The sequence below is a fragment of the Flavobacterium foetidum genome, assembly GCF_004634245.1.
Taxonomy (GTDB): domain Bacteria; phylum Bacteroidota; class Bacteroidia; order Flavobacteriales; family Flavobacteriaceae; genus Flavobacterium; species Flavobacterium foetidum.
Genome location: NZ_SJTF01000007.1, coordinates 1 through 230686, shown reverse-complemented (window position 1 = coordinate 230686; position 230686 = coordinate 1). Strand labels below are relative to the sequence as shown.

Genomic DNA, 230686 nt, shown 5'->3' with positions numbered 1-230686 from the left:
CAAGTCCAACAATTGAAGTAGCACAGGAACTGACTAAAAATTCTGCAACAACAGCAAAAAGTTTACAGGAATGGATTGCAGAAGCTTCAAAAGCAAATCCGATAAACACAGACAGCAAAGGTTTAAAAAACGCAAATGATTTAAAAGTCGCTGCAAATAAAACTGAAAAATCGACTTCAAAAGTAACCACAGAAAATGGCTGGCTGACTTTTGAAGGAAAAGTAATTGCAGGTAAAGAAACGAATGTAGCTTGGTGGAGAGGCGATTTGACCGATGATTTCGTAAACAAATCAACACCGCATATTACACGTTTCGTTCCAGGAAGAACAGGAAACGGACTAACAGATAAAGTTCAGGAAACGGTAGATTATTTGACTAAAAATAATATCGTGGCTTTAGAGCATAATTACGGATTATGGTACGACCGCAGAATGGACGACCACGAACGTGTTCGTAGAGTCGATGACGATGTTTGGCCTCCGTTTTACGAACAGCCTTTTGCAAGAAGCGGAAAAGATTTTGCCTGGGACCATTTGAGCAAATATGATTTGACAAAATTCAACGATTGGTATTGGAACCGTTTAGCGCAGTTCGCAACATTGGCAGAACCAAATGGACAATTGTTAATCAATCAGCAATATTTTCAGCACAATATTTTAGAAGCAGGAGCGCATTGGGCAAGTTCACCTTGGCGTTCAGCAAATAATATCAACAGTACAGGATTTCCTGAGCCACCGCCTTATGCAGGAGACAAACGTATTTTCATGGCAGAGCAGTTTTATGATATAACGAATGCGCAAAGAAGAAAATTACACGAAGGTTTCATCAGAAAATCATTTGAGAATTTTCAGGAAAACAGCAACGTAATTCAGCTGACAAGTGCCGAATACACAGGTCCGCTTCATTTCATGGAATTTTGGTTGGACCAAGCCCAAAAATGGAAAGACGAAACAGGTAAAAAGGGCTTAATTGGTTTAAGTGCAACCAAAGACGTTCAGGATGCTATTTTAAATGATACTAAAAGAGTAAAAACAGTTGATGTAATCGATATTCGTTATTGGTATTACAAAGAAGACGGTTCTGCTTATGCACCACAGGGAGGCGTAAATTTAGCCCCAAGACAGCACGCCAGGAAATTAAAAACTGGAAAAGAGACCGACAATCAGGTATATCGCGCCGTTCGTGAATACAGAGAAAAATATCCTGAAAAAGTGATTTTATATTCAACAGACGGTTCTTCAAGATTCGGTTGGCCGGCTTTGATGGCAGGAGCCTCATTGGCAAACATTCCGAAAATTGAATTGCCTCAGTTTTATGCCGCTTTAAGCGAAATGAAATTAGTTGACGGAAATACGTTTTCAGACAATCTTTGGAAACTGGAAAATAAAGGAAAAAGCTATCTTTTCTATTTGAAAAACGACCAAGATATCACGATAGATTTATCAAATGAAAAAGGAACATTTGAAGTATTTGCAATCAATGCTTCAACAGGAAATATAACGAAAAAAGCAAACATTAGCGGAGGAAAACAAGTGATAATCCCTCAAGCTGAAATAAAAGAAAAAGTGCTTTTTGTAGTGAAAAAGTAAAAGATGGGTTTGCCACGAATTACACGAATTTGCACGAATTTAATTTTAAATTAAATCTGCTCAATCTGCAAAATCTGCGAGAGTAAATATCTTAAGCAGATTTAAAAATACAAGTAGAATAAAAATTTGTGAAAATTTGTGTAATTCGTGGCAACCATACCCAAAAAACATAAATTCAAAACAAAACAAAATGAATCTGAAAATTAAATCTTTATGCGCCCTTTGTATAAGCTTTGTGTTTACCTCACAAAGCGGATTTTCGCAATCTAAAAATTTGCCTCAAATCAAAGTATCTAAAAATCAGCATTATTTTGTGACCGAAAATGAAAAACCATTTTTCTGGCTGGGCGACACAGGCTGGCTGGCATTCGGTAAACTGGATAGAGCCGGAATTGAGAAATATTTCAAAGACAGAAAAGAAAAAGGATTCAATGTTGTTCAGGTTATGGTTTTGCATAACATCAATGCTGTAAACGTGTATGGCGCTTCTGCATTAATCAACGAAGACGTTTCGAAACCTTTGCTTACGGCAGGAAATGATTTCAAAGACCCAAAACAGTATGATTACTGGGACCACGTAGATTTTACTTTAGACGTAGCTCAGAAAAATGGAATTTACGTTGCCATGGTACCAGTTTGGGGAACCAACGTTTCAAAAGGAAATAAAGTTAGCAAAGAACAAGCAATAGTTTATGCTGATTTCTTGGCTAAAAGATATAAAAACAGAACCAATGTAATCTGGTTAAACGGTGGAGACACACACGGAAACGAATTTCAGGACATCTGGAATGCTATCGGAAATACTTTAAAAACTAATAATCCAAACCAATTAGTGACTTTTCACCCGTTTGGAAGAACCGATTCTTCAGAAAACTTTCACAATGCAAAATGGTTGGATTTCAATATGTTCCAGTCAGGACACAGAAGATACGACCAGGATTCGATAAAAACGAATTTCAAAGAAGACAACTATAAATTCGTTCTAAGAGATTTTGAATTAAAACCAACAAAACCTACACTTGACGGAGAACCATCTTACGAAGGAATTCCACACGGTTTGCACGACACTTTACAGCCAAAATGGACCGCAAGCGATGTTCGCCGTTACGGATATTGGTCGGTTTTATCAGGCGGAGCAGGTTACACGTATGGACACAATGCCGTAATGCAAATGTTCAGAAAAGGCGATAAACCAGCATACGGAAACAAAGAATTATGGACGTCAGCCATCAATGCGCCCGGTGCTAAACAAATGGTTTACATCAAGAAATTAATGGAAGAATTTCCATTTTTAGAAGGAACTCCAGATGTTTCTTTAGTGGTTAACCAAGGAGAAAAATACGATTATATTCCGGCCATAAGAGGAGAAAAATACGCTTTGTTATACACCTACAACGGAAGAATAATTGAAGTAAAACTAGGAAAAATAGCTGGTGACAAATTCGAAGCAACTTGGTACAATCCAAGAAACGGCAAGAAAACAAAAATCGGAATATTTGATAACAAAGAAGGAACTCGAAATTTTCAACCAGAAGGAAAACAAGAAGACGGCAATGACTGGGTTTTGATTTTGAAGTCAAAGTAACCACACAGTTTTGTCATTTCTGCAATGACAAAAAAATGCGAATAATAAAACTCTCGCAGATTTGGCAGATAAAGCAGATAAAATATCCTTTTAATCTGTGAAATCTGTGGCAGAAAAAAAATCTGCACAATCAGCAAAATCTGCGTGAGACCAAAAAAAACAAAATAACTATGAAAAACATACTAATTATACTCTGCTTCATCACCAGTTTAACAGCATTCGCAAACGACGGCTGGTACAACATCCTAAAAGAAGGCGGAAACAACAAAGGCCAAAAATGCACTCAAGCCATTCAGAATGCAATCGAAAAAGCATCTAAAAATGGCGGAGGAACCATCTATTTCCCGGCTGGAGAATACTTAACCGGAGCGTTAACACTGAAAAGCAACATCAACATTCATTTAGATTCAGGAGCGCTTTTGAAGTTCTCAGAGAATTTCGATGATTTTCTTCCTTATGTAGAAATGCGTTACGAAGGAATCGTAATGAAAAGTTTCCAGCCCTTATTTTACGCTAAAGATGTAGAAAACATCACCATTACAGGAAGAGGCGTAATCGACGGACAAGGAAAAGCGTGGTGGAATGAGGTATACCGAATCGAAACAGCCAAAGAACCTCTTCCTCCAACCAAATACCAAACCATGTGGGAAGAGCAAAACAAAGGTCTTTACACCGAACCGTATTACAAAAGAACAGTCGACAAGAAATTCTTCAGACCTTCTTTCTTTCAAGCTTACAATTGCAAAAACATTTTGATTGAAGGTGTTACGTTCAAAAATTCGCCTTTCTGGACAATCAATCCAGAATTTTGTGATAATGTAACCGTTACTGGAATTTCAATTTTCAATCCGCATTCACCCAATACAGACGGAATCAATCCTTCTTCTTGTACCAATGTTCACATTTCAAACTGCCATATCAGTGTTGGAGACGATTGTATCACAATCAAATCTGGAAGAGACGGAGACGGACGTACATATGGAAAAGCCACAGAAAATGTAACCATCACCAACTGCACCATGTTGAGTGGTCACGGCGGAGTGGTTATTGGAAGCGAAATGTCAGGTGGCATCAAAAAAATCACTATTTCCAACTGTGTTTTCGACGGAACAGACAGAGGAATCAGAATCAAATCGGCTCGCGGTAGAGGCGGCGTTGTAGAAGATATCCGTGTCGATAATATCGTCATGAAAAACATCAAAGAAGAAGCTTTCGTTTTAAGTCTTTTTTACGATAAAGGAACAAAAGTCGAGCCTGTAACCGAGAAAACCCCGATTTTCAGAAATATTCACATGAGCAATATCACCGCTTCAAACGTAAATAAAGCGGGGCAGATTTTAGGAATTACAGAAATGCCGATTCAAAATATCACTTTTTCTAACATCAACATTGATGGAAAAGAAGGTTTTACAGTAAGTACAGCGACAGATGTTGAATTTCACGATGTAAAAGTAAACGCAACGGTAGGTTCGTCTTTCAAAATATCCGATTCAAAAAATGTGATTTTAGACAACGTCGGTTCTTCAACAGCAATAAAAGGCGTACCGGTTATCAAATTAGATAATGTTTCGAATGCATTAATCAACAATAATTTTCCATTCAACTCAACCGACATTTTTATCGAAGCTGATGGAAAAGACACCAAAAATATTTTCCTGAAAAACAATGTGTTCAACAATGTAACAACAGCAATCAAAAAAGGAAAAGATTTAGATAAAAAAGCAATTGTAGAATAATTAGTTAGACGTATCCTACCAGGTTTTTAAAACCTGTTAGGTATTAATAATTAGAAGCAGAAACAATAGGCATTTTAGAAAACATCTTCCCGCTTTCCGTTACAATCTTTTGCGCCGAACCCCGGCACAAAAGGATTTCCACTGCAAACGAAGTTCACTGAACTCTGGTGAAAATAAAAGTGTAGTGAAGTAATCGGGGCTAAAGAGAAAGATTTAGTTTGTAATGCTGCAAGGTTTCCGAAACCTTGTAGGTTTAGTTAAAAATATAGAAATACCTACAAGGTTTTGAAAACCTTGCAGGAGAACAGAAAAAGACATGAAAAAAATATTCATCATACTAACCCTTTCGCTTTTTGCTGTGAGTTATTCGCAGAAAAAGAAAGATTTATATCTTTTTACGTCGTTTAGAGAACCCGCAACAGAAGGTTTATATTTGGCATACAGTGAAGACGGTTACAATTGGAAAGGATTACAAGGATCATTTTTAAAACCCGAAATCGGAGCGAGTAAAATCATGCGTGACCCGTCAATAACAAGAGGAGCAGACGGAACCTATCACATGGTTTGGACAACCGACTGGAAAGGCGGAAACGGTTTTGGCTACGCAAGTTCAAAAGATTTAATTCATTGGTCAGAGCAACAATATATTCCAGTCATGAAAAACGAACCAGAAGTGGTAAACGTTTGGGCACCGGAGATTTTTTATGATGATGTAAAAAAAGAATACATAATTATCTGGGCATCGACAATCCCGTTCCGATTTCCAAAAGGTGTTGAAGAGGAGAAAAACAATCACAGAATGTATTATGTAACAACAAAAGATTTCAAAACGTTTTCTGATACAAAATTATATTACGATCCAGGTTTCAGCGTAATTGATTGTGTGATTGTCAAAAAAGGAAAGAAAGATTATGTTTTGGTTTTAAAAGACAATACAAGACCCATGCGAAATATAAAAGTAGCTTTCGGAAAATCGCCTTTGGGTCCGTTTCAAAAAAGTTCAGAACCTTTAACTGAGTATTTATCGGAAGGTCCAACAGTAGTAAAAGTCGGTAAAAACTGGCTGTTGTATTATGATAATTACGGTTCGAAAAATTATAAAGCGTTAAGCACAACAGATTTTGTTCATTTTGAAGATGTATCATCCAAAATAAGCCTTCCTGAAGGACACAAACACGGAACGATTACAACAATCTCTTCAGACGTTTTAAAGGGATTAATTGATAGAAAATAAAAAATCAGCTAAAATCTGCCAAATCTGCGAGAGTATTTTTTTTTCTCCCGAAGATTTAGCAGATCAGGCAGATAAAAGAAATGGTTAGAAAAATTTCACGCAGATTTAAAATGATTTAAGCAGATTAAGCAGATTTTATTTTAAAAAGGAAATAAAAAAATCTGCATAAATCAGCTAAAATTTGCCTAATCTGCGTGAAACAAAAAAATAATAAAATGATTGCTTTCCAAAACATAAAAAACAACATCATCACAACTGCCACAATTATTTTGGCTTGTACCGCTGTAAATGCACAGAACGACACGGTGCGTTATGTTGGCAAAACACTTTCAAACATCGATTACCATCACGGACAGTTGAGTCCAGCAGTTGGAGTTCACGCCACACAAATCATGCGCGCTAGCCGTGAACACCCGGAAAAAGCAGATGGTTTTGGATGGACGTACAATCACCAGCCGATGATGGCGTATTGGAATAATACTTTTTATCTGCATTATTTAAGTGACCCTTCTGGAGAGCATATTCCGCCAAGCCAGACTTTATTAATGACTTCTAAAGACGGCGTAAAATGGACAAAACCAGAAGTGATTTTCCCAATTTATCGCATCCCTGACGGATGGAAAAAAGAAGGTGTTGAAGGTGTTGCCAAAAATCTCGATGCGATTATGCACCAGAGAATGGGTTTTTATACCTCAAAAGACAACCGACTTTTTGCTTTAGCGTATTACGGAATCGCAATGGATGAAAAAGATGATCCAAACGACGGAAAAGGAATTGGACGTGTCATTCGTGAAATCAAGAAAGACGGAAGTTTTGGCGAAATTTATTTCATCAGATACAATAAAACATGGGATAAATCGAAATCGAAATTCCCATTTTATACCGCATCAAAAGACAAAGGTTTGAAAAAAGCTTGCGAAGAAATTTTATCAGAACCTTTAGTTTTACAGCAATGGGTGGAAGAAGCCGATCGTGATGATGAATTGATTCCGTTGCAGAAACCATACAAAGCCTTCAGTTATTACCATTTGCCAAACGGAAATGTAGTTGGTTTATGGAAGCATGCTTTAACATCCATCAGCAGAGACGGTGGAAAATCTTGGGATTATATGCCATTACGTGCGCCGGGATTCGTAAACAGCAATGCTAAAATCTGGGGACAAAAAACATCAGATAATCGTTATGCAACACTTTACAATCCGTCAGAATACCGTTGGCCTTTGGCGATTTCAACAAGTGATGACGGACTGAATTATAAAGATTTATTATTGGTTCATGGAGAAGTAAGTCCGATGCGTTACGGCGGAAACTACAAATCTGCAGGGCCGCAATACGTTCGCGGAATTACGGAGAAAAACGGAACTCCGCCAGACGGAAAAATTTGGGTGGGATATAGCGTAAATAAAGAAGATATTTGGGTCGCATCGATTTCGGTTCCCGTTACTTCGGTGGTTACAGAAAATGTAAATGATGTTTTTAATACTCTTCCCGACGGACAAGAATTAAAATTATGGAATACGTATGATTTATCATGGGCATCAACCAAAATCGAAAAGAAAGCCGATGGTAAAAAATGGCTGACATTAAGAGATCAGGATTATTTTGATTATTCTCGTGCTGAAAGAGTGATTCCTTTCGCCTCAAAAATGGAAGCGATTTTTACAGTAAAACCAGAACAAAACAATCACGGTTTATTGCAGGTTGAATTTCAAAATAAACAAGGGTTGCCTTCAGTAAGATTGGTTTTTGACAGCGACGGACAATTGAAAGTAAAAACGGGAGCACGTTTTAATACAATTGCTAAATACGAAGCCAATAAAACGTATAAAGTAGTGGTAAAATTAGATGCTAAAAACCGTCAGTACACCGTAAAAGTAAACGACGAAAAAGAATCAACCAAAATATTCTATGCGCCAACAGATGGTTTTGAGCGAATTATGTTCCGCACAGGAGAGCAGAGACACACGCCAAATCCGGACACAGCGCCAGACACAGACGATTACGACGACCTGCCTCAAACCGGAAAATTAATCCCAGAAGCAGTATTCAATATCGAATCTTTGGTAACAAAAAAATTATAATTAGCTTGCCACGAATTGCACGAATTTGCACGAATTTTTTTATTTGACTTAGAAAGAAATTCGAGAAATTAGTGTAATTCGTGGCGAAAAAAAGAACGCGGATGGAACTGATTTGCTACCGCGAAGACGCGGATTAACACGGATTTTATATTTTTAGAAAGAAAAAAAACGTTTTTATCCGCGTCTTTACGAAGTAAATCCGTGTCATTCGTGTACTAATCTCAACAATAAGAAATGAAGCATTTTAAAATTATACTATTTCTTTTAGTCACATTTATTTCTAATGGACAAATTTTGCCTGTACGTTTAACAACAGAAATGGCTGAAAATCCATTAGCCGTAGTTCAGAATCAACCGAGATTGAGTTGGAAATTGGTTTCAAAAGAATCTGATGCCTCACAAGTTGCTTATTTGATTTTAGTAGCTTCATCAGAAGAAAAACTAAATAATGATGATGGAGATATTTGGAATTCAGGAAGAGTTAATACCGATAAAAACCTGCATATTGTTTATAATGGAAAACCGTTAAAAAACGAAACCAAATATTTCTGGAAAGTAAAAGTATGGAATCAGTCAGGAAAAGTTTCAAAATGGAGTAAGAATGCCTTTTTTAGGACCGCTCCGTTAGAATCAGATTTAAATCCGGTTTGGATTGGTGCGATTACCAAAGCCGACAGTCATTTGCCAGAAGGAAGAACGTATCACACAGCAACTTTCAACAGAGAAAAAAAGATGTCCTTTATCAATGCTTCCGATTCTTTGGCACGCAGAAGTATCATGCTTCGCAAACCTTTCGAAATTGAAAAAGTAGTTAAAGAAGCTGTAGTTTACATTTCAGGTTTAGGACATTATGAATTAACTATCAACGGAAAAAAAGTGGGCAACAGTCAATTTGCGCCACTTTGGACCGATTATGATAAAACGGTTAATTATAATGTTTATGAATTAAGCGCAAAAGATTTTCAAAAAGGCGATAACGTAATTGGCATTTTGTTAGGAAACGGAATGTACAATACGCTTGCCGAAAGATATACCAAATTCTTCGTGAGTTTTGGCCCGCCGACTTTATTCTTTAAAATGAAAATCAAATATAATGACGGTTCAGAAGAAATTGTAAAATCAGACGGAACTTGGAAATACAGCAAAAGTCCGATTACGTACAACAGTATTTTTGGGGGAGAAGATTACAATGCCAACTTGGAACAAAAAGACTGGAATCGTAAGGATTTCAAAGATAGAGATTGGAAGAAAGTAGTGATTCAGGAAGCACCAAAAGGAGTTTTAAGACCGCAGACTGCTCCGCCGGTTACGATTCAGAAACAATACGAAGTAAAAACCGTAAAAGAACTGAAACCTAATTTCTATGTTTTTGATATGGGACAGAATCTTTCGGGATTTCCAACCATAAAAGTAAAAGGAAAAAGAGGACAATCGATTCGTGTTTGGGTGGCTGAAGGATTAAATGAAGAAGGAACAATCGCGCAGGGAAGGTCTGGAAAACCATATTATTACGATTACACTTTAAAAGGAGACGGAACAGAAGAATGGACGCCAAAATTCAGTTTCTATGGTTATCAGTATGTTCAGATTGAAAATATTAATTACAAAGAAGATAAAAACAAAGAGTTTCCAACTTTAGTTGATTTGAAATCGAATTTCATTTACAATTCGGCTGGAGAAGCGGGAAGTTTTGCCTGTTCGAATGAGATTTTCAACAAAACCCACGAACTGATAAATAACTCGATAAAAAGTAATTTCCAAAGCGTTTTTACCGATTGTCCGCAACGTGAAAAGTTAGGCTGGCTGGAAGAAATTCAGTTGAATGGTCCAGGATTGATGTTCAATTACAATCTGCAGACTTTCCTTCCTGCAACCATGCAGAACATTTCAGATTCACAAAGAGATAATGGTTTGATTCCGAGTATTGTACCAGAGTATATAATATTCGGTGGTGATTTTACCGATTCTCCAGAATGGGGTGTAACAGGTGTAATCTTGCCTTGGATGTATTACGAATATTATGGTGACGCTTCATTATTAGAAAAATATTTTCCGATAATGAAAAAATACGTGGATTATTTAGAAACAAAATCTACAAACCATATCGTTTCTCACGGATTAGGAGATTGGTACGATTACGGAACGCATGCTGCAGGATATTCTAAAAATAGTCCGATTGCGCTTTCGGCGACTTCTCATTACTATTATGGAGCATATTTGACGGCAAAAGCTGCAAAGTTATTAGGAAAAACCGAAGATTTTGACAAATACAATGCATTGGCTTCGGAGATTAAAACAGCTTTCAACAAAGAATTTTTTAACGAAGCAACCAAACAATACGGGACAAACAGCCAGTTTAGCAATGCTGTTCCGATTTTTATGGATATTGTAGAACCGCAGTATAAAGATGCGGTAATGCAGAATCTTTTAGCTGACATCAAAGAAAAAGGCGACCGACTGACGACTGGAGATGTTGGAAATCGTTATTTATTCCAAACTCTGGCACAAAATGGCGAAAATGAAACCATGTACAGAATGCACAATCATTATGATGCGCCGGGTTATGGTTTTCAGATTAAATTTGGCTTGACCACTTTAACCGAACAATGGGATCCGAGAAAAGGAAATTCGTGGAATCACTTTATGTTAGGTCAGATCGAAGAATGGTTTTACCAAAGTTTAGCGGGAATCAAATCGGATCCTGAAAAACCGGGTTTCAAACATTTCTTTATTCAGCCAGAAGTGGTTGGCGATATGACTTTCGCGAAAGCGGACTATCAATCGGTTTACGGAAAAATTGCTTCTTCATGGGAAAAGAAAGAAGGCAAGTTTATTTTAACCGTTCAAATTCCGGTGAATACAACAGCAACGCTAAAACTGCCTGTTGCTAAAAATTCTGAAATAAAAATCGATAATAAAAGAGTTAGAGCAGGTTATAACGAAAAAGCACAAAAACCTGTTTTAGAATTAGGATCAGGAATTTATACAATAGAATGCACAATATATAACGCGGATGGGACGGATTTACTTCATAAAGACGCGGATTAAAACGGATTTTTCTTTTTTTAAAAACGTAATAATTGAATTGCCTCCAGTTTTAACTGGAGGTGTAAGAAAACAAAGTAAGTCACAAGGCTTTAGCCAAATGACTAAGTTCGGCTAAAGCCAATTTTAGGAATCAAAAATATTTCCCTCCAGCTAAAGCAGGAGGCAATTAAAAATAATAAAAAAATCCGTTTTAATCAGCGTTTTCGCGATAGCGAATCCGTGTCATCAGCGTCCCAACACACAACAATATCAAAATGAAAAAAATAAAATACATCATCTTAGTTTCCATTTTTGCTTTGACATTTGCCAATGCGCAAAGTACTTCTGATACGAATTTTAGAAAGCCAGTATCAGAAACACTGAAAAAAATCGAGACTGTTTTTAACGTAACCATCAACGATGACAGAGGTTTGCTGAAAGGAAAAGAACTCGACTATGCCGACTGGAGAATTGAACCGGGAAATCTACCGCTTTCGCTGACTAATATCTTGGCGCCGTTTGAATTGATGTATTTTAAACAACCCGATGGAACCTACATCATACGCAAGTATGAAAACCATAAAGTTTCGGTTGATAAAGGAAAAGAACGCTTGTTTTACTTAGAAAGCCTTTATTCGACCAAAGAAGAATGGGAGAAACGCAAAACGGAGTTAAAAGCTTGTATGATTGCATCATTTGGATTAGAAAAGGCACCCCCAATGCCCAAGTCTAAACCACTTTTAACTCCAAAGAGAATTTACAAAGATTATAGTGTAGAGAATATTGCTTTGGAAATCTTGCCAGGTGTTTATGCAACGGGGTCGATTTACAAACCGTATCCGTTAAACAAAAAGGCAGCGGTTATTATTACACCTGATGGGCATTTCGGTGACGGAAGATACAGAAAAGATGAACAGTACCGTTGTGCCATGATGGCCAAAATGGGCGCAATTGTAGTAGGTTACGATTTATTCGCGTGGGGAGAATCGTTATTGCAGTTTCCAGAAGAAACACACAGAAACAGTATTGCATCGACAGTTCAGTTGCTAACAGGAATTCGTTTCTTGGATTATTTGTCAACTGTAAAAAATGCCGATATGACAAGAGTTGGTGTAACTGGAGGTTCTGGCGGAGGGTCGCATACGATGTTTTTATCTGCGATTGATGATAGAGTGAAAGTTTCGGCTCCAGTTGTAATGGTTTCGTCACACTTTTCAGGCGGTTGTCCATGCGAAAGCGGACGCGGCATTCACTTATGCGGAAACGGAACCAATAATGCCGAAATCTCAGCTATGATGGCGCCAAAACCACAATTAATTGTTTCAGACGGAAAAGATTGGACATTGGCCGTTCCTGAGTTGGAGTTTCCTTTTATCCAAAGAACCTACGAATTGTACGGAAAGAAAGATTTAGTCGAAAATGCGCATTTTGCAAAGGAAGGACACGATTTCGGAATCTCAAAACGTATGGCTTTGTATCCGTTTATGGCGAAATATTTAAATTTAGATTTGAATAAAGTGAAAAACGAAAAAGGCGAAATCGACGAGTCGACTTGTGTAATTGAACCAAAAGAAAAGTTGCTGGTTTTTGGAGATAAAGGAGAAAAACTCCCAAAAAATGCTTTGAAAGACATCAACAAATTATATGAAATGTTCAGAGAAAAGAATCTGAAAATTTACGAGGTTAAGAAATAATTAGGTTTGCCACGAATTTCACTAATTCGCACGAATTATTTTTTTGCCACAGATTAAAAAGATTAAAAGGATTTTTTTATCTGCTTAATCTGCAAAATCTGCGAGAGTAAATTTTTTTCACGCAGATTTTGCATATCTAGCAGATTTTTAATCAGTGGAAATCCTTTAATCTGTGGCAAAATAAATTAGAGAAATTAAAATAAAAATTAAAAAAGAAATTAGTGCAATTCGTGTAATTCGTGGCGAAAAAAAAATATACTATGAAGTTAAAAATTAAAATAACGGCAATCTGTTTTGGAATTTTTTCCTTAACAGCAACAGCTCAAAACGACCTAAAATTATGGTACGATAAACCTGCAGCAATCTGGAACGAAGCTTTGCCTTTGGGCAACGGACGTTTAGGCGCAATGGTTTTTGGCGACCCAGCGGTGGAGCGTTTGCAATTGAACGAAGAAACGATTTGGGCTGGTTCTCCAAACAGCAATGCACATACAAAATCAATCGAGGCTTTGCCAAAAGTAAGACAGCTTATTTTTGACGGAAAATTTGATGAAGCACAGGATTTTGCTACCAAAGATATCATGTCGCAAACCAATGACGGAATGCCGTATCAGACTTTTGGAAGCGTTTATATTTCGTTCAACGGACATCAGAAATATACCGATTATTACCGAGATTTAGACATCAGCAACGCTACGGCAAAAGTAAAATACAAAGTAAACGGTGTTGAATTTACAAGAGAAATTCTAACCGCATTTTCAGACCAGGTCATTGTAGTCAAACTTTCTGCAAGTCAGCCGGGACAAATTACTTGTAATGTTTTCATGAACAGTCCGATTGATAAGACGGTAGCTTCGACAGAAGGAAACCAGATTATACTTTCGGGAGTTGGAACTAACTTTGAAGGCGTAAAAGGAAAAGTAAAATTTCAGGGCCGATTAAGCGCTAAAAACAAAGGAGGCCAAATAGATGCCAGCAATGGGGTTTTAAGCATCAATAAAGCTGACGAAGTGATTTTGTACATTTCGATTGCAACCAATTTCAAAAACTATCAGGATATTTCGGGCGACGAAATTGCGAAAAGTAAAGACTATCTAGCGAAAGCGGAAACAAAAGATTTTGAGATCATAAAGAAAGCTCACGTTGAGTATTACCAAAAATTCTTCAACAGAGTTGCTTTAGATTTAGGTTCGAATGAATTGACTAAGAAGCCTACAAACGAAAGAATCCGAGATTTTTCGAAACAGTTTGATCCACAGCTTGCTGCTTTATATTTCCAATTCGGACGTTATCTTTTAATTTCGAGTTCACAGCCAGGCGGACAGCCAGCCAATTTGCAAGGAATTTGGAACGATATGGTAACACCGCCTTGGGACAGTAAATATACGACCAACATCAATGCCGAAATGAATTACTGGCCTGCACAGGTAACCAACTTGCAGGAAATGCACGAACCTTTTGTGCAAATGGCAAAAGAGTTGGCCATAACAGGTGCAGAAACGGCAAAAACAATGTACAATGCCAGTGGATGGGTTTTGCATCATAACACTGATATCTGGCGTGTAACTGCTCCGGTAGATTCAGCGGCTTCGGGAATGTGGCCGACGGGTGGCGCTTGGGTATGTCAGGATTTATGGGAAAGATATTTATATACAGGTGATAAAAAATATTTAGCAGAAATTTATCCAATCATGAAAGGAGCCGCCGATTTCTTTTTAGATTTTATGGTAATAGATCCGAACACAAAATATTTGGTGGTTGTTCCATCAAGTTCTCCTGAAAACACACACGCAGGAGGAACAGGAAAAGCAACAATCGCATCAGGAACAACAATGGACAATCAGTTGATTTTTGATTTGTTTACACATGTTATGGAAGCTTCTGCATTGGTTTCGCCAGATGCATCTTATGTGAAAAAAGTGAGCGAGGCTTTGGCAAAAATGCCGCCGATGAAAGTCGGAAAACACAGTCAGTTACAAGAATGGCAAGACGATTGGGATAATCCAAAAGACAATCACAGACACGTTTCGCATTTGTACGGATTGTATCCAAGTAATCAAATTTCACCAATCAAAACACCTGAATTGTTTGAAGCTGCCAAACAATCATTGATTTACAGAACAGACGAATCTACTGGCTGGTCAATGGGATGGAAAGTGAATTTATGGGCAAGATTGTTAGACGGAAATCATGCCTATAAATTAATTCAGGACCAATTGCATTTGGTTACAGCCGACCAAAGAAAAGGCGGCGGAACGTATCCGAATATGTTAGATGCACATCAGCCTTTCCAAATTGATGGTAACTTTGGATGCACCGCTGGTTTTGCCGAAATGCTGATGCAAAGCCAGGAAGATGCGATTCATTTACTGCCTGCTTTACCAGCTGTTTGGAAAGATGGAAGCGTAAAAGGGTTAGTTGCCAGAGGCGGTTTTGTAATAGATATGACCTGGAAAAACAATAAAGTTTCGGAGCTGAAAATCTACTCAAAAATTGGAGGAAACTGCCGATTGAAAGTGGAAAATACGTTAAAAGGTTCTTCAATCAAAAAAGCAAAAGGGAAAAATTCAAATCCGTTGTTTTATGATGTGGAAGTGAAGAAACCGATTGTTTCTAATGAGGCAAAATTACCTAAAGTACAATTGCCAACTTACAATATTTACGATGTTAATATGAAAGCGGGGCAGACGTATACTTTTACTGGGAATTAAAAATATTTTAAAACCATATAAGTGATATAAGAAATATAAAGTTCTGGACGTTGCTGCAAGGTTTTCAAAACCTTGTAGGTATAAATTAGAAGGTTTAGTTTGTATTGTGAATCGAGAATTGAAATGATATTGATATTCCTGCGATTAAACCTAACAGGGTTTTAAAATATGTTAGGTTTACGTACAGTTTGTCATTTCGAGGAACGAGAAATCTTCGCAAGAAACTCTACAAAGTTGCTCAAGCATGCGGGAGCTACTTGCGAGGATTTCTCCCTTCGGTCGAAATGACAAGATTGTGTTGAAAAAATGAAATATAGACCTACAAGGTTTTCAAAAACCTTGCAGGAGATTGAAAACGTGAAGGTCTTTTGCGTGAGTGATGGAAGTGGAGCTCTCCCGTTTTTTCATCGAGAATCGGGGAACGGTCAGCACGATTCGCTATGACGAACACGCCCAAAGAATTAGATTTAAAATAATAATTAAAATATGTTACAACATTTTAAACATAAAATAATAGCATTTTCAGTTGTAATTGCATGTATAAACAGCAGCTGCAAATCTGGTGTAGACCATTCTCAAAAAGGAAAATCGGTTATTTTAAAAGAAAAAAACTTCAAACATTATGTTGATTATTTCAATACGATGGAAGATGAAAATTTAAAATTTGCGATTCCGAATGATAGTGCGTGGGCCTGGATGGAAAAGAATATTCCGCTGTTTGAATGTCCGCAGCAAAATTTTGAGGAGATTTATTATTATCGATGGTGGACGGCTCGAAAACACATCAAAAAAACACCGCTAGGTTTCGGGATTACTGAGTTTTTGGTAGACCGTTCATACGCCGATAAATACAATTTGATTGCTTGTGCTTTAGGACATCATATCAACGAATTTAGATGGGTTCATGATTCTAAATACATTGAGCAAGATGTGAAAATCTGGTATAGAGGAAACGATGGTAAACCAATGAACAAATTGTATAAATTCAGTAGTTGGACAGCTGATGCCTTGTACAATCGTTATTTGGTCAATAAGGATGAAAAATTCTTATTGGATATGTATCCAGACATGGTTACAGATTATGCTGTTTGGGAAAAAGACCGTCAGCGTAAGGATGGTTTGTTTTGGCAGCACGATGTAAAAGACGGAATGGAAGAATCTTTAAGTGGCGGACGAAAAGTTCAAAATGCAAGACCAACGATTAATAGTTACATGTATGGAAACGCTATGGCGATTTCTAAAATGGCTGCTATGAGAGGCGATAAAGAAGCAGAGGCAAAATTCAAAGCAAAAGCTGATATTCTGCAAAAATTAGTGGAAACGAAATTGTGGAATCAGAAAAGCGAATTTTTTGAGACCTTTACGGAAAAAGACACTTTGGCTCAGGTTCGAGAAGCAATCGGATTTATTCCGTGGTATTTTAATCTGCCGGAGCAAAACAAAGGTTTTGAGAAAGCATGGGAACAGATTAGGGAGGAAAAAGGATTTTCGGCTCCGTTTGGTTTAACGACAGCGGAAAGAAGAAGTCCGAGATTCAGAACTCACGGAACAGGAACTTGTGAATGGGACGGTGCGATTTGGCCATTTGCAAGTTCGCAGACTTTGACCGCGTTAGCGAATGTCCTCAATAATTATAATCAGGATTTTGTTGGTAAACCAGATTATTTCAAACAAATGGAGTTGTACGTACAATCGCAGTATTACAGAGGAAAACCTTATATTGGCGAATATTTGGATGAAACAACAGGATATTGGTTAATGGGCGACAGAGAAAGAAGCCGTTATTACAATCACTCGACTTTCAACGATTTAATGATTACAGGTTTGGTTGGTTTACGCCCGAGAGCTGATGAAAAAATTGAAGTAAATCCGTTGATTCCGCAAGAAAAATGGGATTGGTTTTGTTTGGATAATGTTTTGTATCATGGAAATATTATTACCATTCTTTGGGATAAAACAGGAGAAAAATATAAAAAAGGAAAAGGATTTAGAATCTTTAAAAACGGGAAGGAAATTGCAGTTTCTGAGAAATTGGAGCGAGTTATTTCCGAGTAGACGTAATTGTTGTGTCGAATTGTTGTGTCGAATTGTTTCACGCAGATTTAAACAGATTTAAGCAGATTAAAATGATTTTTTTTCATTTAAAAGTTTAGTTTGTCATCTCGGGGACGAGGGATCACCCAAGCAGGTCGGCAAAAGATTGTCGATTTACTTTGAGGAATTTCTAGTGTGATTTCTCGTTCCTCGAAATGACAAAAAAATCTGCTTATATCAGCTTAAATCTGCAAAATCTGCGAGAGATAAAATAAAGCAAAAGCTTAAAAATAAAACCATGAAAAAGTTTTTTTTACATATTACAATAATCATCTCACTTTTAAATATTTCGGCGGAAGCCCAAAACAAAATCGTTGTAAGTGATTTAAAATGCGAAATGTCGACCAATCCTGAAGGGATTGATGTTTTACAGCCAAGATTGAGTTGGAAAATAAAAGCAGCTATAAATGATGTAAAACAGACAGCGTATCAAATTATTGCTTCTTCAAGTTTAGCGAAATTGAATGCAGGAAATGGCGATTTATGGGATAGCGGGAAAGTGCAAAGTGATGTTTCTATAAATGTGATTTATAATGGAAAAAAACTAAAAGACCGACAAGACGTTTATTGGAAAGTAACCGTTTTTACCAATAAAGGTGAAATTCAATCCAAAGAAAATGCACATTTCAGTATTGGAATTTTAACTTATGCCGATTGGAAATCGACTCGTTGGATTGGCTATGAAAAATTGTCTAAAGATGACAGTGTTTCGCAATATTCGAGATTGTCTGCGAGATATTTACGAAAAGAAATCAACTTGAAAAAACAAGTCAAAAGTGCCAAAGTTTATATTATGGGAATGGGCTTGTACGAGTTGTACATTAATGGAAATAAAATTGGCGACCAAGTTTTAGCTCCAGTTCCCACGGACTACACCAAAAATATAAAATACAATGTTTTTGACGTCACTTCTCAATTGAAAGAAGGTAAAAATATGCTGGGAACGATTTTAGGGAACGGACGTTTTTTTGCCATGCGCCAAGATTACAAACCCTATAAAATCAAATCATTTGGTTTCCCAAAAATGGCTCTGCAATTATTTGTAGAATATACCGATGGAAGCAAAGATGTAATCAGAACCGATGATACTTGGAAAATCACCACCGACGGACCGATTTTATCGAATAACGAATACGATGGAGAAGAATACGATGCCCGCAAAGAAATGAAAGGCTGGAATACCGTTAATTTTGATGATAAAAAATGGCTTGCTGCGGAATATGTTCAAGAACCAGGCGGATTCTACGAAGGACAGATGTCGGCAAATATGAAAATTAAAGGTGAAGTAAAACCGATTTCAATCACACAAACGCCTAAGGGAACTTATATCTTGGATATGGGACAAAATATGGTAGGCTGGCTGCAATTGAAAGTAAAAGGAAATGCGGGAGATAAAATCACGATGAAATTTGCTGAATCTTTACAGTCAGACGGTTCTTTGTACATTGCCAATTTGCGCGATGCCAAAACGACCGATATTTATACTTTAAAAGGCGAAGGCGAAGAAATTTGGGAACCACGTTTTGTTTTTCACGGATTCAGATTTGTAGAGATTTCAGGATTTAAAAGCAAACCCGCTTTAGAAAATTTTGTTGGAAAAGTCGTTTACGATGATATTGCAACAACAGGAACTTTCGATTCTTCAAATCCGATAATGAATCAGATTTTTAAGAATGCGTGGTGGGGAATCAGCGGGAATTACAAAGGAATGCCGATTGACTGTCCGCAAAGAAACGAGCGCCAGCCTTGGTTGGGAGACAGAACAACGGGAGCTTACGGAGAAAGTTTCTTATTTGACAATCAGACTTTATACGCAAAATGGTTAGATGATATTAAAAACTCACAAACCATTGATGGCGGAATTCCAGATGTGGCACCTGCCTTCTGGCGTTATTATGGCGATAATGTGACTTGGCCCGGGACATACATTACGGTTGCAGATATGTTATATCAGCAGTTTGGTGATGCAAAAGTGGTAGAGAAACAATATCCATACATGAAAAAATGGATGGATTATATGGAACAAAACTATTTGGTTGAAGATATTATTACCAAAGACAAATACGGAGATTGGTGCGTTCCGCCTGAATCTTTAGAATTAATCCGTTCGAAAGACCCTTCTCGTTTAACGGATGGCGAATTGATTTCGAGTGCGTTTTATTATCAGCTTTTAAATATCATGAAAAAGTTTGCTGTCATTGCCAATGCTGAAAATGATATTAAACATTATGATGAATTGGCTTCAAGAATCAAAAAAGCATTCAATACTAAATATTTTAATGCATCAAAAAACAGTTACGCCAATAATACCGTAACAGCCAATTTATTGCCTTTAACTTTCGGAATGGTTCCAGAAGAATTAAAACAAAAAGTTTTCGAAAATCTGGTACATGAAGTTGAAGTGACTAAAAATGGTCATGTGAGTACGGGCGTTATCGGAACACAGTTTTTAATGAGAACGTTGACTAATTTCGGTCGTGGCGATTTGGCTTTCAAATTGGCATCCAACAAAACCTATCCAAGTTGGGGTTATATGGTCGAAAACGGCGCCACAACCATTTGGGAATTGTGGAACGGAAACACAGCTGACCCGGCAATGAATTCGCAAAATCACGTAATGCTTTTAGGCGATTTATTGATTTGGTATTACGAAAATATGGCAGGAATCAAAAGCAATCCTGAAACTCCGGGGTTCAAACAAATTATTATGAAACCTGATTTTAATGCCGGATTGAGTTATGTAAATGCTTCATACGAATCGGTTTACGGAACGATAAAAAGTGATTGGAAAAAAGACAAAAAAGGGTTGGTTTGGAATGTTACGATTCCTGCTAATACAACGGCTATAGTATATTTACCAACAACGAATGTTTCATCAATAACAGTGAATAAGCAAAAGTTAACTCAGTTTTCTACTTCTATTAAAACAAATACTAATAATACTGCTGTTACATTACCGTCAGGATCCTATGTTTTGAATGTAAAATAAGAAAGTTTTTTCGTACTATTGCAGATTGTTGTAAAAAGTGATTTATGGATGCTATTAAAGTTTTTGAAGATAAAAAAGTACGAAGCCATTACGATAAGGATAATGAAATTTGGTATTTTTCTATAGTAGATATTGTGGAGGCTTTAACAGATTCTAAGAACCCTACAGATTATTTAAAAAAAATTAGAAAGAGGGATGTTGCACTTGGAAGTTACATAGGGACAAATTGTCCCCAGGTAACAATGCTGACTAATGGAAAAAAGCGTAAAACACTAGCAGGCAATGTTGAGAATATTTTTAGAATAGTACAATCAATTCCATCGCCCAAAGCAGAACCATTTAAATTATGGCTGGCAAAAGTAGGTCATGAACGTATTCAAGAAATTCAGGATCCTTCACAAAGTATAGACCGTGCGAGAGAAAACTGGAAAGAACACGGACGAAGTGAAAAGTGGATTCAACAGCGTATGATGGGACAGGAAACTCGAAATAAACTAACGGATTATTGGAAAGAAGCTGGAATTGAAGGGAAAAATGAATTTGCAATTCTAACTAATATTATTCATCAAGAATGGACTGGCCTTTCAGTGAAAGAACATAAGGAAGCAAAAGGCTTAAAGTCGCAAAACCTTAGGGATCACATGAGCGAGGCAGAACTTATTTTTACAGCACTGGCCGAACTTTCTACAAGGCAGATAGCAGAAAACGATGAAGCAAGAGGATTAGGAGAAAATGCAGAGGCAAGTAAAAAAGGTGGGAAAGTAGCAAAAAATGCAAGAATAGAACTGGAGCAGCAAACGGGTAAAAATGTAGTGACAAACGAGAATTTTTTGCCTCCTGCAAAGGAAAAAAAGACCTTACCTAAGAAATAATATTTTTTTAAAAAGTTCAACCCTAAAAAATACCATTTATCGTACTGTTTTAATATGTAATGTTACAACAGTAAAAAAGTGATTTAGCTATTACGTTTTCGTCAGGAAATTTTGCGATAAACGTTAAATATGCTGCATTTTTAGTATTTCGGGACAGTACAGGATGCATTGTTAATTTTTTAGTGTTATTTTTACACTTAATAAATATTTTTACCTAAAAAAATATTAGGTGTTTATTTATAGAAATAAAATAATTCATAATTTATTAAGAATGAAGATAGCAAAATTAGCATTTGTCTTGTTTGGACTTTTCCTTTTAGGAAGTTGTAAATCGGCTCTAGAAAAGAAAACTTGGAAAGAAGGAATTTTAGTAGATCAGTTTGTTTACGATAAAGCACCTTATCCTTCGTGTCATGCGATTACAATTGTCGAAGCTACAAATGGTGATTTGGTTGCTTCTTGGTTTGGAGGAACTCACGAAAGAAATCCTGATGTCTGCATTTATGTGGCAATTAAACCAAAAGGAAGCGACACTTGGAACGAGGGTGTAAAAGTAGCCGACGGTGTCATGAAAGACGGACCGAGATTACCAACTTGGAATCCGGTTTTATATCAGATTCCGGGTGGCGATTTAATGTTATTCTACAAAATCGGGCCAAAACCATCAGAATGGTGGGGGGTAATAAGAACTTCATCTGATGGCGGAAAAACATGGTCTGAAGCTAAAAAAATGCCAGACGGTTTCTTAGGACCAATCAAAAATAAACCTGTTTTATTAAGCAACGGAACTTTATTATGTCCGTCAAGTATTGAAGGCGATGGCTGGAGACTTCGTATGGAATCTACTCCTGATTTTGGGAAAACTTGGGTAATGGGCGATACGCTTCCAAGAGGAAAACAAAAAATCAATGCTATTCAGCCTAGTATTTTATTCCATAAAGACGGAAGCATTCAAGCGATTGGAAGAACAAGAAACAGAGCTATTTTTAGCACTTTCTCAAAAGATAACGGAAAAACTTGGTCGGATGTTGAGTTAATCGGATTGCCAAATAACAACTCTGGAACTGATGCTGTGACACTTAAAGATGGAAGACATTTATTGGTTTACAATCACGTTTTACCTCCGGGAACAGAAGCAAAAGGACCAAGAACGCCTTTGAATGTTTCGGTTTCAAAAGACGGAATCAATTGGAACGCTGCTTTGGTTTTAGAAGATTCAAAAATCAGTCAATATTCTTATCCTTCAATGATTCAAAGTTCAGACGGAATGGTGCACATTGTTTACACTTGGAGAAGAGAAAAGCTGAAATACGTAAAAATCGATCCAAGTAAATTGGTTGCACTTCCAATCAAAAATGGAGTTTGGCCGGGTGAAGAAGGAAAAGTGGTAACAGCAGTAAAAGCAGAAGAAGAGTAAAATTAATTGAACCATTAAGGGATTAAGAAAGTTAAGTTGTTGTGCTTATTATGCTTTTTCTATAAAAAGAACATTAAGCTTAATTCTCTTAAAAATTCTAAGAATAAAAATAGTAAAAGCACCGAAGCTTAATTTCCTTAATATCTTAATGGTAAATTCAAATAACATGAAGCTAAATAAAAACTTAATTGTTATATTATTTGTTGCGTTATCAACAACATTCAACAGCTGTGCGACGGCTCAGTCTTCCAACAAAAAGCAAAAATATAAGGTTGCTGTTTGCGACTGGATGATTTTAAAAAGACAAAAATTAGGCGCTTTTGGTTTGGCAGCTGAAATAAAAGCCGACGGAATCGAACTCGACATGGGAGGTTTAGGAAATAGACCCACATTTGACAGTAAATTGGGTGACCCTGTTGAAAGACAAAAATTCTTGGACAAATCAAAAGAAACCGGAGTTGGAATCAGTTCAATTGCCATGTCTGGATTTTACGCGCAATCTTTCGCCACAAGAGAAATCACGCCAATGATTACAGACTGTATTCAGGCGATGAAAAACATGAAAGTAAAAGTGGCGTATCTTCCATTAGGAACGCAAACCGATTTGGTTAAAAATCCAGAATTGCGTCCAGAAGTGATTAAAAGATTGCAATGGGCAGGAAAAGAAGTAGGTAAAATAGGAGGAATTATTGCAATCGAAACTTCGTTAAGTGCCACAGATGAGAAAAAACTTTTGGACGAAGTAGGTTCAAAATACATCAAAAGCTCTTTCAATTTTGCCAATGCAGTTGATAATGGCAGAGATATTTCAGCAGAATTAAAAATCTTAGGCAAGAAATATTTAGCGCAGATTCACGCTTCAAACACCGATCAGTTTTGGTTGGAAAATGACAAAGCGATTGATATGCCAAAAATCAAAGCGACATTAGATGAAATGAAATGGAGAGGCTGGCTGATTGTAGAGCGTTCTCGTGACGTAACACAGGTTCACAATGTAAAAGCCAACTACGGAGCAAATGTGGCTTATTTAAAAAAGATTTTCCAGAATTAATTTCACGTTTTCCTGCAAGGTTTTCGGAACCTTGTAGGTATTTTATAAAATAGATGCATATACAAGGTTTCGAAACCTTGCAGGATGTTCAGCAGATACAAAAAACAGCATACCATGAAATATTTACAATTACTTTTTTTATGTCTTTATGTCTCTTTCGCGACAGCGCAGAACATCACTATTGTAAGTGATGCGAATTCGCCAAGAGCAAAATTTGGAGCAGATAAAATATCTGAAACACTGAAAACAAAAGGATTCAGCATAACTTCTGCTGATAAATTCAAAAAATCAAAAGATAAAACAATTGTAATTGGAGAAAAAGGAACCGATTTTTGGAAGAAAAATGCGAAAAGCGCTAAAATAGACGACAGCAAATTAGCAAAGAAAGAAGGTTTCCAGATTCGTACGAAGGATAATATAATTTATATTGAAGGATCAGACGCTAGTGGAACTCTATACGGAGCATTAGAATTAGTGGATCGAATTAAAACTTCAGGTCAGCTTCCGTCGGAAATCAATATTGAAGATAGTCCAGAAATGGTTTTGCGTGGTGCTTGTATCGGCGTACAGAAACCGGTTTATCTTCCGGGTCGCGATGTTTACGAATATCCGTATACACCAGAAACTTTCCCTTGGTTTTATGATAAAGCACTTTGGATTAAATATTTAGATATGTTGGTAGAAAACCGCATGAACTCTTTGTATTTATGGAACGGACATCCGTTTGCTTCTTTGGTAAAACTGAAAGAATATCCATTTGCAGTTGAAGTAAGCGATGAAGATTTTAAGAAGAATGAAGAAATCTATAAATTCTTAACAGTAGAAGCCAACAAAAGAGGAATCTGGGTAATTCAGATGTTCTACAACATTATTGTATCTAAGCCTTTTGCAGAACACTATAACATTAAAACTCAGGATCGTTCAAGACCAATTACTCCAGAAATTGCTGATTATACGCAAAAATCGATTACTGCTTTCATTGAAAAATATCCAAATGTTGGATTGTTAGTTTGTTTGGGAGAAGCTATAAACACAATTGATGATGATGTGGAGTGGTTTACCAAAACGATTATTCCTGGAGTTCATGACGGAATGAAAAAGTTAGGAAGAACAGACGAACCACCAATTATTTTGCGTGCTCACGATACAGATGCACCTTTGGTGATGGAAAAATCGCAACCATTGTACAAAAATTTATACACGATGCATAAGTATAATGGAGAATCGTTGACGACTTATACTCCAGGTGGTCCGTGGGGAGATATTCATAAAAAACTTAGTTCATTAAACTCGGTTCATATTTCAAATGTTCATATTCTTGCAAATTTGGAGCCTTTCAGATACGGTTCACCAGACTTTATTCAGAAAACGGTAAAAGCGATGCATAACATTCATGGAGCTAATGCATTACACTTGTATCCGCAAGCTTCGTATTGGGATTGGCCCTATTCTGCAGATAAAACTAAAACCGGCGAACGTTTATTGGAAATGGATCGCGACTGGATTTGGTATAAAGCTTGGGCAAGATATGCTTGGGACAGCAAAAGAGATAGAAACGAAGAAGTTCAGTTTTGGGATAAAGACTTAGCGAAGAAATTCGGAACAAGTCAAGAAGCTGCCAATAACATTTTAAAAGCTTACGAAGAAACAGGAGAAATCGCTCCAAAAACCTTAAGACGTTTTGGAATCACAGAAGGAAACCGCCAAACTTTATTGTTAGGAATGTTCGAAAGCCAATTGGTAAATCCGTCAAAATGGAGAGTGTATCCTGGATTCCACGAATCTTGTGGACCAGCTGGCGAATTGCTTTTGGAATATGCTAAAAAAGAATGGAACAAAGAACCACATTCTGGCGAGCTTCCAACGCAGATTATTGCTGAAATTACAGAACATGGAAGATTGGCAGTTGAAGCCATTGACAAAGCTGAAGCCAGCGTAACCAAAGACAAAGAAGAATTTGAACGTCTTAAAAACGATATTCATGCTTACAAAGCGTTTGCCGATTTCTTCTCAGAAAAAGTAAAAGCCGCTTTATTGGTTTTACGATACAGTTATTCAAATGATATTGCCGATTTAGACAAAGCAATGCCTCATTTAGCGAAAAGCATTGAGTACTATGAATTATTGGTAAAACTAACAAAAGATACGTATTATTATGCCAACAGTATGCAGACCGCTCAGCGCCGTATCCCAATTGGGGGAGACGATGGAAACAACAAAACTTGGGCAGAATTATTACCGCATTACGAACGTGAATTGGCTAATTTCAAAAGAAATTTGGAAAAGTTGAAATCGTCAAAAGACGGTAAAATCGAAACTAAAGAAGGAAAACCTTGGAAAACTGCTGAAGTAACATTCATTGACGAAAAACCGGGAACTTATTTAGTTAAAACTGGAACAAAAGTGTATGGAACAGATATTTCTGAATTAACTAAAATTGCTCCAGAACTTCAAAATTTAAGAGGATATTCGTTTGTAGAAAACGATCAGAATGAAAAAGGAACGCATTTGAAGTTTAGAAATACAAAAGCGGTTAAATTAGTAGTTGGGTATTTCAATTCGGATCAAAAGAGATTTTTATTACCGCCAAGCTTAGAAACAGACGCTGCAGGAAATGCACACGGTCAAGCCGAAGTGATTTTGGCAAGTGCCATGAATTTAAAAGATTTACCACGTGTAAACATTCATACCTATACTTTTCAGCCAGGCGAGAATAAATTAGATTTAGGAAAAGGAAAAGTATTGATTTTAGGTTTTATCGACGCAGATCAAAATATTACACCACGCGATGTTGGATATATTGATGCAGGAGAGAAAGCAGCTATTGACTGGTTGTTTTATTAATAATTTGGGCGTGTCCCTCCGGGTCGGGCTTTCGGCTATATCTTTTATTCCGCTCCGCTACATAAAAGGATACCGCCTCAATCCCTCACGCGAACTCGTTGTTAATTTAGACCTAACAGGTTTTTAAAATCTGTTAGTTTTAATTAAGAATATAAACAAAATCTTGTCATCCCGAGGAACGAGGTACCTCCGCAAGAAACTCTACATAGTTTGTCATTTCTACCAAATGGAGAAATCACACAAGAATTTCCGTTCAGAAATTCACCAATCTTTGTCGAGCTTCTAGTGTGATTTCTCCTCCGTCGAAATGACAAATGTTACGATTTCCTACAAGGTTTTGAAAACCTTGCAGGATATACAACAAAACTTAAATTACCTTATATACCTTATATGGTTTAAAAATATGAATAGAATAGTTTTTTTTATTTTTTGTTTTTTTTCAAGTCTTTGCTTTGTTTGGAGTCAGAGCAAAGGTTCAGTTCGTAAAGAAATTTCGCTGAATTCATCTTGGGAGACCGTAATCTTGGATAATCTTCCGCTGAAAGAAGAAGATTTTGTAGAAAATCCAAAAACTGATTCCAATTGGCAAAAGGTAAGTGTGCCTCACAATTGGGATCAGTATTATGGTTTTAGAAGAACAAAACATGGAAATTTGCACGGCACTGCTTGGTACAAAAAAACATTAAAACTCGACAAAACCGCCGCTGGGAAAAGGCTTTTTTTGTTTTTTGAAGGCGTTAGTTCTTACGCAACAGTTTGGGTAAACGGCAAAAAAGTGGGCGAACACAAAGGTGGGCGAACCACTTTTACCCTTGATATTACCAAAGCTGTTTCTTTAGAAAAAGAAAACCAGATTCTGGTAAAAGCATCGCATCCTTCCTTTATTGCCGATTTGCCTTGGGTTTGCGGAGGCTGTTCGGGCGAATGGGGATTCTCAGAAGGTTCTCAGCCGATGGGAATTTTCAGGCCTGTTACTTTAGTCGTTACAAACGATGTTAGAATTCAGCCGTTTGGCGTTCATATGTGGAATGATAAATCGGTTTCTAAACAAAAGGCAATTCTTCATACAACTACAGAAGTCAAGAATTACGGGACGTCAGTACGAAATTTGACAATCGAGAATATTCTTTTGGATGCCTCAGGAAAAAAAGTTGTTATTATAAAAAGCGACAACAAAATCAATTCGGGAGAAACAAAAGAAATAGCACAGACACTTCCTGAGATTTTAAGCCCAAAATTATGGTCGCCATCTAATCCGTATTTGTATAAATTGGTTACTTCAGTATATGAAAACGGAAAAATAATTGATCAGTTAACGACACCTTACGGAATCCGTTGGGTTAGCTGGCCGGTTAGTCGTGACGGAAAAGACAATCGTTTTTTCATCAATGACGAGCCTGTTTTTATAAACGGAGTCTGCGAATACGAACATTTGATTGGAAAAAGCCATTCGTTTTCAGATGAAATGATTCATTCCCGAATCGAACAAATCAAAGCGGGCGGATTTAATGCTTTTAGAGAAGCGCATCAGCCTCATAACTTATTATATCAAAAAGAATTGGACGAAAACGGAATCTTATTTTGGAGTCAGTTTTCAGCACATATCTGGTACGATACGCCGGAATTCAAGGAAAACTTTAAAACTTTATTACGAGAATGGATTAAAGAACGTAGAAACAGCCCATCTGTTGTAATGTGGGGATTGCAGAACGAAAGCACGATTCCAAAGGAATTTGCAGAAGAATGCACGCAGATAATCCGCGAAATGGATCCGTTATCAGCTTCGCAAAGAATTGTAACGACGTGTAATGGAGGAGAAGGAACAGATTGGAATGTGGTACAGAACTGGTCGGGAACGTATGGCGGCGATCCGTTAAAATATAGTTTGGAAATGACGACTCAGTTGTTAAACGGAGAATACGGCGCATGGCGTTCAGCCGATTTACATACGGAAGGAGAGTTTGACCAAAAAGGAACATTAAGCGAAAACCGTTTTTCTCAGTTAATGGAAATTAAAGTGAGAGAAGCCGAATCGGTAAGAGATAAAATCGCGGGGCAATTCAACTGGATTTTTGCTTCACACGAAAATCCGGGACGCGTACAAAATGGAGAAGGTTTTAGAGATATTGATAAGGTAGGACCTGTAAATTACAAAGGACTTTTTACTGTTTGGGGAGAACCTCTGGATGCGTTTTATATGTATCGTGCGAATTACGTTTCCAACAAAAGCAATCCGATGGTCTATATTGTTTCGCACACTTGGCCAAGTCGTTGGGAAAAACCGGGAATCAAAAACGGAATCGATATTTATTCGAATTGCGAGGAAGTAGAATTGTTTAATGATGTGAATAAATCGTCATTAGGAAAACTGAAAAATCCAGGAATCGGACAGCATTTTATCTTCAATAATGTCAATATTCAATACAATGTTTTATACGCCGTTGGATATGTAAACGGAAAAGCGGTTGCCAAAGATTATATTGTTTTGAATAATCTGCCTAAAGCACCCAATTTTGAAACTCTAGTAGCTGATAAAAACGATATTTTAAAACCAAATAAAAGCTACAATTATCTTTACAGAGTAAACTGTGGCGGTTCTGAATTGATGGACAGTTCCGGAAATATTTGGTCAACAGACAGACATAAAAATGGACAAAATACTTGGGGTTCGCTATCATGGACCGATAGTTTTGAAAAATTGCCTGATTTTTTTGCCAGTCAGAGAAAAACTTTTGACCCAATAAACGGGACAAAAGACCAAGAATTATTTCAAAATTTGAGATACGGAGCTGATAAGCTTCGTTACGAATTTCCTGCGCCTGACGGAGAATATTTAGTCGAATTGTATTTCACAGAACCTTGGTACGGAACAGGAGGCGGAATGGATTGCAAAGGCTGGCGTCTGTTTGATGTTGCTATTAATGATAAGATTGTTCTAAAAGATTTTGATATTTGGACAGAAGCAGGACATGACAACGCTTTAAAGAAAACGTTCTTAGTAAAAAGCGTAAACGGAAAAATTGTGATTTCATTTCCAAATATAAAAGCTTCGCAAGCGATTATTTCTGCGATTGCGATTGCGACGAAAGATAAAAACGTTAAAGCTGTCAATGAATCACCGAGCAATATTCAAAATGTGAGTTTGGATTCTAAAGAGTTTAAAATAGGTTCTTGGTTGGATATTAATTCGAAACAATATTTAAATTCAGAAGTGAGTTATACCGAATTGCCTTCAGAAGTTTTTGGCGCAGATTATTTACAGTTTTCAGTTAATTCAAAAAATAAAGGTTCATTCACTGTAAAAGAAGAATCGACGATTTATATTTTAGTTGACAGTAAAATCAAAACAGTAAACGGACTTTCGGATTATAAAAAAATAGAAGAAAAAGCGAAAAACAGCAACGGAATTTTATTTGACGTTTTCACTAAAAAAGTAAAGAAAGGTGAGAAGGTTCTTTTTGATAATTCAGAAGCAATTTCTACAATTGTCGTTGTTCCAACTTACGATATGGGCGAAAAAGACGATTCGAGACCTGTCGTAATCATCGAAGCTGAAAAAACAAAAACAACAGGAACCGGAATCGAAAAAGGAAATTTCAAAAAAGCAGATTATATCGAATTCACTAAGAAAACCAATAACAGCATCGAGTTTGAGGTAAAACCAGGTGTGGCGGGAATCTATTTAATGCGTTTCCGTTTTATGAATCGAAATGAAGTTCCGTTAAAAGTGAAATTCAAAATGGAAGATGCGTACGGAATTTTGATGCGAAATGACACGATTGAGTTTTTCCCTTCACCTGAAAAATGGAAGATTTTGAACACAACATCTGGAGGATATATCAACGCAGGAACCTATAAAATTACGCTCGAAGGAGATGATTTGAAGGGGCTAATGTTGGATAACTTCGAATTTCAGTAAATAAAAATAATCTAGCAAAGTCGCAGAGTAGCAAAGGAAATTAAACCATATAAGTAATATAAGATATTTAAGTTTTGTCTTAATTGAACTTATATTACTTATATGGTTTAGGAGAAAACTTTGTGTTTTTACGTCTTTGCGAGAGAAAAACTAAAGAATATGATTTTAAAAAAAATTACAATTGCCTTATTGTTTTCGGTATCCATTTTAGCACAAAAGCAAGCCAGAATTGTAGAAGACTTCAATAAAAACTGGAACTTCAAATTGGGTGAGCATCCAGAGGCTATAAACGCTAATTTTAATGCTTCGCATTGGAGAACACTTCAATTGCCTCATGATTGGAGTATTGAAGGCGCTTTTGATAAAGATGCTAAAACCAACCAAGCACAAGGATTTCTGCCTGCAGGTAAAGGCTGGTATCGAAAAGTTTTTACGGTTCCTGCGAATTGGAAAAATAAAACGGTTTCTATCGAATTTGATGGTGTTTTTAAGAATAGCGAAGTTTTTATAAACGGTAAATCATTGGGAGTTCGCCCAAACGGCTATATTTCTTTTGGTTATGATTTGACTCAGTATTTAAATTTTGGAAAATCAAATACTATTGCCGTAAAAGTGGATAACGATTCTCAACCTAATTCTAGATGGTACACGGGTTCTGGGATTTACAGAAATGTGCGTTTAGTTGCGAGTGAAAAACTGCATGTAGGGAAGTGGGGAACTTTTGTAACAACTCCAGAAGTTTCAGCCGAAAAATCAAAAATACATTTAGAAGTTACCGTTGATAATGATAATGTTGCTGCAAAAGAATTTAAGCTGGTTACTTCGATTGTGAATGCAGAAAATAAGGAAGTTGCCAATTTTACTTCAACAGAAAAAATAGGACCTAAAACCTCAGAAAAAAAGATTCATAATCTGGAAGTAAAACAACCAAAATTATGGAATACTGAAAATCCGTATTTGTATAAAGTCATTACAAAAATCTACGAAAAATCGAAGTTGGTTGACAATTATGTAACACCACTTGGATTTAGGTATTTCAATTTCGATTCAGAAAAAGGATTTTCATTAAACGGTGTTCCAACCAAAATTTACGGAGTTTGTCTGCATCATGATAATGGCGCTTTGGGAGCGGTTGAAAACATTCACGCTGTGAGAAGAAAACTGACTTTGATGAAAGAAATGGGAGCAAATGCTATTAGAATGTCTCATAACCCTCATTCGTTGGAAATGATGCAATTGTGCGATGAAATGGGATTCATTGTTCAGGACGAAGCTTTTGATGTTTGGAAGAAGAAAAAAGTAACCAACGATTATCATAAAGATTGGGACGCCTGGCACAAACAGGATTTAGAAGATTTTATAAAAAGAGACCGCAATCATCCGTCGGTTATGATGTGGAGTATTGGGAACGAAATCAGGGAACAGTTTGATTCGACTGGAATCGCGATTACAAGAGAATTGGCTAAAATCGTAAAATCGTTAGACACAACGCGTCCGGTAACTTCTGCTTTGACCGAAAATGTAATCGAGAAGAACTTTATTTACCAATCTGGAGCTTTGGATCTTTTGGGATTCAATTACAAACATGAAGATTATAAAGATTTCCCAATAAAATTTAAAGGACAGAAGATATTGGCTTCAGAAAGTGTTTCGGCTTTAGAAACGCGCGGACATTATGACCAATCGGATGTTATTAAAGCGTGGCCAACCAAACACGGTGCTCCCTTTGACGGAAATGCAGATTGGACCGTTTCGGCTTACGATCAGGTGAAATCGTATTGGGGCGCAACGCATGAAGAAAACTGGAAAACGATTAAAAGTCAGGATTTCATGGCGGGAACTTTTATTTGGACAGGATTTGATTACATTGGCGAACCAGATCCGTATCCGTTTCCTGCAAGAAGCTCTTATTTCGGAATTGTGGATTTAGCCGGACTTCCAAAAGATGTCTATTATATGTACCAAAGCGAGTGGTCAAACAAAACTGTCTTACATATTTTACCGCACTGGAATTGGACAAAAGATCAGGAAATAAACGTTTGGGCGTATTACAATAATGCAGATGAAGTTGAATTGTTCTTAAACGGAAAATCGCTTGGCAAAAAATCAAAACAAAATGATGATTTGCATGTTTCATGGAAAGTGAAATTCGAACCGGGAACTTTAAAAGCGGTTTCAAGAAAGAACGGAAATGTAGTTTTGGAGAAAGAAATCCAAACAGCAACAGAAGCTTCTAAATTGGATTTAAAAGCAGATAAAACTGCAATTAAAAACGATACTTACGATTTGGTTTACGTAACGGTTTCAATGTTAGATAAAGATGGAAACTTAGTGCCGAACGCCATGGATTTAATCAATTTTGAAGTGACTGGCGGAGGAAAATTGGTTGGAGTTGATAATGGTTATCAGGCCAATTTAGAGTCGTTTAAAGCGAATTCCTGCAAACTTTTTAATGGGAAATGTGTTGCCATAATTCAGTCAAACGGAAAAAAAGAGAATATTCAATTGAAGGTGACTACATCTGGCTTAGAAGCATCAACAATTGGCGTTAAAGTGCAGTAAAATTAGCTCTTGCCAAGTCGCCAAATTTTAGAATCATATAACTTATATAAGTGATTTTTAAGTTTTGACTGATTAGGATACTTCTATAACGGTTTAATTTTTCTCTTGAGATAAAATAAAAAAAGCTATTCATTAAATTGAATAGCTTTTTTAGTTTTGTTTTGGTATCGAAATTAATGTACTGCAAATCTTAGTTTTATACCGTAGGAAACCAGTCTCACGTTATGTACAAACGGAGAATCTAAAGTGCTGTTGTATTGCAGCTGTACTGGAAGCTCTGGACTGTATTGTACAATAGGTTTGTTTGCACCCTTGTCGTAAATATTGTTCAGGCCGTAATCCAGATAAGCACCAATGTAAAATGCACTTCGTTTGCCGATAAGCTGTTTTAAACCAGTTTCGAAAGTAAAGGAATATGAAATTTCTGTTTCCAAATCTTGTTTTCCGATGTCTACATTGTCTTTGCTGAAGAATCCAGCAAATTCAGGTGAAAATAATTCTACATTGTATTGTGGATAGAAGCCACTTGTAGTCAGGTTTTGCATTGTAGTGGTATAACATCCGTTTACTGCAAATCCGATTTTTGCTCCTGCAGATACATACAATTTAGAAGTTCCAGGTGTTTCAAATTGAATGTTAAGCGGGATATTAACGTACCCCAGATTTTGTTCCTCTCTTAAATTTGTAGTTCTGTATCGAAACTGGAAGGCTTCGTTTTCGCTGTCTACAGCATCGTAGCTGCCATTTAGAGATTGAGATGTAAAATCAGAAGAGTAGCTTTGGTATTCGACTCCAACTCCCAGGCTCAAGCCTTCATTTAGATAGTATGAATAACGCAGTCCGGCACTAAATCCATTTCCAGCAACATAGCCTCCAGAATATTTCATAAATGAAAACGGACCTCCAGCCGAAATTGAAAATTCCTGTTTGATATCCTGTCCATAACTGCTAAAACCTCCAGTTAAAAGAGCAGTTACAACAGCGAGTGATGTTAAATATTTTTTCATCTTAAAGATTTTATTATGCCGGTACTATTCTAAATCTAAAATAATACCGGCAGGTTTTGTTTTATTTTACAATTACTTTGAATGATTTTTTCACATTTGGAGTTTCAAGCACAACAAGGTACATATTGCTCTCAGTGGTTTCAGGTAATTGTATTTCAGTTCTTACTGATGAAGAGTGAACTGTTTTTACTAATTGACCAGTAACAGAATATAGACTAATCTGCATTTTCTCCAATTCTTCTGATGGGAAGTCGGCTTCGACAGTAATTATTTTTCCAGACTGAATTGGGTTTGGATATAGCTTAGCCTGAAGCGTCTGAGTTAAAGTAATCTGAGCTGAGCAAGTTTGTAAAACTTTACCATCTTTGGTTGTCATTTTTACCATATAACTTGCAGTTGGATCTAAAACATTGCCTATGCTTTCTCCAGCCGAGTAGTATTGTCCTGTACCAATTAACTGTCCGTTTTTAAACCATTGGTAAGCTGTAAATTCGTACCCGCCATTAGTTTGCGGATTGTTGTTTACAATTAGCACATTGTTAAATTTAACTTGTACAATGTCATAGAATCCAAATGGTTTCTCTACAGTAATTAAATAGTTTGCAGATAATGATCCGTCTTCAGATGTAATATTTACATTTTGAGTATAGATTCCTGGTTTTGGAGTCTGAATTGTAAAATTAGCTGCAGGTGTAATTGTCGCATTTGACTCATTTACAACAGAGATATTCGGATTAGTTTCGCCACAAGCCAATAATTTTGTTATTGTTTTTGCAGGATTTTCGTAAACAGTTGATCCAATTAAAATTCTTTTAACATCAATATTGTTGTTTAAAATTACCAATAATTGAGAAACATCTGTTGCCGGAAGATAATTGTTGTTTCCAGGCTGATGAGCTGTAATCAGTACTTCTCCTGATCTCGTCATAGTAACTTGTCCAGCAGGTGTAACAGTCGCAGGAGGAAGTGCAGAATCATACGTATAAGAATATGTTACAGGGAGTCCTGAACTTGCTGTTGCTGTTAAATTGAAAGTATTGTTAGCTCCCAATGTTTTAGTCGGAATAGCTCCAAACGTAATTTGCTGCGCTGCTTTATTAATTACAAGATTTGCTGTAAGAACAATTGGCGAACAATTTGGCAATGAAGATGCAGGCGTTACTGTTGCTGTTACAGCGTAAGTCCCAGCATTTATTGATCCGTTGTTTGATGAATAAGTTACAGTTGCTCCCGTTGGAAGATTAGCTACTTGAATAGAATGCGGATTTCCGTCATAAGTAAATGTTGCATTACTAAAAGTTACTGCATTGATAGGAGATACAAGTACTTTTACAGTCTGAAGCTGCGTTGTTGTATTTCCATTACCATCATCATATTTCCAAGTAATCGTATAAGTACCAGGAGTATTATAATTTAGAGGATCTGTCGTAGTTCCATTTAATAATCCGACACAATTGTCTACTGCCGTTGGAACAGGAATTTGAGAAGCCAAAACAGAACAATACTCGGTTATTTCTGGCAGTACTGCTACACTAGGAACAGGAGCAGTTACGTCAGGAGTTGTAAGGATAGTTACTGTTTGAGTTGTGAAACATCCATTTGCATCTGTTACGGTTGCTGTATAAGTTCCAGGAGCCAATCCTGTCGCAGTTGCAGCCGTTCCTCCAGATGGAGCCCATGAGTAAGTATAAGTGCCAGTTCCGCCGGTAGCGCTTACTGTTGCAGTTCCGTCATTAGCACCATTACAAGTAACATCTGTTGTGACTGAGGATGCAGTAAGAACCAAAGGCTCTGTAATTGTTACACTTTGTGTAGCAATACATCCATTAGCATCTGTAATTGTCACAGTATAGGTGCCAGCTGATAAACCTGTAGCGGTTGCAGCCGTTCCTCCAAATGGAGCCCAAGAATAAGTGTAAACTCCTGTTCCTCCAGTAACACTTACAGTTGCAGAACCATTAGATCCAGCATTACAAGAAACATTTGTTTGAGTTACGGTTGTTACCATTGGAGCCGGTTGAGTGATAGTAAAACTTTGTGTTTTTTGACACAAGTTAGCATCGGTAACCGTTACTGTATATGTTCCAGCCGCCAATCCTGTTGCAGTTGCAGCCGTTCCTCCAGATGGAGCCCATAAATAAGTGTATGATCCTGTACCTCCGGTAACACTAACAGTTGCAGAACCATTTGATCCTCCGTTACAGGTAATATTAGTTTGAGAAGGCGTGATATTGATGGCTGTTGGCTGTGTAATTGTAAAGTTTTTCACAATTGAGCATCCATTAGCAGCCGTTATTGTTACAGAGTAATTTCCTGCGGCTAATCCAGTTGCAGTATCAGCAGTTCCACCAGATGGAGACCATGCGTATGTAAATGGACCAGCAGCTCCAGAAGGCACTACACTAGCAGAGCCTGTGTTTTGTCCATTACATAGCACATTAGTTTGAGACGTAGTTGCAACTAATGTATTAGTAGTTGTAATGGTAAAGTTTCTGCTAATAATGCAACCATTGCTATCCGTTACCATTACAGAATAATTTCCTGCGAGTAATCCTGTTGCTGTAGCAGTTGTTTGGCCATCAGACCATAAGTAAGTGTATGGAGTTGTTCCCCCAGCTGGTATAACTCCAGCTTCGCCTGGTGTAGAACAAGTGGCGCTAACTTGAGTGGTAGTCGCTGTCAATACCGATGGTTGAGTAATGGTAAAGTTTTTAGTAATAGAACATCCGTTGTTGTCGGTAATTAATACAGAATAGTTTCCTACTGTAAGGCCTGTAGCTGTAGCAGCAGTTCCGCCAGAAGGAGACCATAAATAGCTGTAAGATCCGCTTCCGCCAGAAGCAGTTACCGTAGCTGTTCCTGTTGCACTACCGTTACAAAGAACATTAGTTTGAGATTGTGTAGCAGTTAAAGATATAGGCTCTGTAATAGTGAAACTTTGTGTTTTTTGGCAATTGTTTGCATCTCTTACAGTTACTGTATAAGTACCTGCTTGAAGACCAGAAGCGGTAGCCGCAGTTCCTCCTGAAGGAGACCATTGATAAGTATAAGAGCCTGTTCCACCACTTACGGCTACAGTAGCAGTACCGTTAGATCCACCATTACAAGACACATCAGTTTGAAAACCGCTAACGTCAAGAGCTGATGGTTGTGTTATAGTAAAGCTTTGTGTAGTCTGACAATTATTAGTATCTGTAACTGTAACTACATAGTTTCCAGCAGCTAAACCAGATGCAGTTGCACTAGTCCCTCCATATGGTGCCCAAGAATAAGTGCGTGCCCCTGTTCCTCCAGTGACATTTACAGTTGCAGAACCATTTGATCCTCCGTTGCAAGAAACATTGTTAACAGTTCCTGCAGTTGCTGTAAGTGCATTGGCAGGCTCAGTGATTGTAAAACTCTGCGTGGTTGTACATGAATTTGCGTCAGTTACGGTTACTGTGTATGTACCTGCAACTAACCCTGATGCTGTAGCGGCAGTTCCGCCAGAAGGTGCCCAAGAGTACGTATATGCTCCAGTTCCTCCTGTAACAATTACAGTTGCAGATCCTGTTGAGTCACCCTTGCATTTTACATTTAAAGTTGGTCCTGCAGTTGCTGTTAAAGCCATAGCAGGTTCCGTAATAGTAAACGATTGTGTTGCTTGACAAGTATTGGCATCAGTTACAGTTACTGTAAATGTGCCTGCAGCTAGTCCTGTTGCTGTAGCAGCAGTTCCTCCATATGGTGCCCATGAATATGTATATCCAGAAGTCCCTCCAGTAACTGTTACGCTCGCTGATCCCGTTGCTGCTCCACGACATAAAACATTAGTCTGAGATGGCGTAAGAGTTATAGCAGCAGCTGGCTGTGTTATAGTAAAGCTTTGTGTAGTCTGGCAGGCATTAGCATCTGTAATCGTAACGGTATAATCACCGGCAGCAAGTCCTGATGCAGTAGCACTAGTTCCTCCAGATGGAGCCCAAGAATAAGTATAGCCTGGAGTTCCGCCGTTTACATTAACTGTTGCAGTACCGTTTGCTCCGCCATGGCAACTTACATTGTTAACAGTTCCCGCTGTAGCCGTTAGTGAAGTAGGTTCCACAATCGTGAAATTCAATACTCTTTCACATAAAACAGCATCTTTGATAGTGACACTGTAGTTACCAGCAGCTAAATTAGTAATTGCTGAAGTAGTTGCTCCATTCGACCACTCATACGTATAAGATCCGATACCTCCTGTTGGAGAAACCACTAATGAACCGGTAGCAGTTCCGTGACAAGCAATATCAGTTTGTGCTGTAGTGGCCTGAATATTAGAAACGCGCAATGTTGCTGCAGTACTAATAGCTGTTGGAAGACAGTTTCCTGAAGCCACAACACGATACTGATAATTGTTTAGTCCTGCAGTTGCTCCTGTAATAACAAGAGTTGCAGTATTAGCTCCAGAATAAACACCTGCGTTTGTAATATTACTAAACCCTGCTCCCTGATTTACCTGCCACTGGTAAGCTGTGGCATTGGAAGCAGTAGCAGTAAATGTCGTATTTGAGTTATTACAGATAGAACTGTCGGATGGATTTGAAGTAATTGCCGGAGCAGAATTAACTGTTAGCGTAACAGCATTTGAAATTGCATTAGGAGTACATCCACCAGATACAACGGCTCTATAAGTATAATTGTTCATTGCGGCAGAAGCTGCTGTAATGTTAAGAGTTGCAGTTGTAGCTCCTGAGTAAGTCGAATTGTTTGTAATATCCGTATAGCCACTGCCGTCATTTACCTGCCAGATATATCCAGTAGCATTTGAAGCTATAACATTTAGCGAAGTATTAGATCCCGCACAAATTGGACTTGTAATTGGCTGTGTAGTGATTGATGGGGTTGGATTTATGGTAAGAGCAGCATTGTTCGAATTTACAGAAGGACATGTTCCTGAAATTACAACTCTGTAGAGATAACCATTAAATGACGTTGTGGCTCCCGTAATATTCAGTATGTTAGTTGTAGCTCCAGAATATGTTGAGTTATTTGTAATATTAACAAAACCAGTTCCCTGATTTACCTGCCATTGATACCCTGTAGCATTCGAGGCTGTTACAGAAAAACTAGTATTCCCACCATCGCACACAGATACAGCTGCAGGTTGTGATGTAATAGTAACACCATTTGCAGTTCCCGATACGGCTACATTTTGGGTTGTAATTCCTGTAGAAGAAATAGTAATATTTCCTGATGGAGTACCTGTGGCAGACGCAGCCAAACGAACATACACCGTCCGAAGAGCTACAACGCCAGCAGTGGGATTAAAAATGATATTATTGCTATAAGGTCCTGTACTGCTTGTAGCGATTTCAAAACCAGTAGGCGCTGAAACAGTAAGTCCTGCGGTTAAACCACCAGCTTGCAAGGTGAAACTTTGTTCTGGAGAAGCAGCTCCGCAACTTGTAAAACCGCTTAAAGTGTTTGTAGATACTACAGAACCTGCCGGTTGAGTAATAGTTACAGTTTGCGAAATAGTACAACCTCCAAGACCATTAGGAGTGCTGTCGGTAATTGTTACCGTATAAGTACCAGCTGCAAGGTTCGTTGCTGTAGCACTTGTTGCTCCAGAAGGCGACCAAGAGTAAAAGTAGGGACTAACACCATTGCTAACAACTATGGTAGCCGAACCATTTGTACCGCCGTAAGTACTTACGTTGCTTTGCGATTGCACAGCTGAGGCTAGAAGTACAGGTACAGTTAAAGTTGCTGCTGTAGAAGTTACAGAACCAGAACCGCCTACTACGCAGCGATATTGATAGCTATTCATTGCAGATGTTGCTCCGGTTATTGTAAGTGTTGCTGTATTTGCTCCCGAATAAGGTGCTACGTTGGCTACATCCACAAATCCGCTTCCGGTATTTACCTGCCATTGGTAATTTGTTGCCCCAGTTGCTACTACAGTAAATGATGTAGTGCTACCTGAGCAAACTACCCTACTAGCAGGGTTGGTTGTAATGGCTGTTGGAGTACTTAAAAAAGGCTTAGTTGATGGCAAAGTTTGAGTAGCATTGGTAAGACCCCAGTTTGCCTGATTTAGTACTGCAGCTCTAATTTCTGCTACTGTACTTAGCGGATAATTTAAGGTATTATCAAATCGACCTGAAACGGCTACTGTGGTACCAGTTCCGCCTAGAGGTCCTGTGTAAAATGCGCTTGTACCGCCAACTAGGCCTCCAACACCCGTTTTTAATGTAGAGGTGTTTGTACCGAGTGTACAGCCTGTATCCCATGTAGCAGTGGTAGTTCCTGAAGGACAAACATAAAAATGGATTCCGGCAATAAATACAACACCACTATTAGAAGGATCTCCAGTACCGCCCTGAAAAGCATAAATCTGATCTCCAGGACCATTCAATGTCAATCCGTTTGACATAGTTCCATTGTTCAGTGTAAGCGTACTATTTGAAACCAAACTAGAAGTAGTTTTGTTATAGGTAAAGGTGTTTAATCCTTGTACAAATACCTCCGTACCAGCTGGGATTGTGCCAGAGGTAACCCAAGTAACGGTTCCTTCCAGACCGCTTGCTGGCCACCAAGAAGTGTCTGCTCCGTACCCTCTGTCGGTAAAACGAATAGTAGTGCCCGGATCGAGAGTTTTCAGACAGACAAAACTAAAAGTATCACCCTGTGCTGATGCTGGGGATGTGTCATATCCTGTAAACAGAATGTCTCCTGCTACGAGTGTAGTTTGGGAGTTACTTAAGTAACTCTGCAAAAATATCCCCAGAAAGAGGGCGATATTTAAGAATTTTTTAATTTGTGAGTAAAAGTGTTTCATAATAAGATAATTAAATTATAGGGAGGCAAATCGCTCGCCATTTTTTAGACCAAAAGCGAGCAATTTGTGCCCACTCATAAAACCTTCATTTGTATAAACTGTATTTATACGCAAAAGGGTATTATCATAACATTGTATAATTAAGCCGTTGTTTTCGGTTATTTCCAAGATAGTTCCCGGATTGCTTGAACTATTGGAGATGCTATTAGTCTGAGTAACCTCTAAAAGCCTAATATTTAATCCATTCCATTGTGTGTATGCTCCTTTGTTCCATGGGTTACAGGCATTTACCAAAGCTTGTATGGCTTTTGAGTCCTGTTTTTCCCACTGAATGCTGACATCTGCAATGGTCGGTTTTTTATAGTATTGTGCTAAAGTTTCATCTTGATTTGAACCTTTCTCATTTATATTCAATAAAATAAGTAGCTCAGGCAAGAGGTAAGAAGCCAGATACGATAAATTTGTACAAAGCATTCCGTGTGTTAAATCGGCATGGAGCGGTAATGTTTTCTTAAGGATTATTTTTCCTTTATCAATTTCTTTTTCAATGGCATGAACAGAAATTCCGGTCTCTTTTTTTTGTTTTCTAATGGATTCAAAAACAGGATCAACTCCTCTCATTTCAGGTAATAATCCATAATGGAAATTATAAAACAGGTTTGGATTTTTTTCGATGATTTCTTCTGGAATTTTCCATGGAAATGTCATCGTAAAAATGAATTTTGCATTGCTTTTTTTTATGATTTCCTGAAGTTGAAGTTGTAATTTGCCTTTTTCAATCCATACTAAATTGACTCCGGCTTTTGCAGCAAAAACAGAACAAAAAGCTTTTACATCTTCATTTTCTGAAGGAACTCCAATAGTATGAAGCCTGCCCATGCTGTATAAGGTTTGAATAGCCGCAAAAGCCATTCGGTTATTGCACAAAACTACTATGTCGCGTATTGGATTCATGAGTCTAAACAGGCATAAGAGTTTAACCAAGAATTTATAGCTGTGTTCTGAATAGCCAATACGTGCTGATGTAAACGACTACGTTCTTCTTCTAAATCGGTAACCTCGATTACATTTTCTAAAATACAGTTTCCGTTTTCTTCATTTTTTGTCACCGTTGCATAATAAACAGGTGCTTCTGAAAAACCAGTATTAGGATTAAAATATACTTTTCCTCTTGGAGAATCAATGCTAATGTGATCCAATGTCTGACCGTTTGACTTTGTTACAAACAGGCCTGCTTCCCATCCTAAAAGCGAAAAAATGTTTGCTTTTTGTTCTCGGATATTTTTCATTACCGTCACAAATTCTACATTTTCATCATTTGTTAAATTGACTGACCATGGTACGGCACAGCTCCAATTGTAACCCGGATAAGCAATTTTATTGAGCCACGATTCTTCGGCAGTAAAACCGCTTGCATAAGTTTTGCGAGAAGCTATGTTTTTGAGCTTTGACGACTCCCTGAAAAAATCTTCAGTCATATCACCACAGAAAGAAGCCAATAAGGAAACATTGTCATTTTGTTCTAAAAATTCTTCTAATGGACCTAAATTAAAATCAGCTTTTTTTAATGATGTGACATGGTTGTAATGAATCGAAGCCCCATTATCTTGGATAGCAGTCGAAAAAGTATAAGGCGGACGGTAACCGGCATCATAAAAAGAACAAGTAAACGCAAAATTATGTTGGCCTTCTTCAATGGCTTTTCGTACGATTAAACGAGAGCATAAACCATTTTGAAGCGAAATAAAATAAACGTTTGGTATTTTTTTCTCAAAATTTTGAAAATGATAACCGCTGTCCAGTACAATCAGTAATTTACCTGAGCTTTCGAAAAGAGGTTGTATAAATTCAGCTGTATCAGGATTAATGTAAGCTATAATAATATCTGTATTATTAAACAGTAATTGTTCGCTGCACGAGTAAATTTCTTTATTATCGGCGCCAAGTCCTATACTGGCTGTAACAATTTCGTGTTTTTCCTCATGTCCCATTTTTTTTAGGGAAGATTTAAAACCGTCCATTATATCAAAAGACATCGAAGGATAAATGACAGATCGGGGCAAGAGTAAAGCTATTTTCATAAATATTTGGTATAGATAATTAAAAAGACAAACCACCCATTAGTCAATTCTAATGGGTGTTGATTATTAATTTCTTGATGGATATATTCCTTGCATACATATTATGTAGCTCAAACCTAAATAAGGCTGCATAATAGAAATCGGCTGACTATTTCCTGTTACGGCTACAGTAACAGACGGTGTTATAGGCTTCAAAGCGCTATCTGGTGTTTTGTCAGAATAAAGATTATTTATTGAAGCCAGATACGCATTTTGTGGTGCCGCAGTATCTCCTGTATCGGCATAAGCTTTTAAAGTAAGCGTACCAGCTGCTGTATGCGTATGTAAGGGAAGATTTGAAAGCAGTGCAGTAGTAGATTCAGTACCAGATAACTGACCCAAAACAAATTGAGAGGCACCCGAAGGAGTACCGGTTCCTACAGGAGCTCTTCCTCTAAAATCAGGTAATGCAAAATTGGTAATACCATTTCCTCCGTAAGTGGTGCCCAAAAGGCTAAACAAGGCTTGGTTTGTATTTATGTTAAGAAGCTGACCAGAACAGTATGCCCAGTATTTTGGAGCAAAGTTGGCAGCATATAATCGGATTTCGGACATTGTTCCTTCCATGGTTGATTGGTTTTAGTTTCTACTTGGGAAAATACCTTCTACACAAATAATATAGTTTGTAGCTAGTGAAGGTTGAATAATAGGAAATGGCTGTGTACCTCCAACACTAGACACACTGACTGTTGTAGTAACAGGTTTTAGCGTACCGTCTGGTGCTTCAGCTGAATATGCAGTATCAGAACCTGCTAAAACATTGTTTGTTGGCGACGCAGTATTACCTGGCGCATTATAGGTTTGAATCGAAATGGCGCTTGTTGTAGCCACGTGTGTATGTGCAGGCATTTGATTGATGGTCATGGTCACTTGTTCGACGCCACCAACTTGACCAAGTACAACGTTTGATCCTCCAGGTCTCTGGCCTATACCTACAGGAATACGCCCCTGAAGGTCAGGTAATTTAAAATTAGTTACACCATCACCGCCAAATGTTGTTCCGATTAAAACGAAAAGCGCTTCATATGCGGCTATATTTAATTGTGCTCCATTGCAGAACATCCATCCTCTTGGAGCAAAATTTCCGCCAAAAAGACGTACTTCTGCTAAATATCCTTCCATAATACTATTTTGAGTTATTACTTAAAAAAACTGTTTTTTCCAATTACTAGTTAATTGCGCGACGGGAATTCTCCTACTAAACAAATGATAAAATTCATTCCAATTGAAGGTTGCGTAACAGACAAAGGAATATTTGATCCGACAGGTGCAAGTGTCATATTAAAAGGAGTTGTTTTCATATTGTCGTCTCCTTGTGTTGAATTGTACATGTTGGTTTTGGTTGCCAATATATTACCACTTGGAGTATTGGCTTCACCATAGTCCGGATAGGCAGGTATAGATACTGTAGCTGTTGCAACATGTGAGTGATTAGGTAGGTTTTGAGTCAGCAATGTTGTCGTATTGCTTCCCAGTGATTCACCCGCAACATAAGTGGACAAGCCGCCACCACTGCCAGCTCCTATAGCGACGCGGCCCGCAAAATTAGGCAGGCCAAAAGTAGTGCTTCCATTTCCTCCGTAAGTTGTTCCTAAAATAGCATATAATGCTGTATTACTTTGTATTGCGACAAGCTGTCCCATACAAAATGCCCAGCTCCTTGGGGTAAAAGTGGCAGCAAATAGTCGAATTTCTCCTATTGTTCCATCCATAGTTTTTAAATTAAGGGGTTAATTAATAGTTAATAGATTAAATTTATATGGGTTTATTTTTAATGAAACATATTTAGTGTATATCCTCATTAAAAAAATAATATTAAAAGCTTTTTACTACACAATAAAAATAAAACTCAGTTTTATTCGCCTATTCAGGTTTAAAATTAGGTTCCAAGACCTTGAACAGGAAAAAAAATGTTATGAAACAGGTATTTAATGTCATGAAATTGACTTTTGCAATAGATCATATAGATGAAAGTAGCAAATGACAACATAAAACAATTGGTTCTCGTAGTGATTACAAGAATTTACCTTAAGACTTATGTCATTAATACGAGAATTTTAGGTTTTTCAAACCGAGTGGAATCACAGTATAAAGAGGGAGTTTTTTTAAAGTAAATTTCAATCATAATTTTAAACTTAGGATTATTAATATTGTTTTTTGAAATTGTATTGGTAACCGATTCAGCTTGAAAAAAAAATGGTATTTTGCTGGTAATCAGTTCTTATTTTGTGCTAATGTAGCAACTATATGTATTTTAAAGGTAGGTATTTATACCTGATTTGGTAAGTTTTTTCCCTTTTTAACTTTTTTGTAAGAAATATTTATATTTTTATTGTTGAAGCTGTTAAAATGGTTAAAAACAAGGTTTTAGGTAGTTATAGGATGGATTGGCTTAAAAAAAACAGACTATTTTGTAAAGCTTAAGAATAAAATGTTTTTATCTAAAATTTTGACCTAAGAAGAAATGAAAAAGCATTATTTTTCATAAACCTACTTTTTATTAATAAAAAAAGTAAGTATAACATCTCAGAAATGGATTTTTTTGCAAAAACTTTAAAATTGCATTTTAGGGAAATTTCGCTACATGCCGGGCCAATATAAAACATTGAATTTGTGGCCATCTGGGTCAGAAAAGTAGTCTTGAGATTTTCTGAAGTTAGATTTGCCCAAATCATTCTTGGTTCCATTTTCGTATTTTTTAGAGAGTTTAGAATGTAAATTTAGGTCTTAAAGTGTTGAATATTTTATATTTAATTTCTTATAGATTCTATCTTTCACAGCCAAGGCAAGAGGGGGCGTAATATGCAATTATTTAACCTTGTATCCGTTAGGTGAAATTATTTTCTTCAATTCTTTTAAATCAGTTTAGATATAAATCTGTCTAACTCTGCTTTAATCGGTTTGAAACTGTCTGAAAAATTTATAAGCATTAAGGATTTCACGCAGATTTTTAGCAGATCAAATTAGATTTTAATTCTTTAATGAAGCTATTTTATTCTATTTCTCCCAACGGGTTTAACCTTTGTTTAATAGCTTATGCAAATTTTCGGGCAGGCTTATAAAATAGCCTTCGGCGTCTTGCCCAATCGGGAAAACTTCAAATTTATCATCATAATACCAGTAATAATTTAGTGTTATGTTTCCCGGGTCTTCGTTGTAGAATTTTTCAATCGTGGGATTCAAGATAGTTATCAGTTCTAAAACATTTCCTTTTTCAATAGGGTGTGTGTATACGGTTCCTTTTGTCGGAATCGCCAATAACGTTCCATAACTTCCTATCGCATAAGTTGCTTTTTCTTTTATGTTTAAAATATACGAAGCAGCATAATCACCGCTAAAGAAAATAAAAAGTTTAAATTCATCGTTTAAGTCATATTCATTGGCTTCAATCTCATTTTCAGGAATATTATCCAATGCTATCTCAAACAATTCTTCTTCTGAGGTTTCCCATTCCAAAACATCTGCTTTTCTGATGTAATGAAACTGTCCTTCAAATTCTAAAATTAAAAAAGTATTTGTTTCGGGAAAATCGACTCGTGAGATATACTCGCTAAGCTCGGCTGGAAAATTAAAAGTGGAGCCTTTTACTAAAACCCGCAAAAATTGAGATGCATAGCTAAAATCTTTATAAAGATAGTCAAACGCAGCCGAATTGTATTTTAGTTTATCGAAATGCTCATAAATAGCATTTTTCCAATCTTCGTGATTGTGCGAAGCCAAATTTCGAACCAGATTATCTAAGTAGCGGTGTTCTGTATCTCCGTTGTTTTCAACGACAATTTCACCCTCATCTATTTTTGTGATAGTATAATTTTTTTCCTGATGATAGGCTAGAGCAATCTGCATTATAAGATTGTATTGTTCGCGATTTACAATTCCTACATACATGTTTGGAAGATCAAAACCTTTTTTCTTTTTAAAGATATCCAAAAATCTCATTTTGTATTTTTTATTGATAAGCTAATATACCATTTTGTCCTGAAGCATTTTACAGAAATAGATTAATTTATAACTCGTTGGGTGAAATTATTTTCAACACATAGAAACATAGTTTAACTAAACTTAAAAAAGTCGTTTCACTAGTCTAAATGCACATAGTTTAGCTATGTGTGGAAACTTGTTTCTTCCATTTTCTTTTTTCGGCACAAAAAAACTATGCCTCTATGTGTTAAAATTCTTTTATTTTTTTAATTACACCCAACGGGTTAATTTATAACCAATATTTTTCCAAAACTCTCCCAAAATGGTCATTGGTCGAAATTGTCTTTATCTAATTTGTAAAATACATTACATTTATCGTTCATCCTATTTTTTTTAAAACAGATAAGCAATGAAGTACTTTTTCGTTTCCGTATGTCTTTTTGGTATAGTATCATTCGGATTTGGTCAGGAATTGGCCAATGCGCCAAAGCCTTTTGGACCAATTCCGACCCAAAAACAAATCGACTGGCAGGAAATGGAGTTTTATGCTTTTGTGCATTTTTCGCTCAATACTTTTACGAATAAGGAATGGGGTTACGGAGACGAATCGCCAGAATTGTTTAATCCGACTGATTTAGATGTACGTCAATGGGCTCGTATTGTAAAAGAGTCCGGAATGAAAGGAATCATTTTAGTGGCAAAGCACCACGACGGATTTTGTTTATGGCCTTCTGCCTACACCGAACGTTCTGTAAAAAATTCTCCGTGGAAGGACGGAAAAGGGGATTTGGTTAAAGATTTGGCAGAAGCCTGCAAGGAATACAATTTAAAACTTGGTTTGTATCTTTCTCCTTGGGACAGAAATCATGCAGCATACGGAAAACCTGAATACATTACTTATTTCAGAAATCAGTTGAAGGAATTATTGACCAATTACGGAGATGTTTTTGAAATGTGGTTTGATGGTGCAAATGGCGGCGACGGCTTTTATGGAGGTGCAAACGAAACCCGAAAAATCAATACGCTTACTTATTACAACTGGGACGAAACTTATAAATTGATCTACAGTATTGCGCCTAAAACTTTGGTTTGGGGAGTTGGTCCGTCTGAGGCTAGATGGATTGGAAATGAGGAAGGGCGTGCCGGTAAAACCAATTGGTCTACCTTGCGCCAAAAAGATGAATTGGCAGGAAAAGTGCATTATACCGAATTTATGTCGGGACATGAAGATGGTGAAAAGTGGGTTCCGGGCGAGGCTGATGTCTCTATTAGACCAGGATGGTTTTATCATTCTGTAGAAGATGACAAGGTGCGTTCGCTTGATGAAATGGTTGATATTTATTACGAATCAATTGGGCGAAATGCGACTTTATTGCTAAATCTTCCTGTTGATAAACGCGGATTGGTACACGAAAATGATGAGGCCAGATTAAAAGAATTGGTAGCTGTTATTAAATCCGATTTCAAAAAAGAATTATTAGCAGGCACAAAAGCTCAGGCTTCTAATATAAGGGGAAACAATTCTGATTTTGGCCCGCAGAATCTTATCGATGGAAATAAGAATACCTATTGGGCTACAGACGACAAGGTAAAACAAGCTTCGGTTGAATTTACTTTTAAAAAACCGATGGCTATAAACCGTCTTTTGCTTCAGGAATATATTCGATTAGGGCAACGCATAAAATCATTTTCGGTTGAAGCGAATGTTAATGGACAATGGAAAACAATTGCAAATGAAACCACAATTGGTTATAAAAGAATCCTACGATTTGACCGTGTGACAGCATCGGCAATTCGTGTCAATATTCTGGATGCAAAAGCTGGTTTTGTAATCAGTGAAATTCAAGCTTTTAATGCGCCAATATTTGTAAAAGAACCGCAGATTTCTAGAGAAAAAAATGGTCTTGTAACGATTAAATCGGAAGAAGGCAGCACTGTTTATTATTCGCTTGACGGAAAAAATCCTTCGACCAAAAGCGAATTGTATAAAAAGCCTTTCATCTATAATAAAGCTGTTGAAATTAAGGCGATTGCTAGAAATGAAAAAGAAAAGATAAACAGTGCTGTAAAAACAGCCAAATATGGTGTATCTAAAGAAAAATGGAATATCGTTTCGGTTTCTAGCGGCGATCAAAAATCGGCAGAAAGAATAATTGACGGAAATCCAGCTACCGACTGGGGTTTTGGAAATGATAAAGACAAACTGCCCCAAACTATAACTATCGACATGGGAGAGGAACTGAAGATAAAGGGGTTTACATATATGCCGCAACAAATAGGGAACAATCTTAACCTTATTTCGAATTATGAATTCGAGACGAGTTTGGATAATGTTACTTGGACAAAACAATCAGAAGGAGAGTTCTCTAATATCAAACACAACCCAATTGAGCAATTTAAGACTTTTGTTGCAATAAAAGCAAGATTTTTAAGATTTACTGCTACAGCAGGAGTAGGAAAAGGCCAGTCTGTTTCGATTGCCGAAATCGGAGTGGTTGAATAAGGAGTCTTTTTGAAGTTAAAACTGGCTTTACATTTCATATTTTGTCTTTTGCCGAACGATAATGGTTATTAGTCGAATTTTTGATTTCAGAGGAGAATTAAACTTTACTTTTATCTTACATTAATTAAATGAACCCGAAAGCAATATGATTAAAGAAGACATAGGTTTTAGAGAGGCAGGGAAGTTTGAAGAAACTCGTTTTGAGAAAATTCATAATGTTATCTTCGAATCATCGCAGGAAGCTTCATTATTAGTGGCACAGGAAATCGCAAATTTGATTCAGCGTAAAAACGAATTAAACGAGCCTTGCGTTTTAGGTTTGGCTACAGGATCTTCGCCAATCAAAGTTTACGAAGAGCTTGTAAGAATGCATAAAGAAGAAGGATTAAGTTTTGCCAACGTAATCACTTTCAATCTCGATGAATATTATCCGATGGATAAAAATGATATTCAAAGTTATTATCATTTTATGCATGAACATCTTTTTAATCATGTAAATATTCTTCCGGAAAACATTAATATTCCTGACGGACAGGTTAGTGGCGAAGAATTACAACAGTATTGCATTGATTATGAGATGAAAATCAAATCGTATGGAGGATTAGATTTTCAGCTTTTGGGAATTGGAAGAACAGGGCACATTGGTTTTAATGAACCCGGTTCGCACGTCAACTCGGGAACCAGAAGCATTACTTTGGATCATTTAACTCGTGTAGATGCCGCTTCTGCTTTTTTAGGAATAGATAATGTTCCAAGAAAAGCTATTACGATGGGAATCGGAACGGTTAGAAATGCAAAAAGAATCGTGCTGCTCGGCTGGGGAATCAGTAAAGCGGGAATTATAAAGAAAACCATCGAAGGCGAGATTTCTTCTCGTGTTCCAGCAACTTATCTGCAGGAACATCAAAATACGACCTTTGTTTTAGATACAGAAGCTTCGTCGGAATTGACAAGGGTAAAAACTCCTTGGCTGGTTAAATCTTGTATTTGGACAGATGAGCTAAAGCTTAAAGCAGTGGCTTGGTTGAGTGAGTTGACCAAAAAGCCGTTTTTGAAACTTACAGACAAAGACTATAACGACAACGGAATGTCGAGTCTTTTAACGGAAGAAGGGACTGCCTACGACTTAAACATTAAGATGTTTAACAAAATGCAGCAAACCATTACGGGCTGGCCAGGCGGAAAACCGAATGCTGATGATACATACAGACCGGAGCGTTCTACACCAGAGAAAAAAAGAATCATCATTTTCAGTCCGCATCCAGATGATGACGTGATTTCGATGGGAGGAACTTTTGATCGTTTGGTAGAGCAGGGGCATGAGGTGCATATTGCGTATCAGACTTCAGGAAATATTGCGGTTTCTAATGAAGAAGCTTTAAAATTTGCTGAGATTTCAAAAGCACTAAATCCAAGTTCTGCGGTTTCTGACGAGATTATCGGTTTCTTGAAAAACAGAACAGGAAACGAAATTGACTCCTTAGAAGTCAGAAAACTGAAAGGATTAATAAGAAGAAGTGAATCGTATGGCGCGACTCGTTATTTAGGTCTGCCAGATTCTAATGTAAACTTTTTAGATTTGCCGTTTTACGAAACGGGAACTGTAAAAAAGAATAATCTTTCTGATGCAGATATAGACATTATGTGTGATATTATTGAAAGAATAAAACCGCATCAAATTTATGCCGCCGGAGATTTGGCAGATCCGCACGGAACTCATAAAGTTTGTCTTGACAGCTTGTTTGAAGCTTTGAAAAGATTAAAACATAAAAGCTTTATGGATGACTGCTGGGTTTGGCTTTACAGAGGTGCTTGGCATGAATGGGAATCGTACCAAATCGACATGGCAGTACCAATGAGTCCTGATCAGGTTTTGAAGAAACGACATGCTATTTTTTATCACCAGTCTCAAAAAGACGGAGTTATGTTTCAAGGTGACGACAGCAGAGAGTTTTGGGTGCGAGTAGAAGACAGAAATAGACTGACAGCAAAAAAATACCACGACTTGGGTCTTGCAGATTATTCTGCAATAGAGGCTTTTAAGCGTTATCATTTTTAGTTGTCATAAAGATAAATAGACTTTCATGGTTTATTTGGTTAGTTACCTATAATTGAGGGAAAATGCAGCCGTGGTTGGCTGCATTTTTTATTTTATTTTTTTGCAAAGAACTTTTTTTCACCGCAAAAGACGCTAAGATTTACGCAAAGTTCGCTAAGGCAATTTGTACTGACATTTAAATAAAAAAGTTAGCAAAGCTATTTTTGTCAAGCTTTGCGAGGGCTATGTTCTGATTAAATTGTGGAAATGCTTATATAAATAGCTAGCCACAGATTAAAAAGATTTGCACAGATATTTAAATCCATTTAATCTTTTTAATCTGTGGCTAAACAAATCTTAGCGAACTTTGGGTTAAAACCTATATAGAAGAATTTAAAATCTTCTGTTTAACTTCGTCAATATACGATCTTCCGATTACGTATCTAAGTCCTTCAATTTCAATGCTGTTTCCTTCAACAGCGTCTATTTTGTCAATGGCAATGGTGTAGGATCTGTGAATTCTTATGAAATCTCTCTCGGGCAATAAGCTCGTAAAATCAGATAAAGTGCTGTGAATAATGAATTTTCCCGATGTTGTACTGATTTTCAGATAATCTTTTAAGCTTTCAATCACTAGAATCTCGTTCAAGAAAATCTTCTTCATTTTTTTCTTATCGATTTTAACGAAGATAAATGGATTTTCTTTGCTGTTTTCCTGCGGAATTTTGTTGGTATTGTTAAGCCGTTTGTTGATTTTGTTTACAGCTTTCATGAGTCTCGGAAACTCAATCGGTTTTACTAAGTAATCTAAGACATCGAGTTCGTAAGTCTCTATTGCAAACTGGTCGTAAGCGCTTGTTATGATTAGTAAAGGTGGATTTTCTAAACTCTTGATAAAATTAATACCGTCTAAAACTGGCATGTTGATGTCAAGAAAAATGACGTCGATAGTATTGTTTTTTAAAAAATTTAGTCCCTCTATAGAATTACTGAAAGTATTTATCAATTCTAAATCTTCAATTTGCTCTATATAGTTTTTTATAACGTTTATTGCCAATGGCTCATCATCGATAATCAAACACTTTATTTTCATTTCTTCAGTTATTTTTGGGCCAGTATTGATTTTTAGTAGGTATAGTTTTAAAAAAGGCAGAAAATGGGCGTTAAGTGACCTTAATTACTAGTTTAACAACAAAAATATTCTTTTTATTTTTAAATGAAAGCTTATAGTCATTTTTATTATAGCCCAGCTCTAGTCTTTTTTTAACGTTCTCAATACCAATACCGCTGGCAATATTTAAGTTGTCTTTGTGCTTGGTGATTTCAGGCATCGGATTCGAAATACTGAAGTATAAATAATCGCCTTTGACCTTAAAATTAATATCGATAACTACGTTTCCGGTATTTTTGTTCACTCCGTGTTTAAAGGCATTTTCGACAAAAGTCAATAATAATACAGGTGAAATTTCCTTGTCATGAATATCACCCGAAATATACATATTGACTTCTAAGCGTTCGCCGTTTCTAATTCTTTCTAAATCAAGATAATTCTGGATGCAGAGGATTTCGTTTTCTAAAGATTGTTTTTTTTCTTTTGTTTCATAAAGCATATAACGCATCAATTCGGAAAGCTTTAAAACTATTTTAGGAGTCTTGTTAGACTTTTCTACAGAAAGCGAGTAGATATTATTTAAGGTATTAAAGAAAAAATGCGGCGAGATTTGAGATTTCAGGAAAAGAAGTTCTGTTTCTAATTGCGATTTTTCTAAATCGGTTACACGTCTTTGTTCTTGCAAAAGATCGAGCGTGATTTTTATTGCGGTCACAAAAGTCATTACATATAATTCCCCCATCATCATATCTATTGTATAATTTAGCGTCAGCGTATTGATGGTTTTAGGTCCTTCGGGCCAAACGTCGTGCGTAATCAGAAGATAAGTCAAATTAAATTTTATGACTACCATCACAAAAATGGCAGACAAGACCGTTATGATGTAGGGAATGTATTTTTTGCGGTAAACCAAATGCGGCATTAACACCAATATATTAAGGTAGCATAATGCCATATGAATCGGAAAACCCAATAAAGTTGTTTTTAAGGAGTAAACATAATCGTTAAAATAGCTTCCCCATCTAAAAGTATTAAACAAGAAATACGTTAGCCAAAAGTAAACGTGATAACGTATAGGTAAGCTGTAAGGTTTGCTTGAGTTAAAAATCATATTGTTATTTTAGAATGTCGTTTGTTGTCTTTTTTTGATGTTTAGGGCTGTTTAAATGTCGTCCGTCTAAATTTATTTTGATAAAAGTCTGGTTTATCTAAATTTAAAGTTAAATTAATATTGTTTTGATATGAAGAAAATTACTCTGCTGTCTCTCACGGTAATTTTTATTGCAAGTTGCAAAATAAATGTAGATAAAAATCAACATCGACAAAGTTTTGCAACAAATTATGTAGATCCTTTTATAGGTACTGGCGGTCACGGACATACGTATCCAGGCGCAACAGTTCCGTTCGGGATGCTGCAGGTTAGTCCGGATAATGGAATTTCTAGCTGGGACTGGTGCTCAGGCTATCATTATTCTGACTCGATAGTTTCTGGATTTAGTCACTTACACTTAAGCGGAACAGGAATCGGTGATTTGGCAGATATTTTATTTATGCCGACAAACAAAAAATTAGATTTAACCGCCAAAGCCGCTTCACGCGATTTCCTTCCGTATAAATCAAAATACAGTCATGTTAACGAAAAAGCAGTACCGGGTTATTACCAAGTTTTTCTTGAAGATCCTAAAATCAATGTAGAATTAACTTCTACGCAAAGAACCGCCTACCATAAATATACCTATAATAATAACGATACACAGTCTGTTGTAGTCGATTTAGGTTTTGCCATCAATTGGGATAAGGCGGTAAAAACTTCTATCAAAATTGAAGATGCCAATACTATTAGCGGTTACCGTTATAGCACGGGCTGGGCAAAAAATCAGAAAGTGTTTTTTGTAGCTAAGTTTTCTAAACCAATTACAGAATCAATTATTACTGCCGATAAAAAAGTAGTTTCTGGTTCAAACGCTGAAGGCGAAAACACCGCTTTGCAGTTATTCTTTGATTCTAAAAGCTCAAAAGAATTAGGCGTAAAAGTGGCGCTTTCTTCTGTAAGTGTTGAAAATGCAAAAGGTAATTTAGATGCTGAAAGTCAGAATTTTGAAAAAGCAAAATCGGATGCCACTTTAGATTGGAACAAAGCTTTAAGCAAAATTACGGTCGAAACTCCTGTTGATTCACTTAAAACAATTTTCTATACGTCTCTTTATCACGCTCAAGTGGCGCCCATAACGTATAGTGACAAAAATGGTCAGTTCAGAAGAGAAGACGATAAAATTATTACCACTAAGAATTATACGGCTTATTCTACATTATCACTTTGGGATACCTTTAGAGCAGAGAACCCATTGCTGACGATATTAGAACCAACAAAAGTTTCAGATATGGTCAATTCGATGTTGGCCTATTATGAAACTAAAAAAATACTTCCGGTTTGGACCTTATATGCCAATGAAACCAATACCATGACAGGATATCATTCGATTCCAGTTATTGTTGATGCTTATATGAAAGGCATTAAAGGTTTTGATGCCGAAAAAGCTTTTGAAGCCATGAAAGCAACGATGATGCAGGACGAACGTGGCTTGAATTTCTATAAAAAATACGGTTACATTCCGTACCACTTATTAGACGAATCGGTTACAATCACTTTAGAATATGCTTACGACGACTGGTGCGTTGCGCAAATGGCGAAAGCATTAGGAAAAACGGCTGATTATGAGTTTTTCTCTAAACGTGCTAAAGCTTACGAATATTTATTTGATGCGAAATCAGGATTTATGAGAGGAAAATCGGAAGATGGAAAATCTTGGAATGAGCCTTTTGACCCAAAACACTCTAACCACAGAGAACATACCGATTATACAGAAGGAAATGCTTGGCAGCACAGCTGGTTTGTACCTCATAATGTAGATGATTTTATTAAGCTTCATGGCGGAAATGACACTTTCACCAAACGTTTAGAACAATTATTTACAGAGAGTTCTGAAATTACAGGAAACAATGTTTCAGCAGATATTTCTGGTTTGATCGGACAATACGCTCACGGAAACGAACCAAGCCATCATATTGCTTATATGTTTAACCATGCAAAACAGCCTTGGAGAACACAATATTGGGTACGTCATATTTTAGATACACAATACAATACGACAGCAAATGGTTTGAGCGGAAACGAAGACTGCGGTCAAATGTCGGCTTGGTACGTATTCAGTTCAATGGGATTATATCCAATGAATCCTGCTTCGGGAGAATACGAAATTGGAAGTCCGATTTTTGAAAAATCAACTTTGAATCTTCCAAACGGAAAGACTTTTGTAATCGAGGCAGAGAATGTTTCAGAGAAGAATTTCTATATCCAATCGGCTACTTTAAACGGAAAAGCATTTAATAAAACAGCAATTTCTCACCAAGAATTGCTAAACGGCGGTGTGCTTCATTTTGTAATGGGAGCACAGCCAAACCAAAACTGGGGACTAAACTAACTAATTCAAAATAAATAATTTAATGAACATTATAGACGTATCAATCATTTTAATCTATATCGTACTCTCGGTCGGTATAGGAATCTGGATTTCAAGAAAAGCATCCAAAGGTTTAGATGACTATTTTTTGGGAGGAAAATCTATTAAATGGTATTTTCTAGGTTTAAGTAACGGCTCTGGAATGTTTGATGTTTCAGGAACTTCCTGGATGATTGGCGTTTTATTTCTATACGGTGTAAAAAGTTTCATGTTTATGTGGCTTTGGCCGATATGGAACCAGATTTTCGTCATGATGTTCCTCGCAGTATGGATTAGAAGGTCAAAAGTAATGACAGGTTCTGAGTGGATTTTAACTCGTTTTGGAAGCGATCAGGCTGGAAAAGCTTCACATATTATTGTAGCGATTTTTGCAATCATTTCTACAATCGGTTTTATCGCTTATTTCTTCGTCGGAATCGGAAAATTTGTAACGATTATTCTTCCGTGGGATTTAACAGTTCATATGAATGGTGGTGTTTTCTTAACGTCTGAACAGGCTTATGCTTTGTTAATCATTTTCTTAACTACCATTTATACTGTTAAAGGCGGTATGTTTTCTGTAGTTGCAACAGAGGTTGTGCAATATTTAATTATGATTGTTGCTGGAGTTTTAATCGCTGGTTATGCATTCATTAATTATACAGATATTCAAATCAATTCGGTCATTACGCCAGAATGGAAAAATGTTTTCTTCGGATGGGAATTCGAAACACAATGGAGCGATAAATTCGAAACTTTCAACAAATTAATCGATACAGAAGGTTATAAGATGTTTGGCGCTTTCATCGGAATGACGCTTTTCAAAGGATTCTTCGCCAGCGTTGCAGGACCAACTCCAAGTTACGATTTACAGCGTGTTCTTTCTACAAAATCGGTAAAAGAAGCGGCTTATATGAGCGGTTTTACCAACTTGATTTTGTTCATTCCTAGATATTTATTAATCACGGGAATTGTGGTTATTGCTTTGGTGAATTTAGCACCAGAATTAAATGCAAATTTAAATCTAACGGGAGCAGATTTAGAATTATTGATGCCAAAAGTGGTCAATCTTTATATCCCGGTCGGAATTAAAGGAATTCTTTTAGCAGGATTATTAGCAGCGTTCATGTCTGGATTCTCAGCTTTCGTAAACGCAGGACCAGCTTATATTGTAAACGATATTTATAAAAAATATTTTAAACCAGTTGCTTCAAACAAACATTATATCAAAGTAAGTCAGATTTCTTCTTTCTTAGTGGTTGGTTTAGGCGTTTTCATGGGATTTTTCGCAGATTCTATCAACTCCTTAACACTTTGGATTACAAGTGCTTTATACGGAGGATATGTTGCGGCCAACTTCCTAAAATGGATTTGGTGGCGTTTCAACGGATGGGGCTATTTCTGGGGAATGGTTGGCGGATTGATCGCCGCTTCTCTTCAGTTTGTTTTAGATCAGAATAAAGGAAATTTAACTGCGGGAACATTCTTGCATGATCTTTCACAAGTGCCATCAATTTATTTGTTCCCATTAATTTTTGGATTCTCCATTTTAGGTTGTCTTTTAGGAACTTACCTAAGCAAACCAACCGACATGGAAGTCTTAAAATCTTTCTATAGCAATGTTAGACCATGGGGATTCTGGACTCCAGTTTACAAACAATTGAAAGCTGAAGATCAGTCTTTCCAAAAGAATAACGATTTCTATTTAGATATGATGAATTGTATTATCGGAATTGTTTGGCAGTCAAGCATGATTCTGCTTCCGATTTACTTTATCATCAGAGATTATCCAAAAGCAGGTGTTGCTTTGGTAGTTTTCTTAGTGACCACTACAGTATTGAAGTTTACTTGGTTGGATAGGGTTCGTAAGATTGAAGAATAAAGAATAAAGAAAATAGAATATAGATTTTAGAGGAAAGATTTTCTCCAAAGTCTGTCATTTCGACGAAGGAGAAATCTCCACGAGTAACTCTACAAAGATTGGCGACTAACACAATGGAGCATTTTGAAAAGCTCTTTTTGGATTGTAAAAAAATAAACACATAGAAACATAGTTTTCTTGACCTTGAAAAAGATAAGAGAAAGAAACTAGTTTCTAACACATAGCATAGATAATAGCCCGTAGTTTCAACTACGGGAACGCAGGATTTGCCGAGATGGTATGTCCAGCACCTTTGTCAAAGTCCAAAACTTTGACAAAGTTTTTACGTACAGTTTGTCATTTCGAGGAACGAGACCCGAGCGATAGTGAATAGGCGAAGCAAATCACACTCGGAACTCGACAAAGATTGGCGACAAAGATTACGGAGCTTCTAGTGTGATTTCTCGTTCCTCGAAATGACAAAAAGAAGCTTTAGAATAAAAAAGAATAAAAACTAATAAATAAAAAAAACAAAAAATGAGTACTATTCCTTGGCAAGACAGACCCGAAAACAGTAAAGATGTAATGTGGAGATATTCGGAGAATCCAATTATCGACAGATATTCGATTCCTTCATCAAACAGTATATTCAATAGTGCAGTTGTACCTTTTGGAGACGGATATGCTGGGGTTTTTAGATGTGATAATAAAGCAGTTCAGATGAACATTTTTGCTGGTTTCAGTAAAGATGGTATCAATTGGGACATCAACCATGAACCAATTGAGATGAAATCTGGAAATACAGATATGATCGAATCTGCTTATAAATACGATCCACGTGTAGTTTGGATTGAAGATCGTTACTGGATTACTTGGTGTAACGGGTACAACGGACCAACAATTGGTATTGGTTATACTTTCGATTTTAAAGAATTTTTCCAATGCGAAAATGCCTTTTTACCTTTCAACAGAAACGGAGTTTTATTTCCACAGAAAATCAACGGTAAATATGCGATGTTAAGCCGTCCAAGTGATAACGGACACACGCCTTTTGGTGATATCTGGATCAGTTACAGCCCGGATATGAAATATTGGGGAGAACACAGATTGGTGATGAAACCATCTCCGTTTGACCAAAGTGCTTGGCAATGTACAAAGGTAGGAGCAGGACCAATTCCAATCTTGACAGACGAAGGATGGTTGATGATTTACCATGGAGTTATCAATACTTGCAACGGTTTCCGTTATGCAATGGGTTCAGCGCTTTTAGATGTTGATTCGCCAGATCAAGTAAAATACAGAACACAGCCATATTTATTAGGGCCAGCAGAGACTTATGAAATGGTTGGAGACGTGCCAAACGTGGTTTTTCCTTGTGCAGCTTTACACAGTATAGAAGAAGATAAATTGACCGTTTATTACGGTGCAGCAGATACACATGTGGCGATAGCTTTCGGAAAATTGAGCGAGGTAATTCAGTTTACAAAAGAAAATAGTTTATAATATAATGATGCATAGTAGAGGTAAATTATTGTCCCTGTTCGCAAGTTTTTTTTCTTTGATGATTTATGCGCAGGCCGAAAAGGAGGTCAGTCCTAAAAGTTATGTTGCATACAAAACCTCAAAAGAAATAGTAATTGACGGCGATGAAGCAGACAAAGCTTGGGAAAAAGCATCTTGGACAACGCCTTTTATCGATATAGAAGGTGTTGAAAAGCCAAAGTACAAGACCCAAGTAAAAATGCTTTGGGACGATAATTACTACTATATCTTAGCCAAAATGGAGGAGCCTCATGTTTGGGCAAATCTAAGACAGCGTGATACTATTATTTTTTACAATAATGATTTTGAGGTTTTTATCGATCCCGATAATGATACTCACAATTATTATGAATTAGAAATAAATGCGCTGAATACGGCTTGGGATTTATTCATCAATAAACCGTACCGAGAAAAAAACACCGTTTTAAACGACTGGAATATTACAGGTTTAAAATCGGCTGTAAAGGTTGACGGAACTTTAAATAATGCTTCAGATACCGATAAAGGCTGGACATTAGAAATTGCCATTCCGTGGTCGGTTTATAAAACATCGTATTTCGATAATATTGTTCCAAAGGACAAATTTTGGAGAGTCAATTTCTCTCGTGTAAATTGGCAGCACGATGTTATTGATGGAAAATATGAACGTAAAAAAGACAAAGAAGGAAAATTTCTCCCAGAATACAATTGGGTTTGGTCGCCTATGGGAGTCATCAATATGCATGAGCCCGAAAAATGGGCTTATGTATACTTCTCTTCTAAAGAAAGCGATGATAAGTATACAATTCCGCAGGAAGAAAAAGTGAAATGGGAACTGTACACGTTGTATAGGGCTCAAAAAAGATATTTTGAAAAGAATAAAACTTGGGCAAAATCCCTTCAAAATATCAGTAAAAAAAATATAATTGTTGATGGAAAAGTTTTAAAACCGACATTAGAAAATCATTTATCAGGATTTAATATTGCAGTGAAAAGTCCTTTTTCAAACAAAACCTTAATAATAAAAGAAGATGGTAAAATTATTACGAACGAGTAAGTTACAAAAACTATCAAAAGTTTTAGTATTAGCGCTTTCGCTGAGTTTATTCTCATGCGGGCAAAAAGAAACTAAAGCAGAAGAAAACGGGAAATTCATTTTTGGAGTTTGGACAACTGCCGACGCTAAGAAATCGGATGCAGATTATTCGAAAGAATTCAAAAAATACAAAGACGGCGGTATTGATGAAGTTTTAATTAACACACAAACCGACCCAAAACTATTAGCAAGATTAGTACCGCTTGCCACAAAAGAAGGTCTAAAAGTTCATGCCTGGATTATGGCAATGAACCGCCCAAATGATTCAATCGCTTTACAGCATCCAGATTGGTATCAGGTGAGCAAAGAAGGAAAATCTTGTTTTGATAACCGTCCATACGTAGATTATTACCAATGGCTTTGTCCGACTAAAGAAGAATCTAGAAACCACGTTTTAGGTTTAGTGGAAGGTTTAGCCAAAGTAGAAGGAGTGGAAAGCGTACATTTAGATTACATTCGTTTCCCAGATATTTTCCTGCCAATCAGTTTATTGCCAAAATACAACTTGGTTCAGGATACAGAATTACCACAATTTGATTTTTGTTATTGCAATGCCTGTGTAAGCAAATTCGAAAAAGAACATCATAAAAATCCGAAGAAAAGCCACAATACTTCAATTGATATGGAGTGGAAAAATTTCAGATTAAATGCGGTAAAAGCAGTAGTGGATGATGCTTATAAAATTGCTCATAAACACAATAAAAAATTAACGGCAGCAGTATTTCCTTATCCAGAAATGGCAGACCACATGGTGCGTCAGCGTTGGGACAAATGGAATATTGACGAAGTATATCCAATGATTTATCATAGTTTTTATGATGAAGAAATTGACTGGGTAGGTTACGCAACAAAACAAGGTGTAGCCGATTTGGAAGGAAAAAATACAAAAGTCAATACAGGAATCTATATTCCGGGATTAAAATCGGATGCAGAATTAAAAGAAGCGATTTTAGAAGCGAAGAGAAATGGCGCAACTGGAGTTTCATTTTTTGACGGAAATGCCTTATCAGATAGTAATTTAAAGACTATTAAGGCCGTAAAATCGACCTTGTAGTCGATTTTACTGGGATTAAAAATTATTACTGAGTATTTTAGCAACATTAAGAACGTTTTGTTTCTGAAAGTTGAATTAAAACCAAAAGACATGTCAAATAGAAGAGATTTTATTAAGAAAACGACTTTAGGCACCTTAGCCATAAGTTCTGTTTTGGGCGTAAGCGGATTTGCAGCGAATCGCGAAAATGAAGAAACAGCTGTAGAACCAAAAGAAAAAAAGCAGACAAAACCGATTATTATTTCGACATGGAACCACGGTTTACCTGCGAATAAAGAATCTTGGAAAAACCTTAAAGAAGGAAAATCGGCTTTAGATGCTATCGAAGCCGGAATGAAAATACCTGAAGCCGATCCGACTGTCCGTAGTGTGGGTTACGGCGGCTATCCGGATCGCGAAGGGAAAGTAACTCTTGATGCCTGTATCATGGATCACAACAGTAATTGCGGTTCCGTTTGTTTTCTGCAGGGAATCAAACACCCAATTTCTGTAGCAAAAAGAGTACTGCAAAATACGCCTCACGTCATGTTAGCAGGACAAGGAGCGTTACAGTTTGCTTTATCAGAAGGCTTCAAAGAAGAAAATCTTTTGACACCAGAATCAGAAAAAGACTGGAAAAAATGGATGGAAGAGTCTAAATATAAACCAGTTATCAATATAGAAAACCACGATACCATAAGTATGCTAATGTTAGACCAAGAAGGCAATCTTTCTGGCGGATGTACCACGAGCGGTGCAGCTTGGAAAATGCACGGACGCGTCGGTGACTCCCCAATAATCGGCGCGGGTCTTTTCTTGGACAACGAAGTGGGAGCTGCAGCGGCAACAGGTTTGGGCGAAGCAGTTATTAGAACTGCGGGAAGCGCAATGGTGGTGGAACTAATGCGTCAGGGAAAATCTCCTTACGATGCTTGTAAAGAAATCACAGAACGTATTTACAACAAACATAAAAATCATAAAGATATGGAGTATCTGCAAGTTGGTTTTATTGCTTTAAACAAAAACGGCGAATATGCAGGTTACAGCCTAAGATCAGGATTTAATTTTGCCGTTTCCGATGATGTAAAAGGACACAGAATGGAAGACGCAAAATTTAAAATGTCTTGGGATAAATAAGATTTTGAGTGAAATTTTTTAAACACATAGAAACATAGATTTTTATTGTGTTTAGAGGCGTTTCACTTTTAATAAATAACATAGCTTGACAAGAACTTTGTCAAAGTTTCAAACTTTGACAAAGTTTTACCACAAAGTTTTGTCATTTCGACGAAGGAGAAATCACACTCGGGATTCGACAAAGATTGGCGACATTCTGCGAGGAATTTCTATTGCGATTTCTCCTTTCAGTCGAAATGACAAACTAAACCTAAAAAACCACCTCTCTTGGGTTTTAACAACAATCCACACAGAGAAACCAAAAAACAAAGAATGAAAAAATTACTATTTCTATTAACGCTAATTTCTTCAATTTTCTCGGCTAACGCTCAGAAAGTGTATACGGAAAGTGATATTCGTATCATTCCTAAACCGACTCAGACCCTTATTAAAACAGGTGTTTTTGAATTCACAAAAGACACAAAGTTTGTAGTAAACGGCGATTTCCAAAAAGATGCAGCAAATTCTTTTGCTTCTAGATTTGGAACTGCAGCAGGATGGAAACCGGAAGTGACTACAAAAGCTCCGGCTAGCAATTATGTTTTGCTAAAAACAGATCCGAACTTAAAGAATGAAGCTTATGTTTTAGATGTAAATCCGACTAATATTACTATTTCTGCGAAAGGAAATAATGGTTTTTTGTATGCTTTAGAAAGCATTAGACAATTACTTCCTGAAGCAATTGAAAGCCAGTTTGCGATTACTTCTGCAAAATGGGAGATACCAAGTTTAACCATTAATGACGAACCTCGTTTTAAGTGGAGAGGTTTAATGCTGGATTTATCGCGTCATTTCTTTGATAAGAATTATGTTTTAGCGACAATCGATCGTTTGGCAGCGCATAAAATGAACGTTTTGCACATGCATTTGGTTGACGATCAAGGCTGGAGAATCGAAATCAAAAAATATCCAAAACTGACAGAAGTTGGTGCTTGGAGAGTAGATCAGGAAAACTTATCATGGAATGCAAGGCTTCCTGTAACTGCAGATCAAAAAGGAACTTACGGCGGATTTTTCACGCAAGATGAATTAAGAGAAATCGTAAAATATGCCGCAACAAAAGGAATTGAAGTAATTCCCGAAATCGAAATGCCGGCTCACGTAAGCAGTGCCATTGCTTCTTATCCGGAATTGGCTTGTTTCGATCAGAAAATAGGAGTTCCATCGGGCGGAGTTTGGCCTTTGACAGATATTTATTGTGCAGGAAAAGAAACTACATTTGAGTTTTTGCAAAATGTAATTGATGAAGTAATCACGATTTTCCCTTCAAAATATATTCATATTGGTGGTGATGAAGCGACTAAAACCAATTGGGCGAAATGTCCGCATTGCCAAAAAAGAATTAAAGATGAACGCTTGAAAGATGTCAACGAATTACAAAGCTATTTTGTAAAACGTATGGAAAAATACATCAACTCAAAAGGTAAAAGAGTTATCGGTTGGGATGAAATTCTTGAAGGTGGCTTAGCTCCAGATGCAACGGTGATGAGCTGGAGAGGAATGAAAGGCGGCATCGAAGCAGCAGATCAAGGGCATGACGTAATTATGACTCCAGAATCTCCATGTTATTTTAACTTTTATCAAGGTCCGCAAAACGAAGAACCTTTAGCTTTTGATGCTTACAATCCGTTAAGCGAAGTGTACAAATTTGATCCTGTAGTGGCAACAATGACACCGCAGGAAGCAGCACATGTTTTAGGCGGACAAGCCAATTTATGGGCAGAACATATTAAAGGACCAAAAGATTCTGAATATATGATTTTTCCAAGATTAGCGGCTTTATCAGAAACATTATGGAGTCCGAAAGAAAAGCGTAATTGGAATGATTTTACTTCAAGATTGTTTTCAATGTTTAAACGTTACGATTATCAGGGGGTGAATTATGCAAAAAGTGCTTATTTGGTAACGGCTTCTCCAACAGCTGATTTAGGGAATAAACAAATCAAAGTAGAATTGAAAAATGAGTTTCCTAATCCAGATATTCGTTATGTTTTAGGAGATAAAAATATTGATCATCATCCAATAAAATACACAACTCCTATTGAAATTAAAGAAACAACAGTTTTAAAAGCTTCATTATTTCAGGACGATAAACCAGTTGGAAAAACATACACAGATACCTTAGTTTTCCATAAAGGTTTTTCAAAAAAAGTTAAATACTTGACACCTTACAACCAAAGTTACAAAGGAGATGCAAACACAATGGTCAATACCATTAGAGGAAGTAAAAATTTCCACGACGGACAATGGCAAGCTTGGTTGGTGAACGATATGGAACTCGTGGTAGAGCTTGGAAAAGAGGAAAGTATTGAGCAAGTTATCGTTGGAACTTTAGAAAGTCAGGGAGCGGGAGTTAATTTTCCGATAGAAGTTAAAGTGCTGATTTCTAATGATGGTTCTAAATACAAACAAGTTGGAAAAATAACTCGTCCTTATGCTGTAAATGCAGTTCCGGAATTGAAAGATTTCAAAATCAATTTCCAAAAACAAAACGCACGTTTTGTAAAAGTAATTGCAGGCAACTTAAAGAAAAGTCCAAAAGGTGAAAGCTCTTGGTTGTTTGTGGATGAAATTTTGGTGAATTAGTTTTTAAACACATAGAAACATAGTTTTTTTTCTTTCGAAACTTGGTAAAAGAGTTTAGAAAGAAACTAGTTTCCAACACATAGTTTAACGTGAAATACTTGTGACAGCTTTGTCAAAGTTCAAACTTTTACAAAGTTTTAAAGTCATAAATGTATAATCTGAAAAAAAATGAAAAAGATATTATTTAAGCTCGGAGTATTATTGATTTGCTTGATGCCGTTTCTAACGAAGGCGCAAACAAAAGGATTTTCTATTTCTAATGGAGAATTTAAGCAAGACGGGAAAGTTATCAAAATACATTCGGGAGAAATGCATTATGAACGTATTCCCAAAGAGTATTGGAGACATAGACTGCAAATGCTTAAAGCTATGGGATTGAATACCGTGGCAACCTATGTGTTTTGGAATTATCATGAAATAGCACCAGATGTATGGGATTTTAAAACGGGAAATAAAGATCTGGCAGAGTTTTTACGTATTGCTAAAAGCGAAGGATTATATGTAATTCTTAGACCAGGACCGTATGCATGTGGCGAATGGGAATTTGGAGGCTATCCTTGGTGGCTGCAAAACAATAAGGATTTGGTAATTCGTACCAATAACAAAGCATTTTTAGAAGCTTGTAAAACGTATCTGGAACATTTGTATGCAGTCGTAAAAGGAAATTTTGCTAACCAAGGAGGACCAATTATTATGGTTCAGGCTGAGAATGAATTTGGTTCTTATGTTTCTCAAAGAACCGATATCAGTGCTGATGATCATAAAGCATACAAAACAGCCATTTACAATATGCTTAAAGAAACGGGATTTCCAGAGCCTTTTTTTACTTCTGATGGTACTTGGCTTTTTGAAGGTGGTGCTGTCGAAGGCGTGTTACCAACTGCAAATGGAGAATCAAATATAGAAAACTTAAAAAAGCAGGTTGATAAATTCCATAAAGGACAAGGTCCTTACATGGTCGCAGAGTTTTATTCTGGCTGGTTGGATCATTGGGCAGAACCATTTATTAAAATTGGATCTGACGAGATTGCAAGCCAGACTAAAAAGTACCTAGATGCGGGTGTTTCTTTTAATTACTATATGGTACACGGTGGTACTAATTTCGGATTTACCTCTGGTGCAAATTATAATGAAGAAATGGATATTCAGCCCGATATTACAAGCTATGATTACGATGCGCCTATTAACGAAGCAGGTTGGGCTACACCAAAATTCATGGCTATTCGTGACGTAATGCAAAAGTATTCTAAAACGAAATTAGCGCCGATTCCTGAGAAAATACCAGTTACAAAATATCCTAATCAGCCAATTAAATCGAGTATGGATGTTTTAAGTTGGATCAAAAAAGAAAAAGCGGTTGTCAATGACCAGCCATTAACATTTGAAAACTTAGGTCAGGGACACGGATATGTTTTATATCGTAAACGATTTACGCAGCCCATTTCAGGTCAATTAAAAATACAAGGATTAAGAGACTTTGCTACCGTTTATGTAAATGGAGCTAAGGTTGGTGAGTTGAATAGAGTTTTCAAAAATTACGAGCTGACCGTTTCTATTCCTTTTAACGGTATTTTAGAAATTTTGGTTGAAAATATGGGACGTATTAATTACGGAGCTGAAATAGTGCATAATACGAAAGGAATTATTTCTCCAGTAATCATTAATGAATATGAAATTAGTGGTGGATGGGAAATGTATAAAATGCCGATGAGTGAAGTTCCAACTCTTAAAAATGAAACTGTAAAAGCGGGACGTCCAGTTTTATATGAAGCTACTGTAAACATTGATAAACCAGCCGATACTTTTCTTGATATGACCAATTGGGGAAAAGGAATTGTATTTGTTAACGGACACAATCTAGGACGCTATTGGAAAGTAGGGCCGCAACAAACACTTTATGTGCCAGGCTGTTGGTTGAACAAAGGTGAAAATAAGTTTGTTGTATTGGAGCAACTTAACGAAAATACCCCAAAAGAATTAACTTTTACAGATCAACCGATACTTGATAAACTAAACTAAAAAACAAAGAATAAATAAATTATAAATTAGAGTAAAGATGAAAAAAGGAATATTCATGATCGCCCTTTTATTTTCAGTACAAATGTTCTCTCAGGCCATTTATGAAGATGAAAGATACGTACCAGAAACAGATCCGGCAGTATTAAAAAACTTAGACGAATGGCAAGGCAAAAAATTTGGTCTGCTAATGCACTGGGGGACTTACAGCCAATGGGGAATTGTAGAATCCTGGTCTATCTGCCCTGAAGATTACGGATGGTGTGAACGTAAAAAAGGAAGCAATCCATCTAATTATAATGATTATATCAAAGATTACGAAGGATTAAGAAAGACTTTTAATCCGGTGAAATTTGATCCTGCAAAATGGGCTAAAGCAGCAAAATATGCAGGAATGAAATACATGGTTTTCACTACAAAACACCATGATGGTTTCAATATGTATGATACTAAATATTCTGATTACAAGATTACGAGTAAAGATGTTCCGTTTCATACAAACCCTAAAGCAGACGTTTTAAAAGAAATTTTTAACTCTTTTAGAGGTGAAGGGATTTCAACAGGAGCTTATTTCTCTAAACCAGATTGGCATAACGAAAACTACTGGGATCCTTATTTTCCTCCATTCGACAGAAACGTAAATTACGATCCGTCGTTATACCCAGAAAAATGGCAGAAATATGTTGATTTCACGCACAACCAAATCTTAGAGATTTTGACGAACTACGGTAAAGTTGATATTTTATGGTTAGATGGTGGATGGGTTAGAAAAAGAGACCAAGTAAACATCAAAGAAAACTACGACGATAAATTTACGGAGAACGAATCTAAAAACGGTTTCATCAAACATAGAGTAGTAGATCAAGATCCGAAAATGGATGAATTGGTAATCAAAGCGCGTCAGAAACAACCAGGTTTAATTGTTGTGGATAGAGCAGTTCACGGTAAAAACCAAAACTATTTAACTCCAGAAGGACGTGTTCCTGCTAAAACTTTGCCTTATCCTTGGGAATCTTGTATTCCGTCAGGCGGTGGATGGTCTTATTCTCCAGGTGCAACTTACATGACTGGAAGACAGGGAATTCATTTATTGATTGATATTGTAGCAAAAGGAGGAAACTTATTATTAAATGTTGCTCCAAGTCCAGAAGGAGAGTGGGATAAAGGGGCGTACGATTTATTGCAAGCTTACGGAGATTGGATGAAAGTAAACAGCACAGCGATTTACAACACAAAACCAATTGAACCTTACAAAGAAGAAAACATCTGTTTCACACAAAATAAAGCTGGAAATGTATTTGCTTTTTATTTGGCTAAAGACGGAGAAGATAAAATTCCTGCTGCAGTCACTGTAAAATCAATCAGCCCTAAAAAAGGAACAAAAATTACAATGTTAGGTTCTAAAACTTCTTTAAAATGGACAAAAGAAGGAAACGGATTTAAAGTAGTAATTCCAGAAAGCTTAAGAAACAATCTTCCAGCAAAAGAAGCTTGGACTTTAAAAATCGAAGCGATCAACAAATAAAAATGAAACCTATGGTTTTAAATACAAATAAATTTAAAACAGCATGTATTTTTTACATGCTGTTTTTTAGCATTACCATTTTTGCGCAAGAGCCAGCAGATTTTGTAAATCCGTTTATTGGAACTTCCAACTATGGTGCGGCCTATCCAGGCCCAATTGCGCCTCGCGGAATGGCGAGTATTAGTCCGTTTAATGTGGCGGGAGTAAAAAACACTCCAATGGAAAAAGACAGCCAATGGCTTTCAAATCCGTATGTAAATGAAAATACTTTTTTGACAGGATTTAGTCAAGTGAATTTAAGCGGAGTTGGTTGTCCGGAATTAGGCGTTATTTTATTGATGCCAACCACTGGAAATGTAGAAATCGATCATTTAAAATACGGTTCGACTTATTCAAACGAAGTAGCAAAAGCTGGATATTACAGCGTAGACATCGATAAGTACAAAGTCAAAGGCGAATTCACCGCTTCAAAACGAGTTGGGATTAGCCGATTCACTTTCCCGAAAGGGCAATCCAATATTTTGCTAAATCTTGGTTTAGGATTAACGAATGAAGAAGGCGCAATGATAAAAGTTGTTTCTTCTACAGAAATTGAAGGAATCCGTTCAGTTGGTTCATTTTGTTACAACAGTCCCGAAGATGCTTACCCAGTTTATTTTGTGGCTCAATTTTCTAAACCTGCCGATAAATTTGGAGTTTGGAAAAAACCTGCGAAATACAACGGTGTCGAAGCACAATGGATGGGCTACAACGGAAAAACCAGAATGATGGAAAATACAATCAAAACCGTGGTAGGGGATAGTATTGGAAGTTATTTTACCTATAAATTCGATAAACAAGAAACGGTTGAAGTGAAAATCGGAATTTCATACGTAAGTATCGAAAATGCCCGTGAAAACTTAGCAAAAGAAGTCGGTAACAGATCTTTTGACGCAATTTACAAAGAAACCTATAACGAATGGAACGAAGAATTGTCTAAAATTTTAGTTGAAGGCGGTACAAAAGAGGATAACACGATTTTTTACACGGCTTTGTATCACACTTTAATTCACCCAAATATTTTAAATGATATTAATGGAGAATATCCAGTAATCAAAAGAACTAAGATTGCTAAAACCAAAGATACTCGTTATACCGTATTTTCTTTGTGGGACACGTATAGAAATGTCCATCCGCTAATGTCTTTGGTTTATCCAAAACAGCAATCGGATATGGTAAAAAGCATGTTGGACATGTTCGATGAAAACGGCTGGTTACCCAAATGGGAGCTGAATTCGACTGAAACTTTTACTATGGTTGGAGACCCTGCAAGTATAGTAATTACAGATACTTACTTGCGAGGAATTCGTGATTATGATATTAATAAAGCCTATTATGCGATGTTGAAAGGCGCAGATAATATTGAAAATAATCCGCTTCGTCCGGGATTGAAAGATTATATCAAAAAAGGATATTTGACAACCGACAACAAAGGCCCAGTTTCGACGACTCAGGAATATAATATTTCAGATTATGCTATTTCGCTTATGGCAAACGAATTCGGTGATAAAGACAATGTAAAACGTTTTAAAGAACGTTCATTATCCTACAGAAAATTATTTGATAAAAACTTAAATCTGCTTCGTCCAAGAACGCCTGACGGAAAATGGTACGAACCTTTTGATCCAAATTCTGGAGCAAATTTTGAAGAAAATGTTGGTTTTATCGAAGGAAATGCGTGGCAGTATAATTTTATGGTGCCGCATGATATTGTTGGTTTGAAAAAATTAATGGGAGGAGATCAAGCATTTTCGGCACAATTGCAGAAAATCTTCGATAGCAAACAGTTTGATATGGCAAACGAACCAGACATTGCCAATCCGTATTTATTTAATTATGTGAAAGGCGAAGAATACAAAGCACAGGACATGGTAAAAAAATTGGTTCGCGAATATTTCAAAAATGAACCAAAAGGATTACCCGGAAATGATGATACGGGAACTATGTCGGCTTGGTTGGTGTATTCGATGATGGGAATTTATCCAATATCGCCGGGAGATCCAATTTATACCATTACAACGCCAATGTTTCACAGAGTGACGATTAAATTAGATTCAAGATATTATAAGAAAGAAAATATCGTAATTGAAAGACAAGAAAATAATGGCGGAAAAATCAATTCGATTGAGCTAAACGGAAAAACACTTAACAGCTTTTTTATTTCACACGACGATTTGGTGAATGGCACAAAGCTTAAAGTGATTCAAAACTAAACACACACAACTATGTTACAATTAAGAATGAAAAGAACAGCCATTATTTTTGTAATGGCTGTAGGTTTTTTTAACCAGACCTACGCCCAGAAAAAGTATCTTTATCAGGATGCAAAAGCACCTGTTGAGGACAGAGTAAAAGACTTGTTGAGCCGTATGACGCTTGAAGAAAAAGTGCGTCAGATGGATATGTACAGAGGAGATTTTTTTAAAGAGAAGGAAGATTTTGCTAAAGGGAAATCGGCAGAAAAAATCGGAAAATTAGGAATTGGAGCGATCCATGACCTTTATCCGCGTTCGGCGAAAATGATCAATGATTTACAGACCAACGTAATCAAAGGAAACCGTTGGGGAATTCCAGCGTTGATTATGTGCGAAATGCTTCATGGTTATTTAGACGAAGGAAGTACTGCTTTCCCAATGAACATCGGACTTGGTGCTACTTGGGACATTGCTTTAATGGACAGAGTAGGAAAAGTAATTGGTATGGAAGCCAGAGCACATGGTGTTCATTTTGGTTTTGGCCCAAACTTAGATTTAGGACGCGAACCACGTTGGGGACGTGTTGCTGAAACTTTTGGCGAAGATGCTTTCTTGAACAGTGAAATCGGTTTGGCTTTTATTAAAGGGTTGCAGGGAGACGATTTAAAATCAGATCGTTCTATTATTGCAGAACCTAAGCATTTTGCAGTTCACGGTATTCCGCAAGCAGGAGGAAATTCTTCTCCAATTTTAGTGGGAGAACGTTCAGCACGTGAAGATCATTTGCCATCTTTCCAAAAAGCATTTATGAAAGGCGGTGCGCTAGGAACAATGTGCGCCTATTCTGAGTTAGACGGAATTCCTTGCGCGGCCAACCACTGGTTATTGACAGATGTTTTAAGAAAAGAATGGGGTTTTAAAGGGATAGTAGTTTCAGACTTAGGAGCAATTAAATACATTCAGACAACACATAAAGTTTCTGATTCTCCAAAAGAAAGCATTAGAGAAGCAGTTTCCTCAGGAGTTGATATGCAGTTTTACGATTTTCCAAATGAATTCTGGCAGAATACCATTATTGAATTGGTAAACGAAAAGAAATTGACAATGGAAAACATCGACCGTGCTGCGGGAGGAGTTTTACGCTTGAAATTTTTATTAGGATTGTTTGAAAATCCGTATACAGATAAAAACTTGATTAAAGAGCGCTTTCATACCAAAGAAAACCAGGCTGTTGCTTTAGAAGCGGCTCAGAAATCGATGGTTTTGTTGAAAAATGAAAATAATATTTTACCATTAAGTAAAAATCTAAAAAATATTGCTGTAATAGGGCCAAATGCAAATGCTTCAAGAATGGGAGGTTATGCTCCTAAAAATAGTGTTGGAGTTACAGTTTTTGAAGGCGTACAGCAAGTTATGGGAAAAACAGCTAATGTTGTTTATGAAGAAGGCGTGCCGCTGATTGTAAAAGGACAAGCAATTCCGTCTAAATATTTATTTACTTCAGACGGATCTCAAAACGGATTGAAAGGTGAATATTTTAACAACAGAAATCTTGAAGGAACACCAGCTTTAACTCGTATTGACAGTCAATTAGAATTTGACTGGCCTTGGGCGCCTGGTGATGGCGTAAATGTAGATGATTTCTCTATCCGCTGGACAGGTTACATTCAATCAGACAAATCATTTGACGGTTGGTTAGGGTTAAGTTCTGATGATGGAATCAGAATGTGGATTGATGATCAATTGGTTATTGACAACTGGACAAAAGGGGCGACGAGTATCGTAACAACTCCAAAAAATATCGAAGCAGGAAAGAAATACAAAGTTCGCATTGAAATGTGGGAAGGAGGCTGGGGAGCCAGAGCTCACTTGCGTTGGAATTTAGAAAAAGTAAATCTGCAGCCAGCCATCGAAGCCGCTAAAAAAGCTGATGTTGCGATTGTAGTTTTAGGAGAATCAAACGAATTGGTGGAAGAAAACAGAGATGCTGCAACTTTAGACTTACACGGAATGCAGCAAGAATTGATTGAAGCAATCCATAAAACAGGAACACCAGTGGTTTGTGTGTTGTTAAATGGTCGTCCGCTTTCTACAAATTGGATTGCAGATAATATTCCAGCCCTTTTAGAAGGATGGTTTCCGGGAGAACTTGGAGGAAGAGCTGTGGCTGATGTTTTATTTGGGGATTACAATCCAGGAGGAAGACTGCCGATTACCGTTCCGAAATCAGTAGGGCAGTTACCTATATATTACAACCAAAAACCATCTGCTATTCACCGATACGTTAGCGAAAGCGAAAATCCGTTATATACTTTCGGTCATGGTCTGAGTTATACCAAATTCGAATATTCGAATCTTAAAATCAGTTCAAAAGAAATAAAAGCAGACGGTACTCTAAAAGTTAGTATCGATGTTAAAAACATTGGAAATTTTGATGGAGACGAAGTGGTTCAGTTATATGTAAATGATGTTTACAGTTCGGTTACGACGCCAGAGAAAACTTTACGAGGTTTTAAGAGACTTTTTATTAAAAAAGGAGAAACCAAAAATTTTGAATTTACACTTACAAAAGACGAATTAGGCCTGTGGAACAGACAGATGCAGTTTGTAGCAGAGCCGGGAGACTTTGAAGTTATGGTGGGCGGAAACACTGTTGATTTGCTAAAAACCCAATTCAAAATTGTGAACTAAAAGAGCCTATTGCAGAAGAATTTTAAGCGATAACAAGATAAAAAAACGAATACAGTTAAAAAAAGCTTAAATCCATTAGATTAATAGGGTTTAAGCTTGAAAAATAAGGAGGATAAGGATTACAATTGAAAACGTTTTCTTTCAATAAAACGTCTATTTTTAACCAACATCTTTTGAAAATTGTCATTTGTCGAAATAATAATTCGTTAACAAAATGTATTCTTAAGTTTAACATGTTATTAACTCTAAAAAAACAACTAATATGATTAAAAACGTACTAAAATTACTGTTTGTCATATGCCTTTTCGGATTTCAGAATCTGGAAGCGCAGACTACAGTAAAAGGAACGATAACAGAAGCTGGAACAGGTATTCCGATTCCTGGGGCAAATGTTGTGGTTAAAGGAACAAGAACAAGTACATCAACCGATTTTGATGGTAAGTACACTATTAATGTTTCAAACCAATCAGCAGTCTTAGTTTTTACTTATGTAGGATCTGCTTCAAAAGAAGTTGCTGTTGGAACACAAACTACTATTAACGTAGCTTTAGGACCAGACACACAACAATTAGGAGAAGTAGTAGTTACGGCTCTTGGTATTAAAAGAGAGAAAAAAGCGATTACGTATTCTGCACAAAACATTGCAGTAGATGAAATTTCTGAAGCAAGATCATTAAACGTTGCCAACTCGCTTTCTGGTAAAGTTGCTGGTCTTAACTTCTCGACTACTTCAAATGGTGTTGGGTCTTCTTCAAGAATTACTTTAAGAGGTAACCGATCTCTTACTGGTAACAACCAACCATTATATGTTGTGGATGGTGTGCCAATTAGTAGTGGTACTGGTGCAGATAATCAAAATCTTGATACGGGAGGTGTTACACAACCAGATGGTATCTCGAACATCAATCCTGACGATATTGCTTCGATGACGGTTTTAAAAGGACCATCTGCGGCGGCACTTTACGGTACTAGAGCAAGTAACGGTGTTATCGTTATTACTACTAAGTCTGGTAAAGCAGGAAAAACTTCGGTAACGTTGTCATCAAACTTTATGGCTTCTTCTGCTTACAACTTAATAAATTTCCAAAATGAATACGGACAAGGAGATTTAGGAAACTACAGCGCTTCTTCACCTTCAAGCTGGGGACCAAGATTTGACGGAAGACAAGTTCCAGCATGGCAACTTGTTCGTAATCCTAATTATGCAGGACCTGCTACTACATCTTACACGGCTCAGCCAAACAACGTGCAGGATTTCTACAAAACAGGTTATAACTTATCGAATACATTATCTGTTACATCTGGAAACGAAAAAGCACAAGGGTATTTCTCTTATACTAACACACGCGCTGAAGGTATTGTTGGAGGAAACCAAATGGACAGACACAATCTTAATTTAAGATTTACAAGCAAGCTTACTGATAAATTATCATTGGATACAAAAACAAACTACATCGTTCAGGAAATTGATAATTTAATAAAAACAGGAGAAGAGTCTGTTGGTACTTCTGCATACTTGTTACCTCGTAGTATTAAATATAGTGATTACAGAGATTTCGAATACGTTGATGCTGCAGGTGAATTGCAAAAAAATTACTTTGTAGATCGTTCAGGAACTCCTGGAGGAAATCCATTCTGGACTGCATTACGTGATAATGATCGTAGTGATAAAAGAAACAGATTTATAGGTCTTGCCTCTCTTAAATATGATTTTACAAGTACTTTAAGTTTACAAGTTAGAGCTGGTTTAGATCAGACAACCAATAAAATCGTTACGAAAAGATACGCTACTGAAGAGTTTAATCAAAACGTAGGTAATTATAATGAATTTTATGAAACAGCAACAGAATTCAATACAGATGCTTTGCTTTCATACAATGAGAAGTTTGGAGATTTTTCTGTAGGAATCAATGCAGGTGCTAACATTTTGAAACAAAATAGCTCTTCATTAAATTCAGGTGGACGTTTAGGTAAAAGAAATTATTTCACAATGAGAAATGTACCTGATCCAACTTCTACTACATCGAATTTCAATAAAGAAATCAATTCTGTTTATGGGTTTTCTCAAATTGGATTTAGAAATTATTTGTTCTTAGATTTAACAGCTAGAAACGACTGGTCTTCTGCTTTACCAGCACACAACAGATCATTCTTTTATCCTTCTGTAGGTTTATCTGGAGTTATCTCTGATATGGTTGATTTGCCAGAAGCGATCAGTTTTGCTAAAGTAAGAGCATCTTATGCAAAAGTGGGTAACGATACAGATCCTTACCAAACTAGTTCAAGATTAACATATATTGGAGCAAACGGTGGTATTTTATTCCCACAGTCAACAGCTGGAAATCCAAATTTAAGACCAGAGATGTCAAGCTCAGTTGAATTTGGTGCTGATGTTAGATTTTTCAACAGTCGTTTAGGGTTGGATGTAACTTACTTCCAAACAAATACAAAAGATCAGATATTTTATATCAACACGCCAGAATCTTCTTCAAAATCAAGAGCGATTGTGAATGGTGGAGAAATCCAAAATAAAGGTTTTGAAGCGGTGCTTACAGCAACTCCAATTCTAACAAATAACTTTACATGGGATATTACAACAAACTTTGCAACTTACAAATCTAAAGTAGTTTCTATCTATGAAGGAAGAGATGAATTGATTTTAGGTGAAGGAAGATTGGTTAGAAGTAAAGTAGTATTAGGAGGTGAATATGGTGATTTATATGTTAAAGGTTTCAGAAGAGATCCAAACGGAAATGTTATCGTAAATGATGCAGGTTTACCAGTAGCAACAAACTCATTTGATGTTAGAGCGGGTAACTTTAATCCAGACTGGACAGCAGGTTTCAGAAATAGTTTCAAATACAAAGATTTCTCTTTAAGTTTCCTTGTTGATTTTAGAATTGGTGGCGAAGTTGTTTCGTATACACAAGCTAGAATGGCAGGTTTAGGAGTAAGTGATATTACTCTTGCTGGAAGAGATGGATTTGTTGTTCCTGGTGTAGTAGATAACGGTAACGGAACTTACACTCCAAATACAACAAGTGTTACAGCTGAGGAATACTGGGTATCAATTGGACAAAGAGATCCTTTAGCAGAGCCTTTTATTTATGACGCTACAAACATCAGATTAAGAGAGGCTGTTTTTGGATATTCATTACCAAAACGTCTTTTAGGAGATTCAGGTTTTAAAAGCATCGATTTCTCATTAGTAGGAAGAAATTTATTCTTCTTCTTAAATGAAGCTAAACATTTTGATCCAGAAAATGGAGCTGGTACAGGAAACTTGCAAGGTGTTGAGTCTTTCAATATTCCAACGACAAGAGAATATGGACTAAATGTTAAATTTGGATTTTAATTAAAAAAAAGATATATCATGAAATATAGTTTTAAACTAAAAACATTAGGAGTTGCTTTATTGGCAGGTTCTATTTTATCAAGCTGTACAGGCGATTTTGATGAAATAAATAAAGATCCTAATTCGCTGACAGAAGACCAGTTAGATGCTTCAATGGCGGGCCCTGCATTTGCATATGCTCTGTATGGTGGTATTCATAACGGAGCGGCTGATGCTACTGGCTGGGCAGATGATCAAGGTACATGGGGTATTGCAACAGGTATTTTATCTTCTACTTTTATCCATTATCTGTCATCAAATTATGGCACAGAAAGAAATAATTTTAGTGGATATGAAGCGAGAGGATGGACAAGATTTTATACTATTGCTGCTCCAAGTTTAAATTATGCTTTTAAAGCTTCCGAAGGAAATGCTGAAGCTACGGCAGTTCTAAAAATCTGGAAAGTATTTATGTATAATCAAATGGTAGATTTATACGGACCAATTCCTTATTCTCAAGCAGGAAACAATCAAGGAAGTGTTCCTTACGATAGCGTTGAATCTATCTATGAAGACTTTTTTAAATTGTTGGATGAAGCAAATGCTACTTTAGGCGCTTCTTCTACAAGTACAGTTGCTGCTTTTCAAACAACCGACCGAGTTTACCAAGGAAGTGTTGACAAATGGAGAATTTTTGGTAACAGTTTAAGATTACGTTTGGCATTAAGAATTTCTGATGTACAGCCAGCAAAAGCAAAAACGCAAGCGGAAGCAGCTGTTGCAGCAGGAGTGATGCAGACTAATGACCAAAGTGCCTATTTCCATGTAAGTGCTGCAACACCAAACAACTTAAATATGGTTGCAAATGGATGGGGTTACAAAATGACAGCTTCTATGGAAAGTCTTTTAGTAGGATACTCTGATCCAAGGTTGCAAAAATGGTTTTCACCTGGAATTGGTGGTAACTATATTGGAAGACCTACTGGATATTTAAGAGGATTTTTTACGGATCAAGATAATGAGTATTTCTCTTCTTTTAATGATGATGTTTTAGGATTAGGACCAGAACCAGGTTCAAATCCTTTGAGTAATAGTAAAAACATCGAAATCTTCATGGCCTCAGAAAATTATTTCTCAAGAGCTGAAGGTGCTTTAAATGGATGGAATATGGGTGGAAGCGCTCAATCTTTGTATGAGCAAGGTATTAGATTATCTATGGCACAGTGGGGAATTTCAGATGCTACTGCTATTAATAATTACATTGCAGGAACTGCATTACCGAGTGCTCCAAATGTGAATACGCGTTTCCCTGGTTTAGTAACAGAAAGTATTCCTGTGAAATTGCCAGTTGCTTGGTCATCTTCTACTGCTGATCAGCGTACACAAATTGCGGTTCAAAAATACTTAGCAATTTTCCCTGAATCTTGGGAAGCTTTTGCGGACTTAAGAAGAAGTGATGCTAAAATCATTTATCAGCCGCTTAACACAGAGAATAATGATGCTGGAGTTGGAAAAAGTTTGATCAAAAGAGTTATCTATGTTACAAACGAATATTCTGCAAACAGAGCTGCTGTTCAAGATGGAATTGTAAAATTAGGAGGCCCAGACACAGGTGGAACTAAACTTTGGTGGGACACAAAATAATTAATTTGGTGAGTAAAGATCGACACAGTCCTTACTTAAAATGCAAAAGGAGAGGTAACTCTCCTTTTGTTGTTTTATAAACAATTACAACCCTAAAAGAATGATTTTAAAATTTAGATGCACAGCTGCATTATTTGTTTTAATTAGCTTTACTTGCCTTTCGCAGAAAACAAATTACAAGGCTGTCAAAATCGAAAGTAATTTTGTGGCAGATTCGCCCGTAACGGCTGCCAGTCATGCTGCGACCTTGGTCGAAATTAATCCAAACGAGATAACAGCGGCTTGGTTTGGTGGAAAATATGAAGGGGCAAAAGATGTCGGCATTTATATTTCTTCCTACAAAAACAAAAAATGGACAACTCCGCAAAATATTATAAAACCCTTGCTAAAGAACGGTGATACACTGCCTTGCTGGAATCCGGTTTTATTTAAAAGCAAAAGCAGTAATCTTTATCTTTTTTATAAAGTTGGTAAAAATCCAAGAGAATGGTTCGGAGCGATGACTGTTTCTACAGACAACGGAAAAACTTGGGGAGAATCTAAATATTTGCCAGACGGATTTTTGGGGCCTATTCGAAATAAACCCATAGAAACTACTCCTGGAATAATTATCTGCGGCAGCAGCACAGAAAGTGTTGACAAAAATATCTGGAACGTACATGTTGAAGAATATATAGAAGCGACAGATTCTTGGAAAAAAATCGAAATCGAAAATCCTAAAAATCTAGAAATTATTCAGCCGACATTTTTAATTCACAGCGCCAAGGATATCCAGATGTTATCGAGAAGCAAGCACAATAAAGTTGTTTCAAGCTGGTCTTATGATAACGGGAAAAGCTGGGAAAAAACAGATACAATCAATGTAGTAAATTCAAATTCGGGAATTGATGCCTTGACAATCAATAAAAAATTGTTTTTGTTGGTTAACAATCCATTACCGCAAGGAAAAGATTGGTTTTACGGACGAAACATTTTAGATGTTGAATATTCTAAAGATGGTCTTAAATGGACCAAACTTTTCGATTTGGAAAATGAAGAAAAAGGGGAGTTCAGTTATCCAGCCATAATTCAGACTACCGATGGGAAAATTCATGTATTGTATACACACGACAGAAAGTACATCAAACATACCTCATTTGAGTTAAAACAATAAACTGAATCTTTTTACTGATTGAATTATGATGAAAGTCCAAAAACTAAAATTAGCGCTTCTTGTCGTCACGCTTTGTTCATGTACTCTTTTTGCCCAAAAAGATATGGCTCAGACTTTTTATAAACACGATAAATTTTTATCGTCAGATGATTTAGAAGGGCGTTTTCCAGGAACAAAAGGAAATAATGAAGCTGCAGACTATATTCGAAAGCATTTTAAGAAATATGGGTTAAAAAAATTTAACAGTAATTATTATCAGCCCTTCAAGATTTTTGTAAAACCCGATATCAACAAAATGAAATCTGACAGTGTTTCTACACAGAATGTAGTAGGGCTTTTGGAGGGTTCTGATGCAAAACTCAAAAACGAATACATCGTAATCGGCGCTCATTACGATCATTGGGGATGGGGAGGCAAAGGTTCTGGAAGCAAAAAGAAGGAGGCTTTTGAGATTCATAACGGTGCCGATGATAATGCTTCTGGAGTTGCAGCGTTGTTGTGTATTTTGGAAGAACTTTCAAAACCTGAAAATAAGCCCAAACGCAGCGTTATTTTTGTTTCATTCAGTGGTGAAGAAGAGGGATTGTTAGGATCTAAATATTTTGTAAATCATCTGCCAGTTCCAAAAGATGCTGTAAAAGTAATGCTGAATATGGATATGGTCGGAAGATTAAATAGCGAAAAACAGCTCTATATGGGCGGTGCAGGAACTTTTCCTGACGGTGTAGAACTAATGAAAAAATTAGGAGAAAAGAGCGGACTCAATCCTGTAGTGCATGCTGGTGAAGTAGGCGGGTCGGATCATGTTTCTTTTTACAAAGCAAAAATCTCCGTAATCGGATTTCATACAGGCGGACACGAACAATACCATACACCAGAAGATGATATTGATCTGATCAATTTTGAAGGAGGAGCTTTGGTTTCAAAATACATTTATAATGCTTTAAAAGCAATTGCCGATTACAATCAAGATTTGTATTTCATCAAACAAGATAAAGAAAATTGAATTAGTAGATTATTTTGAGTTAGAAATTGTTGTTTAAACCAAGACGGCGTTTACTGTAGATTGTAAACGCCGTCTTTTACTTTAAAAGCCCAGTCTGCCATCGCTTGGATTACGGGTAGAAGCCCTTTTCCGGCATCACTCAGTCTGTAAGTTACAAAAGGAGGAACAACAGGTCTTGCTTCGCGAATGACCAAACCATCTGCTTCAAGCTGTTTCAAATGCTGGATCAGCATTTTTTCTGTTACGGTCGGAATTGCTCTTTTCAATTCGCTATAGCGTTTATCTCCAGTCGATAAATGATATAAAATTATGGGTTTCCAGTAGCCGCCCATTTTTTCCATTACAAATGTCACGGGACATTTTTCTAAAGCATATTGCTTGTTTTCCTGAATTGTCGATGTTTCTTTAATTGCTGTCATATATACATACTTTAGGGTAAGTACTTGTATAAAAGTAAGTACAAAGATACCTTTGTATTGTTGAATAAAAAAACATTTAGATATGAAAATTATAATTACAGGTTCGTTAGGAAATATCGGAAAACCATTGACCGCTCAATTAGTACAAGCAGGTCACGATGTAACGGTTGTCAGCAGTAATGCAGATAGAAAAGCAGCAATCGAAAATTTAGGTGCAAAAACAGCAATTGGGTCCGTTAGCGATGCCGATTTTCTCGCACAGGCATTTGCTGGAGCAGATGCGCTTTTTGCCATGACACCTCCAAACATGGGCGGAGTAGACATCATCAAAAATACTACTGATGCAGGTCATGCTTTCGCGAAAGCAATCCAGCAAGCCAACATCAAAAGAGTGGTAATGTTGAGCAGTATTGGAGCCGATTTGCCGTCAGGAAATGGTCCGATTGCAGGCTTGCACAACATCGAGAAGATTTATGAGAATTTGGATGCTTCTATTACTTTTTTAAGAGCGGGTTATTTTTATATCAATTTCTTCAACGATATTCCGATGATAAAAGGAGCAGGGATAATGGGAGCCAATTTTCCAGCCTCGCTTAAAATTCCGTTAGTACATCCAGAGGATATTGCATTAGCCGCTGCTGAAGAATTGCAAAAGCCATTTGAAGGAAAAAATATCCGCTACATTATCAGTGATGTTAAAACTCCATCAGAAATAGTAACAGCATTTGGTAAAGCAATCGGAAAACCAGAATTGCCTTGGGTTGAGTTTACAGACGAACAATATTTCGGCGGAATGACACAGGCTGGAGTTCCAGAAGAAATGGCGGGTTTATATACCGAAATGGGAGGCGGACTAAGAAATGAAACCATTGCAGCTGATTTTCTAAAAAATGATGGAAAAGCGGAAGGTAAAATCAAATTAGAAGATTTTGCCAAAGAATTTGCTTCAAAATTCTAATTATAAGTTGTGGGATAAAATTTTTAAGCGCATACACTCCAAATTCTCACAATCTATAAAAAAAACATTCCGCTTACTATAAATAGAAGCGGAATGTCCAATTAAAAAAAAACTCAAGTTGAATGAATCTGTAAGCTGATTCAGCGCTATATTATTTAGAATACGCCAATGTAGTGGTTTCCTGGTTTGTTGATTAATTTTGCTCCTTTTGTTACGTTTCCGCTTGGAATATCAATTACGTAGATGTTTCCGTCTTTTCCAACTGGAGTAACAGCGATATAGAAGTTGTTTCCATCCACAACAAAACCTTGGTATTGACCAAAATTCAAGTCGGCATCATAAGCAATGCCTTCTACTTTTGTAGCTGTTCTTGCATTTAAGTCTAATCTTGCTAAGAAACCTTGTTCAGTTCCTTCGTAAGTGTACACTGCATACGCAATTCCGTTTCCAACATATCTCCAAGCATCGATATAAGAACCTTTAATTCCAAGAGCAGTATCTAAGCTAAATACATAAGAATTGTCATATTCATTGCTTTGATTGATTTTTAAGATATAAGAACCTCTTTGAGCATCTCTTTGAGTAGCTTGGTAGATATTTCCGTCAGTAGCCACGAAGCTGTTGAAACTTCTGTAGCCGCTTGTATCACCAAATCCAACTGTAGAAGTAATCACTTTAGGATTTTCTAATGAAGGATAATCAACCACAACAGATTTAGAACCTAAGCGTGTAAAACTAGAAGCATTTTGTCCCGTTGCCGGATCAGTCTTACGCATCCAAGTACCAATGATTAATTTGTTTCCTGCTTTATTTAATGTTGGAGCATCTAAACGGAAAATATGGTGCCCTTGTGCCTCTTCTTCAGCAGTTAGTGGAATTTCATATTGTCTGTAATCTGAAATTAATGATTTTTGTAAATCTAAACTTAGAACAGTAGAAGAGCCTCTTGTGTACTTGTATGTTTTTCCATCTGCTTCTGTTACAACAACTGGTGCAGTTACGTTTACTGCAACTCCAGTTTTATCACCGTCAAAAAGTTTTACCCATCTTGGTGAAGTTCCTGCGTATTGAGAAATGTTAGCAGTAACATCAGATTTTACAAAGTTTTTTGCTCCATTTACTTTGTAAGTCATGAATTCACCTCCGTTTGCACCAGTGTAAGTAATATTGAAAAGTGTGTTTCCATCTACAGAAGATTGCAAACGAGCCGTTCTGTTAGATTGTACAGCTTCACCATTTTCGAAAACATTAACAGAAATGTTTGGGTTAATAGCATCTTCCTTAGAAATAGAGTAAATTCTAGTTCCACCGTTTCCATCTCCAGGATCCGTTTGCATCAAGGCTCCTGCAACTGTAATCCAACGTCCGTCATTTATTGGGTTTACTGGTTCTGATTCTTTATTATTATCATCACTGCTGCAACTTGTAGTAAGTGCAAATGTGGTCAAAACCAATCCACATGCAAGTAGTTTAAAGGTACTTTTTTTCATATTTATAGTCATTAAAAAATTAATTAATCAGTTACTAAAATTTATTGAGTGTATAATTTATTTTTAGGAAGAAAGCTCTTCCAGGTTTTTGAACTGCAAAATTGTCGTAAACCTGCTGGTTCGTAATGTTTTTAGCATCAAAACTGGCGATAAACTTTTTATTAGGAAAAGTGTAGCTCAATCCTAAATCATGCGGAAACTGAACAGGCGTTCTGTCGTCTTCATTACCCAACCAATTGGTATAAAAAGCTCCAACATAACCAAAATTGTAAAAAAGACTTAATTGCGAATCTTTTTGTATTACATCTTTAAAATTGTACTGGGCGTTACCATTTATAGTAAAAAAAGGTTCATTTGGAAATTGTTTATTGTAACTATCCAACTGTATTCCGTTTTTATCAAATTGATCTTTAGAACGAGAAGTGAACTTTGACATATTCATAGACAGGAATAACCTATTTTTATGTGAATATTCTACTGAAGCTTCGTAACCTAGAGATTGTGCTTTTCCTAAATTGATAGATGGTGCGACTTCTAATGCTTCATTTAAACGTGGACTAAATCTTCGTACAATTTTGTCTCTTGTATTTCTCCAGAAACCAGATCCGTTAAAACCGAATTTATGGTTATTGATGATGTAAGGGCCAAATCGTAAACCAACATTTAAATTATTACTACGTTCAGGCATTAGCAAACTGTTACCGCTTTGATTTTCGCCTGGATTCCCAAATATTTCATTTTCAGAAGGAAGTCGGATTGCCCTTTCTGCCGAGAGAGAAAACATTAATTTTGGAGTTATAAAGTACGAAGCAGCCAGACCATACCCATAAAAAGTGGTATTGTTACTCTCAAATTTCTCTTCAATGGTTGTATTATTATTGGTAAGCACAGGTGTTCTCTGTTCTGTTTTTTGATTATAACGCTTTCCAAAAAGATTAGTTTTTAATCTAGAATTAAGAGTTTCCAGTTCGTATGCAAATGATAGAATACTTTTTTGAAGTTCTCTTTTTTGTTGAAAATCCCTTTCTAACTGTGATTTCATCTCGTCGTAATCATCCCTGTCAAATGAATACAGCATACTACTGAAAACAAATCGGTGATTTTCATTTAGCGTATAATTTAAGCCGCTTCTAGTGCTGAATATTGTACTATTCTGATGAAGGATTGTAGGTCTTTCCTGTTGGGCACCGTAAGGAGTTAAAACATATTCACCGCGTAAGCCAATTATCCTTTCCCCAAACCAGTTGTAATTATACTTTACCGTATCGCTTAAAACTTGTCCTCTTTGGCTAAAAACAGAATTTACTGTAAATTCAAGACCTTTTACGATGAAGTCTTTTTTAGTATAATTAATACTTACAACTTGTGCATCAGATTCTGTAAACCTTCCTTTATAAGGTCTAGACATCGCTTGCCCATGCTGGATTTCATTGTAATCATCAGAAGCATTAAAACCTATTAAAAAGCTATCTGCCCAGTTTACATTAGTAAAACCTGCTTCAATTCTGCCGCCAAGTGAACGATAAGCATCTTCAAAACGTTTGGCTTTGATGTAAACTTTTTGTCCGTTAGGAAGAATGTTATAAGCAAATTTTCCCCATATATCATAATCATTATCAGAATAATTATAAAAACCTGAACCTTTTAAAGTAAAGCCTGATTTATCTCTGTAAGTCGTATTAAAATTGGATTGAAATGTATTAAATGAACCATAAGAAGCGGAAGCATTTAAAGTATTTTTAGCTCCTTTTTTTAATATAACATTAATGGCACCGCCCAAAGCATCATCTGCTAAATGAGCAGGAACGACTCCTTTGTAAACTTCAATTCGTTCTATTAAAGCTGGAGGAATACTGTTTAAATTAAAAGAAGAACCGTAAGTAGAAATAGGAATTCCGTCTATAAATACTCTAATAGCATTCCCAGTCATCCCATTCAAATTATAAGCGACATTCGCACCCAATCCACCGTTTTGTCTAATTCGGACACCAACAGATTGTCCTAGTAATTCATTGGTCTGAATGTTTCTTTTAGCGGCTTCCTGTGTGTCTATAACATTGACTGAAAATCCTTTTTCTATAATCTCTTTTTTAACGGTTTTCTTTTGGAGAACAACTTCTTTTAATGATCTAGCATCATTTCTTTCTACTGAAATATGAAGTTCTACAGTTGGTTTGTTTATGGTAACTTTTTGAGTTTTCTTTTGGGCTTCCATAGAAGAGATTTCAAGGATGTATTCCCCGTAAGCCAAACCTTTTATTTCAAAACGACCATTGTCGTCTACGATGGCATATTTTTGTGTTCCACTAACAGATACAGTTGCGCCAAAAGCCAATTCATTGTGCGCGTAACTCACTTTTCCTGTTAAATTTCCAGTTTGTGACCAGCTTGTTATTGTAATAAAAAAAAGAAGTAAAATTGTTCTCATATTGAGTATTGCGTATAAAGTGCAGCAAACTTATATGATAATTTAAATTTAATCTAAATAAATATATTAGAAGATTATTAGAATTGAAGCGGCGCTTCTAATGTTATTTTAATGTGAATTTTAAGTTTAGTGATTAATTGTTAGTTATTAGTTAGAATTATAATTTTTGAATTGCGTCCTGCTTTAGCCGGAAGTCTACGGTCGAGATAAAAAGGGCTTTAGCCTAACTTAATATTTGGCTAAAGCCCTGATATAGCTTTTATATGTTTACTCCAGCTAAGGCTGGGGCCAATTCATTTTAGAAAAAAATGTGACTTTATAAATTAGAAAAAGACTAGAGCAATACATCTTAATTTCGCATCAACCATCAACCATTAAAATTCACAATTTATAAGCAAAGTTTTTAGACTTAACAACTTTCCCTTTATCCGTAATCATTACGCAACTGTATTGAGGGAATTTTTGAAGTAATAATAAACCCTCTTTTTGGCCTAAAACCATCATCGAAGTGCTTAATCCGTTAGCGGTTTCTGCGTTTGGACCAATAACAGTTACACTGCATAAACCCGTTGCAGGATAACCTGTTGCTGGATTGATGATATGAGAATAACGTTTGCCATCAAAAACAACAAACTTTTCATAGCTGCCAGAGGTAGTAATTGCACCGTCTTTTAAGGGAATTGTTGCTAAAATTTTCTCAGGTTTAAAAGGATTTGTAATTCCGATTTTCCAATCGTTTCCGTTCGGTTGTTTTCCCCAAGTGCTCATATCGCCAGAACCGTTTATAATTCCGGCATGAATTCCTTTCTGCATCATCATGGCACGGCATTTATCGGTGGCATACCCTTCGCCGAGGGCGCCGAAACCAATTTTCATGCCTTTGATTTGCAGAAAAATAGTAGACTGAACACTGTCTAAAATTATATTTTTGTAACCGACTTTTTCTACCGATTTTTTTATGGCTTCTTCGGAAGGCATTTCAGTCATCGAACCGTCAAATTTCCAAATACGATCCATTGCGGCAAAACTCACATCAAATCCTCCATTGGTAATTTCGGATAATTTTATGGCTCTCTGTGTTAATGCAAAAACCTCTCGATCTACTTTTACAGGCTGGATACCGGCATTTTGATTGACTTTAGAAACCTGCGAATCAGGTTTCCAGTCTGAAATCAGATTTTCGATTCGGGTAATTTCGGCAATAACTTCTTCGATTCTTTGACCTGCTGTGAGCGAATCTTCGGCCACAATAGTAATATCAAAACGGCCACCCATTAATAACGTAGTCTTTTTTCGCAATACTTGTCCGCTTGACGGAAATGCGCAAAAGAACAATACTAATACTAGCAATTGACCTGTTGTTATCTTTTGAAATTTAGCCATTCCGATTAGTTTTTTATCAAAATTCAAACGTTTAATAGCAGTCCGTTAAGATTTGACCATTGCGTTTGTATTCAGTAATATTTTTAGAGTTCGAAGTCAGGCAAAGTTCATCCAGAATATTTTCGACATCCAATTGCATTTGTACCGAGCCACAAATCATAATGACACCTCCTTGTTGTAATAAATCGATAAAAAATGCTGCATCGCGTTTGATTAAATCCATAACATAAATATGTTTTTCTTCACGCGAAAGCGCAATATGAAAGTTTTCCAGATGCTGTTTTTCAATCATTATTCCGGCAAACTTTTTATAAGCTGAAAGAGTAGGAGTTTCCATCCTGAATCCGCTGTACAAATGCAGTTCCGTTTTAGCTTTATTTTGTTCAATCATTCCGAGAAACGGTGCAATTCCGGTTCCGTTAGAGATAAATGCCACTTTTGGCGCTTTCTTTGGAAGATGAAAGGCAGCATTTTTTAAGATTCGCGCTTTAATCGTATCTCCCGGTTCAAGTTTATTCAAGTATCCTGAACCCAAGCCAAAGGGATGCAGTTTTACGACCAATTGTATATTGCCGGTATGTTTTCCGATAGAGTAGAGACGTTCGCGATTGTCATTTGCCGGATAAATTGCCAATAAATCGCCCGAAGTAAATTTAGTTCTACTTCCCGCACGAAGTGTCAATAGAAAAGTATGTTCGGTGTCTGAAACGGGAGTTTTGTCTAAAACCATCAATTTTTCAAGTCCTTTCGGAACTTCATTATATAAAGAAGGAGTGGGAGACAAAGCGATTTGACTTTTGGTATTCCATGCTTTGATCCATTCCACAAATTCCTCTGCCGATTTATCATTGACACTATGCATTGGCAAAAAGCGTTCTGCCCAAGATTGATTTTCAAGAAGGTTGTCTACTTTTTTGGCAAATCCACAAAAATCAGGATAAGCTTTAGAACCAAAACCCACAACAGAAAAAAGGATTTTATGTTCCTGAGAATTTTTTTTAAGAGTGGAGAGAAACTTATTTCCATTTGATGGCGGATCTCCTAAACCATGTGTAGAAGTAAATACAATGATATGTTCTGCTTTCGGAAAAGTCTTAAAGTTATTCAGTTCAGTTAAGAACACTTTTTCTCCCGCTGCAATTAACTGTTTCTGTACAGCATTGGCAAAACGAAGCGAGCTTCCGTTTTCTGAGCCCGCCAATAAAATATAATTGCTTTCGGTGGCTTTGAATTTGTTTTTAATTCGGCTTGCTCTTCTTTTTAAAGTAATTGCAAAACCAGAATAGATAAAGAATAGAATATTAATACAGGCCAAGCCCAAAATTACAGCCCAGATTGTGTTAATTCTGCCAGTATGAAGATCAAGACTTAAGGCTGCTAGTTGAGTTCTGATTGGTGAAAGCTTTTCAGAAGTCACCATTCCGGTTCCCTGATTTACTTCAACTTCACGATCTTTCAATTCGATAATGAAATACTCTTCAGGATCATCAGTAAACGGAAATTCTATTTTTTTGACCTCACTTAATAGTGTGTTTTTAAAAAAAGAAACCTTATTGTTTTTAGACCAATCTGCGGCAGCAGTTTCTGTTTTATCTTTTGCCTTCTCTTCTTTCGGCATAAAGAAGTTAAATCGTTCCAGCGATAAATAGGTTCCGGTAAGCGCAATTGCCAAAATCGGAATTAAGGCGATTCTACCTAGAACAACATGATAATATTGCGCAAAATATTCTTTGACGACTTTTGAAAAGAATTTTTGGATTCCTTTTTGCCTTTTTAAGACCAGCACAAAACCGGAAACCGCTATAAGCAGTAAAAGAAAGGAGATTACCCCAACAAAAAACCGTCCTGTTTCATGAAGAAACAAGGAGCGGTGCAGGCTTGTGATCCATTGAATGAATTCGCTTTTTTTTACAGGCGTTCCTAACTTTTTTCCTGTTTTAGGGTCGATGTAGGCGTTGACATCATTTCCATCTTCATCAATGGCCTTAAGCGTTACAAACTGATTATAGTCTACGCTTAGTTCTGTAATTTCAGGGTAAGACTTTTTGAGAACTGGCAGTGTTTTTTCTAAGGTTAAAGTATTAAAATCTGCAGCTTTGTACGGAAGTGTTTTTTCCTGAACTGCATCGACCGCCAGAATAATACCAGTTACCGAAGCCAAAATTAGAAAAAGAGAAGAAAACAAGGCCAAAGCCAAGTGTGCGTAACGCCAAAAAGAAAGAGTCATTGAATGTATTCTAGAAATGTAATCGTATTATATTTTGTTTAATCTTACGTATTTGATGTAACCTTTTCCATCTGTTTTTTCTGCAAGACCTTCAGTCGTAAGCGGAATTTCAAGATCGCTTACATAATATTTCTGGTCTTCAACAGCCGATTCAAAACGAAGTTTGTAGCCTTTGTTTATTTTAGAATTTTCAATTTCAATTGTTGTCACACTTCGGTCGCCTCCAGTTACAGAAGCTCCAGTTTTGGCACTGATATCATCATTTTTCTGAGTATGAAATTTATTCCATTCTTTTAATGATTTGTACCATTTTTTGTCGTCGCCCATTACATAAAGCGTCTTTTCATATTCTCCGTTGGCATTAACAAGAGAAACAACGATATAAGCGCCTTCTCCCATATAATTATTCATTTGCAACATACATTTGTACTTGCTAGATTGTGCGTTAGATTGGAAAGAAAGCAAAAAGATAAAAGCACTTGTAAGCGCTATTTTTAGTATAGATTTCATTTTTTTAAATTTATGGATTAAGGGAAAGAAGTTATGAGTTATAGTTAAGCGTTGCGCAAAATCACGCCTACAAAACTTTTAACTCATAACTTCCAGCTTTTAACTTCAATTTCCAAATGTAGAGTTTGGAATTTGGAATTTCAACTATTGATTATTAATTATTTGTTTTATTTTAAGAATTCGACTGAAACGTTGTTTTTAGTCAGCAATTCATTTTCTTTTGCTAATGCATAAGCCGTTTCGTCAAATTCGGTGCTGATATCTTTTTTAGCTCCCGCAGCGATTAGATATTTTAGAACAGCATCGTCTTTAGAAATCATGGCCGCTCTGTGTAGGCTAGTCAAACCATCTTTGTTTTTTGCGTTAATGTCTGCTTTTAGGTCTGTTATTTTTTTAAGAAGCGAAACATCGTTTTTAGTAATCGCTAAATGGTAAAGCGTGTTTCCGTCTTTTTGAGCTGCAGCTAAATTAAGTCCTTTATCTTGAAGCAATTTTGCTTTAGCATCAAAAGGATCTTGTTTTGGCGTTTCTCTTTCTCTTCCGGCAGGACGATAAGATTGTACTAAATATACGCCAAGATTATTTCCGTCTTTATCTTTAACGTTTACATCGGCATCTTTAGATAAAAGCAAGCTTACAGCTTCTGGAGTTCCGTATTGTACCGCTTTAGTAAGAGCAGATTCTCCTTTTGTATTCTGAAGATTTATGTTTTTCGCTTTTGGAAGAAAAAGTTCCAATACAGCAATTTCTCTTGCCGAAGCAGCGGCCATAACAGGAGTGTTGCCTTCTTTATCGGCTTTGTTCACATCAACGCCTTTGTCAAGAAAATATTTGATGATTTCTGTCTGATTTGGTTTTCCTGCTAATATATGAAGCACGTTTTGGCCGTTTTTATTTTGAGCAGTCGGTTTTAATTTTACTTCTTCTACCAAATATTTATAGGTTTCAATTGGATTACTTTCTCTGCGGCTTCCTTGTGCAGCTACCAAAAGAGCCTCATCGGTCGGTTTGATGCCTTTCTCAATCAGTTTTTTCAGCAAAGAGATATTTCCGGATCTTGATGCATAAGTAAAGGCAGTATTTCCATTTGCATCAACATCTTTTAAAGACATTCCTTTAGTCGAAAAATATTCTGCGGCTTTTAAATCTTTATCAGAGGCTATAGCCAAAAGCAACAGATTGGCACCATTTGCATATTTCTTTTTCGGATCTACTCCCGCTTTAAAAAAAGCATCAAACATTGCTGGGTTTGCTTGTCCGTTAGAAGCTGCAAAATCGGCAGGCATTGTGCCGTGGCTGTCTTCAAAATTCACATCAGAACCTTTAGCGATAAGATATTGTACCAACTCTGTATTGCCTCTATAAGCGGCCCAATGCAGGTAAATACGATTGTCGTGAGTCAATTTTGTGATTGAATTTCCAGGCTGCTCTATTAAAAATTTGATGGTCTCTACAGGAGCATCATTATTGATTGCCAATGTAGTTACGTCAAAAGCATTGGCGTTGGCTTCTGAGGGATTGTTTCCTTTTGCAATTTCAGCCTTAACCGTTTCGATATTGGGAGAAGTTTTCCAGAAAGAGGCTTCTAATAATGTGTTTTTTTGCTGGGCACTTACCAATAAAGTCGCGGCTAATGCAAAAGAAGCAAGTAGATTCTTTTTCATACTTATGATGTTATTTATGGTTGTTTTAATATCTGTTATAGATAAAAATTTCTATCTATTTAGAATAAATAAAAATAAAGCAAATGTAAAGATTAATATTTTTAAACCAACAATTATTTGCTGCAAATGGCCTTTTTTGGTTGGCTTTTGCTGAATTTTAAGAAACAGTTAAGTTGATTTTAATTATAATTTAATTTTGGCTCTAATTTCAGATTTAAGATTGACTTTGTGAAGTAGTCTCTGTGACGTTTTTTTATTTCGTAAAGGATTAAGAATTGTTAAACAAAAGTGAAGAGTGATTTTTACATGGTGAAACCTCTTTTTTTTGACTTCAAGAAATGGATTTTCATTTGTAATCGTAGTAAAGGTTTGGTTTTATAGTGTTGACAAATAGAGTTTTATATTTTTTTTTGATGCTAGAATCATGTCACAATATTATTTAGAATAATTATTAATTAAGCCTTTTTTTAATGTAAAAATACTCATCATAACTTCCGTTTTAAAAAATCGACTGTTGATAACTGTTTTCAAATTTGGAGTAAAAATCATCACTTTTTCATGTTGATAACTTAACATTAATTTTCAGGAAACTGCTTATTCATTGTAAATTACAGTAGGTTGTTTTCATGTTGATAAAATTTGCCTTAATCTGTTTTTTAGAGATTTTATGACTGTTGATAATTGAGCAGATTTTTAACATCTAAAACTAGACAAAAGACTCTTTGCGAACTAAATTTGTATGTATAGAAAAGCAAGCTCGAACATTCCCCAAAGTAAAGCATACGGTTTTCTGCCTTAAAAAGTCACTTAAAACTCTATATATATGTCAATTTTCGATAAAAGAATCAATTATAAACCTTTTGAATATCCTGAGGTTCTGCAGTTTACCGAAGCTATCAACAAAGCTTACTGGGTGCATACAGAAGTAGATTTTACTGCCGATACGCAAGATTTTCATGCACATCTAAACCTTGCTGAGAAGACTGCTATCAAAAACAGCCTTTTGGCAATTGCACAGATTGAGGTAGCCGTAAAAAGTTTTTGGGGAAACATCTATGAGCATTTTCCAAAACCAGAATTCAACGGACTAGGAACTACTTTTGCAGAATGCGAATTCAGACATTCTGAAGCTTATTCTCGTCTTCTTGAAGTTTTGGGTTATAATGATGAATTCGAAAAATTATTAGACGTTCCTGTAATCCGCCGACGCGTTGATTATTTGTCGAATGTTTTAAAGGATACCAAATCTCAGGATAACAGAAAATATATGGTTTCGCTGATTTTATTCAGTATCCTGATTGAAAATGTTTCATTGTTTAGCCAATTTGCCATTTTATTGTCTTTTACTCGTTTTAAAGGTTATATGAAAAATGTGAGCAATATAATTGCATGGACTTCTATAGACGAACAGATTCATGCTAATGGCGGCATCTACATCATTAATAAAATACGTGAAGAGTTCCCAGAATATTTTGATGCCGAAACTTTACAGTTAGTACGAGACACAGTTAAGGAGTCAATAGAAGTTGAAGCTGCAATTTTGGATTGGATTTTTGAGAATGGTGCAGTAGAGACAATCAGTAAAGAAGATTTGGTAAATTTCATGAAATTCAGAGTTGATGAAAGTTTGAGACAAATTAATATCGAAACAATATTTAATGTTTCGCCTCAAGATTATGCTGCTATGGCGTGGTTCGAAGAAGAAGTTTTTGCCAACAGCTTAGACGATTTCTTTGCAAAACGTCCTGTAGAATATACAAAACATGATAAAAGCATAACAGCAAACGATCTTTTTTAAAACAAGCCCATTACGAAATATGAATACGATAGAAACAAATCCAGTGGAGAATTTAGAAATAAAGACAGAAGGGAAGATGTGGTGGAAAAATTCTGAAAGCGAGCAGATTTTAAACCGAGGTTATCTTCTTAAGGGTGAAACGGTTGAAGGTGCAATTGACAGAATCTGTACCGCCGCGGCAAGAAGACTTTACAAACCAGAATTGAAAGAGTCTTTTGTCGAAATGATAGAGAGAGGTTGGATGAGTATCAGTTCTCCGGTTTGGGCAAATATGGGAACCGAACGCGGACTTCCGATTTCTTGTTTCAATGTACACGTTCCGGATAAGATCGAAGGAATTACCCATAAACTGGGCGAAGTAATCATGCAGACTAAAATCGGTGGCGGAACTTCTGGTTATTTTGGCGAATTACGTGAGCGTGGTAGTGCCGTAACTGATAACGGGAAAAGTAGTGGAGCGGTAAGTTTCATGAAGCTTTTTGATACGGCAATGGATACGATTTCGCAAGGAGGCGTACGCCGCGGAGCGTTTGCAGCGTATCTAGACATCGACCATCCGGATATTGAGGAGTTTTTGAAAATTAAAAGTATCGGAAACCCGATTCAGAACCTGTTTACCGGAATTTGTGTGCCAGATTACTGGATGCAGGAAATGATTGACGGAGACACTGATAAAAGACAGATTTGGGCAAAAGTTCTAGAAAGCCGTCAGCAGAAAGGACTTCCTTATATTTTCTTTAGTGACAACGTAAATAAAAACAAGCCTCAAGTTTATAAAGATCAGAATCTTAGAATCAATGCTAGTAATTTATGCAGTGAAATCATGCTTCCGTCATCTCATGATGAGTCATTTATTTGCTGCCTTTCTTCTATGAATTTGGAATTGTATGAAGAATGGAAAGATACCGAAGCGGTAAAACTGGCAATCTTTTTCTTAGACGCAGTTTTACAGGAATTCATCGAAAAAACAGAAGGAAACTATTATTTGACTGCAGCTAATAAATTTGCAAAAAGACACCGTGCTTTAGGTCTAGGCGTTTTAGGATGGCATTCTTACCTGCAAAAAAATATGATTCCGTTTGAAGGAATGGAAGCTAAAATGAAAACGACAGAAATTTTCAAACATATCAGCGACAAAGCCGATAAGGCAAGTCAGGAACTGGCTAGAATTTACGGTGAACCAGAATTGCTAAAAGGTTACGGAAGACGCAATACCACAACAATGGCAATTGCTCCTACCACTTCTTCTTCTGCCATTTTAGGACAAACTTCGCCAGGGATTGAACCTTTCAGTAGTAATTATTACAAAGCTGGATTGAGCAAGGGTAATTTTATGCGTAAAAATAAATACCTTAAAAAACTATTAGAAGAAAAAGGTTTAGATAATGAGGAGGTGTGGAGAGGAATTATGCTCAACGGAGGTAGTGTTCAACATATGGAACAATTGACTCAGGAAGAAAAAGATGTTTTCAAAACATTTAAAGAAATCAGCCAGTTGGAAATTGTACAGCAAGCCGGGATTCGTCAGAAATTTGTAGATCAGGGACAAAGCTTGAATCTTAATATTCCGGCAGAATTGGCTATTAAGGATGTAAACCGATTAATGATTGAAGCTTGGCAGCAAGGAGTTAAGAGTTTGTATTACCAAAGAAGCCAGAGTGTTTCTAAAGAATTGGTGACAAGTCTTGTTTCTTGCAGCAGTTGTGAATCATAAAATAAACAAAAGCCGAATCTCTAATTTTTTTGATTCGGCTTTTTTATTCGTACTGTTTTGTCATGTCGACGAAGGAGGCACGAGCGATAGCGAATTGGCGAAGCACATCTCCACAGGTAGCTCCGCAATGATTATTGATAACTCAATTTATCGCTATTCTTGTCATCCTAATGAAGAAAGGATCACGCAAGAAACTTGACAAAGATTTTCCGCACAGTATTGTCATGTCGATGAAGGAGACATCTTCACAAGTAACGCCGCAATCAAAATAAAAACCTAATTAGAAATTCTCTCAGTAACACTTTCTATTTTATTTTATAAAAAGTAAAGGATTTATCAAATAAAATCCCTCTTAAAGTTTTTATCGGATTAGAGTTTTTCTCTCGTTTAAATAAACCAATTGTTAAGGTTAGCCACGAAAGATTAGGATGTTCGTGATGCACATCATGGTTTCCAATTCCGAATCCTAGAGGAAACCAATAGGTATTTGTTTTATGTTCTAAAGAAGTTCCCATGTGTTCACACCAGCTTCTTACTGCCGATATAATGTTTAAAACAAAAAGTGTAAGCAGTACAAAATAAATAGGAGGTTTGATGATTAGAAACGTCACAATACTAATACATATAGAAATTAGAAAATAAAGTCTGCTGATCTTTAATGTCTTTTTAAACTTTTTTGAGTTTTCTGATTTATTAAAATTAAAAATTAAATAAAAAGTATATAATACAGGAATTGATTCAAGTACAATATATAAGTATCTGTGTCTTTTGTATAGTTTTTGCGACAGAGGAGAAGCAAGCGGATCTAAATCGGTGTTGGTATATCCGTGATGAATCAGGTGATATTTTCTATAATGTTCACCATAAAAAGGTAAAAAAACCAAAGCAGAACAAAAATTTAAAATGAAACGATCAAATTTAGTTTTGGTTATGGATTTATGAGAGCCGTCATGTACAGTAATTATTAAAAATGAATGTAGAAGAAGACCTGCAGGCAAAAATGTCCAATAAAATCCTTTTTCATATAAGTTAATGCAATAAGCAATTGATAACATCAAAATAAAAGCAATAATAAAAGTAATTACTGGTATTAGAAAAGGATTTTTACGCAGTTTTTTTTCGATAGATAGCTCCTCTATCAATTGTTTTTTATTTTTCATTTCTGTATAAATTAGGATTACAGTAACTTTTAACTTAAATCATTTCATTTAATAGTATCAAGTCCTGCGGCAAACTTAAAATTACATTTATTGAACAGCGGTTACTATAAGTTTTAAAAATATTGAAATAAGACATTTTATGATTTTTTTCTTGATGATAAATTGTATAACTTTCTCCAGATAATTGTTGTATAGACTCACGCCTTGGACAATGATTCTATGAAATCACCTTCGTTTTATTCGATTTTCGTCAGCAAACAATTCATTTTCCTTTTTTTCAATTGGTTTAAGGTCTTTTCAACTCGTTTTTTGGTTTGTAATTCCGAATTGCACCAACTGAACTAGTTCCTGTACTTATCACTTTTAAAATAACCCGTTGGGTGTAATTAAAACACATAGCTAAACTATGTGCATTTAGACTAGTGAAACGCCTTTTTAAGTTTAGTTAAACTATGTTTCTATGTGTTGAAAATAATTTCACCCAACGAGTTAAAATAAATTTGGCACAAGACTAAACTTGTCCGCAATAAAAAAGTTTGATGTAAGTCAATCAATCGCTCTTTTTTTAGTGATGTTGTAATTTAATTATCATAAAATATTAATTTAGCTTGCGAAAACCATTATCAAAAATCTTAAATACCACTTCATAAATGGAGAATATCACAGTAATTATCATGCTGCTGTTTGGCGTTGCATTTTTAAGTCTTGTTAGCAAAAGATATAATTTTCCGATTCCGATAGTTCTGGTGATGTGTGGTGTAATTATTAGCGTTGTTCCGGGACTTCCGGTAATTGCTTTAAGTCCAGAAATTGTTTTTATTATTTTTCTGCCGCCACTTTTGTATCATGCAGCTTGGCATACCAGCTGGTCCGAATTTAAACAGACTATTCGTCCTATTACATTAGCAGCTGTGGGCTTGGTCTTTTTTACTACCGGCTTGGTTGCAGTTGTAGCCCATTGGCTTATAGATGATATTTCTTGGCCGTTGGCATTCTTGCTTGGCGCTATCGTTTCGCCTCCAGACGCTGTTTCTGCAACAGCTATTACCAAAGGTCTGGGATTGCATCCACGATTAATAGCGATTCTGGAGGGCGAAAGTCTCGTAAATGATGCCAGTGGTCTTGTGGCTTACAAATATGCTCTAACAGCAATTACAGCGGGAAATTTCGTTTTATGGCAAGCGGGACTTAACTTTGTTTTAATGTCGATCCTTGGTATTGGAGTGGGTCTTGCGGTTGGTTTCGTAATGTACTATATTCATAAAAGATTTGTTTGCGATGACATGATCGAGGTAACGCTGACCTTATTAACGCCCTTTGCATCGTATCTGATTGCCGAGCATTTTCACGGTTCGGGAGTTTTGGCAGTAGTTGCAACAGGTCTTTTTTTGGCTGCGAGATCAGGAGCCATTTTTTCTCATGAAAGTAGAATCATGACCAATACCATATGGGACGTTTTGAATAATATTCTGAATGGCTTGATTTTTATCTTAATTGGTCTTCAGTTGCGCCAGATTATTGATGGAATAAGCAATTACTCTGGAAATTCTTTATTTATTTGGGGATCAGTAATCAGTATTGTTGTTATTATTGTTCGTTTTCTATGGGTAATTCCGGCCACTATTATTCCGAGAATGATAAGTAAAAGAATACGCGAAAAAGAAGAATTTGACTATAGAAACATGATTATTTTTGGATGGTCGGGAATGCGTGGCGTGGTTTCTATGGCCGCAGCCTTGGCGCTTCCTCTAATGCTCAATAAAACTGAAGAATTTCCCCTCCGTAATTTGATCATTTATTTGGTTTTTTGTGTGATACTTTCGACTTTAGTCATTCAAGGGCTCACGCTTCCGTGGTTGATTAAAAAGCTCAAGGTCGAACGTTATTCTATTTTAGCTGAGGAATATGATATCCGTAATAAAATAGTTTCTGAAACCATTACACATATCGAAGATAATTTTTCTCTTTTAGATGATGAGTTGCTTCACAATATTAAAAGTAAGTATGAAGTAAAATTCAATCGACTTCAAAAAACCGAGCTTCCTGCAAACTTTTTCGGAAACGGAAAAGTATTAGGAGGACAGATTTTTAATGAATTTACCAGAGTGCAGATTGATTTGCTGAATGTAGAACGCAGCAAGCTTGAAAATATGCATAAAAAAGGCTCGGTAAACGAAGAAATCTTCCGCAAGATAGAAAAAGAGCTAGACCTTGAAGAAACTCGTTTATGGATGGAAATGTACGAGGAATAAATATTTTAAAATTTCAATAAATTAAATTCCAAATTCCAACATAGGGATTTGTCAAATTTTATTTAAGTCCGATTTGTCATCCCGGAACTAGGAATCTTTGCAAGTAACGCCACAAAGTGAAGAAAAGCCTACTCAAAGTTTTAAACTTTGAGTAGGCTTTTTACATTAAACGGGAATCTTAACATCACTTATTGCTAAACCTAAAAATAAACCTGAGTTTATAACAAAAGGAATGCAAAAACTGAAAGAAGGTTTATAAGTTATTGATAGATTCTGATTTAATCTAGAAAAGTCACTAAGGCGCCAAGTTTTTAATGAAGTAACCATATCATATTGTTTAGTCATTTCGACTGAAAGGAGAAATCACACTTACATGTCGGCAAAGATTGGCGAACTACTATGCGGAACTTCTAGTGTGATTTCTCCTTTCAGTCGAAATGACAAGATTGAGGATGATTCTATGAAATGGTAAAGACTTTGCGTCTTAGCGACTTTGTGAGATTAAATCATTTCATAAAGAAAGCAAGAAACTTAAGCATAACTCATAACTCATAACTCATAACTTCTATACTTAAATAACTCCCATTTTCTGCATCAAAAACGTAGCGCTTTTGTTTTTACAAATGCCATCCCTTAGTTTATAATCAAAATGAAGTTCGTTGTTCTGAATTTCGACTTCAAAACATTGATTTTTTAATTTTAGAGGATATTCGTCGGTAGTGAGACAAACTTCGATGTCGTGTGTCGCAATCGCACCGACGGCGTTTTTAGAAATTATTTTCTTTACGACTTCAATTGTTCCGTTTCGTTTGTCGTCTGAGTTTGTGCCTCTTAAAATCTCGTCTAATAAGACAAACGCAGGCTCTTCGTCCAAGGCATTCATAATTTGCTTTAAACGTTTGATTTCTGCGAAAAAATAAGACTCGCTATCCGAAAGAGAATCAGACAGGCGCATCGAAACTAATACTTGAAGCGGGTGTATATTAGCTCTTGAAGCACATATTACTGAGCCAATTCCTCCAAGTATCATATTGATGCCTAAACTTCGTAAAAAAGTGCTTTTTCCCGACATATTTGATCCTGTTAAAATTACAAATCGCTGCGGATGAAAAGAGGCGTCATTTCCGATTCTTGTTTTCGGATTCAGAAGAGGGTGACTTAGACCTTCAAATTCAATTTTATATTCAGAATTGATTTCGGGGAAGATAAAATCATCGTTGTTATGAGCCAGATTAGCAAGGCTGTTAAGCATTTCTACTTCACCAATTACTGCAATCCAATCTAAAAGCTGTGAGGCATGTTTTTCTTTCCATTTTAAAAGCGCTTTTAGAACGTGAAGGTTAAACAAAAATGTTCCGTTAAACAAGATGGCCGTAACAAAATTGTTTATAGTGTCCATTCTAGAAAACAGTTCAGACAATTGTTTTAAATGCTGGCTCGCCTTGGTCTTTTGGTCAACCAATCGTTTTTGTAGGTTAATAAGCTTTTGAGATTTAAAAGTCTCATTTTCTATCTTTTCGATTAACAATCCATAATGCTTGATAATTTTATCAATATTATCGGCTTTGGCAATTTCTGATTGGATTTTTTTTAATGCAGTTCCTAATATAATTAAGTTGCCTATAAATACATAAGTAATAGACGATAACAATATATTATTTAAAGTAATAAAGTAAGTAAGCAGCATTCCGAAAAATAAAACTGGAAAAGCAATTGAGAGTAAAAGTGTTGCTTTAGATAATGAGTTATTCTTGTAAGAAATCCAATTAGTTATAGCTTCAAAAGATTGTTTAGAGTCATCACTAATTATAGCCAAAGCCAAGAATTCCTGTCGCCAGTCTAATTTTTCTTTAAGCTCGTTAACCGCATTTTGATTTTCCAGAATTGCCTTTTCTGGAAGTATCTTAAGCAGTTGCTCGGCAAGTGTTTTTTTTCCGCTGAAAGTAGCTGTCCGGTTTAAGCTTTGAAACAAAGAGTGCTCTCCAAAGATATCTAAATCGTAAGCATACGGATGATGGAAATCTACAAACTCGGCTCCGTTTTCAAAAAATGTTTTTTCTCTTTTTAAAAAGGAGAGTTCGTTTTCATTGATTTTTACTAGAGTCGAAGCAAACAGTCTTTTAAAGGAAATTTTGGAATGAATCTTCATTAGAAAAATAAAACCAGCAAAAGATATAAGAGCACTTGCCGCATACGCTATTTCGCTTGTTTTGATATAGTAGAAACTAAAGAACAAAAAAATAAAAATGCTTAAAATTCGCAGCAAGCTTATGCTGTTGTATCTTTTACTGGTTTTAGAATAAACTTCTAAATAGTGCTGTGTTTTTTCCTGGTATATTTTCATTGTACTTATTTGATGCAGCACAAATATAGGCGGAAACAAACAAAATCATTAATTTATAAATGTAGTTTTTTAGCCTTCATGCATAACTAACACAGGTATTGAAACTTCTTTGGAGATTTTTTTTGTAAAACTGCTGTCAAAGAGACTTTCAAAAAAAGAACGTTTATGTGTAATTGTGGTCAGGATGTCAATGTCTTTGTAGAGAATAAAATCTAAAATAGTCTCTTTGACATCGTCGCTTGGAAGCACTAGAAACTCAACATTTTCTGTTGCAAATTCTTTATCCCATTCTTTGATTGTGGTGTCCGAAACATCAGAACCGGAGGTTTTGACATACAAGCTTTTTACTTTAGCATTTGTTTTTTTAGCGATTTTTAGAATTTTCTTTAATTCTTTTTTGTCTTTTTCGCGGTACTTGGTTGTAAAGCCTATCGTCTTTATTTTTTTGTAAACAGCCTCGGCGGGAACACACAAAACAGGCACATCAACTCCAGAAATAACTGAGTTTGTATTAGAGCCTGTAAAGAATTTTGTCCAGTCAGAAGCTCCTGTTGTTCCCATAATTACAAAATCAATCTGGTCTTCTTCGACCGCATTTTTAAGATTGTAAAGCAGGTCACCGTCCATCAAGCGGTGTTTAATTATAATATCGTCGAGCTTTCGTTCTGCAGCAATTGCTCTCAGTTTGGGAATTTCGTCTTTAAACATCTCAAATTTCGCCAATTCGATAGAACTGTAAATTGCGGCGTAATTTTCAGGGAAAAATTGGCTGTCGTAAACCGGAATTTCGAATGTATGAAGCAATATTAATTCGGCATTTACAATTTTAGCAAATTCAAGGGCGTGCACAAAAGCGTTTGTAGCGGCATCTGAGAAATCGGTTGGGAATAATATCTTTTTCATAGTTATTAGAATTAAGGTTTGTCTCTCAAATTTACTCATTCTCGCACTAAAACAACCTGATAATTATCAGTATTTTAACACTTAATGATTTGTTAATACAACACTGTTTTTAATTTCACTTTTCAATTTCCAGTTATTTGATTCAGAATATTTTTTAGGCTTTTTTTGTACCTTTGCGGCATGATAAATCAAGATTCTATAGTTGCTTTGGCTACACCTTCTGGAGCCGGGGCTATCGCAATAATTCGAATTTCGGGAAACGATGCTATTATAATTGGCAATTCTGTTTTTAAATCTATTAAAAACAAGGACTTAACCAAACAGAAAACGCACACGCTTCATTTAGGACATATCATTGACGGAAGCAAAACGCTTGACGAAGTTTTGGTTTCGGTATTTAAAGGACCAAATTCCTATACAGGCGAAGATACAATCGAAATTTCCTGTCACGGCTCGACCTACATCCAACAGCAGATTATTCAACTTTTGCTTAGAAAAGGATGCAGAATGGCCGATGCTGGCGAATTTACACTTCGCGCTTTTTTAAACGGAAAATTAGATTTGTCTCAGGCAGAGGCTGTTGCAGATTTAATTTCCTCGGATAATGAGGCTTCTCACCAAATCGCTATGCAGCAAATGCGCGGCGGATTTAGTAACGAAATAGCAAAGCTGAGGGAAGAACTTTTGAATTTTGCCTCCTTAATCGAATTAGAATTGGATTTTGCAGAAGAAGATGTCGAATTTGCCGACAGGACACAGTTTCACGAATTGCTAAACCGAATCGAATTTGTTTTAAAACGTCTAATCGATTCATTTGCTGTCGGAAATGTAATCAAGAACGGAATTCCGGTTGCGATTGTTGGTGAACCAAATGTTGGGAAATCGACATTGTTGAATGCACTTTTAAACGAAGAAAGAGCGATAGTTTCTGATATTGCAGGAACTACGCGAGATACCATTGAAGATGAGCTGGTAATTGGCGGCATTGGTTTCAGATTTATTGATACGGCTGGGATTCGCGACACTAAGGATGTAGTGGAAAGTATCGGAATCAAAAAAACTTTTGAAAAAATAGACCAAGCGCAAGTTGTCATTTATTTGTTTGACGGATTGAAATTCCAAACTTCAAGTTCTGATTTTGTTTCAGAAATCGAACAAATCAAAAATAAGTATCCGCTAAAACCGCTGCTTATAGTAGTGAATAAAAAAGATATTTTATCTGCTCTTGAAGTGCAAAATATAACCAGCAAGCTTGAGAATTTAAATGCAAAACTACTGTTGATTTCTGCAAAAGAAAAAATGGGCGTAGAAGATTTAAAAAGTGAATTACTATCTTTCGTTAATACAGGAGCACTTAGAAATAATGAAACAATTGTAACCAATACAAGACATTATGATTCGTTACTGAAAGCTTTAGATGAAATTCAAAAAGTGAAATTCGGCTTAGAATCTGGTCTTTCTAGCGATCTTATGGCACTTGACATTCGTGAAGCTTTATATCAATTTGGGCTCATAACCGGCCAGGTCTCAAATGACGAATTATTAGGGAATATTTTTGCTAATTTCTGCATCGGCAAGTAGAAGGAAGAAAGAAGGTTCTGTCGCATCTGTTAGTTAACTATTACGCTACAATTCAGCGTTGGGTATTTAAATTTTCACCTCTGATTGAGTCGGAACTTAAGAAGAGAAAGAAGAGTGCAGGAGCCAGCTGGCGAATGGATGAAACCTATATAAATGTAAAAGTTGTCTGGTGTTGCTTATATCGAGTAATAAAAAGAGGCGCCCTCAATTATCGATCATTTTGCACATTTACGTGTTAGGTCGCTATAAATATAACAGTTGAATCTGTCATATGAGGAAATTCCTACGTTATAAAAATGATTGAACCATACAATTACAGAAGTAAAGCCGTAAGGCAATATGTCTATCACCAACAATAAGCCATAAATTTAGTACTTAAATTCTGGAATTGCTAGTCTGAACGAATAATTCAAAATTATGGTATAATTGAAATTTGATAACCAAGGCATGAAATCTTGTAATTTTGAGAATTTAAAAGGTCCTATTTTCATTGATCTTTTATATGATTGTAAATTTCAATCCATCGCCGGTATTACAATTGGATTTATACCTGAAAAGGATTAATAACTTTGCCATCATTACGACCAACTGTTATAAAGAGATTTTAAATTCACATTAACTATTATTTATAAATTGTAATATGGAAAAATATAAAATAGGGATTATAGGTTACGGTGGTTTTGGAAAATTCCTAGATCATTGGTGGAGTAAATTGGATAATATAGAGGTGATAGCTGTAGCAGATTCTGGACAGCATTATCATAAGATAAAGAACTACAGAGTATATCACGACTGGAAAGAACTGATCGAAGATCAAAAAATCGACATTGTAAGTATTGTAACACCGCCGTCACTTCATGCTGAGATGGCTTGCGCAGCAATGCTGGCAGGGAAACATGTACTGCTGGAAAAACCTGTAGCAATCTGTAGAGAAGATGCCAGACGGATTCTTGAAGTGCAGAAACAAACAGGCAAACGCATTACAGTAAATCACATGATCCGTTACAATCCCATCATCCGAGAACTTATGCAGATTGGAGAAAGCGGTTCTTTGGGACAGCTTCACCATGCGGTAGTTAATAACTATGCACAGGATGAATCCTTGGCGGAGAATCACTGGTTTTGGGATGAGCAAATTTCTGGGGGGATAATGGTCGAACACGGTGTACATTTTTTTGATATTATAAACGCACTCGGCAGACAGCATTATCAAAAGGTAAATGGTGCTTCACAGTCTCGAAATGATAAGCAGCGTGACCGTGTTTCTGCACTTGTGGCCTACGATAAGGGACTTACGGCAAGCTATTACCATGCTTTTTCGGGGCCTGGCTTTTTCGAGCGGACCACAATTTCACTTGTTTACGATCTGGCGCGCGTTGAAATTGAGGGCTGGATGCCCATGAAGGGAAAACTTGAGGCACTAACTGAGAGTAAGAACGCGGAAGCTTTTAAAAGAATTCCAGGATGGAAAGAAACAAAAAAAGAATTCATAGCGAAAGCAGGAGATGATTCAAGACCCGAAGGCTGGGGGGAAGGTTCAGAGTCCGCATCAGAGGAAAATAGGGTAGTGGCCGGTGGAATTGCCTACAAAGCGGACCAGATAATTCATGGAACTTTTGAGATTACTCAAAGCAAGGGAGAGGTGTACGGAAAATGTGTACAGGAAATTCTTTTAGATCTAATACTAAACATCGAAGACCAGAATCATAAACTGGCCGTAACCATCGAGGACGCTGTCGAAGCCCTAGAAATAGCACTGCTGGCTTCCGACAAGTCAGTTTAGGAAAACAACCCTGACATTCTTGCGGAAAAAAAATATATTTGGTAAAGCACAACAAGTTGTGTGTGCCCAATTAAGTTACAGCTTCAGCAGTGGCAGAGAATGAAATACCATCACTATAATGAACAATTGAAGAAGGCGAGGTATACGGGGTCATGAATACGGCCGCGGACGTGATCGACCTGAACCTAGCAATGCTAAAGGTAGAACAGAGCCAGAAAAATTTCACGAATTTGATACTGCAGGCCCCGTATCGAATCATTGTTGATTGGAAGATGGATTCGTACTTCCGGACCTGTCACAGTCAACAGTTTTCAAGACTGTGCATTCGACTGCTCTGCCATTTTCTCCAGCATGTTGTAATCATTGCCTGATTGCGGGTCCAAATATGGAATGCGGTTAAAACGTGGATTTAACTTAGATTACAAAAAAATACTTTCAGCCGTATGATTTTATTTGGTTTGAATATTTTTTATAGTCGAAGCCAAGGGGTGGCAGATCGTAATTTACTGATTTTTTATGTGGTTTAAAAAGTTGTGCCACGATTCCAGCACAAAAAATGCATATAGCCAAACAGTAAAAATCCGTCTGTCTGTGTACACTACAATTCTCTTCCATACTCTGCCAGCATATTATTGTTAATCAGTCTATCAACTAATATGAAATTGTGAGAAATCGCTCCTACATCGATTCGAATCTAAAGTTGGCACGGCTTTGTTTTGCTGCGAATTTACTCTTTCAGAAAGTAAAGTACCACGATGTGATGCAAAGTTAAACTGGTACGCAATCCGTAATATTTGTCTTAAGGTTGGGTAAAAAAAATAGGAAAGCCATGGATTCGAACCTCGGCTAAGCGTACCAATCTTTGCTAAGCTCTTAGTTTGCTGGAACAGGTAAATTAGTTGATAGTTATGTAAAGTATTGTTTTTTTGCTGTTTTTGATTATTTTTGAACGTAGTAAACGGCAAATGGAAATCCGATTTAAGGGTCTCATTCTAAATAAATCAAGGCATAGAACTTAATCATTAATATACTTAACAATACTGCTAATCGTATGAAAACAATGCAGATACTAATCGCAGGGATTATGTTCCTGCTTGTCACGCCGTCCCGAGCGCAGAATCTAACGAAACAAGAAACGGTAAACTACATTAATAAAAAGATAACCGAGGCCAGAAACAAAATTCATCCTTTTGTAATCGACGATAAAGTGCAGTTTGCAGCACCGCTTTCATTTTCGGATTCTTGGGCTTTTATCTATGAAAATAACCTTGCTTCGGGGTCAAATAACAAGATTGTATATACTGGAAGCTTCGCTACTGATCAACATGGCTGCTATAACAGGCAGCACTATAATTTCACTACCCCTGAATATTATAGCGGTGTTTATTCCAGTGTAGAATTCCTGCCTGCCCATATAAGTGCAGTCGAAATAATCCAAACCCAGCCACATCAAGAAGTGGGGCTTTTAAAACTCAGTTTCATTCCCAATGCACTTAAGCAGTTGGCGTACCAATATAAAAAGAGGGTGTACTGTACCTATCCTGGCAACGGGGACGCTTTTTGCGACTGTTGGAATTATGACAGCAGGCTGGTTGGATCCATGTATACATCGACATATTTTGATTATGATACCGTAATTTACATTCCATTTCTTAAACTCGATGGAGATGAGAATAGACTGAAAAAAGCTTTTGAATACCTAAAAGATTTATACTTGGCGGAACAGGAGGATGATCCTTTTGGCAAATAAACATTTCAGGATGAAAAATTACATGTATTGCTTAGCGCTTATTGTTTTCTGTACGATGAAATTGCATGCGCAGACTGTAGGAATCGGAGAGGTATCAACCATTGAAAGCAAGGCAGGATCTATAGAAGCGGCAAGATTGCGGATTCTACAGCTAGAGTCCGAGCTGCCTCAGCTAGAGAAACTATGGCAAGACAAGCTGCAAAAGCTACGATCTGAAATCGAGCAAATTTATAAGGATAGGGATAACCTGATAGCAGATATGAAAGCGGGTGCAAGATGCAGCAAATGCAATGAATGGAAATCTGAATTTGAAAAGAAAGGACAAAGCTTTGAAAAACATTTAGGGGAAGTAAAAGGATATGCCATTCCAGCGACAACATCTGAATTAGAGACTGCTCGAAAAGGATTCTCAGAGAAAATTGCCATTCTTAAGGTGCAGCTTAAGAATTTGGAAAAAGGCGATAATACTATTCTGAAAAAAAAGGAGCAGATTCAAAAACTTAAAGATGACAACGATAGGCTGTGCCAGGAAATAACGCTCCACAGCAAAAACTATGAAGTGATACTGCTAAATGATTCCAAAGCAAAGCACAAAATGTGGTCAGATGAACTTATGGCTTCTGCTGTAAAAACCCTTATATCAGATGACAAGATTACCATTTGCAAAGCTAAAATACCGCGAATTGAGAAGGAATTTCAAAACCTAAGCGAAGAAATTAAGCAGAAATTGAAAAATGACAATGAAAAGTTACTGCAATCAAAAAATAACAGCATCTCGTCCAATGAGCAGAAAATCAATACTATACAAACTCTGCATGAAAGCAGGCTATTGCAGCTACAGGTGCAGGTGCAGGAATTGGAAGCCCTGAAAAATGGTCTGCAGAAAGAGCTCTCTTCCGACAGCATAGTGGCCAGACTTGAAATGACTGGAAAGCAGCTCGTTGTAATTAGAGACAGTATTACCGAGCTAGAAAAACAGACAAAGGACAGCATAGCATTACTTCAAGCAGAAAATAAAAAATTAAATGCAGAGATATGGTCTCTTAAGACCGATCTGCCAAACGAACAGCAAAAGGCCCTTCTGCCTTTAAAAGAAAAGCGGGATGCAAAGAAAAAAGAAACTGAACTCTTGCATGCTGCGGCCATATCTGAGCTGGCAGAGAATAAAAAATCCTTTGCAGAGAAGACAGCGCAGTGCCAGAAGAATAACGACGTCTACACCACAGAGATATCTATAGAATGCACCCGCATGTACGCAGCAGGGCAGAAAGTTGGATGCCCGGTCTACAACAGTATAAAAGGAACAGTGGCGTCAAACTGGAACGAAACTGCTTCCTGCGTGAAGGCAGTCGCATCCTTATCAAAGCCTTACTCAACGAATGTTTTTAATGCTTACTGTAAAGGACAAGACTCATCGGGATACATGTCTGGTTATAAGAACTTTTTAGCCTCACTTAGTTCAGAAGATAAACTGGCAGTCAAAGAGGCAAGTAATGCTGACTGGTTTGAATTAATGATGCGCTAGATAATCCTGCTTCCAAGGGGTTAGAGTTGGATTTTCTGATGCACCACATGTACAGCAAGTTATTATTAAATAGAATGTTGGCGGAAAATCGGATATCTGTTGATTCTCAGAAGATATCGACAATAAATATATGTTCTATGCTTTTGCAAAATCGGGTTTATTACCTAAAAAGCGATCATGAAATTTTACTGATGTTTGATTTTTTGAAAATACCCATGTGCCACGATTCTGCCACAAAACTTAGAATGTCAAATATGTTTAAAAGCCGCCTTAACGTTTTGTGGCAAAATTGAAGGCAGATCCACTCAATCTGTTGATTGTTTTACTAACCGAATACTCCGTTGATCTGCGATAACACCCAACTGAAACCTCCGCCTGCCAAATTCACATAACAGGTTTGTCCACTGAATGCAATAATAGTTCTACCCGCCGGAGCAGTCACCTGAAAATTTTGTGTATCAACTACATTGGGATTAATGGTGGCGGGATAACTTGTGCCGTTGATGGTGATTTGAACTACCACATTTTGTCCGTACCAGTAGCCTGTTACGTAACTGAAAGCGGTGAGGCCATTTGTGAGATTGATCGGATTATTCCCATTGCCGCCATCACCACCATGTTGTAATAGTTGTACCAAATACGAGCCGTCTTTGCTGACATTGGTACATTGGATGGCATCCACAACATCTCCGCTACGGATAACGATACTTTGGATAATAGTAGGAGTAGTTTGCGTATTCAAGATGGCTCCATCGTCGAACACAACCACATCCGGTTGGCCGGTCAGGTATGGCCGCATCAATAGTTGCTGACTTTGCTCGAAAGGCCAGTTGGAGGAATCAAGTCGCCAACTCATCATAGTTTGGTAGGGGTATTGCTTACTCTGGTACTGAATCCCAGCAGCGTATTGCTGAGAAGCATAAAGCGCAGTGACGCCACTTTCTAAATAAGCACCGAATCCCAATAGATCGGCTTTGATGCCGTGTGCAATAAATACGCTAGGATCGCTAACCCAGTAACTTTGCAAATTGAACACATCCACATTGGCATTCACAGCATCCGCATTCAGGTTGTTGACATTACCGTACTGGTTAGAACTCGCCGAAATGGCCAGATAATAGGTATCCCCGAAAGCCTTACCCAATGCGTCGAGCCACTGGCCACATTGTTTATGAGAGAGTTGGCTCGTGGGCTGCTCCCAATCAATGTCGAAACCATTGAGGTCATTGTTAGCCAGAAAGTTGGCAACATTGGTCGCAAAAGTGGTCAACAGGGCGGGGTCGTTGATGATCGTTTGCAGATCGTTGGTGATTTCTTGGGTATAGGCGAGTAAAGCAAATATGATGATGTCCGGGTTTTGTGCACGGGCATCTAAAACCTGTTGTGCAAGATATGTGTTACTGGTTTGCAGGGTGGGACTGCTAGGGTTACTCATATCCACGCCAAACCAGCCGATGCTCAGGTAATCAAGGGTGCTGTATATACCGTTGAGCTTAATAGAACTAAAATTGCTGTTGGGTGAGCTGTAGGTCGCGTTTGCTGGATGTAGCTCATTAGTCAGCCACGCACCGATGGCGCCGGTAAAGTTTTTTTTGCTTTTCATGTGATTAGAATTTTAGAATTTCCGACCTATTTTTTAATTTCTTTATCAAAAATACCAACTAATAGGCTTTTATAATTCAAAAAATGTAATGAGTAGGATTTTATAATGTATGAGTAAGCATAATCTTGGAATAAGATGCAGTCAATTATTGTAAACGATTTAGAAGAAGAATTAAAGGTTAAGAATCAAAACACAAAATTAGATTATAAAATAAACACAAATTTGTCTTATGGATTTTTAAAAAACCGAATTTTAGAATTGCTGTTTAAAGAAGCTCCTTTAGAAGAAGTATTCAAGGAAGTTAGAAAATTTATTTCTTCAAAATACAATTCCAAATAGAGGCGCAACAGCGCGAGAACGGATTTGCTTTCGATGACGATCTTAAACTGGATATCTTTAAAACAGTTTTTGATCAAGTAGATGGCCATGAATCTGATGGTCATGATTATCGCTTAACATAATCCGAAAAAGTATCAGATAAAAATCGGGTAAAGATTGATTTTAAAGAGCCATATTATAATGGCAATTTTAAACTGAATACCCATGATTAAAATTTTAATACAGTTTCGAACCTAAGCTTCTTAGGCCTTGATTTTACTATGCTGATCGTTTCCTATAAACTGCAGGTGCCACGATTTTGCCACAAAATTTAAATTACTAAATTAATAATAAAGGTCATTTTTATCCCAAAGTTATTATTCTTCAGGAAATCTATTTCAAGTTACGATTTAATCATAGATAAGATTAAAAGTTTTTTTGTTCGAGTAATTCTTTAACTTCTAGGACTTCTTGGATTTTATTATCCTTTATCTTAAAAATAATCGGTACTATTAATGTCATATTATGAAAAACTTTTTTGTCTACTGTTGTTATTGGAAAGTTGATTTTTAACTCAGATTTTATCTTTTTCAGTTCTTTTCTATTAGAGTTTGAAGTTATGCCAATAATAGCTATAGCGTATTTTTCTTTTAATAAATTAATTTTTGGTATTGCATTTTTGCAATGTGTACAAGATGGAGAGAAAAAAAGAAGATATTCAAAGTTTTTAATTTTTGTTTTATCTATTTTTAATTCTTCGATTGGATGTCCAATTTTCTTTTCAGAATAATTTTCTATATAATAGGTATTGTATTTTAATAAGACAAAAGCAATTATTAAAATGGCTATTGGTGAAATAAAAGTTTTCAGCAGGCTTTTGTTCTGATTGTGTTTTACATTTTTATAAATATAAAATGACAGCAGGGTTATTACTATATTTTTAAGCAAAAAGCCTGAGAAACTGTCAGGATTCAAAAAATAAATTCTGCCGAAACACTGGCAGGATTCGATTTTAAGAAAGAAATGCCCTATCGTGTTAATTATTGTCAAAAGAATCGTGAAGACAATAGATAATCGTGCTGTATTCTTTAAATAGAAAAGAAACATAAAAGATACTGCAAATAAAAATTCAATAATTAAAATAACGTATGATACATAGTATGGAAGTCCATATTTCAGCATTGTTATTTTGAAATTATTCAAATCGAAGTACTTACCAATAGTTGACATTAGAAAAAATGTCCCTAATAAAATACTGAAAACAATTACCAATGCTGATTTGCTAATTAATGAGTTCTTCATTTTTTCTGTTTTTTATTTTTAAAGTAATTGAACAAAAGGCGAATAACTAGCATGTAGAATAACAATGGTACTAGTAATTTCGAAACATCTGAAATTTTAAAGGAAGCCGATTCTTTTACAATCTTTGAGGCATAGCTGTAAATGTCAGCCGGAAATGAGATTAATGAATTAGGATTTAGTATAAATAAGTAAAACAAAAACAACAGTAAAAATGAGTTACTAATAAGCGCATAAAAAAATATAAAAATCTCTTTCGAATTTAACTGAAGGCTAAACCTGTTTTTTATCATATTTTTTAAAAGTTTATTAGATCTTTCTCTAAGATTTGGTGTTCTTATATAATCAGAAAGAACCCAATAACCATCTGTTCTAAAGAAAGGGTTAAGGTTATATATTGTTTTAAACAATATAATTGATGGTACTATCAGCAAAGGTTTTATTGTCGTTAAAAAAGAAATTATTATGAAGAATGTACTAAGTAAAAGTTCAAAATAAATGCCAGCAAGATTTACAATTATTCTCTTATTGACATTGAATTTCCATGCACTTGAGACATCAGCATATAATACAGGAGTAAAGAGGTAAAAACCAATCCCGATTCCACTATGGCTTCCTCCAAATTTGTATGTTGCTGATACGTGTCCAAGTTCATGAAATAAACTGCTAATAATCATTATTACAAAATAGAAGGTAAAATATTCGACTGATATACTCTTTACATTTTTTAAAATTTCATTATAGTTTGTAATAAATGTAATTGAAGTAATAAGAAGACATACACTAATTAAAAATTTTAATGCATAATTTGAAAAAAGAAACAAAAAAGGCTTTGATAGTATTTTTGCCCTTTTAGCATTAATTACAATAAAATTTAACTTCAAATAAGAAGGCTGTTTCTTTACATCAAAATTATTTTCATTATTTTCTATAATGTTGTAACGGCCTAATTTATAATATAATAATTCATAAACTAATGCATTATCAAGCTGTGTTTCAAATGTGTTGTTAAATCTGTTTACGATTTGGGATATTTTACTATCATTATCTACCAATTTTAATAAATTGAACATTTGAGTACTAATCTTAAAATGAAAATTACTTTCAATAAGGGTAACTATATATTCATTATCTCTTTGAACAATGTCAATGTTAGGATTGATTTTTGGAACTAAATTATCATATGTAACCATTGTTATTATACGTTGTTAAAGTGTTTAGGACATAACTTGATGTAATTGTTTTGCTTTTGTATGGTTCATTTAGCTTTGGTTTAATAAAAGGAACTGCATCCCAGGAACCATCTTTTTGCTGTGTTTTATTTAGAAATGATATGCCTTTTGAAAATACAACATAATCCTTACTTGATTTCTTATATAACATAAGCGTACTCAAAGCGAAAGCTGTGCTGAGAGGATCTGTAGCAGTTGTTGAGGCAACAGACCAGCCTCCATCATTTTGTTGGTTTTTAATGATATAGTCTTTTGTTTTAAAAAGTATGTTAAGATATTTTTCAGTTAGGTTCGAATTATTTTTTAAGACTTCAAAACCTAGTCTTACACACAGCATTGTTCCATACTGCCATCCATAATACCATCTGGAATTCCAAAAAAAACCAGTTTCTATCTTTGAAAGAATATAATTTGTGCCACTTTCAATAACATCTTTATACTTTTCAAAATTATTAATACATAAAGCATATAGAAAATTTGCCATGACATCTATATCTGGACCAGATCCCCATTTTGTTTCATTAAATTCTTTTTGTGTCTTTTGGTTTTCGCTCTGATTTTCTTTCGGGATGATCCAGGTTTCAATACCGCCAGTTTTTTCATCATAACAGTCTTTAAGTAAAATTTTGATGCCCTCGAGACAATAATCTTCTAAAACATCAGTTCTGTCAGATTTGATGAAAACCTGCATCATTTGCCCTAAATCATCGGCATCTGGAGCTATTTCTTTGACGGAAGGGAAATAACTCCAACAGCCAACACCATTATTGTTTCTATTTTTAATAAGATAATTAATTTCATTGTTGATTACTGATGAAAAATCGATGGAGACATTAGTATTAATGTCAATTAAATTGTTGGTAATAATACCCCTCTGAAATATATCTGTTATATGCAGCTCTGTCTCATTTTTAAATCCTTCATAATCGGACAGAACCATTATATGCTTGGCTTCGGGGTAATCTTTTTCCCATTCTTTTATTAAATAATTAAGCCCAAGTTCAACTACAGAGTTTTTATCAAACGGATATTGAAAAGAGTTGATTTTTATTGGATTTTCTTTAAGCGAGGTTTTTGTCTTAATTATAGTTAAGTAATCATTTATACTTGAAATCGCAGATTTAGTTTCTTTTATTTTCCCGGAAATAGCCTTCAGCCATGTATTTTCGCCAGCATCTAATGCTGCAACTAAAGCTTTTTCAAAATAGGAGAGAGCTAAATTATATAAATCAGTGGCGGTGTTACTGATGTAAAATATTTTTTTGAGATCTTTAATATCTGTAAAATCCGTACCATTTTTGTTAATGAAGGTATAGACGGCAAAATTGAATTCCTTATTTGTATAGTCTTCAATAAAATCCTCTATATCGTCATTTATCTGAAAACCAATGGAGAAATATTTATGAGATTCCATTAATTTTTCATACTTCATTGTATCATTACTATCACTCAACAAAAACAATGCATCTAATGCAATTTTCCCTAAAGCAGATTTTGCATCGCACAATTTCTCATATTCATCTAAGGAAACTTCGGAGTTATGGAATATTTCTTTACCAATTTTTGAAGCGTTAAAAACTTCTTTTTTTCGAAGATTCCATAAACCCCAGAATTTTTTATTTAGCCCAAATAGACTAGTCAATATCTTTATCGCTTCTTCTAAAAATATTCCTGAAAGAAGTAAATTATTATGTTTTGTATCTTTGTCTAAAGAGGTGTCCAATAATAAAGAATAAATATAGCAGAGATAACCAGCGATATTTAAAAGTTTTACTTTTTCTTCGGAATCTTTGATTCTGAAGCTGTTTTGAAAAAGTGATGCATACTCGAGATAAAACTTTGGATTGTTGCCTAAGCTACAGCTTTTAAGAATTATCTCAATTGTTTCTTTGTCAAATGGAAGATCCTCCATATAGGAGATGAAATTCTGATGGTGTATTGGATTATTAATTTTCATTTGTTTGATATTTTACAAATAATTGAATCCCTAATCCCATATCATATTTTTCTTTTTTAGAGTTCCATTTTATCAGATTATTTGAACGTCTATAAACAGGTCCGCAGAAAACATTCGAGCTGAAATATATTATTTTCTTTTCTTTTGGATCTTGATTCTCTTTTTCAACAACATTTATACATTCAATAGAAACTAGAAAGTCATTTTCAAGTATTAGGTTATTACTTTTTATATCAATATCGACGTCACCAGTTTTTTCAACATCCATAATGATATCATCATTATTAAGTCTCACTTTTTCAATGTTCTTATCGTTTTCAGCATTATAAAAATTAATTCTAAAAGTTCCTTTTTTATACCCGAGTTCAGCAATTTCAAAATGAATTTTTTCTATTTTTATTTTTTTATTTTTTTGATTTTTGAAAAATTTGCCCACTTCTGCACCTAAATTTTTAGAAGAAAAACCAACAAGTACATGTTTGCTCAACGAATTGTTTCCAATTTTTTTTTCATCTGTAAATTTTAAAGTTTCAATTTTTACTTCGTCTAATTGAAAACCTATTTGTGTCATCACAATTTCAATTTCTGCATTTTTGACAGAAGTGTATGATTTGGTTTCATAACCAATATGCGAAGCAATAATTAGTATATTTTCTTGCAGTGTTTTGTTGTTGATTATGAAGTCACCATTTAAATCAGTGACTGTGCCGACAGAGGTGTCTGAAATTCCTATGTTAACATAAGGAATTGGTTTGCCAGTCGAGTCTATGCATTTTCCTCTAAGTTGTGAGATGCATAAATTTGATTTTAAAATTATAGCAGAAAGTATTAAAAATCTCTTCATCTATTTTTGGTTATTCTTGTGTAAAGGATATAATTAAACAACAACATTTTTAAAGTCAATATAAACTCTAAAAAGTTGTTGTTTATTAAGTATTATGCAAACATTTTCTAAAAGTAATTAATCGAAATGTACTGCTAAATTATTCAACCTCTTCTACTGGAGTATCTCCGCCGCAAGAACTCCCTGGGCAGTAAGTTATCCAGCCTTTCATTTCCAGACGGGCTTCTAATTCTTCTACTGAGAATTCAGTTAACAGGTTTTGTTCTCTTTTCATTTTTACTTTTTTTAAATTATTATTGTTGCTCTTCTACAGGGTGGCAGTGACTTGCATCGTCGCAAGCTTCAATTGACAGCCATCCTTTCATTTCCAAACGAGATTCTAATTCTTCTATTGAAAATTCGTTTACTAGACTTTGCTTTGCTTTCATAATTGGTTATTGCTTAGAAATTAATTGATTATGGGAGAACGAATGAAAACTATTCGATTTCTTAAACATTACTGTGGCTGCTCGCCTCCAGAACATTGATCTCCCGGACAGTCTCTAAGTGTAATCCAAGCAGTCATTTCAAGTCGACATTCTAATTCTTCGACTGAAAATTCATCCATTAATTTTTGATCTGTTTTCATTTTTATATTTTTAAAATTATTATTGCTGTTCTTCTACCGGATGACAATGACTTGGGTCATTACAAGGCGCTATTTCCACCCACGCTTTCATTTCTAAACGTGATTCTAATTCTTCTATAGAAAAATCTTTTATCAATTCTGGATTCATTTACTTTAAATTTTTAATGGTTAAACTATTTTAATACAGCTTTGTAATTGGCCAATTACGGTTTTAATAGAAATGTATAATTCTTTTATCAAATCATACCTAGAGAGCTTCCGAATTCAAAACTATTGTAAGTACTTACAGATTGCAACTGTTGTATGTCGAGATTCGGGAATTTCGACATGTAATTCAGGAATTTATGGTAAAATTGATTTTAAGTTGTTTAAAATCAATTTTTTGTATGATGTAGGGTAATGACTTATTTGTTCTGATTTTCAAGTGTTTACTATAGAATTAGATTTTAATTTGATAAAAAGTGGAAAAGAATAATTATATTTTTTTAGGAATCAGTTTTTTTAAAAGACCAAATACTAAGTAAAAAAATAATAACGGAATAAATAGTTTACCTAATTCGGCTAAAGAAAAATGTGAGTTTGATGCAAATAGGTTTGCCGCAAATTTTTTAATATTTTGAGGAAAGTACAAAATTGAATCTGGATTTTTTATAACTACGAAATATAAAAAAAACACAATAAAACAAATACAGATCAAGCCGTATACTAATAAAAAGTAATCCATTTTTTGCCAATTTGTTTTTGATTTGAAAATATGTTTTATTCTTAAAAAACCGTGAAACATTAAATTTGGCTTTTCAAGTGCATCAGATAAAATCCAATATCCATCACTTCGAGCAAACGGATTTAAACTATGCAGTATTGATATAGAAAAGATGCAAGCCAGAATAATTAAGGTTTGATAATTAAAAATTAAACCTAATACAATTAAAAAAACAACATATATGATTTCAAAATACATTCCAGCCATGTTTACAATAATCCGTTCCTTTTTAGGTAACTTCCAGATATCAGTTACATCAGCAAAATATACAGGCATAAATAAATAGAATCCGCCACCTATGCCACCATGTCTGGCGCCATAATAATTTGCTGCAGATGCGTGGCCAAATTCATGAAATGTAACGCCAATAAAACTTAATAGAAAAAGAAAAAGCCATTCGGACTTTGCCATGCTGGAATGCATTATTTGATTATTGAAGAAATAAAAACTAAATGCTAATGTAATGACTGATATAATCAGGACACTTATTAAAATCCTTGGCAGAAATAGAAATTTTAAATATTTAGTTAATTTAGAAGCTGTTTTTTCGCTTATAACAATGAAGCTAAGTTTTAGATAAGCAGGCTTAAGATCTGGTTTTATTTGGATATCTGGACTTTCTATAATTCCAAATTTTGCTAATTTCTGATATAAAAAGTCATAAGCAAAATCGTAGGTTACAATTGAATCGTATTTTGTATTATATTCAAGAATAATTATTTCTAAACTTTTCTGGTTATCTATAAGTTGCAAAAAACAATATAAATCCTGAGAAATTCGTACCCTATGGTCATAGACCGTTTGATGAATAAAATAATCATTTTTATTGATAGGGTTAAATGTAATTTCTTTAGAAAGTATCGGAATCAGATCTGGTGTCATAAACGGATAAGGATTTAAGAATTGATGAGGTTGTAAAGAGCCTGTTGAACTCTTTTGCACGAACATTTAGTCCATAATTTGCAATAGGAAAATGATAGTCAACAGGGCTTGCATCTCGTGAATCGGGAATCTGCAATGCATTTGAATTTTCCCAAGAGCCATCTGTAAATTGATTTTTAAGTAAAAAAGTAATTGTTTTCTCTATTTGTAAATCTAAGCTACCATCTTCTTTCAATAATAAAATCTCTAAAGCCAGACCTGTATAAAAAAAGTTCTCTCCATAGCTGTCTGAAAAGCTTCCGTTTGGGTTTTGTTTTATTTTTACTTCATTAATAATAAAGTCCAGTTTTTCATTTTCCTTTATCAAAAGATATGTTTTTGCCAAATAGTAGTACGTGTATATATCATTTGTCCACCAATAAGATTTGGTTTTATCATTAAAGTTTATGTCAAAATAGGTCTTGATTTTTGTATAAGATTCACTTTTTGAATCTTGATTTGCTAAAAGATAAAAGCTTACTGCGCTCACACAGTTATGATTTGACAGCCATCCAGTTACATCAGTTATGTATTGGTCATTGAGGGCATCTATTAAATTGCTGTTTTGAGAGTAAGTTGAAAACGCGCCTTCAGTTCTTTGAAATGTTTTCCATTTGGACAGAAGCTGTTTATCGATAATTTTATCGTTAAAGAAATAAGATAAAAAAACAAAATTTGTAGAATCAGCATCTTCAATCCATGTTGTGTTGTAACTCCAAAGCTTCAAAGTAGGATTGCTGCTTAAAAATAGAAAAGCTTTTGTTATTTCATCTGTGAAAACAAGTTTCAATTTTGAGCTTTCTGAAATCTTAGACAAAATAAAAGCTGTAGACCATGTATTGCTTATTCCTCCCTGATTTACGTATTCGCGCCATGTACCATTTTCCTGCTGTTTTGATTTTAAGTAACCGACGGCTGTATTGATGCTTTACTGAATAGAAATATTAGCAACTTTTTTAGTGGAAAGATTTATTTCAGAAGTTAAAATTTCCAAATAAGTATCAATTTCTATAATTGCTGTTTCAAAAGTTCTTTTTGTATCCAGTAAGATTTTTTTCCATTTTGGCACATGAATTTTCTGAACAGTTTTTAATGCTTTCTCACAATATTCAATCCCGAGTTGATACATTTTTTTTGAAATGCCTCTTATGTATAAATATTTTTCTAAAATTTCGGGGTCATTAATCGGTATATTCTGTTCATTAAGGAGATAAATTGCCCAGTTAAATTGCCCTTTATTCAGATCTTCCTTAAAATCTTGGATGTCATCATTCAGTTGAAAGGCTGTAGAAAAATAGGCATGTGAAAGCAGCAGCTGTTCATGTAAAGTATTGTCTTTTGCGTCAAGACTAAATAAACAGTCAATAGCGACCTTTCCAAATGAGGACTTTTTATCTGCTAAAACTTCATATTGGTCAAGTGTGACTATTTGTTTTTTTACAAGTTCTTTTTCTAGAAAAATGGCTTCTAAATATTCATTTCTGCGTGCGTTCCAAAATTTCCAGAAATTGTTTTCGATTCCGTAAACAGAAGTCAAAATTTTAATGCTTTCTTCTTGACAAATGGTTATTAACGAAAATTTTGACAGCTCTTTTTCATCTATCAAACTGTCTGTAAATAGTGTAGCCTGATAATAAAGAAAACCTGCAATATCGAGTAAATTCAATTCTTTTTCTGATATAGAAAATGCAGTTGCAAATAAAGAAGGATAATGCTGGTAATAAATGGGATTTTTTTTTATAAAATCTTCATCCAGTATGCTGTTTTTTACATTATTAGGAATATTTAAACGCTGAATATAAGTATGGAATTTCATTTTTATTTATTTTCTATAAAATCAATTTCTGATTTACTTAAAATGATGGAGTTTGTACTCATAATGGTTTTAGAAGGTAAATTTTGATATATTGGTTTTGATAGGTCAATCAAACCATCATTATTTACTTTGTTTACGTTGGTTTCATTAAGAACATAAATTGAGTTTTCAAAAAGAGACGGATGTGTTATATTATCATATGAAATTGAACCTTCTATTTTAGCTTCAAAAGTCTTTAAGGACCATACATTGCTTATTGTTTTATAAAATGTTAATCTTGTTGCTGTACTTTTTGTTTCGTTAACAGATTCTTTTTGATTCTCTTTAATATTCTTTTTCACCAAGTTATTTTTGTATTCTGTAATGGTTGTAAAATCTAATATTGCTCTTGATTTTTTATCAAAAGTAATCTTGCCTCTAGAGCGATTAGAAATTTCTTTAACAGTGTCCCATTCCGATTCAAATGATACAATGATTTGATCAGGAGGTGATTGCTCGACCGTACTGACAATGTTTTTATTGTATTTTATGAAATTTGAGAGATAAGTATTGAGGTAGATGGAGTTAATTAAAGAATTTGGAACTATATATCCGCTTTTATTTTCATTAATGCGAGGTACATCAACATATATATTCAGAGGAATGTTTTTATTGTAATCAATTGTCCCTAATCTTAGTTTTATATCGCTATTGTTTTGAAGTCTATAAGTTTTGTCCCACCAATTTACTTTTGTTAAGATTAATCTCTTGAGTTGATTATCAATCAAAACCGTTTCTTTAAAATTACATTCTTTTTCAAATGGAGTATTGGGGTATAATTTTTCATAATTATCTAATACATATTGCAAAGCTTTATTAAGATTGAAAGATTTTATCACAATTTCATCTAATTGAACCATCGAAGACGACATAAAAATAGTATCAGAAATGATTAGTTTTTCAGCATCTAAAATGACATCTTCGAAGCCTAAACTGGATATTTTTATTTGAGAATTTTTAATAGTAATTGATGCTTTACCCTCGGTGTTGGTTAATGTTCCTTCATTTAAGTCAATATAAGTAATGTTTGCATTCTCAATGGGAGCTTTGGTTTTTTCATCAAAAACGAATAGTGTTTTATTTTGCGTAATTCCAACTTGAAATACAAATAAAAAGATAATGATAAGAGATGGTTGTTCAGATTTAAACATTTTCATAAATAGTCTGATAAAAGTTAAAAAGGGAATAAAAAATATTCCCTTTAGCTGAAAGTATTAAAAAAATATTACAAATCAACAACTACATGAATGCCTGTGCCTTCATAAGAGGCACCAATTTTTGCGCTGTCTATCCATTGAAATTCATATCTTTTTTCTAATTCTTCTACTTGAAATTTTTCGATTAATTGATCTTCTGTATTCATATTCAATTTTTTAGTTTAATTAATAATAGAGATTTTTAATTCAGGACGATGACTATACATCCATTTCCCATTTAATAGTTCCAGAGTCTGTTTTTATTGTTCCTCCAACACTATCGACCCATGCAAATTCATATCTTTTCTCAAGCTCTTCTACTTGAAACTTTTCGATTAATTGATTTTCTAGGTTCATAATTGTTATGTTTTTAGTTGTTAAACATTCTGTTGATTTAATTTACAAAATTGCTCAGTTTTTTTGGGGTTACTTAACAGCTGAATCAGTCCCTTTGTAATTGGCCAATTACAATTAAGAAAACAAAATATTTATTACGGTGACGTCAAACTGAAAAACACTTTATTTTCTTTAATTCAAAACTAGATAAATTGTAAAATGCTAGCAAACGGGATATAACGAGATTCAGGAATTTCGATATGTAATTCCTGAATTATGATTTTTAATTGATTTGCAGTAAGTTTTTTTTAAGATTCTTTTTATTAATTTTTACTTTTAAAACTTACTTTTGTCGGAAATTAAAAGCTATACCACTCTCAAAGAATTCAACAAATTTATTTTACTATTATTTTCTTTGTAAAAAATAATCCTATGATTTTAATCCGATTTTTTAATATCTATTTGCTTCTTTTAGTTTCAGTTTGTGTATCTGCACAAGAATCAAAAAAAGAACTTATTGAATTGACTTATAATCAATTAAATAAGCTTTATTTTGAGAACCAGAACAATGCTAGCAAACAGCTTTTATTTTCGAATGCTTATATGGCAAAGGCAGAAAAAGAGAATAATAAAATTCGAATAGCACGCGCTAATTACCTAATGGCATTATTGTATTATAAAACTGATAAAGAAACTGCCATTAAATATTTAGACAGCGTAATTAAATATTCTAAAAATAGTGGCGATAAATATTTCCCTACCGCGGCTTATTGCGAAAAAGCGGATTTTCTTAAAAAGCAATTTAAGTTTAAAGAAGCAATGGATAACTATAAACTTGCAGAAAAAACAGCTCTTAAAACAAATATTGATTATTATTATGTTGTACGAAATTATATAGGTACTGCAAAATCTGAAGATTTAGGAGAATATAAAGAGGCGCTTGAAATATATAGAGAATGTTATGATTATTATAAAACAAAAGATTTCAGATCTCAAGAATATGCTAGTGAATATCAGGATGTAATTTTTGGACTCGCAGACTGTTATAAGTCATTGCAAAATGTTGATTCGACAACTTATTACAATAAGCTTGGATTCAAAGAATCAACAATTACAAGAAATGAATATTTGAGAAGTGTTTTTATGCTAAACGAAGGAGCAAATCAGGTGTTAAGGAAAAACTATCCTGCAGCGCTTGACAGCATCAATAACGCTTTGCCTCAAATGATAAAAGACAATGATATGGGAAATATTTTAGCCGCTTATTTTTATTTAGGAAAGACGTATGAAGGGCTTGGAAAAAAAGAAAGTGCAGTAGATAACTATTTAAAAGTAGATTCAATCTATTTGAAAACCAATGAAATTACGGAGGAATTTACAGATGGATATCCATATCTTATTGCGTATTATAAAAATAAAGGAGACAAAGAAAATCAATTACGATATATTTCTAAATTTATGTCAATTAACAATCTATTGCAAAAGAAATATAGAAGTTTTAATAAATTAGTAAAAAATGAATACGATATACCTCATTTAATTTCTGACAAAGAAAATCTTATTACATCTTTAAAAAGGGAAAAAGTAAATTTTTATTGGGGGATTGGAACATTAGTGTTAGGCATTATGGCAATTTCAGTATTTGGCACTTATCAATTTCAGCTTACTAAGAAATATCGAATTCGATTTGAAAAACTGATGCGAGAGTCTACAATTAAGGACTTGCCAAAAACTAGCAATGAATTAAAACAGAATAAAATAAATGATTCCAAAAATGAGGAAATTGGAATTGGAGAAGAGTTAATTTTGCAGATTTTAGAAAAACTAAATTGTTTCGAGCAAGAAAAAGGTTTTCTAAAATCAGATATATCTGTACAATCCCTATCTGCACTTTTTCAAACCAACAGTAAGTACTTATCTAAAATAGTGAACACGTACAGAAATAAAACATTCGTACAATATATAAATGACTTACGTGTAGAATGTGCAATTGAAAATTTGAAAAAGGATAAGAAGTTAAGAAAATACACTATTCAAGCACTTGCTTTAGAATTCGGATTCAATAATTCGGAATCCTTTTCCGCTGCATTTTATAAAAAATCAGGATTAAAGCCTACATATTTTATAAAACATGTAGAAGAATTGCAGAAAAAATAAGTTGTTAAAATACAGTGCAATACATTTTATTAATTGCCAAAATTCAGGAATTTCGATAAATTCAAAATTTAATTTTAACCTTCCATTGGTCTAACAATTTATATTTGCATCTAATCTTAAAACAGAAAAAAAATGAAAATTAGAAAAGAAAAAAAAGAAGTCAAAAAATTTGACTTGGACAAAATGGAAGTAGCACGATTAAAAAATATGCGTGTAATTACTGGTGGTGATGGAGACGATCCTATTGATACAAACCATAACAAGGCAGGTTCTTCAAATAGATGCCAACAAAATGATTAATTTAAAATAGTATGAGGTCAATCTTTTTATGTTTTTTTGCTGTATTCTTATCAATAGGTTGCAAAAGTAAAAGAGATTTAAATGCTCCCAACTTCAAAAATGTTTCTACTAAAACAGAATTATCACCGTCAGAACTTAAAAACTGGTATCAAAAAGATTATATTTTAGACGGAATCCCTGGAATTTCGGTAGATAAATGGTACAATAAAAACAAAAAGAAACCTAAAAATACTGTTATTGTTGCCATTATTGATACACAAATAGATATTAATCATGAAGATTTACAGGGACAGCTGTGGAAAAACCTAAAAGAAATACCGGATAATAACATTGATGATGACCAAAATGGTTATGTTGACGATGTTAACGGCTGGAGTTTTACCGGCACCAAGAACGGGGGGTATGTTGTCTGGAATAATTATGAGTATGTCAGAATTATTAGGGAATGGGGACCGTTATTTAAAGATAAAGACGAAAATGAAATTGCAGTTCAAGATTTAGCACAATACAAAGAATATGTAAGAGCTGAACAAATGTTTAAATCTAAAGAAAGATATTATAAGAATTGGCATAAATCTCTTGTTCATAATATAGCGGTATTCCCTCTGGTAAAAGATACCTTAAAACATTTTTTCCCTAATGAAGATTATACATATAAGCAATTGGACAGCATGTATAAGAAATATAAAATCAATGATAAAACTTATAAACAGAGACGGGATTCCAATGACAGAGACTTAGGAGCTTTGATTGATTACATGATGGGGAATTTTGAGGTCAATGAAAAAACTCTTAAAGATATTACGGATAAAAAAATACAACTAGATTCAGTACTATTAAAAAATTTAAACGTTCAATATGATGAACGATTATTAATAGGGGATAATCCAAATATTCTGGAAAAAGGATATGGAAATAACAATATCAGTAATAATAAAGCAGGACACAGACCAATACAGGATCACTGTACAAAGATGGCTGGAATAATTGGAGCAAACCGCACTAACAAGATTGGTGTAGAAGGTATGGTGCAAAATGTAAAAATAATGCCTCTTAATATATCACCGTCTGGAGATGAGCATGATAAAGACATTGCTATGGCAGTACGTTATGCAGTAGATAATGGTGCAAAGGTAATAAACATGTCTTTGGGAAAAGAATTTTCAATGCATAAAGACTGGATTTTTGAGGCTTTCAAATATGCAGAGAGGCACAATGTTTTGATAGTTCACAGCGCAGGAAACAGTTCGTCAGATATTGATATAAATCCTGTATATCCAAATGATATTGCTTATGACGGAACTTCCGAGGTTTGCGGTAATTTTATTAATGTAGGTTCGACCACTAACAAATTGAACCAATTTTTGGTATCAGATTTTTCTAATTATGGTAAAAAGAATGTTGATTTATTTGCTCCGGGAGAAGATATTTATACTGCCGCCTCTGGTAACACTTATAAATTTGATTCAGGGACATCGATGGCAACGCCTATGGTATCGGCTACAGCTTCATTGATCTGGACTTATTATCCTAAACTCACCGTTCAGCAAGTGAAACAAATTATTCTGGATTCAGGAACAGCTTATAATTTAGAAGTACTAGTCCCTGGAACAAAAGACAAAAAAGTGCCATTTTCAGAATTATCTAAATCAGGTAAGGTCTTAAATGTTTATAATGCTATGAGCTTAGCTGAAAAAGTGAACCAAGAGAAAAAATGATATCGAATGCTAAGATTTTATTCTTCGATGATTATGTGTTAAGAACTCCGTTGTTTCCATTGTCTTTATATCTTGACACAGTAGAAAATTATTCTATAGAGAAAGCAAAACGACATTATCAGAATCCTCTAGTTAGAGAGGCCATCAACTTGGCTTCTCCGGATTTGAAAAGGGAATTGGATAAATGGGTTAAAATAGATTCAAATCTAGCCGTTAAAAAAGCAATAAAGTTAGAACTTACATTTCTAAAATATTTAGCAAGAATGTCTTCCAGATGCACGCCATTTGGTCTGTTCTCAGGTTGTTCTATGGGGAGAATAGCTGACGAAACGAGAATCATTCTGGAGGATTCTGAAAGTTTTAGACGTTTTACTCAATTTGACATGCAATTTTCGATACTGCTGCTTCAGGAATTTTCGAGAAAAAAAGAAGTAATGCCGCATTTAAAATTTTATCCAAATAATAGTATTTACAAAATTGGAGATTTTTATCGCTATATAGAATATAAAAGTATAGAGACGAAGCGGGAACATAGTATTTCGGCATTAAAAAAGTCTGCTACATTGATGGCATTGCTTAATGTCGCACGACAAGGAATGACTATTCAAGAAATGGTCGCATTTTTATCGGATGACGAGGATGAAAAACAAGAAGCCCAAAAATATATCTTAAAGCTTATTGATTTTCAATTTTTAGTAAGCGAGTTAGATGCAGTCTGTACAGGAAATAATGATTGGGACAGAATACTTGGTGTTTTGAAAAAGATTCCGGAACAAGAGAAAGAATATCGGATATTAGAAAAAACGTTAAGACAGCTTTGTTCTTTGGATGAAAAACTGGTCCCTTTCGAAAATACCTATCAGGAGATTAAAAACAATATTAAACAAATCGGACTTGACTTTAATGAAAAATATCTTTTCCAAGCAGATTTGAATGTAAGTACCACTGTAAACACTTTAAACAAAAATATTTCCCAAAAAGTTCTTCAGGCAATTGAGTTTTTAAATGGTATTCAGACTAAACAGAAATTTAAAAACCAAGAAAATTTTAAAAAAGCATTTATTCAAAGATATGAGGGAAGAACAATGCCATTGACAACCGTTCTAGATACAGAAATAGGCATTGGCTATCTTCAAAATCATGATATGAAGGACACTCATGAAATCTTAGAGTTTCTTTCAGTTAAGCCTAAAGAAAATGATAGTAAAAATGAATTCTGGACATCTTATGATTTAGTTTTACAAAAAAAAATGCATGAGTGTATATTAAAAGGAGGGACAGAAATTATTTTGAATGAAAAAGATTTTCCAAATTTTAGTAGTGATTTTAGTAATGCTCCAGCCACCTTTTCGGTGATATTTGAAGTTTTAGATCAGGAGAAAGTCGTAATCGAATCATCAGGAGATATAAGTGCTGCCAAACTCTTAGGGCGCTTTTGTAATGGCAATCTTGCCATTGACAAGTTAACTAGAGAGATTATACAAAAAGAAAAAGTTTTTTATGAAGACCAGATAATGGCTGAGGTTGTTCATATTCCTGAATCTAGGACAGGAAATATTTTACGCCGACCTGTTTTACGAAAATATGAAATTAGTTATCTGGCAAAATCTGGTGTGGTCCAAAATGATACTATTAGTTTAGATGATTTATGGGTTTCTGTAGAAAATGACACCATAATGCTAATTTCAAAAAGACACAATAAAAAAATAATTCCTTGTTTATCAAACGCTCATAATTTTTCTAACAATTCATTACCCCTTTATCATTTTTTATGCGATTTACAATCGCAGCATTTAAAGCCAATTTATTCTTTTGATTGGGGAGTCTTGAAGAATCATTATGCATTTTTTCCAAGGGTAACTTATCATCATACTATTTTATCAAAAGCTAAGTGGATTGTTAAAAGAGAAGAAATCATAAGCTTTTTTAGACTGAATGATAAACCGCTTACAGAAGAGTTTTTAAACTGGCGGTCACAAAGAAATATACCTCGATATGTGAATTGGGTAAATTATGACAATACACTTTTGTTTGATTTACAAACTCAAATCGGAGTAGACTTATTCTTGAATTCAGTTAAAAACAGGCAAGAAATAGTTTTAGAAGAATTTTTGTTTGCAAAAAATTCTGTAGTGCAAAATGAAAATGAAAATAGCTATTGTAATCAATTTATACTATCGTTTTACCGCGAATAAAAATGGAAAGAAATTTTTGTTTGGGCAGTCAGTGGCTATATTATAAAATTTATACAGGTGTAAAAACAGCTGATTATATTTTAGTCGAAAAGCTTGCACCTGTAATATCTTACCTAGAAAAAAAGAAAAAGATTAAAAAGTGGTTTTTTATTAGATACAGAGACCCCGAAGAACACCTTAGAATTCGCTTTCTAATGGATGATGTTGATGATGTAGGTGTACTTATAAAATCTTTTTATCCTGTTTTTAAGGAGCTTATGGATGAAAATGTTATTTGGAAAATTCAGACAGATACTTATGAAAGAGAAATAGAGCGATATGGAAAAGAAACAATGTCCGATTCTGAATTTCTTTTTTGGAAAGACAGTGAGATGATTTTAAAATATCTGAATCTAAAAAATACTTTTATTGAGAAAGAAACACCTCTTTTTTTCAGTTTTTTAATGATCGAGTCTTTATTAAACTTGTTCAGTTTGTCAAATTGGGACAAATTGGTTTTAATGAATAAACTTCAGACTGCTTTCAAGGAAGAATTTGGAATTGATAAACTCCAGAAAAAAGAAATGGATGCAAATTACCGATTGTTATATCCGCAAATTAAGCTTTTTTTGGAATTTTCGAACCAAGATGATTTTCCTGAAATTTTTGCTATTGTCAATAAAAAAGGAAATATTATCAAAAAAAAGACTTTTGAAATAATGAAGAAAATTCAGATTCCTTTGTATGACTTTTTATCAAGTCATATTCATATGATGATCAACAGGCAATATACTTCAAAGCAAAGAGTTTATGAACTTGTTATCTATGATCATTTACATCGATATTATAAAACCTTAGTTTACAAAAAATAGGGTTTCTGTCGCATCTGTTTGATGAGTGGAGTTTTCTTCAAAAATGCTAATGAAAAACAAAATGAATTTACAAATAATTTGCCATTTTAAATTTTGTGGCAAAATCCTGGCGCTTAAGTCTTAACTTTTTAAAATCAAATTCTTCTCTGCTGAGGTTTGAATGGCGAGCGTTCAGATGATGAAACATATTCTTTCATTTATTAGTTATGTTTTTTTACTCAATATCTGATTACTTAGCGATAAATTAGATTTATTTTGATATTTATACTGTTAATTTCGAAGAAGGAAATTAAATTCTTAAAAGATGAACTGGGAACTATAGCAAGAAAAGATATTAAATTGATTTACTATTACATTTTGTAGGACAGCCCTTACAATGCAGATAACTTTATTATAGATTTACAAAATAGTATATTTAATATCACTCTTAGATCATTAATAATAAGTTAGTGATTATAAGAAAGAAAAAAAATATTTTACCTACTGTGGAGAATTTCTTTCTGCAGTAATTTTGTACATCTTTTGTACACATCTTTACTCCTTAAGTCTTATAGGTAAAAGAAAGTTAGATATTGCATCGAAATAATTGTTGTTTCTTTAACTTTTTAATACTTTCTTTTACTTGACTACCAGTGAAATAAGAATGTTTTGACCTTCTTATATCTTTAGTTTGTACATATGTAACACAAATGATTCAAAGTCAGCATGCTTATTATCACCAATAAAAAAATGGCGCCAATTGTCTTCAATTGGCGCCATTTGACTGTTGAGTGACGGGGACAGGACAAATTTCAACATTTTTTATGGTTGATTTGAAGAAATCGGCTTACTACGGGTAGTGTCTGTCTTTCATTGGCGCTGTAAATTTGGTCTGGATGTCCTGTTGGGATTGTTGGAAAAATTTATTTGATTAAGAATATTAGATTCTATAGATTCGCAAAACTTCTAAAGATTGTATTGCTTTAAAAAACTTCAAAGTTGACCCGTTCTATTTTTGATAGGAGCATTAAGTTTTTGAGTAACCAAATTATCAACTTTATTTAGATAGGATATGAATCTAAAATTATGGCTTTTCTTTATAGTATTTACTACCAATTTGTCAAATTCACAAACACAGGAGGTTAAAATAGACAGCCTTCTTAAAGCTTATGGTCGTCTAAATAAATTTAACGGAACCGCTTTAGTAATTGAAAAGAGACAGAAAATATATGAAAGGAGTTATGGTTACAGTGACAAAACTCAGAATAAATTAATTTCATCTCAAAGTGTTTTTCCCATTGGCTCTCTCACCAAGCCATTTACGGCATTATTGATTCTTAGATTGTTTGATGAACATAAGATATCTATTAACGAACCCGTCAGCAATTTTGTGGAGGACTTTCCGAATGGTAAAGAAATCACAGTCAAGCACCTTCTTACCCATACCTCCGGACTTTTTGAATCGCTCGATGATCCAATATACCGAGAACAGTTATATACAACTCGTCAATTCAGCAGTAAAGAGAAAATGCTGTTCTTCCGAGATAAACCTTTAGAGTTCACTCCAGGAAGCAAATTTAGCTATTCAAATTCCGGTTATGATTTATTGGGGATTATTATTGAAAAAATTTCAGGAATGACGTATGAAAAATGCTTAAATAAATATATTCTAAAACCGTTAAAAATGACTAATACTGGACTAGTTTACAGTGCGGTAAAAAATGAAAAGAAAAAGGTAAAAGGATATACATATTTATCTAAGACGAAACACAAGGAAGCAAAATTCTGGAATCCCTATCTTTCATTTTCTTCAGGGGCTATGTACAGTTCTTTAGAAGATTTGCAAAAATTTTATAATGGTCTGAAAAATTTTAAAATTGTTTCAAAAGAAAGCTTTGATGCAGCAACAACGCCATTCAAGGAAGGCTATGGTTATGGCTGGTTTATTGATAAAATTGGAGGCGATGAAATTGTTGACCATGGCGGAAATATTGAAGGATTTACCAGTTATTTTTTGATGAACCTTAAAAATGATATTTGTGTTATTTTATTAAATAATATTACTTCTCAGTCATTGGAAAGAATCGGTAATTCTATTTATAAAATTGTTACCAATAAACCTTATGTAATACCGAAGCCTAAAGAAGAGATAATAGTAAAACCTGAAATATTACAGAATTATACAGGAGAATATGAAGTATCAGCGAATTACATGGCAGAAATTACCTTTGCGGAAAACAGTTTGTTTCTGCAGATTAATAAGGAAGGAAAATTAAAATTGTCAGCCGAAAAAGAAAATCTTTTTTTCATAAAGGATGAATACATTACGGTTGAGTTCAATTTGAATCAAAACAATATATATGAATTAAAAATTAAGGAAGGTCTCTCAACAAAAACGGGTGATAAAATAAAATAAAAATTGATTTAAAGTTACCTTATTTAATAGTATAAAAGAAAAAATGGGGCTCTGTCGCATCTGTTAGATAACTATTATATTTATACCTTAAAAATACAATAAATGAATCCTCAGGTCATTGTTATCCCAAAGCTGTTATTTTGCAGGCTGTTTAGTCAGTGGTTTTTAAGAATATTTGAGCGTTTTTTTGTTAAAATTTGTACCTCATTTGTATCTATGTTTTACATCTTTACAGTAGTGTTTAAAAAGTTGGTGATATTTGATTTTGAAATTCTAACGTTTTGAAATTGAACAAATTTTAGAAATAAATAATTTAAAGAGGAGGCTGTCTCAAAATGAGGCAGCTTTTTTGTTTATGAAAATTATTACACGAAAAAAAATAATTAGGGTTTTTCTAACTCGACGTTAAATATGATTTTATATTTTTTAAAATGCTAACGCGAGCATTTTGCTCGTGAACAATTTCCTCTATATGGGTAAACAAGACTTCTGATTTTGATAATGCGAATGCTTATATACATATTTCTTTGGAAGAAAAGAGATATACAGGCAGTTTATGTTATTCGTCCCGTAAGTAATTGCAATATGACCCGTATTATTGATCAGGGAAGAGCTTATGTTTGTGTAGTGCAATAACGTTTTTTTCTTGGCCGTATAATGTCATATTTTTCTAAACTATTTGTAACAGCTTTATTTTAAATATCAGTTATGAAACAAAGTATACCGTTGTATTATTTTTATTTATTTTTCTTTGTCTTATCACAATCTTGGAGTGCAACGGTTAAGGATACAGTAACGGTTTCATTAGAAGGCTCAGCCGATTTTATTTCGATTCAGGAAGCCATTACCGCTTGCGGTGCTTTTCCGTCTAATCCGAAAACTATTTTTATTAAAAAAGGGATTTATAAGGAAAAAATCATAATCGATTCTTTTAACAGTAATATCTCTCTTATTGGAGAAAATAAGGACCAGACCATAATTTCATTTAACAACTATAATGGTCAGCCTAATATTGGCACTTTTACAAGTTATACTTTAAAAATATTAGCCGATAATATTAGTCTTCAAAACATAACAATAGAAAATACAGCAGGTGCTGTGGGACAGGCTGTGGCACTGCACGTTGAAGGAGATTATTTTAAAGCCTCCAATTGTAAGTTTCTAGGCAATCAAGATACTTTATATACAGCGGGAGAAAATAGACGCCACTATTTTAATAATTGTTATATAGAAGGCACAACGGATTATATTTTTGGTTCGGCTATCGCTGTTTTTGATAATTGTACTTTATATAGTAAAGCCAATTCGTATATCACAGCGGCAAATACTTCTAAAAACAGTAAATACGGTTTTGTCTTTTTGAACTGCAAGCTTTTGTCAGCACCGAGTGTTCGTAAAGTATATCTCGGACGTCCTTGGCGTGAATATGCAAACGTTATTTTCTCTGGTTGTTTTATGGATGCGCATATTCGTGCAGAAGGCTGGCATAACTGGGGAAAACCTTTTAATGAAAAAACAGCTTATTATGCAGAATATGCTAATTACGGACCGGGAGCCTTGACAAATAAACGCGTCAAATGGTCGCATGTCCTTTCTGCTGAAGAAAATCGTAAACTCACTTTTGATGTTATTTTTAAAGTTGAAAATCAATGGTTGCTCAACTCTGCACTACCTTAAAAAAACAAAGCATTCTTATTTAGTATTACAGTATCCCCCCTAAAATTTCTTTATTAAAAAAGACAAATTAAAATGAAAAACATTGCATTGGTTTTGCTCTTCGTAATTTCTGCAAACACAGCTTTTAGCCAAGAAATTATACCGCTTTGGGAAAAAGGAAAGATGCCTAATTCTAAAGGGATGAAATTAAATAAAATAGAAGATCGTGAACGCATAACTCAGGTTGATAATCCGTCGATATATGCGTTTTTTACTTCGAAAGAAGAAAACACTGGAGCAGCAGTTTTAATTTTTCCTCCCGGCGGATATAAAAAACTGACTTATAATATTGCGGGATTTCAATTGGCAAAATGGTTCAACACTTTTGGAGTAAACGCCTTTGTTGTAATGTATAGGCTTCCCACTTCGCCTGATTTGGTAAATTCGGCGTTCGGACCAATTACGGACGGGCAGAGAGCCATTAAAATTATTCGGAGTAATGCATCAAAATGGGGAATCGATTCTAATAGAATAGGAGTAATGGGAGCGTCTGCAGGCGGAGGTTTAACAGCCAATCTTGCCACCATTACTACTGACTACGCCAAAGCTAAAGATGACTTGGATTCTGTAAGCATACAGCCGAATTTCCAAATTTTGGTTTCTGCAACCATAAGCATGAAACAGAATGCCCACAAAGGAAGTTACGAAGCTTTATTGGGAACAAATCCAGACCTCAAAAACGAAGAGCTTTTTTCGGGCGAATTAAACGTTACCGCTGCTACGCCACCTGCATTTGTTATTTGTGCGGCTGATGATCATGTGGTAAATCCGCTCAATAGTATTCAATATTATCAGGCGCTTTTAAAAGCCAATGTAAAAGCGGCGTTACATATTTTTCCACAAGGAGACCACTCAATCGCGCTTCGCAATAATCCGGGTTCAACGGAATTATGGACAACTTTGTGCGAAGCTTGGTTAAATGAAATGGGTTTTCTCACTAAACCGCAGCAATGATTTGTGAATTCTAACTAACTATCGGCAAGCACTTGGCTTGCAAAACCAAATTAACAACTTTCCAAAGATTTAAATTATGAAAAAATCATTTTACAAATGGGCCGTTTTTATGGCTTGTATCATACTATTGCCAAATTGCCTATTAGCACAAAAAGACAAGATTACCGTAGCCATAGACGGAAGCGGTGATTATGCTAAAATTCAAGATGCTGTTAATGCTGTGCCAGCCGAGAAGGCAGAACGTACTGTTATTTTTATAAAAAACGGATTATACAATACCGAAAAAATCATTGTTCCTGCTGATAAAAAAAGAATAACTTTTAAAGGAGAAAACCGTGAAAAAACGATTCTGAGTTATCATATTTTTGATTGTACTGGCGGTTTAAACAATAAATGTCCAGCGGAGGATGCTGCTAAATGGGAAGGGCAGAATATTAGAACTTCAGCTTCGGTAACGATTCAGGGAGATGAGTTTAGAGCCGAGAATATAACCTTTCAAAATACCGCTGGACCTGTTGGACAAGCTTTAGCTGTTTTTATTACCTCAGATAAAAATACTTTCATTAATTGTAATTTTTTAGGCTATCAGGACACCATGCTTCTTGGAAAAGATGGTACGAGAAGCTACTTTAAAAACTGTATGATTTTAGGAAGAACGGACTATATCTATGGTGGCGGAATAGGTTATTTCGACCGCTGTGAAATCAGAAGTTATGGTGGCGGGTGGATAACGGCTCCGAGTACGCCTAAAGACCAGAAATACGGTTTTGTGTTTAATAAATGCAAGCTGACTTTTATTGAAAACAGTCCTCGTCCTAAAGACGACAAACAGCCTTTCAGTCTTGGACGTCCTTGGCATAATTACCCTAAAGTGGCTTGGCTGAATTGTGAAATGCCAAAAGAACTAAATCCGCTGGGATGGCCTACAACCTGGCGTATGGATTATGCTTCTACCAGTGCTGATTTGCATCTATACGAATACAACAATAAAGGAGAAGGTGCGAATATGGATGGTCGTGCAAAATGGGAAGGTTTAAAAGCAATTTCTGCTGCTGAAGCTAAATTGTATTCTATCGAAAATGTATTAAATGGATCTGATAAATGGATGCCTTCAGCGAAATAAAGGTCTATGAATATTCTTTTTAATAAATCGGTTTTATCGTTTTTCTTTTTTCTGTCTTTTTTGAGCCATTCATTCGCACAGAAAAAAATGGTTTTATGGTACGATAAGCCTTCGAAAGCTTGGACAGACGCTGTTCCGCTAGGCAATGGAAGATTAGGAGCAATGGTCTATGGCATTCCACAATCAGACACTATTCAGATCAACGAAGATACCTTTTGGTCGGGAAGTCCTTATCAGAACATCAATCCAAATGCTAAAAAAAGCCTGAAGCAGATCCAGAATTATCTTCAGGATGAAAATTTTATTGAAGCGCAGAAACTGGCTTTGTCTGATATTATTGCAGATCGCAAAATAACTTCGCATGGGCAAGTGTATCAATCCATTGGAAATTTGGTTTTATCAGTTCCAAATCATGAAAAATATACTAATTTTTACAGAGATTTAGATTTAAAAACGGCTATTGCAACGACTAAATATACTGTAGACGGCGTAAACTTTCAGCGCGAAGTTTTTACTTCTTTTACTGATCAGCTTATCATTATTCGGCTTTCTGCGGATAAAAAAGGGGCTGTTAATTTTAATGCTTCGTTTGCAGGACCTCTTAAAACCAATATGGTAAAAGTGACAGCTTCAATACCTGCCAATCAGAATCAATTGCTTGTGGTCAATGGTCAATGTGCTCGTGAGAAGGAAGAAAATATAACCAACTTACTGCATTTTAATACACAGATAAAAGTAGAGGCTAAAGGTGGAGTTCAATCAAAAGATGGAGAATCCATCAATGTGAAAAATGCCGATGAAGCTTTTATTTATATATCAGTAGCAACCAATTTTAAGAATTATAAAGATATCAGCGCCGATGCCGAGAAACGAGCTAAGGATTATCTAAAGGCTTTTTCTAAATCGTATCAAAAAGCGAAAGAAGATCATATCGCCTTTTATCAAAAACAATTCAATCGGGTTCAGTTGGATTTAGGAGATTCTCCACAGATAAACAAACCTACCGATCAACGTATTGCTGCATTTTCAAAAACAGATGATCCTGATTTGGTCTCTACTTATTTTCAGTTTGGACGTTATTTGCTTATTGCTTCCTCTCAACCAGGTACCCAGCCGGCTAATTTACAGGGAATTTGGAATCCAAATGCGGGACAGTATCCGGCTTGGGATAGTAAATATACAACCAATATAAATGTAGAAATGAATTATTGGCCAGCCGAAGTAACCAATCTTTCAGAATGTCATGAACCTTTTATCCAATTAATTAAAGAGGTCAGCGAAACAGGAAAACAATCGGCTGCAGAAATGTATGGCGCCCGAGGTTGGACATTGCATCACAATACCGATTTATGGCGTTCGACTGGTGCTGTTGACGCAACTGCTGGAATCTGGCCGACTTGTAATGCTTGGTTTGCGTCGCACTTATGGGAGAAATTTCTTTTCTCAGGAGATCAATCGTATTTAAAAGAAGTCTATCCAATACTTAAGAGTGCTTCTGAGTTTTATCAGGATTTTTTAATAAAAGATAAGAAAACAGGATATTTGGTGGTTTCTCCCTCTATTTCTCCTGAGCATACTCCCGGTTTGCAATCTTACGAATATGTAAAGCCAGATGGCAGTATAGGCAAAGAACGTTGTAATGTTTTTGCTGGTGTTACGATGGACAATCAAATGGTGTTCGATTTACTTTCGAATACCATTGACGCAGCCGAAATCCTTAAAGTAGACCAGCAATTTATAACTGAGTTGAAAAAAATCCGTCAGCAATTACCGCCAATGCACATCGGGAAATACACACAATTGCAGGAGTGGCTAGAAGATTGGGATCGTAAAAATGATGCACATCGACATGTATCGCATTTATGGGGAGTGTTTCCGGGACGTGAAGTTTCGCCTTTTAAAACTCCCGAACTTTTTGAAGCTTCGAGAAACTCGCTTATTGGGAAAGGGGATGCCAGTCGAGGGTGGTCAATGGGATGGAAAGTGTGTTTATGGGCGAGATATTTAGATGGAAATCATGCTTATAAACTGATTACAAATCAGCTGAATTTGAAACCTGCCAACGCCACTATTAAAGATCCTGATGGCGGTACTTACACCAATATGTTTGATGCACATCCTCCTTTTCAAATTGATGGAAATTTTGGATGTACAGCGGGTATAGCCGAAATGTTGTTGCAAAGTCACGATGGCGCTCTGAGTTTATTACCGGCCTTACCAGATGTTTGGCAGAATGGTTCAATTAAAGGATTAAAAGCCCGTGGCGGTTTTGAAATCGAAAACATGGAATGGAAAAACGGCAGATTGGTTTCGGTAACAATTAAATCAAATCTGGGCGGAAATCTTCGTCTGCGAAGTTATTCTAAACTAAAAGGTTCGGGATTAAGTACTGCCAAAGGAATTAATCCGAACACTTTTTATAAGTATCAGCCGGTCGAAAAACCAGTGATTTCTTCCAGTGCCGAATTTAAAGGTACAGCAATAGCAAAAACATTCGAATTTGATGTTAAAACACAAAAAGGAAAAAGTTATACTTTTCAGAATGCCAACTAATTTTTGATTGTTTCCTAAAGATAAAAAGCAGCTGTGATACGATAAAATCACGGCTCTTTTTTTTATGGACAAACAATAGATTTTTTTAAGAATTATAACTCTCAAAAAACGGATTTTTTTATGATATTATTTCTTAAAACCTTTGAAAATAAAGGGATTCTGTGAAATGCCCCCTATCATATTGTGTTTAGACCTACTTCAAATTACGATTAAAATCTAGTTTTGTTTCGATAATAAATCATTAAAAAGATACCATTTTTTAGGATGTCTTTTTTTGGCAGGAATCGTTTTTACATTATTCATTAGAATTGATGTCGGCCTTAAACCACGCCGTTGGAACATTCCTTTTTTTAATGAATATTTCATTATTAACTATAACTAACTAACCAACTTAAACCATTATTGTATGAAAAAGGATTTGTCAAAGAATCACTTTGGCATGGTAAAGAAAGTTAAGAATAAAGCCGCTTTGCTTTCAGCAGTAGTTTTACTTTTTGATTTTTCTGCCAATGCCAATACGAATTCAAATTCAAGCACACTAACCCGTTTCGATTTTTCCCGAAACAGTAAGAGCCATAACTATTTTCCCTTCGATTTATTGCCATCTTTTCAAAATGAAATAACGGTAAAAGGGAAAGTTGTAGATGAAAAAGGACTTGGAATTCCTGGAGTGTCAATTGTATTACAAGGCACTAAAAAAGCAACAATGACTGATATTGACGGAAGTTTTGTTTTTGAAAAGGTTCCTTCAGAGGGTACACTGACTTTTTCCTTTATCGGAATGGAAACCCAGCATATTGCTATTGGCGGAAGAAGCACTCTAAATGTTACAATGAAAGATTCCTCAACCAACCTTGATGAAGTCGTAGTCATTGGATACGGAACTGCTAAACGTAAAGATTTAACAGGTTCTGTTGCTTCTGTAAACATGAAAGATTTAAAAGACATTCCTGCAACTTCGGCTTTACAGGCTATTGCTGGACGTTTGGCAGGGGTAAATGTAACGATTACAGAAGGTTCGCCGGATGCACAGATTAACGTAAGAGTACGTGGAGGAAGTTCTATTACTCAGGATAATTCACCACTTTATATTGTCGATGGTTTTCAGGTCAACACTATTAATGATATTCCGCCTGGCGATATTGAAACTATTGACGTATTAAAAGATGCTTCATCAGCAGCAATTTATGGTTCTCAAGGAGCAAATGGGGTAGTACTTATTACAACTAAATCAGGAAAAAAAGGAAAGACCGAAATTACGGTAAATGCCTATACTGGTTTAAAAAAGACCTACAATCTTACCAATGTTTTATCTCCGTATGAGTATGTCTATTTCCAAAAAGAGCTTGACCCAGGATCTAATGTAGCAGGAACCAGTTTTTATTCGGCCTATGGGTTATGGGAAGACAGGGATATTTACAAATCTAAAAAAGGTTTTGACTGGCAGGAACAGCTTTATGGCAATACAGGTGTACAGACGCATACTGATATGGGTTTAACAGGTGGAGATGCAAAACTGCAGTACAAAGTAAATTATACTCATGATCAGGAAGATTTTATCATGATTAATTCTGCTTATAAAAGAGATTATGTAAGTTTTAAACTGAATAAAGAATTGAGCTCTAAATTCCGTTTTGATTTCAACTCTCGTTTCTCCAATACCATAATTACTGGCCCAAGTGTTTCTAATGGAGGAAAACTGAAAGATGGTATTAAATACGCCCCAGTAAGAAGTTTGACTTATCTGGATCCTGCATTAGCTTTAGGAGGTACTGATAATATTAGCTCAGCCGAAGCTTTAAGTAGTTTAAATGATCCTATTTATAATATTAAAAACGAATACAAAGAACAGAACAATCTTAACCTCACGATGAATGGAGGTTTGACTTGGAAGCCTATAAAAGGACTTTCTATAGTTACACAGGGTAGTTATGCTGTAAATAGAAATTATACAGATAATATCTGGCTTCGAAATACAGGAGAAGCCAGTGCAAACGGAGGGCAGCCGGTAGCCAAACGTCAGGATGTGAAAGGAGCAGACTGGTCGATTCAAAATACGTTAAGTTATGATAGATCATTTAACAAAACGGTACACAAGTTCAATGTTTTATTAGGACAGGAAGCCAGAAGCTCTCAGGTTAATGAGACTTTGGTACAATCTAAATTTTTCCCAGCCGATTTCGGTGCCAGTGATGTTTTGGCAATGTGGAATTATGGTACGCCTCTTCCTACTTACACTACGATTGGGGAGCCAACCAGAACGTCTTCTTATTTCGGTCGTATTAATTATACTCTACGTGATAAATACATCTTCAGTTTTACTTCTCGTTTTGATGGTAAAAACGTTTTTGCTCCAGATAACCGCTGGGGATATTTCCCAGGCGCGGCATTCGCTTGGCGTATGTCGGATGAGAAATTTATGAGCAAGACAAAAGATTGGTTGTCTGATGCTAAATTTCGTTTAAGCTATGGTGAAGTTGGAAATGCTCGTGTAGGTTCCTACTGGCGTCAGGATTATAGTTTTGAAACTGCAGCGAATCGTCTGATTTACATAAGCGAAGTAGGTCAAAGTTCTTTGAAACCTTCGAATACCTTAAAAAATGAAAACCTGACTTGGGAAACTACAGTCTCTACCAATTTAGGACTGGATTTAGGATTCTTCAATCAAAGATTGACCTTAAATATTGATGCCTATAAAATTGATACTAATGACTTGATATTAGCGGTAGCATTGCCTTCCAACTCAGGTTATGTTTCACAATACCAAAATATCGGAAGTACTTCTAATAAAGGAATCGAATTTACATTAAACGGAAATATTATTGAAACGTCTCAATTTAGATTATCGGCAAACTTCAATATTGCCTTTAATAAAAATGTTGTAAAAAGTTTAGACGGTTCAAACGAAATGATTGCCGCATCGAACTGGGCGCCTAATGTTGGGCGTGACGATTACAGAGTTCGTGTAGGACAGCCAGTTGGTTTGATGTATGGTTATGTTTCTGACGGCATGTATACATTCGATGATTTTAATTTCGACCCGGTACAGAAAAAATGGATTCTAAAAGAGGGTGTAGCCGATGCCTCAAAAGTAATTACCACCTCAGGAAATTATTTTGGACCAGGACACATGAAACTTAAAAAACTAAGCGGTACAGGTAATGTAATTAATCCTGATGAAGACCGAAAAGTTATTGGACGTGCACAGCCTAAACATACGGGAGGTTTTGCTCTTAGCGGTGCTTTTAAAGGCTTAGATTTTTCAGCCCTATTCAACTGGTCTTATGGAAATGATATTTATAATGCTAATAAAATAGATAACTCAACTTTCAGCGGTTCAAAACGTTACAACAACGCTAATGCATTGATGAGTCTGGATAATCGTTTTACGACTATTGATCCTACTACTGGAAATAATATCATGTTTGGTAATGATGCCAATCCGCAATTACTACAGGAAATAAACCAAGGCGCAAGTATCTGGCATCCGTTGTCCAACTCTACCATTATTACAGATTGGGCTATTGAAGACGGTTCATTCCTGCGTTTAGGAAATCTTACTATTGGTTATACGCTTCCAGAAACTATTGCCAAAGGAAAATTTATTCAAAAAGTAAGATGTTATGTGTCAGGGAATAACCTAAAAGTTTGGACACGCTACTCAGGACAAGATCCAGAGGTAAGCACCAATAGTTCTCCTTTAACGCCGGGGCTTGACTGGTCGGCTTATCCAAAAGCCAGAACCCTATTATTTGGTGCCAACATAACTTTTTAATTGTCTATTATCATGAAAAAATATATTTATACAGCATTTATACTTATTGCCTTAGGAATCGTTTCCTGCAATGAGGACTTTCTAGAAACGACTTCGCCTTCTAAATTAAGTTCACAAACGGTTTTCAATACAACTTCAATGGCTAAGGCTGCCGTTATGGGAGTGTATGGAAAAATGACGGATACCTACATTTACGGACAGAAATTGTCTGTAAACTGGCAAGGAGTCAGCGATATTGAAACCAATTCAGGATTTAGCACAACAGGTTATAACTCTACAAGCTCAGATTCGGGAGCCGGTAATTTTTATGACGATCCTTATAACACTACGACCAAATGGGAGAGTTTGTTTCAGTTTGCCGAATTGGCTTCGTCTGCTGTAGAAGGCATTCGCAATTCTCCTGTTTTCGAATCCAAAGCAAATGAAATGAAACCGCTTTTGGGAGAAGCCTTAACCCTTAAAGCTCTTGCTTATTTTGAATTGGTTAGATTTTGGGGTGATATTCCTTATAAAGGCGAACCATCAAAATCGGATCTTTCTAATGTTTATATCGGCAAAACAGATAGAGATGTCGTTTATGCAGAACTGGTAAAAGATTTAACAGAAGCTGTAGGGTACCTGCCATATCTTAAAACGGCACCGGAGTACACTACTGCAGAACGTATTTCTAAGGCTTTTGCTAAAGGATTATTGGCGAGAGTAGCGCTGTTTGCAGGAGGTTGGTCATTGCATGATGGCAATCTTTTTTCGGATGAAAATGTGGAACATCATCCAACTATGCAGGCTGAAAATGGTTATTATGTGGGACGTGTTAAAAACTGGCGCGATTATTATCAGATCGCAGCACAGCAAACAGCAGAAATCTTAGGTAGTTCAGAACATCAGCATTCTTTAGATCCTAATTACGAAAATATCTGGAAAACAGTTTGTAATCTAGGACAGAATGCTTCAAATGAAAACTTATTCGAAGTAGCTTTTGGTCTAGGAAATAATGGAGACATTGGTTCATTAATGGGTTATGAAGTAGCTTCTAATACCAAATATGGTTCAAGAGGTTTTGGCGGAAGTTATGTGAGTTCACAGGCCTATTATTTTTATTCTTTTGACCCGGATGATTTGCGCAGAGATACTACTTTGTCTTGGACCAGCTACGGAAGCGAAAACAAAGAGACAATGAAAACAGATGCTCTTAGTGTTAGTTTTGCAAAATGGCGTCTGGAGTGGATGAATCCGTCTTATTTGACTTTGCATAAAACAGCGAATTCTCGTATTGCCACTGGAGTAAATTGGATTATAATGCGCTATTCTGATATTTATTTGATGTTTGCCGAAGCAGAAAGTCAGCTGTCTAATCCAGATAATGTTAATGCTGTGGCAAAAATGTCTCCGCGTCAGGCATTAGAAACTGTAAGAGCCCGTGCTTTTGGAGCAAATTCATCAAAAGTAAAACAATATGATGCCAATTTCTTTAATGCTATTGTGAATGAGCGTGCATGGGAATTTGGCTGTGAAGCTATTCGTAAACATGATTTGGTAAGATGGGGACTTTTATACGATAAAATTGAAACCATGAAAAAAACATTGTGCTTAATGCTGGACAATAAACAAGCGGTTACCATTTTTGACAAAACTTATCAAGCATCAGACTTTCCGCAGACAATTTATTACAAGTTCAAGAATGCAGAATATATTGATAAGAGCTCAATTAATTACTATAAAAATTTAGGAGCCAGCCCTGGACCGGAATATTTATCAGCTTCTTGGTTTACAAAAAATGCGCAGAAACCAAGCAGCGGAACCAATAAAAATTATATCGATTGGCCGGTACGTATTTTATTGTCTGCTACAGGTATCAATAAATCGTATGACTATTCAAATTTCTTAGGTTCTATGACTAATGGAAGTGAGATTCAGTCCAATTTAGTGCAATACACTATGGGAAATAAAAGCTGTAATTACAGACATTATTTCTGTATTTATTATGAGGATTTATTTGAGTCGAAAGGCAATTTAACCAACTCTTATGGATACTAAAGCTAAACGTATAAAATTGGAAGAAATGAAAAAAAATATAATATTCGGATTATTTTCTCTGCTTGCTTTGGTATTCGTAAGCTGCGAAAAAGATTATAACGACTGGGATGTAGAAGAAGGACACGAACGCCTTTTTAAATCATTGATTTTTGAAGTCTCTAAAGTAGAATCGACTCAAGTTGAATTAAAATTTACAAAATCCATTGACGCTACTAAATACATATTTGAGTTTAGTAAAGACAGTTTACAATTCAATCAGATTGTAAAAACGGTTGAATTATCAAGTGCAAGTTTGATTCGTTTTGCAACGTCTACCAATCAGACCAAAGTAGAATACCGTGAACTATTTAGTGAACTTGACGGTGATTCGGGTTATTCGGTTCGTATGAAAAGCATTAGTGAAACGACAGGATTGGAATCTAAATTAAGCCAGATCTTTTTCAGAACACCTGCGGAGCAGTTATTTAAAAGTTATACTCCGGCGGCAAATAGTTTAACTATTGACTGGACTGTTTCTCCGAGAGTAACCAAAGTGGTTTTATATGACCAAGCGGGAGCAAGTATTAGAGAAATCCCTTTAACAGAACAGCAGAAAACAACGGGTTCTTTGGTTATCGATAATTTGGCTATTGGAACCAGTTATACCGTAAAAATCCTTAACGACTCAAATGTAAGAGGTTCGTTGAATGTGAGAACTACAGGTATATTCGATAGTACGATTTACAACGTGCTTCCTACTGATAATGCAACTACAATCGGAACAGCTATTAGTGGTTTGGTAGCTTCAGGTTCTAAAAACTTTACCATTGTTTTCGATAAAAATACAACTTATAACATTGGCGGAGATATCACTATTCCAACAGGAGTCAACGATATTGCTTTTGTGGGTGTTGCCGATTCTAACGGCGTACTACCAAAATTGCTCAATGTTCGTTTTAGAGTACAAACACAGATTAATGATTTAATTATCCAATATCTAAACACTACTTCTGCAGCCGCATTTTTTATTGATTTGGGAACCAAAAATGTACACAACATTAATATTGATGGCTGTGAGATAGACAATATCAATTCTATAGTACGTTTAAGCGGTACTTCTGTAGTCAATGATGTAATTGTTACCAATAGTAAAATTTCCAGAACTGGTGGTTATGGTGTTTTCAACGTAGCGGCTGGACAGGTTATCAATTCGATTACAGCTCAAAATTGTACCTTAACAGAAATCAGTACTCGTTTTGCGGATGTTCGTGTGGCAACAAAAATCAATTTTTCAAACATTACCTGTGTTAATATTACAACTGCAATGGGACATTTATGGCTTTTTGATAATGCAAAACCAGTACAGCTGACGATTCAGAATATGATTATTGGAGGGCCAAACGGAGGTGCTAAAATCAATAGTACCAATGGAACGTACGCTAGTATTCCAATTTCATACACCGGAAGTTATATGACCAAAGATTTAATTGTTGACGCTAGACCACTTACAGGCATTACTGCGGTTCCTTTAGATATTTATGGTTTATTTGTAAATCCTGCGATTGGTGATTTCCATATAAAAGAAGGAACAGGTTTCGCCGGTACAGGCGTAGCAGGAGATAAGAGATGGTTTTAATTTTTAACTGATTTTTAAACAAAGGGAGTTATGAAATCCATATTCCCTTTGTTTTCATTGAAATTGTCAATTAGTTGCAAAGTTACAAAGATCCAAAGATGCAAAGTTTTTTACTTCAGACTGTGACTGTGACTGAAAACTGAGACTGCAAACAGCAAACCGAGACTAAAAACTGAGACTAAATAATTATACTTCATATGCATAAAAAACTAATTGGTATTGTATTGGGAATATTTTGCACCTACAGTATGTTATCTTTTATGCCCATTGAGAGATGGTGTGACAATAAAGATAAATTGATCAATAAAGAGCCAATCATAGAAGAAGCTTTTGCTTTTCCGGGAGCAGAAGGCGGAGGTGCTAAAACCACAGGAGGAAGAGGCGGAAAAGTAATTAAAGTGACTTCATTAGCAGATACTGATACACCTGGCACTTTGCGAAATGCTATCAATCAGAAAGGACCGAGGATTGTAGTTTTTGATATCAGTGGTACGATATATTTAAAATCGGCACTGCATATTAGAAACAGTGATATTACAATCGCTGGTCAGATCGCGCCGGGTGACGGAATTTGTGTAGCGCATTACGATGTAAATGTAAATGCTGATAACGTGATACTACGATACCTTCGTTTCCGAATGGGGGATGTAAATAAAATTGAAGCCGATGCTCTTGGCGGACGTTTTCAGAAAAATGTTATTATAGATCATTGTTCTGTAAGCTGGTCAACGGATGAATGTGTTTCTTTTTATCAGAATGAAAATTTTACATTACAGTGGTGTATTATTTCCGAAGCTTTAAAAAACTCTTTTCATGCTAAAGGATCTCACGGATATGGAGGAATTTGGGGCGGTAAAAATGCCACTTTTCATCATAATTTAGTGGCCAGTAATGACAGTCGCAATCCTCGTTTGGGCGAATACGCTAATCATGAATTTGCGCTTACCGATTTAGTCGATTTGCGTAATAATGTAATTTACAATTGGGGAGGCAATAGTTGTTACGGGGGAGAAGCCATGAATGTCAATATTGTAAACTGTTACTACAAACCAGGGCCAGCAACGGTAAAAAAAGATCGCATTGTTTCTATCGATAAAAACACAAAAGCGAATATTTCTCCGAACCCTGTGTATAATATCTGGGGAAAATATTATATCGATGGAAATGTAATCGAGGGATCTCCAAAAACCACAAAGGATAATTGGACCTATGGTGTTTTCAATCAATTTTCCCCAGGTTATGGAGTAGTTTCGGATGCAGATAAAAATGCAATTAAACAAAATAAACCTCATAACGCTTTGCCTGTTACGACTCATACAGCTCAAAAAGCGTATGATTTAGTACTAAAATATGCCGGAGCTTCTTTGGTTCGTGATGTAATTGATATTCGTATCATCAATGATGTGAAAAGCGGTAAAGTAACGATTAAGGATGGAGGAAATGGCAGTAAAAATGGCATCATAGACAGTCAGAATGCTGTAGGTGGCTGGCCGAATTTAGCTTCTGGTATTGTTTTAAAAGATACTGATAACGACGGAATGCCCGATGAATGGGAAAAAAGCAATGGCCTTAACCCAGTAAAATATGATGCAAATGGACACAATCTCAGCACGGCATACGATAATATTGAGGTCTATATGAATAGCATAGTGGCTAACCAGACCGAAGAGCAGTTAAAATTATAATCCTTTTTAGAATTATTCAATTCGTTTTTGTTTTTTAGTCAGCTCCTCCTGCAAAGAACAATTTGTTTTTTGCAGGTAAGCCGAATATTACCAACTTCCTTTTACTTTTAATACAAATGAAAATAGTAAAATATCAAAGAATAGCAGGACTCTTTTGTTTTATGTTGATGGCAGTTCAGTTAAATGCTCAGAAACTAGCGTTGCAATACGACAAACCGGCATCCAATTGGAACGAAGCGCTTCCTATTGGAAACGGACGTTTAGGTGCAATGATTTTTGGGAATCCCCAAAAAGAAGAATTACAGCTGAATGAAGAAACCATTTGGGCAGGTGAACCGGGAAATAATGTGCCTAAAAATACCTTTGCTAATATTGAGGCTATTCGAAAACTGATTTTCGATAAAAAATATAAGGAAGCTCAAGACCTTTCAAATGAAACTTTCCCAAGGCAGGCTCCAAAAGATTTAAATTATGGAATGCCTTATCAAACTGCAGGAAGTGTATGGTTGGATTTTCATGAACACGAAAAGTTTTCCAATTACAAACGGGATTTGGATATAGAAAATGCGGTCACTTCCGTTAGTTATAAAGTAAACGGCATATCTTATAAGAGAGAAATTTTAGCTTCTTTTTCTGATGATGTTATTATAGTAAAACTGACAGCAGACAAGAAAAAGAGTATTAGCTTTTCCATCACTTCTACAAGCCCGCAACTATTGAATTCCGTTAGAACGGCAGAAAACATATTAATTTTCGAAGGTACTTCCGGTAGTGTTGATAATAAAGTTGGGGAAATAAATTACGTTGGTCAGGTCGGATGTACTCTAAAAGGAGGGATATTAACGGCAAAAGAAGATAAGCTTTTCATTGATAAAGCAGATGAGGTCGTAATCCGTATTTCATTGGCGACTAATTTTAAAAATTATAAAGAACTCTCAGAAAATCCGTTTCAGAAATCAAAAGTTATTTTAGAAAAAGCTTCTCAGAAAAACTATGCAGCAGCTTACCAAAATCATGTTTCGGCTTACCAGAAATACTTTAATCGAGTAAGATTAAATCTTGGCGATTCTCCTCAGTCAAAGAAAACAACCGATGTAAGGATAAAAGAATTCAATACAAATTATGATCCGCAGTTAGTCGCGCTTTATTTTCAGTTCGGAAGATATCTGCTTATTTCCAGTTCGCAACCGGGGAATCAGCCAGCGAATCTTCAGGGAATTTGGAATCATAAATTAAGTCCGCCTTGGGATAGCAAATACACCGTAAATATTAATACCGAAATGAATTACTGGCCGGCCGAAACAACCAATCTGAGCGAGATGCATCAGCCTCTTTTCAGTATGTTAAAAGATTTAGCCGTAACAGGGCAGGAAAGCGCAAAAGAAATGTATCACGCCAGAGGCTGGAATCTGCATCATAATACCGATTTATGGCGCATAACAGGCATCGTAGACGGCGGATTTTACGGAATGTGGCCAATGGGTGGTGCTTGGTTAACCCAGCATTTATGGCAGCATTATCTTTATACAGGAGATACAACATTTTTAAAAGAATATTATCCGGTTATGAAAGGAGCAGCACAGTTTTATCTTGATGTGCTACAGGAAGAACCAGAGAAAAAATGGTTAGTGGTATCTCCATCTATTTCTCCTGAAAATACGTATCAAAGCGGTGTTGGGGTGTCAGCAGGAACTACCATGGATAATCAGTTGGTTTTTGATGTTTTTAATAATATAATCAATGCTTCTAAAGTCTTAGAAACAGACCATAAATTTGCTGATTCGGTTGCAGTGGCTTTGAAACGATTACCACCGATGCAGATAGGACAGTATTCGCAATTACAGGAATGGCTGTACGATTGGGATAAACCAAATGATAAACACCGACATATTTCGCATTTATACGGATTATTTCCTTCTGGTCAGTTGTCTCCTTTAAGAACGCCAGAACTAGTTGAAGCAGCAAAAAACACCTTAGTTTCCAGAGGAGATGTTTCCACCGGCTGGTCAATGGGCTGGAAAGTCAATTGGTGGGCCCGATTATTAGACGGTAATAAAGCTTTCAAATTAATCAAAGATCAGCTTCGTCCTGCGCCAATGGAAAGCAAAGGAGAATCAGGCGGTACGTATCCAAATCTTTTTGATGCACATCCGCCATTTCAGATTGATGGTAATTTTGGCTGTACCGCTGGTATATCCGAAATGCTTTTGCAAAGTTATGATGGCGTGGTTCATTTATTACCCGCTTTGCCCGATGAATGGGTAAAAGGAAATGTATCAGGATTAAAAGCGCAAGGCGGTTTTGAAATTGAAGATATGAAATGGGATAAAGGAAAAATTACTTCTGTAACGATAAAATCGAATCTTGGAGGAAATCTTCGTTTGAGAAGTCACTCAAAACTAAAAGGGAAAGTTTTGACAATTGCTAAAGGTGAAAATCCGAATCCCTTTTTCAAAATTTCGGAAATACAGAATCCAATTATTTCAGCGAAAGCGAAACTAATTGGTATAAAAATCCCAACAGTTTTTGAATATGACATCACAACAGAAAAAGGAGGTAGTTATACTTTTTATACAGAATAATGATTTTAAAGAAGGAATCTTTTACAACAGATTGTTATTCTTTTTATTGAGAATTACACTGAAAAATCTAATTTTTATCAAATGCCCCCTAACATTTTGCGTATTGACCTCCTTTTGTTTATTGCTGACAAGTAGTTTTGTGATTATAAATTTTTAGATCATTATCTCAAGATAGGGGTTTTGAATGAATGCTCTTCAATTAATTTAATGTTGTTATGTTTAAGTTTAAAAAAGAAAAAGTAAAAAGGCGACTGAGCATTGTAGCTCTTATGTGCAGTTCTGTAATCGTATTTGGGCAGAATCAAAAAAAGCCTTTTTCAGTACAGCTGGCCGAATCAGTTCTTTATAATAATGCAGCAGCTTGGATGACCGATTTCAACCAAAAGCCTGTATGGGGTTATGTACAAGGTTTAGTTGCTCTTTCATTACAAGAAGTTAGCAAAGAGAAAAACAATCCAAAATATTTCGACTATGTCAAAAATACGTATGCTGATGTATTAATAAACGATAAGGGAGTTATTGAAGGCTATCGCTTAGAGCCTTTTAAACTCGACGATGTTAATTCGGGAAAAATATTATTTTCTTTATACGAAAAAACAAAAGACGAACGATACCGCATAGCGATTGAAACACTTCATGAACAATTAAAAAAACAGCCCAGAATCGAGCAGGGAGCATTTTGGCATAAGAAAATTTATACCAATCAGGTTTGGTTAGACGGTTTGTATATGGGACTGCCTTTTTATGCACAATATGCCGTTACATTTGGAGACACTCAAGCTTTCGATGATATTACCAGCCAATTGCTAACTGTACAGCAATATTTAAAAGATTCCAAAACTGGATTGTATTATCACGGATGGGATGCCAGTAAAACTGTTTACTGGGCAGATCCCAAAACCGGACTATCGCAAAATTTCTGGGGACGCGGCGTAGGATGGCTCTATATGGCATTGATTGATGTATTAGAATATCTTCCTGCCAATCATAAAGACCGTAAAGCGGTAGAAGTAATGTTTGAAAACCTGACGGATGATCTTATAAAAGTTCAGGATTCCTCTACTGGCGTATGGTTTCAGGTGCTTAATTATCCAAAACGAGAAGGAAATTATCGTGAAGCTACTGCTTCAGCTATGTTTGTTTATGGCTTAGCCAAAGGAATTCAATTAGAAGTCTTAAATAAAAAATACTTGAAAAGCCTGAAAAAAGCCTATTCAGGTTTTAGGAAAGAGTTTATCAAAACAGACGCCAATAATCAAATAGAGATTACATCTTGTTGTGCAGGTGCTGGTTTAGGCCCAGCGGACAATCTGGTTCGAAACGGGACTTATGATTATTATATTCATGAAGCTGTCCGATCTAACGATGGAAAGGCAATTGGTCCTTTTACAATGGCTTGTTTAGTGTTGGAAAAGCATCCTCAATGGGCAGTTCTTTAATCTTACATAACCCGTTGGGTGTAATTAAAAAATAAAAGCATTTTAACACATAGAGGCATAGTTTTTTGTGCCGAAAAAAGAAAATGGAAGAAACAAGTTTCCACACATAGCTAAACTATGTGCATTTAGACTAGTGAAACGCCTTTTTTAAGTTTAGTTAAACTATGTTTCTATGTGTTGAAAATAATTTCACCCAACGAGTTCTTAAATCGAAATTAAATATATTCAGATGAAAATAAAATATGTGGCTTTTGCTTGTTTAGTGCTAACCAAAATGAGCAGTGTTTATGCACAAAAAAATACAGAAACGCTTTCTAAGGTTTGGATATCCGACTTAGGAAACGGAAATTATAAAAATCCAATTATCTACGCCGATTATTCTGATCCCGATGTCTGCCGTGTGGGGAAAGATTATTTTATGACTGCTTCGTCTTTTAATTGTATTCCAGGACTTCCCATTCTGCATTCGAATGATTTAGTCAATTGGAAATTAGTGAATTATGCATTGCCAAAACAACCTCCTGTAGAAACATATGATAAAGTACAGCATGGTAATGGAGTCTGGGCGCCTTGTATTCGTTTTCATAATGAAGAATATTATATTTTTTACCCAGATCCCGATTTCGGAATTTATATGACTAAAACTAAAAATCCGTATGGCAAATGGTCAGAACCTGTTTTGATTAAAGCTGCCAAGGGAATTATAGATCCTGCACCATTTTGGGACGAAGACGGTAAGGCTTATCTTGGTTATGCATTAGCAGGAAGCCGTGCCGGAACCAAAAGCGTTCTAATGCTTTGTACCATAGATCCTGTAACCTGTATGGCTAATGATGATGAGGTACTTTTATTTGATGGTCACAAAAATCATACAACCGTTGAAGGCCCTAAATTCTATAAGCGAAATGGCTATTATTATGTTTTTGCTCCTGCAGGCGGTGTAGCAACAGGCTGGCAGTTAATTCTGAGATCAAAATCTATTTATGGACCTTATGAAGAAAAGGTTGTTTTAGAACAAGGAAAAACAGTTGTAAATGGTCCGCATCAGGGAGCTTGGGTCGATACAGTGACGGGAGAAGACTGGTTTATACATTTCCAGGATCAAGGCGCTTATGGCCGTGTCGTACATTTAAATCCGATGAGTTGGAAAAATGACTGGCCAGTTATGGGAGTGGATAATGATAAAAATGGTATTGGAGAACCAGTTCTGACTTTTAAAAAGCCTAACGTAAATGGACAATATCCTTTAGCAACACCTCCAGATTCAGATGAATTTAATGAGCCAGTTCAGGGGTTGCAGTGGCAGTGGCATGCTAATAAACAACTTGTTTGGGGTTATCCTTCGGCGGGTATGGGCTATTTCCGTCTGAATTGTATTCCAAAAGCAACTGATTTTAAAAGCCTGTGGCAGGTGCCTAATATTCTGGCGCAAAAATTTCCAGCTGAAGAGTTTATGGCAACTTCTAAAATAACATTTACGCCCAATTTTGATAATGAACAATTTGGATTGGTTGTAATGGGAAGAAGTTACAGCAGTTTAACAGTTAAACGAATTAACGGTCAGTTAAAATTAATGCAGTTATCAGCTGCTAAAGCCGATAAAGGTGCGGCAGAAACAGCAACCGAAATAGCCACACTTTCTAATAATACTTTTTACTTGAGAGTTACAGTCCAAAAAGGAGGGAAGTGCCAGTTTTATTATAGTTTGGATGATAAAAAATATTCCAAAGCGGGTTCTGAATTTATTGCTTCGGAAGGAACTTGGATAGGTTCAAAAGTTGGTTTTGTGGCTTTGAGAGAAGGAACAATAAATAATGCGGGCTATGCCGATGTAGACTGGTTTAGGATCTCTAAAATTGAAAAATAAGGTTTAAGTTTAAGTTTAATTTTTTTTCGATCTGGTGGTTATGGTTTAAGTTATTAAGTATTTTTGTGGTTAATTGTAATTAGTTACTTTCACTGACACTAGAATAAAAGAAGTCTTCGGACTTCTTTTTTTATGTCTAAAGAATTGCGTTTTTTTAGCCACGAATTACACAAATTTTCACGAATTGATTGTGTGAATTCGTGTAATTCGTGGCTATTTTTTCAGAAAATAGAATTGTTTTGACCCAAAATTCGTGAAAATTCGTGAAATTTGTGGCTAAAATAAAATCTAAAAACTCTATTTTTTAACTTTTACGTTTTATGTTTTTGTCGGTATTCTGTTGGAGTGTCTCCGTATTTGTTTTTAAAGGATTTTGTAAAATACTTCATGTCTGAAAAGCCAGTCATATCGGCTATTTCTTTAATCAGTAACTGACTGTCCGATAATAATTGTGCTGCACGTTTTATCCTGATATCACGAATAAATTCCACAGGAGAATAACCTGTTAAACTTTTTATTTTATAGTATAAAGTCGTACGATTCAAACCTACAGTACTTCCGAGAATTTCAACAGAAAATTCATTATTGTCGATATTTTCTTCGATGCAATCCATTATTTTATGCATCATTTCTTCGTCCTTATCGCTTACTAAATGCGGTTTTGGTTCGTAATCTTCTTTAGGACTAGGTTCGTTTTTTAAGGTATTCTTATCATAGTTTTCAAAAATACTTTGCAAGCGTTTACGCTGTTCTAGTAAATTGACAATACGGGCTCGTAAATAACTTACGCTGAAAGGTTTGGTAATATAATCATCGGCACCATAATTCATTCCCTCCAACTGACTTTCTATAGTTGTTTTTGCGGTTAATAATACAACAGGAACGTGACTGGTTTCGATGTTATTTCTAATTTTCTTCAGCAAATCTACTCCGTTAAGTTTTGGCATCATAATATCGCTAATCACAAAATCCGGAGTGCTTTCGACTATTTTTTGGTATCCTTCTTCGCCATCTTCGGCTTCGATTACTTGGTAATCTTCTTCCAGTACATTTTTTATAAAGGTGCGTAAATTCAAATCATCTTCAACGACTAATACTCTGACTTTTTCATTTTTTTGAATTATAGTATTTTCGTCCGTTAGAGGTTCTTTTATTTCTGCAGGTTCTTCATTAATTATTTCTACATCTTCATTAAAATGGTCATAACCGGTTTTAAAGTTCAACGTAAATGTACTTCCCTCATTGGCTTTACTACTGAAAGTAATTTCAGCATGGTGCTGTTCTGTCAGTTCCTTGACCATAGAAAGTCCAATTCCGGTACTTGGATTATTGACATTGGTATTATAAGATGAAAATCGATTGAATATTCGGCTCTGAAAATCCTCCTGTATACCTAAACCCGAATCGATAACCTGTAATTGCAATTGGTTTGACGTTCTTGTAATTTTTAATGTAATAGATTTTCCGTCTGGCGTATATTTAAAAGCATTGGATAGCAAATTCATTAAAATCTTTTCCAAGGCGCTTTTATCTGCCCACAAACGGAAATCTTCTCCTTCAACTTCAAACAGATAGGTTATATTTCGTTCTTGTGCAGTCTCTAGAAAGTTGTTGAATATATCGTTGGCAAATACTGTTAGATTAATTTCTGAGATTTGCAGTTTTTGATCTTGAATTTTCCTAAAATCCAGTATCTGATTGACCAAACGCTGTAATCTATTGGTGTTTTGAGATACATAGGTCAATTGTTTTTTTACGACTTCAGAAGTACCAGAATCATTAATTAGATAATCAACAGGACCCGTAATCAAAGTAAGAGGAGTTCGTAATTCGTGTGAGATATCGATAAAAAATTTATGTTTCATTTCAAACATATCTTTCTCCATTTGCGTATTGGTTTTGAGTCTGTACATGGTCAAAATTACATGATTGATTCCCCAAATAATCCCGAGAACTAACATGCTGTAAATAATGTAGGCAATCCAGGTATTCCAAATCGCAGGCTGTACTGTTATATTGATCTGACGTTCATTGGCTACCCAGTTTCCTTGACTGTTGGTCGATTTTACTTTGAAAATGTAATTTCCTTTTGGGACATTGGTATAAAAGGCAGCATGCTGATCATTGGTATAATTCCAATTTTCATCAAAACCTTCCAATTTATAAGCATATTTGATATTTTCAGGATTGATATAATCTAAAGCAGCAAATTCGATATTAAAAAAGTTCTGATTGTGTTTTAATTCTATTACAGGATTGCTGTCTATCGAATATGATAAATTAAAAGGAGTATTATTACTATTTTGATTGTAAACCTGAAAATCTGTTAGGGCTAGTGTTGGAATAGTATTGTTAGATTTTATTTGGTTTGGGAAAAAATGAAGTAATCCTTCGGCATAACCAAACAACAATTCACCGCTTTGTAATTTAATCCTTGTGGCTTCGGTAAAATTATTAAAGGTCATAATTGGTTTTACTTCCGAATACACTTCAAAGAGTTCGGCACGCGGATTAAAACGGGTTAAAATATAGTCAGTTGTGATCCATAAATTTTGATCATTGTCTTCCAATAAAGACAAAATATTATTGGATGGAAGCCCTTCTTTTTGCGTATAATGTTTGAATTCTTTCGGATATCCTGATGTATCTCTAGTCAATACTTTACTGATACCGCCGTCAGCTGTGGCAATAAATGCCTGACCGCTTTTAGTCATACAGAAATCAATGATATCATTACTCTTTGGACAAGCTGTTTCCTGCTGTGTTTTTTCATAAACTTTAATAGAAGAAACCAGTTCTGGAAACCTTTTTTTGCCATCTGCCACCAATAAACCGGTTGTAGAACCAATGTATAATATTCCTTGTTTGTCCTGTTTGATGCAACGAATATGCAAATGTTTCTCAAGCAACGTGTTCTTTAATCGCCCATTTTGATTGATGAAATCTAAAGTGTTTCCTCGTTTTCGAATTAAGTTTAATCCAGTCAAAGTGCCTACCCATAAACGTTTAGACTGATCTTCAAAAATGGTATAAATATTATCACTGCTTAAACTGTTCGGATTATTTTCTGCGTTCTTAAAGTGTTGTACCTGATAGCTGTAGTTTTGATCTTTTTGATTAAATTTAAAGAGACCGTCTCCTCGGGTTCCAATCCATATTACGGATTCTTTGTCTTGAATAATACTGTAGATCGGTTTTTTCCAGACAGCCTGAGGAACTAATTGACCATCGGGCGAAATGCATCCAAGTTTTTTAAAGTTTTTGTCAAAAAGAATGAGCTGGTTTTGCTTATTAGCGACCCAAATGTTTTCATTTTTATCTTGAAATACAGCACGTACATCTTTAATGCCTAATTTTATTTGAGGATTTTCAATTTTTAAAGCTTTAAAATTGTTCTGACTAAAAGTAACTTTTATAATTCCTGCTGTCTGTGTGTTATACCATAGATTGCTTTGTCGATCAAAACAAGCAATATGAAATTTGTTGCTAAAATTTCCTTTTGTGAAATAAGAAGTGGTTTCAAAAGGAATTAAACGATTTGTAGCAGGATCGTATTTAGAAAAACTACCGTTATTGGCCTGAACCCATATTTCGCCTTTTGCGTTTGTTAAGACATTTGCTTTTACAGAAAACTGTGTTGCACCTGTTTCTTCTGCTCCTGCGGGAAAATAACTTACTTTTTTACTTTTTATGTTTACTGCATATATGCCAGCTTCTTCATTACAGGTAAACCATAATAAATCTTGAGTAAGTTTTACTACATTGATTTTTTTATGTGCGAGATTAGGGATCTCAGAGGTTTTAAATTTAGAAGCTTGTCCCGTGTAGATATTTAGTAAAGAAAACTCTGCTTGTTTTGTTATGGCAGCTACTGTAGTAGAATCTATTTTCTTTAGAATAATAATTTCGCCTTTTAAACCTAATTGATGAGTTCTATAATTCTGTGTGCCTTTTGTATATTGCAACAAGTTCCCCTCGGTTCCTCCAAACCAAATTTCGTCTTCGAGTTCCAATGCGCTGTAAAATGCTTTTGTTTGTTCGTTTGCTGCTAAAAGCGATTTTGGATTTGTTTGTAATTTATTAGCATTAAGATGCATAATACCAAGTTCAGTTAAAATCCAGCTATTTTTAGATCTATCTTCAAAAACTGAAATGACTTTATTGCTATTTAGGCGTCTATTATCTTTGCTGAAAATTTGATACGAATAGCTATTGTTTATAATGGCAATACAGCCGTTATTTTTTGTAATAAGCCAGACTAAACCTGATTTTTGAGGAAGTATTTGAGTAATTTCTATATTGTTTTTTGCAACTTCGGGTATTAGTTCGGCTCCCCAAAATTCGTTGGTAGATGGGTCAAAACAGTAAGCTTTATTTTTATTGGCCAGCGCGCGCATCCAAATTTTACCATATTTATCTTCAGTAATCCAGTCGATGCGGTTATTTTTCATCAAAACTTTATCAGTAGCTTCAGTTTTGTAGTTCTTGAATTGATATCCATTGTATTTGCTCAAGCCATTATTGGTGGCAAACCACATAAAGCCCTTTTTATCCTGAATAATTTGATTGATGATGTTGTGTGGCAGTCCGTTCTCCACTAGATACTGGTTGAAGGTATAGTTCTTCTGGCAGTAAACAGGTAATATGTATAGTAATAAAAGTACTAAAGTATAATAGCATTTTTTTTTGAAAAAAATCATGGAAGTGCAGTCTTGGTATGTATTTAGTAAGTGCCACTAAAATAGGAAATTGTTTATTACAATAGTTGTAAAATGGTATTTATCTTTCTTCCAAGATTTAACTCCACTGTCATAACACCGCAGTTCTTACATTTTTGTGCACACTTTGAATGATAAAGCATAAAAAGGGGCATTTCAATTCTGTAAGATTGTAATTTGTCAAAGCCAGATTACAGTTTTTGCGGATATGTTATGGAATAAAAAAAAGTAATTGGAACTTGTTGGGTGAAATAGAATAAAATAGCTTCATTCGAGAATTAAAATCTAATTTGATTTGCTAAAATCTGCGTAAAATCCTTTTGCTTATAAATTTTTCACACAGCTTCATACAGATTAAAGCAGATTTATATCTAAGCAGATCTAATAGAATTGAAAAAATAATTTCACCCAACGGATTAATTGGATTAAAATGTATGTCACTGTCAGCAGAAAGTTCTTAACCCACAAATTTTCAAATTAACATAAACTCCAGTCTTTATCTAGAAATTCATCTTCTCCGGGTTCTTCTGTTTTGTAAGCAATGGCTTCGGGAATAGATGTTTTAGGTATATTTACATGTACAATGGTATTTTCCTTACTACTGTCAAGTTGTTTTAAGACCTCCTCGAGTTCGTCTAGTGTACTGACCTCGAAGCCTCTGCCTCCAAATACATCTACAAGTTTTGCATATTTCCAGCGATGCATTTCGTTGTAATTGTAAACGTTATTTAAATCTGGAATGCTGTATTCTACCTTGTCTGGACCACGAAACGGATTTGGATTAACAAGCATTTGTTCTATACCGTAAATACCATTATCCAATACAAAAACAACGGTGTCGTGTTTTAGTTTATTTTGTGTAGATATAGCCTGGCAGGTTTCCTGAAAAGCACCATCTCCAACAAATACGACAGCCCTCTTATCAGGTCTGGCACATTTTATTCCGGTCGCTGCAGGAACGGAATAACCTATCGAAAGCCATGATGCCTGAGCCACAAATCCATTCGGTTCGGCAATACGAATTCCCTGCGCGCCCAATAGAGGAAAACCCGCATCGGCAACAACTATATGTCTTTCGTCTATAAAAGTATTGATTCGCTTAAAAAAGCTATCATAGGTAAGCGCCGGTTTTCCTTTTTTCGTAATGCTGTCATCGGCTAAAAAAAACGATTCAGGCAGTTGCTCTGCATCATACATTTCGTACGGGCTAAAGTTAACTTTCGCAAGTTCCTCTTTCAGAAATAATATAAAATCCCTTAGCGATACATTGGCAATGTACGAAGCGCCAATCCTTACACCACTGTGATTGGCAAGTACAGTATCTTCTTTCCAGACATCAAAACCACCTAGATTTTTGCCTGTGGTCCAAACGCCAAGACCGATTTTCAGTTCGGCTTTTTCAAATTTTTCCTTGACATCTTTTGGCGATGCCTTGCCATTAAAAACGCCTTTGAACTTAGGATGGTTTTCTGATACAATTGATTTTCCGAGTATTGAGGTCACAAACTCTGTATCGGTTGTTTCTATCAGATCCAGAAATTCTTTTTGAATGCCGTAGCGCTGAATTTCAATGCCTCCCCAGAAAATAATTTCTTTTCCGTGTGCCATTGCAGCTACTCTTTTGGCGGCTTTGCGTGCACTTGATTGGCATTTAGATACTTCTCTATTTGCTAATGGAGCCTCAGGCGGATTGCATTCCATACGCCATGCATCTTCAAAAACTTCTAGATAAACCGGTCTTCCATATAAAATACAGGCATTCAGCACTGAATCGATTTTATAAGGAGCATCGGATGAACCTGTGACTTGTTCCGCTGCGACGGTAACATTTCGAAACACATTGATGTTACTGTACATGTCTCCTGTCATATGAGATGCCAGCATCCCTTGAACCAGGCTTCTCTGCTGGTCTTTGTTGGTTGGAGCGCCATTAATCACAAGAACTGGGCAATGTTCTACATAAGAGCCTGCAACCGAATTAAGCAGGGTAAATGCTCCAACACCGTAGGTTACCGCTACTGCAGCAAAACCGTTTTGACGCGCGTAGGCATCCGTACAGTGCCCAGCGTTTATTTCATTTGTGTCGTTAACGATTTTGATTTTTGCGTTTTTGTCTTCTTGAATCGTGTTTAAAAAAGGTGCGGTATAATTGCCCGCAATTCCAAATAAGTGAGTTAATCCTAATTGTTCAAGGCGTATCTGCAGATATTTGGCAACAGAGATTTTTTTCTGTGACATCTTAAATCGGGTTATTAAGGTTACCAGTATTTTCGTTGACTTCAAGCGCGGTGCGTATTCCTGATTCAATTGCGCCTTCTATCCAGGCATGTTTCAGAGAAGTATGCTCGCCGGCAAAATGAGCTTTTCCATTCCATTCGGTCGAAATGATGTGACGCTGCAATAAGTGCAATTGTCCTGGATTAAAGATTGCGGCTTCACCATATGCATACGGGTCGCGCATCCAGCTTTGTGTTGCACCTCCAATTAATTTTCCGGCTTTGTCTTTACGATTCTTGATGCTGGAGCTGATTACGGCAAGGTCTATAATACGCTGCTGTTCTTTTTTATCATCAGAATGGATAATGGCTAGGTTTTTAAGTGCGTAAAAATACCTGTCATCATCATCCATAGAATCCCAGCGGCTAGCTTCATCAGACCAGCAGTAGGATGCCAGTATGACACCATGTCCTTTACTTCCTAAGTCATTGCTTGGATAATAAGTGAAACGGTTTGAAAAATCAGTAATCGTACCGCCTCCAACAATGTTATAAGGTTCTTCCTGCCACCATTTCTCACGAAACTCTAGCAGTATTTTAGTTGCAGAATCATAGTGCAGTTCTCGAATTGCTTTTCTTTTAAGCTGCTTGAACTGTGGTGTTACATACACATGTCGTAATGCCGAAAAGGGTATGGTAACAATTATTTCATCAAATTCCAGCTCGCTTACCGGTGTTCTTAATGCTTTGAATCCTGCATCTTCATAAAATTCAAAGTCACGCTGTACCTCGATATCCACCTCAACTTTTACCTTATCATTAACGAGCATCATTTTAGTCATTCTGCAGTCAAAATAGGTATTTTCCTCTAGATTGTGAGCTTTGAAAAGTGCATTTGGCAGCAGGTCGCTTCCGCCGACAATTTCCAAAAACCGAGTAGAATCCTTAATGATATTCTGTTCAATAAAACTCTGGATAAAGTCATAAGCCATTCTGGACTCCAGATTCTGCATAACTCCGATCATCTCGATTGCGTTCTCCGAATACATTGAATTTTCCTTTAAAAAACGACGCATTGAATATTCTCCGTAACGTTCAATAAGCAAAGGCCAGTTTTTCTCGGGATCTTCGGCAATAAAAGCCTTAAGTGGATTAATAAGATTGGCCATTAATTGATCGGCACGCATGTTTTCACTGCTCCCTAGATTAAAATCGAGCAGTTTATTTACATCAACGATTTTAGATTTATCTTTTGGAATATATTCGTTCTGTACAACACGTCTGCGGTTCACATAAAAAAGAGAGTTTCTAGTCACTTCAGGCTCAGGTTTATCCGGATCTGCTTGATGAGCGATCGCTTGCTCTTTATCAACAGATAGGTAATAAAACGGCTCGGTTTTGAGTCCGAGTTTATCGATGTATTTGAGTACCATTTGGTGTATGGTAGGAATCCTCATTGCGCCTGCCTCACCATAAACAGTATCATCTTCAAAATATTTCTTGTCTTTAGAGTTTCTAAAAGTTTTGATTCTGCCGCCCACACGGGTGTTTGATTCGATTATAGTAACAGTATGGCCAGCCTCTTTTAACATACCTGCCGCTACCATACCAGCCATTCCGGCACCAATAATTAATACGTTTTTGGGTTTATCTGTGCGGGGAATTCCCTGGTCAATATACTTTAAGTATTGCTGGATGATGACATCGTTGTCTTCGTCAAGTAAGCCGTGTAAGTAGTTTTCCATAATTAGTTAATTGGGTTATTAGTTTATTTTTCTAAATGATGTCGGATTTAAAGTCCAATGGACCCATTTTGTGTTTCAGAAATTACATAAAAGCAATATCTATAATCAATCGTAAAGTGTTTGATTGGAATCTAAATTAGAACAGCTATAAAATAAAAATAAAAGAAATGACACCAGGCCGTTATTATTGGGTACAAAAGTGATTTTATGCGGGATGAGATTTTTTTTAAGGACGAAATTTCAAGCATAAGTTATATTTGACATGTAAAAAAAATTACAATTATCATTTCCTCCGTCCATGACGAATTGTTTTATGTGGAGCTCATTCTAAAAGATCTGCTGGTAAAATGCAGAAAAGGAATTGCACCTAGAGGAGGGAATGAGACAGCGTTAAACATAAAAAATTACGAATAGTAATTTTAGTTCTTGGGGTACAAATCCTGAAATAGCTGAGTAGCGGTGAAGGTGTTGTTTTAAATGAAGAATTTCCTAGTTTCCACATGTCTCCTTTGAAAATCTCGAACATGCTGAAGAAAGAGCAAATAAAATTAGTATCAGAAAATCAAGATTCAGAAATAGACATTTATGACGATACATGGACATTCATACAAACTATAGTCTTTCAAAGCTAAAGCTAAGATTTGCAAATATTGCGGAAAATGTGGGAAAACTAGAGTTTAATTTTTTGCATAACAAGCTTTCTGGGTTATTGGCAACCTAAAGGCTCTCAATGTTTTCAGTAATTAATTGAGCGGTTTTATCTACGGCCTGCAGAATGATTTGTTCGGGAGTGCCATGAAATAATTCGCGATGGATGATGGTTCCAGAAGGCATTATAATATAAAAGAAAATGGTTCCCACAGGTTTCTGACGGGTTTCACTGCCTCCAGAAGAAGCTAGGCCAGTAAGCGCCACTGTTACTTTTGCATTAAACAGTTTAGCACTCTGCTGGGCCAGCAGTTGTGTAACTTCTGCCGATTCAGCGGTACATTCCTTAATCACGTTATGGGGTACATGCAAGAGCTGTTCTTTCACGAAAACTTCGTAGCAGACAATACCGCCACGAAGTATAATTCCGGAATGTTTGGTCATAGAGAATTCTGAAGCAAGTCTTCCTGCGGTCACACTTTCCGCAAATGCAATATTCCATTTTTTTCTTTTCAGCAAAGCGCTGCATTTCATTACAATTTCTGATGGCATGGCTGTCTTTTTTTTATTTTACATTTTTTCTAATTTCTCTTTTTTAGTGTTTTTTAAATCTAAAGAAGAGAATGTTCTTGCTGATAGTAGCATTCGAGGATGGAGCGCATTTGTGAAGGATTGTAAACGGCAGTGACATAGTCGCACCATGTTTTTTTGGGTATGAGGTCCAGTAAAATCTGGTCTCTTTTTAAAACTTCATGCGCATTTTCTAAAAGTAGTGCATCCCATTCTTGATGATAACGCAGTATGTCGTCTGGATAAACGGTTTTGCGTTCTGTATTTTCGTCAATGCAAGTGAAAGGTTCTTCTAGATTGAGGTAGCCATAATCATCTGTGAGTTCTTCACCTGGATGAATGTCCCTTATAGCAATCTCAAAATCGTAAGGCGTACTGAAACAGCTAGGCTTAAAACTGTGATTGACAAATTTGCCATTGTCCCAGCACAATATTATATCCCCATTTTTATTGGTAAAGGAGTACTTTTGGAGATATGTCTTAATGAAAGGGTTTAGGCTTGGAAGTTCGTCACGTTTAAATACACGGTCCAAATCATCCTGTACCCAAGTAATAGTGCCTCGTGGAATAAATTTGGATGCCACAACGCCATATCCTTTTTCTTCACTAATAAAACGTAATTCTGTATCGGGATGTATCATATTATACTAATTTTAGGCATTCACGTTCATATACTTCTTTTCGTAGGCCACTGCTCGAGAAACGGTGTTTTCGTTTATTGTAAATGAGTTTGATTTTCATTTCTTCGCAGTAATTTCGACCTGTAAAATTTTTTTCTCGGTATTCTTCTCCTATAATTCTGACGTCTATCGGAAAGGCTTGCAGGATGTCTTCCAAATCTTGTTCGGTAGTGTACGGAATTATTTCATCTACAAAACGGCAGGCCTTAAGCTGGATATAGCGTTCTACCACCGACTGAGTTGGCTTGTTTTTTTCAGGTCGGTCTATAGACGGGTCGGTCTGCAATCCTGCAATTAAATAATCGCAGTGTGATTTGGCTTCTTCGAGCATCCTAACATGTCCGGCATGAAGCAAATCGAAGGCGCTAAATGTTATGCCGATAACGGGTTTAATCACTTTCATCTTTATTATTTTTTAATTAAACATTTACTTAAAGAAATCTGCAACACGATTCAGAAAACCATATTGCTTTTTTAGTAGTTCTTGTGCATTCAGCAACGAATCGATGTATGGCTGATACGCTTTTCGGTTCTTATGCTGGTCTAGATCCCAGATGCCACAGTCGCAATAGCTGCTCAAATTGTCCCAATCAGGTCTGTCTGTTGCTGGATAAATGCATATTCCATACAAATCGACACCGTTTTTTTGGGCTTTGATGCACTCGTGGGTAATTTCGTCCATCCAAAGTGCTCTTGTGGTGCCAAAGTGCCCTGTTTCTGAAATAAAAATAGGTTTCTCATATCTTTTATATGCCTTATAAAGAAGATCTGATAACGGTGTTCTTTTTTCATTTCCCACTTCTTCAGGCCATTCAAGTGGCTTACTTCCAGCTTCCCATTGACAATCCCAGTAATAATTGAACCCCAGTATTTCTAAAAACTCCTCAGAACCTCCAAGTTCGGGGCACATGCGTCCAGCGATGATGTCCATTGCCTGAAATTGATGTTCGTTCATATCCAGAACATGATATTCTTGTTCTGTTGGATGAATTTTCACTAATGGCTCGACTAGAATTACAGTACACTCTGAATCGATATTTTTAAGCTTTTTTATTCCTATAATAGCCGCCTTGCACAAATGGTATTTCATGTCCCATCCAGAATTGATAGCAAACGGCACTGTGCCTCTCACATCACCAGAGTGCCAAGCGAGAAAACTTATTTCATTAATAGGTATTACAAACAAAGGCTGTACGGCATGGGCTTTATAAAAAAGGGCAAAAGCTTCGCACAATTTTTCAAACCGATTGCAGAATTGAGGGTGAGTTGGAAAAAGCCCATCGGGATATCCAAAATGAATTAAATCCCAAAGTTGCTGTATACCCCATTTTTCAGCCGCCCGAATACGCTTGAGCACCTCTGAAAAGTCGTATACGCCAGGACTTTTTTCTACTTCGCTCCAGCAGATGCCCTCCCGTACTGTTTTTATATTTATATCTTTCAAAGCCTGATAATCTTCTTCTACTCGAATATCGTGCTGCGTTTCTTTTAAAAGATTGATTCTTTCGCCGCTGCGGTTGATGTGGTCTGCACATTCAAATCCAGCCATAAAAAAAGTATTGAATTTTGTCATTATACTGCGGTTTTTAAGATGTCTTTATCCTGTTGGAGAGCGTCAAAAAGATTTAATGCATTTTTAAAAGCCTCATCCATATTGAAATATTTGTAATTTGCCAGTCTTCCTACAAAATAGATATCTGTAAGCTGGTCTGCTTCTTTTTTATATTGGCTGTAAATCTCCTTATTTCTTGGATTAGGGACAGGGTAGTAAGGTTCTCCAATATCAGTAGTATATTCTTTTACAATAGTTGTTTTTTCTGATTTCTGGTTTCCAAAATGTTTGTATTCTACAATACGTGTAAAGGGAGTTTCTCTTCCGGGATAATTGACTACGGAATTTTCCTGATAGAATTCAGAATCAATAGTTTCAGTGGCAAAATGAATTGAACGATATTCTAGTTTTTCGCTAATCTTGCCAGTAAATTCGAAAAAACGATCAATTGGACCAGTGTAAAAGAGCTTTTCATAATTTTGATATTCCTCCTTTACATCAAAGTAATCGGTTTCCAGCAGGACTTCAATATTAGGATGTTCCAACATGTTTTTAAACAGTTGAGTATAGCCTTGTTTCGGGAGCGCCTGATACTGGTCAGAGAAATAACGGTCGTCAAAATTTGTTCTCACCGGAATGCGTTCTAATACCGAAGCGTCTAGTTCATCGGGATATTTGTCCCACTGCTTTTTGGTATAATGCTTAAACATTTTTTCATACAAAATTGGTCCTATACGGTTGAGGACGGCTTCCTCGCCATTACGAGGTTGTTCTACAGCAATTCGATTTTCGTCAATCCATGTCTGCATTTCCGATTCGTTTCTGATTGATAAATTAAACAGCTCATTCACTGTAGTGATGTTCACGGGAATCGGAACTAATTTTTCGTCTACTCTGGCCTTAACTTTATGTTCCCAAGGATACCAGTCGGAAAATCTATTGACATAACGCCATACACTTTTATCGTTGGTATGAAATAAATGAGCTCCATATTTTGAAACCAATATTCCGTTTTTATCTATGAAATCATAACAGTTTCCGGCAATGTGGTTTCTCTTTTCTATAACAAGTACTTTTTTTCCTATTGAGGCATACCGCTCTGCTAAAACTGCTCCCGAAATGCCTGCGCCTACAATTACAATGTCTGTCTTTTTCATCGGGCAAAAATTTTAATGATTGATTTCATTTGGTCTGCAGTCCTGTCCCAAGAAGTTCTTTCTAGGATTTCTTCATACTGCTCTTTCCATTCATTATCAGTATTTTTATTAATGAAGTTTCTGATGGCTTCTACAAATTCATCTGCATTGTCAACTAAATTCAGACATTCAGAATAATCGCGTACTACATCGGTAATTTTAGTGGAAATAATCGGTTTTTTTGCAGCCATATATTCTAGTGTTTTAGTTGGACTAATGAATTTCGTTGCGTCATTGAGTGCAAAGGGCATCATGGCAACATCAAAAGCTTTTAAATAGCACGGAAGTTCGTTATAACACTTCATTCCCAAATAATAGATATTGGATGATTTTGGAAGTTCAGATTCCTCAATTTTGGCCATTGGACCAATCATGACAAAAGACACATCGGGAAGTTTGTTGGCAGTTGCCGCTATTAGTTCCAAATCGATTCTCTCGTCAATAACTCCATAATACCCAACAATTGGCGTAGGTAAATCGCCTATGTCAACAGGAACAGAGATGTTGCTTTGAGCCTTAGCGAAATGTTCTTGGTCTACGGAGCTTGGAAAGCAGTAAACGTTGCTATGCAGTTGTTTCTTTGATTCATAAAGTGATTTGCCGCCTGTGAAAATGATGTTGGCATTGGCCATTAGGTATTTTTCCTGTTCGATTAGCTGTGGAGGCGCACCCTTGAATAACGTCAGTTCATCCATACAGTCATATATGATGGTATCAAACTGAAAAACACTCAACAAGGGACAAAAAGCAGGTGAGTAGAACCAAGCCAGACTAATATTCCTATTTGAGACAAAGGCAGGAAGAACAACTGCAATATCTTCGATATGATCTACATTGGGTTGCAGGATGTGGAGATTTTCATTGATTTCCGTAAGAGTTCCCTGTTTGTCATCTTGGTGATTTCGTAAAGGTTCTTCAACAAAAAGTACTTTTATATTTTGAGCCATCCGAATTATAAGATGTTGAGGACGCTGGAAGACAAATTTCCAACGTAGGTGGCTGAATACGATCATATCGTAGTACTGAGCCTGATGCGGTTCTATAACAGGAATCGCGTTATTATTTTTGCTTATCTGTTTTACATTGTTTAACATAATAAAATGGATTTAATTGATTGTGGTACAAAAGAATGTAGTTCTTAAACTCATGTGAATGAAAGCAAATGTATCGGCAGATAAAAGGTAATTCTTACAATTAAAACGACTGAAATTATATAATTCTCATTTTAGTATTAAAATTCTTGGAACTGTGACGCGTAAGGAGTTGGGATTTATTACAAGTATGTAATTGTTTTTAAATCAAATGTTTAAAGGCTCAGTATGTAAGATTGGAACTTAATTCTGTAAATAAGGAACCTGCTTAAATTCTACTTTTCGGCTTACTAATTTAAAAACTACAAATTATGTTATTAGAAAATGGAAACACCGAAGGCGGTACTGCTAAAGCAATCGAAGAGCAGACTTCAAAATTGCCATCAGATTTATTTTTGTACGCTTCTCTGGCTGCAATGGGAACTTCACTAACTTTAAAATGTTTAGGCAAAAGACATTCGGCACTTTTTGTGGGGCAATGGGCTTCGCCGTTTCTTCTTTTGGGGATTTACAATAAATTGGTAAAGCAACAAGGACATGACTCAGAAGAAAATTCGGAAAAATTTTAGATTTACAATCTAGTGATTTTGATTAGTTTTAAAAGAATAGGCTGCCAACTGGCAGCTTTATTTATTTACATTTGTTGATTGAATATAAAACAGGATAGTAAAAGCGTGGACTTATCATGATTCTTTTTACAACAGAAATTTTTTCAGAATGAGCCTTTTAAATTCGAATTATGATAAAACGGACAGTAAAATTGTAAATACCTTTTGAGTATGCACAATAATTTTGCGCTTATTAAAGTTAAAATACAAGTTTATTATGCAAAAAAGAAAAAGAATAAATGAAATAGAGAAGGCGCAGGATTCAGTAAAAAGAAAAAGCTTAATCATCAATGTGATGGTTTTTTCTATACTTTCTTTTATAGCAGTCCTGCTTATCTCCGAAATTGCCTAAATAAATCCTGACCGTAGGTTATAAAAAAATGCGCCTTGTTCCTCTTCTGCTGTCGCAGAACTGTATGCTGAATTAGGATATAAAAATCTGTAAGTCCAAGCGAGCAGGGCGCATTTATCAAATAAGCTCTAAAAAAGTTTAGCATCGGCAATCATTATTGAGACGCTTCAAATCCATCTTTTAATAGAAAAGATTGTCTAAATTAAAGTATGAAAATAAAATTTTACAAACCGATAAATAAAATTCTGGAAAAATATATAGAAGGATATTATTTTATTGACGAAGACAATCAAAGTGACGCTATAAGTTATTGGACTTTTCCAAACAATTATACTATAGTGACCATAACCCAAAACGGTTCTCTCAAACAAAGTGACAATAAGATAGTAATTGTGCCTTCGGAGAAAAAAAATATCTTTTCTAATATTACATACCGCTACAACACGCCTATTGAAATATTTTATTTAAAGCCATTGAATGAAGTTACTATTTATTTTAAGCCAATGGGTATACATTTTTTCTTAGACAAGGTAGAGAATTATTATGACGAAGACAGTACAAAAGAAATTGAATTTAACCCGTTTTCAGATTTCAAAACTAAAATGGGAGAAATTTTCGGTATTTTGGATAGGGAAAAACAAATTGAAGAGCTCGAAGACTATTGGCTGTCAAAATTTGTAGAAAAAGATTTTTCTACGATGAAAGAAATAATTGCCGCAATCGAGACAAATACTAGAATTGAAGAGATTGCAAAAAGGCATAAAATGTCTAGACAATATCTAAATAAACTATTTAAGAAGAATATCGGAAAATCTGCGTCGGAATATAGAAAGATTCATCGCTTTCGAAAAGCTATCTTCGATAAAAATCAAGTGAAAAACCTCACCCAGCTGTCATACAAGAACTCATTCTATGATCAATCTCATTTCGTTAAAGATTTTAAGGATCTTACCCTCAAAAGTCCTAAATCTTTTTTTGAGCAAGTAGACACTGAAAAAGAAACTATTTGGTTTTTTCTTTAACCTTGTTTCCATTTTTACAATTTTAAAAGAGTAACGTCCATTTTCTTTGCAATAAAACTTTTGTTCTGTATCGATGTACTACAGAAATAAACAAATGTAGGTTAATGTATATTTAAAATCTTATAATAATGAGGAAGCTTGTTCTCTTAACGCTTTTCAATAGTCTTTTCATCCCTTTTTTAAATGCACAGAAAGCAAAAGTAGTAGTATTGGGTGTCGGTCATTCTGTCCAGCTTGTAAACTTTGGTCAGCAACCAGCAGCTATTCGCGCATTTGTTGAAAGAGTAAAACCATCGGGCATCTGTGTTGAACGTTCGCCTGAAGAATTTTCAAAAAATGATTTTTATGAGTTCACTTACGAGCAACAATATGTACTACTACCATATGCAAAACAGAAGAGTATACCTTTGCATCCGATTGACTGGATTCCTTCAGAGAATGATATGGATTTAGCATTTGGAATTAAAGATTTGGAAGTGCCTGCATTTACAAGACAAAAAAGCGGTTTTTTAGGTTTTACCGTTTTTACAGAAAAAAATGATTTTGATGCCGATTTGTATTTTGCAGATAAACAATCCTATCGAGATAGTATTGCATCGTGGTATGAAACAAATCCAGAAAAGACCTCTTTTGATTTTCCGAGGAGATTATTTTTGTATCGTACATTCCTCCAAGCTAGAAGAATACAAAAGGTATTAGAAAATTATAAAGAATCAGATACTGTATTGGTGGTGATCGGAGCCTTTCATAAAAATGACATTGAGAAAAACCTCAAAGAAAATGGGTACGAAATTTTGCAACCCAGTTCTTTCGGAACTATAACCGAAAAAGAAATTCATGACAATTTTAAAAAAGAAGATGCCTTTGCTATTTTATCCTTTAATCTTCTTGGTATGCAATCTTATCTTGGAAAAGTAAACACAAAACTAACAGAATATGCGTTTGAGCATTTAAAAGATGATAATTCTGCTGAAACAGCTTTTCTTAAAATAAAATATGGACTATATCAAAAAAAAGTTTCTTCTAAAGAAGCTGTAAGTCTGTATCGTTCTTTGCTGGATAATGTCGGTGAACAGAAATTCAGCTGGAATGGGGTGAAAAATAAATCACGAATTGATTCTTATTTTGACCCTTTTGGCAATCTTTCTTTAAAGCAACGTATAATATTGGAATTGGCAAGAGAACTTTTCAATTCAGCAAATAAAGAAAAATATAAGAATGAGATTCAGTTGCTGACAGCAGCATTCAAAGGATACCAAAAACAAATGTTAGAAACCTATATTGAACAAATCATAAAGTAATTCCCATAACCTCTCACAATAGTAATCCACAAAATAGAGTTTAAAACTATAGCAGTTCTACTACCGTAATGCGGTTTCCATAAAGGTCGGCACAATGAAAATAAATGCTTCCTTCGTCAGATACAAGAGGTTCAAGTATTTCTACGCCGTTATTCTTAATAGAATTATAAAGATCTTCGCAGGAATCTGTATAGATCACAAGAAGAGGCTGTCCCGAAGTTTGTTTTCCGACTAGGGACTTTTCTTCTTGTGTTTCAGCTTTTAAAAACCATATTCCGCTATTGACATCGCCATTAAATCGGACATGAAGAAAACGAAGATTTTCTGAAACTGTCTGATCGAATATTTTTTCGCATTTAAAATTATTCTTATAAAATTCGAAAGCAACATCATAGTCGTTGACTAGGATTATAATACGTCCTAAATAGGTTTTCATAGTGTAGATTAAATTTTCATGCAATATACAAAAAACTGTTTTATGGCCTTATTTTATTAGTGTTAAGGATTTTTTTCTACTTTAAAAGACTAATTTGGGCGCGATAATCCTTAGGAGTCAGGCTAGTTATCTGTTTGAATATTTTTGAAAAATGCGGAAGATTTGAAAAACCAGTATCTAATGCGATTTCTAAAAATGTCTTATTGGTAGTGGCGATCAGGTATTGGGCACGCTCTATTTTTTTTTCATGGATAAAATTTAACGGACGCTGGCCTGTATGGATCAAAAATTGTTTGGAAAAATAATCCTGATTCTGATTGATTCGCTCAGCCAGATGTGAAACGGTAATATTTTTGTTCAAATGAATCTGAACATAACTCATCGTGTCTAATATTTTAGAAGGAATCTGTTGCACTGCAGATGTTTGCAAATCGTCATTATGTAGAAATCTTGACAACAGCTGCAACATAATTCCTTGATTTTCAAACTTAAGGCTTGCTTTCATAGTGTCGTTCAACGCAATATATTCTTTGTAGTAAGCATTTCTCTCGTATACTTGCGGGTTATCAGACCTATTGATTCCTCTTCCAGGATTAATTTGAAGCATTCTTTTAATAAGGACAATATCAGTTTGCTCTGCAGCGATTTTAAGAACTTTTCTGTTATTGCCAAATAAGGAAACCCCATCGGCAGACTCTTCAATGAATTGAATAAAATATTGGCTTAAATATTCATCGCAATTAAGATTGCAGATAGTATAACTTGGAATTAGATATAAATATCCTGGTTCTAAAGTCTTTTTTCCGTAACTGTCAGAAATAAATCCTTCTCCTTCATCAATATAATACAATCGATAGTACGGACTGATAACGTTAAAGTAATTCCATTTATGATTAAGCTTTACGTAGTCAATATGTAATAGTGAAAAAGAATATTTAAAGACATTTTTCGGCATAGTATTTTTATAAAAATCGCTTTTAGGTAATAAAAAATCGTTTTTAGATAAAATTATATAAGGCGCTACGATTAACTTTACTTTTATAATGAGGAAAAAACAATTGTTAAAATTATAAATAAAATATTTGTCTAAATCAGGTTTTAGTATTTATTTCTTACTATCTATGATGATCATTAAATTATTATTTGAATCCGTTGGGTGTAATTAAAAAATAGAAGCATTTAACACATAGAGGCATAGTTTTTTGTGGCGAAAAAAGAAAATGGAAGAAACAAGTTTCCAAACATAGCTAACTATGTGCATTCAAAACTAGTGAAACGCCTTTTTTAAGTTTAGTTAAGCTATGTTTCTATGTGTTGAAAATAATTTCACACAACGAGTTATTTGAAATAAAAACAAAACGATGTAAAAACATAAAAGGATGAACAGAAGAAATGCTTTAAAATTAGGAATGTCCGCTTTGGCAGGACTTTATCTATCGCCTTTATTGGCTCACGGACAGTTTCTTGACACGCAAGCGCCTGTTTTGGAAGGACCATTTGAACCTACGTGGGATTCACTTCAGAAATATAAGGTTCCGGATTGGTTTCGAGATGCAAAGTTTGGAATTTGGGCGCACTGGGGACCACAATGCGAGCCCGAAGCAGGAGATTGGTATGGTAGAGGAATGTATGAAGAAGGTTCGCGTCAGTACCAATATCATCTCGAAAAATACGGTCATCCTTCTAAATTTGGTTTTAAAGACGTTATCAATGTCTGGAAAGCTGACAACTGGAATGCTCAGGAGCTGGTTGATCTGTACAAGAAAGCCGGAGCAAAGTATTTTATGGCAATGGCAAACCATCACGACAATTTGGACCTTTATGACAGTACATTTCAGCCACAATGGAATTCGACTAAAATTGGACCCAAAAAAGACATTATCAAAGAATGGGAGAGAGCAGCCAGAAAAGCAGATTTGCCTTTTGCTGTAAGCGTTCATGCAGCGCATGCTTGGAACTGGTTTGATACTGCTCAAGGTACAGATAAAAACGGTCCGCTGGCGGGAGTGCCCTATGACGGACGCCTCACAAAGTATGATGGAAAGGGAACTTGGTGGGAAGGTTTAGATCCTCAGGACCTTTATGCTCAAAATCATCCACTAAGCGAAAAACCATCAAAGGATTCATCTGTAAACAGCCAGTGGGATTGGGGAGACGGCGCTTCTATACCTTCAACGGCTTATTGTGAAAAGTTTTACAACAGAACAATAGATTTAATAGATAAGTACAATCCAGATATGGTTTACTTTGATGATACAGCTTTGCCTTTATGGCCCATAAGCGATGCAGGTCTTCGAATAGCAGCACATCTCTACAATAAAAGCTTGAAAAAGAATTCAACCGTACAGGCAGTAATAACAGGCAAGATCTTAACCGAACAGCAACGAAAAGCCATTGTCTGGGATATAGAAAAAGGACAGAGCAATAAAATTGAACCGTTGCCATGGCAGACAGATACCTGTATCGGAAACTGGCATTATGATCGCAGTGTGTATGACAAGAAAAAATATAAATCGGCTAAGACTGTAATCCATACGCTGGTCGATGTGGTGAGTAAGAATGGAAACTTAATGCTTAATATTCCGGTAAGAGGTGACGGCAGCATAGATGAGCTGGAACGTGCCATTGTAGAAGAAATTGGTGTTTGGATGAAAATCAACGGATCTAGCATTTACGGTACAAGACCATGGAAAATATTTGGCGAAGGCCCGCAACAGGAAACGGCAGAATCATTAAAGGCACAAGGATTTAATGAGGGCAAAGGAAAACCGTATACCGATCAAGATATTCGATTTGTACAAAAAGGCGGTCAGCTTTTTGCAACTGTGATGGAATGGCCAGAAAATGCTGTTTTTATTAAAAGCTTGGGTAAGAAAGCAGGGCTAATTGACAAAAAAATTAAGGGTGTTAAATTATTAGCGACAGGAGAAAAGCTTCAGTTTATACAACGTGCAAATGGTTTAGAAGTGCAATTCCCTAATAGAAAACCTGAACTCTCTTACGCTAATGTGTTAGAAATTAAAATCTAAGAAAAAATAGGAGACATAAAGGTTGCGTATTCATTGAAAAACGTATATTTTCATTAAAATAAACCCGTTGGGTGAAATTATTTTTTTCAATTGTAAATCTGTCTAAGTCTGCTTTAATCTGTTTGAATCTGCGTGAAAAATTTATAAACAAAAGGATTTCACGCAGATTTTAGCAGATTAAATTAGAATTTAATTTTCGAAAGAAGCTGTTTCATTCTATTTCATCCAACGGGTTAATTTTAGTATGCTTGTAATTGTAACAATTCGCAAGCTAAGAGATTATTTTGCTTACATTTCAAAATAAGAAAAGTTCTTAAGGCGTTATAAATAATGAATAGTATTAATTGAAAATTCAAAGAGCGATATGAGCCAAGAATTTGGAAGCATATATGAATTAATACGTCATTATGTAGAAATTGATGATGTGGAGTGGGAGTATTGCAAATCGATGTTATCGTTTAAGCAATTCAAAAAAAAAGAAATAATCCTTTCAAAAGGAGAGATTTGCAGCGAAATATATTTTGTGGTGAAAGGTATTCTTAGGATTTATTTTGTAGATCAGAATGGTGATGAAAAAACATTCCATTTTTCGCTTGAAAATACTTTTGCTACAGATTATCAAAGTTTTTTAAAAGAGATTCATACCGATTTTTATATACAGGCTCTCGAAAACACTACAGTGATAATTATTACCAATGAGATGTTGAACATGCTTTATGCTAACCTTAAGAACGGAGAAAGACTAGGAAGGCTCATTGCTGAGGATTATTTTTTTATGATGAATGAGAAAATCAAAGGACTTTATACGCAAACTCCTTTACAGCGGTATAACAGCATGAATGTTGCCTATCCGCGAATACTTACAAGAGTGCCCCAGCATTATATTGCCTCCTATCTCAATATAACTCCAGTTCATTTAAGCCGCCTGAAACGAGGTATCGAGTGATTTTACGTGAAAACGTAAACAAATGTTATTGTTCTTTTTTATTTCCTAACTTAATTTTGTGAGAAAGCGATAAAATTAGTAACAGCCAAAAGAGATTAAGTATGATAAAGACGTCAATAGGTAATAAGATAAAAAGTATAAGAGAGTTGAAAAATTACACTCAGCAATATGTCGCAGAGCAACTTGAAATGACCCAGGCAGGATATAGTAAAATTGAAAGAGGGACGGCAAGCCTGAGTATTGAAAAACTTGAACAATTGTCTGTTATTTTAGAATTGCCCATAGAAAGCATAATCAATTTTGAAAAGAGCAGTTATTTTGTTGAAGCTAGAAATTATGTGGTATGTGATAGTTCTAATGGTGTAAGTTTTAACACTCTTAAAAAGCTTTATGAAGATAAGATTGAACTTTTAGAAAAACTTCTTCTAAAAACAGATAAGGAAGTCCAGTACTATAAAGAAAAATGTGGTCTTGTGTAAAACTTGGTCATTTTATAAAGTTTAAGCCTTTAAAAATTTAAATAATATAGAAACGAAGAATTGATTAAACAAGAATTTTAAAATTAGAAAAACTAAATAAGGCAAATTGTAAGAGATGTTTTTGTAAGTTTGTTTTTATAAAAAGCAGAAGCAATTTTTTTAAGATACAAGTTAATGAAATTCAAACATTATTCATTTAGGCATGCAGGCGTAATATTCCAAGAATCGGAGTTTATTGATCAGTTTACTGAGATAAAGAATTGTTCAAGGAATATCCGAAAACGACCTGATAGAAAGACATAATAGATATTGTTCTATTAATATGGAGAATGCGCCTAAAAGTTTGTCTAAGTCGATTAATTGTCTTTTAAAGGAGCGATTCAAAGCTTCGGGATGGAAAGAAGAATCGTCTATTTTTCAAGACAGCCAATACCAAGGTGATACCTGGAGACTGGATTTCGCCAAGAAAGATGTTTCGATTGAGGTAGCCTTTAATCACGCCTCAGTTATTGCATGGAATCTACTAAAGCCAGTTTTGGCAAGTGAATTGAATCACGTGAATAAAGCCATTCAGACAAAAATTGGCGTCATAATCACTGCTACAGAAGCTTTAAAGAGAGCTGGAGGATTTGATGGTGCTGTGGGAACTTTCGAAAAATATTTGGAGTATCTGCCTCCTCTTAACAATGTATTGACCGTGCCGCTTTTTATTATAGGATTAGAGCCTCCAGAAAGTTTTCACATCCAGCTGCATCAGCATGCATTGAGAAAGAAAATCGGAAAAATTGTTATGAAGGATGTTGCAATTATTTCTACAGAAAATGATGAAATCTCGCTTTAATAATGACCTCTCTAAAGAAATTATGCTCGGAAAGTATCTAGATGTTATCTATCATAATCTTTTCGAAGGTTTTGATGTAAAGAGAATATCTGATCACGAGCAACAGCATAAGGGTATCGACCTTATAATTACAAAAAATAAAGAGGAGTTTTTTATAGATGAAAAAGCCCAGCTCGATTATTTAGAAAAGGATTTGCCCACGTTTGCATTTGAAATTTCATACCTTAAAGATGGCACGCAGCGAAATGGTTGGCTCTTTGACGATAATAAGGCTACTCATAAATATTTTTGCATAACAGCTATAGGCTGTAATGAAAAAAGCAATCCTGAAAGCGGATTCAAAAGCTGTAAAATAACATCTATTGATAGGAGCTTGCTTATAAATCTTCTCGGTTCGAAAGGGCTAACTTACGAAAGGATAATCAAAATAAACGAAGAAATTCGGTCTGGATTTTCAGAAGGAAAAATTCCGATACAGAAACTGAATTCTGATGAGGAGGGATATTTCTATTTTTCGAAATCGGGAAAATCGGAACAGCCCATCAATGTAGTATTAAAACTTGCCTACCTTATTGAAAATAAGGCAGGCAAAAGAGTTTATTAAGAAACTTCGGTTGCTAAAACTTCAGCAATTTTTTCAACTATTCCGACAACAAGAGAATTACCCATCAAAAAAGCTCTTTTGGTATCAGATACACCTTCAAGTTTGGTGTGGTTGTCGTCAAACATGTTGAGTCTTTCTAGTTCTATTGGCACTAATCTTCTTAAGCCTTTATCTGTATGGACTACATGCTTAAATCTCGAAGGCGATTGGCCGCCTTCTCCAGTAATTATTGTTCTTGAAGGCTCATGAATCGAATCCGGAAAAATCATGCTTCCTTCTGCATAGTTGTATTCAAAGCCGCTAATGCTTTTTCGGATTTCTTTTTTTGCGCCTTTCAAGTATTTCCATTTGTCTAGCTCTTCTTCTGAAATATAATACTCGCTTGGAACATTTTTTTCATCAACTAAAATGTCTTTGATAATGGTCTTTTTTCCATCAAAATTTTGGACCGTCTTAGCCGTGTAGATATGTCCGTCGATAAGAATTCCCGAGTTTAAAAAAGTCGATATTTTTTGACCTACGCCAAAATTGTCGCTTATGTCTTTTAAGTCTCCTTTTATGTCAAAATAGCTTTCTGAAATCACATTCGTAGAAATAGGAAATCCCTTTGCCATAATTCCTTCAGACAAAACCCAACTGTCGAGCTCATCAGGCTTGATTTTCTGATATGTTTTTGATGTTTTATGATAACCAATAAAAAAGACTCTTCTTCTTCTTTGAGGAAAGCCATAATCAGACGCGTTGATGACGCGCCATTCGACTGCATAACCAAGTTCATCGAGTCCTTTGAGCATTACAGCAAAATCTCTTCCTCTTTGAGAACTTGGAGATTTAAGAAGTCTGTCTACATTTTCTAAAATAAGATATTTCGGCTTGTTTTTCTTTTCACTGAGTATTTTATGAATAGACCACCATAAAACTCCCTTTTTGCCAAGCAGGCCCTTTGAGTTTTTTAATGTAGTTGCAACAGAATAATCTTGGCAAGGGAATCCGCCTACAAGCATGTCATGATCCGGTATGTCATTTACCTCAACATCTTCGATGCTTACATTGCTATGATTTTCCTTTCCCCATATTTGCTCATAAATAAGTGAGGCATGCTGTGTTTTTGTAGAAGGCTCCCATTGATTGCTCCAAACTACATCGTATAAATCCTTGTTTATTGTTTTGTTTGCCCTTTCCAGGCCAACTCGAAAACCACCTACTCCCGCGAATAATTCTATTGTCTTTATCATATATATAATTGGTAGTCCTTTTGCGCAAATATAAAAAATAAGAAGGTATTATGCCATAGGAGAAATAAGTTAAATGCATTCCAAAAAATGTAGTGTTCCAATCTATGAAATAATAGAATTTCAAAGAAAATAGCTTGTGACAGACATTCCAAGCCAAATTTCAAATCGTAATATTATGCAAGTTTTTGATTTCAGACATTACAAAAGTGCTCTGCGTGCTGCCGATACTTTCGACAGAGCCTAATTTATTAAAGACGAAATCCTGATAATGTTTCATGTCTTTTGCAAATACTTTGAGTAAAAAATCATAATCTCCAGAAATATTATAACATTCGACCACTTCGTCAATTTTCATAATGTCTTCAACAAAGCTGTTCCCGATGTTGCGGTCATGCTGCTTGAGTTTGATATTACAGAAAACGATAAAGCCATGACTGAATTTTCCATGATCAATCAAAGCGATGTATTTTTTTATGTATCCGTTATTTTCCAGTCTTTTGACACGTTGCAAGACAGGGGTAGGAGACAGGTTGACCTGTGCCGACAGTTCTTTTATGGTGTAGCTGGAATTGTTTCCAAGAATTTTTAACAAAAGCAAATCGATAGTGTCCAGTTCTTCCATGGTGTAAAAATCTTTTTAAGTTTCAAAAATACATTTAAAAAAGTGAATAATGCTTGTTTTTGATTGTAAAATAGCTGAATTAGCTTATCTGTCTATGCTTGGTAGATTTTTTTGTTTTAGCAATTAACTTTGTATGGAGAATTTAGCTGCCTAGAATGTTGAGCTTTATTCTGTTTTATCGATCGGATTAGGTTTTACTTAGCTGTGAATCAAAAGGGAATCGTGTGAAAATCACGAACTGTCGCGCAACTGTAAGTAACATATCAAGATTTTTATCCATGAGCTCCACTGCCAAAAGCGGGAAGGACGATAAAAATTGTTACAAGTCAGGATACCTGCCTAATCTGAATGACGATGCTTTCGCGATAAGGAGCTTAGGTCAGATCAGTGTATTAAGTGGTGCCAAAACCCATCTGGTTTTTGGAACGCTCTACGTTGTGTTTTCTCTATTCCTTTTCTGCCTAAGATTATTTACAGGATGATTAAACATAAATCAATACTAATTTTATGAAATTTTTAGTTACTGGAGGCACTGGGTTTATTGGTGCGCGTGTCGTGGCCAATTTGTGGGAACGCAAAATTCCTGTTATAGCGGCCGACTTAAATTTGAATATTGAATGGACCAAAGAGGTTGCAATCTTAAAACATCAGAAAGATTCTTCTAAACTGGCTGAAATACAGCAGCAGATTGAGCAGACCTTGTTTATAAAACTTGATGTGTCTGACAAGGAACAAGTAAAGAAAGTTTTTGAGGAGTTTCCAGATATTACCCACGTCATCCATCTGGCTTATCTCATGAGTGCCGAGGTCGAAGCAGATCAGCATCGCGGGGTTTCTGTGAATATGCTTGGAATGATCAATATGTTTGATATGGGAGTACAGCACAATTTGTCTCGCATAGTTTTTGCTAGCAGCGAAACCATTTACGGAGCAAACCACAGTGCGTACGGAGATGAAAATTATGCCGTAAAAGAACAAGATTACTGTTCTCTTGATGATCACTTTTATACCTATGGCGTAATGAAAATGCTTAATGAGTTTACAGCTCAAAAATATGTCAAAAATAAAGGAGTGAGTATTGCGGCTATGCGTCCGCCGATTGTTTATGGAGATGGAAGAATGAGAGGCTCTGTTCTGTGGGCTTGCGAGTTTGCAACAAATCCGGCGCTTGGCAAAAAAGTCAAACTCCCTTTTTCAAAAGAATCTCGCGACTGTTGGATTTATGTCGATGATGCTGCTGAGCAGTTTGTAAGACTTGCTTTAAAACCGACTCTGAATCATTTCGCATATAATAATGGAGGACATTCCGTAACCGCTCACGAGCTCATGCAGACCGTAGCCCATATTATTCCTGATGCGCAGTATGAGTTTGACGAAAGCGTACCTCGTACATCATTAGTCGACCGTTGTGACAGCAGCCGTCTGGAAGAAGAAATAGATTTTACGCCACGTTCGCTTGAAGAGGGGATAAGAGCTCAGATTGAGGAAGCCCGAAGCAGACAAAAACTAACCAATTATTAATTAAACTTAGCCGTTGGGGTTTAATTCATTTTCAACATTAATTAAACTTATATTTTAAATATCATTATGTCAGGATTTCGCAATACAGTAGTCGGAAGTTATCCGCGCCCAGAAAAATTAGAAGATACCATGAAACGTCCCGTTATGAATCAGAAAGAGATTGATGATTACATCAAATGGGCAGCAAAAGATCAGGCTGATTTAGGACTTGATACAATCACAGATGGTGAAGGATACCGAGAGAATATGTATTATTTTTACCAAAAACGTATAGACGGAGTATCTTTTGAAGATATGCCAAAAGTTACTTTCGGAACTGCTGGTTTCAGAATTGAATGTCCAAGAATTGTCGGTGAACTTAAAAATTCACGCTTTGATACGGCACGAAACTGGAAAATTGCTCGTGACGCCGCTCCAGCTGGTGTTGATGTAAAGCTTACTGTAACTGGTCCTCATGTTTTATATCGTTTCAGTGTCAACGAACGTGAAGATCTTTATCCAGACGGACAAGCTTTATGCCGAGCTTGGGCAAATGTTCTGAGAGATGAGATAGCCGAAGCCATTGCGCTCGGATGCCAACACGTGCAGTTTGATGAACCTATGTGGACAGAGTCTCCAGAAGAAAGTCTTTGGGCCGCACAAATCTTAGCCGAACTGATTGAATCATTGCCTAAAAAAGTCCGCATCGGACTTCATGTCTGCGGAGGCAATCCGAGAAGAAAACGAGTTTACTTTACCAAATATACGGATCTAGTAGAAGCATTTAAAGCGGTTCCTGTTGATGAACTGATGCTGGAACACTGTACGTTGAATTACAATATGCTGGAATTGTTTGATTTATGGGATTTTAAAGGTGATTTAGCGTTAGGAGTAATAGATCAGCGAAGTGATGCATTGGAATCTGTTGAAGAAATTCGAGAAAGAATAAAACCAGCTTTAGATTATTTCCCCGCCGAGCGTTTAATTTTAACAAGTGAATGTGGTTTCGGGCATGTACCGATAGACATTACCCATGCAAAATTGAAACGCCTTGTTGAAGCTTCGAAAGTGTTATAAGTTTGTTCTGGTAAATATTAGGTTCGGTAATTTCCGAACCTTTTTTATCGGTTAAAAGCATCTAATCAAGGAACTCTCGAGAAAATCGATTTTACAATAAGAACCGTTAGGTTTTAGATTCTTTGATAGCGGTACGATTTCGATTTTGTATATCACTGTTCCAATGCAATTTTAGAAAACTCAAATCTTATAATTCATTTTTTTTGACTAAGGTCAGTTAAAAAAAATATTTTGAGTTTTTTGGAAGTTCGTCTAAATTACCTTGTTCAAGATGCTGGTAAAGTTCCTTTATGATTTCTTTGTATTCTTTGTAATTAAATGGCTTGCTGAAAAAGCAGACTGCCCCAGCATCTTTGGCTTTATCTGCGGTCAGCAAAGAACTCGATGTTGAATACATAATAACAGGTAGATGCTGGTACAAAAGACTTTTTTTGAGTTCTGATAGGCACATCCACCCATCAAACTGCGGAATATTAATGTCTAGCACAATAAGATCAGGCATAGGTATTTTGCCGTTATCTAAATCCTGCAGCAAAGTGATGCCGCTTTCAAGTGCTGTAATCGCTATTGCATCTGAAACCGCGCCAACCGCATCTATGAAAAAATCTCTGTCATCTTTGTCGTCGTCTACGAGAAGTATTTTTTTTTGCATAATTAGGATGGTTTTAAGGTTTTACAGCTGGAAGAAGTATGGTAAATACAGCACCGTTGCCAAGTGTGCTCTTTGCCGTTATGCTCCCGTTATAGCGTTCTACAATTTTTTTACACAAGGCAAGTCCCATTCCTGAACCTTCATAGCGATCGGCAGTATTCAGCCTTGTAAAGGTGTTAAAAATTTTCTCCGATTGCTCGGGATTGAAGCCGATGCCATTATCTTGGATATCAATCTGCCAATAGAAGCCGTTCGGTATAGATTTTTCAGAAGATGTAATATGAATCCTTGCAGGGACACCTTCTTTAGCAAATTTTAGAGAGTTTAAGATTAGATTATAAAACAGCTGATAGATGAGTGTAAAATGTGCACTGACATGAGGCAGAGAATCTGAGGTTATCTCAGCTGCCTTATTTTCCATTAAGACCTCAAGATCAGATTTGATACTGGAAACGACCTTGTTTAAGTTTACCGATTGTGCTTCTTCATAATCAGAAGAAGGTTTTGTGTAATGCAGTACTCCGTCAATCATTGCGTACATTCTGGCCGCAGCAGACTCGATACGTTCGAGGTAGCCTTTTACATCTTCCGGCAATATATCTGCGAACTCTTCTAATATTCGGTAATAAAAAGTCCTAATCTTTCTTACTGGTTCCTTCAAATCGTGGCTTGCTGCATGCGCAAATTGGAGTAAGTCGTCATTAGAACGCTCCAGTGCTGCTGTCCTTTCTTTTACTTGCCTGCTTAGTTCTTCAGTAAAATCTCTTTGTTCGGTAATATCAAACATTACTCCGACCATTCGTACTGCGTGACCATCTTCAGCACCAACAGTACTTCCGTATCCTTTCATCCAATGATCTTTTCCGTTATCGGCTCTAATAATGCGGAACTCGGCAATAAACTCACTGGCAGTATCGACCGCCTGTTGCAGTTTTTCCATAACCATTTTCTTATCGTCCGGATGCACAAATTGAGCAAAAAAAGCTGTATTTATATTTTTTTCCTTGTTTTTAAGTCCCAGAAGCTTGTAATGGTTTTCGTTCCAAGAAATCAGATCTTTTCTGATATCCCAATCCCAAGAAGCCATTCCGGCAGATTCTAGAGCAATACGAGATCGTTCTTCGTATACTTTCAGCTGTTCTTGCGCTTGCTGGTGGTCGGTCATGTCGCGTGCTACTTTTGCATATCCAGTCAGCTCAGGATTGTAAATAGGGCGAACCACTCCATTCATAAAGAAATGAGAACCATCTTTTCTGCGGTGCCAGCGCCCATCTTCTGCCATGCCATTCTCACGAGCAGACTGCAGTTCTTTTTCAGCGGCTCCTTCGGCTTGGTCTTCTTCGGTAAAAATTAAGGAATAATGCTTTCCATGGACTTCCTCAGCAGTATAACCTAATATTTCCTCTGCACCTGTATTCCATTGATCAATGCGTCCTTCTACATCCAATGTAATGATCACAAAATCAACAGCGCTTTTCATGGTTACCCTTAGTCTTTCTTCTGAATAACGCAAAGCTTCTTCCGATAAAACACGTTGCGAGATATCGGTAAAGATAACAGCAACCAAATTTTCTTTCGGATCTCCTACAGGAAAAGCATAAAGATCAAAGTGGCGATTAAGAGCTTTCGAATCTTCTTTGAAACGAATCGGCTGTCCTGTTTTTGCAACACGGCCATAAATTTCAAACCATTTTTCTTCAATGCCAGGAGTCATTTCGAGAATGGTTTTGCCAGAAGCATTAGTTAGGCCGTTGTTTTTCTCAAAAGCAGGATTTACTTCAATAAATTTCCAGTTATACGGCTTGTCATTTTCATCAAAAAGAACCTCTATAATGCAATATCCTTCATCAATTGACTCAAACAGATAGCGATATTTTTCCTTAGAAATTTTAAGAGCTTCCTCGGCATAAGCACGCTCTACGGTTGTCCATGTTCTATAGGCAATTTCTTTTAAGAGCATGGCATCATCAATTTCCCATTGATGCGGTTTTGTATGTCCCACCGCCTGAATGGCTACTAACTCATTTTCTTTTAGTACCGGAATACTGATGAGGCTGCTTATACCGGCTTTTTCCCATCTGGTATATTCTGCTTTTGAGATTAGCGCTTCTAAAGAGGCGTTTTCGACAATGAGATATTCATTTGTATGGAAATAATCCATCCAGTGTTTTTCTAATTCGCCGTGTGAATTGTTAGGCACAAATGGGCAGAACGAAAGGCTGTTTTCTGGGAAATTGATACATTCTCCCGAAACAATATCAAAATAAAAAGCAACATCTGCCTCTAGAAATGCGGCAGCTAAGTTGATTGAAGCTTTTTTTATAGTTGTTGAATCGGCCAAAGAACGAAGCACATCGCTTAGTTCTAGAATGGCTTGCTGTTTTTTCTCTTCTTTTTTGCGCTGTGTAATATCATTAAAAAGCACCGCTACATGATGCTCCTCTGGATGTCCGGTAGGAAAAGCATATACCTCATGGAATAAACCAAGTTCTTTGGCCTTGTTTTCAAAGCGCTCAGGTTGTTGGCTTTTTACGATTCTTCCATATGTTTTGAACCAATAGGATTCATGATTAGGTTGGATTTCGAGCATACTACGTCCGACTGCGCTTTTAATGCCGGTTTGCTTCTCGAATGCCTTGTTGGCATCTATAAAAACATAATCGTAGGCTTCATCATTTTCGTCAAAAAGCACTTTTATGATGCAAAACCCTTCGTCTATAGAATTAAAAAGCTCCAGATAGCGGTCATTGGCTTTTTTGGCGAGTTCGTCTTTAAGGGCCAGAAGTTCTTTTTCGGCTCTTATCTGCTCAGTAATATTGCGGGTAGTCATCACTACTCCGTCATCTTGCCGAACCATGGCCAAGTAGAACCAGCTGTCATCGAATTGTTCGCTAGAATAATATTGTTCCATTTCCACTGGTATGCCCGTTTGGGTAACCTTAACCAGATTGTCAAATATGCCAGCTTCGATTACGCCAGGATTTTTTTCAAGCAGTCTTTCACCAACCACATTTTCATTTTGTTCAAAGCCTTTGCTGTTCTGCACCACCCATTCAAAATCGATGATAGTGCCTTTTGAGTCACGAACGGCTTTGAAAACCTGGATAACGTCTAAAGAACTGTCCAGAATAGAACGCAGAAACTCTCGACCAGACTTAATTTCTTGTTCTGCTTTTTTAAGATCTGTAATCTTTATCGTAGTGCTGGCGACTCCGTCATTGAGTTTTACAGCAGTTTGGTAAAACCAGTCATTGAATTGCTCGTGAATGTAATGGCGTTCGCTCAAATTGGGAATACCAGTTTCAACAACTTGTTTAAAGGTATCAAATATGCCTTCTTTGACTACGCCAGGATTAAGTTCCAGCAGTCTTTTGCCTATTACGTCACCGTATGCTTCAATTGAAGTATTGTTATTGAGAATCCAAGTGAAGTCTACAATTTCTCCATTTTGATCTCGTACCGCTTCAAAAACCTGAATCATATCAGGAGAGCTGTCCATGGTAGCTTGCAGGAGTTCTTGTCTGTGTTTGATTTCTTCTCCAGCTTTTTTAAGGTCGGTAATATCTCTTGCAGTGGCGAGTATGCTTTCTACTTCTCCAAGAGCATTTTTTTCGGGAATCATACGAGAATACAAATCAACTACGCCTTCGAGTGTTGACAACTTTTTGTAATGTTCTACTGTTTCACCAGTTCGGAAAGCTTTCTGAAGACTCTCAAAGTAAGACTGCGCAATGTCATCGGGCTGACCCATTTCTAGATAGGTTTTGCCTAACAGCTGCTCAAGACTGGTGCCTGTTTTTTTCTCTAAAGCCGAATTGGCGAATATAAGTTTTAAGTCTTTATCCCATCGCGTTATAATATCTGGAGTATTTTCGACTAAATTAAGATAATGGTCTCGACTTTCTTTTAACTGCGCTGTACGTTCTTCAACCTGTTGTTCCAGCTGTTGCCTGTAGTTGTCTTCTGCGGCACGCAGCGCTTCTTCTGCTTGTTTTCGTTCGGTGATATTGATAAAAGAAATAATGATTCCGTTAATGCGGTCTTCATCGGTGCGATACGGCGTAAGACGCATCAGGTAAATATTTCCGTCTATTGTGCGAACTTCTTTTTCTATTATAGTAAGTTTATCCAGCACCTTTTCTGCATCCCGCTGCAATTCTAGATATTCTAGTTTATGAGTAATATCGGTTAGCGGACGTCCGTAATCTGCCGGTATCAAATTGAATATTGCTCCTGCTGCGGGCGTATAAAGCGCAACCCTAAAACTACGGTCAAGAAATATGGTGCCTATATCAGTAGAATTGATGATATTCTGTAAATTGTTGCTAGCAATGCTGGTTTCTTCGATTTTTACCTTTAGCTCTTGATTAACAGTACGAAGTTCTTCATTAATAGATTGGAGTTCCTCTTTGCTTGTTTCTAGTTCTTCGGCTGCAGAGCGTAATTCCTCATTCATAGCCTGAAGTTCTTCATTAGAAGCTTTCATTTCCTCAGCTTGAAAGTCATGCTGTTCATTTGCTGTCCGCAGCTGGATTTTCACTCTAATCAGTTCTTCCTCTATTTGCCTGGCTAACGATTCGTCTGTAGATTGCAGGATTTCACGGCTGTTCTCATCGTTGCCTTGTTCAAAAATTATTAGAATAAAACCTTTAGCAGTATCGTCTTGACGCAGTACTGGTCTTACTTTTATGGTAAGGGTTTCTGTTGTGTCATTGACCGTTACTTTAAGGCCACGCGCTTCGACAGCGGTTTGCCTTTGTGTGGACTGATACAGTGCCGAACGCAGTTCCAGACGTAGCTCTGGTTTTATAAGTTTTAAAAGATTTTTGGTAGGCTCTCCTCCAGAAATCTGTAAATACCTCCCGGCACGCTCACTTAGGTGCATGATTTCAAATTCTTCATTCACTACTAATGAAGGTGGCGCGTATTCTTCCAGAAGCTGCTGATGCAGATCGGCAAAAGAAATTCGATCCAATATTTTCTGTTCCTGTTCCTGTGTGATGATATCGGTCTTAGATTTTTCAAAAGGAGGAGTAGGAGTGGACTCTGGTACAGGATACGATCTTAACGTAACCTGTCTTCTTCGGAAAATATGATTTTCACGGCTGTACACCGAATAAAGGTCATTGGCTCCATCTACCGATTCTGATGTTCCAAGAAATAGAAAAGCTCCAGGTTTTAAGGCAAAATGGAAAGTTTCAACCACACGTTCTTGTGCTACTTGATTCAGATAAATCATGACATTGCGGCAACTCACCATGTCCAAATGTGAAAAAGGAGGATCCTTCAGAAAGTTATGCGTGGCAAACATAATTGTTTCCCTGACCTCCCTACGGATGCGATAACGATCTCCCTCTTTATTAAAAAAACGACGAAGCCTTTCTGGAGATACGTCTGCTGTATCATTAAGGCTATACAAGCCCTCTCTTGCATGAGATATGGCGGCATCATCAATATCAGTTGCAAAAATCTGTACTTTCGGAGCATCAATAGCATCCGAAGTGATTTCGGCACAAAGCATTGCAATAGAATAGGCTTCTTCTCCAGTAGCACAGCCAGGAATCCAAATTCTAACCTGATCTTTACTGGTTTTATCTTTAAAAAGCAACGGAATCACTTCTTGCTCTATGATTTCAAAAGGTCTTTTGTCTCTGAAGAAATTGGTTACCGAAATCAACAAGTCTTTGAGCAGTGCTAAAGGTTCAGCGGGATTGTCATGAAGATAATCGGCATAAGATGGCAGGTCAGAAAGTCCACTGATATTTATCCTTCTCTCAATTCTTCTTAAAAGCGTCGGACGCTTGTAATTGGTAAAATCATGACCTGTTCTAAGACGCAACTGGGTGAATATTTCACGAAGTGCCTGCTGTTGATCGTTAGGTCTTTTTTCTGGCTGGTCGGTTATTTCAACCGTGTGAATGCTTTCTTTATAAGCTATTATTTTTTCTGGTATTTTGGTTGCTGGAAGCACCTCGTCGACCATATTAGTCGAAATGGCGTTTCGCGGCATTTCATTGTATTCTGCTTCAAGAGGGTTCTGAACAAAACAGACTCCGCCTCTTTCTTTGACGCGTCTTAGTCCCATCGAGCCGTTGGCTCCAGTGCCCGAAAGAATAACCGCAATAGAGCGTGGACCATATTCATCGGCCATGCTTCGGAAAAAGATATCTACGGGTGCTCTGCGTTCCTCCATTAGTAAATTAGGAGAAGCAGTAATAGTGTTGTTTTCTATGGTAAGATGTTTGCTTGGCGATATTACATAAACATGGTCGGGTTGGACTGTCTCCTTGTCCAGAACCTGAATAACAGGCAATTGACCGCAACGTCGCAAGATCTCGGTAAGCTGACTGTCGTAGTCGGGAGAAAGATGGAGAATTACGACATAAGCGATACCGGATTTTTTCGGAACATAAGTAAAAAAATCTTCAAGCGCATGAACGCCTCCTGCGGAGGCACCGATTCCGGCTATTAGAAACTCATTTTTTCCAGGTTTATCCTGTAATTGTTTCACTTGTTTAGTAGTGCTATCAGCATCTTTTTCTTTCATAGTAATTCAGCAATGTAACAAAGTTAACATTTTGTTTCATTTTTCAAATCCTTTACGAATCAACTTCTGGTACGATGAACCGATTATTTTTAGAATAGGATACGAATTTTTTGGCTTACTATTTTTGAGGATAGCAAACATACTTTTTATGTACTTATTAGCCACGAATAATTTATAGTCCACAAGGACTTAAAATCATTTCAGATAATAAGAAAACTCAGTTTTTACTATTTTTTTGATAAAATGTAAATCGAATAGTCGTAGAATGTAGGTTTAGTAAAAAATTTAATTTGGACTATATTGTTCTTCAAAAGAAACTGCAGCAGGAAGGTAGATGTGAATAGATGTTCCTTCTCCAGGAGAACTATTGATTTTGATCATACCATGATGATTTAAGACAATTTGCCTTACCAGAGCCAATCCGAGTCCGGCGCCATAATGTTTTTCATCACGATGCAGTTTGTAAAATGGGTCGAAAACTAGATTTTCATAATCTTGTGAAAATCCCCTTCCGTTGTCTGTAAAAGAAATTTTTAAATATTCTGTTTCTGTATTAATGCCTGTAGTGGCATTAGAAGTATCCTTAACATGGCGTAATCCGATTTTTAATACAGGGAAAGAAGAATCATCTGAAAATTGCAATGCATTACTAATAAGGTTTTTAAATAGTAATTTCATCTGGCAAGGAATAACAGGTAGCTGTGGTAACTCGTCATGTTCGATTACCGCACTACTTTCCTTAATATGGCTTTTAAGTTCATTTAACACCTTTCTTAAAATCTGGTTCAGATCTGTTTTTTTTGGTTTTTTCTGTTCAAAATGAATTCTGGAATACAGAAGCAGGTCTTCAATAAGTCTATCCAAATTCAAAGAGGTGTTTAAAAGTCTTTCTAAACTATGTCTGCCGCTCTCTGTCAATGTTTTTTCATTGTCTGCTATTTTCTGGCCAAACATATGTATTTTACGAACAGGATCCAGCAGTTTGTCGCTAGCAGAGACAGTAAAAGATTCTAGTTTTCTAGTATGATGCAACTGCTCTTCATTTTTATCTAAAAGTTGTCTTTTGGTTTTTTCCAGTTCTGTCGTATCTCTAAAAGTCAGCATGATGCGTTGTTGATGTTGTTCGTTTTCGATTACTGCTGAATACACCATACACGTTTTCACTACAGAGCCGACAGTAAAACTTACTTCGATATCTTCGACCATCTCCCTACGGTTGATTTTCTGTAAAACCAATTCTTTAAATTCAGTTGAGGTCCATTGTATATTTGCTCCCTCAAAAATAGAAAAGCCTTCAATTTTGTCTTCATTAATTTTAAAATAACGATAAAACGCCGGATTAGCACTGTGTACTATAAAATTTTGATCTACAATAAGCAGTGGCTCTTTTAGATTTTTGATAACCGATGTATACAGATTTTGAAGTACAGATAATTCGTTTCTTCTGTCCTTAAGTTCATCGTTGGTTACAGAAAGCTCTTCATTATTAGAACGCAATTCCTCAGCTACAGTTTCAAGTTGTTCATTAAGGAATTCCAAGTCCTCTGTCCGTCTAAGTAATTCTTCATTGGTGGTTTGAAGTTCTTCCAAATAAATCTGCTGTTTTTCGCTGAGTTGCTCTAAATCACTATAAACACTTGTTTTTTCTTTTGAATTTTGGAATTCTTTTATCGACTCATTATTTTGAAGAGATTTTCGGTCGAAAACAACAAGTAGCAGTTCGCTGTGCTGTGGTAGGTATACGACCTCAAATGAAGTGATATAGTTTTTGCTTGATGCAATATCTGTCTTGTGTTGCTGGTTTCTTTTATCATTTCTAGCCTTTAAAATCGCATTTTTAAGAACAGTGCGAATTTGGTGGTTCACCATGTTTAAAATATTAAAACTCGGTGTTCCTGCCGGTGGCTGTAAAAACGGACTCGTATCTCCGCTAAAATGAACAATTTCAAATTGCTGATTGATAAGCACTGCGGCTGGAGCATATTGTTCTGCAAGTATCTCGGCGCTAATTTTTCTAAAATCTTTTATTGGCGCAATGCTGCTAGCAGTTGCTTTATTTTCTTTTGCTGCATCAGTCTCCAGATCAGTAGAGATTGATCTAGAGGTGGCTGTAGAATTAAAATTACGTGTTAGTGGCCGACTTTGAAGATTTTTTCTAATGAAGATTTTTTCATTTGGAGTTACGGTTTCAAACAACTGTACCTCTTGAATGCAGTCCCTGTCTCCAAGAAGCAAAAAGCTTTCAGGGCGTAGGGCGTAATGAAGTGAATTTAGCACCTGTTCTTGAAGCTCTGTATTAAAGAGATTTAAAACATTGCGGCAAGAAATAAAATCTATTCCTGAAAACGGAAAATCTTTGGTAAGGTCGTGTACGGCAAATACGCAATTATCGCGTATGATCTTGCTGGCGTGCCAATTATTGTCCTTCTTTACAAAATATTTTTCAATTCTTTTTTCGTCTAGGTATTTAAGGTCTTGCGACGTGTAAACTCCCATTCGGGCTTTTTCGATATTTTTGACGGAAAGATCAGTAGCAAATATTTTAACGCTTATTTCGTTGCGTCTGTTCTGTTCCAAATATTCGTCTAAAGCAATCGCTAAAGAGTAAACCTCTTCACCCGTAGAGCAACCAGCCGACCATATACGGAGCTCTTTATTGTTTTTATTTTCTAGAATAGCAGGAAAAACTTTTTCAGTCAGTAAATCAAATGTTTTTTTATTGAAGAAAAGTGAAGGATTGTTCAGAATTTCATAAAATAAAAAATCTTGCTCTGCTTGACTGTCCTTGAGAAATGTAAGATAACCGTTTAAACTTTTTTTTCTGGTAAGAATCATTCTTTTTGAAATCTTCTGCTGCAACATTTTGGGCTCATAATTCTCCAGAGCTGTTCCAGTTTTTAGTGCTGTAAGGTTTATAATGCCGTCAAACAATTGTCGGTTTTCAGGTATTTGTTGCTGAATGGATTCGCTTGCAGAATTGATTTCTTCCAGTAAATCCGCAGCATGAGATGGTTTGGTAAAATAATCGATATAAGAGGCGCCAGTGTCTGTCAGTGAGATTTCGATTTGCTCGACAGCTGCGACTGCAACACCGCCTTTCTCTTTGACTTTCTTAAGCCCCCAAGCACCATCTATTGAAGACCATGAGACTAATAATGCTGTAAGAGAATGATCGAACTTATTTGCCAAAGCAGTAAAAAACTGATCCAAACATTCTGAAGCTTTTTCTTCTCTAGTATATCTTTTGAGTCTCAAGACCTCATGATCCAGCTGCAGAAAAGTATGCTCTGGAACCACATAAATATTTCCAGATTTTGGTTCTAAAGTATTTACAATTTCCACTACAGGTATTACTGTATTTTCCTGTAACATCTCGGTCAGGTTTTCTTGCTGACGCAGAGATAAATCCTGAAATACGATAAAGGATGCGCGAGTTTCACGAGCTACTGATTCTAATACGGTTTTTAGACTGTTTACAGTAGCTTCAGAACAGATAATGCCGATTACTGGGTACTCATAATTTTGATTTGTTTCTATGTCAAGGTTGTCCATACTGTGCTTCTTTAGGCAACATTATATTGCCGTTATTATTTATTCCAGATGAAGTATCGCAGGCACACAACTGCATAAGTGGGAAATCATTCAAAAATTGTCTAAAGACAGAATGTGTTTTATCTACCGCACATAAATTTGGACAGATTTTCTTAAGCGGAAACATTTTTAAGTGTTTTCTATTTTATTAATTCATTGTGTTTGCATCTTCTTGTTGTATAATTAGGATGCTTTCGTGAATAGTTTTTGGTGGTAAGCTAAAGTATATCTAAGTCGTTGGCGCTTATTATATCATTTTGGAAAAGTTTATCATAATTCCCACATTCGTGTCCGTTATTGAACGTATTTTACTAGTTTTTTTTAAAATGGGACTTTGAAATGATTCTATTCCACTACAGTCACAGATTTATTTCTGTCTAATTTTTACTACTTTACGATGAATTTCGGAAAAAACTCCTATTTTTACACAACCGATTGTTTTTGTAAATTGCTCTTATACGAAGTTTACAGGAAAGAAGGTCAAGCACTTCTGCAATGTATATGAAAGTACGTGATATAATTCAGGAAGGCAGATAATTGTTTTTTTATAAATACCACATAAATTTTAAAATTCAATTTATATAAAAATGCCATTAGAAAAAGTTTGCCAAAGAGTTATCATATTATTTTTTTTTCCTTTATACTGCTTATATCCTCAGAATTCCTTTGAGAATTATCAATTTCGAATTGTCAATAACGAAACATCAAAGAGTGGTATTTATGCCATTGCACAAGATCATTTCGGAGTCATGTGGATGGGAACAAACGGTGCCGGTCTATTTAGGTATGACGGAGTCAATTACAAAGTATATGAACAGCATTCAAGCAGCAGCAATTCTATAAATAGCAATCTTATTTATGCCGTTTACTTGGATCGGGAAAACCAGATTTGGGTTGGCACTGATGAAGGATTGTGTCGGTATAACAGAAATCTAGATGTTTTTGAAAATATCGAACTTCGGAAAAAAAATGACAAAGAATCTGTAATATCAGTAAAATGTATAATAGAAGATGGCAATGGCAACCTGTATCTCGGAACATTTAACAACGGCCTTCTTAAGTTGAATATTAAAACTAGAAAGGTGACAGATGTCAAGTCTAGTACGCCTCATATAGCTTATGCTATAAACTGTATGGCAAAAGATAAAAAAGGCCATATATATCTAGGAACCAACTTAGGTTTAAAAACTATTGATAAGTTATCTAATGAAGTCAAGAGCCTAAAACTGCAATCTGGAAATCAATTGGAATTAGGAACAATTGTTTCGATGGCTTTTGACAGCGATCAGCATTTATGGATTGGCAACGGGTACAAGGGCCTAATAAAAGCAGATGTGCAGCGTGCAGAAAAAAAGGCATTTTTGTATCCCATCACTAAAAAAAGGATAATGGCAATACTGCCAGTAAACAGCGAGACTATATTTTGCGCCACCGAAAATGATGGTCTTATTATTGTCAACAACCAAGGTGTTGTTCAGAAAAAGTATCTAAACAGCAATTATGATCAGCACAGTTTAGGTTCAAATTCTGTATGGTCCTTGCTTCTAGATGACGAAAAGAGACTTTGGCTTGGATATTACAATAAAGGACTTGGCGTTTTTGATAAGCTTAACAGCAAGATAAATGGCTTGACAAGCGTGGCCGGAAATCCACAGTCGCTACAAATCAACTGTGTAACAGGTATTGCAAAAGATGATAAAGGACGTCTATGGATTTCGATGGAAGGTGGTGGCGTGGATGTTTATGATCCTAAGCATAAAAAATTTCAGCATATCACTAAATCTGATCGAAGTTTCTGCTCTGGATTAAACGATGATAACATCACAAAAGTATTTATAGATAAAAAACAGAATGTCTGGCTGGCCAGCTGGAATGAAGGAATATTTTTTTTAAAGAACGGCAGCAGTAATTTTATTAATTACAATACCAAAAATACTCCTGGTCTCGCTTCAGACAATATCATGAGTATCGCCGAAGATTCAAAAGGCACCATCTGGATCGGAACTTTCTCTAAAGGATTGCATTATTATACTCCGTCAGACGGTAAATTCCGCCATTGCAATTCAAAAGAGTTTTACAGGCATTCCATAACAAATTTAGATATCAGAAAGGTCATGGTAGACTCAGACGACGAGATTTGGATTGGTTCTACAACTGGCCTATATAGAGTTCGCACGCTAGATTTGGTTTCTTTTTCGGTCACTTCCTTACGAGAGAAAATGTCTGAAAAACATAAAAATCACAAAAGTACCCACACTATTAATTCGCTCTACCAATCCAAAAACAACAAAATCTGGATAGGCACAGATGGAGCAGGATTGTTTAGTTATGATAAAGCAACAGACAAGCTGAAATGGTACATAAATTTTAAAGGATTAAAAGAAAAATCGATTTCATCTATAGTAGAATCCAATGATCGGAACATCTGGATTAGTGGCAAGAAAGGAATTTCTAAATTAGATTTGAAGCAAAATAGCACTGTAAATTATTCGGTTTATGACGGTTTGCTGGCCAATGATTTTAATAACAATGCCGTGTTAAAGGATGAAAACGGTTTGCTCTATTTTGGAAGTTATGAAGGCTTGAATTATTTTAATCCCGCAAATTTGGCAAAAAGCAAAAAACAGCCTTTTGTTTATCTTTCCGACCTTAAAATATTTAATAAATCTGTTCGCCCTCTTGAGAAAAATTCTCCATTGATAAAGGTCTTATCTCAGACAAAAAAAATAATCCTAAACCATAATCAATCGGTTTTCACAATTGATTTTATCGCAATAAACTATTCTTTTCCTGCTCGAAACGAATTTGCCTATTATTTAGAAGGATTTGAAGATTCATGGAATTACGTTGGCAACAAACGTTCGGCAACTTATACCAATTTGGCTCCAGGCAAATATGTTTTCAAAGTTAAAGCTGCGCAGAAAAACGGACTTTGGACACAGAAACCGGTTGAGCTTAAAATAGAAATTCTGCCGCCTTGGTGGAAAACCTCTTTTGCGTATTTGTTTTATTCTGTTATGATTTTGGCGGCCATTCATTTTGGCAATCAATATTATCAAAATCGCTTTAAGCAAAAACAGCTTATAGAGTTTGAGAAAAAGAAAGCGTTACAGATTGAAAAATTAAACAACAAGAAATTGCAGTTCTTTACCAATATTTCGCATGAGTTTAGAACTCCGCTCACATTGATACTAAATCCGTTGAGCGATATATTAAAAAATAATAGCGAAGAACTGTCGCAAGGTGTACTGAAAAAAATACAAACTATTCAGAAAAGTTCCGACAGGCTTTCTAGGCTAATTAATGAGTTAATGGATTTCAATCAGCTTCAGTTTAATAAAATGCCATTAAAAGTGCAGCAGATAGATGTAATTGGCTTTACAAGAGAAATCGTAAGTTATTTTGAAGAAGAAGCCTTAAGCCGCAGTATTATTCTGGAGTTTGACGCTAATAAAAAATCTTTAAAAGACTGGATAGACCCCAAAATGTTCGAAAAGATTATTTTTAATGTTATCTCCAATGCATTTAAGGTTACGCCAGATAATGGCAATATAAAGGTAAAAGTTATAGTAAAGGACGAAGTAGTTCATTTTCCTTTAATCGGCGAAGACAGTCTTAACCCTTCTTTCGAGATCATTGTTGAGGACACTGGCTCTGGACTAGACAAAAAGGATATTAAAAGAATTTTTGATCGCTTTTACCAAGTCAATAATCTGAACAAAGCTTATTACGGAAGTACCGGAATTGGTCTTGAGGTCGTTCGCGGATTTGTAGAACTGCATAAAGGCTTTATTATTGTAGAGAGCGAACTCGGGTTAGGCACAATTTTTAAATTATCATTTCCTATCGGAAAAGATTTTTTTAGCGAGAATGAAGTGATGGCTGAGGAATTTAAGAAAGACAAAAAAAACAGTTTTAAGCCAATTGTTGAAAAGAAAGAAAATGAACTGCAACATGCTCAAGAGAAGGGGAATCTGGTATATACCATTTTGATAGTCGAGGATAATGTCGAGCTGCGCAATTATTTGAAAAATGAACTAAAGAAAGAATACAAAGTTCTGACAGCAGAAAACGGTCAAGCAGGTTTAGAACTGGCTCTGAATAAATTGCCAGATTTGATTTTGACAGATGTAATCATGCCCGTTATGAATGGACTGGATTTATGCAAAAACATAAAATCAAATTTAAAAACCAGTCATATTCCGCTAATGATGCTTTCGGCAAAAGCATTGGTACAAGACCGCTTAGAAGGTATAGATTCTGGTGCAGATATGTATTTGAGCAAACCTTTTGATATGGATATATTGCGATCCAGTTTGGTGCAGCTGTTGAAGAGTCGACAAATTATGTTCAATAAATTCTATAATGGCTTAACTCCAAAGGCCAAAGAAAAAACTACAACATTAGATAATGAATTTATTAAAAATGTCTTGAATTATATCGTTGAAAATATTAGTGAATATGATTTAAGTGTTGAGGTTCTGGCGTCAAAGATGTTTCTAAGCAGAAGTCAGTTGTACCGGAAGTTAAAGACCTTGACAGGAGTTTCAGTAAACGAGTTTATCCGAAATGTTCGTCTAGAGAAAGCCAAAGAATTAATTGAGCTGGGTAACGATAACATTTCTGAAATTAGCATCAAGGTCGGATTTAGTTCTCCTTCGTATTTTACAAAATGTTTTAAGGAAAAGTACGGGTATTTGCCCACGCAAAGTAAACATTAATGTTATAACAAAAGGCGGTTTTTTACCGTCTTTTTTATGCCTCTCGAATTTTTGTCCCATCAAGCGAAAAAGAATGCTTCGTGTTTGTTAATTATGGTATTAAAGCAGTTGTTTATGCGTCTTTCTGATTCAATTGTTGCTAAATAATAATAATTGACTAGACATTAATGCGGTATTGGTAAAATTTACATAGAAAATTATCAATTAGTTATTTATTGTTTTATCACTATAAAAGTTTAAAAATTGCGTTTTAGCTGTTTTCGTGGTTGTCATGCTACAAAATTGATAGTTTTTGCATCATTTTTTGTATGTCAAATTTATCTTAACCCTATACTTTTGGGTAAGATAATTTTGATAAAACAAATTAGTACTAACAATTTCCAAAACAAATACCTATGACATGAAACCACTTTTTTGGCTACTTTATTTCTAAAGTTTATTCTTTTAAAAAACTTGAAGATAATATAAAAGCCTCCAATTTGTTGCGTAATTCTCCAAAGTTCTTGCAAAGAGCACAAAACTATTGAGAAGCGTAACATAAACAAAACTTACAACCGCTTGACTATTTCAACTAACCAAAAAACCACTAAAAAATGAAGTTAAAATTCAAAATTGCATTATTTGCATTGCTGATAATTGGCATTCAAAATGTAACCGCACAATCGAAAACGATACAAGGTACAGTTACAGATCCTTCTGGTTTTCCACTTCCGGGCGCCAGTATTATTGTAGAAGGTACTCAAAACAGTGCTTCTACAGATTTTGATGGGAGATACTCTTTAAAAGGAGTAAATTCAACAGACAAGATAACGTATTCTTATGTAGGCTTGATTTCTCAAACCATTGTCGTAGGAGGCAGAAGCACTATAGATGTTACGCTGGTGCAATCAACACAAAACTTAAATGAAGTTATAGTAGGATATGGTACTCAAAAGAGAACCAAAGTTACTGGAGCTATCTCAACGGTAGGCTCAAAAGATATCGCCGCAGTACCGATTACCAATGCCGAATCAGCATTGCAGGGAAGAGCAGCGGGGGTAACCGTAGTCAATGGTGCTCCGGGATCTAATCCTACTGTTACTATTCGTGGTTTGGCCACGATGGGAAACAGCGCTCCTTTGTACGTTATAGACGGTGTGTTAACCAATAATTTGTCAGGTCTTAGTCCGAATGATATAGAATCGATGTCCGTTCTAAAAGATGCTTCTACGACGGCATTATATGGTTCTAAAGCTTTTAATGGCGTAATTATGGTTACTACCAAAAAAGGAAAAAAAGGCCCAGGTCAGTTGAGCTTTAGCACTTATGCAGGATTTCAGACCATCACCAAAAGATACGATGTCTTAAATACACAACAATATCTGCAATATGCAAAAGATTTGGGAAGCGATTTAACAACAAGAGCAGCTGAGTTTGGCAATATAAATACAAATTGGCAAGATGAGATTTTTCAAAGCGGCATCATGCAGGATTATAATCTGAGTTTTTCAAACGGGACAGAAACCTCTACGGGCCGCTATTCTGCTGAATACTTGAAACAAGAAGGTGCTGTTATAAATACTGGTTTTGAACGTTATTCTTTTAGAGCAAATAACACTCAAGATATTGGAAGACTAAAAGTAGGAAGCAATATCGGAATCTCATTCAGTACAATAAATCCAGAAAGAAGCGCCGGAGGAAGAACATTATTAGAACACGCTATAAAGATGGCGCCTTATCTTCCTGTTTATAATGAGAACAATTTAGGCGGTTATCAAGGACCAAGTGCTGTCGACGGCAATGATGCAGAAAACCCTGTACGTGTCGCAAATTTAGGCTATCAGAAAATTAATAATTTGTCCATTATAGGAAACATTTATGCTGAATTGGAGCTTTTAATAGGATTGAAATTCAGATCGCAAGTTTCATTGGATTATTTTACCAGTAAAGATCACACCTTTGTGCCGAGTTATAATGATGGGTCTTATCATAGACAGGCTTTTTCGACTACAAATGAAACAAATGCTCAAGGACAGACTATTGTTTTTGACAATAGCTTAACTTACAAAACGACTATTGCCTCCAAACATAACTTAGAAGTATTGGGAGTTATTACCAAGATTGATGGAAAATCTCGAAATTTAGTAGCAGGAAGCCGTTACAATATTTCAGATGAGATTGATCAGTTGCGTTATAATGAAGGAAGTTTGACTTCTGCAAATTATGAAGAAAAAAACATAGGTTACATTGCTCGTATCAATTACGATTATGCAGATAAATACCTTTTGGCAGTTTCTGGAAGAAGAGATGCTTCGTCTCGTTTTGGCGCCAATAACCGTTGGGGAAATTTCTATTCAGTTGCGCTTGGGTGGAACATAGCCAAAGAGAGTTTTATGGCAGATTCTTTTTTTAGTACTTTAAAATTAAGAGCCAGTACCGGTACAACAGGAAATGACAGAATTGATAATTACCAATACAGCGCCACCTTGCTTGCAGATTATAACTATCCGATAGGAGGAGGAAATGCTCCAGGTGTTTCTTTAGGTGTTGCCGCAAATCCTGATTTGAAATGGGAATCTAAAAGAGATAGAAATATTGGTTTGGATTTTGGTTTTTTTGACGATGCATTTACTGGATCATTTGAATATTTTAATAGTAAAAGCAGCGATATCCTTTTTGCCGTGCCGTTATCAGCTTCTGTAGGTTCTGCTGGCGGTGGAACTCAGATTCAGAACATTGCCGATGTCAAAGTATCTGGATACGAAATTACTTTGGCTTACAATGACAGAAAAGGCGACTTTACATGGTCTGCTGTAGCTAATCTCGGTACAAATAAAAATGAAGTGGTTAGTTTAGCTCCAGGAGTAACCAGTGTATTGGGCGGACCCGTGCCAAGAGCTGGATCTGAGAACTTTTCAAGACTAGAAGTAGGACAGCCGTTGTTTTATTTTTACGGTTACCAGACTAACGGAATTTATCAAAACCAAGCGGAGGTCGATGCGGTTTTTGGACCTGGCCAGACTAATATAAAACCTGGCGATATTAGAATCGTTGACCGAGATGGTAATAAAATTATTAATTCGGAAGATAAAACCAATATCGGAAATCCATATCCTGATTTTACCTATGGGTTGAATATTACGGCAGCTTATAAAAAGTTCGATTTCAATTGTTTTATAACTGGTGTTCACGGAAATGATATTTATAACGCAAACACTTTTGACCTAAAAGCGATGAATAGATTGTTTAATGCCAGCACAGATGTTTTAGACAGAGCAAATGTGGTCAACGGAGTTGTAACCAATCCGTCGGCTTCCTTGCCAAGAGCACAAGGGGCAGATATAAACTGGTCTTCTGCAAACCAGCGATACATTGAAGATGGTTCTTATACACGTCTAAAAAATGTCACTTTAGGTTATACATTGCCAGGCGAAACCTTTGGCAGCTATTTTTCAAACATAAGATTTTATGTAAGCGGTCAAAATCTAGTAACGATTACAAAATATTCTGGCTTAGATCCTGAAATTGCTCGTACAGACGGAAATGCGAATTCTGCCGGTATTGACCTAGGAAGATACCCGCAACCGAAATCAGTAATTTTTGGACTTGATGTTAAATTTTAATACAAATGATGATGAGAAAAATAAAACATATAGTTGGAGCATTGTTCGGAATTTTAGTGATGAATTCATGTGATAGTTCGGACTTAGAATTAAGAAATCCGAATACACTATCTCCGGATACTTTCTTTAAAACCGAAGCACAGGTGGAGTCTTCTGTAAATGCAGCTTATGCAAATCTTCAGACGAGAGGACTTTATGCAAGAAACTTTTTCTTTGCTATGGATCTTATGGGGCAGGAAGCTGCTGGGAATCCGCAGTTGGAAGGAAACAAAAAACCTTTTCAGGACTTTTCTTTTAATGCAGGAAACGATATCATTCAGTACTATTGGGAATCTTGCTATATCGGAATTTCGAGAGCTAATTTTGTCTTAGACAATGAAGCTAAAATAAACGCTTTGCCAAATTCTGTTTTGTCGCAGGAGAAGAAGAATAAATTTTTAGGAGAAGTACATTTCTTGAGAGCATACTACTATTTCCTGCTGGTAAAACGTTTTGGAGACGTTCCGATTTATAAAACGGTCACTATCGAAGGAGCTGCAAGAAGTCCTAAAGCAGAGGTTTACGACTTGATTAGGACAGATTTTGAATTTGCTTCGCAAAACTTGTTGTCAAAAACTGTAGAACAGACAGGAAGAGCAACCAAAGAAGCCGCTTTTGCTTATTTAGGAAAAGTATTGTTGTATGAGAAAAAATACGATTTGGCTTTAGCTGCTCTAAATAATGTTACCGGATTTAGTCTTGAAGACCGCGGAAACTTCTATAATAACTTTATGGAAGAAACAGAACATGGCAAAGAATCTATTTTCGAAATTGAATTTGATGAAAAAAACGGAACAGGTAATAAATGGGACGATCCAGGAAACAGTCAAGGTACTGGTTTTGCAGAATCGACTCTTAGAGGCCAGGAATATGGTAATTTAAGCTGGTTTAATGTGTATCCGACAGATGATCTTTTAAATTCTTTTGAAAGTGGTGATGAACGTTTTGCCGAAACTTTTTATGTGCCAGGTTCTACGTATTTGGACGGGAAACTTACAATGACTGCTCAAAATTTTAATACTTCTGCAGGATTAAGAAAAGCTGGATGGAAAAAGTATCAAAATTATTATAAGAAAGAAGACGAAGCTGTACAATCGAGTATCAATGTAAAAGTTATGCGTTATGCTGATGTTCTTCTTATGAAAGCGGAATGCGAGAACCAGAGAGACGGCGGTTCTCAGACTGCGGCTATAGCTTATATAAAAGAAGTTAGAGACCGTGCTGGGTTGACTACTGCAATTGTTCCGACAAAAGAGGCTGTTTTTGCAGCGATTGTACAGGAACGCAAAGTAGAATTTGCCGGAGAACAAAGCCGTTTTGATGATATTATTAGATGGGGAATTGCCAGCACCGCGCTTCAAGGAAGCGGTTTTACCGCCGGAAGAAGCGAACTTTGGCCGATACCAAATAGAGAAACCTCTTCAAATCCTAATATTAAGCCAAGTAATAATAATCCTGGTTATTAAATAATAGAATTGATTAGTTGAGTTGAGTTAGTTAGTTTTTCTGATAAACAGCGTATTTTTAATGCGCTGTTTATTTTTTTTGCTGTTTGGAGCCATTTCGTGTTGAGGTATTGTAGCTTCTACATTTCTTCTTTTCTGTAGATCGGTTTCTATTTGGATTTCCATTTTTTTGTCTATTGCATAAAAGAATAAAAGAACAGCGCTAATAATGAATATAAAACCAGGATAAATACTGATTGAAAGTTTTATTCCTTCTAGTGCCGATGGAACCTGTATTTGCTCCTCGGCGGCATATCCGTACTTAGATAAAAATGCAGCGCCTAGTGCGCCCCCAATACTGATTCCCGTTTTTAATCCGAAAAGCATTGCCGAAAAAATAGTGGCTGTTGCTCTTCTGTTGTTTTTCCATTCACTATAATCAGCAACATCTGCAATCATTGCCCATAACAACGGAATGGTTATGCCGTAAAAAAGACCGTGCAAAAGCTGTGTAGCAAAAACTGCAGCAACGGCTGTTTTGTCATAAAAATTGAAAGCCAACAATGTACCGGCCGAAAGTAATATAAAAAGAATATAAATGTTTCTTTTGCCAAAAGCATCAGCAAAAAATTTTGAAAACATGATTCCGATAATCATAAAAATAATTCCGCCAGCGTTAAAAAGACTAAATGCAGAAGCGGTAACGTCTTTGGGCCATAGGAAATCTGCAAATCCCATAGAGAGTAATACCGAATTGATTTCGTTAATGAATGCAGTAAAGCCAATCGCATTTAAGAAATTTTGCTGTGCAGCAGTATCTAAATAATACTTGAAATAAAAGACATACATACCGCCTTTTAAGGATAAGGTTACAAAGACCAAAATCGTTACAAGCAACATTACAAACCAAGGACCGTTTTTGCATAAATCACTGAAATCTTTCTTGATCGAAGTTTTTTGACTTTTAGACGGAATGATTCTTTCTCTCGTCGTAAAAAAGGTAATAAGCAAACATACAACGCCTATCAAAGCAAATAGTATCATGGTATTTTTAAAGCCGACCGCTTTGTCTCCATTTCCTAAAATCAAGACAAAAGGAAGCAACAGCGACTGTATGATAAACTGCGCAATCATAACGCCAACAAAGCGATAGGAGGAAAGACTGTTTCTCTCTTTCCTATCTCCAGTCAAAACACCGCTGAGCGCAGCGTATGGCAAGTTATTCGCGGCATATACCAGCATTAAAAAGAGGTAGGTAAGAAGCGTGTAGGTTATTTTGCCATTAATTCCGAAATCAGGTGTCATAAACGAAAGAACAGATGCGATTCCAAACGGTAAAGAAGTCCATAAAATCCACGGCCTGAATTTTCCCCATTTGGTTTGTGTTCTGTCGGCAATAATTCCCATAAAAATATTGAAAAAAGCACCAATAAATCCGCCAGTAAAAATAATTATACCAGCCGTGCCAGCTGGAATTTTATAAACATCTGTATAAAAGAAAGCTAAAAATGTTAGTAGTGTCTGGAAAATTAAATTTGCTGCAAAGTCACCTAGGCCGTAACCCAATTTTTCCAGCACAGAAAGTTTTTGAGATGTGGTACTCATATGTATCAATTGCTTTTATTGGATTATATTCTATAATTGGAGAAAAAAAGCGTATACTTTTTTTCATTTTTAAAATAGAATCTTTGCAGTAAAAATAAATTGAAACAAGCAATATGTATGTCATTTATGAAGCCTATTATGCCATTTTTGAAGCATAATTTAATTCGAAAGAAACTTTTGATTATAAACCCTTTTGCTGTCATCTTATAGATGTTCATTTAATGCATTATAAGGAAAAAAAACAATAACGTTTTGGAACTAAGAAGAATAATCTTAAAACAAAAAAAAAGGAAACAGTTTAATTCTGTTTCCTTTTTTTTTGTTTTGTATGAGAAATTCTTATTTTCCGCTAGAAGCAGTAATTTTTCCTAACTGAAGTCTAAAATCTGGTCTTCTTGCGTTGTAGATATCTACAAAAGTTTCTTTGTTATCTGTATGTGAATACACATTAGAGAAAATGCTGTTTCCGTACCAGTTTTCTAAATCTGCGTTATCGCTTCTGTTTTCTGTAAATATGTTACCGCTGCACTGATTGAAGAACATTTCTTCAAATTTGATCTTCTTTAGGTTAGCGCCATTAATTTCAGTTTTATTATCTATAATCACTGCAGGGTTAAAGCCTGAAACAACGCTTCTTTTCATTTCTAATGAAGTATTTTCACCCACATAAACTGCTTCTTTAATCAATCCAGCCTGAATATCGGCTTTTATGTTTTCGCTGTCGTTTAACATTGTAATGTTTGCCGCAGCCACCAAAGTAGATTTTTTGGTAAAGTCAGTTTCGTTTTTCTTTTCGTAAGCTTTTATGTCTAAACATCTAGAGCCGTCTTTGCTTCCTGATAAGTAAGAAGATCTTACAGCTAAAGAGTTATACAAACGACATTGAATACCTTGGGTGAATTTAAAATCATCGTTTATAGATTTGTATGAAACTAACTGAGAAGCATTTACGTCTCCGCCATAAAAGCCAAACGAATTACCTCCAGAATAGCTTACCATGATGTTTTCTATGACTGTTTTGTTTCCTACACCGGCTATAGTCAATCCGTTGAAAGAATAATCTAATCCTTTAACTTTTTTACCTGCAAATTCGATTCTCACGAATTTTAAAACTCCTGAGTTTGCAGCGGTGTTATTTCCACCATATATGGTAAGAGCCGGATCAAGATCCATATTGTAAGACCCTAAATTACCAAATTTATTGATTGGCGCATCACCAAGAACAACTACACCTCCCCAGTCTCCAGCTTTTTTCATGCTTTTATTTGAGGTAAAGATAATTGGGTCAGTTTCTTGGCCTTCAGCCATAATCTGAGCTCCCTTTGTAATTACTAATGTTCCTTTTGTCTCTGCATCTCCAATAATTACAGTACCTGGTTCAATAGTCAGAACGGCATTATTGGTTACATATACATTTCCCTGAAGAATGTAAACATTTCTTTTCAGCAGTTTTGTGTTCTCAGTAATATTCCCGGCTAAAATCTGATTGGCATCTTTTGTCTCACTTTTGTGAGGCTTGAATTCCGTCCAATTGTCCAGCCAGTTCGTATATCCGATAATTCCTTTTTCCTGCTGTGCATTTAAGCCTGCTGCCAGCAGCAGACAAATCATTAAAGTAATTTTTTTCATAGTCTTGGGGGCTTTTGGTATTATACGTTTTTTTGACAACTTAGAAAGAAACTTTTTCATTGAAAAGGATTCTTTTAATTTTTGGAAATTGTTCGATGTCGATGCACTATCAGCAACCGAAAAATTGAAACCTGAATTTTACCAAGTGTCATTTTACAAATATATATAAAATGTTTAGATTTCACGGGCTTTTTACCCGTATTTAACATTTGTTCAAGCAAAATTAAACTAGAGTTAATATCTCCAAAATATAGGCAAAACCTGAAAAGCCTTTTGTTTTAAGGTGTTGTTTTGTGAATGTGTATTTTTTATGTTTAGATGTAATGTTTTTATATTTAGATTGTTATGTTGTTTTTTAGTGAAATAAAAAATAGTATAGCTATTATTTTTACACAGTCTTGTTTTTGTGAATTCCTATGTTAAATGAATAGAATCTTTTTATTGATTTGAGATGAAAATTTACCATTAATTTACGCTGAAAGACTGCTTTTTCTAGCATTCAACTCAAAATATCGTTGTAGAAACTGATGTAGATCTCTAGAGTGTTGCATTTTTTATAACGGTTTTTTTGTAAATGTTTTCCTTTGTAATCAAAATTTTTAAAAATAGTGCAGGATAATAATTTACAGTTTTGTATTTCCGCAGGTAATTCTTTGACTTTTTTAGGCTTTAGCTTTTGACTAATAATAACATGATTATTCGTTTGTATCATATTCAAATGACAGCACGTAGTTATGCTTAATTTTGAAATAATAAAGGCTGCCTCAAAAGACAGCCCTTAAAAACTAATTAAAATAAAAATAAAAAAATCGATAAGAATATTATAAGCCAGAATCAGGAATTGGCCTATAAGAGATTCTTACTTTGCTTTCATAAGTACTTGCACACTGTTTGATTTTTTTAAAACATCTGTTATAAAATCTTTTAAATCTTTTGCTGTTAGGGTACTTAAAGTATTTTTAAGACTTTCTGTATCGGTAGGTTCTTCATTATTGCGAACGTAAGCAGTCAGTACATTCATCCAATAACTATTTTGTTTAATCTGTTCTTGATGATTTTTAATAATAGATTGTTTGATGTCTTCCAGCATATTCGCAGGAATGTTTTCTGTTTGTACTCTTGTCAATTCTGCATGAACAATTTTTACTAAGGTATCTGCTTTATCAGGATTACAGTCAAAATTGATTTCTAATGAAAATAATGGAGTAGGAGACTGTGATAAATTGGCTCCAACCTGAACGCCGTAACTGCCGCCTTCTTCTTCACGAATGGTTTCTAAATAACGTTTAGTCAGCCATTCAGAAACCATAAAACTTAAGATTTTGTTCTTTTTAGAATAGGTTACATCTTTGTTTTCTAAATGAAGATAAACCGTCGTTTTTGGCGTATCCATCGTTCTAAAGATCGTTTTCTCTGTTTTTCCGTCTTTCATGAAAATTTTATGGTCAACGTATTTTTCTGTTTTTGGAGTTGACGGAATATTGCCTAAATAAGTATTGATTAAGGCAATATCTTTCTCAGAAATGTTTCCAACGAATAAGAAGGTAAAATCTCCTGCATTAGAAAAACGCTCGGTGTAGAATTTCTTCGCTTTATTCAAATCAAAAGCATTGATAAAATCCTGATTCAATAACCAATTGCGTTTGCTGTAATTCGTGTTTAAAACCGAAATCGTATCACTTAACGCTTTTTCGTTGCTGTTGTGAGCATTATTCAGTTTGTTTTGGTACTGCTCTTTGATTTTATCAAAAGTAGTCGTATCAAATCTTGGATGTTGGAAATAAAGATAAGTCAGCTGTAATAAAGTCGTTAAAGATTCTTTGTTGCTGCTTCCGTTAAAACCTTCGTATAAACCTCCAATATACGGACTCACACTAGCCGTCTGACCAGCCAGTTTCTTTTTTAAATCGGTAAACTTATAATCGCCCAAACCAGAATAAGCCGCTACTGCCGTTGCAATTTGTGTTGACGGAAGATCCTGCCAGTCAGCTAAGGAATTTCCTCCTGCACTGTAAGCAGAAAACAAAATCTGGTCTTTGCTTAAGGTTGTTGGATAAATGATCACTTTTGCTCCGTTTGCCAAAGTGTATTGTTTTGCATTGGCAAAAGCTTTAATATCGCTGGTTTTAGCAATCGCTTTTTCTGTCAATTGCTCTTTAACTAAAGAAGCTGTTAATTCTTCTTCTTTGTACGGTTCCAATTTGCTGTTTGAAATGGTTTTAATTACATTCCAATAGTCATTTGCTTCTGGAAATTTAGTCGCAGCATCTTCCGGAGCAGAAACCGATAAGATTAAGTTTTGTTTTGGTTCTAATGCTCTAAAAGCATTATTGACTTGTTCCAAAGTCACTTTACTTAGAAACTCATTCATCCATTTGTATTCCTGATCTAAAGTCATCACCGGATTGGCTTCTAAGAAATACATTTGTAATTGTTCTGCCCAATATCCGTTGCTGATTTTGTCTTTATTGGCGAGGCGATTATCATAATTGCTTCGCATTTTGGTTTTTAAACGGTCTAATTCCTGCTGTGTAAATCCGTTTTGAATCGCTCTTTCATATTCTTTATAGGCTTCTGTAAAAGCTTCTAAGAATTTACCTTTTTTGGGTGCGATGTTCAATGAAAATTTACTGTCTAATCTCGAAAGATTGTTATTTGAAATTCCAAAAGATAAACCCGCTGTTTCATTGTTGATGATGAATTCTCCAAAACGAGTATTCATTAACTGCATCGCAAGACTTTCCTGCATGCTTTTGGTCATTTCGGCTTCGTCTTGCACTAAGGGCTTTGGAAGTGTGTACGAAAGCGAAATCCCAGAACGCTGTAATTCTTTGTCGGTTGCCAGTACATAACGGTTTTCTTTTTGCACCGGAATTTTTTCGTATTCTCTTTTGTTGATTTTCTTTGGAGTAGGTATCGAACCGAAAATCTCTTTAACCCTTTTTTCAATTAAAGCCACATCGATATCTCCGACAATAACGACAGCCTGATTTTGCGGTTGATACCACTTTTTGTAATAATCTCTTAAAACCTGATATTTGAAATTACTGATGACATTCAAATCACCAATTACATTTCGTTTGGCATATTTAGAACCTTGAAAAACTACTTTGTCAATTTTTTCTCCAGCACGGTAATCTGCGTTTCTTCTCGTACGCCATTCTTCACGAATAACACCTCTTTCTGCGTCGATTTCATTATTCGCTAAAAGCAGAGAACCTGACCAGTCGTGCAGTACGTACATGCAAGAATCCAACAAAGTTTTATTATCGGCAGGAACATTGCTGATGTTGTAAACCGTTTCGTCATAAGCTGTGTAGGCATTGATGTCTTTTCCAAAAGAAACACCTTGTTTTTCCAGCATATTGATAATTCCTTTTCCTTTAAAATGTTCTGTTCCGTTAAAAGCCATGTGTTCCAGAAAGTGCGCTAATCCGTCCTGATCATCATTTTCTAAAATAGCCCCGACATTTTGTACGAAATAAAAATCGGCTCTGTCTTTTGGCCATTCGTTATGAAGGATAAAGTATTGCATTCCATTAGGAAGCATTCCGTGCGCCACTTCTTTGGGCAGTGGAAAAGTAGTTTTAAACTGCGCAGAAACTTGGGTTAAACCCAAAAACAGCAAATGCGCTAAAATTAATTTTGCTTTCATTGTTGATCCGTATTGTTCTTTTTTTTGATTGAATTTTTGTTGGAATAGGGTATAAGAAGTCCCTGCTGTTAATTTGAAATCTTCAAAAACAGCTGTTATGGAACGCGGATTAAACAGATTCGCCCTGCGAAAACGCGGATTTACACAGATAAAATATTTAAATAAAATCCGTTTAATCCGCGTCTTCGCGATAGCGAATCAGTAAAATCAGTGTCTAATTTTAAGGCATTGTAATTACATCCATTCTGGTTTTGCCGCACCTTTTAAGTAGTAATCAAAATACTGCTGCATTTTGAGTGTCCAGTCTTTTCTATTGCTGGCATCGTCTAAGCTATGTCCTTCTTTTTTGTAGTTCACCAAGTAAGCAGGTTTTCCTAAACGACGAAGTGCAAAGAATAAGGATTGTCCTTCTTGATAAGGAACTGCGCGATCATTATCATTGTGGAAGATAAGTATTGGTGTTTTAACATTTTTCGCTCCAAAAAGAGGCGAATTTTTGATGTATCCGTCAAGGTTTTCATGCATAGCACTTCCCATACGCAATTGATCTGCTTCATATTTGAACATCGTAGAAATACCATTTGATCTCATAATTGGATAATTGGCTGTAAAGTTGCTCACTCCAGAAGCGACAATAGCACAAGTGAAAATATCCGTTTTAGTCGTTAAGAAAGAAGTTTCGTAACCTCCAAAACTATGTCCTTGAATTCCTATTTTGCCTTTTTCTGTAATTCCTTGTGAGATTAAATATTCAACACCGCTAATAACATCGTTGTAAGTACTGTTTCCAACTTCTCCATAAACGTAATGCACATCGGGTTGAAATACAATATAACCTCTGCTTACAAATGTTGGAATATCAATATTGGCTGTGCTTACTTCAGGCTGTTGATAAGCATTAAAATCCTCTGTATGTTTTTCGTAGAAATGAACAATTACTGGATATGTTTTTTTACTGTCATAGTTGTCCGGAAGATATAGATTTCCTTGATTTTCTTTTCCGCTGAAACTTTTCCAAGTTAAAACTTTTGAAGTTCCCCAGGCATAGTCTTTTTGCTGTGGATTAATGTCTGTCATTTTTGATTGAGAACCAAAACTAGAAGTTCCCCACCATAAATCCGGAAAAGTGGTATAGCTTTCTTTTATAAATAAAACAGACGAATTGTCTCCTGAAAGCGCTTCAATTCGCACATTGTAATTTGGGTTAGCGAAAACCTTAGTTACCGAATTATTATTTACCAACTTGTAAATCCCTTTAGATTTATGTTCAAAATCAAAACCAGTTAAAGTGATTTCTTTTTTTGTGTCTAAGTTCCCAATGAAGCCAGTTTCGCCGTAACGTAATTCTACATTGTTTTTTCTTCCATATCCCTGAGTTATAGTATATGCAGGTTTTTGATTGGTTAAATCTATAGCCCACAAATCAAACTGATCATACAAAACAACAGTATTTCCATTATTGAGCCAGCCTGCAATTCCGTATTGCGTGTTAAGATTTGCCATATCTACATTAGGGTTAGAAACTGGATAAGGAATCTGGTCACTAATGTTTTTAAATTTCAGAGAAGAAGAATCAAACACAAACCATTTTTTTTGACTTTCATCATAAAAGACGGCAAAGCTTCCTTGTGGATTACAGTTTACACCTCCAAAGACGCCTGATAATACTTTTGTAGCTTTTCCTGTAGCAAGATCAATCCAGTAAATATCGCTGCGTTCGTTAAAAGTCCAGTCTACTTCCACGACATAAGGCTTTTTGTCAACGGCAAAAACACCTTTAGCATTTCCAGATTCAGGAATAATCACTTGATCATATTCGCCGGTAGCGGCTACTTTAATCACTTTTTTGTTTTGGATGTCATAAAGAAATTTTGGTTCGCTTGGAAGCGTTTTGGAACTTCTCAATAATTCCTGTCGGCGTTCCATCGTTCCTTGGTTGTATTTCCAGATTTCAACATTCGATTTTGGAATCTGCGTATTTTCAGGACGTTTTTTTGAGTTTACTACCAATGAAATAAGAGTGCTATTTTCATTTAAGGCGTATGCCACTTTTGAAATCGAGAAATTAGGATCGTTTAAAGCAATATCATCATAATTAAATAAAACTTTAGCCGAATTAGTGTTCAGATTAAAGTAATAAACCATGTTGAAATCAGCGCTGTTTGCACCTTTTAAAGTAAAAGTACCGCCGTTTTCTTTATCATTTAACTGAAAATCTCCAAAATCTGATGCTCTTCCACTGTAAATCGTTTCTTGTTTACCGCCAATTGTTCCGTGTTTTAGGAAAATTTGATCTTTTTCAATCTGAACATACACAATCGATTTGTTCTTTAAAAAACGAGACGATTTGATATTGCTTACAAAAGTACTGTCATTGCTTTCTAAATTATAACAAACTAAACGCTGTAAAAAGATTGCACCTTTTGGAGTTTCAGGACGTGTGTAATACAAGAAATCCGTTCCTTCAAGTACATTGGTGTAATGCTTGCTTTTCCAAAGTTTTTTAACTCCCGTTTTTAAATTCTGCACTATTGTGCTGTCATTTTTACTGTACTGAATCCAGTCTTTTTTCCCGATGAACTTTAAATCACTGATATTCTCCAAAACCAAACGTTTTCCTTTTGGAGCTTCCTGAATAATGATCTGTTTTTTATTTTCTTTTTCTTCATCTTGAAAAACAGTGCTGTAAGACATCCATTTTCCATTATAAGAAATAGATTTGCTGCTGATTCTTTGCCATGACTGGTAAGCCGATTCGTCTACTGTTTTTTTCTGAGCAGATAAACTATGTACACCCAAAGCGAGTGTACATAGTAAAACTATTTTTTTCATAATTTTTTGATTTTCAAGAAGCAATTATTCGTTTTTTAAAGCCTTTATAACATCTGTAAGTTCGTCAACTAATTGTCCTGGATTTCCAGAATATCCTTCAGATGTAAAACGGATTTTACCGTCTTTGATTACCACTTTTCTAGGAATACCGCTTGAATTAAAAATTTTAGCATATTGGCCGAAAGAAGCATTGTTTGTGCCACCTCCTTTTTTTACTAAGTCAAAATGAGTAGTGATTTTTAAGCCTTTTTCTTTTAAATAAGCCAAAGCTTCTTTTTTATAGCTTTCTTTGGTTTCCTGAGTGCTGATGAAATAAATTTCAACTTGTTTGTCTTCTTTAAAGTTGTTAACCAATTGCTGCATCGCTGGAAAAGCTTTTTTACAAGGCCCGCACCAAGTTGCCCAAAAATCGATTACGATGATTTTACCGCTGTTTAAAGCCAAATCTTTTGTTTTTCCGTCAGCTGACTGAACCTTAATTGCAGGAGCAGCGATATCAATCAAGGCGATTTTTTCTTCCGTTTTGTTTTCTTTTTTCAGCTGCTCCAAATAAGCAGGAAAATCGGCTTCTTTTTTACCTTCTTTCAAATACAATTCTTTCAGTTTTGCAGTAGCTCCTTCTGATAGAGTATTGGCTCTTGCCGCATTTTTTAAAACCTCAATGATTGGTTTGTTGAAAGATTCTAATGCTTTGATATGGATATCGTTGATACTTGCTTTTTCATAACGTTTTTCAAATGGCAGTAGAGCAAAAGTTTCCAAAACTTCTTTATACTTTTTCAAAATATCGTACATACGAATCTGAATTACCAACTCGTTGTTCAGCTGATTTTTTGCATTTTCAGTTGCCTGATTTGGAGACCAATAAAGTCCTGACATATAAGACATATCGTTTACTTTTTGCTGCATCTGCTGAATCATTGGCACTGCCATAGTTTCGATAACCGCTGGATCTACAACTTTTAAGTATAATGCTTTAGAAATATTCTGGTGGTAAGCATCATTCAAATTAGCAAAATTCATTGTTGGAATCATAGCCAAAATAGTTTTGTAATCTTTCGTTTCAAAATAGTAGCCAAACTGCATTTTTACAATATTGTCATAAAAATATTTTTGATGTGGTGGTACTTCCGAGTTGTTTGGAAAATCAGCTAAAAACTGGTTGATTACCCTGTTTCTTTCCGCCGCATCAGCAATCGGCATAATTTTTTGATACGCTTTGAATCTTACATGGCTTCCTTTTGGGAATTGTTTTTCGATTACTGCTTCAAGAGAATCTGCCTTTGTTTTATTTTTTAGATCAAACAAATAAATGTGGTGGACTTTTGTATACACTTCTTCAGGAAGTCCTTTCATATTTTTTGTAAAGTCGGCTAAGAACTTAGTGCCCAATTCCTGAAACTTTTCAGGTTTTTGTTTTTTCAATACATCGAAGTACGTGTCAAAAAACTCAGGAAATCTATTTCCGTTAGCTGCAACTTCCTTTTTTAACCAATATTCTGTAGCGTCTCCATCAATAGAAAAATCTTTGAAGTAACCGCCAAACTGACCATTGAAATCTTTGTTTCTGAAAGTCGCCCAAGCCAAATCTGCTCCCGGCATTTTTACTTTTGGTTCCTTAAAAGCAACCAGCATATATCCTGCATCTTGATTCGTATCGGTAACCAATCCATTTTCGGTATTGCCATAGAATTTGAAAGCCATAAAAGCACAGTTTTTTGGAACTGTAAAATCGGCGCTGTAAACAGCGCCATTTTTTTTCATTCTAAGATCTTCAATTTCCCATCTGTAATCATTAAAAACATAAGCATAACCGCTGATATTCTTAACGTTTTCTAATGGCCCGCCTTTTGGATCATAAGTCATGCTGAAAGTGGCTCCAGGAATCGGAATATCTACCATTCCTTGTAATCTTGATTTAACTTCTTGACTTGTAACCTGTAAGGTAAAGGCGTAGAATGCCAATACCAATAATTTGATATTCTTGATTTTTGTAAACATTGCAATTTTTTTATTTCCCTAATTCAGGGTTTAGATCGATATAATTTTGATTGATTGGGAATACATATCCGTCGCTGTTTGGCTCTAAAGTGTAGGTTTGTCCTTTAAAAACTCGCGTAAATGTTTTTCTGTAAACAGGGTCTAAGTTTAATCTCCTTTGATCAAACCAGCGGAAACCGCGCCCAATGAATTCTTTTTGCCTTTCTGCCAAAACCAAATCTAAAGCTTCTTTGTTTGTTGTTGCAGTAACAGTATAGGCCGTTCCCGATTTAAAACGTTTTGCTCTAAGAATATTTAAATAATTAACTGCTTCAGTAATTTTTCCAGATCTTGCGTAACATTCAGCCGCAATTAAATACATTTCAGGAACAGAAACTCCAATATTGATTCCGTTTGTATAACTGTAAGTTGCTATTCCAAATCCTCTTCCTGTATAAGTTGGAGAAATCGCAACGTTACCGGCAATTGTATAATAATCATAACGCAAATCGTTTGATCCGAAACTGTTTAATAAATCATTTGACAGTGGTGCCCTGTTATAAGTTAAAAGCAAGGTTTTAGAAAATATAACTTCAGGATTCTGGATTAAAACCGGATAGCTGTAAGCAGATGCAAATGTTTTTAAATCAATTAAACCATTTTGCATCTGTAAAGCTTTCTCTGCATTTTCGAGACTCAATTGATATTGCCCCATCAATAAATAAGTTCTGGCAAGTAATGCATAAACCGCTCTTTTTGAAGGAAGCACATTGAATTGAGGATCATTCTGAATGCCATTTGCTAAAGCACTATTTAAGTCGGATATGATTTGGTCGTAAACTTGTCCCACTGTACTTCTGTTTAAAGAAGAAAACAATTCTGGTTTTAACAATAGTGGCACTGCTTTTTCTGAATTTGCAGAAACTGGGTCAAACTGTGGTCCGTATGTGTTTACTAATTGTAAATAAGCAAATGCTCTGTGTACAAAGGCTTCGGCATAAATCTCTTTCTTTTCTGCTTCAGTTCCTTTTTCGCTGCCCATTACACCATCAAGAATTACATTACTGTAATAAACGGCTTTATATAATCCTGTCCAATCTGAATCACCTTGAGAGGGATCGTAAATTCTATCCTGCCAAGTATAACTGTTGCCCCAAATAGTAGTGACTCCGTTTTGGTAAGTTGTCGGAAATTCCACATCGGCATTTGCGATAAGATAAATTCCGCCCGAAGAAGTCATGTCATTATAATTGTTTGCCAATGCTCTGTAATCAGAAGTATATTTTAAAATTCTGTTGTTTCCAACCTGTTCCACTTCAACGTAATCTCTACAGGAGCTTAGTAAAAGTAGAGGAAGAAATATATATAATGTAGATTTTAGAAATTTCATAAGTCTATCTTTTAAAATTAAAAACTTAAATTAAACTGTAATGTATAGGCACGTTGTGGCGGTAGGGTATTATAATTGTTGTTAGACAAATATTGCGGATCGATTCCTAAATCATTCTTAACCCATAATAACCCTAAATTTCTAGCAGCAAAATTGAAACTTAATGACTTAATAAATGTTTTTTGCAGCCATTCTGAAGGCACATTGTATCCTAATGAAATTTGCTGAAGCCTCACATTATCTGCAGACAAAACATTAATGTCGGCATTCTGATAGCGGTTTAAGCTATTGAAGTTTATGTTGGTTAGTCCGGGAACATTTGTAACAGCTTCATCTCCAGCTTGTCTCCAACGGTCTGCCACCAATTCGTCTTTTGCGACAGCACCATATTGTACTCCAGAAAAAGAAGGATAATTTTGCAGGACTGTATTTCTGAATACATGTCCCGCATAGTAAGTAATCTGAACTCCTAATTTGAAATTTTTAAAAGAGAAATCATTCATAAATCCTCCAAAATAAGGAGCAAAAGTAGTTCCCATTTTTTTCAGGTCGTCTTTATCTATTGATGCAATGCCTTGGGTCGATGTAACAATTGTCCCATCTTTTTTGTATACCTGAGATTGTCCAGTTGCATCTAGTCCGGCCCAATTGTAGGCATATACAGTTCCTATGCTGTTTCCAACCATCGGTGACGAACCAAAATACTGATTGGTGCTGTTTAACACATAACGTGAGTCGGTCACCTCATTAGTATTATAAGAAAAATTAAAAGTACTGTTCCATTTAAAAGCGGTGTTTACAATAGTTCCTGATAGAGATAGATCTACACCGTGTCCTTTGAGCGAAGCGGTATTATAATTTACAAAAGACCAGCCGTAAGTTGGATTAAATGGAAGATTTGCTAAAATATCTTTGGTTTTTTTATAGTATAAATCAATAGATCCTCTTAAACGATTATTGAAAAAGCCATAATCTAAACCGTAATTTAAAGTTGATGTTGTCTCCCATTTAATTTCAGGATTTTGGGGTATAGAGATACTAGCTGTTGGTAATTGTGTGTTGAAATCAACAGATCCAATACTAATTACCGGACTTTGGCTTCCAAATCCACCTGGAGGCGAACTTCCCGCTTTACCATAAGTTACCCTGAAGGCTAAACTGCTTAACCAGTTTACATCCCTCAAGAAAAATTCTTTATTAATGTCCCATTTTGCTCCCGTAGACCATAAAGGCAAAGCTCTATTTTTTCTAGAAGCTCCTAACAAGTTAAAATCATCAAAACGAACACTTCCCGAAACATGATAACGGTTCATAAAATCGTAAGAACCTAATCCGTAGTAAGATAAATAACGGCTTCTTGATTTACTAATGCTATTGTCAGAAGATCCGATAATGCTCTGCCATCCATAAACGGTAGTGTAATAAACAGTTGGATTTACAGACTGTCCTGAGTTAGTGTCAATATTGTAACCATAATATCTTTGGCTTGAACCTTCTCGACGCTCTTCTCTAATTTCTGAGCCTGCTAAAAAGTGTAAGCTGTTATTTTCGTTGAAATTCTTATTAATATTCATTTGAAAACGCATACTCTGATTGTCATTGTTCGTGCTCGTATTGTATAAATAAGAACCTAGCGGTATACCGTAAACTAATTTTCCGGCCGTATTAATAGATGTAGCCTGATTGATCATGTTTCGAGTATAATAACTGTCCAGTTCATTTAAAGATTTGATTTTGCTCGTAATAGAAGTATACATTCCGGCGGCCTCAAAATTCAACCAATCTGTGATTGTAGCAGTTAAACTAGCATTTAATCGTATATTGGCTCCTTTTGTTATTACATTCGAATAATTAAGCTCATCTAGGTAATTGTAAGACCAAGGCAAATATCCTTTTGCTTCAAATCCTTTTGAAACTTCTGGCCTGAAAAGAAAATAACGATCAATACCATTTCCATTTTCGTCTGCAATCATATCATAAGGGCGCAAAGCGGTAGCCGATACATTTGATAAAGCTTCGTTTGCAACGTTATTGCTTTGATAAGTTGTTGGAACGTAATTGATTCCTGTATTTAACTTTAAGAATTTTTTAAGCTGAAAAGAGTTATTCAAGGTAATATTATACGATTTAGAATCATTTCCAACCATGGCTGCCTGATCCTTATTGTATCCTAAAGACAAATAGTAAGAACTTTTGTCGTTTCCGCCACTGATTGATAAATCGTATTGAGTGGTAAGCGAATTTCTTAATAAATATCTGTTGATCTGCCCTAAATTATCATTTTGTGCAAGCTGACTTAACAACGCATCCCTTTCAGAAACAGAAATTTGGCCTCTTTTTTGTCTAAACATTATTTCTTGTGCGGCGCTTGGGTTCAGCGCCTGCCAGTTCGAGATATTATCAGCAACAAATCCGCCATTTACAAGGTCTTTTTCATAATCAATATATTGGGCTGTGTTCATAACACGAAGTTTGCCCAAATCTATTTTTTCTCCAATGCTTGTCGTGGTATTAAAATTAATGGTTGGTTCACCTTTTTTGCCTTTTTTGGTTGTAATTACGATTACACCATTTGCAGCCTGCGATCCCCAGATGGAACTTGCAGCAGCGTCTTTCAAAACCGTAATGCTTTCGACATCATCTGGATTAAGGAAACTTAAAATAGAAGATCCAGGAACACCTCTTTTAGAGAAAGCAAAATCTTCTCTTGATTGTGGAAAACCATCAATAACGATTAGTGGCTGTCCTGTTCCGCTGAAATTATTGGTTCCCCTAACACTGATAGAACCCGTTCTAGGATCGACATTTACACCTGCCATTTTTCCTTCTAATCTAGACTGAATATCTACTGTTGGAACTTCTGCCAATTCTTTTGCAGTCATTACACCAATAGCTCCAGTAACCCTTTCTTTTGGAATTTCAGTATAACCGTTTGATACCGCAATTTCTACAGAATGCAATTCCATAACATCTGGTACAAGTGTCGCGTCTATAATTCTTCTGTTGTTAACGGCAACGGTTACAGTTTTAAAACCTAGAGAGCTGAAAACAATAGTGTCGTAAGGAGAAACTCTCATTCGGTAATCACCTTCTTTTCTAGTAATATCCCAAGTCTGTTTACCTTTTAAAATTACGTTTACACCAATAAGTGGTAAGCCTTTTTTATCGGTAACTTTTCCGGTTAATTCATATTCCAGCTGTTCGGCTTTCTTTTTATTTCTTTTTACCACAACTTGTTTATCAATAATGTCAAAGGTTAAATTGTTGCTTCTTAAAGCATTATTTAAGATTTCTTCCAATGTTGCGTCTTTGTCCAATGTAATGGTATTGGCAGATTTCAGCACATCATCATTATAGAAGAAGACATAGTTGGTCTGTTTTTCTAAAGTAGAAAATACCTCGGTTAGTGGCGTGTTCTTGAAACGAACATGTATTTTATTTTGTCCTAAAGAAGGGTTCGCATATAAACTACACATACTTATCCAAATAAATGCAGTAACAGATCTCATAAGCAGCAGATATAGGTAATAGTGGTATCGTCCAGAAAAATACTTTTCTGAATTATGTTTTTTATTCATAATTTTGTTTTGAATTTAAGAGATAGTCAATTAGCGTTGACTACAGTTCTACAATGCCAAAAGATGGTTCCAACATCTTTTGGTTTTTTTTGGTTAGTTTTTACAAATAAGGTTGATATGTTTATTTTTGGTCTTATATCATAGGCTTTGGTGGTTTTAGAATTGATTTTTTTATTTATTTAATTGTAATAGTTCTTTGGTTTGCGTTAACAGTACAGTTGTTGTTGGTAATACTCGCTAAAGTACTAGCCAGATTATTTAAATTTTCATTTAGAGCAAAAGATCCGGAATAATTAGCGTCGAGGTTTAAATCGGATCCTTTGATAAATTCAATTTTATAATATTTTGAGAGTTTGCCTAAAATGGTGTTTAAAGACTGACTTTTGAAAGTAAAATAACCTTCTCTCCAAGACAATATCGAAGCAACATCTTTTCGTTCTACTTTAAGCTGTTTTTGATCTTTATTGATTGTGGCAATCATTCCAGGCGTTAAATCTTCCTGAATTTCTTTATTGCTTAACAATCCTTTTTTGTTGTAGGTAATTCGAACTTTTCCTTGTGATAAAGCAGTTTGAACCGTTTCATCTTCAGGATACGAACTCACATTGAAAACGGTTCCAAGTACACGGACATTACATTCTTTTGTCTTTACGAAAAAAGGTTTGGCTTTATTATGTGCGACATCAAAAGCCGCTTCGCCGGTTAAATACACTTCACGAATCGATCCGTCAAATTGAGTTGGATAAATTAGGGACGAACCAGAATTCAGCCAAACGGTTGTTCCATCGGTTAAAACGATTTGGGTTCTTTTTCCGTAAGGAACTCGAACCGTGTTAAAAGAAGCGCTGGTGGAGTTGGTATTGATTGCTTGTTCTCCAACCGTAACTTTTTTGCCATTTTTTCCATAGCTAATGATTGAGCTGTCTTGTACAGCAATAGTCTTCTGATCTTGCAGGACAAGAGAGATATCCTCTAAGTCTTCATTAGATTCAGTTGTTGCTCCTTTTTCAGCAAAAAGCTCCAAATCTGTTTTAGGTTTGCTTTCTGGAGTTCGGTTTAGAAACAATCCAGCTAAAAGTGCCACACTCGCAGCAGCAGAAAAGGCGATTAATCTTTTCTTTTTCCTGCGTCGGGATTCTTTTTGTTCCAGCTCGATTAGTCCGTGACGAATTTGATTCTTTAAAGAATCTTTTTCATCGTTTGATATTTTATTAAAATTAATTTGCAAGGCGATGTTTTTATGGGGTCTATATTTACTAAGAGAACAACTCTTATAAAACATAGACAAAAAAAATAACCTTTTTTTAAAGTTTTTTTCGCAATTCTTTCAAACATCTGTAAATCAGTGTTCTGCAAGATTCTATGGAAATATCTAAGATAGTAGCAATTTCCTCATAAGGTTTGTCTTCGTTAAACCTATAAAACAATGCTTGGCGCTGCTTATCGGTTAGTTCCTGCATTGCAAATGCCAGTCTGGAGTTTAGAGTGGCGTTGTTTTCTTCTTCGATTAAACTGTCTTCAAAAGAGAGCTCTTTTAGCGTAACAGTGTCATAATCAGAAGTAATATAGAATATTTTTTGTGCAGCTTTTTCTTTTTTTAAAACATTTCGTTGTGTGATTTTAAACAAATACGATTTCACATTCACACTTTCAGCAAGACCGCTGCGATATTTATAAATGTCTAGAAAAACATCGTGAATTGCATCTTTCGCAATAGAAGTTTCTTTGGTGTATTGTAAAGCGAAAGTAAATAAAACATCAGCATAGATATCATACAGCTTTTCAAAGGCGGTAATATCACCTTTTTTAATCTGTTGCCATAAAAAAATATCTTCTGAAGTGTTCTCCATTTAAGGAATAAGATTGCTTGAGTTTTTCAGCAAATCTAAAACTTTTATCAATCAAATCGATGATATTTCGAATATTTCGCATGAATTTGGAGTGTTATGACGAAATAATAGCGATAATTTTGTTAAAATTTATATTTAGTTATTTGTAATAACTCGTTGGGTGAAATTATTTTCAACACATAGAAACATAGTTTAACTAGACTTAAAAAAGGCGTTTCACTAGTCTAAATGCACATAGTTTAGCTATGTTTGGAAACTTGTTTGTTCCATATTCTTTTTTAGGCACAAAAAACTATGCTTCTATGTGTTAAAATGCTTTTATTTTTTAATTACACCCAACGGGTTTGTAATAAGTATTTTTGTTGTCTGGTAATAAAAATGGTCTAAGTATACCCACTATTTATGAAATGCTATTCTAACAAATGGTCAAATTATTTTGATATACATAAGATTTTAAAACTCTTAAGGATTCTTTGCCTTTTTGGAAGCTTCTTTTTCAGCCTTAATTTTTTTTGTGTAATCACTGTACATTTGGCGCCAGTTGCGACCGTTGTTGTTTAAATATTGTTCGGCCTGTGTTTTGTAAATTTCAAAAATAGCCGAAATCTCTTTCATGTTTTTATAATCTACTGCCTGTTCACGGGCTTTTTCAAGTAATTTCTGAATTTCAGCAGTTTCAGCAGCAGTCATTTCAGGAACAATGGCTTGATAACCTTTCATGGTAAACGCAACTTTTCCGATAGTATATTTGTCTAAAACTAAAGCCACTTGCTGCTCGTTTAAATCTTTTCGTAATCCACTCATTAAATCTTCGTGCACACTGGAAGGCATCGCCGAATCAGCAATAATTTGTCTATGCAGTTCAGAAAGTGGTTTTCCGTCAAGCGGATTTATTCCTGCTGGTACAGTTGAAGCGGGGTGACTGTTATGCCAATCTTTTACAGCACTAAGATGTGTGGCAACGACTTGTATCAATCTATCTTCTTTGGCGTTGTCATTTAATGATAAAGAGCCGATCCATTCTGTTGCTTTTGCAGTTTCATCTTGCTTTTTTTCAACGGCTTGTGCGTTAATAATTGTGGTGAAAACTAAAAACCCGATTAACAATATTGCTTTCATAATTTTCTTCTTCATAATAATAGAAGTTAATGTTATAGTTATGTTTTTTAGCTAAAAATACAAAACACAGACTATTTTCAAATAATTTAAGTGTGTGATTAACAATTATTTTTCTAATTGTTATTTTTAATATTTTTACTTTAAAACACAAGATTTAAAGTGGATGAAAAAATATAGTAGCAGAACCCTATTAATAGGATTATTGATTGTATCGAATTTCGTTCTTGCATTCTTTTTTATAAAATATTTCAATCGATACGATGATTTAAAATCCTTTTCACAGCATCAACAAAAACAAATTAGAAAAGTTCAGGAAAAGTATGACTACAGGGCATTTCCTGTTTATGATAAAATATTTAAAGAAAAAAACGACGTCGTTTATACGGAATGTTTCTACTATGAGTATCGAGAGCATCCTCTTGATGCTTATTTACTGGCAAATGCTTATTATAATCTGACCCACAAACAGTTTGTTCTAAAACACATAAAGCTGGCTAAAGAGCAGTTAGATGCTGCAATGTGAGAGATGTAAAAGTTCTATCAAACAACTGCTTTAAGATCTTTTAGGACTTCTTGTATGCTGCAGAATAGTATTTCCATACTGTCGGCGGATTCGGCTGTAAATTTTTTTCTAAGAGCTTCATGTTCGATATTTGATAAATGTTTGCTGAGATTTTCGAGTACAAATAGATGAAGCCATATTTGAAGCTGCTCTGCTGTATGCAGCACCGTTTGGAAATCTGATTTTTTTATAGCATTCTCTAATTCTTTAAGTTCCTGTGGTGCTCTTTCTATAAACTGAGAAGTGACTTCTTTTTTCCAGCCTGGTTTTTTGCGGTCTGTTTCTTCAATGCGTGATAAGTCTGCTTTAGGACGCTTCATAGAGCGCGGTTCTTTTTTTAATACCGTTTTAATAGTTTCCAATAGTTCGTACTGCTTAAAAGGCTTCGGAACATATCCATCCATACCGGCATCGTAACATCGATCTTGTTCTCCTGCCAATGAGTGTGCAGTCATAGCTATAATCGGTATGGCACTATTTAACTCTTTGCGAATATAATTTGTAGTCTGATATCCGTCTCGTACAGGCATTTGGAGATCCATAAGCACTAAGTCGTATTTATTTTTAGATAAAAATTCGATTCCTTGATCTCCGTTTTCAGCAATATCAATTTCAAAACCAAACCCTTCTATTACATTTTGCGCCAATTTCTGATTTAACCGATTATCTTCGCAAAGCAATATTTTAAGTTGGCCTAAATCATTAACAGGCAACGCTTCGGGCTCATTTGTTTCGTGAAATGTTTTGTTATAGGTCAACGTAAAGAAAAACTCCGATCCAACTCCTTCTCGGCTTTTAACCTGGATTGTAGAGTCGTGAAGCTCTACAAGCTGTTTCACTATGCTCAGTCCTAGACCAGTGCCACCAAATTTTCTGGTTGTGCTTTCTTCTGCTTGAGTAAAGCGCTCAAAAACAGTATTAAGATGTTCCTGCGGTATGCCAATTCCCGTGTCTTTGACAGACAAACGAATTAGATAAGCCTCTTCTGTTTCTCCTGTTTTTTTTACAGAGATGGTCACTTCTCCTTCAGTGGTAAATTTAAGTGCGTTTCCTGCAAGATTCATCAGAATTTGATTTAGCCTCACTTGATCGCCCGATATGATTTCTGGCAATTCGGCATCTAAGTAAAGATTGAATTCTACGCCCTCAGGAACTTTTACCTTAAGCAGGTCATACACATGTCTAAGTGCTTTTTTTAAGTGAAAAGGTTGAAGCTCAAGAGTAAGTCCGCCAGACTCGATTTTAGACAAATCCAATATATCATTCACTATAAGTAAAAGATTTTCTCCAGCAGTTTGCACATCTTTTACATAACTACGCTGTTGTTGATCAAGTTGAGTACCAGCTAGCAACTCGGTAAAACCAATTACCGCATTTAGTGGGGTTCTTATTTCATGGCTCATATTTGCCAAAAAACTATCTTTTGCCGCTACAGCTCTCTCAGCTATTTTTTTCTGACTAGCAAGCTCGTTGTTTTTTGTTCCAAGTTCCAATGTATTGATAACATGGCGAGCTACAATTTGAAGAGCATTTCGCTGACTGTCATTAAGATTTCTCGGTACATGATCGGCCGCACACAAAACACCTATATGATAACCGTCTGGAGTGGTCAAGGGAACTCCAGCATAAAATCTTATTTTAAATCCGTCTATTACATTTGGGTCATTTTTAAATCTTTCATTGAGCAAGGTATCAGGAATTTCGACCAGTTTAGAGTCCATTATTGTGTAGCGGCAGAAAGTAATCTCTCTTGGCACTTCAGAAACTCCGAGACCGATTTCAGATTTATACCACTGCCTGCTTTCATCAATAAAAGAAATATAAGCGATCGGAACTCCGCAGATGTATGATACAAGCGCTGTTGCATCATCAAAAGCGTTATCAGGAAGCGTATCTAGTATATTATAACGTTTTAAAGCATCAAGTCGTTCAGCTTCATTATGAGGAACAGGTATATCAACAGACTCCATAAGCACAAAATTAAATATGAAGTTACAAAAAACTGGTTTACAAATAATTATAGTTTTTAAGACACTAGATTATATAATTTTAAGATTATTTTTGTTAACTACGGAATACGTAGTTCTTCGTTTTTTTATAGATGATAATTCTTTAAAGTTATAATTAACATTATCTTTGCTTACGAATTAAAATTTTAAACTGATTATCCCTATGCGAATAGCAAAATATAGAAAAATTGTATCGGCATTAATTGTTTTTTCCTTTTTGGCATTAAGCCTTAATGCTTGTAGCACTCATACACATGTTGCTACACGTTCAGGAAAAGTGCCTCCAGGACAAGCTAAAAAAATGTCAGGAGAGAAAAGCGCTAAAGCATATGCACCAGGGCAGCGAAAGAAACGCTAATTTTTTAGATTTAGCAATAAGTAGTGGGTTTCTTGGCATTGATTCTTAAAGCATTTCTGTTTTTTATTTTTTTTTGTTAAAACAATTATATTTAAAATTCTTGAAAGAATTTGCAAAATTCTGATGAAGGAATCTGTCTCATTGAGACACACAACAAGAAATATTATAAAGTAGTTTTGTTTAAAGATTAAAACCTACTGCTAAAGTAAAGTGAGGATCGGAATTTTCCGATCCTTTTTTATTATGCTCATTAAAGTTGCTTACTATCAGTTTTTTATGCTACTGGGAATTGTATAAATTCTGCATGAAATTAAATACTTCGACAGCCATTGCTCATTTGTATCTTTAATAAAAGTAATAATATTCACTAAAAAAGAAAGTTATGGCAGAAATTAAAATTGAAAAAAAGAAGCCGATTTGGCCTTGGATTGTTGCGTTGCTGTTGATTGCAGCTGTTGTATATTACGTGTTTTTGAGAGACGATGATATGCAAAACAATAGCCGAACAGAAATCGAAACTATAAGTGCAGATAGTACTGCAAATTAATCATAAAAAAGAAAATTGAAGGATTACGATTTCGCTGATCTTCAATTTAACTTGATGACAATATCATAATATTAAAAAGAATATGGAAAATAAAGATAGAAAACTATACAGACTGGACGAACTTACCGACTATAAAGTTGCTTCCAACTATTCTGATGTAAGAGGATGGAAGATAGTAGACGCCGATAACCGTACAATAGGTAAGATTGATAATCTTTGGGTAAACAAAGATATGCAACGTGTTGTTTATCTAGATGTTAATGTAGATAAAACGATTATTGATGACAGCCGCCATGAGGTGCATGATGCTATTGCGAATGAAAGCGGAAAAGAATTTATGTACAGAGACGGGGAGAGCCATTTAATCATACCTATAGGTTCTGTGAGCATTAACAAGGATACGAAAATTGTCATGGCAAACAGCATTGGTTACGATACTTTTAGAAAAACAATCCGATACAATCAACTCCATAATTTTGACAGGAATTATGAAAGAAGTGTGCTGAAGTCCTACTATCCCGACGAAGAGTCACGTTTTGGATCCGATAGCGACGATGACACTTTTTATAACCGTAGAGAATTTGAAAATCGTCATTACTAGATTTTATATTAGTAAAACTAAATTTTCTTAAAAACATAAAGCCAGAGCAATGTTCTCTGGCTTTTCTATTACTCCTAGTTGGTATTTGCGCTTCGATATTCTTCTTCAGTTACTGGATGAAGCCATGTGACCTGCGTTTCTTCTTTAAAATTAGTAATCGCGATATGAACCATTTTAGTTGTTGAAGTGGCTCCATGCCAATGTTCTGTATTTTCTGGAATATTTATCACGTCTCCTTTTTTTATAATCTGAGCGGTTTTATCCTTTTCTTGATAAAGTCCTTGGCCTTCAATAACTAGTAAAACCTGACCTTTTGGATGCGTATGCCAGTTGGTTCTGGCGCCAGGTTCAAAAGTGACGCTGCCAACAGTATATTCATTGTTGTTATCTTTTGCAATCAAAGGTTTTAGAAAAGCATGACCAGTAAACCAGTCGTTGGAAAGTGGATCACCTTTAGGAAATATTTCTGATGTATTCATAGTTTCTGTTTTAGATTTACATGCAATCAAAATAGATGTCGCAATTATTGAAACGATTATTGTTCTCATTTTATTTTACGTTTAGCTTGCCAATCAGAGAGTCTTAATAGTTTTTGCAGGTATTCCTCCTACGATAGTATTATCAGGAACATCTTTATTCACCACTGCGCCAGCAGCGACTATGGCATTTTCACCTATCGTAACTCCTGGGAGAATAGTTGCATTTGCACCTATCCATGCGTTTTTTTTGATGTGAACACGGGCCGGTTTAAGCGATTGCCTATCTCTGGGATCTATTGGGTGTTCTTCTGATAGTAAACTAACATGAGGTGCAATTAGAACATTATCTTCAATGGTGATTCCTCCCAAATCCAGAAAAGTGCAGTTAAAATTGATAAAGACATTTTTCCCTATTTTGAGGTTTTTGCCGTAGTTGATGTAGATTGGGGTAAACACATTAGTACTTTCGTGGATTTGGCCCTCAGTAATCTGACCCAAGATTGATCTAATTTCTAAAGGATTATTCGAATCGTTTAGATTGGAAAGCAATATCTTTGTTGCGTAGGAAGACGCCAGTAGACGATGTATTTCTGGGTCTTTGGGTAGTATGGTTTCTCCCTTTAAAAGTCGGGCAAATATGTCTTCGGTATTTTTTATCGGCTTCATGATTTTAGATTATTTCAAGTTGTTTTGAAAAAAATCCTGTAGTTTTTCAAACGGAATCTTATCCAGTCGATCGTACAAATCCACGTGCACTGAATTTGGTATAATAATTAATTCCTTAGGTTCGGCCGCTACTTTAAAAATATCTTCACTGAAATATCGAGAATGAGCATTTTCGCCCGCTATAATAAGTATAGGTCTTGGAGCGATTTCTCTAATGTAAGTTAGTATAGGCATATTCATCAAAGAAAAACCACTTGTTGCCGTCCATGCGCCATTAGAGTTTATTGATCGGGAATGGAAACCTCTAGGCGTTTTGTAATAGTCGAAATAACTTTTAATAAATTCAGGTTCATCGCCATTTAATTTATCTGGATTCGGACATTTTCCATATGCACTTGTTCCATTCTCTGCATCTATCCAACGCTGTAGGCTCATTTGCTTTAATGTTTTGGTACGTTCTTCCAACGTTATCTTATCATTATAACCTTTTGAGGCAACACGCGGGATATCATACATACTTGTTGTTGCTGCAGCTTTGATGCGTTTATCAACTGCGATTGCGTTGAGCGCAAAACCGCCAAATCCGCAGATGCCTATAATTCCGATTTTTTCTCGATTTATATTTTTTTGCAGCCCTAGAAAATCGACTGCGGCACTAAAATCTTCTGTATTGATATCAGACGAAGCAACATTACGAGGCTCGCCACTGCTTTCTCCTGTATAAGAAGGGTCAAATGCCAGTGTTGCAAATCCGCGTTCTGCCATTTGATTTGCATACAATCCTGACGACTGTTCCTTGACTGCTCCAAAAGGACCACTTATCGCTATAGCCGCAAGTAAAGTTTTGCCGGTGTTTTTAGGAAGATAGAGATCTCCAGAAAGGATTATGCCGTAACGATTTTTAAAACTTACTTTCTGACGTGTTACTTTATCACTTAACTTAAATGTATACTGTTCTTCTGTTGTGTTCATTTTCTTTTTGTTTTGAATTGATTCCTTGTTTTGCGAAAACGCTTGTCCGATGACCAAAAAGGACAAAGCCACTAATGCAGTTATTCTCATTTTTATAATGTTTAAATTACAAGGAGCAAAATTAAAACGGCACCATAAGGCGCCGTTAATGAATATCAAACCAAAAATTAAGAATTTCAAACCTCAGAATCTCTAAAAGACTTCGGGTTGGTGTTGGTATGTTTTTTAAAAAAGTTGTTGAAATAAGTCGGATATTCAAAACCAAGCGCATAAGCTATATCTGCAATATTCCAGTCTGTATGTTGCAAAAGCGCTTTTGCTTCGGCAGTTATTCGCTCTGTAATGTGAGATGTGGTTGATTTTCCAGTAATCTCTTTCATGGCCCTGTTCAAATAATTGACGTGAATATTTAAATGCTGCGCATAATCTTTTGCGGTTGTCATTGTTAGCGGTGTGTCCGCATTTTCTATAGGAAATTGTCTTTCTAGAAGTTCCACAAATACAGATGCAATCCTTGCCGTTCCGTTTTTTGTTTCATTATAATTTTCAGACGGTTGCAGTTTTAATGCTTCGTGAATAATCAGTTGGATATAACTTCGTATGAGTTCATCTTTATATGTATAATCACTCTTTTGTTCTTCTATCATTTTCTGAAACAGGGTATTAAGAAATATTCTTTGTTCTTCAGATATACGAAGAACCGGTGTTCCGCCAATTTTAAAAAAAGGTGATTGGTGGAGACTTTCGGAGCGTTCAGAATATTTGAGAAACTCTTCAGAAAATAAAATAGTATAGCCTATATATTGGGTGGAGATTGTTTCCCATGAATAGGGGATGTGAGGATTGCCAAAAAACAATATAGTTCCCTGTTGCTCAAAGCTTTTTTCAGCATAGTGAATTTTACTGTGTCCTGTAGTCAAGCATATTTTAAAGAAATCTTTCCTGCTGTATACCCGTGTTGCGTTGCTATCATCTTCTATTTGAAAAGCTTTAAAGCCCTTCAACTTAAGTTCGTTATTGAACTCAGAAATGATTCTTTTTTTCTTTTCTTTCATGCTGTAAAATTAATAAAATCAAACGTATTTGTGTAATGAATTTGTGTCTGTTTAATGGGGAAAAAACGAGCAAACTGAAAAAAAGTAAATACACTTAATTGTCTTGGGAGTTCCAATAAGATTACAATGAATTAGAAATAGAAGCACAGTTTTTGAAATCTAAAATTTCATTTATAAGATTGAAAAGAATTTTACTCCCTGTTTTAAGAAAATTTTATAAGTTAAGCTTTTTATTTTCAATTATTTATATTAATTTTAACACGTCGATATGGGAATTTTATAAAATCTAGATATAATTTTGCAGCAACAAACATTTAAATGCTGATCCCAAATCTGCATTGTAACTTAATACATTGGCTTCTATGAGAATATTTTTTATGGCACTGCTTTTTTCTTTAAGTTCTTTTACTACTTACAAGGTAACAGATAAGAAAGATTTATTAAATGAAGTAGAATTGTTCAGACTTAATGAACATGTAAGTGAAATAAAATCATTTATTGCTTCAAGTCATAAGTATAACACTAAAATCGCTTTTTTAGTGGATATGAAAATCAAATCAGGTAGAAATCGTTTTTTTGTTTACGATCTAGAGAATAATCAGATTATCGACCAGGGGCTAGTAGCTCATGGATCAGGCTCAGAAACTAAAATAAAAGGAGATATATTACAATTCAGTAATGTTCCTGAATCTAACTGTACTTCATTAGGAAAATATTCAGTAGAAAAGTCATATAAAGGTGTATTCGGAAAAGCCTTTAGATTGGCAGGTCTAGATGAGACAAATAATAACGCTATGAAGAGAGCTATCGTGTTGCATCATTATAAAGAAGTGCCTTATGAAGAACAAGGCTATTATATTATTAACAGTCACGGTTGCCCAATGGTTAACGAGATGTTTTTTAAAAGACTTGAAAAAATCATTGACAGTTCTAATTCAAAAATTATGCTTTCAGTTTATTATTAGCAGTAATTTTGAAGAAATTGATATTATAGAGAAGAGCTGAAAAGCTCTTTTTTTTTATTATTATAATTTGTATAAGATGTATTTGCATCCTCACCACCCGACAGTTTTTCAAAACCTGTCGTTTTTGGTTTTGCATATTCTTAACCCAATGGGTGAAGCTAAATGCAAGAACTTAAATGTAATTTGATTTGCTAAAATCCTATAAAATCTGCGTGAAATCCTTTTACTTATAAAATTTTCACGCAGATTCAAACAGATTATAGCAGATTTATATCTAATGTGATTTAGAATTGAAAAAACAATAGTTTCACCCGACGAGTTGTCCTTATATATATAGGTGTGAAATAAAGCAGGAAGTGGCAGGTCATGAAATCTAGATTTTGAAGCTAGAATTGTATATGGCTTAATTAAGAAGCCATTTCCCAGTATCCGCTCCAAACGAAGCTCACCGAACTCCGCTTGAAATAAAAATTAAGCGAAGCAATCTTTTGCGGCTGGGGCGTCTTCAGGAGTGTTCATCGAATGAAAAGGCGTTGCCATGATGGAATTGCAGAAATACAACTTTGCGTCCTGGCGCCTTGCGAGAAGAAAAACGGCAGAAAAAGAAAGCTTTGTGTCTTGGTGCCTTCGCGGCAAAACAGGCCAAAGAACAGCAAAACAAGGAAAAACCCCACAAGGAAAGAAAA

At 35.7% G+C, this 230686-nt stretch carries 144 protein-coding genes and 1 riboswitch (1 of these 145 cut by a window edge); of the genes, 78 read left to right on the top strand and 66 right to left on the bottom strand.

Annotation, left to right across the window (positions count from 1 at the left end; genetic code table 11):
- From E0W73_RS11105 to E0W73_RS11030, 16 genes are all read left to right on the top strand, one after another.
- Window positions 1–1589, top strand: the 3' portion of a protein-coding gene (locus tag E0W73_RS11105) for a DUF6298 domain-containing protein (protein WP_244248473.1). 1564 nt of this gene lie to the left of the window's left edge; 1589 of the gene's 3153 nt are visible here — the last part of the coding sequence; its start codon lies off the left edge, out of view; it ends in the stop codon at window positions 1587–1589.
- Window positions 1590–1779: 190 nt separating this feature from the next.
- Window positions 1780–3174: a glycoside hydrolase family 140 protein gene (locus E0W73_RS11100; RefSeq protein WP_135222146.1), complete on the top strand. Its 1395-nt coding sequence runs from the start codon at window positions 1780–1782 to the stop codon at window positions 3172–3174.
- Between the two features lie 170 nt (window positions 3175–3344).
- Window positions 3345–4910, top strand: coding sequence for a glycoside hydrolase family 28 protein (locus E0W73_RS11095; RefSeq protein WP_135222145.1), 1566 nt, complete (start codon window positions 3345–3347; stop codon window positions 4908–4910).
- A gap of 316 nt (window positions 4911–5226) precedes the next feature.
- Window positions 5227–6144 carry a glycoside hydrolase family 43 protein gene (locus tag E0W73_RS11090; RefSeq protein WP_135222144.1) on the top strand — a complete coding sequence of 306 codons (918 nt, stop codon included), beginning with the start codon at window positions 5227–5229 and terminating at the stop codon, window positions 6142–6144.
- Window positions 6145–6359: 215 nt separating this feature from the next.
- Window positions 6360–8225: a sialidase/neuraminidase family protein gene (locus E0W73_RS11085; RefSeq protein WP_135222143.1), complete on the top strand. Its 1866-nt coding sequence runs from the start codon at window positions 6360–6362 to the stop codon at window positions 8223–8225.
- A gap of 234 nt (window positions 8226–8459) precedes the next feature.
- Window positions 8460–11273, top strand: coding sequence for a glycoside hydrolase family 78 protein (locus E0W73_RS11080; RefSeq protein ID WP_135222142.1), 2814 nt, complete (start codon window positions 8460–8462; stop codon window positions 11271–11273).
- A gap of 254 nt (window positions 11274–11527) precedes the next feature.
- Entirely contained in the window at window positions 11528–12946 is a 1419-nt protein-coding gene (locus E0W73_RS11075; protein WP_135222141.1) for an acetylxylan esterase, read from the top strand.
- A 260-nt stretch (window positions 12947–13206) separates the two neighbouring features.
- Window positions 13207–15657: a glycoside hydrolase family 95 protein gene (locus E0W73_RS11070; protein ID WP_135222140.1), complete on the top strand. Its 2451-nt coding sequence runs from the start codon at window positions 13207–13209 to the stop codon at window positions 15655–15657.
- A 486-nt stretch (window positions 15658–16143) separates the two neighbouring features.
- Window positions 16144–17712, top strand: a complete 1569-nt coding sequence (locus E0W73_RS11065) for an MGH1-like glycoside hydrolase domain-containing protein (RefSeq protein ID WP_135222139.1) — start codon at window positions 16144–16146, stop codon at window positions 17710–17712.
- Window positions 17713–17989: 277 nt separating this feature from the next.
- Complete coding sequence (locus E0W73_RS11060; protein ID WP_135222138.1) at window positions 17990–20740, top strand: glycoside hydrolase family 78 protein; 2751 nt, start codon at window positions 17990–17992, stop codon at window positions 20738–20740.
- 44 nt (window positions 20741–20784) lie between these two features.
- Window positions 20785–21612: a BRO family protein gene (locus E0W73_RS11055; RefSeq protein WP_135222137.1), complete on the top strand. Its 828-nt coding sequence runs from the start codon at window positions 20785–20787 to the stop codon at window positions 21610–21612.
- Between the two features lie 271 nt (window positions 21613–21883).
- A complete protein-coding gene (locus tag E0W73_RS11050) occupies window positions 21884–23029 on the top strand; it encodes a sialidase family protein (RefSeq protein ID WP_135222136.1) in 1146 nt (381 codons plus the stop codon).
- 166 nt (window positions 23030–23195) lie between these two features.
- Window positions 23196–24080: a sugar phosphate isomerase/epimerase family protein gene (locus tag E0W73_RS11045; protein WP_244248472.1), complete on the top strand. Its 885-nt coding sequence runs from the start codon at window positions 23196–23198 to the stop codon at window positions 24078–24080.
- A 114-nt stretch (window positions 24081–24194) separates the two neighbouring features.
- On the top strand, window positions 24195–26924 hold the full coding sequence (locus E0W73_RS11040) for an alpha-d-galacturonidase (RefSeq protein ID WP_135222134.1): 2730 nt from the start codon (window positions 24195–24197) through the stop codon (window positions 26922–26924).
- A 403-nt stretch (window positions 26925–27327) separates the two neighbouring features.
- On the top strand, window positions 27328–30843 hold the full coding sequence (locus E0W73_RS11035) for a malectin domain-containing carbohydrate-binding protein (RefSeq protein WP_135222133.1): 3516 nt from the start codon (window positions 27328–27330) through the stop codon (window positions 30841–30843).
- 159 nt (window positions 30844–31002) lie between these two features.
- Window positions 31003–33405 (top strand): sugar-binding domain-containing protein, encoded by a 2403-nt coding sequence (locus tag E0W73_RS11030; protein ID WP_135222132.1) that lies wholly within the window; start codon window positions 31003–31005, stop codon window positions 33403–33405.
- Window positions 33406–33578: 173 nt separating this feature from the next.
- Here the strand turns inward: E0W73_RS11030 and E0W73_RS11025 are convergent, their stop codons facing one another.
- From E0W73_RS11025 to E0W73_RS10990, 8 genes are all read right to left on the bottom strand, one after another.
- The gene (locus E0W73_RS11025; protein ID WP_135222131.1) at window positions 33579–34412 is read right to left on the bottom strand and encodes an outer membrane beta-barrel protein; all 834 of its coding nucleotides are present in this window, start codon (window positions 34410–34412) and stop codon (window positions 33579–33581) included.
- 61 nt (window positions 34413–34473) lie between these two features.
- On the bottom strand, window positions 34474–41214 hold the full coding sequence (locus tag E0W73_RS11020; RefSeq protein WP_135222130.1) for a T9SS type A sorting domain-containing protein: 6741 nt from the start codon (window positions 41212–41214) through the stop codon (window positions 34474–34476).
- Between the two features lie 15 nt (window positions 41215–41229).
- Window positions 41230–42168: a formyltransferase family protein gene (locus tag E0W73_RS11015; RefSeq protein WP_135222129.1), complete on the bottom strand. Its 939-nt coding sequence runs from the start codon at window positions 42166–42168 to the stop codon at window positions 41230–41232.
- The gene (locus E0W73_RS11010) at window positions 42165–43295 is read right to left on the bottom strand and encodes a type 1 periplasmic-binding domain-containing protein (protein WP_135222128.1); all 1131 of its coding nucleotides are present in this window, start codon (window positions 43293–43295) and stop codon (window positions 42165–42167) included. Before E0W73_RS11010 ends, E0W73_RS11015 begins: the two co-directional genes overlap by 4 nt.
- Before the next feature lie 66 nt (window positions 43296–43361).
- Window positions 43362–43901, bottom strand: a complete 540-nt coding sequence (locus E0W73_RS11005; RefSeq protein ID WP_135222127.1) for a phage tail protein — start codon at window positions 43899–43901, stop codon at window positions 43362–43364.
- Between the two features lie 12 nt (window positions 43902–43913).
- Complete coding sequence (locus E0W73_RS11000) at window positions 43914–44456, bottom strand: phage tail protein (RefSeq protein WP_135222126.1); 543 nt, start codon at window positions 44454–44456, stop codon at window positions 43914–43916.
- A gap of 50 nt (window positions 44457–44506) precedes the next feature.
- A complete protein-coding gene (locus E0W73_RS10995) occupies window positions 44507–45046 on the bottom strand; it encodes a phage tail protein (protein ID WP_135222125.1) in 540 nt (179 codons plus the stop codon).
- A gap of 1303 nt (window positions 45047–46349) precedes the next feature.
- Window positions 46350–47273, bottom strand: a complete 924-nt coding sequence (locus tag E0W73_RS10990; protein WP_135222124.1) for a hypothetical protein — start codon at window positions 47271–47273, stop codon at window positions 46350–46352.
- Window positions 47274–47664: 391 nt separating this feature from the next.
- On the opposite strand from E0W73_RS10990, the gene E0W73_RS10985 reads away from it, so the two are divergent.
- Window positions 47665–49758 carry an alpha-L-fucosidase gene (locus tag E0W73_RS10985; RefSeq protein ID WP_135222123.1) on the top strand — a complete coding sequence of 698 codons (2094 nt, stop codon included), beginning with the start codon at window positions 47665–47667 and terminating at the stop codon, window positions 49756–49758.
- A 145-nt stretch (window positions 49759–49903) separates the two neighbouring features.
- Entirely contained in the window at window positions 49904–51817 is a 1914-nt protein-coding gene (nagB, locus tag E0W73_RS10980; protein WP_135222122.1) for a glucosamine-6-phosphate deaminase, read from the top strand.
- 358 nt (window positions 51818–52175) lie between these two features.
- On the opposite strand, the gene E0W73_RS10975 is transcribed toward nagB, so the two are convergent.
- Window positions 52176–52889, bottom strand: coding sequence for a LytR/AlgR family response regulator transcription factor (locus tag E0W73_RS10975; protein WP_135222121.1), 714 nt, complete (start codon window positions 52887–52889; stop codon window positions 52176–52178).
- A 70-nt stretch (window positions 52890–52959) separates the two neighbouring features.
- On the bottom strand, window positions 52960–54018 hold the full coding sequence (locus E0W73_RS10970; RefSeq protein WP_135222120.1) for a sensor histidine kinase: 1059 nt from the start codon (window positions 54016–54018) through the stop codon (window positions 52960–52962).
- A 130-nt stretch (window positions 54019–54148) separates the two neighbouring features.
- Between E0W73_RS10970 and E0W73_RS10965 the strand changes: the two genes are divergently transcribed.
- The 15 genes from E0W73_RS10965 (at window position 54149) to E0W73_RS10895 (ending at window position 81283) form a co-directional block, all read left to right on the top strand.
- A complete protein-coding gene (locus tag E0W73_RS10965; protein WP_135222119.1) occupies window positions 54149–56389 on the top strand; it encodes a GH92 family glycosyl hydrolase in 2241 nt (746 codons plus the stop codon).
- 22 nt (window positions 56390–56411) lie between these two features.
- Complete coding sequence (locus E0W73_RS10960) at window positions 56412–58289, top strand: sodium:solute symporter family protein (RefSeq protein WP_135222118.1); 1878 nt, start codon at window positions 56412–56414, stop codon at window positions 58287–58289.
- Between the two features lie 516 nt (window positions 58290–58805).
- Complete coding sequence (locus E0W73_RS10955) at window positions 58806–59771, top strand: glycoside hydrolase family 130 protein (protein ID WP_135222117.1); 966 nt, start codon at window positions 58806–58808, stop codon at window positions 59769–59771.
- Window positions 59772–59829: 58 nt separating this feature from the next.
- The gene (locus E0W73_RS10950) at window positions 59830–60846 is read left to right on the top strand and encodes a carbohydrate-binding family 9-like protein (RefSeq protein ID WP_394345993.1); all 1017 of its coding nucleotides are present in this window, start codon (window positions 59830–59832) and stop codon (window positions 60844–60846) included.
- Window positions 60821–61939: a putative glycoside hydrolase gene (locus tag E0W73_RS10945; protein ID WP_135222116.1), complete on the top strand. Its 1119-nt coding sequence runs from the start codon at window positions 60821–60823 to the stop codon at window positions 61937–61939. Before E0W73_RS10950 ends, E0W73_RS10945 begins: the two co-directional genes overlap by 26 nt.
- 90 nt (window positions 61940–62029) lie before the next feature.
- Window positions 62030–63055: a N(4)-(beta-N-acetylglucosaminyl)-L-asparaginase gene (locus E0W73_RS10940; protein ID WP_135222115.1), complete on the top strand. Its 1026-nt coding sequence runs from the start codon at window positions 62030–62032 to the stop codon at window positions 63053–63055.
- A 312-nt stretch (window positions 63056–63367) separates the two neighbouring features.
- Window positions 63368–65680 carry a glycoside hydrolase family 20 protein gene (locus E0W73_RS10935; RefSeq protein ID WP_135222114.1) on the top strand — a complete coding sequence of 771 codons (2313 nt, stop codon included), beginning with the start codon at window positions 63368–63370 and terminating at the stop codon, window positions 65678–65680.
- 168 nt (window positions 65681–65848) lie between these two features.
- The gene (locus E0W73_RS10930; protein ID WP_135222113.1) at window positions 65849–67699 is read left to right on the top strand and encodes a beta-galactosidase; all 1851 of its coding nucleotides are present in this window, start codon (window positions 65849–65851) and stop codon (window positions 67697–67699) included.
- 37 nt (window positions 67700–67736) lie between these two features.
- The gene (locus E0W73_RS10925) at window positions 67737–69221 is read left to right on the top strand and encodes an alpha-L-fucosidase (RefSeq protein ID WP_135222112.1); all 1485 of its coding nucleotides are present in this window, start codon (window positions 67737–67739) and stop codon (window positions 69219–69221) included.
- Between the two features lie 11 nt (window positions 69222–69232).
- A complete protein-coding gene (locus tag E0W73_RS10920) occupies window positions 69233–71473 on the top strand; it encodes a GH92 family glycosyl hydrolase (protein ID WP_135222111.1) in 2241 nt (746 codons plus the stop codon).
- 12 nt (window positions 71474–71485) lie between these two features.
- Window positions 71486–74146 carry a glycoside hydrolase family 3 N-terminal domain-containing protein gene (locus E0W73_RS10915; RefSeq protein WP_135222110.1) on the top strand — a complete coding sequence of 887 codons (2661 nt, stop codon included), beginning with the start codon at window positions 71486–71488 and terminating at the stop codon, window positions 74144–74146.
- 262 nt (window positions 74147–74408) lie between these two features.
- Window positions 74409–77501, top strand: a complete 3093-nt coding sequence (locus tag E0W73_RS10910; protein ID WP_135222109.1) for a SusC/RagA family TonB-linked outer membrane protein — start codon at window positions 74409–74411, stop codon at window positions 77499–77501.
- Window positions 77502–77519: 18 nt separating this feature from the next.
- A complete protein-coding gene (locus E0W73_RS10905; RefSeq protein WP_135222108.1) occupies window positions 77520–79124 on the top strand; it encodes a SusD/RagB family nutrient-binding outer membrane lipoprotein in 1605 nt (534 codons plus the stop codon).
- Window positions 79125–79224: 100 nt separating this feature from the next.
- Window positions 79225–80277 (top strand): sialidase family protein, encoded by a 1053-nt coding sequence (locus E0W73_RS10900; RefSeq protein WP_135222107.1) that lies wholly within the window; start codon window positions 79225–79227, stop codon window positions 80275–80277.
- 25 nt (window positions 80278–80302) lie between these two features.
- Window positions 80303–81283, top strand: coding sequence for a M20/M25/M40 family metallo-hydrolase (locus E0W73_RS10895; RefSeq protein WP_244248470.1), 981 nt, complete (start codon window positions 80303–80305; stop codon window positions 81281–81283).
- Between the two features lie 50 nt (window positions 81284–81333).
- On the opposite strand, the gene E0W73_RS10890 is transcribed toward E0W73_RS10895, so the two are convergent.
- Window positions 81334–81702: a winged helix-turn-helix transcriptional regulator gene (locus E0W73_RS10890; protein ID WP_135222106.1), complete on the bottom strand. Its 369-nt coding sequence runs from the start codon at window positions 81700–81702 to the stop codon at window positions 81334–81336.
- 82 nt (window positions 81703–81784) lie between these two features.
- On the opposite strand from E0W73_RS10890, the gene E0W73_RS10885 reads away from it, so the two are divergent.
- On the top strand, window positions 81785–82660 hold the full coding sequence (locus E0W73_RS10885) for an NmrA family NAD(P)-binding protein (protein ID WP_135222105.1): 876 nt from the start codon (window positions 81785–81787) through the stop codon (window positions 82658–82660).
- Between the two features lie 155 nt (window positions 82661–82815).
- On the opposite strand, the gene E0W73_RS10880 is transcribed toward E0W73_RS10885, so the two are convergent.
- The 6 genes from E0W73_RS10880 to E0W73_RS10855 all read right to left on the bottom strand — a co-directional run bounded on the left by E0W73_RS10880 (window position 82816) and on the right by E0W73_RS10855 (window position 92362).
- A complete protein-coding gene (locus E0W73_RS10880; RefSeq protein ID WP_135222104.1) occupies window positions 82816–84150 on the bottom strand; it encodes a hypothetical protein in 1335 nt (444 codons plus the stop codon).
- Window positions 84151–84184: 34 nt separating this feature from the next.
- Window positions 84185–86578: a TonB-dependent receptor gene (locus E0W73_RS10875; RefSeq protein ID WP_135222103.1), complete on the bottom strand. Its 2394-nt coding sequence runs from the start codon at window positions 86576–86578 to the stop codon at window positions 84185–84187.
- A gap of 381 nt (window positions 86579–86959) precedes the next feature.
- A complete protein-coding gene (locus E0W73_RS10870) occupies window positions 86960–87961 on the bottom strand; it encodes an FAD:protein FMN transferase (RefSeq protein WP_135222102.1) in 1002 nt (333 codons plus the stop codon).
- 31 nt (window positions 87962–87992) lie between these two features.
- Window positions 87993–90188: a PepSY domain-containing protein gene (locus E0W73_RS10865; RefSeq protein WP_135222101.1), complete on the bottom strand. Its 2196-nt coding sequence runs from the start codon at window positions 90186–90188 to the stop codon at window positions 87993–87995.
- A gap of 27 nt (window positions 90189–90215) precedes the next feature.
- The gene (locus tag E0W73_RS10860) at window positions 90216–90698 is read right to left on the bottom strand and encodes a DUF2271 domain-containing protein (protein ID WP_135222100.1); all 483 of its coding nucleotides are present in this window, start codon (window positions 90696–90698) and stop codon (window positions 90216–90218) included.
- A gap of 167 nt (window positions 90699–90865) precedes the next feature.
- Window positions 90866–92362 (bottom strand): ankyrin repeat domain-containing protein, encoded by a 1497-nt coding sequence (locus E0W73_RS10855; RefSeq protein ID WP_135222099.1) that lies wholly within the window; start codon window positions 92360–92362, stop codon window positions 90866–90868.
- An 823-nt stretch (window positions 92363–93185) separates the two neighbouring features.
- Here E0W73_RS10855 and E0W73_RS10850 point away from each other — a divergent pair.
- Window positions 93186–94160: a ribonucleotide-diphosphate reductase subunit beta gene (locus E0W73_RS10850; protein ID WP_135222098.1), complete on the top strand. Its 975-nt coding sequence runs from the start codon at window positions 93186–93188 to the stop codon at window positions 94158–94160.
- 19 nt (window positions 94161–94179) lie between these two features.
- Window positions 94180–95874, top strand: coding sequence for a ribonucleoside-diphosphate reductase subunit alpha (locus E0W73_RS10845; protein WP_135222097.1), 1695 nt, complete (start codon window positions 94180–94182; stop codon window positions 95872–95874).
- 305 nt (window positions 95875–96179) lie between these two features.
- Here E0W73_RS10845 and E0W73_RS10840 read toward each other — a convergent pair whose 3' ends face one another.
- The gene (locus tag E0W73_RS10840; protein ID WP_135222096.1) at window positions 96180–97034 is read right to left on the bottom strand and encodes a fatty acid desaturase family protein; all 855 of its coding nucleotides are present in this window, start codon (window positions 97032–97034) and stop codon (window positions 96180–96182) included.
- A 650-nt stretch (window positions 97035–97684) separates the two neighbouring features.
- Between E0W73_RS10840 and E0W73_RS10835 the strand changes: the two genes are divergently transcribed.
- Window positions 97685–99286 (top strand): Na+/H+ antiporter, encoded by a 1602-nt coding sequence (locus E0W73_RS10835; protein ID WP_135222095.1) that lies wholly within the window; start codon window positions 97685–97687, stop codon window positions 99284–99286.
- A gap of 571 nt (window positions 99287–99857) precedes the next feature.
- On the opposite strand, the gene E0W73_RS10830 is transcribed toward E0W73_RS10835, so the two are convergent.
- Window positions 99858–101630 carry a MutS-related protein gene (locus E0W73_RS10830; protein WP_135222094.1) on the bottom strand — a complete coding sequence of 591 codons (1773 nt, stop codon included), beginning with the start codon at window positions 101628–101630 and terminating at the stop codon, window positions 99858–99860.
- A 69-nt stretch (window positions 101631–101699) separates the two neighbouring features.
- Complete coding sequence (locus E0W73_RS10825; RefSeq protein WP_135222093.1) at window positions 101700–102533, bottom strand: universal stress protein; 834 nt, start codon at window positions 102531–102533, stop codon at window positions 101700–101702.
- A 180-nt stretch (window positions 102534–102713) separates the two neighbouring features.
- Here E0W73_RS10825 and mnmE point away from each other — a divergent pair, with 180 nt between their 5' ends.
- The 4 genes from mnmE (at window position 102714) to E0W73_RS10805 (ending at window position 109172) form a co-directional block, all read left to right on the top strand.
- A complete protein-coding gene (mnmE, locus tag E0W73_RS10820; RefSeq protein ID WP_135222092.1) occupies window positions 102714–104114 on the top strand; it encodes a tRNA uridine-5-carboxymethylaminomethyl(34) synthesis GTPase MnmE in 1401 nt (466 codons plus the stop codon).
- Window positions 104115–104754: 640 nt separating this feature from the next.
- Window positions 104755–105897 carry a Gfo/Idh/MocA family protein gene (locus E0W73_RS10815; RefSeq protein WP_135222091.1) on the top strand — a complete coding sequence of 381 codons (1143 nt, stop codon included), beginning with the start codon at window positions 104755–104757 and terminating at the stop codon, window positions 105895–105897.
- Window positions 105898–106948: 1051 nt separating this feature from the next.
- Entirely contained in the window at window positions 106949–107647 is a 699-nt protein-coding gene (locus E0W73_RS10810; RefSeq protein ID WP_135222090.1) for a hypothetical protein, read from the top strand.
- Window positions 107648–107657: 10 nt separating this feature from the next.
- Entirely contained in the window at window positions 107658–109172 is a 1515-nt protein-coding gene (locus E0W73_RS10805) for a coiled-coil domain-containing protein (protein WP_135222089.1), read from the top strand.
- A 325-nt stretch (window positions 109173–109497) separates the two neighbouring features.
- Here E0W73_RS10805 and E0W73_RS10800 read toward each other — a convergent pair whose 3' ends face one another.
- Window positions 109498–110775 carry a glycosyl hydrolase family 18 protein gene (locus tag E0W73_RS10800; RefSeq protein WP_135222088.1) on the bottom strand — a complete coding sequence of 426 codons (1278 nt, stop codon included), beginning with the start codon at window positions 110773–110775 and terminating at the stop codon, window positions 109498–109500.
- 135 nt (window positions 110776–110910) lie between these two features.
- Here E0W73_RS10800 and E0W73_RS10795 point away from each other — a divergent pair, with 135 nt between their 5' ends.
- Entirely contained in the window at window positions 110911–111114 is a 204-nt protein-coding gene (locus E0W73_RS10795) for a hypothetical protein (RefSeq protein ID WP_135222087.1), read from the top strand.
- A 405-nt stretch (window positions 111115–111519) separates the two neighbouring features.
- On the opposite strand, the gene E0W73_RS10790 is transcribed toward E0W73_RS10795, so the two are convergent.
- The 14 genes from E0W73_RS10790 to E0W73_RS21415 all read right to left on the bottom strand — a co-directional run bounded on the left by E0W73_RS10790 (window position 111520) and on the right by E0W73_RS21415 (window position 122145).
- The gene (locus E0W73_RS10790) at window positions 111520–112395 is read right to left on the bottom strand and encodes a TlpA family protein disulfide reductase (protein WP_135222086.1); all 876 of its coding nucleotides are present in this window, start codon (window positions 112393–112395) and stop codon (window positions 111520–111522) included.
- The gene (locus tag E0W73_RS10785) at window positions 112392–113585 is read right to left on the bottom strand and encodes a hypothetical protein (protein ID WP_135222085.1); all 1194 of its coding nucleotides are present in this window, start codon (window positions 113583–113585) and stop codon (window positions 112392–112394) included. Before E0W73_RS10785 ends, E0W73_RS10790 begins: the two co-directional genes overlap by 4 nt.
- Complete coding sequence (locus E0W73_RS10780) at window positions 113572–115581, bottom strand: hypothetical protein (RefSeq protein ID WP_135222084.1); 2010 nt, start codon at window positions 115579–115581, stop codon at window positions 113572–113574. Before E0W73_RS10780 ends, E0W73_RS10785 begins: the two co-directional genes overlap by 14 nt.
- Window positions 115571–116425: a carboxypeptidase-like regulatory domain-containing protein gene (locus E0W73_RS10775; protein WP_135222083.1), complete on the bottom strand. Its 855-nt coding sequence runs from the start codon at window positions 116423–116425 to the stop codon at window positions 115571–115573. The genes E0W73_RS10780 and E0W73_RS10775 overlap by 11 nt, the downstream gene beginning before the upstream one ends.
- Before the next feature lie 139 nt (window positions 116426–116564).
- Complete coding sequence (locus tag E0W73_RS21670; RefSeq protein WP_262710894.1) at window positions 116565–116699, bottom strand: hypothetical protein; 135 nt, start codon at window positions 116697–116699, stop codon at window positions 116565–116567.
- A gap of 19 nt (window positions 116700–116718) precedes the next feature.
- Window positions 116719–116853, bottom strand: a complete 135-nt coding sequence (locus tag E0W73_RS21665) for a hypothetical protein (protein ID WP_262710893.1) — start codon at window positions 116851–116853, stop codon at window positions 116719–116721.
- A gap of 68 nt (window positions 116854–116921) precedes the next feature.
- Window positions 116922–117053 carry a hypothetical protein gene (locus E0W73_RS21660; RefSeq protein WP_262710892.1) on the bottom strand — a complete coding sequence of 44 codons (132 nt, stop codon included), beginning with the start codon at window positions 117051–117053 and terminating at the stop codon, window positions 116922–116924.
- A 19-nt stretch (window positions 117054–117072) separates the two neighbouring features.
- Entirely contained in the window at window positions 117073–117201 is a 129-nt protein-coding gene (locus tag E0W73_RS21655) for a hypothetical protein (RefSeq protein ID WP_262710891.1), read from the bottom strand.
- Between the two features lie 327 nt (window positions 117202–117528).
- Entirely contained in the window at window positions 117529–118698 is a 1170-nt protein-coding gene (locus E0W73_RS10770) for a peptidase, M50 family protein (protein ID WP_135222082.1), read from the bottom strand.
- Window positions 118667–119527, bottom strand: a complete 861-nt coding sequence (locus tag E0W73_RS10765) for a prenyltransferase/squalene oxidase repeat-containing protein (protein ID WP_135222081.1) — start codon at window positions 119525–119527, stop codon at window positions 118667–118669. Before E0W73_RS10765 ends, E0W73_RS10770 begins: the two co-directional genes overlap by 32 nt.
- Window positions 119528–119665: 138 nt before the next feature.
- Window positions 119666–120553 (bottom strand): class 1 isoprenoid biosynthesis enzyme, encoded by an 888-nt coding sequence (locus E0W73_RS10755; protein ID WP_135222080.1) that lies wholly within the window; start codon window positions 120551–120553, stop codon window positions 119666–119668.
- 2 nt (window positions 120554–120555) lie between these two features.
- On the bottom strand, window positions 120556–121749 hold the full coding sequence (locus tag E0W73_RS10750) for a carboxypeptidase-like regulatory domain-containing protein (protein WP_135222079.1): 1194 nt from the start codon (window positions 121747–121749) through the stop codon (window positions 120556–120558).
- Between the two features lie 68 nt (window positions 121750–121817).
- The gene (locus E0W73_RS21420) at window positions 121818–121955 is read right to left on the bottom strand and encodes a hypothetical protein (RefSeq protein ID WP_162847696.1); all 138 of its coding nucleotides are present in this window, start codon (window positions 121953–121955) and stop codon (window positions 121818–121820) included.
- A gap of 52 nt (window positions 121956–122007) precedes the next feature.
- Window positions 122008–122145 (bottom strand): hypothetical protein, encoded by a 138-nt coding sequence (locus tag E0W73_RS21415; protein ID WP_162847695.1) that lies wholly within the window; start codon window positions 122143–122145, stop codon window positions 122008–122010.
- A gap of 411 nt (window positions 122146–122556) precedes the next feature.
- Here E0W73_RS21415 and E0W73_RS10745 point away from each other — a divergent pair, with 411 nt between their 5' ends.
- The 17 genes from E0W73_RS10745 to E0W73_RS10670 all read left to right on the top strand — a co-directional run bounded on the left by E0W73_RS10745 (window position 122557) and on the right by E0W73_RS10670 (window position 153083).
- Window positions 122557–124281: a helix-turn-helix domain-containing protein gene (locus E0W73_RS10745; RefSeq protein ID WP_135222078.1), complete on the top strand. Its 1725-nt coding sequence runs from the start codon at window positions 122557–122559 to the stop codon at window positions 124279–124281.
- A 132-nt stretch (window positions 124282–124413) separates the two neighbouring features.
- Window positions 124414–124581, top strand: coding sequence for a hypothetical protein (locus E0W73_RS21410; RefSeq protein WP_162847694.1), 168 nt, complete (start codon window positions 124414–124416; stop codon window positions 124579–124581).
- An 11-nt stretch (window positions 124582–124592) separates the two neighbouring features.
- Entirely contained in the window at window positions 124593–126299 is a 1707-nt protein-coding gene (locus E0W73_RS10740) for a S8 family peptidase (RefSeq protein ID WP_135222077.1), read from the top strand.
- The gene (locus E0W73_RS10735; protein ID WP_135222076.1) at window positions 126296–128494 is read left to right on the top strand and encodes a lantibiotic dehydratase family protein; all 2199 of its coding nucleotides are present in this window, start codon (window positions 126296–126298) and stop codon (window positions 128492–128494) included. The genes E0W73_RS10740 and E0W73_RS10735 overlap by 4 nt, the downstream gene beginning before the upstream one ends.
- Before the next feature lie 2 nt (window positions 128495–128496).
- Complete coding sequence (locus tag E0W73_RS10730; RefSeq protein WP_135222075.1) at window positions 128497–129345, top strand: thiopeptide-type bacteriocin biosynthesis protein; 849 nt, start codon at window positions 128497–128499, stop codon at window positions 129343–129345.
- A 1051-nt stretch (window positions 129346–130396) separates the two neighbouring features.
- Window positions 130397–131740: a serine hydrolase domain-containing protein gene (locus tag E0W73_RS10725; protein WP_135222074.1), complete on the top strand. Its 1344-nt coding sequence runs from the start codon at window positions 130397–130399 to the stop codon at window positions 131738–131740.
- Between the two features lie 708 nt (window positions 131741–132448).
- Window positions 132449–133417, top strand: coding sequence for a pectinesterase family protein (locus E0W73_RS10720; RefSeq protein WP_135222073.1), 969 nt, complete (start codon window positions 132449–132451; stop codon window positions 133415–133417).
- Between the two features lie 72 nt (window positions 133418–133489).
- Entirely contained in the window at window positions 133490–134410 is a 921-nt protein-coding gene (locus E0W73_RS10715) for an alpha/beta hydrolase (protein WP_135222072.1), read from the top strand.
- Window positions 134411–134486: 76 nt separating this feature from the next.
- Window positions 134487–135533: a pectinesterase family protein gene (locus E0W73_RS10710; protein ID WP_135222071.1), complete on the top strand. Its 1047-nt coding sequence runs from the start codon at window positions 134487–134489 to the stop codon at window positions 135531–135533.
- Between the two features lie 6 nt (window positions 135534–135539).
- The gene (locus E0W73_RS10705; RefSeq protein WP_135222070.1) at window positions 135540–138086 is read left to right on the top strand and encodes a glycoside hydrolase family 95 protein; all 2547 of its coding nucleotides are present in this window, start codon (window positions 135540–135542) and stop codon (window positions 138084–138086) included.
- A 406-nt stretch (window positions 138087–138492) separates the two neighbouring features.
- Window positions 138493–141861, top strand: a complete 3369-nt coding sequence (locus E0W73_RS10700; RefSeq protein ID WP_208730534.1) for a SusC/RagA family TonB-linked outer membrane protein — start codon at window positions 138493–138495, stop codon at window positions 141859–141861.
- A gap of 12 nt (window positions 141862–141873) precedes the next feature.
- Window positions 141874–143895 (top strand): RagB/SusD family nutrient uptake outer membrane protein, encoded by a 2022-nt coding sequence (locus E0W73_RS10695; RefSeq protein ID WP_135222069.1) that lies wholly within the window; start codon window positions 141874–141876, stop codon window positions 143893–143895.
- A 25-nt stretch (window positions 143896–143920) separates the two neighbouring features.
- Window positions 143921–145510, top strand: coding sequence for a DUF5123 domain-containing protein (locus tag E0W73_RS10690; protein ID WP_162847693.1), 1590 nt, complete (start codon window positions 143921–143923; stop codon window positions 145508–145510).
- Between the two features lie 197 nt (window positions 145511–145707).
- Window positions 145708–147195, top strand: coding sequence for a pectate lyase (locus tag E0W73_RS10685; protein WP_167482284.1), 1488 nt, complete (start codon window positions 145708–145710; stop codon window positions 147193–147195).
- 116 nt (window positions 147196–147311) lie between these two features.
- Window positions 147312–149777 (top strand): glycoside hydrolase family 95 protein, encoded by a 2466-nt coding sequence (locus E0W73_RS10680; RefSeq protein WP_135222066.1) that lies wholly within the window; start codon window positions 147312–147314, stop codon window positions 149775–149777.
- A 215-nt stretch (window positions 149778–149992) separates the two neighbouring features.
- On the top strand, window positions 149993–151216 hold the full coding sequence (locus tag E0W73_RS10675) for a glycoside hydrolase family 88/105 protein (RefSeq protein WP_135222065.1): 1224 nt from the start codon (window positions 149993–149995) through the stop codon (window positions 151214–151216).
- 229 nt (window positions 151217–151445) lie between these two features.
- Window positions 151446–153083, top strand: a complete 1638-nt coding sequence (locus E0W73_RS10670; protein ID WP_135222064.1) for a glycoside hydrolase family 43 protein — start codon at window positions 151446–151448, stop codon at window positions 153081–153083.
- Window positions 153084–153394: 311 nt separating this feature from the next.
- Here E0W73_RS10670 and E0W73_RS10665 read toward each other — a convergent pair whose 3' ends face one another.
- From E0W73_RS10665 to E0W73_RS10625, 9 genes are all read right to left on the bottom strand, one after another.
- Window positions 153395–157783, bottom strand: a complete 4389-nt coding sequence (locus tag E0W73_RS10665; RefSeq protein WP_135222063.1) for a hybrid sensor histidine kinase/response regulator transcription factor — start codon at window positions 157781–157783, stop codon at window positions 153395–153397.
- Between the two features lie 495 nt (window positions 157784–158278).
- A complete protein-coding gene (locus tag E0W73_RS10660) occupies window positions 158279–160039 on the bottom strand; it encodes an alpha-keto acid decarboxylase family protein (RefSeq protein WP_135222062.1) in 1761 nt (586 codons plus the stop codon).
- Between the two features lies 1 nt (window position 160040).
- Window positions 160041–161762, bottom strand: a complete 1722-nt coding sequence (locus tag E0W73_RS10655; protein ID WP_135222061.1) for a flavin monoamine oxidase family protein — start codon at window positions 161760–161762, stop codon at window positions 160041–160043.
- 717 nt (window positions 161763–162479) lie between these two features.
- Window positions 162480–162962: a CinA family protein gene (locus E0W73_RS10650; protein WP_135222060.1), complete on the bottom strand. Its 483-nt coding sequence runs from the start codon at window positions 162960–162962 to the stop codon at window positions 162480–162482.
- 59 nt (window positions 162963–163021) lie between these two features.
- Window positions 163022–163621, bottom strand: coding sequence for an SET domain-containing protein (locus E0W73_RS10645; RefSeq protein WP_135222059.1), 600 nt, complete (start codon window positions 163619–163621; stop codon window positions 163022–163024).
- A gap of 1 nt (window position 163622) precedes the next feature.
- Window positions 163623–164063 (bottom strand): adenylyltransferase/cytidyltransferase family protein, encoded by a 441-nt coding sequence (locus E0W73_RS10640; RefSeq protein ID WP_135222058.1) that lies wholly within the window; start codon window positions 164061–164063, stop codon window positions 163623–163625.
- Window positions 164064–164087: 24 nt separating this feature from the next.
- Window positions 164088–165233 carry a hypothetical protein gene (locus tag E0W73_RS10635; RefSeq protein WP_135222057.1) on the bottom strand — a complete coding sequence of 382 codons (1146 nt, stop codon included), beginning with the start codon at window positions 165231–165233 and terminating at the stop codon, window positions 164088–164090.
- Window positions 165233–166369 carry a UDP-galactopyranose mutase gene (gene glf / locus E0W73_RS10630; RefSeq protein ID WP_135222056.1) on the bottom strand — a complete coding sequence of 379 codons (1137 nt, stop codon included), beginning with the start codon at window positions 166367–166369 and terminating at the stop codon, window positions 165233–165235. Before glf ends, E0W73_RS10635 begins: the two co-directional genes overlap by 1 nt.
- Window positions 166366–167502, bottom strand: a complete 1137-nt coding sequence (locus tag E0W73_RS10625) for a glycosyltransferase (protein WP_135222055.1) — start codon at window positions 167500–167502, stop codon at window positions 166366–166368. Before E0W73_RS10625 ends, glf begins: the two co-directional genes overlap by 4 nt.
- Window positions 167503–167810: 308 nt before the next feature.
- Between E0W73_RS10625 and E0W73_RS10620 the strand changes: the two genes are divergently transcribed.
- The 4 genes from E0W73_RS10620 to E0W73_RS10610 all read left to right on the top strand — a co-directional run bounded on the left by E0W73_RS10620 (window position 167811) and on the right by E0W73_RS10610 (window position 170782).
- Complete coding sequence (locus tag E0W73_RS10620) at window positions 167811–168068, top strand: hypothetical protein (RefSeq protein WP_135222054.1); 258 nt, start codon at window positions 167811–167813, stop codon at window positions 168066–168068.
- 256 nt (window positions 168069–168324) lie between these two features.
- Window positions 168325–168459 (top strand): hypothetical protein, encoded by a 135-nt coding sequence (locus E0W73_RS21650; RefSeq protein WP_262710890.1) that lies wholly within the window; start codon window positions 168325–168327, stop codon window positions 168457–168459.
- Window positions 168460–168668: 209 nt separating this feature from the next.
- Window positions 168669–169481: a helix-turn-helix domain-containing protein gene (locus E0W73_RS10615; RefSeq protein ID WP_135222053.1), complete on the top strand. Its 813-nt coding sequence runs from the start codon at window positions 168669–168671 to the stop codon at window positions 169479–169481.
- A gap of 128 nt (window positions 169482–169609) precedes the next feature.
- On the top strand, window positions 169610–170782 hold the full coding sequence (locus E0W73_RS10610) for a hypothetical protein (protein WP_135222052.1): 1173 nt from the start codon (window positions 169610–169612) through the stop codon (window positions 170780–170782).
- 46 nt (window positions 170783–170828) lie between these two features.
- On the opposite strand, the gene E0W73_RS10605 is transcribed toward E0W73_RS10610, so the two are convergent.
- Both E0W73_RS10605 and E0W73_RS10600 read right to left on the bottom strand, forming a co-directional pair.
- Window positions 170829–171218, bottom strand: a complete 390-nt coding sequence (locus tag E0W73_RS10605) for a VOC family protein (RefSeq protein WP_135222051.1) — start codon at window positions 171216–171218, stop codon at window positions 170829–170831.
- A gap of 76 nt (window positions 171219–171294) precedes the next feature.
- Window positions 171295–172173 carry a helix-turn-helix domain-containing protein gene (locus tag E0W73_RS10600; RefSeq protein ID WP_135222050.1) on the bottom strand — a complete coding sequence of 293 codons (879 nt, stop codon included), beginning with the start codon at window positions 172171–172173 and terminating at the stop codon, window positions 171295–171297.
- A gap of 424 nt (window positions 172174–172597) precedes the next feature.
- Between E0W73_RS10600 and E0W73_RS10595 the strand changes: the two genes are divergently transcribed.
- The 5 genes from E0W73_RS10595 to E0W73_RS10575 all read left to right on the top strand — a co-directional run bounded on the left by E0W73_RS10595 (window position 172598) and on the right by E0W73_RS10575 (window position 177117).
- The gene (locus E0W73_RS10595; RefSeq protein WP_135222049.1) at window positions 172598–174247 is read left to right on the top strand and encodes an alpha-L-fucosidase; all 1650 of its coding nucleotides are present in this window, start codon (window positions 172598–172600) and stop codon (window positions 174245–174247) included.
- 364 nt (window positions 174248–174611) lie between these two features.
- Window positions 174612–175193: a Crp/Fnr family transcriptional regulator gene (locus tag E0W73_RS10590; protein ID WP_135222048.1), complete on the top strand. Its 582-nt coding sequence runs from the start codon at window positions 174612–174614 to the stop codon at window positions 175191–175193.
- Window positions 175194–175294: 101 nt separating this feature from the next.
- Window positions 175295–175672: a helix-turn-helix domain-containing protein gene (locus E0W73_RS10585; protein WP_244248469.1), complete on the top strand. Its 378-nt coding sequence runs from the start codon at window positions 175295–175297 to the stop codon at window positions 175670–175672.
- Window positions 175673–175994: 322 nt separating this feature from the next.
- Complete coding sequence (locus E0W73_RS10580) at window positions 175995–176513, top strand: BglII/BstYI family type II restriction endonuclease (RefSeq protein WP_208730533.1); 519 nt, start codon at window positions 175995–175997, stop codon at window positions 176511–176513.
- Window positions 176494–177117, top strand: a complete 624-nt coding sequence (locus tag E0W73_RS10575; protein ID WP_135222047.1) for a hypothetical protein — start codon at window positions 176494–176496, stop codon at window positions 177115–177117. The genes E0W73_RS10580 and E0W73_RS10575 overlap by 20 nt, the downstream gene beginning before the upstream one ends.
- Here E0W73_RS10575 and dcm read toward each other — a convergent pair.
- Window positions 177114–178352: a DNA (cytosine-5-)-methyltransferase gene (gene dcm / locus E0W73_RS10570; protein WP_317129324.1), complete on the bottom strand. Its 1239-nt coding sequence runs from the start codon at window positions 178350–178352 to the stop codon at window positions 177114–177116. The two genes, E0W73_RS10575 and dcm, sit on opposite strands and share 4 nt — an antisense overlap.
- Window positions 178353–178512: 160 nt before the next feature.
- Complete coding sequence (locus E0W73_RS10565; protein ID WP_135222045.1) at window positions 178513–178974, bottom strand: Lrp/AsnC family transcriptional regulator; 462 nt, start codon at window positions 178972–178974, stop codon at window positions 178513–178515.
- 172 nt (window positions 178975–179146) lie between these two features.
- A riboswitch (cobalamin riboswitch) is annotated at window positions 179147–179331 on the top strand.
- Window positions 179332–179481: 150 nt separating this feature from the next.
- On the opposite strand from E0W73_RS10565, the gene E0W73_RS10560 reads away from it, so the two are divergent.
- Together E0W73_RS10560 and E0W73_RS10555 are read left to right on the top strand one after the other, a co-directional pair.
- A complete protein-coding gene (locus E0W73_RS10560; protein ID WP_135222044.1) occupies window positions 179482–180495 on the top strand; it encodes an NAD-dependent epimerase/dehydratase family protein in 1014 nt (337 codons plus the stop codon).
- A gap of 66 nt (window positions 180496–180561) precedes the next feature.
- On the top strand, window positions 180562–181551 hold the full coding sequence (locus E0W73_RS10555) for a cobalamin-independent methionine synthase II family protein (RefSeq protein WP_135222043.1): 990 nt from the start codon (window positions 180562–180564) through the stop codon (window positions 181549–181551).
- Window positions 181552–181768: 217 nt separating this feature from the next.
- Here E0W73_RS10555 and E0W73_RS10550 read toward each other — a convergent pair whose 3' ends face one another.
- The 3 genes from E0W73_RS10550 to E0W73_RS10540 form a co-directional block, all read right to left on the bottom strand.
- Window positions 181769–182203 carry a response regulator gene (locus E0W73_RS10550; protein ID WP_135222042.1) on the bottom strand — a complete coding sequence of 145 codons (435 nt, stop codon included), beginning with the start codon at window positions 182201–182203 and terminating at the stop codon, window positions 181769–181771.
- A gap of 13 nt (window positions 182204–182216) precedes the next feature.
- Window positions 182217–188750 carry a PAS domain S-box protein gene (locus tag E0W73_RS10545; RefSeq protein ID WP_135222041.1) on the bottom strand — a complete coding sequence of 2178 codons (6534 nt, stop codon included), beginning with the start codon at window positions 188748–188750 and terminating at the stop codon, window positions 182217–182219.
- Between the two features lie 285 nt (window positions 188751–189035).
- Window positions 189036–192302 carry a CheR family methyltransferase gene (locus E0W73_RS10540; protein ID WP_135222040.1) on the bottom strand — a complete coding sequence of 1089 codons (3267 nt, stop codon included), beginning with the start codon at window positions 192300–192302 and terminating at the stop codon, window positions 189036–189038.
- 626 nt (window positions 192303–192928) lie between these two features.
- Between E0W73_RS10540 and E0W73_RS10535 the strand changes: the two genes are divergently transcribed.
- From E0W73_RS10535 to E0W73_RS10525, 3 genes are all read left to right on the top strand, one after another.
- Window positions 192929–197062, top strand: coding sequence for a hybrid sensor histidine kinase/response regulator transcription factor (locus E0W73_RS10535; RefSeq protein ID WP_135222039.1), 4134 nt, complete (start codon window positions 192929–192931; stop codon window positions 197060–197062).
- A gap of 593 nt (window positions 197063–197655) precedes the next feature.
- Window positions 197656–200664 (top strand): SusC/RagA family TonB-linked outer membrane protein, encoded by a 3009-nt coding sequence (locus E0W73_RS10530; protein WP_135222038.1) that lies wholly within the window; start codon window positions 197656–197658, stop codon window positions 200662–200664.
- A gap of 5 nt (window positions 200665–200669) precedes the next feature.
- Complete coding sequence (locus E0W73_RS10525) at window positions 200670–202169, top strand: RagB/SusD family nutrient uptake outer membrane protein (protein ID WP_244248468.1); 1500 nt, start codon at window positions 200670–200672, stop codon at window positions 202167–202169.
- A 27-nt stretch (window positions 202170–202196) separates the two neighbouring features.
- On the opposite strand, the gene E0W73_RS10520 is transcribed toward E0W73_RS10525, so the two are convergent.
- The 10 genes from E0W73_RS10520 to E0W73_RS10475 form a co-directional block, all read right to left on the bottom strand.
- Window positions 202197–203753 carry an MFS transporter gene (locus E0W73_RS10520; protein ID WP_135222037.1) on the bottom strand — a complete coding sequence of 519 codons (1557 nt, stop codon included), beginning with the start codon at window positions 203751–203753 and terminating at the stop codon, window positions 202197–202199.
- Window positions 203754–204092: 339 nt separating this feature from the next.
- Window positions 204093–205382 (bottom strand): hypothetical protein, encoded by a 1290-nt coding sequence (locus E0W73_RS10515; RefSeq protein WP_135222036.1) that lies wholly within the window; start codon window positions 205380–205382, stop codon window positions 204093–204095.
- 859 nt (window positions 205383–206241) lie between these two features.
- On the bottom strand, window positions 206242–209037 hold the full coding sequence (locus tag E0W73_RS10510) for a M16 family metallopeptidase (RefSeq protein WP_135222035.1): 2796 nt from the start codon (window positions 209035–209037) through the stop codon (window positions 206242–206244).
- Between the two features lie 234 nt (window positions 209038–209271).
- Complete coding sequence (locus E0W73_RS10505; RefSeq protein WP_135222034.1) at window positions 209272–211869, bottom strand: alpha/beta hydrolase family protein; 2598 nt, start codon at window positions 211867–211869, stop codon at window positions 209272–209274.
- Window positions 211870–211893: 24 nt separating this feature from the next.
- Window positions 211894–213870 (bottom strand): TlpA family protein disulfide reductase, encoded by a 1977-nt coding sequence (locus E0W73_RS10500; RefSeq protein WP_135222033.1) that lies wholly within the window; start codon window positions 213868–213870, stop codon window positions 211894–211896.
- 10 nt (window positions 213871–213880) lie between these two features.
- On the bottom strand, window positions 213881–215239 hold the full coding sequence (locus tag E0W73_RS10495; protein ID WP_135222032.1) for a RagB/SusD family nutrient uptake outer membrane protein: 1359 nt from the start codon (window positions 215237–215239) through the stop codon (window positions 213881–213883).
- A 17-nt stretch (window positions 215240–215256) separates the two neighbouring features.
- On the bottom strand, window positions 215257–218817 hold the full coding sequence (locus E0W73_RS10490; protein ID WP_135222031.1) for a SusC/RagA family TonB-linked outer membrane protein: 3561 nt from the start codon (window positions 218815–218817) through the stop codon (window positions 215257–215259).
- Window positions 218818–218992: 175 nt separating this feature from the next.
- Complete coding sequence (locus E0W73_RS10485) at window positions 218993–220045, bottom strand: FecR family protein (protein WP_162847692.1); 1053 nt, start codon at window positions 220043–220045, stop codon at window positions 218993–218995.
- A gap of 76 nt (window positions 220046–220121) precedes the next feature.
- A complete protein-coding gene (locus tag E0W73_RS10480) occupies window positions 220122–220667 on the bottom strand; it encodes an RNA polymerase sigma factor (RefSeq protein WP_135222029.1) in 546 nt (181 codons plus the stop codon).
- Window positions 220668–221129: 462 nt separating this feature from the next.
- A complete protein-coding gene (locus tag E0W73_RS10475) occupies window positions 221130–221801 on the bottom strand; it encodes a DUF3826 domain-containing protein (protein WP_162847691.1) in 672 nt (223 codons plus the stop codon).
- Between the two features lie 148 nt (window positions 221802–221949).
- Between E0W73_RS10475 and E0W73_RS10470 the strand changes: the two genes are divergently transcribed.
- Complete coding sequence (locus E0W73_RS10470) at window positions 221950–222309, top strand: hypothetical protein (RefSeq protein WP_135222028.1); 360 nt, start codon at window positions 221950–221952, stop codon at window positions 222307–222309.
- Between the two features lie 17 nt (window positions 222310–222326).
- Here E0W73_RS10470 and E0W73_RS10465 read toward each other — a convergent pair whose 3' ends face one another.
- Complete coding sequence (locus E0W73_RS10465; RefSeq protein WP_135222027.1) at window positions 222327–224318, bottom strand: GAF domain-containing hybrid sensor histidine kinase/response regulator; 1992 nt, start codon at window positions 224316–224318, stop codon at window positions 222327–222329.
- 202 nt (window positions 224319–224520) lie between these two features.
- Between E0W73_RS10465 and E0W73_RS10460 the strand changes: the two genes are divergently transcribed.
- From E0W73_RS10460 to E0W73_RS10455, 3 genes are all read left to right on the top strand, one after another.
- The gene (locus E0W73_RS10460; RefSeq protein WP_135222026.1) at window positions 224521–224715 is read left to right on the top strand and encodes a hypothetical protein; all 195 of its coding nucleotides are present in this window, start codon (window positions 224521–224523) and stop codon (window positions 224713–224715) included.
- Between the two features lie 382 nt (window positions 224716–225097).
- Window positions 225098–225262: a hypothetical protein gene (locus E0W73_RS21405; protein WP_162847690.1), complete on the top strand. Its 165-nt coding sequence runs from the start codon at window positions 225098–225100 to the stop codon at window positions 225260–225262.
- A gap of 82 nt (window positions 225263–225344) precedes the next feature.
- Window positions 225345–225863 (top strand): PRC-barrel domain-containing protein, encoded by a 519-nt coding sequence (locus tag E0W73_RS10455; RefSeq protein ID WP_135222025.1) that lies wholly within the window; start codon window positions 225345–225347, stop codon window positions 225861–225863.
- Between the two features lie 74 nt (window positions 225864–225937).
- Here E0W73_RS10455 and E0W73_RS10450 read toward each other — a convergent pair whose 3' ends face one another.
- The 4 genes from E0W73_RS10450 to E0W73_RS10435 form a co-directional block, all read right to left on the bottom strand.
- Window positions 225938–226411 (bottom strand): (R)-mandelonitrile lyase, encoded by a 474-nt coding sequence (locus tag E0W73_RS10450; RefSeq protein ID WP_135222024.1) that lies wholly within the window; start codon window positions 226409–226411, stop codon window positions 225938–225940.
- A 24-nt stretch (window positions 226412–226435) separates the two neighbouring features.
- Entirely contained in the window at window positions 226436–227008 is a 573-nt protein-coding gene (locus E0W73_RS10445) for a sugar O-acetyltransferase (protein ID WP_135222023.1), read from the bottom strand.
- 9 nt (window positions 227009–227017) lie between these two features.
- Entirely contained in the window at window positions 227018–228070 is a 1053-nt protein-coding gene (locus E0W73_RS10440; protein WP_135222022.1) for an alpha/beta hydrolase, read from the bottom strand.
- An 86-nt stretch (window positions 228071–228156) separates the two neighbouring features.
- Window positions 228157–229035 (bottom strand): helix-turn-helix domain-containing protein, encoded by an 879-nt coding sequence (locus E0W73_RS10435; protein ID WP_135222021.1) that lies wholly within the window; start codon window positions 229033–229035, stop codon window positions 228157–228159.
- 362 nt (window positions 229036–229397) lie between these two features.
- Here E0W73_RS10435 and E0W73_RS10430 point away from each other — a divergent pair, with 362 nt between their 5' ends.
- Window positions 229398–230000: a murein L,D-transpeptidase catalytic domain-containing protein gene (locus E0W73_RS10430; protein WP_135222020.1), complete on the top strand. Its 603-nt coding sequence runs from the start codon at window positions 229398–229400 to the stop codon at window positions 229998–230000.
- Window positions 230001–230686 lie beyond the last annotated feature (686 nt).

Excerpts from the sequence above, each read along its gene's own strand:
- E0W73_RS10900 (WP_135222107.1), top strand. The coding sequence starts at position 79,225 with ATGATTTTAAAATTTAGATGCACAGCTGCATTATTTGTTTTAATTAGC.
- E0W73_RS10685 (WP_167482284.1), top strand. The coding sequence starts at position 145,708 with ATGCATAAAAAACTAATTGGTATTGTATTGGGAATATTTTGCACCTAC.
- E0W73_RS21405 (WP_162847690.1), top strand. The coding sequence starts at position 225,098 with ATGGCAGAAATTAAAATTGAAAAAAAGAAGCCGATTTGGCCTTGGATT.
- E0W73_RS10835 (WP_135222095.1), top strand. The coding sequence starts at position 97,685 with ATGGAGAATATCACAGTAATTATCATGCTGCTGTTTGGCGTTGCATTT.
- E0W73_RS10795 (WP_135222087.1), top strand. The coding sequence starts at position 110,911 with ATGCAGTCAATTATTGTAAACGATTTAGAAGAAGAATTAAAGGTTAAG.
- E0W73_RS10540 (WP_135222040.1), bottom strand. The coding sequence starts at position 192,302 with ATGGACAACCTTGACATAGAAACAAATCAAAATTATGAGTACCCAGTA.
- E0W73_RS10475 (WP_162847691.1), bottom strand. The coding sequence starts at position 221,801 with ATGAAGAAGAAAATTATGAAAGCAATATTGTTAATCGGGTTTTTAGTT.
- E0W73_RS10620 (WP_135222054.1), top strand. The coding sequence starts at position 167,811 with ATGTTATTAGAAAATGGAAACACCGAAGGCGGTACTGCTAAAGCAATC.
- glf (WP_135222056.1), bottom strand. The coding sequence starts at position 166,369 with ATGAAAAAGACAGACATTGTAATTGTAGGCGCAGGCATTTCGGGAGCA.
- E0W73_RS10790 (WP_135222086.1), bottom strand. The coding sequence starts at position 112,395 with ATGAAGAACTCATTAATTAGCAAATCAGCATTGGTAATTGTTTTCAGT.
- E0W73_RS10975 (WP_135222121.1), bottom strand. The coding sequence starts at position 52,889 with ATGAAAATAAAGTGTTTGATTATCGATGATGAGCCATTGGCAATAAAC.
- E0W73_RS10480 (WP_135222029.1), bottom strand. The coding sequence starts at position 220,667 with ATGGAGAACACTTCAGAAGATATTTTTTTATGGCAACAGATTAAAAAA.
- E0W73_RS10730 (WP_135222075.1), top strand. The coding sequence starts at position 128,497 with ATGGAAAGAAATTTTTGTTTGGGCAGTCAGTGGCTATATTATAAAATT.
- E0W73_RS10500 (WP_135222033.1), bottom strand. The coding sequence starts at position 213,870 with ATGTTTACAAAAATCAAGAATATCAAATTATTGGTATTGGCATTCTAC.
- E0W73_RS10605 (WP_135222051.1), bottom strand. The coding sequence starts at position 171,218 with ATGAAAACCTATTTAGGACGTATTATAATCCTAGTCAACGACTATGAT.
- E0W73_RS11015 (WP_135222129.1), bottom strand. The coding sequence starts at position 42,168 with ATGAATCCAATACGCGACATAGTAGTTTTGTGCAATAACCGAATGGCT.
- E0W73_RS11070 (WP_135222140.1), top strand. The coding sequence starts at position 13,207 with ATGAAGTTAAAAATTAAAATAACGGCAATCTGTTTTGGAATTTTTTCC.
- E0W73_RS10445 (WP_135222023.1), bottom strand. The coding sequence starts at position 227,008 with ATGAAGCCGATAAAAAATACCGAAGACATATTTGCCCGACTTTTAAAG.
- E0W73_RS10675 (WP_135222065.1), top strand. The coding sequence starts at position 149,993 with ATGTTTAAGTTTAAAAAAGAAAAAGTAAAAAGGCGACTGAGCATTGTA.
- E0W73_RS10690 (WP_162847693.1), top strand. The coding sequence starts at position 143,921 with ATGAAAAAAAATATAATATTCGGATTATTTTCTCTGCTTGCTTTGGTA.
- E0W73_RS10740 (WP_135222077.1), top strand. The coding sequence starts at position 124,593 with ATGAGGTCAATCTTTTTATGTTTTTTTGCTGTATTCTTATCAATAGGT.
- E0W73_RS11000 (WP_135222126.1), bottom strand. The coding sequence starts at position 44,456 with ATGGAAGGATATTTAGCAGAAGTACGTCTTTTTGGCGGAAATTTTGCT.
- E0W73_RS10505 (WP_135222034.1), bottom strand. The coding sequence starts at position 211,869 with ATGAAAAAAATAGTTTTACTATGTACACTCGCTTTGGGTGTACATAGT.
- E0W73_RS10825 (WP_135222093.1), bottom strand. The coding sequence starts at position 102,533 with ATGAAAAAGATATTATTCCCAACCGATTTCTCAGATGCCGCTACAAAC.
- E0W73_RS10915 (WP_135222110.1), top strand. The coding sequence starts at position 71,486 with ATGTTACAATTAAGAATGAAAAGAACAGCCATTATTTTTGTAATGGCT.
- E0W73_RS11065 (WP_135222139.1), top strand. The coding sequence starts at position 16,144 with ATGTTACAACATTTTAAACATAAAATAATAGCATTTTCAGTTGTAATT.
- E0W73_RS10725 (WP_135222074.1), top strand. The coding sequence starts at position 130,397 with ATGAATCTAAAATTATGGCTTTTCTTTATAGTATTTACTACCAATTTG.
- E0W73_RS10970 (WP_135222120.1), bottom strand. The coding sequence starts at position 54,018 with ATGATTTTTAACTCAAGCAAACCTTACAGCTTACCTATACGTTATCAC.
- E0W73_RS11005 (WP_135222127.1), bottom strand. The coding sequence starts at position 43,901 with ATGGAAGGAACAATGTCCGAAATCCGATTATATGCTGCCAACTTTGCT.
- E0W73_RS10745 (WP_135222078.1), top strand. The coding sequence starts at position 122,557 with ATGATTTTAATCCGATTTTTTAATATCTATTTGCTTCTTTTAGTTTCA.
- E0W73_RS10860 (WP_135222100.1), bottom strand. The coding sequence starts at position 90,698 with ATGAAATCTATACTAAAAATAGCGCTTACAAGTGCTTTTATCTTTTTG.
- E0W73_RS10640 (WP_135222058.1), bottom strand. The coding sequence starts at position 164,063 with ATGAAAGTGATTAAACCCGTTATCGGCATAACATTTAGCGCCTTCGAT.
- E0W73_RS10595 (WP_135222049.1), top strand. The coding sequence starts at position 172,598 with ATGAACAGAAGAAATGCTTTAAAATTAGGAATGTCCGCTTTGGCAGGA.
- E0W73_RS10935 (WP_135222114.1), top strand. The coding sequence starts at position 63,368 with ATGAAAAAATTACTATTTCTATTAACGCTAATTTCTTCAATTTTCTCG.
- E0W73_RS10700 (WP_208730534.1), top strand. The coding sequence starts at position 138,493 with ATGAAAAAGGATTTGTCAAAGAATCACTTTGGCATGGTAAAGAAAGTT.
- E0W73_RS11040 (WP_135222134.1), top strand. The coding sequence starts at position 24,195 with ATGAAATATTTACAATTACTTTTTTTATGTCTTTATGTCTCTTTCGCG.
- E0W73_RS10440 (WP_135222022.1), bottom strand. The coding sequence starts at position 228,070 with ATGAGAATAACTGCATTAGTGGCTTTGTCCTTTTTGGTCATCGGACAA.
- E0W73_RS11035 (WP_135222133.1), top strand. The coding sequence starts at position 27,328 with ATGAATAGAATAGTTTTTTTTATTTTTTGTTTTTTTTCAAGTCTTTGC.
- E0W73_RS10510 (WP_135222035.1), bottom strand. The coding sequence starts at position 209,037 with ATGAAAGCAAAATTAATTTTAGCGCATTTGCTGTTTTTGGGTTTAACC.
- E0W73_RS10535 (WP_135222039.1), top strand. The coding sequence starts at position 192,929 with ATGCCATTAGAAAAAGTTTGCCAAAGAGTTATCATATTATTTTTTTTT.
- E0W73_RS10955 (WP_135222117.1), top strand. The coding sequence starts at position 58,806 with ATGAGTACTATTCCTTGGCAAGACAGACCCGAAAACAGTAAAGATGTA.
- E0W73_RS10960 (WP_135222118.1), top strand. The coding sequence starts at position 56,412 with ATGAACATTATAGACGTATCAATCATTTTAATCTATATCGTACTCTCG.
- E0W73_RS10455 (WP_135222025.1), top strand. The coding sequence starts at position 225,345 with ATGGAAAATAAAGATAGAAAACTATACAGACTGGACGAACTTACCGAC.
- E0W73_RS21415 (WP_162847695.1), bottom strand. The coding sequence starts at position 122,145 with ATGAACCTAGAAAATCAATTAATCGAAAAGTTTCAAGTAGAAGAGCTT.
- E0W73_RS21650 (WP_262710890.1), top strand. The coding sequence starts at position 168,325 with ATGCAAAAAAGAAAAAGAATAAATGAAATAGAGAAGGCGCAGGATTCA.
- E0W73_RS10585 (WP_244248469.1), top strand. The coding sequence starts at position 175,295 with ATGATAAAGACGTCAATAGGTAATAAGATAAAAAGTATAAGAGAGTTG.
- E0W73_RS10875 (WP_135222103.1), bottom strand. The coding sequence starts at position 86,578 with ATGAGAACAATTTTACTTCTTTTTTTTATTACAATAACAAGCTGGTCA.
- E0W73_RS10945 (WP_135222116.1), top strand. The coding sequence starts at position 60,821 with ATGGTAAAATTATTACGAACGAGTAAGTTACAAAAACTATCAAAAGTT.
- E0W73_RS10775 (WP_135222083.1), bottom strand. The coding sequence starts at position 116,425 with ATGAAGAGATTTTTAATACTTTCTGCTATAATTTTAAAATCAAATTTA.
- E0W73_RS10905 (WP_135222108.1), top strand. The coding sequence starts at position 77,520 with ATGAAATATAGTTTTAAACTAAAAACATTAGGAGTTGCTTTATTGGCA.
- E0W73_RS10560 (WP_135222044.1), top strand. The coding sequence starts at position 179,482 with ATGAAATTTTTAGTTACTGGAGGCACTGGGTTTATTGGTGCGCGTGTC.
- E0W73_RS11025 (WP_135222131.1), bottom strand. The coding sequence starts at position 34,412 with ATGAAAAAATATTTAACATCACTCGCTGTTGTAACTGCTCTTTTAACT.
- E0W73_RS11010 (WP_135222128.1), bottom strand. The coding sequence starts at position 43,295 with ATGAAAATAGCTTTACTCTTGCCCCGATCTGTCATTTATCCTTCGATG.
- E0W73_RS10750 (WP_135222079.1), bottom strand. The coding sequence starts at position 121,749 with ATGAAAATGTTTAAATCTGAACAACCATCTCTTATCATTATCTTTTTA.
- E0W73_RS10720 (WP_135222073.1), top strand. The coding sequence starts at position 132,449 with ATGAAACAAAGTATACCGTTGTATTATTTTTATTTATTTTTCTTTGTC.
- E0W73_RS10930 (WP_135222113.1), top strand. The coding sequence starts at position 65,849 with ATGAAAAAGATATTATTTAAGCTCGGAGTATTATTGATTTGCTTGATG.
- E0W73_RS10520 (WP_135222037.1), bottom strand. The coding sequence starts at position 203,753 with ATGAGTACCACATCTCAAAAACTTTCTGTGCTGGAAAAATTGGGTTAC.
- E0W73_RS10470 (WP_135222028.1), top strand. The coding sequence starts at position 221,950 with ATGAAAAAATATAGTAGCAGAACCCTATTAATAGGATTATTGATTGTA.
- E0W73_RS10695 (WP_135222069.1), top strand. The coding sequence starts at position 141,874 with ATGAAAAAATATATTTATACAGCATTTATACTTATTGCCTTAGGAATC.
- E0W73_RS10450 (WP_135222024.1), bottom strand. The coding sequence starts at position 226,411 with ATGAGAACAATAATCGTTTCAATAATTGCGACATCTATTTTGATTGCA.
- E0W73_RS10580 (WP_208730533.1), top strand. The coding sequence starts at position 175,995 with ATGGAGAATGCGCCTAAAAGTTTGTCTAAGTCGATTAATTGTCTTTTA.
- E0W73_RS10940 (WP_135222115.1), top strand. The coding sequence starts at position 62,030 with ATGTCAAATAGAAGAGATTTTATTAAGAAAACGACTTTAGGCACCTTA.
- E0W73_RS10495 (WP_135222032.1), bottom strand. The coding sequence starts at position 215,239 with ATGAAATTTCTAAAATCTACATTATATATATTTCTTCCTCTACTTTTA.
- E0W73_RS10490 (WP_135222031.1), bottom strand. The coding sequence starts at position 218,817 with ATGAATAAAAAACATAATTCAGAAAAGTATTTTTCTGGACGATACCAC.
- E0W73_RS10815 (WP_135222091.1), top strand. The coding sequence starts at position 104,755 with ATGGAAAAATATAAAATAGGGATTATAGGTTACGGTGGTTTTGGAAAA.
- E0W73_RS10460 (WP_135222026.1), top strand. The coding sequence starts at position 224,521 with ATGCGAATAGCAAAATATAGAAAAATTGTATCGGCATTAATTGTTTTT.
- E0W73_RS10880 (WP_135222104.1), bottom strand. The coding sequence starts at position 84,150 with ATGAAAAAAAGTACCTTTAAACTACTTGCATGTGGATTGGTTTTGACC.
- E0W73_RS10555 (WP_135222043.1), top strand. The coding sequence starts at position 180,562 with ATGTCAGGATTTCGCAATACAGTAGTCGGAAGTTATCCGCGCCCAGAA.
- E0W73_RS10910 (WP_135222109.1), top strand. The coding sequence starts at position 74,409 with ATGATTAAAAACGTACTAAAATTACTGTTTGTCATATGCCTTTTCGGA.
- E0W73_RS11020 (WP_135222130.1), bottom strand. The coding sequence starts at position 41,214 with ATGAAACACTTTTACTCACAAATTAAAAAATTCTTAAATATCGCCCTC.
- E0W73_RS11080 (WP_135222142.1), top strand. The coding sequence starts at position 8,460 with ATGAAGCATTTTAAAATTATACTATTTCTTTTAGTCACATTTATTTCT.
- E0W73_RS10680 (WP_135222066.1), top strand. The coding sequence starts at position 147,312 with ATGAAAATAGTAAAATATCAAAGAATAGCAGGACTCTTTTGTTTTATG.
- E0W73_RS10785 (WP_135222085.1), bottom strand. The coding sequence starts at position 113,585 with ATGGTTACATATGATAATTTAGTTCCAAAAATCAATCCTAACATTGAC.
- E0W73_RS10890 (WP_135222106.1), bottom strand. The coding sequence starts at position 81,702 with ATGACAGCAATTAAAGAAACATCGACAATTCAGGAAAACAAGCAATAT.
- E0W73_RS10435 (WP_135222021.1), bottom strand. The coding sequence starts at position 229,035 with ATGAAAGAAAAGAAAAAAAGAATCATTTCTGAGTTCAATAACGAACTT.
- E0W73_RS21665 (WP_262710893.1), bottom strand. The coding sequence starts at position 116,853 with ATGAAAGCAAAGCAAAGTCTAGTAAACGAATTTTCAATAGAAGAATTA.
- E0W73_RS10840 (WP_135222096.1), bottom strand. The coding sequence starts at position 97,034 with ATGAAAAATAAAAAACAATTGATAGAGGAGCTATCTATCGAAAAAAAA.
- E0W73_RS10665 (WP_135222063.1), bottom strand. The coding sequence starts at position 157,783 with ATGATTTTTTTCAAAAAAAAATGCTATTATACTTTAGTACTTTTATTA.
- E0W73_RS10770 (WP_135222082.1), bottom strand. The coding sequence starts at position 118,698 with ATGACACCAGATCTGATTCCGATACTTTCTAAAGAAATTACATTTAAC.
- E0W73_RS11075 (WP_135222141.1), top strand. The coding sequence starts at position 11,528 with ATGAAAAAAATAAAATACATCATCTTAGTTTCCATTTTTGCTTTGACA.
- E0W73_RS10545 (WP_135222041.1), bottom strand. The coding sequence starts at position 188,750 with ATGAAAGAAAAAGATGCTGATAGCACTACTAAACAAGTGAAACAATTA.
- E0W73_RS10925 (WP_135222112.1), top strand. The coding sequence starts at position 67,737 with ATGAAAAAAGGAATATTCATGATCGCCCTTTTATTTTCAGTACAAATG.
- E0W73_RS10810 (WP_135222090.1), top strand. The coding sequence starts at position 106,949 with ATGAAAACAATGCAGATACTAATCGCAGGGATTATGTTCCTGCTTGTC.
- mnmE (WP_135222092.1), top strand. The coding sequence starts at position 102,714 with ATGATAAATCAAGATTCTATAGTTGCTTTGGCTACACCTTCTGGAGCC.
- E0W73_RS10705 (WP_135222070.1), top strand. The coding sequence starts at position 135,540 with ATGAATATTCTTTTTAATAAATCGGTTTTATCGTTTTTCTTTTTTCTG.
- E0W73_RS11100 (WP_135222146.1), top strand. The coding sequence starts at position 1,780 with ATGAATCTGAAAATTAAATCTTTATGCGCCCTTTGTATAAGCTTTGTG.
- dcm (WP_317129324.1), bottom strand. The coding sequence starts at position 178,352 with ATGATAAAGACAATAGAATTATTCGCGGGAGTAGGTGGTTTTCGAGTT.
- E0W73_RS10855 (WP_135222099.1), bottom strand. The coding sequence starts at position 92,362 with ATGAAAAAGAATCTACTTGCTTCTTTTGCATTAGCCGCGACTTTATTG.
- E0W73_RS11090 (WP_135222144.1), top strand. The coding sequence starts at position 5,227 with ATGAAAAAAATATTCATCATACTAACCCTTTCGCTTTTTGCTGTGAGT.
- E0W73_RS11095 (WP_135222145.1), top strand. The coding sequence starts at position 3,345 with ATGAAAAACATACTAATTATACTCTGCTTCATCACCAGTTTAACAGCA.
- E0W73_RS10645 (WP_135222059.1), bottom strand. The coding sequence starts at position 163,621 with ATGATACATCCCGATACAGAATTACGTTTTATTAGTGAAGAAAAAGGA.
- E0W73_RS10800 (WP_135222088.1), bottom strand. The coding sequence starts at position 110,775 with ATGAAAAGCAAAAAAAACTTTACCGGCGCCATCGGTGCGTGGCTGACT.
- E0W73_RS10465 (WP_135222027.1), bottom strand. The coding sequence starts at position 224,318 with ATGGAGTCTGTTGATATACCTGTTCCTCATAATGAAGCTGAACGACTT.
- E0W73_RS10995 (WP_135222125.1), bottom strand. The coding sequence starts at position 45,046 with ATGGATGGAACAATAGGAGAAATTCGACTATTTGCTGCCACTTTTACC.
- E0W73_RS10885 (WP_135222105.1), top strand. The coding sequence starts at position 81,785 with ATGAAAATTATAATTACAGGTTCGTTAGGAAATATCGGAAAACCATTG.
- E0W73_RS10525 (WP_244248468.1), top strand. The coding sequence starts at position 200,670 with ATGATGATGAGAAAAATAAAACATATAGTTGGAGCATTGTTCGGAATT.
- E0W73_RS10565 (WP_135222045.1), bottom strand. The coding sequence starts at position 178,974 with ATGGAAGAACTGGACACTATCGATTTGCTTTTGTTAAAAATTCTTGGA.
- E0W73_RS21410 (WP_162847694.1), top strand. The coding sequence starts at position 124,414 with ATGAAAATTAGAAAAGAAAAAAAAGAAGTCAAAAAATTTGACTTGGAC.
- E0W73_RS11030 (WP_135222132.1), top strand. The coding sequence starts at position 31,003 with ATGATTTTAAAAAAAATTACAATTGCCTTATTGTTTTCGGTATCCATT.
- E0W73_RS11055 (WP_135222137.1), top strand. The coding sequence starts at position 20,785 with ATGGATGCTATTAAAGTTTTTGAAGATAAAAAAGTACGAAGCCATTAC.
- nagB (WP_135222122.1), top strand. The coding sequence starts at position 49,904 with ATGATTAAAGAAGACATAGGTTTTAGAGAGGCAGGGAAGTTTGAAGAA.
- E0W73_RS10625 (WP_135222055.1), bottom strand. The coding sequence starts at position 167,502 with ATGTTAAACAATGTAAAACAGATAAGCAAAAATAATAACGCGATTCCT.
- E0W73_RS10650 (WP_135222060.1), bottom strand. The coding sequence starts at position 162,962 with ATGCCATCAGAAATTGTAATGAAATGCAGCGCTTTGCTGAAAAGAAAA.
- E0W73_RS10600 (WP_135222050.1), bottom strand. The coding sequence starts at position 172,173 with ATGCCGAAAAATGTCTTTAAATATTCTTTTTCACTATTACATATTGAC.
- E0W73_RS10755 (WP_135222080.1), bottom strand. The coding sequence starts at position 120,553 with ATGAAATTCCATACTTATATTCAGCGTTTAAATATTCCTAATAATGTA.
- E0W73_RS10990 (WP_135222124.1), bottom strand. The coding sequence starts at position 47,273 with ATGAGATTTTTGGATATCTTTAAAAAGAAAAAAGGTTTTGATCTTCCA.
- E0W73_RS10515 (WP_135222036.1), bottom strand. The coding sequence starts at position 205,382 with ATGAAAAAAATTACTTTAATGATTTGTCTGCTGCTGGCAGCAGGCTTA.
- E0W73_RS10850 (WP_135222098.1), top strand. The coding sequence starts at position 93,186 with ATGTCAATTTTCGATAAAAGAATCAATTATAAACCTTTTGAATATCCT.
- E0W73_RS11085 (WP_135222143.1), top strand. The coding sequence starts at position 6,360 with ATGATTGCTTTCCAAAACATAAAAAACAACATCATCACAACTGCCACA.
- E0W73_RS10865 (WP_135222101.1), bottom strand. The coding sequence starts at position 90,188 with ATGACTCTTTCTTTTTGGCGTTACGCACACTTGGCTTTGGCCTTGTTT.
- E0W73_RS21660 (WP_262710892.1), bottom strand. The coding sequence starts at position 117,053 with ATGAAAACAGATCAAAAATTAATGGATGAATTTTCAGTCGAAGAATTA.
- E0W73_RS10660 (WP_135222062.1), bottom strand. The coding sequence starts at position 160,039 with ATGTCACAGAAAAAAATCTCTGTTGCCAAATATCTGCAGATACGCCTT.
- E0W73_RS10670 (WP_135222064.1), top strand. The coding sequence starts at position 151,446 with ATGAAAATAAAATATGTGGCTTTTGCTTGTTTAGTGCTAACCAAAATG.
- E0W73_RS21420 (WP_162847696.1), bottom strand. The coding sequence starts at position 121,955 with ATGAATACAGAAGATCAATTAATCGAAAAATTTCAAGTAGAAGAATTA.
- E0W73_RS21655 (WP_262710891.1), bottom strand. The coding sequence starts at position 117,201 with ATGAATCCAGAATTGATAAAAGATTTTTCTATAGAAGAATTAGAATCA.
- E0W73_RS10985 (WP_135222123.1), top strand. The coding sequence starts at position 47,665 with ATGAAGTACTTTTTCGTTTCCGTATGTCTTTTTGGTATAGTATCATTC.
- E0W73_RS10845 (WP_135222097.1), top strand. The coding sequence starts at position 94,180 with ATGAATACGATAGAAACAAATCCAGTGGAGAATTTAGAAATAAAGACA.
- E0W73_RS10715 (WP_135222072.1), top strand. The coding sequence starts at position 133,490 with ATGAAAAACATTGCATTGGTTTTGCTCTTCGTAATTTCTGCAAACACA.
- E0W73_RS10610 (WP_135222052.1), top strand. The coding sequence starts at position 169,610 with ATGAGGAAGCTTGTTCTCTTAACGCTTTTCAATAGTCTTTTCATCCCT.
- E0W73_RS10430 (WP_135222020.1), top strand. The coding sequence starts at position 229,398 with ATGAGAATATTTTTTATGGCACTGCTTTTTTCTTTAAGTTCTTTTACT.
- E0W73_RS10870 (WP_135222102.1), bottom strand. The coding sequence starts at position 87,961 with ATGGCTAAATTTCAAAAGATAACAACAGGTCAATTGCTAGTATTAGTA.
- E0W73_RS10895 (WP_244248470.1), top strand. The coding sequence starts at position 80,303 with ATGATGAAAGTCCAAAAACTAAAATTAGCGCTTCTTGTCGTCACGCTT.
- E0W73_RS10920 (WP_135222111.1), top strand. The coding sequence starts at position 69,233 with ATGGTTTTAAATACAAATAAATTTAAAACAGCATGTATTTTTTACATG.
- E0W73_RS10710 (WP_135222071.1), top strand. The coding sequence starts at position 134,487 with ATGAAAAAATCATTTTACAAATGGGCCGTTTTTATGGCTTGTATCATA.
- E0W73_RS10830 (WP_135222094.1), bottom strand. The coding sequence starts at position 101,630 with ATGAAAATATACCAGGAAAAAACACAGCACTATTTAGAAGTTTATTCT.
- E0W73_RS10950 (WP_394345993.1), top strand. The coding sequence starts at position 59,830 with ATGATTTATGCGCAGGCCGAAAAGGAGGTCAGTCCTAAAAGTTATGTT.
- E0W73_RS10735 (WP_135222076.1), top strand. The coding sequence starts at position 126,296 with ATGATATCGAATGCTAAGATTTTATTCTTCGATGATTATGTGTTAAGA.
- E0W73_RS10590 (WP_135222048.1), top strand. The coding sequence starts at position 174,612 with ATGAGCCAAGAATTTGGAAGCATATATGAATTAATACGTCATTATGTA.
- E0W73_RS10780 (WP_135222084.1), bottom strand. The coding sequence starts at position 115,581 with ATGAAAATTAATAATCCAATACACCATCAGAATTTCATCTCCTATATG.
- E0W73_RS21670 (WP_262710894.1), bottom strand. The coding sequence starts at position 116,699 with ATGAAAAGAGAACAAAACCTGTTAACTGAATTCTCAGTAGAAGAATTA.
- E0W73_RS10655 (WP_135222061.1), bottom strand. The coding sequence starts at position 161,762 with ATGGAAAACTACTTACACGGCTTACTTGACGAAGACAACGATGTCATC.
- E0W73_RS10550 (WP_135222042.1), bottom strand. The coding sequence starts at position 182,203 with ATGCAAAAAAAAATACTTCTCGTAGACGACGACAAAGATGACAGAGAT.
- E0W73_RS11050 (WP_135222136.1), top strand. The coding sequence starts at position 21,884 with ATGAAGATAGCAAAATTAGCATTTGTCTTGTTTGGACTTTTCCTTTTA.
- E0W73_RS10965 (WP_135222119.1), top strand. The coding sequence starts at position 54,149 with ATGAAGAAAATTACTCTGCTGTCTCTCACGGTAATTTTTATTGCAAGT.
- E0W73_RS11060 (WP_135222138.1), top strand. The coding sequence starts at position 17,990 with ATGAAAAAGTTTTTTTTACATATTACAATAATCATCTCACTTTTAAAT.
- E0W73_RS10575 (WP_135222047.1), top strand. The coding sequence starts at position 176,494 with ATGATGAAATCTCGCTTTAATAATGACCTCTCTAAAGAAATTATGCTC.
- E0W73_RS10530 (WP_135222038.1), top strand. The coding sequence starts at position 197,656 with ATGAAGTTAAAATTCAAAATTGCATTATTTGCATTGCTGATAATTGGC.
- E0W73_RS10805 (WP_135222089.1), top strand. The coding sequence starts at position 107,658 with ATGAAAAATTACATGTATTGCTTAGCGCTTATTGTTTTCTGTACGATG.
- E0W73_RS10615 (WP_135222053.1), top strand. The coding sequence starts at position 168,669 with ATGAAAATAAAATTTTACAAACCGATAAATAAAATTCTGGAAAAATAT.
- E0W73_RS11045 (WP_244248472.1), top strand. The coding sequence starts at position 23,196 with ATGAAGCTAAATAAAAACTTAATTGTTATATTATTTGTTGCGTTATCA.
- E0W73_RS10635 (WP_135222057.1), bottom strand. The coding sequence starts at position 165,233 with ATGACAAAATTCAATACTTTTTTTATGGCTGGATTTGAATGTGCAGAC.